The organism is Aeromicrobium senzhongii, from assembly GCF_014334735.1.
Lineage (GTDB): Bacteria > Actinomycetota > Actinomycetes > Propionibacteriales > Nocardioidaceae > Aeromicrobium > Aeromicrobium senzhongii.
Genome location: NZ_CP060587.1, coordinates 2,947,008 through 3,134,783 on the forward strand (window position 1 = coordinate 2,947,008; position 187,776 = coordinate 3,134,783).

A 187,776-nucleotide genomic window follows, 5' to 3' on the forward strand; every position below is an offset into this window, starting at 1 on the left:
GACCTGCGTCGCCAAGGACTCCCACTCGGGCGTCCAGGCCTGCAAGATCCGCAGCAAGCGCAAGGGCAACAAGGTCGTCGTCACGGCGAAGGCGACCGACGTGGCCGGCAACGTCCGGACGAAGCGTGTCGCATACCGCCTGGCGGACGCCACGATCCGTGGGGCGAAGAAGGTCGGTGACACCTATCAGGTGAAGAGCGGCGAGACGTACACCCTCGTCGTGAAGGGCGCCCGCCCGTACTACGTCTACGCCACCCCGGCCCCGGGCACGCCGCACCGCGGCTCGGTCCCGTTCAAGAAGGCCGGCAAGAAGACGTGGGCGCTCGGCGTGCGCATGTCGATGTCGACGAGCTGGACCCGCGCGTGGAACCTCGGCTACACGCAGAACGGCAAGCTGCACGTCATCAAGGTGAAGGTCACCGGCTGACCTACCGCCTCTGGAAGAAGCGCTGACGTTCGGGGGTGGGCTCGGCCGCCAACTCCCCCTCGAGCTGCTCGGAACGGGCCCCCGTGTCGTCGATCTCGACGGCCGGGGGCTCGCCGATGTGGGTGAGCGCGAACTCGGCGGCCAGCTCGATCGCGAGATCGGCGTCGGGCAGGTATCCGGCCATGATCGGGAACGCGTGCAACTGCCCCCGCCACAGGTGCACGTCGACCTCGACGTCCTTGTCGTCGAGCAGCAGCGCGAACGCCTCGACCTCGGGGCGCAGGAACTCGTCCTCGACGGCCACCCGGTGGGTGGGCGAGGTGATGTAGGCGGTCGCGTGCAGCGGGTCGGCGAAGCCCTCGATGATCGCGTCGTCCTGCAGCCACAGCCGGCGCAGCGCGGCCACCCGTGCGATGGGGAGGATCGCCTCCCGGACCTTGTCGACCCGCAGCACGTTCTTGTCCTGGCGGTCGGGCTCGAGGCTCAACAGCGGCGAGAAGGCCATCAGCGCGGCCGGCGCGGGGAGGCCCCGACGGCGGGCCAGCTCGGCGACCTTCATCGTCAGGTACCCGCCGGCGGAGTCGCCTGCGACGACGACCTTCTCGGGATTCCCCGCCCGTCGAACCACGTCCTCGTAGGCGCTGATCGCGTCCTGCACGGAGTCGGCGACGGGATGGTCGGGCAGCTGGCGGTAGTCGATGGCGTAGATCGTCCCGCCGGTGACGCGCACGATCTCCTCGAGCATCGAGCGGTACGAGTGGATGCTGCCGGTGAAGAAGCCGCCGCCGTGCAGGTAGAGCAGGTGCAGGCCGGTCGTGGGGCCGTCGCCGGGGGTCAGCACCTCGCCCGGCACGCCGCCGATCGGGCCGACCTCGGCCGTGATGTCGGGCGACCCGCCACGATTGACCGCCGCCGAGAACCGCTGGAGCCGGCGGAACGTGCGCTCGTGCACGGGCGCCAGGCGCAGCAGCGGCTTGACCGTCATCCGGGCGCCGCGATCCACCATCCGGGCCAGCGGCGTGGGGTCGTCGTGGAGCGTCGCCGCGGTGTGCACGGCACGCATCGGACGACGTCGTCCTGAGCCGGATTGCGAGCGAGGAGCCACCACTTCACTGTACGGCGGGGCACCGTGGGACGCCCTGGACGAGCGGCCCGATCACACGAGGCACGTGCGAACCCGGCGGCTCCGATAGCCTGAGGGCGTGGTGACGCTCGAGGAACTACAGGTCCGCACTCTCGGCGAGTGCCGGTACGACTCGCCGTTGTCCGAGTATGTCGCGAACCGCACCACCAACACGTACTACGTCGCCGAGACCGATCGCGTCCTCATCGACGACACGATCTCGCTGCTGGCGGCCCGGGGTGACACGCCCTTGACCGAGGTCCCCTCGTTCGAGCCGGGCGGTCCGCGCCGCAAGATCTTCTTCGATCCCAAGAAGACCAAGGTCGGCATCGTCACGTGCGGCGGTCTGTGCCCCGGCCTCAACGACGTCATCCGGGCCATCGTGCTGGAGTTGTTCGAGCACTACGGCGTCACCGACATCACCGGGTTCAGGAACGGCTACGCAGGTCTCGTGCCCGGCAAGGCTCCGGACCCGATCACGCTGACTCCCGCCTTCGTCGACACGATCACCGATCGCGGCGGAACGGTGCTGGGCTCGTCGCGCGGCGGCCAGAGCGTTCCGCAGATCGTCGACAACCTGGTCCACCGCCAGATCGACATCCTCTTCGTCATCGGCGGTGACGGCTCGATGCGCGGGGCCCACGCGATCGCGGAGGAGGCGCTCGACCGCGAGCTCGACATCGCCGTCGTCGGCGTCCCCAAGACGATCGACAACGACATCCCGCTGATCGGCACGAGCTTCGGTTTCCAGACCGCGTACGCCAAGGCGGCCGAGTCCATCAAGGGCGCGCGCGTCGAGGTCGAGGCGGCCATCGGCGGCGTCGGCGTCGTCAAGGTCATGGGGCGCGCCGCCGGGTTCATCGCCTGCTACTCGGCGCTGGCCAACCACGACGCGGACTTCGTGCTGATCCCCGAGGTGCCCTTCAGTCTCTCGGGCGAGAACGGGCTGCTCGCGTCCCTGCGCAAGCGCGTCAAGGAGCGCGGCAGCGCCGTCATCGTGCTGGCCGAGGGCGCGGGCCAGGACCTGGTGCCGGCCAGTCGGCGCAAGGACGCCAGCGGCAACCCGATCCTGGGCGACTTCGCCGGGTTCCTGCGAGCCCAGATCGCCCGCGAGTTCAAGGACCACGACGAGCCGCTCACGCTGCGCTACTTCGACCCGGGCTACATGATCCGCTCGGTCCCCGCCGACGCCGCCGACTCGGTCTACTGCACCCGGCTGGCGCAGGCGGCCGTCCACGCGGCCATGGCCGGACGCACCGACATGGTGATCGGCCGACCGCGGCACCGGTTCGCCCACGTGCCGATCTCGGTGGTCGTCAAGAACACCCAGAACGTCAACCCCGACGGTGACCTGTGGCTCTCGGTGCTCGAGTCCACGGCCCAGCCGTTCGACATGTCGTGATCGACGCAGCCTGAGCGTCGAGTTTGAGGGGTGGACACCGTTCCCACATGGTGAGACACCCAGAAGACTGAGGCGAAGGGTGACAGGCTCGACCTGTCACCCCGACGCCGAAGGAGCACGTATGAGCGAGAACTGGTCGTTCGAGACCAAGCAGATCCATGCCGGCCAGACGCCCGACCCCACCACGGGTGCGCGCGCGCTGCCGATCTACCAGACCACCTCGTACCAGTTCCGCGACACCCAGCACGCTGCCGACCTCTTCGGACTGGCCGAGCCGGGCAACATCTACACGCGCATCATGAACCCGACCCAGGGCGTCGTCGAGGAGCGCCTCGCGGCCCTCGAGGGCGGCGTCGGCGCACTGCTCGTGGCCTCGGGCCAGGCCGCCACGACCGGCGCGCTCACGAACGTCGCCGAGGCGGGCGACCACATCGTGGCCTCGGCCAGCCTCTACGGCGGCACCGACTCGCTGCTGCGCCACACGTTCCCGAAGCTCGGCATCGAGGTGTCGTTCGTCGAGGACAACAACAACCCCGATGCGTGGCGTGCCGCCGTCCGGGACAACACGAAGGTGTTCTTCGGCGAGACCATCGGCAACCCCAAGGGCGACATCCTCGACCTCGAGGCCATCGGCGCGGTCGCGAAGGAGGTCGGCGTCCCGTTCATCGTCGACAACACCGTCGCGACGCCGTACCTGCTCAACCCGCTCAAGCACGGGGCCGACACGGTCGTGCACTCGGCCACGAAGTACATCGGCGGCCACGGCACGGCGATCGCCGGCGTCGTCATCGACGGCGGCACGTTCGACTACGCGGCGCACGGTGACAAGTTCCCCGGCTTCACGACGCCCGACGCCAGCTACCACGGCCTCGTGTTCGCCGACGCCCTCGGCCCGGCCGCGTACATCACCAAGCTCCGCGTGCAGTACCTGCGCAACGTGGGCCCGGCCGTCGCCCCGTTCAACGCGTTCCTCATCGCCCAGGGCCTCGAGACCCTGAGCCTGCGCATCGAGCGCCACATCGAGAACACCCGCAAGGTCGCCGAGTGGCTGCAGGCCCGCGAGGACGTCGCCAAGGTGACCTGGGCCTCCCTGGACGGCAACCCGTACAAGGAGCTGGCCGACAAGTACACGCCGCGCGGCTCCGGCGCCGTGCTCACGTTCGAGCTGCCCGGCGGCATCGACGCGGGCCGTCGCTTCATCGACGCCCTCGAGCTGTTCAGCCACGTCGCGAACATCGGCGACGTCCGCTCGCTGGCGATCCACCCGGCCAGCACGACCCACTCGCAGGGCACGCCCGAGGAGCACGCCGCCACCGGCGTCACCCCGGGCCTGGTCCGTCTGGCGATCGGCATCGAGGGGATCGACGACATCCTCGCCGACCTGGACGCCGGCTTCCGCGCGGCGAAGTAGTCCGTGAGCACGATCCAGCCACTGGGAGACCTCACCCTCGAAGGGGGTGAGGTCCTCCCACGTTTGGAGGTCGCGTACGACACGTGGGGTGAGTTCACCGGCGACAACGCCGTCCTCGTCCTGCACGCGCTGACCGGCGACTCGATCGTGGCCGGCCCGGACGGCTGGTGGAACCAGGTCGTGGGTCCGGGCCTGGGCGTCGACACCGACCGCTTCTTCGTCGTCGCGGCCAACATCCTGGGCGGCTGCAAGGGCACCACCGGACCTGCGTCCGAGGGCCCCGACGGCCGCGCCTGGGGCAACCGGTTCCCCGCCGTCTCCGTCCGCGACCAGGTCGCCGCCGAGGCGATGCTCGCCGACCACCTGGGCATCGACCGTTGGCACGCCGTGATCGGCGGCTCGGCCGGCGGCATGCGGGCCGTCGAATGGGCGGTCATGTACCCCGAGCGGGTGCAGCGGCTGTTCCTGCTGGCGTCCTCGGCCTACGCCTCGGCCGAGCAGATCGCCTGGACGACGACCCAGGCCGACATCATCCGCGCCGCCGGACCGGTGGCCGGGCTCGAGTTGGCACGCCGGATCGCCCACACCACGTACCGCAGCGAGGCCGAGCTGGCCGAGCGGTTCGGTCGCGAGGTCCAGCCCGACGGCCGGTTCGCCGTCCAGTCGTACCTGCAGCACCACGGCGAGAAGCTGGTCAAGCGCTTCGACGCCTGGTCGTACATCGCCCTCGGTGACGCCATGAACAGCCACGACGTCGGTCGCGGTCGGGGCGGGCTCGCGGCCGCCCTGGGCCGGGTCACCGCGCGCACCGTCGTGGCGGCGATCGACTCCGATCGGCTGTACCCGCCGTACCAGCAGCAGGAGCTGGCCGACCTGATTCCGACCGCCGAGCCGCTGGCCGTGGTCAACTCGCCGCACGGCCACGACGGGTTCCTCATCGAGCACGAGCAGGTCGGCGCGCTCGCCCACGACCTCCTGCTGCACTGACCCCCTCCGGTCCGGACGCGAGTCGCGCCGATCCAGCCTGAAGAACCCGGATCTGTACGAGGAGCTGCGCGACTCCTGACCCCACCGCGGGCGGACACACGTCGGGGCCGGCCCCCAAGGCCGGCCCCGACGTCCTGTGTCAGTCGATGCGGTAGTCCGAGATGCCGTTCGGCAGCGACGGGCTGGGACCGGGCGAGATGAACTGCTCGTAGCGGGTGTCGTCATCGACGTAGCGCTTGAGCCAGGCGATCGAGTACTTCGCGATCGTCGTGTTGCTGGTGTTCGGTGCGAAGTGGCTGGCACCCCGCAGCTCCAGGTATCCACGCCGTTCGGCGTTCGTCAGGGAGTTGTAGAACGGGATCGCGTGCGATCCGGGGGACGCGATCGAGTCGTTCTGGGCACCGATCTCGAGCGAGGCGGCCTCGACCTCAGGCCACGACTTGTCGAGGTTCCACGGGGTCAGCCCCACCGTCGCCTCGAGCGAGCGACGCGACTTGGCGGCCTCGAGCGTGCCGCCACCACCCATCGAGTGGCCCATCACGGCCTGCCGCGAGGCGTCGACCCGGTTACGGACCGTCGTGTCGGCGATCGTCTGGTCCAGCGCCGCGAGCAACTGGTTGCCGCGCGAGCCGGGCTGGTCGAACCGGCTGTTCGTGTCGATCGTGATGACGACGAACCCCTGCGAGGCGATGCGCGGACCGAGCCACGAGATCGTGGACTGCCCCGCGGTGTACCCCGGCGAGATCGCGACGACACCGAAGGTGCCCTCCGCCGTGGAGGTCGGGTAGTAGATCGTGCCGCCACCGAAACCACGGGCCGACAACGACGAGATCGTCTTCGTGCTCACCGCGAAGGGGCCGCGCGACGCCTCGATGCTGCTGTTGGACGGGTTCGGACCGCGCTCGTACGGGTTGTCGGCCGCCGCGACCGGCTGGGTTGCCGCACCCACGGTGAGTGCCGCGCTGGCGAACGCCATCGCGATCAGTCTGGACAGTTTCATGCTCGTCTCCTTTGACGGTCTGGATCGAACCGACGGGACGAGCTCGTCTCAAACACGTGGCTTGCCCCCCGATGACGGGCCGATCCAAGATATCTGCACCATAGGTGCACATAGTTGGTGAACTCACCATGCAGACGGGCGCGAGGCAATGTCAAGGGCCTGCTGTGACCTGTGCCACATCACGAGACAACGACGAGCGCGGACGCCACGAGGGCCCCGGCGTGTGCCGGGGCCCTCGTGGGATGTCGCGCTGGGAGTCAGTTGCTCCGCGCGCTGGTCGGGGCGCTGGTGGGCGCACCGTCACGGCGACGACCGGGCGTGCGCGAGCCCTGCGGGCGACCGCCGGGTCCACCGCGGCCCTGGCCGCCGCGACCCGAGCCGCCACGGCTCTGACCGCCACGACCACCCTGGCCACCGCGGCTCTGACCGCCACGGCCACCCTGGCTGCCGCCACGCGAGCGGGAGTCGGAGGCCATCTCGGGCGCCTCGGTGCCGGCGGTCGAGAGCGACTCGGCCGTCATCGGCGACGGAGCCGACGAGGCGTTGTGGTGACGAGCGGTGACGCCCGCCTTGCGCTGCAGCATCATGACGTCGCGCAGGTCGGCGGGCGTCGTCATCGTGACGACGGATCCGGACTCGCCCGCGCGGGCGGTGCGGCCCGAGCGGTGCAGGTACGCCTTGTGCTCGGCGGGGGCGTCGTAGTGCACGACCAGGCCGATGCCGTCGACGTGGATGCCACGCGCGGCGACATCGGTCGCGACGATGACGGACGCGTCGCCCCGGCTGAACTGCGCCAGGTTGCGCTCACGGTGACGCTGCGAGAGGTCGCCGTGCATGTCGACGGCGGTGACGCCCTTCATGCTCAGCTGCTTGGCCAAGCGCGTCGCGCCACGACGGGTGCGGGTGAACACGATGCTGCGCGGGTTGGCGCTCAGCAGCTCGTAGGCCGCGCGGGTCTTGTCGGTCGCCTCGGTGACGAGCACGTGGTGCTCCATCGTCTCGACGTTGTCGTCGGTGGAGTCCACCTCGAACAGCGCGTGCTGCGGCAGGTGCCGCTTCACGAGCTTGTCGACGTCGCCGTCGAGCGTGGCCGACAGCAGCAGGCGCTGGCTGCCCGCGGGGGTGCGCGAGAGCAGCGCGTCGATCGGCTTGAAGAAACCGAGGTCGCACAGGTGGTCGGCCTCGTCGAGGACGGTGATCTCGATGGCGTCGAGCGTCATGCAGCGACGGTCGAGCAGGTCGGTCAGGCGACCGGGAGTCGCGATGACCAGGTCGACGCCGCCCTTCATGGCGTTGATCTGCTTGTTGATCGGCACGCCGCCGTAGACGGTGGTGTGCTTCAGGCCGAGCTTCTGCACGAGCGGCAGCAGGGCGGTGTGCACCTGGATGGCCAGCTCGCGGGTGGGCAGCAGGATCAGCGCGCGGGGCGCCTTGGGGCGGCTGGTGCCACCGGCGAGGCGAGCCAGGACCGGCAGGCCGAACGCGAGCGTCTTGCCCGATCCGGTGCGGGCGCGGCCGAGGACGTTGCGGCCCTCAAGCGCGGCCGGGATGACGGCCTGCTGGATGGGGCTCGGGTTGACGATGTCCTGCATGGCGAGCTTGCGCACGAGGCCGTCGGCGAGGTTGAAGTCGTTGAACGTGGGCAGCACAGGGCTGCTGTCAATCAGGGTCAAGGGGTCTCAATCGATGATGTGCCCGCTTGCCAGGGGCGCGATTCTCCGCGCAACATCGTCGGGCCGGAACAGCGCTCGAAAGGCGCGTTCACCTTTCGACCCTAGCAGCCGCACGCGGCGACGGCCTCATCGTGCCGACGTGAGCCCCGACTCGTCGCCCTCCCCCGGACGCCGAAGGACCCCGGCCGGGGCCGGGGTCCTCCAGGTTCGAGTGGGAGGATCACTCGAAGTATCGGCGCGGGTTCTTCACCAGCATCGTGTCGATGTCGTCCTCGCTGACGCCCTTCTCCAGCAGCATCGGCAGCACGTCGTCGGGGATGTGGCGGAAGTTCCAGTTCGGCTGGACCTCCGCCTTGGCCTTCGGGTCGAAGTAGTCGATGAAGCACGAGGCGTCGTGGGCCAGCGTGATCTTCTCGACGTACCCACGGCGCACCAGCTCGACGATCGTGTCGACGCGCTTCTCGGTGCTCAGGTAGACGTCCAGGCCGAACCGGTCCATGCCCAGCAGGGAGCCGTTCTCGGCCAGCTCGCTGAGGTAGTCGATGTCGTCGGAGTCACCGGAGTGACCCAGCACGATCTTCGCCGGATCGACGCCCTCCTCGCCGAGGACCTTCTGCGCCACGAGGCCCGAGCGGGTGTGCGGGTTGGTGTGGACGGTGACGGGCGCGCCGGTCTGCGAGCTGGTCTGGCCCACGGCACGCATGACGCGCTCGACGCCCGGCGTCAGGCCCGGCTCCTCGATGACGCACTTGAGGAAGGCGGCCTTCACGCCGGTGTCGGCGATGCCCTCGTTGATGTCCTTGAGGAACATCTCGACCAGCGGCTCGGGCTGGTCGAACAGCAGGCCCGGGCCCCGGTGCTCGAACTGGTGCGGGACGTCGTTGTACGTGTAGAGGCCGGTGGCCACCACGATGTTCAGGTCGGTCTGCGCCGCGACCTTCTGGATGCGCGGGATGTACCGGCCCAGGCCCAGGACGGTCGGGTCGAAGATCGTGTCGATCCCGGCCGCCTTGAGGTCGTTGAGGTCGCGGACCGCGTCGGCGACCTTCTGATCCTCGTCCCAGTCCTCGTAGTTGAGTCGGTACTCCTCACCCAGCACGAAGACGTGCTCGTGGACGAGGGTCCGGCCCAGATCACTGCTGTCGATCGGACCCTTGACGGTCTGGACGGTCGCCATGCGCACTCCTTGGATCTTCGCTCTTGATGTGCTTTGTGTCACACCCTAGGATCCCTACAGTACTGAACCTGAGCCCGAATTCAACTGTCTTCCGAGAGGAATCTCCGTGAGCGCCCGATCCGCCCTGGTACCGCCCGTCTCCCCCGCCGACATCGCAGCCATGTCCGGCGTCGACTCCACCCAGTACGGTCGTGAAGCATGACCACCACCGAGCGCATCACCCTCGCCCAGCGACCCTCCGGCCTCCCCGATGACAGCACCTGGGCCAGCGAGACCGTCGACCTGCCCGCCCCCGGCGACGGCGAGTTCCTCGTGAAGGTCGACCACATCTCGCTCGATCCCGCGATGCGCGGTTGGCTCAACGACGTCCGCTCGTACCTGCCGCCGGTCCAGATCGGCGAGGTCATGCGCGCTGCCGCCACCGGCACGGTCGTCGAGTCGAACCACCCCGACTTCGCCGTCGGCGACGCCGTCACGGGCAACTTCGGCGTCACCCAGTACGCGGTCACCGACGGCGAGGGCGTTCAGAAGATCGACACCTCCGTCGCGGGCCCGGCCACCTGGCTCGGCGCCCTCGGCATGCCCGGCCTCACGGCGTACCACGGTCTGCACGAGGTCGGCGAGATGAAGGCCGGTGACACGGTCGTGATCTCCGCTGCCGCCGGAGCCGTCGGCAGCGTCGCCGGCCAGCTGGCCAAGGCCAAGGGCTGCACCGTGATCGGCATCGCCGGCGGCCCCGAGAAGTGCGCCTGGCTCAAGGAGATCGGCTTCGACGAGGTCATCGACTACAAGAACGAGAACGTGCTCAAGCGCCTGCGTGCGGTCGCGCCGAAGGGCATCGACGTCTACTTCGACAACGTCGGCGGCGACATCCTCGACGCCGCGCTGGCCAACCTGCGCCGCGGCGCCCGCGTCATCATCTGCGGCGCGATCTCGACCTACAACGACGAGCAGCTGGCGCCGGGCCCCAAGCGCTACATGTCGCTGCTGGTCTTCCGCGCGAAGATGCAGGGCTTCCTGGTCTTCGACTACCCCGAGAAGGACGCCGCGGCCATCGCCGACATGTCCGAGCTGATCTCGTCCGGCCAGCTCGTCGCGCGCGAGACGGTCGTCGAGGGCGGGGTCGAGGAGTTCGGCCGCACCCTGCTGGGCCTGTTCGAGGGCCGCAACACCGGCAAGCTCGTCCTGAAGATCGCCTGATCGAACACGGACGGCGTCGGAGCGAGGCACTCGCTCCGACGCCGTCCGTGCGTCAGGCGTGGGTGGCGAGGAAGTCCAGCACCTTCGGAACCACGGTCTCGGGCGCCTCGAGCAGCGGGCTGTGTCCACAGCGGGGCACCATCATCAGCTCGGAGTCCGGCAGGCCTGCAGCCAGCTCCGCGCCCCAGTCCGGCGGACGCACCGGGCACTCCTCACCCGAGACGACGAGAGCAGGCACGCCGATGGACGGCAGGAGCGGCGTGGCGTCCTTGCGTCGCATCACGCCCACCATCGCGGGCAGCAGATCGGCACCGAGCTGGCTCATCCGGCCTGACCACAGGTCGACGAGATCCTTCTTCTGCGGGTCCTGCAGCGTCGACCGGCCCAGCATGACCTGCTGCAGGAACTCCAGCCGATCGTCGACGAAGCCCTGTTGGGCCGCCCCCGTGGCGAAGGCGACGTACTCCTCGACCTTGTCGGCGGGCTCGGCTCGGACCGACGAGCCGACGAACGCCAGGGCGCGCACGAGGTCAGGGCGGTAGGTCGCCAGACGCGCCGCGACGTCGCCGCCCATCGACGATGCCACGAGCAGGACGTCCTGCAGACCGAGGGCGTCGAGGATCGCCGCGGTGTCACCGGCGGCCTGCTCCATCGTGACCTCCTCGGACCGGGCCGCTGCGCTCGAGCCCTGCCCGCGGAACTCGGGCCGGACGAAGCGGAATCGGTCGCGCCCCGCCTCGACGAGGCCGTCGAACATGCGGTGATCGAGGAACAGGGAGTGGAGACAGACCACGACGGGGAGCCCCTCTTCCCCCGTGTCCTCGACATTGAACGTGGCGCCTGCTGCCTGGATGACTGACATGGAGGGGTCCTTTCGTGTGACGTGCGTCACTCTGAGGGCCCACGATAACCTGAAACCGAATATGATTTCACCTATGGACTTCGAAGCGCCTCCGACCCTCGGCGGGTCCGACTCGCTCCTCGCGAGCAGCCTCGGGGCAGGGACGAGCACCTCGCTCGGAGAGCTGCTGCGCGATCGGCGCAGCATTCGCGGTTACCGTCCCGATCCCGTGCCCCAGGACGTCATCCGCGAGATCCTGGCCGACGCGGTCCTGTCTCCGTCATCGATGAACACTCAGCCCTGGAAGTTCCACGTCCTGGCCGGCGAGGTGCTCGACCGCATCCGCGAGGAGAACACGCGGCTCATGCTGGCCGGCGCACCGATCCAACGCGACGTGACCGTGACCGAGCGCTACGAAGGTGTCCATCGCGACCGTCAGGTCGACATCGCGAAGCGCCTCTTCGGCGCCATGGGCATCGCTCGCGAGGACCAGGCCGCCCGCCTCGACTGGACGATGCGCGGATTCCGGCAATTCGACGCGCCCGTATCCATCGTGATCGCACACGACCGCAGCCTCGAGGGCGTGGGGCCGATCGCCCACTTCGACCTGGGCGCCGTCGTGCACGCGCTCGTGCTCTCCGCGTGGTCGCGCGGACTCGGCACCGTCATCAACAGCCAAGGCATCATGCAGGGCGCGGCCGTCCGGCGCGAGGCCGACATCCCCGACGACCACGTCATCTTCACGGCGGTCGCCCTGGGCTACCCCGACGAGGAGTTCGCCGCCAACCACGTGCGCTCGGCACGTCAGTCGGTGGACGACGTCGCCCGCTTCGTCGGCTTCGACTGAGCCGAATCAGGCCCGCTCCGCTTGGAGCCGTCGAGCGGGACACCGAGGGCGTCGAGCCAGACCCGCGTCGCTGTCGCGACGATCGCTTCCTCGCTCATGCCCGGCTCCTCGAGGGCGAACATGTGGTACGCCATGCGCCCGAGGATGGGCGAGAGCGCCCGCGCCGTCATGTACGAGTCGAGCGCGGGGTTGGCGTAGCCCGCGTCCTGGAGGCGCTTGATCCAACGCGCGTTGCGCTCGGCGAACGCCCGGCCGCGCTCGAGCCGGAGCTTGCGGAACTCCGGATCGATCGTCGCCACCTGCTCGAGGAGCAGGTTCAACCTCGCGTTGCGCTTGTAGGCGCCGACGTACGCACGATTGCTGGCCTCCAGGATCGCGGCCACGTTGCTCAGGTCGTCGTCCACCCGGGGGAGGCCCGGATGGAGCATGTCCTCGGCTGCGGCCTGCATGACCGCGGTGAAGATCTCCTCCTTGCTGTCGAAGTACGTGTAGAACGTCCCGATCGAGCAGTTCGCCCCGGCCGTGATGTCGACGAGTCGCGAGTTGATGAACCCATCCCGCTCGAACACCTCCCGAGCCGTGGCCACCAGGGCGGCACGCGTACGCACTCCGCGTGCCGTGGTGGGCGTCTCCCGGACGCGCGAGGCGTCGACCAGCGCCGGCAGCTCGGGGACGACGTCCTCTGCTTCCGCTTCCCTCATGACGTGCCCGATCCTCTCCCCCGGTGACCTTCGCCGCGACCCGGTTACCGGATCACCACCGGGTTCACCGGAGCACCGGTGCCACCGACCACCTTCAACGGCGCGGCCGTGTAGAGGAAGGTCCATCGGCCGTCCGCAGCGCAGGCAGCAGCGAGGTCGTCCAGCCACGCGATCTCGGTGAACGTGACGCCGAGGTTGCGCATCAACGCGCTGTGCAGCGGCAGGGCGACGCCGTGCTTCGGGTCCATCGTCACCTCGTTGGCGATGGTGTCCGTGACCAGGTTCGGGATCTCCATCCGTTGGAACCAGTCCACCAGTTCGGGCGAGTAGGTCAGGCCGGGCTCGCAGAAGTCCGCATAGAAGTCCTCCGGTGTCGTCTCGTACCAGTGGCCGATGAACCCGGTGCGGATCAGCAGCACGTCGCGGGGCTCGATGGCCTGCCCTTGCGCCTGCGCGGCTTCCTCCAGGTCCTCGTGCGTGAACGTCTCACCCTTGTCCAGGTGCGGCTTCCCGCGGTGGCGCGCCATGTCGATGAGGATGCCGCGGCCGACGATCCCCTTCTCAGCGATGGGCAGGACCGACGCCTTGCTCATCTGCCCGACGGTCTCGGCGGCGTCGTACCCGTTCCAGATCTGGCCGCCGTACCAGACATGGCCGAGGGCGTCGTACTGCGTCGAGGCCTGGAGGAAGATCGTCGCCTTGTCGTCGGCGTAGTGCGCGCCGCCGGGCGTCTCGTCACCTTCACCGCGCTGGAAGAACCCCTCGTCCATGACATTCTCGCGCTGGATCTGCTCACGGCCCGGCCACACCGGGTCGCCGTGTCCCGGAGCACCCATCGGCACCTGCAGCGTGAACGTCTCGCCGGAGACGATCGCCGACGCACCACGCACCGCCTCCTGCGGGCCGAGGTAGTTCAGGGACCCGACCTCGTCGTCGGGACCCCATTTCCCCCAGTTCTTCGGCGAATCGGCCAGCACAGCCTCGGTGTCGGGTGCGGTGTTGTCGGTCATGATCGTCCTCTCGGGATGGTGGACCGGCGGCCGGCGAGTCCGGTCGTCTCGGCGACATGCCAGGCGTGGTCGATGACCGCCTGGACGCGTTCGGGGGTGGGCGCTCCGCCTTCTGCGGTGTTCGCCGGATGGTCGAGCGTGCGCCGGTACACGCCCTCGCAGATGATCGCGATCTTCCAGACGCCGAGGACGTGCCAGAACGCCAGCGTTCCCCCGTCGCGTCCGGATGCCTCGAGATAGGCGTGCGCGAGTTCGGCGCGGGTGGGGAAGCCCGGCAGCGTCGAGGCCTCGAACATCCCGCTCGCGGTCTCACCGGCCTCGGGCCAGTACGCCAGGGTGCTGCCGAGATCGGCGATGGGATCGCCCAGGGTGGAGAGCTCCCAGTCGAGGACGGTGCGGATGGTGCCGTCCTGCGGGTCGACGATCACGTTGCGGATGTGGAAGTCCCCGTGCACCAGGGAAAGGTCACCCGGCGGGGGGACGCGGTCGTGCAACAACTCCGTCAGTGCGTCGAGATCGGGCCGATCGACGGTCCTGCTGGCCTCGAACTGGCGGGTCCACCGCCTCAGCTGGCGTTCCGCGTACGGCGAACGCGAGGCGAGGTCGCCGAGTCCGACCTCGTGGACATCGACGGCGTGGACCGCAGCCAGCGTTCGGGCGATGTCCAGCCCGAGCCGCCCTCGGACCACGGGGTCGAGTGACTCGGCGATCTCCATCTGGTCGAGCACGATGCCGTCGACGTGCTCCATCACCACGACCGGCACGTCCGCGACCCGGGCGTCCTCGCACACCCCCACGAGCGCGGGGACGGGCACCGCGGAACCCTGCAGGGCCGCCAGGATGCGGTGCTCGCGCACCACGTCGTGCGCCGAGGCGAGCAGCTCGCCGAGCGGGGGCCGGCGCGCGATCCAGGTGTGACCCTGCTCGTCCCGCAGTCGGTAGGTGAGGTTCGACTGGCCCCGCCCGACCCGCGACGCCTGGAGATGAGCGCCGACGTCGACGCCGCGGTCGCGCATCCACCTGGCCAGGTCGGGCAGGCTCAGAGCGACGGTCATCGGCCGCTCCCCCACCGCTGCCCTCCGTCGATCACGAGCGTCTCGCCGGTGATCCAGCTCGCCGTTTCGCCGGCGAGGAACGCCACGGCGGACCCGATGTCCTCGGGCTCGCCGATGCGCCGGAGCGGGGTCTTCGCCGCGACGGCCTCCTCGTGCTCCTTCCACAACTCCTCCGCCAGTCGGGTCCGGACGACGCCGGGCGCGACCGCGTTGACGCGGATTCCCGGCCCCAACTCCTGGGCCTGGTGACGGGTGAGGTGGACCAGCGCGGCCTTCGACGCGTGGTAGACGGCCAGGTTCGGCCCAACGGCGAAGGCACCCAGTGACGCGGTGTGGACGACCGAGCCACCGTGCTCCCCCATCCAGAGGTCATACGCCAACTGGGTCCACAGTGCCGGGCCCCACAGGTTCACGTCCAAGGTCTTGGCGAAGCGCGACTGCTCCTGTTCCACGAGCGATCCGAACGCCGGGTTGGTGCCGGCATTGTTGACCAGGACGTCGATGCTGCCGAAGTGCTCGACCGTCCGCTCGAGACAGGCGCGAGAGGCCGCCTCGTCGGTGACGTGGGCGCCGATGCCGAGTGCGCGATCACCCACCTCACGGGCGGCCGCCTCGGCATCTTGCTGCTTCCGTGCGGTCAGAACGACGTTCGCGCCCTCGTCGTGCAGGGCGCGGGCGACCGCGAGGCCGATGCCTCGCGATGCGCCCGTCACCACTGCCGTCCGGCCGGCGAGGCCGAGGTCCATCAGACGTCCCGTTCCGAGGCGCGGCGACGCAGCTCGACGCGGGCGAGGGTGCGCTTGTGCACCTCGTCCGGGCCGTCCGCGATCCGCAGGGTGCGCTGATGGGCATAGAAGCTGGCCAACGGGAAGTCGTCGGTGACGCCGCCGCCGCCGTGGACCTGGATGGCCCGGTCGATGATCTTCAGCGCGATCTCGGGCGCCTTGACCTTGATGGCCGCGATCTCGGTACGGGCCTTCTGGTTGCCCACGGTGTCCATCAGCCAAGCCGTCTTGAGCACGAGGAGTCGCGTGGCCTCGATCTCGATGCGCGCCTCGGCGATCCAGTCCTGGATGTTCGAGCGCATCGCCACGGGCTGACCGAACGTCGTACGGCTCTGGGCACGATCGATCATCAGGTCCAACGCACGCTCGGCCATGCCGATCGAGCGCATGCAGTGGTGGATGCGACCGGGGCCGAGGCGGGCCTGGCTGATCATGAAGCCGTCACCCTCACCGGCCAGCAGCGCGGTCTTCGGCACCCGGACGTCCTCGAACAGGATCTCGGCGTGGCCCTCGCGGTCCATGTAGCCGAACACCGGCAGACCACGGACGATCGTGACGCCCGGGGCGTCGATCGGGACGACCATCATCGACTGCTGACGGTGGGTCTCGGCCTCGAAGTTCGTCTTGCCCATGACGATGAGGACCTTGCAGTTCGCGTGCAGCGCGTTCGACGCGAACCACTTGCGCCCGTTGAGGACGTACTCGTCGCCGTCGGGCGTCATGCTCAGCTCGACGTTGGTGGCATCCGAGCTGGCCACCGCCGGCTCGGTCATGCAGAACGCCGACGCCATCTCACCGGCGAGCAGCGGCTTGAGGTACTTCTCCTTGTGCTCCTCGGTGCCGAACAGCTGCAGCACCTCCATGTTGCCGGTGTCCGGGGCGTTGCAGTTCATCGCCTCCGGAGCCAGGTACGGGCTCCGGCCGGTGATCTCCGCCAACGGCGCGTACTGCAGGTTCGTCAGACCCGGCGAGCCCCAGTCCTCGTTCTTGTGGGGGTGGAACAGGTTCCACAGACCCAGCGACCGGGCGGTCTTCTTCAGGTCCTCCAACACCGGCGGGTGGAAGTTCGGGTTTCCCGACTCCGCCATCTGCTGGTGATAGACCGACTCGGCCGGGTAGACGTGCTCGTCCATGAAGGCGTTGAGCTTGTCCTGGTACTCACGCGTCTTCTCGTCGGGCGCGAAATCCATCAGTTCTCCTAGGGGTGGGTGCGGACGCCGAGGGGCCGGCGCTCGCGGAGGGGAAGGTCGAAGAGGCAGGGTCAAGCGGCTGCTCGGCGGCGGGCGAGCGTGCCCACGCCGACACCGAGGATCAGGAGCAGTCCCTGGAAGAAGTACTGCCAGTAGGTCTCCAGCCCGATCAGCGCGATCGAGTTGAATCCGACCGAGACGGTGATGACGCCCACGAGCGTGCCGAGAATGTGGAACTGCCCATCGCGCAGCACGGCCGATCCGAAGAACGAGGCCGCGAACGCGCTGAGCAGGTAGGTGTCGCCGGCGGAGACCGCTGCGCTGCCCGTCCGGGACGCCAGCAGGAAACCGGTGACGGCCGCGCACATCGAGCAGACCACGAAGGCGATGACCCGCACGCGATCGACGCGGATGCCCGACAGTTCGGCGGCCACGCGGTTGCCGCCCACGGCCTGCATCGACTGTCCGAGGACCGTGCGGTTGAGCAGCCACCACAGCAGGGCGGCGATGGCCAGCATGATGTAGACGGGGTATGGGATGCCCAGGAAGCGGCCGAACGTGATCTCGAGGAACGCATCCGGGTCCCCCAGCGCCACCGGGGCGCCGTCGGAGATCATGTAGTTGACGCCGATGACGATGGTTCCGACGCCCAGCGTGGCCACCAGGGCGGACACGTTCATGTAGGTGACGACGAAGCCGTTGACCAGGCCGACGACGGCACCGACCAGCAAGATCGCGACCAACGCCATGGGGATCGACAGGTCCGCGCTGACCATGAGGGCGCAGGCGCTGACGCCCGCCAGGCTCGCGGTGTTGCCGATGCTCAGGTCGAACTCACCCGTCACCAGGACGAAGGTCAGGCCCATCGCGATGATCGCCGAGAGGGCGCTTTGGTTCAGGATGTTGATCGCGTTGTCGACCGTCGGGAACGTGCTCGGCGCCAGAATCGACGTGACGGTGATGAGCGCTGCCAGCACGAGCAGGGCTCCGTAGCGGCCGAACCACTCGAAGAAGTGGGCGTTCGACTTCGCGACCTCTGCGGTCGGTTCGTTCTCCATCAGGCTGGTCATGCTGTCTCCGTTTCGGTGGTGCCGAAGCTCTCGGTGCTTCCAAAGCACAGGGCGGTGAGGTGGTCCTCGTCGAACTCGCTGGCCGGGACTTCGGCGATCAAGCGTCCGGCGCGCATCACGAGGACGCGGTCGCAGATCGCGAGCTCCTCGAAGTCACTGGAGATCACCAGCACCGAGGTGCCCTCGGAAGCCAGTCCCGTGATGATGCGGTAGATCTCGGCGCGCGCTCCGACATCCACGCCGACCGTCGGCTCGTCCAGCACGAGCAGCCCGGGATTCGTCCGGACGTACTTTCCGACGACGACCTTCTGCTGGTTGCCACCGCTGAGGTGGTGCGCCGAGTCGCGGATCGAGCGGGCTTTGACGGAGAACCGCTCCATGAGTGCCTGGCCGGCGGCCCGGGAGGACTTCGGCCGGAAACGGGCCCGCATGCTGGCGGCGGCCCCGTGCTCGGCCATCGCGAGGTTGTTCTCGACCGTGTCGGTCAGGACCAGGCCCTGACTTCGTCGCTCCTCCGGCACCAGCGCGATGCCGGCACGCAGGGCGTCATGGGGCGACTTGGGTGCGTACGGCGCGTCGTTGAACACCATGGTGCCGCCGGTCGCTCGGTCCGCACCGATCAGCAGGCGTGCCAGCTCGGTGCGGCCGGCGCCGACCAAACCGGCAATGCCGACGATCTCGCCCTCGTGGACGTCGAAGGAGGCCTGGAGGACCCGGGGTGCGCGGGTCAGTGCGCGGACCTGCAATCGCACCGGTCGGGTCTCGGCCACGCTCTCGTCGGCCTCGGCCTCGAGACGTGACACGAGCTTCTCGACCTCGCGCCCGACGATCTGGGTCGTCAGCTCCTGGCGGTCCGTCTGGGAGGACTCGAGTGTGGTGACCTTCTGGCCGTTGCGGAACACGGTGATCCGGTCCGACACCTCGAGCACCTCGTCGAGCCGATGGGAGATGTAGAGGATGCCCACACCTTCGGAGGTCAGCTCCTCGATCACCGACATCAGGCGGTTCGCCTCCTCGTCGGTGAACGAGGCCGTCGGCTCGTCCATCGCGATGAACCTCGCGTCGCGCATCAGCGACCGACCCAGCGACACCATCCACCGGTCGGAGACGGACAGTTGCTCGACTTGGACGTCGAGCGGGATGTCGAATCCCAGGCGCTCCTGCACGGCCCGGGCCTCGCGACGCAGGCGTCGCAGGTCGAGGATCCCGAATCGGCCCGGGTCGCCCGATCCCATCGCCATGTTCTGCAGCACCGAGAACTTGGGTACGAGGTTGAGCTCCTGGTGGATGAAGCTCAGCCCGAGATCGGCAGCATCGCGAGGATTGTCGACCTCGACCCGCCGGCCGTCGAGCAGGATCTCACCCTCGTCGGCGCGCTCCAGTCCGGCGAGGATCTTCACGAGGGTCGACTTGCCGGCGCCGTTCGCTCCACACAGCGCGTGGACCGAGCCGGATTCGACCTCGATCGAGACGCCGTCCAGAGCCCGACTACCACCGAACGACTTGGAAATCCCCCGCATCTGCAGGAGGCCCGCCGGTGTGGCATCGGCTCCCGTGTCCGTTTCCGAGGTGGCCATGGGCACTCCTTCAACACGCGGTTCAGACAGGTCGAGCTCTGGACGGATCGTCATGTCACATCACCTCAGGACGCGTTCGCGCCGGGGTTGTCCGCGAGGTACTGATCCAGCGTCTCCGGCGTGATGATCGGGTACGGGATCTCCTCGGTCTTCGCGTCGGCACCCACACCCGCCTCGATGAGACCCGGCGTCGCGTCGAAGAGCATCTGAGCCGCGCCCGCAGTGTCCGGCGCGGCGGTTGCGGCCAACTGGCCGTCCTTCAGCGCCTTGAGAGCAGGCGGGGTTCCGTCGTAGCCGTAGATCTTGACGTCGTCGCGGCCGGCCTGCTTGGCGGCCACGATGGACCCCATCGCCGGGTCGTCGAAGCACGCCCAGATCGATAGCGGCTCGGAGCCCTTCGGATTCTTGGCCAGCCACGTTGTAGCGAACTTCTGGCCCGACTCGAGCTGGCCGGGGATCAGGACCTCCTGGCGGTCCACCGTGATGTCGGTGCCCTTGACGGCCTCGTTGAAGCCGTCCTCTCGCAACTGGCACGGCAGGCCGGGCTTGTAGCCCAGCGCCAGCACCCGGCCCTTGCCACCCATGTTCGCGACCATGGCCTCGGGGACCTCGGTCCCGGGTGAGACGACCAGGTCGAAGACGATGCCATCGGCGGTTCCGCCGGCGATCGACGCCACGGGGATCCCCGCCGCCTCCGCCGACTTCAGACCGGCCGCCAGCGAGGTCGACTCGATGACCGAGACGATGATGAGGTCGACGTCCTTCTGCACGAAGTCCTGCATCGCGCCGATCGCCTTGTCGACGGCTCCGTCGGGGTTGGCCGTGGTCACCTCCCAGCCCTCGTCCTCGGCCAGCTTCGTGTACTTGTTGATGACGGCCTCGGTCGTCACCTCGCTGGGCGCGAAGCGGACGATTCCCACGGAGAAGGAATCGTCCCCCCCGGAGTTGGAGGACGAGCCTCCACAGGCGGCAGCGGTCACCATGGCCAGTGCCATGGTCGCTCCCAGAGCGATGCGTCGGAACTTCATCGAGCCTCCTCAAGTTCAAGCCCACTCGCGGTTGAGTGGTGCCCGTGGCCCCCCGTCAGCCGCACGAGTGCGACTGAGGTGGTGGCGGCGCCCGCGTGGACTCCACCACCCATCCCGAGGCGTGGTGCCGCGGCGATGTTCTGGGCGAGACCGTCGGTGACGACCTCGTTCGTCCTGGATCTCATGACAGCGACTCCTGGTAGCGGCGCATGCCGCGCAACCAGCGGTCGTAGTCCGATGCCTTGCGGCGGAAGAACTCCAGGACGTCCGGGTGCGGCAGGATCAGGAACTCGCCGGTGCCCAGTGACTCGACGACGATGTCGGCCACCTCCAGCGCTTCCAGCACAAGACCCGCTTGGGTGACCGCCTTCGCGCCCTGGCGTGCCGCCTCGCTGTCGGAGTCGGCGCCGCTGTTGAGCATCGCCGTGTTGACACCCATCGGGCACAGGCAGCTGACGCCGATGCCGCGTGACCCGTAGGTGACCGACAGCCACTCGGCGAAGGCGACCGCCGCGTGCTTCGTCACCGAGTAGGTTGCCGAGCCGATCTGCGTCAGCAGGCCCGCAGCCGACGCCGTCGACAGGAAGTGCCCACGGCCGCGCTCGAGCCATCCGGGCACCAGCAGCTCAGCCGCTCGCACGTGGGCCATGACGTTGACGTCGATCGAGGTCTGCCAGTCGGCGGGCGTGGCCTCGAGGTTCTCGCCGAGACCGACACCAGCGTTCGCGACGTAGAGGTCCACGGGACCGAAGGCCGACTCGGCCAGGGCGATCGTCGCGCGGATGTGGTCCACGTCCGAACAGTCACCCGCCAGGGACTCGATGGTGCCGGGGTGGTCCCCGGCGATCGCCTCGACCTCAGCCTTCAGCCGTCCCTCGTCGAGGTCCGTCGCCACGACACGGGCGCCGTGCTCGACGAACCGGCGGCACAGCGCCGCACCGATGCCCCCGCCGGCACCCGTCACGACCGCGACGCTGCCCTCGAGCCTCATGCCTTGCCCGCCCGCGTTGCGAGGGAGCGCAGCTCGTCCCGGTCGATGGCACGCTTGAGGATCTTGCCCGTGGCGCCCTTCGGCAGCGCATCGACGAAGGCGAACAGGTGGGGCACCTTGTAGGCGGAGAGGCGCTCCTTGGCCCACACGCGGATGCTCTCGGTGGTGGCGGTGGAGCCCTCGCTCAACACGGTGACGGCCGCGATCTCCTCGCCGTAGTGCTCGTCCGGGAGCCCGACCACGGCCACCTCGACGATGTCCGGGTGCTCGTACAGCACCTCCTCGACCTCGCGCGGGTACACGTTGTAGCCACCGCGGATGATCAGGTCCTTCACGCGGTCGACGATGCTGAGGTAGCCGTCCTCGTCGACCGTGCCGATGTCACCGGTCTTGAGCCAGCCGTCGCGCAGGTCCGACGCGGTGGCATCGGGTCGGTTCCAGTAGCCCTTCATGATCGTCGGGCCCCAGATGAAGACCTCGCCGGGCTCGCCCGGGCCGATGACCCGCCCCTCGGAGTCGCGAACCTCGATTTTCGATCCGGGGAGCGCGGGCCCGACGGTGCCGGCTTTCTGCTCCCGGTTGATGTCGTTGAACGTCGCGGCACCCGTGGACTCGGTCAGGCCGTAGCCCTCGAGGATCGCGCAGTCGAAGCGCTCCTTGAACGCGCGGATGACCTCGACGGGGAGCGAGGCACCGCCGGAGGTGGCCAAGCGCATCGCGGCGAAGTCCCGGGGGGTGTACCCGCCTTCGGCGTGGAGCATCGCGTTCCACATGGTCGGGACGCCCGCCATCGTGGTGAGCTCATCGGCCACCATCACGTCGAGCATCACCTTCGGGTCGAACGGGTGGACCAGCGAGAAGGAGGCGCCCGTCGCGAGCGTCGTGTTCATGCACACGGCCTGCCCGTAGACGTGGAACAGCGGCAGGCCCGTGCCGAACCGGTCGTCCGCACTGATGTTGAGGACCGGCTGGAACGAGGCGACCGTGTCCACGAGGTTCGCCGCGGTGAGCTCGGCACCCTTGGGCCGTCCGGTCGTCCCCGAGGTGTAAAGGATGAGCGCGGTGTCCTGGGGCGCATGCTGGTGCGCCTGCGTGAGCGGCTCGGCATCGAAGGTGAAGCCGGGGTCGAGCTGCCAGAACGGCAGACCGCGGTCGGCCGCGGCGGCTGCGGCGCGTCCCGCGTGTTCGTGCCAGGCGATGACGAGCGAGGCTCCCGAGTCGTCCAGGACGTAGCCGATCTCCGGCTCCGTCGACATCGTGTTCATCGTGATGACCGTGACGCCGGCGGCGTGGAGGCCGTAGTACACCTCCGGGAACTCCGGGATGCTCGGTGCGATGAACAGCACGCGATCCAGCGGATCGATCCCCGCAGCGCGCACGGCGCCGGCGACCTGCTCGTTGGTCCGGCGCAGCTGACCGAAGGTGACCGTCCGGGGAGACCGGATCGCTACGCGATCGGCATCGGTGTCGGCCTGGGCCCAGACATCGGCGGCGATGTTGACCATGCGGGGGGAGCCTTTCCACGAAGCGTGTGACCTATGTCACGAGCAACGTATGTGAAACTGATCACAGGTTCAATAGAAACCTGAATTCAATTTCAGAATATTTTCCGGAACCGCACCACGGGCCCCACCCATCCCAGAGGTCGCGGCAGCAGACGGGAATGCCCGGCACCGCAGGGCGGCGCCGGGCATTCCGGTCGGATCAGGCAGTGAACGAGGGGCACAGGCCGCTCACTTCACCTCGTCCGGGTACTTCTTCGCGAACTCGTCGTAGGACTCCTTCGTGACCACGAACGTGGGGATGGGAATGTCCTCCGGCTTCGCGTCGACGCCACCTTCGATGACGTCCGGCGTGCGCACGGCCAGCTCCCGGCCGGCCCCCGCGACGTCGATGAACGCGGTGGCGCGCATGGCGCCGGACTGCACCGCGGTCACAGCTGCGGGCGTGCCGTTGATGCCGTAGACCTTCACGTCGGTTCGATTCGCCGAGCGCAGAGCGCTCACCGCACCCAGCGCCGGATCGTCGAAACACGCCCAGATCGCGAGGTTGCCGCTGCCCTTCCGGTGCTTGGCCAACCACGCCTGCGTGAACTTCGTGCCGCTCTCGACCTGACCGGGGATGGCCACCTCCTGGCGGGTGACGTTGATGTCACTGCCCTTGAGCGCATCGTCCAGTGCCTGCTCGCGGCCGATGCACGGCAGCCCGCTCTTGTAGCCCAGGAGGAGCAACTCGCCCTTCCCACCCATGTCCTCGACCAACTGCTGGGAGACGTCGGTGGAGACCAAGGCACCGGAGTCCGCATTGAGCGGCACGCCCGGGCCGGAGCCTCCGCTGAACGAGACGATCGGGATGCCGGCCTCCGTGGCCGCACGTACACCACCGGTGATCTGGTCGGTCGGGAAGACGGTGACGATGATCAGGTCGACACCCTTCTGGACGAAGTCGTTGACCGCACTGATGGCCTTGTCCACAGAGCCCTGGGGGTCGACCTTCGTGATGTTCCACCCCTTCTCGTCGGCGTACTCGACGTAGGAGCCGATCGCCTTCTCGGCGGTCTCGTCAGTGGCCGAGAACTGGACGATGCCGATGTCATAGGAGCCGTCACCTCCACCGTCACCGCTTCCAGCACCTGAGTTACCGCAGGCGGCTGTGGTCATCAGCGCCGCCGCCAAGGTGGTTCCGAGAGCCACGCGTCGAATGTTCATCGAGCCTCCTCAAGCTCGAGTCCGCACCGGCGAGCGGACTCACGACCTCCTCCATGGCGTCGGACGACGCCCATGTGAGGTAGATCACGATGAACCTAGATGAAGTCAAACTCAACTTCAATAGTGCTGACGAGTCATCTGCGACCTGGATACGCCAGGTCGTGGCGATGGGTTTCCCTGACCCAGCTCAGGCCTGCTCGGCCGCCGTGTCGAACTGCAGCGGCAACAGGTCCCGCACCGAGACGCTCCGGAGTCCCTCGGGCGTCGGCACCACGACCCGCGCGGCCGGGTGGAGATCGGCGATGACCTGCCGGTCGCGCCCGCACGGGGCCTTGACGCCCCGGCCGTGGTTGCCCACCGCCACCACGTGCGTGATCTCGGTGGCTCCGGCCGCACGCGCCGTGCCGAGCGCCACCAGCTCGGCACACGGGCCGCCGGTGAAGTGGTAGAGGTTCACACCGGCGAACAGGCGACCGTCGCTCGAGCGCACGGCGGCACCCATGGTGTGCACGCCGTCCTCGTCCGGTCCGGCGTCGGTGGTCGCGTCGATGGTCCGGCGCGCCAGCTCGACCAGGGCAGCCTCGTCCTCGGTGAGCGGACGAGCGGAGTCCGGAAGGGCCGCGGACACCTCAGACCAGCTTGCGGACGACTGACAGCGGCGCGTGCTTCATGACCTTGCCGATGGGGGCCCACGGCCACGCGGGCACGGAGGCCTCGGCGACCTCCTTCTCGATGTACTTCACCATCGCGGCGGTGCCGGTCTTCGTGTCGACCATGAGCCGCTGCTCCTGCTCGACCTGCTCGTTCATCTCGCTGGCGATGTAGCCCGGGTAGAGCGTGGTCACCTTGATCTCGAGGCCGGAACGGCCGATGAGGTCCGAGCGGATGCCCTCGGCGATGTGGGCGACGCCGGCCTTGGTGGCCGCGTACGTCGTCATCGACGACGGCATGCCGCGCATCGCGGACATCGACGAGATCACGACCAGGTGGCCGGTCTTGCGCTCGTAGAAGTGCTGCATGGCGGCCTCGCACTGGGCCAGCGCGGCGACGAAGTTCGTCATCGCGGTCTCGCGGTTGGCCTCGAACTTGCCGGTGCCGATGCGCCCGCCCTTGCCCAGGCCGGCGTTGACGATCACCCGGTCGAGGCCGCCGAGCTCGGCGGCGGCCTCGCCGAAGACGCGGAAGACCGCGTCGTGATCGTTGACGTCGAGCGCGTGCACCGAGACCTTGATCCCGGGGTGCGCGGCGAGCAACTCGGCCTTGAGGGCCTCGAGCCGCTCGACGCGTCGAGCCGTGATGGCCAGGTGGTGACCGGAGGCGGCCAGGTGGCGCGCCATCCCCTCACCCAGGCCCGAGCTGGCTCCCGTGATCAGCGTGTTCCGTCGCATGTCGCTCCTCGTGTGTCGCTCAGCGGAAGGTGACGTCCGCCGCGGGCAGGTGCCCATGATCGTTGAAGGTCAGCACCCGCGGGCCGGTGGCCCCGACCATGAGCGTGGTGACGCTGGAGTTCACGACGACGTCGTTGAGCTTCTGGAACGCCGAGTCGTCACCGGTGATCAGGTGCGAGACCACCATCGCGATGGGCCCGCCCGATGTGAAGACCAGCACCCGCCGGCCCCGCTGCGACGCCAGCTCGACCGCCTCCGCGAACCCGGCCATGACGCGGTCGCGGAAGACGGCGTAGGGCTCGGAGAAGTCGCCCTCACCGCGGCGCCACACCGCGATCGCCTCGTTCAGCGCGGCCTGGAACTCCTTGGAGTTCTTCTGCAGGGCGCCCGGATCGAACGCCGTCGCGACGGCGAGGTGGTCGTACTCGTTCCACCGCGCGTCGACGTCGTAGCCCGACAGGCCGGGGTCGGCGTCCTCCTCACCCAGACCGCTCGCGTCGATCGCGGCGATCGCGGTCTGCGCGTGCCGCAGCATCGCACCCGCGATGGCGTCGGTGAAGACGGCTCCCCCGGCCTCCCACGAGGTGCCGAGCGCGGCGGACTGCCGCGTTCCCAGCTCGCTCAGCCGGTCGTAGTCATCGGTGCCGAAGGAGGCCTGACCATGGCGGACCAGGTGCAGGGTTCCCACGCGCTCAGACCTCCAGGACGAGCTTGCCGGTGGCCTGAGCCCGGTCGAGGGTCAGCAATGCCTCCGACGCACGCTCGAGGCTGAAGGTCTGGCCGACGACCGGACGCAGCGCGCCCGAGGCCAGGTGCTCGGCCATGGCCTCCCACTGCTGCTTGATCAGCCCGGGACGCTTCATCGCGTACGCGCCCCAGCCGACGCCGACGGCGGAGAGGTTGTTGAGCAGCAGGCGGTTGGCGGCGATCTTGGGGATCGCGCCGGCCGTGAAGCCGATGATCAGGATCCGGCCGTCGTCGTTGAGGCAGCGCAGCGAGTCGGTGAAACGGTCGCCCTCGGGCGCGTTGCCGACCGGGTCGACGACGATGTCGACGCCGCCGAGCGCCTTGACGGCGTCCTTGAAGCCCTCGGAGAGCACGTACTCGTCGGCGCCCGCCGCGATGGCGATCTCGCCCTTCTCGTCGGTCGAGGTGACGGCGATGACGCGACCGGCGCCGAACGCCTTCGCGACCTGGATCGAGGCGGTGCCGATGCCACCGGAGGCGCCGTGGACCAGCACGCGCTCGCCGGGCGCCAGGGCGCCGCGGTTGACGAGACCGAAGTACGCGGTGCCGTAGTTGAAGATGAAGGACGCGCCCTCGGCGAACGTGACGTCGTCGGGCAGCGGGAAGGTCAGGTCCACGTCGGCGACGACCTGCTCGGCGAAGCCGCCCAGCATCGGCAGCGCGGCGACGCGATCGCCGGGCGCGAAGCCGGAGTCGACCGGGGCCTCGACGACGACACCGGCGATCTCTGCGCCCGGGACGAAGGGAAGCGGTGGCTTGAGCTGGTACAGGCCGCGGCTCTGCAGCAGCTCGGGGAAGGCCACGCCGGCGGCCTTGACGTCGATGAGGACCTGGTCCTCGGCCCGCGCCGGGGACTCGATCTCGACGAGTTCGACGGCTTCGGGGCCGTCCAGGGATGTGATCTGGATCGCTCGCATGGGGTGAGCCTAGCGGATGCCTAAGCGCTTGCTTAGACAATCTCGCCGTACATGAGGGTATCCTCATGTTCATGGCATCCGGAGTTCGCTTCCCCACTGACAGCTCCACCGCGACCGCACGGCACGTCGTGGCCGACGCGCTGCGCAAGGTCGATCCCGTCGGCGCGCGCTCCGTCGAGCAGGAGACGAACTGGCGGCGCGGGTACCTGACCCACTTCTCCCGGCTCGTCGAAGCCGGGCTCGGGGCACCACAGGACGCGGTGACGATCGCCTCCGAGGGACTGCGCAGCATGAACGAGCAGATGCTCTGCGGCGACCTCCCGCTGGCCGAGGCGGTGTCCGCGCCCCCGACCGAGGCCCCGTGGAGCACGGTCGAGATCCAGGGTGACGCCGAGCCGGAGACCGAGCTGAGCATCCCCTACCGCGGCCGGCGCCTGACCGGGGCCGAGCTCGACGCGCAGCTCGACGACTGGGTGCGCCGAGGCGTCGTCGAGCCCACCTTCTCCGACGCGATCCGCGAGGTCGCCGCGCACCCCGAGTGGTTGCGCCTCGAGGGCGACACCGTCGTCGTCCTGGGCGCCGGCGCCGAGATGGGTCCTTACCGGTCCCTGCTGCGCTGGGGCGCCGACGTGGTCGCGGTCGACCTGCCCCGTGCTGACGTCCAGCAGCGGATCCGGTCCTACGCGCGGGAGGGCGCAGGTCGCGTGCGGCTGCCCGTCGGCGGCAAGGAGACCGGCGCCGACCTGCTGCACAACCTGCCCGAACTGGCCCACTGGCTCGAGAGCCTCGACGGCCGTCTCGTGCTCGGCACGTACTGCTACGCCGACGGCGCCACCCACGTGCGGGTGTCGATGGCCGCCGACGCGATCGCCACCCGGCTACTGGCCGAGCGCCCCGACACGGCGCTGGCCTACCTAGCCACTCCGACCGACGTGTTCGCCGTGCCCGCGGGCGCGGTCACCACGTCCAACGAGGCGTACTCGGCGGGCCGGCGGATCGTCCGGGCGCCCTTCCGCGCCCTCAGCGGGGGCCGCCTGTTGCAGCGGAACTACCCGCCGGAGGCCGAGATCGGCCTGTGCGACTCGCTCGTGCCGCAGCAGGGACCCAACTACGCGCTGGCCAAGCGGGTCCAGCGCTGGCGCGCGGCCGTCGCCCGCGCCGAGGGCGCGACCGTGTCGCTCAACGTGGCACCCGCGACCCGGACGGCCTCGGTCCTCAAGAACCGGGCGCTGGCCGCGGCCTACGCCGGTGCCCACCGGTTCGGCGTCGAGATCTTCGAGCCGGCGACGAGCAATGTGCTGATGGCCGCCCTGCTGGTCCACGACCTGCGCAGCGACCGCACGCCGTCGGACGAGCCGTGGCGCGAGGAGGCCTTCGCGGCCGCGCACGGCGGACTGTGGACCGCGGGCTACCACCCCCGCTCGGCACTGGGCCTGGCCGCGGTGCTGGGACTCGCCGGTTCCCGCGCCTGACCCCGCGCGACGTTCCGCCCCGGTAGAACGGGGGGCATGAATCGACCCGGGTGGACCGACGTCGTCGCCCTCGCTGGCGGGACGTGGCTGCTGCTGGACCTGTTGCGGGCGTGGACGCCGACCCTCATCACGATCTTCGGGCAGGCTGCCTCGACGCCGCCTGAGCTGATCGGCGCGTTCGCGCTCGCCTGCATGGTCGTCCCGGTGGTCCTGACCCTGATCGGGACGCGCCGCCGCATCTCGCACGCCGCCGCGAGCATCGCGCTGGCGGCGGCCGTGCTGAGCCGCATCGGACTCGAGCTGACCGACGGCGGCCGGCCGCACCTGGTGCTGGCGTCCGGCGGGGTCGTCGCGGCGGTCACCTGGCTCGCCCTGGCCCTGCCCCGCCATCGCGAGGCGGCCGTCACGGGCGTCGTGGCGGGACTGGCCGTCTCGGTCACCACCCATGCGGCCCTCGGCACGTGGGGCGCGGTCTGGCGCTCCGACGGCTGGGCGTGGGCACTGCTCGTGGTCCAGATCGCCTGTCTCGTGCCGGCGTTCACCCGTCGCGGCCGCGAGGACGGGCTCGGCCGGCGCCTGGCCCTCACGCTCTTACCCGGACTGTTCCTGAGCGGCGTGGTCGTGGCCAACGCCGCCCGCGCCTCCGTGGCTGCCGGTGATCTCGGAGCCGCCGCGACCGCCTGTGCCGCCACCCTCGCGATCCTGGCGACGCTCGTGCCGGTGCGGCGTTGGTCGACCGTGCTGGCCGCCGTGGCCCTCGTGCTGGCGGTGGCCGTCTCGGCCCTGATCACCGACGCGGAAGGGCTCCTGCCTGCCTGGACGGTCGTGGCGTTCCTGATCGGGATGCCCGCACTGGCGCACCTGTGGCTCGCGGCGAACGCCGGTCGGCGCGCCGGGGCCGTGACGATCGCCTCCGGCGGCGTCGTCTGGGTCGCGCTGCTGTTCGCCTACTACGCCGGCTACGACTTGGGCTATCGCGCCGACTGGCTGCTGGTCGTCGTGGCGGCGGTCATCGGCCTCGTCGGGGCCACCGCACCAGCGGCCTCCGGGCCCACGGCCCGCCCGGCCGTTCTCCTCGGCCTCGCGGGCGCCGCGGTGGTCGCCGCCGCGCTGGCACTGGTCGGACCGACGGTGACCATCCGTCCGCTCGAGACCGAGCCGGCGGACGACCTGCAGGTGCGGGTCGCTGCGTACAACCTGCGGATGGGCTACGGCATGGACGGCGTGTTCCGGCCGCGCGAGGTCTCGTCCGTGCTGGCGTCGGCCGACGTCGCCCTCATCAGCGAGATCGACCGCGGCTGGTTCCTCAACGGCGGACAGGACCAACTGGCGATCCTGGCTCGACTGACGGGCCGCACGGCCTGGTTCGGGGCCGCCGCGGACCCGGTGTGGGGCGACGCCGTGCTGTTGGACGCTGACCGCGCCGAGGTGCGACGCCACCAGCTGCCCTCACACGGCGCCGTCACCGGAGCGCAGGCCATCGCCGTGCGGCCCGACGGGCGCTGGTCGTCCACCTGGTTCGTCTCGACGCACCTGCAGCCGACCGACGGCGACGAGGGCGTCACGGCGCAGGCCGCCGATCTCGCGGACTGGGTGCGCACGCTCGACGGCGAGGTCATTCTGGGTGGCGACTTCAACATGCAGGAGGGCAGCGCAGCCCACGCCACGGTGACGTCACTGGGTCTGCACGACGCCTCCCCCCGGGGCATGCCCACCAGCCCGGCGGACCGGCCGGAGCAACGGATCGACTACCTCTTCTCGAGCCCCACCCTCAGAGCCGTCGACGTGGAGGTGCCGCGGCTGCAGGCCTCGGACCACCTTCCGGTGATCGCGAGCTTCGCGCTGGCGGCGATGGACACCGTCAGTGACCGGTGAAGCTGGCCCGACGCTTCTCCGTGAAGGCGGCGACGCCCTCGGCGAAGTCGGCGCTGGCGCCGAGGACAGCCTGCTCGGCCGCCTCGGTCCTCAGCGTCTCGTCGAGGTTCATCAGTGACGCGGCGTTGATCGTCCGCTTGATGCGCGCGTAGGCCATCGTCGGCCCGGTGCGCAGCTTCTCGACCAACCCGTCGACCGTGGCCTGCCACTCGTCGGGGCTGACGCAGTGCGTGATGAGCCCGGCGGCGAACGCCTCGGTGTTGGGGAACTTCTCGCCGAGCATCAACAGCCGGGTCGCGCGGGCGCGGCCGATCGAGGCGGCGATCAGCTCGTGCGCCGCGCCGTCGCCCATCAGGCCGACGTTGACGAACGCCTGGAGGATGTAGTCGGTGTCCTTCGCGACCTGGAAGTCGGCGGCCAGCGCCAGCGAGGACCCGATGCCGGCGGTCAGCCCGTTGAGCGCCGCGACGACCGGGAACGGCGCCTCGGTGACGAGGTGGATCAACCGGTCGGCGGCCTCGAGGATGCCGGTGTTGGTCGCGTCCGGGCGCATCACGGCTCCGGAGCAGAAGGCGCGGCCCTCGCCGGTGATCACGGCGACGCGGACCCCGTCGGCGTCGGCCAGCGCGTCGCTCATCGCGTCGAACATCTCGGTGGTGACCGAGTTCAGCCGTTCGGGGCAGTTGAGCGTCAGTCGCAGGACGCCGTCCGTGCGGTCGACCAGCAGATCGGTCATCGTCTCCTCCATTGTCCGAGCAACGTCTGCAGCACCGCGATCAGTGCCGTGGGCTGGTCCAGCATGATGTGGTGGCCCGAGTCCGGGATCACGGTCACCGGCACGTTCCCGCCGAGCCGCGATCGGATCTCCTCGGTGATGTCCGTGGTGGCCATGCCCCGCTCGCCACGCAACAGCGCGACCTCGCACTGACTGCGGGCCACGTCGTCGGGCTCCATCATCGAGCGCAGGAAGACGCGGGGATCGAACTTCCACGTCCACCCCGTGCCGTCCGGCCGATCGACGTGGCGGATCGACTCGCGGGCGATGTGGTCGCGGATGTACGGCAGGCACGAGGGGTCCTCGGGCAGCGTCCGGAACCGGCTGACCATGGTGGCCGCGTCCGGGTAGAGCGGCATCGACAGCACCGCACGGTCTGCCCGCCACGAGCGCGCCTCGGGCGAGACGGCCTGGACCGGCGAGTCGATCGCGGCGGCGCCGAGCAGGTCGGCCCCGTGCTCGCGGGCGGCGGTGAGCGCGACGAACCCGCCCATGCTGTGCCCGAACACGACCGGCTTCTCGGCCGACTCCGCCGAGGCGACCGCGAGGATCTCACGGGCCCACGCCTCGAGCGTGTACGCGTCGCGACGGCCGCTGTCGCCGTGCCCGCTCAGGTCGGGCGCGAGCACCCGGTGCCCCACCGCGAGGTGCGGCGCGACGTGGTCCCACCAGCCCGCGTGCGCGGCGCCACCGTGGACCAGCACCGCGACGGGGTCGCCCTGCTCACCCCAGGCGCGGTAGGCGATCGGGACGCCGTCGACCTCGACCTCGAGGTGCTGCGGCTTCTGGTCCAGGGCCCAGCGGAACCACTCGGGAACGGTCACCGGTGGAACCTCGCCAGCTCGTGCACCTGCGCGCGGCCGGCGCGGAACGAGTTCGCCGGGTGATCGGGGTCGGCGTAGCCGAACGAGATGCCGCAGACGATCGAGCGGTCCTGCGGAAGGTTGAGCCGCTCGCGCAGGAAGTCGGACTTCTGCGCCAGCGCGGCCTGGGCGACCGTGGCGATCCCGCGGGCCTGTGCCGCGAGGAGGAACGACTGGACGAACAGCCCGCAGTCGATGGCGGCGTACACGCCCAGCGGCGCGGGCGCCGAGACGACGGCGACGTGGGGCGCGTCGAAGAACTCGAAGTTGCGCAGCATCTCGCGCATCGACGCCTCGCGGTCGCCCTTCTCGACGCCGACGGCCTCGTACAGCTGCCAGCCGACCTCGCGACGCCGCTCGGCGTGGACACCCTCGTACCCCGGCGGGAACGGGTAGTCCGAGCCCAGGGAGGCGTCGACCGCGAGGTCGCGGCGCAGCCGTTCGAGCGCGTCACCGGACACGATGTCGACGTGCCACGGTTGGACATTGCACCACGAGGGAGTGCGGGAGGCCGAGCGCAGGACCGCTCGGATGTCGTCCTCGGGAATCTCGTCGGGACGGAACCCGCGGCAACTGAACCGCGCCGCCAGCAGGCGGTCCAGGACCTCGGCGTCTGCGTCGACCATGAGGCCACCGTACCGGCCGGGCATCACTTCCGGTCACGCGTGACGGTTTCTGCGCCAGGCGCCGGGATCACTCCTGGCTGGTGCGCACCTGCACGACGCGGACCGGCGAGGCGGACTCGATGGTCTGGCTGACGGTGCACAGCTGGTGCGACTTCTCCATCGCCGACGGCACCCGCTCGGCCATGGCTCGGCCGTCCTCGTCATGAGGGAAGGTGATGTCGATCGTGACGACGAGGTCATCGAGAGTCGTGCCGCCACCGGGTCGCTCGCGCTTCTGGCCCTCGACCGCGATGTCGAAGCGGGTGGGCTCGGCGCGCTTGGTCAGCGCCTCGAGGGTCAGCGCGTTGCAACCGCCGAGGGCGACCAGCAGCAGCTCGACCGGCGTGAAGTCGGTGTTCTGTCCCTCGCCGAAGGCGATCACGCCACCGCGCGGGTTCTCAGCGCGGTACTCCTGCGGACCGGTACGGACGAGATGGACACTGCGCATGGAGGATTCGACGCTCATACCTCGACCCTAGGACCGGTCGGGCACGGCGGCACCCCCATCGCGCGGCCCGGTTCCCGCCCACGTGGGACGGGAACCGGTGGGGCGGATCAGGCGTCGGCGTCCAGGTCGGCCTCGACGAGTGCGGCGATCTTGGCAAGCGTCGCCTCATCGTCGCTCTCGACCGTGACCTCGGCGCCCTGGCCGGCGCCGAGCGTCATGATCAGCAGCGCCGAGCCGGCGTCGACGGGGTCGCCGCCGGCGACCGCGAGGGTGACGGGGACCCCCGACTCGCTGACGGCGGCAGCGATCGTGGCGGCCGGACGGGCGTGGAGTCCCACGGCGGATCCGACGGTGACGGTCTTGCTGGGCATGTGGGGTGTCCTCTCAGACGTTGACGGGGTCGTCGGCGGCAGCGGCCGCCTGCTTGGAGTGGCCGGCCTGCTTGAGGGCGGTCACGAGGAATCCTGCCACCAGTGTCCCGGCGGCCAGCGACGCGAAGAACCACAGCACGTGGTCCACCGCGAAGAACACGAAGATGCCGCCGTGCGGCGCCACGCAGGTGACGCCCGCGGCCATCGACATCGCGCCGGTGACGACGCCGCCCGCCATCATCGCCGGGATCACCCGGAAGGGGTCCGCCGCGGCGAACGGGATGGCGCCCTCGGAGATGAACGAGGCACCGAGCAACCACGCCGCCTTGCCGTTCTCGCGCTCGGCCGGGGTGTAGAGCTTCGGACGCAACACGGTGGAGAGCGCCATCGCCAACGGCGGCACCATGCCGGCCAGCATCACGGCCGCCATGATCTTGGACTGCGACGAGCCCGGATCGAGCGCGCCCGTGGTGGACAGGCCCGTGACGGCGAAGACGTAGGCCGCCTTGTTCACCGGTCCGCCGAGGTCGAAGCACATCATCAGGCCGAGCACGGCGCCCAGCACGATGGCCGAGCTGCCGGTCATGCTGTTGAGCCCGTCGACGAGGGCCTCGTTCAGCCACGCGAGCGGCTTGGCCAGCACCAGGATCATCGCCATGCCGACCACCAGCGTGGAGACCAGCGGGATCACGACGACCGGCATCAGGCCGGCCAGCCAGCGCGGCACGCCGCGGTGGGCGAACCACGCCGCGACGAGTCCGGCGAGCAGACCGCCGACGATGCCGCCGATGAAGCCGGCGCCGTTGGGATTGGTGTCGGTCACGCCGATCTGGGTGGCGGCGAAGCCCATGACGAAGCCCGGCGCGATGCCCGGCCGGTCGGCGATCGCGTAGGCGATGAAGCCGGCCAGGGCGGGCACCAGGAAGCTGAAGGCCCACGAGCCGAGCAGGAACACCAGCGCGCCGATGTAGTAGAGGAAAGCACTGCCGAACAGGGCGTGGTCGCCGGCCGCGGGCAGGTTCGTCAGCGAGTTGTTGGCGAGGATGTCGCTCGCCTTGTCGCTGACGTCGTAGCCCCCCAGCAGGTAGCCGATCGCGATCATCAGGCCGCCGGCTGCCACGAACGGGATCATGTAGCTGACGCCGGTCAACAGCCAGCGCTGCAGCTTCTTGCCCGCGTTCTCGTTCTCGCCGCCGGACTCGGCCGCGGTCGTCTCGTCGGAGTCGCCCTCGACCCGGCGCGCCGACGGGTCGTTCGCGGCCGCGAGCGCCTCGTCGATCATGACGCGCGGCTCGTTGATGGCGCGCTTGACGCCGCTGCGGACGACGGGCTTGCCGGCGAACCTGGCCTGGTCCTTGACACCCACGTCGGTCGCGAAGATCACGGCGTCGGCCGCGGCGATCTGCTCCCGCGTGAGCGGGGAGCTGCCGGACGAGCCCTGCGGCTCGACGACCAGGTCGATCCCGGCGTCGCTCGCGGCCTGCGTGAGCGCGTCGGCCGCCATGTAGGTGTGGGCGATGCCGGTCGTGCAGGCCGTGACGGCCACGAGGTGCGGCGTGTCGCCGCCGGTGCTCCCGGTCGTCGCCGGCGTCTCGGTGTTCGCGGGGGCCGCACCGGTCTTGAGGTCGGTGCCCGAGGTGACCTCCTCGACGAGGGTGACGATCTCACCGGGTGTCTGCGCATCGCGCAGCGCCTGGGTGAAGTCGGGCCGGACCAGCGCTCGCGCCAGCGACGAGAGCAGCTTCAGGTGGGCGTCCCCGGCACCCTCGGGCGCGGCGATCATGAAGACGATGTCGGCGGGCCCGTCCGGGGCGCCGAAGTCGGCAGGGTTGGTCAGTCGCGCGAAGGCGAGCGTCGGGGCCGTGACCGTGGCGGTGCGGCAGTGCGGGATCGCGATGCCGCCCGGCACGCCGGTTCCGGCTTGCGTCTCGCGCGCCTTGGCCGCGTCGGCCAGCTCGTCGGCCGAAACCGCGCGGCCGACCGACGTGATGCGGGCGGCCAGGGCCTCGATGACGGCCGAGGAGTCTACGCCGAGGTCGACGTCCAGTGAGACGAGGTCGTTGGTGATCAGCTGTTCCATGTCGTCCTCCAAGAGGCTGGTTCGACAGCCACCGCGGTGGGCAGTGGCGGGAGGTCGGTCGGCACCGGCAGTGCCGAACCGGGAAGGGACGCCGCGGCGGCCCCGTGTGCAGCAGCGCTGGCGAGGCACTCGGCCGGCGACCGGCCCGCGACCTCCGCGACGAGGTATCCGGCGAGGGACGAGTCCCCGGCACCCACGGTGCTGCGCTGGGTGATCCGGACGGGCGGGCAGAACCAGGAGCCCTCGGCGGTGGCCAGCACGGCGCCGTCGCCACCGAGTGTCAGCAGGACGGTGCCGACTCCCCCGGTCTCGCGCAGTTGCTGGGCGCGGGCCGCGGCCTGGCCGTGATCGCGCTCGATCTCGCTCGCGTCGCACCCCAGCAGCTCGGCCAGCTCGTCGGAGTTGGGCTTGAGCAGATCGGGCGACGCGTGCTCGACCGTCCGACCCAGGGCGTCACCGGAGGTGTCGACGGCGACGCGGACACCGGCCTGCTTCAGGGCGTTGGTCGTGGCGGCGTACCAGTCGCCGGGCACGCCCGGCGGGAGCGAGCCGGAGAGGACCGCCCAGTCGCCGGGGTGCGCGGCGTCGACGAGGGTCTCGGTGAGCTGCTTCAGCTCGTCCTCGTCCAGCGTCGGGCCGGGCGAGTTGATCTTGGTCGTGGTGCCGTCGGGATCGGCGAGGGTGAGGTTCACCCGCAGCCGCTCGCGGACGGGGACGGCTCGGTAGCTCAGTCCCAGGTCGTCGAGCGCGGCGAGCAGGGGCTCGTCCTCGGCGCCCGGCAGGACCGCGGTCACGGGCACCCCCGCGGCGTGCAGCACCCGAGCGACGTTGATCCCCTTGCCACCGGGATCGTCGTGGGCCGCCTCGCTGCGCAGGACGGCACCGGGCTCGAGCGGCTCGAGCAGGCTGATCAGCCTGTCGGTCGCGGGATTGGCAGTGACGGTGACGATCACGACGACCCCCTTCGGTCCGCTCTTTCCACGGTCACACGCCTGCGCCACTTCCGCGATGTGGTTTCGTGTGGCTTTGACGTGGTCTTTTCTTGTTTTATGTCTCATTCGCAGAAATGTCAAGGCTCCCCTGTGCGGCCGATCACGCGCGGGATACCGTCGAAGGGTGACCAGCCTCTACTCCGGAACCGCCGTCGTCCCCGGAATCGGTGTCGGCCCGGCCGTTCGTCCGGCTCCGCGCCCCACCGCCCCCGAGAACGAACCGGCCGGTGACCCCTCCGCCACGACGGTCGCGTTCGGCTCGGCCGCCGCCGAGGTCGCGCAGCGTCTGCGCGCCCGTTCCGATGCCGCCAGCGGAGCTGCGTCCGAGGTGCTCGCCGCCACGGCCGCCCTGGCCGAGGACCGTGGCCTGGCCACGTTCGTCACCAAGCACGCCGCCGCCGGCGCCGGCCCGGCCACGGCCACCTCGAAGGCCATCGACGAGCTCGCCGCCATGTTCACGGCGGCCGGTGGCCTGATGGCCGAGCGCGTCACCGACCTCTACGACGTCCGCGACCGGATCGTCGCCGAGCTGCTGCACCTGCCCGAGCCCGGCATCCCGGTGCCGGACGAGCCCGTCGTCCTGCTCGCCGAGGACCTCGCGCCCGCCGACACCGCCGGTCTCGATCCGACCAAGATCGTCGCGATCGCCACCGAGCTGGGCGGCTCGACCAGCCACACCGCGATCATCGCCCGCCAGCTGGGCATCCCCTGCGTCGTCGCCGTCACCGACCTCAAGGAGGTCCCCGCGGGCGGCCGGGTCGCCGTCGACGGCACCGCCGGCACCGTCACGGTCGATCCGGACGAGGACCAGATCAACGCGCTCATCGAGCAGGACCGCCGCAGCCGCGAGGCGGCCGAGGGATGGTCGGGCCCCGGCCGGACCTCCGACGGTCATCCCGTCCAGATCCTGGCCAACGTGCAGGACGGCCCGGGTGCCCGCGTCGCCGCCGAGCAGCCGATCGAGGGCGTCGGCCTGTTCCGCACGGAGCTGCTGTTCCTCGAGCGCACCACCGAGCCGTCCGTCGAGGAGCAGGCCGAGCTCTACTCCGCCGTCTTCGAGGCCATGGGCGACAAGAAGGTCATCGTTCGCACGCTCGACGCCGGCTCGGACAAGCCGCTGGCCTTCGCGACGCAGCCCGACGAGCCGAACCCGGCCCTGGGCGTGCGCGGCCTGCGCATCGGCCTGGCCGACCCGGGCATCCTCGATCGTCAGCTGGACGGCATCGCCGCGGCCCGGGAGCGGACCAGCGCGGACGTGCGCGTCATGGCTCCGATGGTCACCACCGAGGCCGAGGCGCAGTGGTTCGCCGAGCGCGTCCGTGCGCGCGGCATGCGGGCCGGGATCATGATCGAGACCCCCTCGACCGTGCTGCTGGCCGACCGCCTCTTCCGGCACCTGGACTTCGTCTCGATCGGCACCAACGACCTGTCGCAGTACACGTTCGCGGCCGACCGGATGGCGCCCACGCTGAGCAACCTGACCGATCCGTGGCAGCCCGCGCTGCTGGCCTCGATCAAGCTCGTGGCCGATGCCGGACGCCGGGCCGGCAAGCCCGTCGGCGTCTGTGGCGAGGCTGCGGCCCACCCGCTGCTGGCGTGCGTGCTGACCGGCCTGGGCGTCACGTCGCTGTCCTGTGCGGCCACGGCCGTGCGAGCCGTCGGCGCGCGCCTCTCGCAGGTCACGTTCGCGCAGTGCGAGGAGGCCGCCGCCGCGGCCCTCGAGGCCACCGACAACCTGACCGCCGCCAAGGCGGCCAAGGATGTCCTGCAGCCCGCCTAGCCGCGGGCGCCGTTGGCGCGCAGGACCTGCACGAACTGGGTGGCGTAGTTGGCCTGGCGCATCGTCTTGATGCTGTTGCGCGAGAAGCGGTTGATGTGCTCGATGCTGACACTGCAGCGCACGACGCCCATCGGGCCCTGCAACGTCACCGCGTGCGGCGACAGCACGCCGTGGCGGGTCACGGCGAGGTCGGCGCACCGTGCCTGCCAGGCGGGCGCGGCCTCGCCGTTCGGCGTGAACGCGAGGGCACCGTCGCGCAGGTCGAAGCGCCCGAAGGTCGAGCGCAGGCTGCCACCGGCCATGCCGACGAGTCCGTCGCTCATCACCTCGGCGTTCCAGGAGCCTGCTCCCGGGACGGGCGGCGTCCCCGACGCGGCGCCCTGCCAGCCGGGCTGCTGGATCTTGTGGGGCGGGGTCTGCGTCGCCCGCACCAGGAGCAGGACCACGCCCACGGCGAACAGTCCGAAGACGAGCGTGACGACGACGGACATGAGGATCAGCAGCGTGGACACGGGTCCCATCATGGGGCACCGGGCCGGCCGGCACCCATGAACCGCCCCGGCTCCCCCGGGTGCGGTGGGCACGACGGGCCCTGAGACTCGGACCATGCGCTGTCTCGTCACCGGCTCGACCGGATACGTCGGGGGCCGTCTGGTCCCCGAGCTGCTGGCCGCCGGGCACGAGGTGCGGGTCCTCGTCCGCGACGAGCGGAAGGCGCGCGCCCACCCCTGGGCCGACCGGGTCGAGATCGTCGTGGGCGACGCGACCGACGGCGACGACGTCCGACGGGCCTGCGAGGGCATCGACGTCTTCTACTACCTGCTGCACTCGATCGGCTCGAAGGGCGATCTGGTGCGCACCGAGCACGAGATGGCCGACACGATCGCCCGAGCCGCCGAGGACGCCGGCGTGGGGCGCTTCGTCTACCTCTCGGGGATGGCGCCCGAGAACGAGGAGCTGTCCGAGCACCTGCGCTCGCGCGACGAGGTCGCCCGGGTGCTGCTGGACTCGTCCGTCCCGACGGCGGTCCTGCAGGCGGGAATCATCATCGGCTCGGGCTCGGCGTCGTTCGAGATGCTGCGCTACCTCACCGAACGGCTGCCCGCGATGGTCACGCCGCGGTGGGTGGACTCGCGCATCCAGCCGATCGCGATCCGCGACGTGCTGCACATCCTGGTCGGCTGCGCGAACCTGCCGCCGGACGTGAACCGGCGCTTCGACATCGGCGGACCGGACGTCCTGACGTACCTCGACATGATGCAGCGTTACGCGAAGGTGGCCGGGCTGTCGCCGCGGCGCATCCTGCGGGTGCCGGTGCTGTCGCCCCGCGTGTCGAGCCTCTGGGTCGGCCTGGTCACGCCCGTGCCCGCCAGCCTGGCCCGCCCGCTCGTCGAGAGCCTGCGCAACAACGTCGTCGCACAGGAGGACGACATCACGCGCCACGTCCACCTGCCGCCGGGCGGCCGGACCGGCTTCGAGCGGGCCGTCGAGCTGGCCCTGACCAAGATCCGCGACCTCGACGTCCCCACCCGCTGGTCGTCGGCCTCGACCGGCGGCGCCCCGTCCGAGCCGCTTCCCGTCGACCCGGACTGGGCCGGCGGCTCGCTCTACGTCGACGAGCGCACGCGCGAGGTCCAGGCGACGCCCGAGCAGCTGTGGGCGGTCATCGAGGGCATCGGCGGCGACCACGGCTGGTACTCGTGGCCGCTGGCCTGGCAGGTCCGCGGGCTGATCGACCGGGCGTTCGGCGGTCCCGGCCTGCGCCGGGGCCGGCGCGACCACAGCCGGCTGGTGGTCGGCGACGCGGTGGACTTCTGGCGGGTCGAGGACGAGGAGGAGGGCTCCTTCCTGCGACTGCGGGCCGAGATGAAGGTGCCCGGACTGGCGTGGCTCGAGCTGCGGGTGGGTTCGGACGACTCGGGCACGACGTCCTTCCATCAACGCGCCCTGTTCCATCCGCGCGGCCTGCTGGGCCATATCTACTGGTGGGCCGTGTGGCCCTTCCACGGCATCATCTTCGGCGGCATGCAGCGCAACGTGGCGAAGGCGGCCGAGGACCGCGCCTGACGGTGGCGGGTTGCAACAGCGCCTCCGGAGGACCAGCATCGAGGCCATGAACCTGTTCCGGACGAAGAGCATCGAACAGTCGATCGCGGAGACCGATGAGCCGGAGCACCAGCTCAAGCGCGAACTGACCACGAAGGACCTCATCGTCTTCGGCATCGGGGTCATCATCGGCACCGGCATCTTCGTACTGACGGGGCAGGAGGCGCACAACCACGCAGGCCCGGCCATCGTCATCAGTTTCCTCATCGCCGGAGCCGTCTGCGCCCTCGCCGCCCTCTGTTACGCCGAGTTCGCGGCGGCCGTGCCGGTCGCCGGCAGTGCCTACACGTTCAGCTACGCGACCCTGGGCGAGTTCATCGCCTGGATCATCGGCTGGGACCTGCTGCTCGAGCTGGCCCTGGGTGCGGCGGTGGTCGCGCGCGGCTGGTCGGGCTATCTGCAGGAGCTGCTCGAGCTGCCGACGCAGGTCGCGGGCGACCAGGCGGTCGTCGACGTCGCCGCCATGGCGATCGTGGGGATCCTGGCGTTCCTCGTCATCGCGGGCACGAAGCTCTCCAGCTCGGTCTCGAGCATCTTCGTCGCGATCAAGGTCAGCGTGGTCCTGTTCGTCGTCATCGCCGGCCTGTTCTACATCAAGGCCGCGAACTACTCGCCGTTCATCCCGCCGTCGGAGCCGGCCGAGCTGGCCAAGGGCGCCGACGAGACACTGCTGCAGGCGGTCTTCGGCATGGCCCCGACCGCGTTCGGTGTCATGGGCATCGTCGCGGCCGCATCGGTGGTCTTCTTCAGCTACATCGGCTTCGACGTCGTCGCCACGACGGCCGAGGAGACGAAGAACCCGCAGCGCGACGTGCCGCGCGGCATCCTGGGCTCGCTGCTGATCTGCACCCTGCTGTACATGGCCGTGTCGTTCGTGATCACCGGCATGCTGCCGTACACCGACAAGCGGATGGACACGAGTGCACCGCTGGCCGAGGCGTTCTCGGCCAACGGGGTCGAGTGGGCCGCCAACCTCATCTCCCTGGGTGCCGTCGCGGGCATGATCACGACGATCCTGGTGCTGCTGCTGGGCCAGTCGCGCATCCTGTTCGCGATGTGCCGTGACGGTCTGCTGCCGCGCCAGCTGGCGACGGTCCACCCGAAGTACGGCACCCCGCACCGCATCACGCTCATCACGTCGGCCGTCGTGGCGGTCCTGGCCGGCTTCGTCCCACTGGCCGAGCTGAGTCACCTGGTCAGCATCGGCACGCTGTTCGCGTTCGCGCTGGTGTCGGCCGGCGTGCTGATCCTGCGCCGCACGCGCCCGGACCTGCCGCGGGCGTTCCGCGTGAAGTGGGCCCCGCTCGTGGCCAGCGGCTCGATCCTGACCTGCATCTGGTTGATGCTGAACCTCTCCCTGCTGACGTGGGAGCGCTTCATCATCTGGATGGCCATCGGCGTCGTGATCTACGCGGTCTACGGGCGCACGCACTCGCGGCTCGGCCAGTCGGAGGCGGCGCCTGAAGCCACTTCGACCGAGCCCCGTGCCGACTGACCCACACCGCTGAACGGTGAGAACGGCCGCGTTCTCGCGACCGTCCTCACCGGCATCGTCAGTTGGACTTGCGTCCCGCGCGGCGCGCGACGATGAGGCCGAGACCGACCAGCACCGCCAGCAGGCCGCTCAGCGCGATGGCCGGCGTGGCGCCCGATCCCGTGGAGGCCAGGGGCCCGCCGTCCGGCCCATCGCCGCGGTCGTCCCCGGAACCGGACTCACCGGGGTCGTTGCTGTCCCCGGACCCGCCGATCTCGGTGGGCTCGGTCGTCGGCTCCGTGGTCGGCTCCGTGGTCGGCTCGGTCGTCGGCTCGGTCGTCGGCTCCGTGGTCGGCTCGGTCGTCGGCTCGGTCGTCGGCTCGGTCGTCGGCTCCGTGGTCGGCTCGGTCGTCGGCTCCGTGGTCGGCTCGGTCGTCGGCTCCGTGGTCGGCTCCGTGGTCGGCTCCGTGGTCGGCTCCGTCGTGGGCTCCGTGGTCGGCTCCGTCGTGGGCTCCGTGGTCGGCTCCGTGGTCGGCTCCGTGGTCGGCTCCGTGGTCGGCTCGGTCGTCGGCTCCGTGGTCGGCTCGGTCGTCGGCTCCGTCGTCGGCTCGGTCGTCGGCTCCGTCGTCGGCTCGGTCGTCGGCTCCGTCGTCGGCTCCGTCGTCGGCTCCGTGGTCGGCTCCGTCGTCGCGGAGGCGCACGGGAGCGCCGCGTCGAAGGCGTGGTGGTGGATCTCGCCGCGGGCGGGTCCCGTGCTGACGTCCCCGGCGAACCACTGGCCGTTGGTGGTGACGTTGGAGTCGAACACCAGGTCCGCGTCGGGCGCCCACACCGCGCCCATGGTCAGCCCGTCGATCCGCACCGGGCCCGTGACGTCGGACAGGTCGATCAGGATGTGGCGGGCGAAGGCCTGGTCGCGACTGCGGTCCGCGCTCCATCCCTCGATGTTGATGGCGCCGACCCGCGTGGTCCCGGCGGGCACCTTGATGACCAGCGGCGCCTGCGCGGTGGGCACGTAGCCGCCGGCCCGGTCCATCTTGACCGTCTTGCCAGCGACGGCCGCGTAGTCCAGCACGTTCGGACGGGTCGTCGAGAAGTTGTCGGGGAACAGCATCCCGTGCTCCTCGCGGGCGTTCACGACCGTGACCAGGTCGTTCGACGGGTCGTACATCGACACGAGGCAGTCGTCGATCCGGGCGAGCTCGGTCGCCAGACCCGGGAAGTACGCCGCCACCGAGGGCAGCGAGGTGGCCAGATCACTCACCGACGACGTGGCGAACGGCTCGACCTTCAGGTCGAGGAGGCCGCCGGACGGGTTCGTGACACGCAGGAAGTCCTTCCCCGCGGCGGCCCAGGCGCCGCCACCACGGGCCGAACCGGTCAGTCCGGTGACGTCGACGAGCTTGACGCCGGCGCGCGCCTCGTCGGAGCCTGCCTTGATCGTGTTGGTGTCGTCGCGGTTGGAGACGTCGAACGCACCCGAACCGACGAACCGGTTCGCCAGGATCCGCACCGGCTTCCCGTCGATCGACGGCACGCCGTAGTCGGACATGCCGGCGGCGGTGTGCACCACCGGGTAGCCGTTCCGCTCGGACGAGGCGACGCTGCCGAACGCGGCGATCGATCCCTCGATCTCGCCGTTGCCCAGCACCGCGTCACCCTGCGCGACCACACTGAACCCGCGGTTCGCCGAGAACGGGTTGAAGGTGTCGGTCGCCGCCGTCGCCGTGGGCGCCGCCATCACGGCCAGGCCTGCACCGGCCGCCACCGTGACCGCGACCGTCAGTGCCGTCCAGCGGTTCGCGTTCTTCCGTACCCGAGTCGTGCTGTCCACCAGTTCGCTCCTCCAACGTCACAAGACCGCCACGGCGTTGTGGCGGTCGAGTCGAACCTAGGCAGGAACACGGCCCGATCGGCCGGTAAGAACGGGAAACCACCCCGCCTCCCCACCCCTGCCGTGAAGGGGGTCACATCCCCAGTCGGTGAATGGCCGCCACGAGGCGGTCGCGGGTGTCCACGCCGAACTTGCGGTAGAGGTTGGCGCGGTGGAACTTGACCGTGTTCACCGAGAGGAAGAGGTGCTCGGCGATCTCCTTGTTCGTGCGCCCCGCGCGCACGAGCGCCAGCACCTCACGCTCGCGCTCGGACAGATGCGGCGCCCTCTCGCGTGAGCGGCCGATCTCGACCGTTCCGGCCAGCAGGTCGGACAGCCGCTGCGCGTCCTGACCCGTTCCCGCCGCGACGTACTCGCGCAGTCGCGTCAGGTCGGCCGGCGCCGCCGTGCCGAGCAGGACCCGGACGAGGCCCGACCCGGGGGCGCACTCGGTCGCCCGCCCCAACGCCGCCAGAGCACGCTCCGGCTCACCGGCGCGCACGGCGCGGGTCGTCTCGAGCATCAGCGCCATCTCCTGCGACCGCGGGTCGAGGGCGTCGAGGTCCAGGAACGGGTCGTCGTTGGTCAACTGCTCGTTCAGCGGCAAGGGCCGACCGGCCGACTCCAGAGCCGATGGTCCTGTCTGAGCATCGAGTGCCGCCGACAAGGTGTCCTTCTCACCGCCGGGCGGCCAGACGTTCAGGACACGGACGCACAACGCGTCCAGCTGGCGGGCAGCCACGCCCGTCCTCGTCGGCGTGAGGTGCCGCGAGCGCCAGCGTCGGCCCCTCAGGTACCTGACCCACACCCGGTCCAGCTCGTCGAGGCGGCCGGCCCCGGCGGCCGAGAGCGCATGCGCCACCAGCAGCAACGGCCACTCCACCGGGTCGACCTTCTCCATCGCCGCGCCCGTCAGCCGAACGGCACGATCGGGGTCCGTGGCGTCCAGTGCCTCCCACCCCCGCAGCACCGCATCGGCGACCACGTCCAGCTCGCGCCACGGGTCCACCGGAAGGCTCGGCGCCGGGCCTCGGGCCAGCACCTCCAGGTCACCCACGTGCCGAGCGCACATCTCCAGCACGAGCTCCGCGTGGTCGCGGCGACGCCCGTCCGGATCGGTCAGCCGGACTGCGTCCAGCTCGAGCGCCCGGATCGCGTACCGGGCGGCCGATGCGGCCAGGTCGATCCGGTCCATCCGGACCAGTGCCTCGACCGACAGCAGCAGGTCCGAGACCGAGCCGGCGTCCATGCTCAGGTCGGGCAACAACTCGGCGAAGCCGCCCAGTTCCTGGATCGCCCCGTGGGCCAGCTCGACCTCGCCGAGCCGGACGGCGGTGTAGACCGCCATCGCCCGGTGGTGGAAGCGGTCGGCCGGCGGCACGCTTCCCGACGGGGGCGTCCGGCGCCCCAGCTCACGCATCACCGTGCTGCGACCCAGGCGGTGCCCCAGCCGGGATCGCAGGACCATGCGCAGGCAGGCGAGCGACGGGAAGTCCATGAGCGAGGCCACCGGCAGTTCGAGCAGCGGCGCCCACGAGGACAGGTGCTCGGTGCTCATCAGCTCCCACATGCGCGCTCGCGCTGCGCGTGCGGCGCCGGGCAGGTCACCGGCCGACACGAGCGAGAGCACCTCCTGCTCGTGGTCGCCGTGCCGGCGCGCGATCCCGGCGATGCGCACGTGCTCACGGGCGATGTCCTCGGACGAGCGGTCCTGGATCCTCAGCAGGTGCTCGCGCACGAGGGGCCGCCAGGTGAACATCGGCGCCCGGGAGCGGCCGGAGATCGCCAGGTGGGCCAGGCCCAGTTCGACGGCACGCTCCACCTGACGCTGGTCGTCGTGGACGGCGACCAGTTCGGACAGCGCGCTGAGCGGGAATCGCGGCACCAGGATCGCCGCCGAGAGGAACTGCTCGAACGGGCCCGTGGCCCGAGGGGAGAGCGCCCACGTCGCGGGGACCACCTCGTCCCACGTGAGGGTCGAGGCCAGGACGTCGCCGGGGCAGCTGCGCACGAGCGTGGCTACGAGCCCCACCGTCCCGGCCGTCAGCTCCATCACCCGATCGACGGCAGGCTCCGTGATCTCGGGCAGGGCCGACCTCAGGTAGTCGGCGAGCTCACTGCGTTGCAGGCGCAGTTCCGCGTCGGTGACGAGCCGGTGCGCGATCGCGCTCTCGGTGAGCAACGCGATCAGATCGGTCGCGTCCTGCGTGGCCACGACGGTGCGGACGCCTGCGTCATGGGACCACCGTGTGACGAGGTCACGCAGGATCGTCGGCTCGACCCGGTCGACGCCGACGAGCGCGATCCTCGCCTCCCCCAGGGCGCGCAGTGCGGACTCCGCGGCACGCTCCGGGCGAGTCGCCGCATCGCGCGCATCGATCGGCACGCCCCGCGCGTCCAACGCGGCGAGCAGCGCGGTCGTGACGCCGGCCGCGTCGAGCTCGTGTCCTCCGGCGTCAACCAGCAGGCGCTCCTCAGCGGCGCTCGCGTCGGCAGCCCACTGGCGGAGCAGGGTGCGCTTTCCCGATCCGGGCAGTGCCTCGACGACGACGAGCGGCAGGCCCGTGTCCAGGCGTGCCATCAGGCGTGGGCGCACCAGCTCGGCCACGCCGCATCTCCTCTGTTCCGGGGGTCAACCTCCATTGTCCCCCACGCCCCGGGGCGCTGGTCAGAGGAGTTCGACGCAGTAGGAGAGGGTCTCGCGTCCGCCCGGCGGCAGGACGACGTTGCCCGGCTTGCCGGCGAACTGGCCGACGAAGTCGACCGGTGCCGGCTGGCCGCGCCACGGCTCGACGCACACGAAGCGCGCACCTGGGACGGACCAGAGGGTGATGCCGGTGAAGCCCTCCCACGACAGGCGCACCACGCGGCCCTGGGGTGAGGAGTAGGTCAGGCTCTTGCTGGCAACCTCGGGCAGGATCACGGCGCCGTCGGTGAACCAGGAGTCGTTGAGCGTCACGACGCGTTCCCACGCCGGGTTGTCGAAGCGCTCGGGCGTCAGCAGGTTGTCGACGACCCGACGCATCGGCGCCGTCTCGGGCTCGTCGAAGCGGATCTGGTGCATCGACCGCGGCTGCCCGTCCTCGAGTGGCCACACGAAGGCCGGGTGCGAGCCCAGCGCGAACGGCATCGGCTCGTCGCCGCGGTTCTCGACCGTGTAGTGGGTGGTGAGGGTGCGGCCCTCGGTCACGTACGTCGCGGCCAGGGCGAAGTCGAAGGGGAAGTGCTTCCGCGTCTCCTCGTCGGAGACGAGCACGAGCGAGACCCGGTCGTTCGCGCTGTCGACGACCGTCCAGCGCCGGTCGCGCGCGAAGCCGTGCTGCGGCATGGGGAACGTCTCGTCGCCGACGCGGATGCGGTCGTCGGGGACCCGGCAGATCACGGGGAACAGGATCGGCGCGTGGCGGTGCCACGGGTCGTCCCCGGACCACAGGTACTCGTGGTCGTCCTCGTCACGCATCGAGACCGGCTCGGCGCCGTCGGGCGAGATCGCCACGGCGATCTTCTCCCCACGGATGACGATGGACGAACCCATGCCCTGACCGTAGTCAGACGAAGCCTCTGTCCGCACGGCGAACAGGGGCTTGGTCTTCAATGTCACACGCAGAATGTCACGTTCACTTCTTCGCGCGGCCGAACAGCGAGCGCTTGGGAGCGACACGCTTGGCCGACTCGGGTCCGTAGCCGTAGCCGTAGCCGTAGCCGTACCCGTAGGCCGAGCCCGACCCGCGCTTCTTGGGCTGGGGCGACATCGTGACGACCGTGCCGCACAGGCGAGCGTCGACGCTGTTGAGGCGCTCGAGCGCGGCGGCGTACTGGTCGGTCGTCGTGGACCCGTGCTTGATCACCATGATCGCGCCGTCGGTGGCCGCAGCCAGCGGAGCGGCGTCCGTGACAGGCAGCAGCGGCGGAGCGTCGACCAGGACGAGGTCGTACTCCTGGCGCAGACGGTGCAGCAGCTTGATCATCTCCGGCGACTCCAGCAGCTCGGCCGGGTTCGGGGGGATCCGGCCCGAGGGCAGGACGTCGAGCGAGTCGCCGACCTGCTGGATGGCCTCGTGCGGCTCGACGCGGCCGAGCAGGATCGTGGTGATGCCGACGCTGCCCTCCAGTTGGAGGTACTCGGCCAGCTTGGGTCGGCGCAGGTCGGCCTCGACGAGCAGTACACGCTGACCGCTCTTGGCCAGGATCTGCGCGAGGTTCGCCGCCGTCGTGGACTTGCCCTCCGACGGCACCGAGCTGGTGACGACGTAGCACTTGTGGCTGGCGCCGGCGTCGATGAACTGCAGGTTCGTGCGCAGCACGCGGAACGCCTCGACCCGCGGGTCGTACCCGGGCAGGTCGCGCACCAGCGGGTTCTTGATGGCGTCGCGGTTGAAGTGGATGTTGCCCAGCACCGGGACCTCGCGGCCCGACACCTTGCTGATGTCCTCCTGCGAGGTGATGCGGTTGTCCATCATCTCGCGGGCGACGGCCAGGCCGAAGCCGAGCAACAGGCCCAGCACCAGGCCGAGGCCGAGGTTGCGCACCGGCTGCGGCGACACGGGCGAGTCCGCCACCGTCGCGCGGTCCACGATCGAGGCCTTGACCGGCGCCTCGCTCTGGCCGTCAGGGGTCTCGAGCTCGCGCACGTAGCCGACGAACGCCTCGGCGACGGTCTGCGTCAGCTGCTGGGCGCGCTCGGGCGAAGGGTCGGTGACCGACACGGAGAGCACGACGGTGTCCAACTCGACGCCGGTCTCGGTGCGTGCCATCAACTGCTGGGGCGTCTCGTCGATGCCCAGCTTCTCGATGACGCGGCTGGCCACCTCCTCACCCTTGATGAGCGTGGCGTAGGACTTCACCCGCTGCTGGCTGAACTGACCGCCCTGGGCCAGCTCACCACTCTCGGAGCTCTGCGGCGTCTTGACGAACAGGCGAGCGGTCGACTGGTACTGCGGCGTGACCGAGAGCGTGTACATGCCGGACGCCAGGACGACGAGCAAGCACACGAAGGCGATCAACAGCCACCGATCCCGTGCGATGCGCAGGTAGTCCTTCAACTCCATGGGTGCCTCCGAAGGGGGAAGTGAGGGGCGAGTCCGGGCAACGGCCGCGGCCGGGGGTCTCCGGCAGTAGGCTCCTGCCCGTGAGTCACGGGATCTTGGTCGTCTGCACCGCGAACGTCTGTCGGTCCCCGGTGATGGAAGCGATGTTGGCACAGCTCCTGGACCCGACGCGGTTCGAGGTGGCCAGTGCCGGCGTCATGGCGCCGCGCGGCACGCCCATCGATCCCGAGTCGGCCGCGCAGCTGCGCGCCCGGAACGTGCCCGTGCCCGAGCGGACCGCGCGCCAGCTGAAGCGCGACCTGGTCACGGCGGCCGATCTGGTGCTGACCGCCACGCGGGCGCATCGGGCCGATGTGCTCGACCTGGATCCGCGCGCCCTGCGGCGCACCTTCACGCTGGTCGAGTTCGCCGCGCTGTGCACGCAGGTCGAGGCGACGGACTTCGCCGGCCTGGTCGCCGCAGCGGCAACCGAGCGCTCGCGCGGCCCGCGCGACGTCGACCTGATCGACCCGATCGGACAGCCGACCGAGGTCCATGCCGAGGTCGCCGCACGCATCGAGACCGCGGTCCGGACGATCGCGGAGGTCCTCGGCCGCCTCGAGGGCTGAGGACGCGCCTCGCGCTACCGGCATGCGCTCGGCACTCGGACGTCGTTGCTGGACGTGTCGATGCCCGGCGTCTCGAAGTAGCGGGCGTCCGCGACGGCGCCCGGCGCTGTCTGGACCTGCCACGTCACCGAGATCTCGTCCCCGGGCGGCACCGTCAGGGTGCCGTACTGGACGGCCCGATCCTTGTAGGTGACCTTGCTGGACGCGAGGTACTGCTCGGCGCCGTCGATCGTGAAGCCGGTGACCTTGCCACCCTTGGGCGTCAGCAGCCGGTAGGTCAGCAGCTGGTTGCCCTTCTCGGTGCGGTTGCCGCGACCGACGATGTACCAAGGCGCCTTCTTCGGGTTGCCGCTGAACTGGTTGCGGAACGACGTCGTGACAGAGATGGTCTGGCGGCGGTCGGCCGAGCAGGTCGTGGCCTTCACCCGGGTGTCGTAACGCAGGTAGTACTGCATCTTCGACTGGGCCGAATCGGTGATGTAGAGACCGACGTGCGGCGTCTCGTCCGGCTGGGCGACGCGGCCGGCCACGGCCGTCGAAGCGATGACCTTCTGGCGGTCCTTGTCGCGGAACCACACCTGCAGGCGCCGCTCCTTGACGGCGGAGGACAGCGAGGAGACGACCTGCGTCCAGTCGCCGCGGCCGTTCATCACGGCCTCGAAGGTGCGGCCGGTGGCCGCCTCGAAGTAGTCGTTCTGATCGGCCGAGTCCTCGTACTCGAGGTACACCCCGTTCAGCAGGCGGTCAATCGCGTTGTCCGCGGTGAGCTTGGCCCCCTTGCCGACGTCGACCGACCCGACGCCGCGGAGCACGTAGGACATGGCCACTGCATCGAGGCTGATCACCCCATCGACATCGACATCGACCCCGTAGGCCGCCTCGGCGCGGTCGGCCCAGATCTGGGCGACGCGCGGGTAGTCGGGGCTGATGTTGGACGAGCGGACGTCGCGTCCCATGATCGTGCCGAACGCCTGCTCCTCGTCGTCACTGAGTTCGGCGTCGGCCAGGCGCGAGCCATCGGTTCCGAAGTTGAGCTCGTCGGAGCTCGACTGTGCGCTGAGCGTCAGCTTGCCGTCCTCGGTGCTGAGCAGCACGAACACGCCACCCATGCCACCAGTGGAGCGGATCTCGGCGTTGGTCTGGAACACCAGCAGGTAGTTTTGTTCACCGTCGGCGCCGAGCGAGGCAGGCGCGAGGGCCATCACGCGGCTGGCGGCGTCGGCGGCGCGGTCGGCCTCGTCGATCTGACGCTGCAGGTCCAGCACGGGACGCACCAGCGGACCGACGAGACCCTCGGCCTCGATCGCACCGATCCGGTCGGCGTTCTGCTCCAACACGCCGCTGGCCGAGGCCACGGCCGGGGCCAGAGCGGCCAGGGCCTTGACGTCGATCTTGCCGTCACGCGGCTTGAAGCTGTCGGCCGAGAGCGCTGATCCGGCCTCGACGACGGGCGGCAGCCCGCGGGCGGCGATGTCGTCGATCGACGCCGAGGTGATCTGGACCGCCTCGACGTTGCGGCCGAGCCACGGGATCTTCGCGGTGGCATCCCACATGCCGCCCCGGCTGAGCCGGTGCGCCTCGGCGCTGTTGGACTGCAGGCGAGCCAATGAGGCGCGAGCCCCGTCGGCGTCGCCGGCCGCCAGCTGATCCTTGACGCGCGTGGCTTCATCCTGGGCCCGCAGCAGGCTGGAGGCCACGGTGCGCGCCTCCAGCCCGAACGGCACCAGCGCGAAGGCCACGACGGCCAGCACGAATCCGGTGGTCACCCAGACAGCAGGAGACCGCCATGTGATCCGAGAGAACATGGCGGCCATCCTAGGAGTGCCGACTGGTCAGCCGGCGGTGATGAGTGTTCAGGACTTGCGACGTCGAGCGGCCACGGCGACTCCGCCACCGACGACCAACAGGCCGGCGCCGACGGCGAGCAGCTGCCAGTTGGATCCACCGGTGTCGGCCAGGGCGCCCTCGTTGTTGTTGTCGCCCGCACCCGCGGTGTCGTCGTCACCGCCGTTGGCAGCATCGCCGTCAACGACCACGGTGAAGGTCTGGGTGCTCACCTGGTCGCGACCGGCGGCGTACGTGGCGTCGGCGCTGTAGGCGACCGGACGGAACGGGCCGGCGTTGGAGAAGCGGCACACGACCGTACCCTCGTACGTGCCCGGCTCGGTGGGCGCGGTGAACGTGGCGCTGTAGTCGAAGCCGACCTCGGTGGCGCCGGCCTGGCCGTTGAAGCTGGAGGACCAGGCGCACTCGACGTTCGACGAGAAGCTGACGGTGAAGGGGGCGCCGGGCTCGGCGACCTCGGCGGCACCGTCCTGGACGATGGCGGGATCGCCATAGCCCTCGGAGGATGCGGGACCGGCCAGGGCGAGAACCATCAGGGCCCCGAATCCGATCAGAAGAGTGAACGGGCGTAGCATTTTCAGGACCATCTAACTGGTTCCCCTCGATAAAAGTAATGGTGCGGGATGAGTACCATGCAACCAGAGATGGGCGGCTCTGTCGAACAGAGTGACTCACATCACACTTCTCAGGTTTCCCCCTTGTAACAATTGGTCCCACCCGTATCATCTGCCGGACACTGCTCCTGAGACTTGTCAAGAGCACCCTGGCACGGTTTATCGTCACCAAGGTGACAGTCGACAGCGGAAGAGACCCCTCCACCGCCGACGACCTCGGGGGCACGGCACCACATCGTCCACATCGGGTCGGCGCCGTCGGCGCTGCCCACCGAAGACACGTCCAACGGATCGCGATCGCCGACTTCGTCATCCTGGTGACCGCCGTCGTGGCCTCCGAGTACCTCTGGCTGGGCACCGACGCCGACACCATCGAGCCGCAGTTCGGCATCGGCTACACCAAGTTCGGCGTCCTGCTGGCGTTCGTGTGGTGGTTCGGCCTGCGCCTGGGCGCGACCCGGAGCCGCAACGTGCTGGGCTCCAGCGACGAGTACCAGCGGATCGTGCGGGTCACGGTCACCACGTTCGGCGTCCTCGCGATCATCGCCCTGCTGCTGGAGCTCAACCTTTCGCGTGGATACCTCGCCGTCGCGTTCCCCCTCGGGCTGGTCGGGCTGCTCTTCTCGCGCCGCACCTGGCGGAAGGTGCGCGAGCGCCAGTTCAGCAGGGGCCAGAACGTCAAGCGTGTCCTCGTCGTCGGACTTCCCGAGTCGGCGAACGAGATCGCGGGCTGGTTCACGCGGCATGCGCATGCCGGCCTCGATGTCACGGGCGTGTGGCGTCCCGGCGGTCACGCTGGACTCGAAGGACTCCGGATCGGCGAGCGGTTCATCCCCGCCATCAGCGGGGCTGAGTCGCTGCAGTCGGCGCTGAAGCTGGCGGCCGCCGACATGGTGGTGGTCTCCTCCACCGACGAGCTGGGGCACCACGGACTCCGGGACCTGACGTGGGATCTCGAGGCAGCCGGCATCGACCTGATGCTCTCGCCCAACCTGGTCGCCGTCGCCGGTTCGCGGATCAGCATGAGGACTGTCGCCGGCATGCCGTTCGTCCACGTGAAGAAGCCGCAGTACGCCGAGGCGGGGAACTGGCCCAAGCTGGTCTTCGACCGGATCGGCGCTGCCGTGATCCTGCTGCTGGCCTCACCCGTCTTCCTCGTCACCGCGCTCTGCGTGAAACTGACCAGCCCCGGCCCGATCTTCTACCGGCAGGAGCGGGTCGGCCGCAACGGCGACCCGTTCCCCATGATCAAGTTCCGCTCGATGCGCGAGAACGCCGACGCCGAACTGCGCGAACTGCTGGAGGCCCAGGGCACCGCCGACGCCCCGTTGTTCAAGGTCGAGGACGACCCGCGCATCACGAAGATCGGCCAGATCATCCGCCGGTACTCGATCGACGAGCTGCCCCAGCTGATCAACGTGCTGCGCGGCGAGATGAGCCTCGTCGGGCCTCGCCCGCAACGCGAGGGCGAGGTCGCCCTGTACCGCCACAGCGACTGGCGGCGGCTGCGGGTACGCCCCGGCATGACGGGCCTGTGGCAGGTGTCGGGTCGCTCCAACCTCACGTGGGAGGAGGCGATCCAGCTGGACATGCACTACGTCGAGAACTGGTCGCTGATGGGCGATCTGCAGATCCTGGCGCGCACCCTGAAGGCCGTGCTGGCCAAGGACGGCGCTGTCTGAGGGTCACCGGACAGACACAAGACGAAGCCCCGGTCCGATGGACCGGGGCTTCGTCGTTGCTGGGTGCGGATCAGGCGAACTTCTCGCCCTTCTCGGCCTTCTCGATCAGCAGGGCCGGCGGGCTGAAGCGCTCGCCGTACTTCTCGGCCAGCTGCTGCGCACGCTCGGTGAACGCCTTGACGCCGATCTCGCCGGCGGCGGACTCGTAGCCGTTGACGTACTGCAGCGCGCCACCGTGGACCGGCGGGAAGCCGATGCCGAAGATGGAGCCGATGTTGGCGTCGGCCACCTGACGGATGACGCCCTCCTCGAAGCAGCGGATCGTCTCGAGAGCCATGATGAACGTCAGCCGCTCCTTGATGTCCTCGAGCGGGACGTCGGCGTCCTCCTTGACGAAGAGGTCCCACAACTCGGGCCACAGGAACTTCTTGCCGCCCTCGGGGTACTCGTAGAAGCCGGCGCCGGCGGCCTTGCCCGGGCGACCGAGCTCGACCATCTTGTTGACGACCTCCATCGCGGGGGTGACCGGCAGTTCCTTGCCCTCGGCGGCGGCGGCCTTGCGGGCCTCGCCCTCGATCTTCTGCTGCAGCGTCAGCGAGACCTCGTCGGACATCGCCAGCGGCTGGCCCGGGAACCCGGCCAGCTGCGAGGCGCGCTCGATGCGGATCGGGTCGACGCCCTCGGCCAGCATCTCGACGCCCTCCATCACGAGCGTGCCGAACACGCGCGAGGTGAAGAAGCCGCGGCTGTCGTTGACGACGATCGGGATCTTGCGGATCTGCTTCGTGAAGTCGATCGCACGGGCCAGGGCCTCGTCCGACGTCTTCTCACCCACGATGATCTCGACGAGCTGCATCTTGTCGACCGGGCTGAAGAAGTGGATGCCGATGAAGTCCTCGGGACGCTGGACGCCCTCGGCCAACGTGGTGATCGGCAGCGTCGACGTGTTCGAGCCGAGCAGGGCATCGCCGTTGACGATGGGCTCGAGCTCACCGAAGACGCTGTGCTTCAGCTCGACCGACTCGAAGACGGCCTCGACGACGAAGTCGCAGCCGGCCAGGTCGGCGTAGTCGGCCGTGGGCTGGATGCGGCCGAGGATCTCGTCCTTCTTCTCCTGCGTCAGACGACCGCGCTCGACCTGCTTGGTCAGCAGCTTGTCCGAGTAGCTCTTGCCCTTCTCGGCAGCCTCGATGCTGATGTCCTTCAGGACGACCTCGATGCCCGCACGCGCCGCCTCGTAGGCGATGCCCGCGCCCATCATGCCGGCGCCCAGCACGGCCAGCTTCTCGGCCTTACGCTCGGGGACACCCGTGGGACGGGAGCCACCGGCGTTGATCGCGCCGAGGTCGAAGAAGAACGCCTGCGTCATGTTCTTGAACTGCTGACCGATCAGCAGGTTGACCAGGTAGCGCGACTCGATCCGGCTGGCGGTGTCGAAGTCGACTTGGGCACCCTCGACCGCAGCGCTCATGATGTGGCGCGGCGCGATGTACGGCGCACCCTTGAGCTGCTTCTTCAGGTTGGCCGGGAAGCTGGGCAGGAAGGCCGCCAGCTTGGGGTTGCTGGGCGTGCCGCCGGGGATCTTGTAGCCGGGGCGGTCCCACGGCTGCGAGGCCGCTTCCTCGTTGCCCGCGTTGGACTCGATCCACGCACGCGCCGCGACGATCAGCTCGCCCGCCGGCACGATCTCGTCGATCAGGCCGATCTTGAGCGCCTTCTCGGGCTTGTTGCGCTGGCCCTGCAGCAGGACGTTCATCAGCGCGTCCTGGATGCCGAACATGCGCACGGTGCGCGTGACGCCGCCGCCACCGGGCAGCAGGCCCAGCGACACCTCGGGCAGGCCGATCTCGTAGCGACCCTCTGCCGCGATGCGGTGGTGGCACGCCAGGGCGATCTCGAGGCCGCCACCGAGCGCGGCGCCGTTGATGGCCGCGACGACGGGCTTGCCGATCTTCTCGAGCTTGCGCAGCGTGGCCTTGATCGACTCGACGTTGTCGAACAGCGACTGGGCGTCGTCCGGCGTGGCCTGGGTCATGAGCTTGAGGTCGCCACCTGCGAAGAAGGTCTTCTTCGCGCTGGTGATGACGACACCCTTGATCGAGTCACCGTCGTCGGCGATCTCGCGGGCGAGACGGTCGACCGCGGCCTCCATGGAGGCGCGGTAGGTCTCGTTCATCGTGTTGGCGCTCTGGTCCGGATCGTCCATCGTCAAGGTGACGATGCCGTTCTCGACCTCGTAGCGCACCGCGTCAGTCGTGGTCATGCGTATTCCTTCGTGGTGTGTTCGGGTCGGTCGGATCAGATGCGCTCGACGATGGTGGCGATACCCATGCCACCGCCGATGCAGAGCGTGGCCATGCCGTAGCGCTTCTCGCGGCGCTCCAGCTCGTCGACGAGCGTGCCCAGGATCATCGCGCCGGTCGCACCCAGCGGGTGGCCCATCGCGATCGAGCCGCCGTTGACGTTGGTGCGGTCGTGCGGGAAGTCGTCGAGGTCGCGCATGAGCTTGAGCGCGACGGCGGCGAAGGCCTCGTTGATCTCGAGCAGATCGATGTCCTCGATCGACAGGCCGGCCTTGTCCAGTGCCTTGCGGCAGGCGGGGCCGGGGCCCGTCAGCATGATCGTCGGCTCGGAGCCGATGACGGCGGTCGAGACGATACGCGCACGGGGCTTGAGCCCGTGACGCTCACCGGCGCGCTCGTTGCCGATCAGCACCAGCGAGGCGCCGTCGACGATGCCCGAGCTGTTGCCCGCGTGGTGGACGTGGTTGATCCGATCGACGTCCACGTACTTCTGCAGCGCGACGGCGTCGAAGCCACCGAGGTCGCCGATGTCGGCGAAGGACGGCTTGAGGCCGGACAGCGACTCGACGGTGGTGCCCTCGCGGACGAACTCGTCGTGATCGAGGATCGTCAGGCCGCTGAGGTCCTTGACCGGAACGATCGACTTGTCGAAGTAGCCGTTGGCGATCGCCTTGGCGGCGCGCGCCTGCGACTCGGCGGCGAACGTGTCGACGTCCTCGCGGCTGTAACCCTCGATCGTGGCGATCAGGTCGGCGCCGATGCCCTGGGGCGCGAAGCCGGTGTCGAGCGACGTCTTGGGGTCCATCGCCCAGGCGCCGCCGTCGGATCCCATGGGCACACGGCTCATGGACTCGACGCCACCGGCGACGATGAGGTCCTCCCAGCCCGACTTCACGCGGGCGGCGGCCTGGTTGACCGACTCCAGGCCCGAGGCGCAGAAGCGGTTCAGCTGCACACCGGCGACCTGCTCGCCGAATCCGGCGGCCAGAACAGCAGTACGGGCGATGTCGGCGCCCTGGTCACCCACGGGCGAGACGACGCCCAGGATCACGTCGTCGACCTGGTTGGGATCGAGATCGGGGTTGCGCACCCGCATCTCGTCGAGCAGGCCGTTGACCAGCGAGATCGGCTTGACCTCGTGGAGCGACCCGGTCTTCTTGCCGCGCCCACGAGGGGTACGGATGGCGTCGTAGATGAATGCCTCGGTCATGGATGTCCTCACAGCCGGAAGAAAGCGTTGGCGTCGATTCTGACACCATTACTGTCAGTATCGCCACCGACCCCTGAAGTGATTGTCGACTGAGGGCGATTCCCCGCGTGGGAACCCGCTCAGGAGTCATAAATCAGCAGTCCAGAGTCGAAGACGACGAGCACGCCGAGGGTCACCGGACCCAGCACTGCGAGTGCCGGATCCACGACGCGATGACCGAGTCCCGCATAAGACGAGCGAGCAACGCACCAAGCGGGGAACTCGTGTGGCCAACGTTGTGCATGTGTACCAAGTGGCCGTGGAGTAAGTAAACACATACTCTGTTCCTCTATGGGGGCCCGGCAGCAGTGGATGGACGCCACACGAGGCGCTGCCGTTCTTCTCGTCGTCGCACATCACGTCACGAGCGTTGCCCCGGAGTTCAATCTCGTTGTTCCATCGTCGGTCGCGTCGATTGATCGATTCTTCGCCCCGTTCCGTATGCCCATGCTGATGTTCCTGTCGGGCCTTCTCCTGAGCGCGTCCCTGTCGAAGCCCACTCGAACTTACGTCGTCGGGAAACTCTCCGGAATCGGTTGGCCCTACGCCGTCTGGACGCTCATCACGCTCGTCGCCACTGCACAACTCTCGTTCATCGCGATCGCCAAGACTCCGATCACTTCTCCCACCTACCTTTGGTACCTGCATTTCCTCCTGGTCTTCTACGCCGTCGCGTGGGCCTGGAATCGGGTACGTCTTCCGTTCTCCCTGTTGGCTGGGGCCGCCCTAGTCGTATCCGCGGTCGTTCCCGACGTCGCACGCTTGCCTCGGTTCTTTTTCCTGCTCGGCTTCTTCGCGTTGGGCGCACACCTTGCGTCCCGCCAAACTTTCCTGACCCGGCGGGCGATTATCGTTCTTCCCGTCGGGCTCTCGATCGCAGCAGTCGCCGCAGCCGCAAGCGCCGGGGGAGCATCAGTTCGGTATTCCGCCATCTGGGCCTGGGGAGCCATCTCGCTCTGCCTCGCCATCGTGGCTGCATCGAAGTGGTACCGCGGGTCTCGAGTTCTCAAGCCACTCGAAGCCATGGGGCGAGGCTCCTTGGTGTACTACGTCTCGCACATGTCCGTCGTCTACCTGATCTTCGGAGCAACGACCCGCGTGGGCGTCGCATCATTTTGGATTTCGGGCCTGGCCGCGGCCTTGGCCGCGTTGGTTGCAGCGGGTCTACTCGCGCGTTTCGACGCACACTCCCGGTTGCCCTCGATCCTGTTCAGATTCCCGCGGCGTCTCGAACCTCCGATAACCCAAAGGAACCGCGATCAGCCCACGGCAGGCGAACAAACTACTTCCTCGCGCGAGGACGTCCAGATCAGGAAGACAACCTGAACCTGAACGTGCGTCTTCCTTACAGCAGATGAATCGAATGATCAGAACACCCGCGCGGGTGCCACAACGCACAGACGCCTCGGGCGCACGGCGATCTCGGTCGACGCTCAGGAACCCGAGATCAGCAAGCCACAGACCAAGACACTGACCACGCCAAGTGTGACCAGCACGAGTACCGCGAGCGCGATCTTGGCGAGGCGCGAGCCATGGGTCGCGGCCCGTAGCGCGGCGAAGCCGAGAACGGCTCCGCCGGCGTCAGCGACGACGTCGAGGATGGAGGCGGTCCGATCGACGGGGCCGAGCGCCTGGGCCAGCTCGATCCCTCCGGACAAAAGGCAGCCGAGCGTCACCGCGGCCAATACCGAGACACGAGGGAAGACGAGCGCCAGGAATATGCCGACAGGCACAAAGAAGACGGCGTTTGCGGCAACCTCGGCCAAGCCGACGACCTCGGACGCCGACACCGACAGCAGGTCGGCAATGCCCTTCGTCAGCCGCCAGTCGACGATCGACAGGCCGGCGTCGACGTGTCGGGGCCACAGACCGATCGCGGCCACCAGTAAGACGTAGAGGACGGCGGATCCCACCACCGGAGCGGAGGGGCGGAGGGTGTCGCGCATTGGTCCCAGCCTAAGGCGGAGTGAGCGTGGACTTCGCACTAGTGTCGTCACCGTGAATGACGTCACGGAGTCGATCGGCATCGAGCAGCTCGCCGAGCGGGTGGGCATGTCCGTGCGAACGGTCCGCTTCTACGCCGGACGCGGCCTCATCCCCCCGCCGCGGCGCGAGGGCCGCAACGGCTACTACGGAGCCGACCACATCGCGCGCCTGGAGCTGGTGCGCGAGCTGCAGGCCCACGGCTTCACCCTCCAGGCGATCGAGGGCTACCTCGAAAAGATTCCGGCCGACGCGAGTCCCGGACAGGTCGCCCTGCACCGGACCCTGCTGGCCCCCTGGATGCCGGAGCTCCCCGAGTCCGTCGAGCGGTCCGCGCTGGAGAAACGTGCAGGTCGAGAACTCTCGGACGACGACTTGGAGTTGCTCATCGCCCTCGGCGTCATCGAGCCCACACCGGACGAGGACGTCTTCCGGCTCGCGCCGGCGCACCTCGCGGTGGGCATGGGCTTCCTCGACGCAGAACTGCCGATCGAGGCGGCCCACGCAGCCCGCAAGCTGATCCTGGCCCACGGCACGGCACTCGCCGACGAACTCACCGAACTGTTTCGCCACCAGGTCTGGCCGCACCTCAAGTCCTCGGGCCAACCGCCCGAGATCATCACGTCGATGATCGAACGCTTCAAGCCACTCACCATCCAGGCGCTCGTTGCCGCATACGAGCAGGCCGTCGATGAGCAGAAGCGCGAGACGGTACGCCGGCGCAGTTAGTCCTGCCTCGAGGGGGCCCGCCCACGCCCGGGTGAAAGAGGCCTCACGTCCGAACCGCGATCTTGATCACCGTAGGATCTCGAGAGTTGAAGCAGTTCGAGCATTGGGAGATGACGTGGCCGATTCAGTTTTGCACGCCGTTCACGTCGACCACTCGGGACTGCCTGGCGGAGGCCAGTTGGGACTGCGAAGGTTCCTCAGGCAGACGTCCGATCGGGTTCGGAACTCGGCTCTTTTGCTGACAGGAGGGCCTGTCGCCGACGGAATGGCAGGCGACGAATCGGACGTTACGACCCTCGATCTGGAGACGGCAGGCCTGAAGGAACTCGTCGTCCGTCGTCGCGATCTGGCCGATGCGTTGAAGAAGGCGCAGCCCGATGTGGTGGTAGCCAACAGTCTCCGTGCAGCAATCGCGCTTTCATTCACTCCGAAGCGATGCGCTTGGGCCTACTACCTCCGGCAAGACATGTCGGCAGGAAGCGTGGGGCGTCTCCGACGTGCTTTCGTCCTCTATGTTGTGCTGCCGAGATTCGACACGTTGATCGCCAATAGCCAGTGGACGCTTTCGACCGTCCCACCAAAAACGCGGACGAAACATCGCCTCGCAATCGCCTCGCCACTGTCCGGCGCTGAGCAACTGCTGGATGTAGAGCCGATCCCTTCGCACCCGGGCACTCCGTTGCGCGTGGGCTGGATGGGGCGGGTCGTCGACTGGAAGGGTCTTCACGTTCTGATCGAAGCCCTTGACCTACTCCACGCGCAGGGCGTCGCGACAACGCTGCAAGTCGCCGGTTCTGCCATTCACGAAGGTTCGGCATACATGGAGGCGCTGCAACGCGCCGCACAGGACCGGAACTTCAGGATCGATTTTCTCGGTCAGGTGAGTGACATTCGTTCTTTCCTCAGCGAGCAGGACGTCCTTGCACACACCTCAGTCCGTCCAGAGCCCTTCGGGCAAGTGATCATCCAAGGCATGGCCGTCGGTCTGCCCGTGATCGCTACTGATGTGGGCGGACCCGCAGAGATCATCGAGGACGGCCTCGATGGCTTTCGCGTGGCTCCTGGCGATCCTGTAGCGCTCGCCGAAGCCCTGCGTCCCCTCGCAGCTGACAGTGCGCTGCGACGTCGCGTTGGCATGGCGGCCCGCGAGAAGGTCAGGCGACAGTTCACCGATCGAACGCTCGCGAATGAGCTCAACAAAGCAATCGAACTGACCGCCGCGCGTCGTTCCTGAACTCAGACCACCTGGGCGTCAGTCCGATCCGCGTCGGCGGGCGTCTCTCCGAGAACGCTCCGATCGTGAACAACGCCGCTCGAGTACCTGAGAAGTGCTGCAACCAGAATCAGGGTCAGGGGCGTGGTGGTCCACATCCGATGAGTATCGACCGTGATCATGTGCGCCAACTCCGAAACCACGATCGCAACGGCCAAGCGCCGAACGCTGGGCGCGGCGCGGAAACCTTCGGCGACCAAGACCAGCCAGAAGGCTGTCAGCATGACCCCAAAAACGACTCCCAGCTCGACGAACAGCGTCAGCAGCGAGTTGTCGCCGACGCGCCCGGTGACAGCGATCGTCTGTCCATACCCAATACCGACGATCGGATTGACGGGGATCCACCCGACGAGCATCTCCCATGCCTGGAACCTCGGCGTCGCGTAGAAGAGTGATTCCCCCGACAAGTTGAAAACGTCGAGTCGCCGAAGCGTAAACATCATCCGGGGATCCACCGACGAACTCACGAACAGGATATACACGGCGAAAATCGCAAGGAGTGCGCAGAAGGCAGCCACCAACTTCTTTGCGACGGAAGACATTGCCAATAGCACAGCCAGAGCGACGAGGACGTGCAACAACGCGGCCCTTGAGGAACTCAAGAACGTGGCGTACACGGCCATCGCGACGATCACGGACATGAGGACATGCCGTCCGAACATCATCATGTAGCCGAGGGCAGCAATGGCTAGGATCGCCGACAGGTGCCCGAAGTCGCCCGTGTTTCCTAGGAGCCCCCCCGCGCGGAGACTAGAGCCGAGGCCGCCGCCATACCAGTTGACCTGCTGGGAATCCCTCACTTGGATCCCAGCGTGGTAGAGCCCAATGCCAGCAAGACAGGCGATCGTGCTGCTCGCTACCACCGTCGCGAAGATGCGTTTAAGTGCAATCCTGTCGATGGCAGGAGCGCCCATCACTACGAGGAACGGCAAGTAGATAGCCCACATGCGCCCAACGAATACGACGTCGCTTGGCGCGTCGGCGATCAGGTGAACGACCGAGCCAATCAAGGAGACAACGAAGCAACCGAGCAGCAGGAGGCTTGGCAGACGTGGAGCACCACCAAGCCCACGGAGCACGCTGAATACGCCCAAGGCCAGAAGGAGATCGACCGACCCGAAGGATTGGGTTCCGGCAGGAATGATGAGCAGCGGGCACAGAGCCGCATAGAGGACCGCGATGGTTGCGGCAGACGGGAGAATGCCGGGTCGAGGGCGGTCAACGTCGCGCCGTGATGTGGGATGAGGTTCGATCACTGATCGCTTCATGCCATCCGCCTCACGTGCCGCGCGTACGCAATGGAGAGCACCAAGGCGACCATTCCTTCAGCAACCAGGTAACTGAATGCGGCTCCGGCATCCTCCGACGTGCGGGCGACCGAGAGAATCATCGCAATCCCGGCAATCGCACCAACCAGCGTGGCGAGCAGAATTTGGCGAGTAAGACGAGCAGGAACCATGAGGTGTTTGATCACTACAGAGGAGACGGAAACGGCGAGGAACGCCAACCCGAAGAAGATCGACACAACGTATGTGCTGGCAAAGTCCTCCCCGAAGAGCAGGCTCGTGACTGACGGACCAAGCAGGGCGAATCCAAGGAATCCCGTGATTCCGAGCGCGATGTGTGCCACCACGGAACTCCTGCGGCGACGAACACCTCTGGGACCATCATGCTCGAGAACCCATGCTTGAAGCGCGTTGCTTAGAGTCGAGACGGCCTGATTCGCAAACCGGAAGAGTCGATCACAGGATGCTAGACCAACCGAAAGCGCTCCGGGTGCGGCGAGACCAACGAAGAACAAGAAGCCGGCCGAGTAAGACGACGAGACAATCGTGCTCGCGGCGACTGATCCGTTCGCCGCGAACCTGGCGCGGACATCACCACGCGGTACCGCCGGCCGTGTGTGTCCGCGAAAGGTCTTCACCGAGAATCCGAGAACGCCTAGCAGCGTCGCACCGAGAAGTAACGCGGGATACCACATCAACTGATGGGTGGCGAGGATCGCGAAGGCGGCTAACACGATAGAGACGAGCCGCGGCGCGGCAGACCAGAAGAGCAGTATCGAAGGACGGCCCACGCCCACCGCGAACCACGCAGGAGTCAGACCAACGGCGCTCAAGGACAACGCCACTGCGTAGCCGAGCACGAAGTCCTGTCCTCCGAGAACGAGAAGCAAGGCAGCCGCCTGAAGCACCGCACACCCGATCCACAGGAGGAAGGAACTCGCCAAGAATTCCCACCAAAGCGCTCGCTGACGTTCTCCGTTGGAACCCGAGAGTTGAACCGGCCCGCTCAAATTCCATCCGTAGGTGACAACCGTCCCGGCAAAAGCACCCGCTGACTGACCCAAAGCGATCGCGGTCCACTCTCCGGCGTCAGCGCGGAGGGCGATGATCGGCAACAGAAAAAACGGGGCTGCAAGCGCTAGGAAAGGCACCAATCCAAAACCTGCGACCTTGCGCAGCACTAGGTCGCGCTCCGCATAACGTCCTCGTACGTGTCGACGAACGCGCCGACATTCGCCTCCACGGTGAACTGCTTCAGGGCTCTGTCTCTGGCAGCCTTCCCTAAAGTTGCACGCGTCGACTGCCCCGAGAGCCCGCGCAGTTGAGCGACCAAGGAGTCCTGATCATTCGGTTGGAATACTCGTCCGCATCCCCCGAGCGCCCAGGTCTGCGCGGGGAGGTCACTCACCACGATGGCGCGCCCGAACATCATCGCGTCGATGAGTTTCGCCGGCAGTTGACCCTGCGAGAAGGCCGTGCGTTCGCTGGGGATCACGACCATGTCTGCTTCTGAAACCAACTGCATACCCTCCTCGAACGAGGTGAGACCAGTCCACGTCTCCCAGGGCTTTGCGTCGGACGGCGCCTCCGCCGTGACGGACAAGCGATAGCCAACGTCTTGAAGAGCCTCCACAGCACCACGGAGGAGCCCTACCCCTTTGTGCCCGCGAACCGTTCCAACAAACGCGATGGCCGGAGGGCCGAGACTCTGCGGCGATCCCACCCCACGATCGGCTCGAACGTGCGGGATGAGAGTTCCTCCGTAGCGCGACTGAAGTTCCGGGTTACTAACGATTGTCGGTAGCTCAACCGCCTTCTTGCGCATCCCTCGGAAGTGGGCGCTGGCCCTTGGCCGCAGGATCTCCTTACCTAGCCGCTTCAACTTGTCATCCACAGACAACCCCGCTTCGATGTCCGGGTCGTCAATGTCCAGAATGACCGGGACTGAAGATCTCTCTGCCCACTGCGTCGCTAGACGCCCAGACGATGGCAAGGGTTTCACACAAACGATGACGCGAGGGGTCCAACGCGCCCAGGGATCGACAGCGGAACTGTGCCCGACGCTGTGGACCCTTTCAGCAAAGGGCGTAGTCGCAAGTGGGCCCCAGATTGCGTCACCCTTGGCGCCCACCACAACCGACGTCAGACCGGCGGCTTCGGCGAGTTGCCATAGGCAGTAAACCCGCCCGAGGGAGTTCGATGAGATGTCATCGGAGATGAAGGCAATGTCGATCGGAGTCATTTACCCTCCAACCAAGTCTCGACAGCTGTGGCAAATGACGCACGAGAGAAAGCGAGTGTTCGTGACGCCACAGCGGAGGAATCAAGTGACGCGTCCTGGAACCACGACACGACTTGGCCGATTCCCTCGGCAGACGGCTGGATAACGATTCCGCCTCCTACCGCCTCCACGCTTTCCCGTGCGCCTCCGATCTCCGAAACCACCACCGGGGTCCCGAGCGCCATCGCCTCGACAGGCATGATGCCGAAGTCCTCGATCGCCATGAACACGAAAAGTGAAGCTGCTTGATAGAGGGCGTAAAGCCCCGGGGTACTTACATATCCGAGAAACGTGACAGGAACCTTGCGCTTCTTGGCAATCTCACGAAGTCGGTCCTCGAATGGGCCGGACCCAGCGATGACCACGGGGAGGCCAAGCTCCTCACCAACATCGATCACCGCATCGAGACGCTTGTACTCCACAAGTCTGGATGCGCCAAGTACGAAGCGCTCCGGAAGCGCTTCCAACTTCCTTCGTTCAGCTTCGTCTGTAATTTCCGCCCGCCAGTCACCTACGCCTTGAATACCCTCGACGTCGACCGGCGGATAGATGACGCGGGCATCAACGCCCCAAGCGTCCTGCATCCGTTGCCGTACGAATTGGCTGTTCGCCGCGAAGGACACGTTCTCTGACGTATGGCCCCGATCCCAGTTCTTGAACACCGCTCGGCCCGCGCGTGCGGGCAATGACTGGCCACGCTCGTCGAACTCCGGCGCCCAGACATATCGAGGAGGGGTGTGTACATACGCGAACGAAGGAATACCGGCGTCCGCTGCCCGCGATGCAAGGTAATGCGAGGAGGCGTGGGAACTAACCACGACGCGCTCCACCCCGGTGAGATCGATCCGCTTCCATGCGCTCGCGAGGAAGGGGTAGGCCATTGCCTTCGAGCGCCGTAGAGGAGATCGCGAAAGCCATGTCTGTTCGATGTCTGGTCCGAACCTATGGGGCGCGTCGTTCCACAGACACACTCGCCGAGACCCCGGCAACGTGCTCGACAGACTTTCGAAGACGTTCTCCGAGCCACCGATCGGCGCAAGCCACTCATGCGCGAGCAGAGTGGTCATCTAGCTCCCTCCCCGTACGTACGAACCGTGGGGCTCATGCTATCTGCGGGAGTGTCTCGCAGTGACCGCCGCATCTCCCACTCCGGGAATACGATCGCTGCGCCTGTGCTCACCGCGCTCACCACTCGGCGTGCGACGCGGAGAAACGAGGTTGGTACATCTCGATCAATGGCTCGACGTGCCTTGTTCCCACGTACCTGCGGCATCCCGATGACATCGTTGAAACAACGTTCACCTACGGTTCCTCATCGTGAGCATTGGGGAGGCATTCGAAAGCCGACGGAACTCGCTAAACCTGATCCGCCTCGCGCTGGCATGTGTCGTGATCCTGTCGCATTCTTTCCCCCTTGGAGCATTCGGTGACGAACCAGTCGTCGGAAATGTCACGTTCGGAACCATGGCGGTTGCGGTGTTCTTCGCCATCAGCGGGTATCTCATCACCGGCAGCCGCGAGTCGGCAGCCTCCGGCTGGCGTTTCATGTGGCACCGGGTTCTTCGCATCCTCCCCGGCTACTACATCTGTCTCCTGGTCATCGCCGTCATCGCGGCTCCGCTGGCATGGGGACACCTGCGAGGAGGCCTCGCTGGTTATCCAGTTGCCGACTCCGTCCGCTACGTTGTCGGCAACCTTGCACTGAAGACAAGCTTCGTGCCGACTATCCCCGGCACCCAAGAAGGCATCGACAGTTCGGTTCAATACTGGAACGGTGCGGCGTGGAGCCTTTTTTTCGAGTTTCTCTGTTACATCGGGGTTGCGATACTCGCCGCATTCGGCTTGCTGCGCACATGGGTTATCGCCGCGACACTGGCCCTCACCAGCGGCATGCTTTTAGCTTGGGAACTCGCACCCGGCCCCATGGTCGATCTCCTGTTCCACTCCCATGACACCTACCGTCTCTTCACAACTGGAACGGTATTCATGGCAGGTGCGCTCCTTTACCTACTCCGCGACCGGATCCCCGACAGCCCAGTTGTGGCGGCCGGCTGTGGTGCAGTTGTGGTCGGCGGAGTTGTGCTGCTCGACCGACCCGAGTGGTTCGTCGCAGGGCCGGTCGCCTACGCGGTCATCTGGCTTGCAATCCATCTACCCTTCTCCGGGGTACTCAGCCGGACCGATGTTTCCTATGGCACGTACATATACGGATACCCAATCGCCACCTTGCTCACGATTTATGGCGTAAACGAGTGGGGCATCCTCGCTTACAACCTCGTGACATTCGCTATCGTGGTGCCGCTTGCCCTCGCGAGCTGGTTCGGGATTGAGCGGCGAGCTATGCGACTAAAGAACGCAGTCCCGTCTCAGAAGGTTGGTCCCCGCCAGAAGCGGGCGAACCGCGCTGACACGGCGCACGGGACATTGCGTGAGCAGCCGAGGAACGACCGCCGCAAACGCCTAGGGCCATAACCATCGGCAGCGCTCGTCGTGAACTCCATCCAGCACTGTCGCCCGCCCGCTCGAAGCGTCCGCACCGACTGAGGTCTGCGTCACCTACGCTTACCCCCATGAAGATCGCGGTCGCCGGTAGCGGGTACGTCGGACTCTCGAACGCCGTAGTGCTCGCTCAGAACCACGACGTCCATCTCGTCGACATCGATCCGGCGAAGATCGAGCTCGTCAACGCCAAGCGGTCCCCCATCGAGGACGTGGAACTCGAGGAGTACCTCCGCACGCGGCCGCTGTCGCTTCACGCGACGCTCGACGCCGAGGCGGCGTACTCCGGAGCCGACTACATCATCGTGGCCACGCCCACCGATTACGACCCCGTCACCAACTACTTCAACACCGGCTCGGTGGAGACGGTCGTGAAGACGGCGCTGTCGATCAACCCCGACGCGCACATCGTCATCAAGTCCACGATCCCCGTCGGCTTCACCGCGGGCCTGCGTGCCCTGCACCCCGACGCGTCGATCATGTTCTCGCCCGAGTTCCTGCGTGAGGGTCGCGCGCTCCATGACAACCTGCACCCTTCGCGGATCGTCGTGGGCGACCAGGGCGGACCCGGCAAGGTCTTCGCCGACCTCCTGGTCCAGGGCGCCGAGGCCGAGGACATCCCCGTCCTACTGACCGAGTCCACCGCCGCCGAGGCCATCAAGCTCTTCGCCAACACCTACCTCGCGATGCGTGTGGCTTACTTCAACGAACTCGACACCTACGCCTCGCACAAGGGCATCGACGCGGCGCAGATCATCGAGGGCGTCAGTCTCGACCCCCGCATCGGCAATCACTACAACAACCCCAGCTTCGGTTACGGCGGATACTGCCTGCCCAAGGACACCAAGCAGCTGCACGCGAACTACCAGGACGTGCCGCAGAACCTCATCAGCGCGATCGTCGAGTCCAACACCACTCGCAAGGACTTCATCGCCGCCGACATCCTCGCGCGCAATCCGCAGGTCGTCGGCATCTACCGGTTGATCATGAAGGCCGGTTCGGACAACTTCCGCGAGTCGTCGGTGCAGGGCATCATGAAGCGCCTCAAGGCCAAGGGCATCGAGGTCATCGTCTACGAGCCCGCGTTCGCCGAGGACTCCTTCTTCAACTCCGAGATCGTGAACGATCTCGAGGTCTTCAAGAAGCGTGCCGACCTGATCGTGGCCAACCGGCGCACCGACGTCCTCGCGGACGTCAGCGAGAAGGTCTACACGCGCGACCTCTACGGGCGCGACTGACCGTCAGCGGAACGCCGACGCCAGCGAGTTCGCCGCCAGCGTCTCCAGGTCCTCGGGCGTCAGTCCCAGCGCATCGCGCACGGCCGTGACGTTGTCGTCGAGGTAGCCGCCGAAGTACGCCGGGTCGTCGGAGTGGATGCTGACGTTCAGGCCCAGCTCGAGCATGCGCTTGAGCGGGTGCTCCTCCATCCGCGCGACGCCCTTGAGGCGCACGTTCGACAGCGGGCAGACGGTCAGCGGCACCTGGTCGCGCACGAGCCGCTCGACGAGGTCGGGATCCTCGAGGCAGCGGACACCGTGGTCGACGCGCTCGACCCCCAGCACGTCGAGCGCCTCACGGATGTAGTCGGCCGGGCCCTCCTCGCCGGCGTGCGCCACCCGGTGCAGCCCGTGCTCGGCGGCCAGGTCGAAGACCTCCTTGAACAACCGCGGCGGGTAGTCGCGCTCGGCCGAGTCCAGGCCGATGCCGATGATCGGGGCACCCATCGCGATCAGCTCGGAGAGCACCTCGACCGCCTCGGCCGGCGGACGATCACGCAGGAAGCAGGCGATCAGGGCCGCCTCGACGCCCGTCTCGGACGGGGACCGCTTGATCGCCGCGCCCAGCCCTTCCATCACCGTCGACAGCTCGACGCCGCGCACCAGGTGCGCCTGCGGGTCGAAGAACAACTCGGCCCGCACCACGTTCGCCTGCGCCGCCCGGTGCAGGTACGCCAGCGCGAGGTCGGTGAAGTCCTGCGCCGTCACCAGCACCTGCATGTTCGCGTAGTACAGGTCCAGGAACGACTGCAGGTCATCGAACTCGTACCGTGCCCGCAGGTCGTCCAGATCCGCGTACGGCAGGTCGATGCCGTTGCGCTCGGCCAGCTCGTAGATCAGCTCAGGCTCGAGGGTGCCCTCGATGTGGACGTGGAGCTCGGCAGCAGGTGACAGGGTCATCGATTCCTCTCGGCGCCATGGCGCGACACGAGCCCGCGACAGGATCGTCGTGGGCTCCCCGCAAGGCTACCGACCGGGTGGGCATCACCCCCGACGTGCGGTGGCTCAGGCCAGGGCAGGCGTCCGCAGCCGTGCCAGCAACAGCAGCTGGATGTCCTCCGGATCGAGGCGCACGGTGTTGTGCGCCGGGCCGTGGCTCTCGGGCAGGTCGCCCAGCACCACGTTCATGCCGTCCGAGAGCAGGACCGCGCTGCCTTCGGCCAACGTGCAGGCGACCAGTCGGCCGGGGCCACGGGGGACGATCGCCGCGAGGTCGATGACCAGGCGCGCCATCACGCGCGGCGCGGTCACGAAGGTGAACCGGCGCCAGCCGTCCGGGTCGACGGACTCGACCACGACGTCACCCTCGGAGCGGAAGTAGCAGTGCACGGACGGGCCGTCGATGAGTGTGACGTCGTCGATGCGGGTCTCATAAAGGCTCAGCGGGTCGACGTCACCGACGGCGGCGAGCACCTCGGCGACGTGCTTGCGTGACAGGCGACCGCTGGGCCCGGGCTGCACGAGCTCGCGATCGACGAACCGCCGATCATGGACCGATCCGATCGCCGGGGCGCCGGTCGGCGCGACGACGAGTTCTGGGTTGGACGCTCTCCACCACGAAGCCATTCGTGTTCCACCTCCATCGGCGCCCCCTGCGCCGTCATACATGAGACCACGCGGACCGTCTCCTGTGACGCGTTTTGTCACATTTGTCCCAGACGCCCCAGAAACTCGATGGAGGCGTCGAGCACCTCGCGCGATTGCGGGCGCGTCAGGTCGAACTGGAACTCATGACCCAGCCCGGGGAAGAAGTACGGCTCGTGCGTGACGTCCAGGTCCTTCAGCCGCTTCGCGAACGCACGGCCCTGCTCGGTCAGCGGGTCGTCGTCGCCACCGCTGAGCAGGGTGGGCGGGTAGGCGGCTGTGGCGTGGTCGACGATGGACGCCTGCTTCACTCGCGGATCGGTGAAGTCGTTCGTCCCGAGGTACGCCCAGCCGACCGTGCGCACGAACCAGCCGCCCGCCCCGCCGGCGTTCATCACCATCGGCGGGTCGTAGGGCCCGCAGTGCAGCAGCGTCCCCCGCAGTTGGGCGGGTTCGAGCGCGGACTCGATGCCGACCTCGCTCGCGTACTTCGGGTTCGTCACCACCGCCGCGTACTGGGCCGCGATCTGGGATCCGGCCGAGTCGCCGGCCAGCACGATGCGATCGGGGTCGACCCCCAGCTCGTCCGCGTTCTCCTGCACGTACCGCAGCGCGTCACCCAACTGGCGCAACGGCACCGGATAGTGGTGGTCCGGCGCGAGCGAGTAGTTGATGCCGATGCCGACGTACCCGTGCTGGGCCAGCAGCCGCAGGTACGGCGCGGGCTGCGACTTGTCACCGCCGATCCAGGCGCCGCCGTGCACCCACACGATCGCCGGCAACGGCTTCGTCTGGTCCTCGGGCGACCACACGTCGAACGTCTCGTTCTTGCCCGTGCCGTAGGCGAGGTCGGTGCGACCGGTCACGCCGGTCGCCGACATGCCCTTGACCTCACCGGTGTCGGTCAGCGAGAACAGCCAGTTGATGACGAACACTCCGGGCCGCGGGCTGAACTGCGCCCACAGTCCGACGGAGAGCAGTGCCACCAACAACACCAGGAAGCCCCGAAGCACCCACCGACCCACCAGCCGCGCGATTCTCACGGCCCGATCGTAGTGGCAGATCGCGGCCCGCCCCGAGACACGGCCGCAATCACCTGAGCGACGCGGACCGCCCGGACGAGCCGAGCGGTCCGCCTCCCTCCGTCACTCGGCGGCCCAGGTCACCAGGGCGTCGAGTGCCTCGATCCGCTCGGCCGAGACCAGGAGGGGATTGACCTCCAGGGCCACCAGCTCGTCACCGAGCTCATGGGCGAGCGCCCCGATCTGGGTGACCACGCGCGCCAGCTCGTCGATGTCGACCGGCTCGCCACCGCGCGCACCCTGCAGGACCCGCAGTCCGCGCAGCGAGCCGATCGCGCGGCGCACCTCGTCCTGGGCGACGGGCAGGACTCGCAACGCGCTCTCGCCCAGCAACTCGACCCAGACGCCGCCGAGGGCGACCGCGAGAGTGAGGCCCCACGCCGGGTCACGCACCACGCCGACCAGGAGCTCGGTCCCACCGCTGCGTTGCGGTTGCACCAGCACCTGGGCACCCGCGTGTCCGGCGCCGGCCGTTGCCGCCAGCACCTGCTCGACGGCCTCGCGCACCTGCTCGGCCGATGCCAGGTCCAGCTTCACGCCGCCGATGTCGCTCTTGTGCTCGAGCCCCTCGACTGCCGCCTTCACGACCACCGGATAGCCGAACCGCTCCGCGGCCGCGACGGCCTCGTCCGCCGACGAGACCAGCTCGGCCGGGACCATCGGCACCCCGTTCGCCGCGAGGAACTTCGCGGCCGACGCCTCCGACCACGACCCCCGGCGCTCGGGCAGGCCGTCGGGGAACGCCGCGGTCACCTGCGGCGGCTGCTGCCGGCCGGCACGATGGTTCCGCAGCATCTCGGACCACCGCACGGCGTGCCCGAGCGCGGTCAGCCCGTGCTCGATGCCGCCGGCGACCTGCGGATAGTCCGAGCCGGCCTGGATCATCCGGCCGGTCTCGTTGATGTCCGTCAGGACGTTGCCGACCGGGATGATCGGCGTGGACGTCTCGCGGATCGTCGCGGCGTTGCGCGAGTACATCTCCAGCGCCAGCTGCGGATCGGGCGTTTGCCGGGGCAGGTCCTGCAGCATCATCACGAAGTCGATGCCGGGGTCGGCCGCCACCACCTGCAGCGCCCGTCCCATCAGTTCCCGGTCGAGCAGCACGTATCCCGTCACGTCCAACGGGTTGTTCGGCGTGGCGAACGACGGGAGCGCCTCCCGCAGCTTGGCCGTCGTCTCGGCGGTGAACTCGGGCAGGTCCAGGCCTTCGTCCTCGGCGCGATCGGCGATGATCTCCGAGGCGCCTCCCGACGGGGTGACGACACCGACCCGCTTGCCCGGCAACGGACCCGTCTCGGCCAGCATCCCGGCCGTGATGATCAGGTCCTCCAATGAGACCACCCGGATGACGCCGAGCTGCTCGAACGCCGCGTCCACGGTCTTGTCATCGCCGACCAGCGCGCCGGTGTGCGCCTGGGCGGTCCGCGACGCCTTCACGCTGCGGCCGATCTTCAGTGCCACGATCGGCTTGCCCGCCTCGAGGGCGGCGCGCGCCACCTCCGCGAACTCCTCGGGCTTGCGCACCGACTCCAGGAACAGGGCGATCGCCTTGGTCTTCGGATCGGCCACCAGGCCGCGGACCACGTCGGTGACCGACATGACCGTCTCGTTGCCCATCGCGACGAGCAGCGAGATGCCGATGTTCCGCGACTGCGCGAACGACAGCACACTGCTGGCCAGCGCGCCGCTCTGCAGCACCACACCGACCGAGCCGGCGATGAGCGGCTGCGGGATCGGCAGACCGTACGGCGTGATGCCGTCGGCCGCGTTGATGAAGCCGTTCCCGTTGGGGCCGAGGATCGTGACGTCGAGCTCCTCGGCCAGGTCGAGCAGCTCGCGCTCGCGGACCGCTCCCTCGCCACCGACCTCGCCGTAGCCGGCCGTGAGGACGACGTAGTGACGCGTGCCCAGCTCCGCACCTTGGCGGATCACCTCCGGCACGACACCGATCGGCGTCATGACGTAGACCAGATCCACCGTGCCGGGGATGTCGGCCAGGGAGGCGAAGGCCGGGGTGTCGTGCACCTGGGCCGCCTTCGGGTTGACCAGGTAGACGTCGCCGGCGAATCCGTTGACTCGCAGGTTGTTGAACGTGGCGACCGACCAGCCCGACTTGTCCGTCGCGCCGACGAGCGCGACGGACTTCGGGCGGAAGAACGCCATCGGGTCGATGGTCGAGGTCCCGGTCATGACAGCGATGCCCCCACGGTCGTGTGACCGCGCAGCAGGTTGCGCGCGATCGTGCGCTTCTGGATCTCGTCGGTGCCCTCGAAGATGCGCAGCAGGCGCAGCTCGCGGTACCAGCGCTCGAGCGGCAGCTCCTTCGTGTAACCCATGCCGCCGTGGATCTGCAGCACGCGGTCGACGACGCGGTTGGCCATGTTCGTGCCGTAGAGCTTCGCGATCGACGAGGCGTGCCGGGCGTCCACACCCTGCTCGACCTGCCACGCGGCCCGCAGCGTCAGCCAGCGCGCCGCCTCCAGCTCGACCGCGCTGTCGGCGATGTGCCACTGGATCGCCTGGTACTCGGCGATCGGCTTGCCCATCGAGACGCGGCTGTTGGCCTGCTCGATCGCCATCTCGATCATGCGCTCGGCGGCGCCCAGGGCTCCCGCGGGGATCATGAACCGGCCCTGGCCGATCCACTGCATCGCCAGGTCGAAGCCGTGGCCCTCCTCGCCGAGGATGTTGCGGTGCGGAACGCGCACGTCCTGGAAGCTGAGGGAAGCCGGCCCCCACTCGCCCATCGTCGGGATCGGGGTGGACTCCCAGCCCATGGCCCGGTCGACGAGGAAGCAGGTGACGCCGCCGTTGGCGCCACGCTCGGGGTTCGTCACGGCGAACACCATGACGAAGTCGGCCTCGTTGCCGTTCGTGATGAAGATCTTCTCGCCGTTGATGATCCACTCGTCACCGTCGCGCACGGCGCGGGTGCGGATGTTCCGGGCGTCCGAGCCGGCACCGGGCTCGGTGATCGCGAAGCAGCTGCGCCGCTCGCCCTCGATCGTGGGGATCAGGAACTCCTGCTTCTGCTCCTCGGTTCCCGCGTAGAGGATGTTGTCGGCCGAGCCGCCGAAGCGGAACGGGACGAACGTGCGGCCGGACTCGCCCGCGATGATCGCCGACATGATCGGGCCCGCGGCCATGCCGCCGTACTCCTCAGGGGTGTTGATGCCCCAGTAGCCGTGCTTGCGTGCCTTGGCCTGCAGATCGCGCAGGGTCTCCAGGTCGATGCCGGGTCGCCCCTCACGCTCGTTGAGCAGCACCGTGGACTCCAACGGCATGACTTCACGGGTGATGAACTGACGCACCGCGTCCTTGACGGCGCGCTGTTCCTCACTGAGTTCGAAGTCGATCATGTTCTCTCCTTTGAGAATGGCTTTCTAGAACTTCCCTCTAGAACTGTGTTTAGCATCACGCACGCTTTCCCTGCCGTCAAGGGGCGATTCGGCCTATGCTGAACCAGCCCTGATGCCGAATGACCGGAGCTTCGATGTCCGCAACCGAACCCACGCGCCCTCCCGGGCGCCGTTGGGCCAAGACCGAGGAGACCCGTAAACAGGTCCTCGAGGCCGCTGCCGACGTGTTCATCGAGCAGGGCTACACGCAGGCCGGGATCTCCGACGTCGTCGAGCGCGCCGGGTCGAGCGTCGGCAGCGTCTACCACCACTTCGGAGGCAAGGCCGAGCTGTACACCGCGCTCTGGGAGGACTACGTCGCTCGGCTGGCGCGTGCCGCCGCTGGCGCCGTCGCCGACATGCGCAACTCCGGCACGACCGATCCGGTGGCCCAGTTCGAGGCCGGCACCCTGGCCTACCTCGAGGCCGTCTGGCGCGACCGCCGGCTGTTCCCGATCTTCTACTCCGGGGACGCCCCTCCGGGATTCGAGACCCAGCGCCGCGAGCGCAGCGCGGAGTGGGTCCGGCGCAACCTGATGGTCCTCGGGCTGGGCAACAGCGTCGAGGACCGGATGACCGTCGCCTCGCTGACCAGCATCGTGGGTGAGGCGGCCCGTTTCTCCGCCGAGTGCAAGACCGCGGCCCAGGCCAAGCGGGTCGCCCGACATGCCGTCGTGCTGATCCGCCGCCTGAACCCCGGTCAGGACTGACGGGGAGTCAGCCGAGCGCGAACCCGGCCCGGCCACGATCGATGACCACCGTTCCGTCGGTCCGTCGCACCCGGAACGCCACGAGACCGGCATCGACGTCCCACACCTCCACCGTCAGCTCGTCACCCGGCAGGACCGGTGCCGAGAAGCGCCCGGACATGGAGCGCATCGCGTCGCCATCGCCCTTGGCCACGGCATCGACGAGCGATCGGCACGTGATGCCGTACGTGCACAGTCCGTGCAGGATCGGCCGCGGGAAGCCGCCCCGCGCCGCGAAGGACGGGTCGCTGTGCAGCGGGTTCCGGTCGCCGCTGAGCCGGTAGAGCAGGGCCTGCCCCGGCCACGAAGCCGTGACGATCCGCTCGTCGGGGTCCCGGTCGGGCACGGTGTCGTCAGGCGCCACGGTGGCCTGGCCCCCGAACCCGCCCTCGCCGCGGATGAAGATGCCTGACCGCGAGGTGACCAGCGGCTCGCCGGTCTCGACCAGCACGGCCTCGGCCGCCGAGCGGACCAGGGCGCCACTGCGCTTGTCCTCGATGCTGGTGACCGTCGAGGTGATCGAGACCGTGCCCTGCGGCGGCAGGGGCCGGTGCAGCTCGATCGCCTGCTCGGCGTGCACGAGCATCGCCGGATCGAAGTCGCCGAGCTTGCGGCCTCGGGTCCCCCACGTCAGCATCACGCCGTACGACGGCACCACCTTCTGACCGCCGCCATCGGGCGGTCCGTGCTCGGTCGTGTACGCCAGGTCCTCCAGCGGGTTGTCGTGACCGGCGCCGACACCGAGCGCATAGAGCAGCGCGTCGGTGCTGGTCCAGGACTTCTCGACCGGGTCGGAGCGCACTCCCACCACGTCGTGGTTGAGGCTCATGCGGGGACCTCCTGCGGGACCTTGCCGTTCATCAGGGCGTTGGGCCGGGCCTGCGCCAGCAGGTCCGGCAGGATCGTGTCGAGGTCCTCGACGGTGAGCCGGCGTTGCTCCTCGACCGACGGGCCGGCGATCCAGCCCTCGGCGACGCTGACGTGGCCGCCGCGCACGTTGAAGACCCGTCCCGTGACGTCCTTCGCGGCCGGACTGGCCAGCCAGGCGACGAGGGGCGACACGTTCTCGGGTGCTCCCGGGTTGAACTCCCCCTCCGCAATCTCGGGACGATCGGTGCGCAGGCCCTCGGTCATCCGGGTCAGCGCCGCCGGGGCGATGGCATTGACGGTGATCCCGTACCGCGCCAACTCGCGCGAGGCGATGATCGTCATCGCCGCGATCCCGGCCTTCGCCGCGCCGTAGTTGCTCTGGCCGGGGTTGCCGTAGATGCCCGACGACGACGTGGTGTTGATGATGCGGCCGTCGACCGGCTCGCCGGCCCGCGACAGTTCACGCCAGTGGGTGGCGACCGCCTTCATGGGGGCGAAGGTTCCGCGCAGGTGCACCTTGATGACGGCGTCCCACTCCTCGATGGTCATGTTGATGAGCGTGCGGTCGCGCAGGATCCCGGCGTTGTTGACCAGGACGTCGACGCGCCCGAACGCGTCGAGCGTGGCGGCCAGCAACCGCTCGGCCCCCTCGGGCTCGCTGATGTCGTCGCCGTTGACGAGGACGTCGCCCCCGCGGGCCCGAACTTGCTCGGCGACCTCCTCGGCCGGCCCCTGCTCGGCACCGGTCCCGTCGAGCGAGGCGCCGAGGTCGTTGACGACCACCGCAGCACCGCGCTCGGCGAACTCCAGGGCGTGGGCCCGGCCGAGACCTCGGCCGGCTCCCGTGATGATGACGACCTGACGGTCGGATGTGGACATGTCGTTCCTCCTGTGATGGACGGGTATGGGGGTCGCCACGGTGCTATCCGCGGGTCAGGACCAAGGTCGCGGCGCTCATGAACATGCCGCCGTTGCCGAGCACGAGGCTCGTCTCGACGTCGTCGACCTGCGCCTCGGCCTGGCCCCGCAACTGACGGACCGACTCCTGGATCGCGAACATCCCGTACATCCCGGTGTGGGTGTAGGACAGGCCGCCGCCGTTGGTGTTCATCGGCAGGGACCCGCCCGGGGACGTGTGGCCCTCGGCCACGAACGCGCCGGACTCACCTCGTCCGACGAAGCCCATGTCCTCGAGTCCGAACAGCGGCACGTGCGCGAAGGCGTCGTAGATCATCAGGTGATCGATGTCGGACGGACCCATCCCCGCCTCGCGGAACGCCGCCTGGCTGGACAGCTCGAACTGGCGGCACCGGCTCATGTCCTCCATCTGCGAGACAAGCGGCGTCGTGGCCGCCTCGCCGGTGCCCGTGACCTGCACCAGCGGCTGGTCCGAGCCGTGGGCCTCGGCGAACTCGCGCGAGGTCACCACGAGGGCGCCGCCGCCATCGGTCACGAGGCAGCACATGAGCAGGGTGAACGGCCAGGCGACCTGGCGCGCGGACAGCACGTCGTCGACCGTCAGCTCGTCGCGGTACATCGCGCGGGTGTTGCGCGACGACCACCGCCGCTGCGCCACCGCGACCTCGGCCATCTGCTCGATCGTGTTGCCGGTCTCGTGCAGGAACCGCAGCGCCGGGACGGTGAAGGTCGTCGGCGGGCCGAGCACGCCGTAGGGCATCTCGAACTGGGCCATCGCCGAGTCGACCGGACGCGCCCACGGTGCGGCACCGACGCGCGACCGGCCGGACTCGCCATGGGTGATCAGGACGACCTCCGCGTGGCCGGCCCGGATCGCGGCGACGGCGTGACGGACGTGGAAGAGGAAGGACGAGCCGCCGACGGACGTGCCGTCGACGTAGGTGGGCGTGATGCCCAAGGCGTGAGCCACCGCCACCGGCCCGGGTCCACCGGTGGACACCGAGGCGATGCCGTCGACCTGGTCGAGGCGAAGGCCCGCGTCGGCCAGGGCACGGCGGGCGGACTGCAGGTGCAGCTCCATCGTGGACAGGTGCGGCAGCTTGCCGAGCTCCTCGGTCTCGGCGGCACCCAGGATGACGACGTCCGTGCTCATCGGCCCGCCTCCTCGTCAGGCTCGAAGACCGGGATCTGCAGGGCGCCCCGGTCCTCGAACGACACCCGCACGGGCAGGTCCAGCGGCAGGTTCTGCGGGTCGGGATCGACGCCGACGACGTTCGTCATCATCCGCGGACCCTCCTCGAGCTCGACCACCGCGATGACCGTGGGCGGGTCGAAGCCAGGGGCCGGACGCGCCGAGATGACATAGGAGTGCAGCGTCGCCCGACCCGAGCAGCGGATCCACTCCAGGTCCTCGGAGCCGCACCGCGGGCACGACGAGCGGGGGTAGAAGAACGGCCGACTGCAGGACAGGCACGACTGGATCCGCAGCTCGCCGGCGGCGGTCCCGTCCCAGAACGGCTGGGTCTCGGGACTGGGGCGGGGCACGAAGCGCTCGGCCACGTCCGCTCGGGGCTTGGTGTCGGTGATGGACATCAGTGATTCGCCTTTCTGGTGGTGGACTCGGGCGCGCTCGAGGGCTCCGAGAGGTAGTGCAGGATCGCCTCGACCGAGGCCTGCGCGGCGCGCAGGCGGACCGACTCGAGGTGGGGATGGATCAGGCGGGCGATCTCCGCCGACGTGTGCCCCCGTGCGGCGTGCCGAGCGACCTGCTCGACGCGCCGCTGCCGATCACTGGTGCGATCGCGCAGGTAGCGACGCGGCTCGCGCACCACCGGTCCGTGGCCGGGCAGGAACACCCAGTCGTCGTCGACCAGGGCGCCCAGCCGCCGCATCGACGTGAGCATGTCCGCGATCGTCCCGTCGGGGTGACTGATGAACGGGTTCACGCGAGCCAGCACGGTGTCGCCGGTCAACACGTACTTCCGCTCCGGCACGACCAGGCTCACCCCGTCGGCCGTGTGGCCGGGAGTGCTGAGCACCCATGCCTCGGTCCCGCCGACGTCGAACCTCGTCCCCTCGGGGACCACCCCGCGCTGCACGCGGGGCCGCACGGGTGCGGACCAGCGCTCGGCCAGCGGGGTGGCCGCATCCGAGTGGTCGTTGTGGTGGTGGGTCAGCAGCACCTCGCGGACCCGTGAGCCGCTGGACCTCACCACCTCGTCGATCGTGTCGAGGTGCGCCGGGTCGTCAGGCCCCGGATCGACCACGACCGCATCGCCGCCACCGGTCAGCACCCAGGTGTTGGTGCCCTCGAACGTCCACGCGTTCGCGTTCGGCGCGAGCACCAGGTGGATTCCCGGTGCCACCTCCACCGGGGTGCCCGGCGAAGGTGCGGCACCGTCGACGTCCCACACGTCAGTCCTTCTTCAGCCAGATGTTCTGGTACTCGCGGGCCGAGTAGTCAGGGTGGGGGTTCCACGAGCGCACCCGCGGCGACAACAGGGTCTGACCGTCGTAGACGTACAACGGCAACGGCGTCAGCACCTTCTCGAGGATGTGCCGGTCGATCTCCTGCAGCGCCTTCTCGCGCTGCGTCGCGTCGGCCATCGCCTTCTGCGCCTCGATCATCGTGTCCAGCTCGGGATCATCGACGTTCGACCAGTTGCGGCTGCCCTTCGAGTGATACTCCGTGCTCAGGTACTCGTCGGCGGTGAGCATCGGCGTCTGCAGGCCGTAGGCGATGTCGTACTTGCCGTTCGGCCAGGTGTCACCGGCATAGGTCGCGTAGTCCTGGACGTCGAGCTCGACGTCGATGCCGATCTTCGCCAGGTCCTCCTGGACCCACTGCGCCTCACGGACGATCGTCTCGCCGTAACCCGTCGTGACGACCATCTTGGCGGAGAAACCGTCAGGGAATCCGGCCTCCTTGAGCAGACGCTTGGCCTCGTCGGGGTCGTACGGGACGAGCTTCTCGACCTCTTCGGTCGGCAGAGCGCCGAACAGGGTCGGCGTGATCGGACCGGTGACGGTGCCGCCGGCACGGATGCCGTCGATCATGCCCTGCTTGTCGATCGCCAGGGCCACGGCGCGACGGACCTTGAACTGGTCGAAGGGCTTCTTGTCGGCGTTCATGTAGACGCGGGTCTGCGTCGTGCCGGCCTCCTGGCTCTTCTGCAGCCCCTTGACCTGGCTCAGCAGCTGGTCCACCTGGCGCTTCTCGGTCGACAAGGTGGTGATCATGTCGATCTTGCCGCTGCGCAGCGCCGCGATCTGCGCCTGCGCGTCGGGCATGATCGTCGTCGTGTAGCCGTCGAGGTACGGCTGACCCTCGACGAAGTAGTCCGGGTGCTTCAGGTAGACGCGCTCCTGGTTGCGCTTCCAGCTCTTCAGCACGAACGGGCCGGTGCCGATCGCGTCGGTCGCCGGATCGAACCCGCCGTTCGTGGCCTCGCACGGCAGGATCACCAGGAACGGGTTCGCCAGCGTCTCGTCGAAGGCCGAGTAGGGAGTCTTCAGCTGGAAGACCAGTGTGCGGTCGTCGGGCGTCGTGAGCGACTCGACGTTCGAGATCAGGCCCAGCGCGTGCCCCTGGATCTCCTTGATGCGGTCGAAGGTGCACACCACGTCTTTGACGGTCAGCTCTCGACCGTTCACCGGAGCCTTGTCGTGCCACACGACGCCGTCGCGCAACGTCACCGTCCACGTCTTCGCGTCGTCGCTGGACTCCCACTTCTCGGCGAGGTCCCCCTCGACCTCGTTGGTGCCGTAGTCGACGTCGGGACCGGTCTTGAACGCCAGCAGCCGGCTGTACACCGCGCCGACGGCGCTGTGCACCGAGTACGCCGGCTCCTTCTGCGGATCGAGTGAGGTGGCGTCCGCCGTGCCGGCAATCTGGAAGGTGCCACCGGACTGCGGCGGCCCGTCGTCCTCGACGAGCGCGCCCTTGCCGGAATCGGTGCTGCCTCCGGACGAGCTGCCGAAGCAGCCGGACGCGACGACCGCCGTGGCGGCGAGAGTCGCGGCGAGTCTCGCCGTGCGATGGGAACGGTGCATCGTGTCTCCTTGGGATGTGTGGTGGCGCGACCCGGAAGAGGTCGGTGAAGCGGTCGGGGCCGTCATCGGCGTTGCTTGGGATCGAGGAAGTCGCGCAGGGCGTCGCCGAGCAGGTTGAACGCGAGCACCGAGAGCGACAGGGCCAGGCCCGGGAACAGGGCCATCCAGGGCGCGATCTCGAGCTGGCGCGAGGCCTCGCTGAGCATGCGGCCCCACGAGGGTGTGGGCGGCGGTGTGCCGATGCCCAGGAAGCTCAGCGCCGACTCGGCGATCAGCACGATCGCGAACAGCAGGCTCGTGACCACGAACAGCGGCGCCATGAGGTTGGGCAGGCCGTAGCGGAACAGGATCCGCGGGGTGCTGCAGCCCACGGCGCGAGCCGCCTCGACGTACGTCTCCTCGCGGATGCGCAGCATCTCGCCGCGGGAGACGCGGTTGAACGCCGGGACCACGAGCAGGGCCAGGGCCAGGATCGTGTTCCTGATGCTCGGGCCGAGCAGCGCCGCGACGAACAACAGCAGCACGATCGACGGCACCGCCATGAGCGAGTCCATGACGCGTTGGATGATCGTGTCGACCCACGTGCCGCCGAAATAACCCGACACGACACCCAGCAACAGTCCGATCAGGCCGCCGATCGTCAGTGTCGCCACCGAGATCAACAGCGACGTGCGGGCGCCGTACATGACGCGGCTGAGCACGTCTCGGCCCAGCTCGTCGGTGCCCATGAGGTGACTCCCGTTGGGCGGCACCATGATCTGGTCGCGGTTCTGCGCCAGCGGGTTGTACGGCGCGAGCCACGGCGCCAGCGCGGCCAGCGTGACGAACACGACGATGATGATCGCCGCGGCCGCACCGAGCGGCTGCTCCTTGAGGTAGCGCAGGATCCCCCGTCGCGGCGTGAGGACCTTGGGCTCGACGGCCCGACGTGAGTGCCGAGGCACCAGGATGTGGATTCCGGGAATGGTCATGGCACGCCTTCTCAGTAACGGATCCGGGGATCGACGATCGCGTACAGGACGTCGACGATGAGGTTGACGAGGATGAACAGGCCGCCGTAGACGATCACGCAGCCCAGCACGACCGGGTAGTCGCGCTGCTGGACCGCGTCGAAGATCAGCGACCCCATGCCGGGGATGGAGAAAATCGACTCGAGGATCACGGTGCCGCCGAGGATCGAGCCGACCTGCAGGCCCAGCAACGAGAACACCGGGATCAGGCTGTTGCGGCCGGCGTGCTTGAACAGCACGTTCCACTCCGAGGCCCCGCGGGACCGGACGGTGCGGATGAAGTTCGACCCGAGCACCTCGAGCATCGAAGACCGCAGCATGCGGGCCACCCCGGCCATCGAGCCGACCGCGAGGGCGAACGCCGGCAGCGCCAGGTGGGCCAGGTTCTGTGCCAGGTTCTCGCCGGGACCGACGTAGACCAGGGGCGGCGACCAGCCGAACCACTGCGCCAGGAAGGTGATGAGCAGCAGCGCCAGCCAGAAGTTCGGCACCGACATCCCCACGACCGCCAGGACCCGCATCGCCTGGTCCAGCGGCGAGTTCTGCTTCAGCGCCGAGGCGACCCCGAGCGGGATCCCCAGCATCAAGCCCAGCAGGAGCGCGAGCAGGCCCAGCTCGAGGGTGGCCGGGAGCCGCTCGGTGATGTGCTCCAACACGGGACGGCCGTCCTCGAAGGAGGTGCCGAAGTCCAGCCGGACCAGGTCGGACATGAACGTCACGAACTGGCTCAGCACGGGCTGGTCGAGGCCCAGCTCGGCGGCCCGCTGGGCCACCTGCTCCTCGGTCGCGCCCGGGGCGTCGGCCAGTTGCAGGCGGACCACGTCTCCGGGGATCGCCCGCAGGGTCAGGAAGGTGAAGGAGGCGACGAGACCCAGGACGAGGAGTCCGTAGCCGAGTCGACGACTCGTGAACATGATCATGACCGGGCTCCGCTCTCCGCGCCCTGGACCAGGTGGCAGGCGGCGGATCGATCACCGAACGCCACGAGATCGGGCTCGACGTGGTCACAGGGCTCGAAGCGTCGCGGGCACCGGGTGTGGAAGTGACACCCGGACGGCGGCCGGCTGGGGCTGGGGATCTCGCCCGACAGCGGTGCCCGCAGCTCGCCGCGCCGCTCGAGTGACGGGACGGCCTCGACGAGCGCGGCCGTGTACGGGTGCAGTGGGGCACCCATCAACGTGTCCGTGGGCCCGGACTCGACGAGCTTGCCCAGGTACATCACGCTGATCCGGTCGGACATGTACCGCACGACGTTCAGGTCGTGGGCGATGAACAGGTAACTCAGGCCCAGCTCGCGCTGGACGTCGCGCAGCAGGTTGAGGATCTGGGCCTGGACCGAGACGTCCAGTGCCGAGACCGCCTCGTCGCACACGATCAGCTCGGGGTTCGTCGTCAGCGCCCGGGCGATGCCGATGCGCTGGGCCTGGCCGCCGGAGAACTGGTGCGGATAGCGCTCGAGGGCGGTGACCGGCAGCCCGACCAGGTCGAGCAGCTCGCGGCAGCGCTTGCGTCGCGAGTCCTTGTTCCCGACGCCGTGGACGATCATCGGCTCGGTCAGGACCTCCTCGATCGTCATCCGCGGGCTGAACGAGCTGACCGGATCCTGGAAGACCAGCTGCATGCGACGGCGCAGGTGTTCCAGGTCGCGGCGGCGCAGCGTCGAGACGTCGGTGCCGTCGAACCGGACCGTGCCGGCGGTCGGCGTCAGCAGGCTCAACGCGAGCCGGCCCAGGGTCGACTTGCCCGAGCCGGACTCACCGACCAGGCCGACGGTCTCGCCGCGGCGCACCGACAGCGACACTCCGTCGACGGCTCGCACCGGCGGTTGCTTGCGGCGGCCGGGGAAGTGCTTGACCACCTGGTCCAGCGCGAGGAGCGTGTCGGCCGCGGGAGCCGGCTCGCCCACCACCAGTGGGCGCACGACCGGGGCGCTCATCCGACCGCTCCGGCCAGCTGGACCGCCTCGGCGGTGCCGGTCCCTGCGCGCCAACACCGGGCGTGGCGCCCGTCGAGGTCCAGCAGCGGCTGCGGCTCGAGGCAGCGATCACCGTCCGAGAGCGGGCACCGACTCGCGAAGCGGCATCCCTGCGGCATGACGTCGAGCGCGGGGACGACACCCGGGATGGCGGGCATCGGCTCGTCGCGCGGGGTGTCGGGGCGAGGGATCGCCCGCAGCAACGCCTGCGTGTAGGGATGACGGGGGTCGCTGAGGATCTGCTCGGCCGTGCCGGTCTCGACCACTTCGCCGGCGTAGAAGACGACCACGCGATCGGCCATCTCGGCGACCACGCCCATGTCGTGCGTGATCAGCATCAGGGCCACGCCCGTCTCGCGCTGGAGGTCGCGGATCAGGCGCAGCACCTGCGCCTCGACCGTCACGTCCAAGGCGGTGGTCGGCTCGTCGGCGATCAGCAAGCGGGGGGAGCACGCGAGCGCCCCGGCGATCATGACGCGCTGACGCTGACCGCCGGAGAGCTGGTGGGGGTACGCGTCGACCTTCGACTCCGGATCGGGGATGCCGACCTGCGACAGCAGCTCGACCGCGCGGGCCCGGGCCTGCTTGCGGCTCAGCCGCTGGTGCACCTGGATGGCCTCGCGCAACTGGCTGCCGATCGTGAACAGCGGATCGAGCGCGGTCATCGGGTCCTGGAAGACGATCGAGATGTCGTTCCCGCGGATCCGCCGCAGCTGCTGCCGGGTGGCGTGGGTGATCTCTTCGCCGTCCCAGGTGACCTTGCCGCCACTGATGCGTCCGTTGCCGAGGAGCCCGAGCATCGCGAGCGCCGTGACGCTCTTGCCCGAACCGGACTCACCCACCACCGCGACGGTCTCGCCGGCGTGGATCTCCAGGCTCACCCCGCTGATGGCTTCGACGGTCCGGCCGCCCGTGCGGAACTCAACGTGCAGGTCGTCGACCTCGACGAGCCGGCCCTGTGCTGTGGTCATCCTTGATCCCCAATCTAGAATGCGACTCTAGGATGGCTAGATCATCCGCCCGTGTTCCGGATGTGTCAAGGGTCACATTGAGCACCATCGGCCCCACGTCGTATGACTTCCGCGGCACGAGCCCTCGGGATATACAAGAATGAGGTTTTAGAATAATGTTCTAGTTGGAGGTGACGTGAAGAGCCAACACTCGGGCACCAGTGCTGCCGCATGGTCGACGTTGTTCGTCGTGTGCCTGGTCAGCATGCTGATCGGCCTCAACTCCAGCACCGTCAACGTCGCGCTGCCGGCGTTGACCCGCCACTTCGACGCGACGCACTTCGAGGCCAGTTGGCTCGTGCTGTCGTACATGGTCGCCAGCACCGCCTCCCTGCTGCTCTTCGGGCGGATCAGCGACATGGTCAACCAACGGCTGCTCTACCTCGGCGGACTGGGCACGTACACCCTCTGCAGCCTCGCCTGCGGATTCGCCCCGACCGTGGAGTGGCTCATCGGCCTGCGCATCCTGGCCGCCCTGGCCGGAGCGGTCCTGCTCGGCAACGGCGCGACCCTGATCCACTCGATCTTCCCCAAGGTGTCCCTGGGCACGGCGATGGGCCTGTACGCGGCGTCCTTCCCGGTGGCCAGCCTCATCGGACCGATCGCCGCGGGCATCGTGCTCGAGTTCACCGGGTGGCGCTGGGTGTTCTGGTTGAACGTCCCCATCGGCGTGGTCGCCCTGGCCGTCGGCTTCCTCCTGCTGCGCCGAGACCCCGAGCGCGCGGAGGGGATCAGCCTGGACCTCACCGGGAACACCCTCGTGATCGTGGTCATCACCCTCACGACCGTCAGCATCTCGATGGTCAGCGAGTTCGGCTGGGCCAGCCCTTTCGTCTACGGCGGCCTGCTGATCTCGCTGACGCTGCTACCGCTGCTCGCGTTGGCCGAGCGCCGCAGCCGACATCCGGTGATCGACGTCGCCACCTTGCGCACGCACGGGATCGGCCTGCTGCTGTTGGCCGGGTTCTTCCTCAGCGCCGGCCGGTTCCCGGCGATCGTGCTGATGAGCCTCTACCTGCAGGGCCCCCTGGACCTGCGACCCGTCGAGACCGCGGTACTGCTGCTGCCCATGCCGATCGGCAGCATCCTGGGATCGCTGTGCGTGGGCTGGCTCTCGCGGCGCCGTCACGCCCGGCAGATCTCGATGATCGGAGCCGTCGTCGGACAGGTCGGCATGATGGCGCTGACCGGGGCGGTGTTCGCCCAGCACGAGTGGGTCCTGGCCGGGAGCCTGGTGTTCGTGGGCATGGGCACGGGGCTGTTCATCGGGTCGAACGCCACGTCACTGCTCGAGGCCACACCCGACGAGAGCCTCGGAGTCGTGAACGGCATGCGCCTGGCCGTGCAGAACACCGGCAACGTCCTGAGCCTCGCGCTCGCCCTGACGCTGTTGACCGTGGGGCTCTCGCCCGGCCTGAGCGAGGCCGTCCTGCAGGCCTCGATCCCCGGCAGCCAGGCCCCGCCGCAGATCATCGCCGGGTTCGGCTGGTCCTTGACTTTCCTGTGCGTCCTGGGTCTCGTGGGCACGGTCGTCTCGATCACCGCCGCCTCTCGACGACGCGCGCCCACCCGCGAGGTCGAGGTGCCTGCCGCGTTGAGCAGCGTCTCCGAGACCCCCTGACCGTCAGATGCCCATCGAGCGGCCGATGATCTCCTTCATGATCTCGGTGGTGCCGCCGTAGATCGTCTGGATCCGGGTGTCGAGGTACGCCTTGCTGATCGGGTACTCGCTCATGTAGCCGTAGCCGCCGTACAGCTGCAGGCAGGAGTCGGCCGTCTTCTTCTGCAGCTCGGTCGTCCACCACTTGCCCGCGGCGGCATCGTCGATCGACAGCGTGCCCGCGTTGAGCGCCTCGATGCTGCGATCGACGAACACCTGCGCGATGCGCTGCTCGGTCTCCAACTCGGCCAGCACGAAGCGCGAGTTCTGGAACGATCCGATCGGCTTGCCGAAGGCCTTGCGGCTCTTCACGTACTCGAGCGTCTGGTCGATCATCGTGCGGCACGCGGCGGCCGCGACCACCGAGATCGTCAGGCGCTCCTGCGGCAGCTTCTCCATCAGGTAGACGAAGCCGCGGCCCTCCTCGCCGATGAGGTTCTCGACCGGGACGCGCACGTCGTCGAAGAACAGCTCGGCCGTGTCCTGGGCCTTGAGCCCCATCTTGTCGAGGTTGCGACCGCGCTCGAAGCCGGCCATCCCCCGCTCGACGACGATCAGCGAGACGCCCATGGCGCCCGCGTCGGGGTCGGTCTTGCAGGCGACGATCACGAAGTCGGCGTTGATGCCGTTGCTGATGAACGTCTTCGAGCCGTTGAGGACGTAGTGGTCGCCCTCGCGCACCGCCGTCGTCTTCATGCCCTGCAGGTCCGAGCCCGTGCCCGGCTCGGTCATCGCGATCGCGGTGATCATCTCGCCCGTCACGAACTTCGGCAGCCAGCGCTGCTTCTGCTCGTCGGTGGCATAGCTGAGCAGGTAGCCCGAGACCAGGTCGGTGTGCAGCGGGAATCCCACGCCGCTGGCGCCGACGCGGGTCAGCTCCTCCTGCAGCACGACGTTGTACCGGAAGTCGGAGACGCCGCCGCCGCCGAACTCCTCGGGCATCATGAAGCCGAGGATCCCCAGCTCGCCGGCCTTCAGCCAGACCTCGCGCGGGACGATGCCGTCGTGCTCCCACTGCTCGTGGTGCGGGACGACCTCCTTCTCGAGGAAGTTGCGCACCGTGTCGCGGAAGGACTCGTGCTCGGACTCGAACAGCGTGCGCTGCATCAGCTCTCCTGGTTCTCGACGACGACCTTGTTGTGGATCAGGTCGTCCACACCCTCGATGCCCCAGTCGGTCAGGGCCTCTCGCGTGCTGGCGCCCGGACGGTCCGGAGCGCGGTGGATCGTGGTCTCGGTGACCGAGAAGCGCGGCGCGGGCGCCGGCTGGGTGACGCCGTACTCGGTGACGTAGGTGTCGCGGGCGACGTTGTGCGGGTGCTCGAACGCCTCCTCGAGCGGCATGACGGGCGCGACGCAGGCATCGGTCTCGGCGAACAGCGCCGTCCACTCGGCCTGCGTGCGGCTGAGGAACCAGCCGCGCAGCGTGGCGCGCAGCTCGGTCCAGTTCTTCGGGTCGTTGCGGTCGGGCAGGTCGCCGAGCCCGACCGACGCGAAGACCTCCTGCATCGCGTACCAGAACTGCGGCTCCAGCCCGCCGACGCTCATCCAGTAGCCGTCCGACGTCTCGTACACGTCGTAGAACGGGGCCCCGGTGTCGAGCAGGTTCTCGCCGCGACGCGGCGACCACACCCCCGACTGCTGCATGCTGACGATCATCGACATCAGGTGCGCGACCCCGTCGGTGATCGCCGCGTCGACGACCTGTCCCTCGCCGGTGGCGCGCGCGTGGGTCAGCGCCGCCAGCACCCCGGTGACGAGGTACATCGAGCCGCCGGCGAAGTCGCCGAGCAGGTTGAGCGGCACCTGCGGAGGTCCGCCGGCCCGGCCGATCGGGTCGAGCCCACCGGACACGGCGATGTAGTTGATGTCGTGCCCGGCACGGTCCGCCAGGGGGCCGGTCTGGCCCCAGCCGGTCATGCGGCCGTAGACGAGGCGCGGGTTCCGCTCCAGGGCGACGTCCGGTCCGAGACCGAGCCGCTCCATCACGCCGGGGCGGAACCCCTCGATGAGGATGTCGGCGCGCTCGATGAGGCCGAGCACCACGTCGACACCTTGATCGCTCTTGAGGTCGATCGCGGCGCTGGGCCGGTTCCGGCCGAGGACGTCGCGCTCGGGGGGCGCCACCTGCAAGGCGTTGCCGCCGGGGCGATCGATGCGGATGACATCGGCGCCGAGGTCGGCCAGGAGCATGGCGGCGAACGGTCCGGGGCCGATCCCCACCATCTCCACGACACGTACGCCGGCGAGCGGTCCTGTGGTCTGGGTCACGCGTGCGATTCTGACACCATCGCTGTCACAGTGGCAACAGGAACCGTGCGCTCGCCGCGTGAACCCCGCCTGTGCGTCGGTTCACACTGCGGGAATTCTGTGCCATGCTGCGATGCGACATCGCAAGTGTCACATCGGCGGGGGTCGGTGTGCGAGAACGGGAGTCCCATGCTGAGCGAACTGGCGTACACGCGACGAGGACAGGGTGAGCCGCTCGTCCTGCTGCACGGCATCGGACACCGCCGCGCGGCCTTCGAGCCGATCTTCGACGACCTCGCGGAGTCCTACGACGTCATCGCGGCGGACCTGCCGGGGCTGGGCGACTCGCCGCCACTGCCGAAGGGCACGGGCTACTCGGCCGAGAACGTCACCGCCGCCATCGTGGAGAACTTCCAGAAGTGGGGCATCGAGAACCCGCACGTCGTCGGCAACTCCCTCGGCGGCCTGCTGGCGATCTCGCTGGCCCAGAACGGGCACGCCCGCTCCGCCACCTGCCTGGCCCCGGCCGGCTACTTCCGCCCGTGGAGCCTGCTGCAGGCCGGTGTCACCCTGATCCCGCTCAAGATCGGCTCGTACCTGCCGAAGCCGATCCTGCGCCTGGTCTCGAAGACCACCTTCGGCCGGTTCTTCATCGGCTGGTCGCTCTACCACCGGCCCGGCCGCTACGCCCCCGAGCGCGCCTACGGCGACTCGCTGGCGATGAAGAAGGGGTCGGGCTTCTGGCCCTACTTCTTCCGCTGCATCCCGCTGGGCTTCACCTCGCCCGAGTCGTTCCGCGGGTCGGCCCGGGTGCCGCTCACGATCGCGTGGGGCGACAAGGACAAGATCCTGCACAAGTCGCAGGCGAAGCTGGCCGCCAAGCGGATGAAGCGCGCCGAGTTCGTGACCCTGAAGGACTGCGGCCACGTGCCCATGGGCGACGATCCCGAGCAGGTCGTCGCCGCGATCCTGCGCACGGCCGAGCGCGCCGACCTGACCGTGGCGCAGGACGACGCGTTCGTCGCCTGATCGCGCCCGACCCCGCTTAAGGTCGGGTATGCGCTTCTCCACGTCCGGGACGGTCCGCCGGATCGACCTGACCCTCGTGTCCACCGTGGTCAACACCCTGCGCGACGAGTGGGCCGGGCTCACGTTCGGGCGCGACGGCGCCGTCATGAACCCGCTCACGGGTGAGCCGTTCCGCGACCTCGTCCTGGCCGACGGACGACACCGGACGCCCGGGGCGCGGTACGAGCTGATCACGCGGACCCCGGTGCTCGAGACGGACCCCGAGAAGCTGCGCGTCCTCAACGCCGAGATGTTGGACGGGAAGGACATCAACGCGGACATCGACTGGGAGACCTACGCCGCCCGGATCGGCGCCATCAGCGTGCAGACCGGCACGACCGAGTCGACGACGTCCGTCACGCTCATCGCCGACGACTCACGCCACCTCGCGTTCTCGGTCGCCGACCCCGCGGGGGTCTGGTCGCTGGAGGTGGACGTGGTGCACGGGAAGCTGCCTCGCGTGGGCGTCACCGGTCGTCACGACGCGACCGCGATGATCGCCGCCGAGGGAGCCCCCGGGTGCCTCGCACGGCTGTTCGGCGGGATCGCGACGGGCACCGCGAGCATCGACCTCGCCACGCTCGAGCAACGCGGCAGGACCACCCTGGCGGAGGCGAGCGGGCGGTTCAACCGCTTCCGCGGCGACGGCTCGGTCGACCTCAAGACCTCGGCGCGCGCCTGGGACGTGAAGGCCGGTGCCACCGTGCGGGCCAGGGGTCTCGGCCGGCCGCTGCTGTGGTTCTTCCGCTCGCGCGCCCGCCGGGCGTTCGACGAGGCCGCCGCCTCCTTCTGGGACCGCGTGCCCCTGTGGATGGACGAGATCGAGGCCGGCGTCCGCGAGTTCGGCGCCCTGGCCCAGAGCGAGGGCGGCGTCGACCGCGTCGTCCACCACACGTTGTGGGAGGACGGCTACGCCGACCGCGTCCTGCCCAGCCCCGCCTAGGCCAGGTGCCGCTCGAGGAACGCCCGGGTGCGCGGATCGCGCGTTGCGGTGAAGAGCTGCTCGGGCGGACCCGACTCGACGATGCGACCGTCGGCCAGGAACACGATCCGGTCGGCGCACTCGCGCGCGAAGCTCATCTCGTGGGTGGCCATGACGATCGTCCGGCCCTCGTTCTTGAGCTCGCGCACCACGTCGAGCACCTCGGCCACGAGCAGCGGATCGAGCGCGGACGTGACCTCGTCGAGCAGCAGCAGCTCCGGGTCCATCGCGACGGCGCGCACCAGCGCCACGCGCTGCTGCTGTCCACCCGACAGCGAGTCGGGGTAGGCGTGCGCCTTGGACTCCAGGCCGACCCGTTCGAGCAGCTCGAGCGCCCGGCTCTGGGCCTGCGCCTTCGAGGCGCCCTTCACCCGGCGCGGGCCGATCGTCAGGTTCTGCATCACCGACAGGTGCGGGAACAGGTTGAACGCCTGGAACACGAACGCGATCCGGGCGCGGGCCGCGTTCTCGTCGATCGCCGGGTCGGTCAGCTCGAGGTCACCGAGGTGGATGTCGCCGTCATCGGTCAGCTCGAGCAGATCGATGCAGCGCAACAGGGTGGACTTGCCCGACCCGGACGCGCCGATCAGGCAGACGACCTCGCCGCGCTGCACGTTCAGGTCGATGCCGTCCAGCACCACGTGGTCACCGAACGACTTGCGGACTCCTTCGATGCGCAACATCAGCGGCCTCCCTGCCGGCGCATGGACCGGATCGTCAACCAGTCGGTGAACCGCGCCAGCGGGATCGTCACGACGATGAAGAACACCGCGGCGACGCACATCGAGGTCACGTTGAACGTGGTGGCCTGGTAGACCTGCGCGGCGCGCAGCGCCTCGACGAGGCCGATGACCGACACCAACGCCGTGTCCTTCTGCAACGACACGAAGTCGTTCATCAGCGGCGGCGTCACGTTGCGGACTGCCTGCGGCAGGATCACGCGGACCAGCGTCTGGCCGTAACCCAGGCCCAGCGCCCGGCCCGCGGCCCACTGGGTCGGGTGGATCGAGAGGATGCCGGCACGCAGCACCTCGGCGACGTACGCGCCGTAGCTGAGGGTCAGCGAGATGACGCCCAGCCAGAACAGGCTCGTGGGGACGCCCGCCATGCCCAGCGCCGGGAAGCCGAAGCCCACCAGCATGACGACCAGGATCGTCGGGATGCCGCGGAAGATGTCGGTGTACGCGGCGGCGAGGAACTTGAAGGGCGCCATCGCCGCGGACGGGACGACGCGGATGACGGCCACCAGCAGCGCCAGCGGCAGCACGAGCACCTCGACCGTCAGGAAGAGGCGGACGTTCAGCCAGAAGGCGTCGAGGATCGCCGGGAACGACTCACGGGCGTGGTCGGCACTGAAGTAGACCTCGCGCACGCGCGGCCACCCCGGCGCCTGGGTGATGAACCAGGCGGCCAGGGTGAGCACGACGATGCTCGAGATCGTGCCCGCGGCCACGCGTCGCAGCGTGCGCCGACGCCGGTAGGCGTTGCGCTGCTGCTGGCGCGTGGACGGTTCGGTCGGGCCGGCCAGGCCCGTGAGTGAGGTCACCGGGTCACTTCAGGACGGGAACGTCCTGCGACGACGACAGCCACTTCTGCTCGAGGTCGGCGAACGTGCCGTCCTCGGTCAGGGCGGTGACGGCCGCGTCGACGCAGGAGGTCAGCTCGCTGTCCTTCTGCAGCAGCAGGCCGAACTCCTCGGGCTCGTCGCCCGCGTACTCGAACTGGCCCGCGATCTTCGCGCCCTCGATCTCGGCCGCGACGAGGTAGAACGCGGTGGGCAGATCGGCCACGATGCCGTCGACCTGGCCGTTGGTCAGCGCGAGCGCCGCCTTGGTCGTGTCGTCGTAGACCAGCGGGGCGTCCTGCGTCCCGAGGCTCTCGATGGCCTTGAGGGAGGTGGTGCCGATCTGGGCGCCGAGGCTGGCGGCCTTGAAGTCGTCGAGGCTGTCGACGTCGGCGAACTTCGAGTCGTCCATGACGATGATGGCCTGGTTGGCCGAGTAGTACGGCTTGCTGAAGTCGACGGCCTTCTTGCGGTCCTCGGTGATCGAGACCTGGTTGATGTCGAAGTCGAAGCCCTTCTTGCCGGGCTGGTAGGCGGTGTTGAACGGAACCTTGGTCCAGACGACGTCGTCCTTGGCGAAGCCCATCTGCTCGGCGACGGCGTACGCGACGGCGGACTCGAAGCCCTTGCCGTTGCTCGGGTCGTTGTCGGAGAACCAGGGCTCGAAGGCCGGGTCGTCGGTGCCGATGGTGAGCTTGCCCTTCGTCGTCAGCGGCAGCTGGTCGACGGCGCACTGCGAGGCGGAGGTGGTGGATTCGGACGACTTCGCGTCGTCGGAGTCGTCGGCGGGCGCGCACGCGGCCGCGACGGAGAACATGAGCGCCAGGGGGACGGCGAGCAGGGATCGCTTCATGGGCTGCATCCTAGTTCCGCGCAATTTCCGGCCCGACGCTCGTACCAATCTATGAACTTCGTTGCATATGGACCGGCCCGGGCCCTACTGTCGCTCCATGGCCCTCGACCACGCGATCCTCGTGTCGCTGACCGAGCGCGCCGCGAGCGGCTACGACCTGGCCCGGCGCTTCGACGCGTCGATCGGCCACTTCTGGCCGGCCAGCCACCAGCAGATCTACCGCGTGCTGGCCCGCATGCAGGAGGCCGGCTGGGTCGCGAGCACCGTCCAGGAGCAGGACGGGCGGCCCGACAAGAAGACCTACGCCATCACCCCCGCGGGCGAGGCCGAGCTGAATCGCTGGGCAGCCGGCCCCAGCGGCCGCGAGGCGGTGCGCAGCGACTTCGCCGTCAAGCTGCGCGGGTTCCGGGACCGCGACGCGATCATCGCCGACACGCGGGTCCGCCGGGCCGACCACGTCGCGCGACTGACCGAGTACGAGGCCAGCGAGGCCCGGTTCTACCCCGACCCCTCGGCCCTCGAGGGCGCCGACCTGGGCGCCTGGCTGGCGCTGCGCGGCGGCATCCACACCGAGCGCCGCGGCATCGAGTGGTGCGACGAGATCCTCACTGCCCTCGAAGGGCCCGGATCCCGATGACCAGCACGATGATGCCCAGCGTCATGGCCGTGACGATCAGGACCAGGTGCACCCAGAAGAACCCCTGGGGATCCTGCCACTTCTCGGCGCCGCCCCAGGCGCGGTCGTCGTCGACGATCGCCTTGAAGAAGCGCGGCCAGATGACGACGTTAAAGACTCCGGCCGCGATGAGCAGCCATGCAGCGAACTTTCCGATCACCCCTCCATTCTCCCATCCGAAGGGAACCCGCCCATGAAGGCCTTCCGAGATCTCGTCGAGAGCAGCATCGCCACCGGATCGCTCGTCGGCGTCGACAGCCTGCTGGCCGACGACGTCGTGTTCCGCAGCCCCGTCGCGTTCAAGCCCTACCCGGGCAAGGCGATCACCACGGCCATCCTCAACGGCGTCTCGCGGGTGTTCGAGGACTTCCGCTACGTCAGCTCGATCGAGGAGGACAACCGCAGCGCACTCGTCTTCGAGGCGACGGTCGACGGCGTCACCGTCAACGGCTGCGACTTCATCACGACGAACGAGGACGGGCTGATCAGCGAGTTCACCGTCATGGTCCGGCCGATGTCCGGCGCCAAGGCGCTGATGGACGCGATGGCGGCCCAGTTCCCGCAGATCCAGGCCGACGCGGTGGCGTACATGGAGGCCCAGCAGTGACCGAGTACCCGCACCTGCTCAGTCCCCTGGACCTGGGCTTCACGACGCTGCGCAACCGCGTCGTCATGGGTTCGATGCACACCGGCCTGGAGGACCACGCCAAGGACATCCCGAAGCTGGCCGCCTACTTCGCCGAGCGCGCCAAGGGCGGCGTCGCCCTGTCGATCACCGGTGGGTTCGCGCCCAGCTGGCGCGGCTGGCTGCTGCCGTTCGGCTCGGAGATGTCGCGCAAGCGCCACGCCGACAAGCACCGCCTCGTCACCGACGCCGTGCACGAGCACGACGGCAAGATCGCCCTGCAGGTGCTGCACGCGGGCCGCTACGGCTACTCGCCGTTCAAGAAGGGCGTCTCGTCGACCAAGTCGCCGATCACGCCGTTCAAGGTCTCGCCGATGTCGACGCGCGAGGTCGACCGCACCGTCACCGACTTCGCGAAGTCCGCCGCGCTGGCCCAGCGCGCCGGCTACGACGGCGTCGAGATCATGGGCTCCGAGGGCTATCTGATCAACCAGTTCCTCACCGCGCGCACGAACACCCGCACCGACGCGTGGGGCGGCTCGGCCGAGAAGCGCATGCGCTTCCCCATCGAGATCGTCCGGCGCACCCGCGAGCTGGTGGGCGAGGACTTCATCGTCCAGTACCGGATCAGCCTGCTCGACCTCGTCGACAACGCCCAGACCTGGGAGGAGACGGTCACCCTCGCGAAGGCGCTGGAGGCCGAGGGCGTCACGATCTTCAACACCGGCATCGGCTGGCACGAGGCCCGCATCCCGACCATCGTCACGAGCGTGCCGCGCGGCGCGTTCACCTGGGTCACGGCCAAGCTCAAGTCCGAGGTCTCGGTCCCGGTGGTCGCGTCCAACCGGATCAACACGCCCGAGTTGGCCGAGCAGATCCTCGCCAGCGGCGAGGCCGACCTGATCTCGATGGCGCGGCCGCTGCTGGCCGATCCCGACTTCGTCAACAAGGCGGCCGAGAACCGCTCCGACGAGATCATCACGTGCATCGCCTGCAACCAGGCGTGCCTGGACCACACGTTCAAGAACCAGCGCGCCAGCTGCATGCTGAACCCGCGCGCCGGTCACGAGACCGAGCTGATCCTGCTGCCGACGCGCACCTCGAAGCGGATCGCCGTCGTCGGTGCCGGCCCGGCCGGGCTGGCCGCCGCCGTCGAGCTGGCGGGGCGCGGCCACGAGGTCGAGCTCTTCGAGGCACTGCCCGAGATCGGTGGCCAGTTCCGCCTGGCGATGCAGATCCCCGGCAAGGAGGACTTCGCCGAGACCGTCCGGTACTACTCGGTGATGCTCGATCGTCGCGGCGTGAAGGTGCACCTGAACCGCTCGGCCTCCGTCGAGGATCTGAGCGCCTTCGACGAGGTCGTGCTGGCGACGGGCGTCGAGCCGCGCGTCCCCTCGATCCCGGGCATCGACCATCCCTCGGTCGTGACCTACCAGCAGCTGATCCGCGACCGGGTCCCCGCCGGTGAGCGCGTGGCCGTGCTGGGCGCCGGCGGCATCGGCTACGACATCTCCGAGTACCTGCTTCACGATCCGGACGAGAGCCTCGAGCACTGGATGCAGCGCTGGGGCGTCACCGATCCCGAGGTCGAGCGCGGCGGCCTGGCCACGAAGGTCAAGGCGCCGCCGCGACGCGCGGTCACGCTGCTGCAGCGCAAGGCCACGACGTTCGGCAAGGGCCTGGGCAAGACCACCGGCTGGGTGCACCGCACGACCCTCAAGGACTCGGGCGTCGAGTTCGTCGGCGGTGTCCGGTACGACCGCATCGACGACGCCGGGCTGCACGTGACCATCGGCGCCGACGGCGACTCCCCCGAGTCGCGCGTCATCGCGGCCGACACGATCGTGCTCTGCACCGGCCAGGAGTCCGTGCGCGACCTCGTCGAGCCGCTCGAGGCCGCCGGCGTCTCGGTCCACGTCATCGGCGGCGCCGACGTCGCCGCCGAGCTCGACGCGAAGCGGGCCATCAAGCAGGCGACCGAGCTGGCTGCTCGGCTGTAGGTGGCGGTTTACCACGGTCCCGTGGTAAACCTGCGCCTCCCCAGGGAAGCTTCCCCGGGGAGGCGCCAACTTGCCTGGGGAAGCGCCCCGCCGTGAGGTCGGCCCTCGTTTCGGGCCTCAAGGAAAACCCGCTGAACCCTGGGAAACTGTCCCCTCCACCGATGAGACTGAGGGCATGACGAAGCGCGTCGTGTTGTTGCGAGCGGTGAACGTCGGCGGCGCGAGGCTGCCGATGGCGCAGCTGCGTGAGGTCGCGGAACGGTTGGGCGCGCGCGACGTCTCCACCTTCATCGCGTCGGGGAACCTGCTGTGCGACGTCGATGATCACGAGGAGTTCGACCGGGCTCTGGAGCAGGCGCTCCAGGAACGGTTCGGCTTCTTCCGTGAGGCGATCAGCCGATCGCCGGAGGAGCTGCGCGAGGCGCTCGCCGCCCACCCGTTCGAGATCGACACCGAGACGAAGGCCAACCACGTCTACTTCCTGCTGCGACCTCCCGCGCCCGAGCAGGTCGAGGCGCTGCTCGCGAAAGGGCTTCCGGACGCGCTCGCCGTCATCGGACGCGACCTGCACATCCGCTACGCCGAGGGCGTCGCGAACACCAAGCTGACACCGGCGTTCATCCTCAAGACCCTGGGCAGTCACGGCACCGGACGTAACCTCAACACTGTGGAGAAGTTGACCGAACTCGCCCATGAGTGACTGGTTCGACCGGCGCTGGCTCGTCCTCACCGGCGCCGGCGTCAGCACCGACTCGGGCATCCCCGACTACCGCGGGCCGGACTCCGTGCCCCGGCAACCGATGACGTACCAGGACTTCATCGCCTCGCCCGCCAACCGTCAGCGGTACTGGGCGCGCGCCCACCTCGGCTGGAGCCGCATGCGCTCGGCCGAGCCCAACTTCACGCACCGCTTCCTGGCCGAGCACCAGGACCGGCTCGTCGGCCTCATCACCCAGAACGTCGACGGACTGCACGAGCGCGCCGGCTCGCGCGAGGTCGTCGACCTGCACGGTCGACTGGATCGCGTCGTGTGCCTGGACTGCCACGACATGACGACCCGCGACGAGCTGCAGGCCCGCCTCGACGCCCTGAACCCGGGATGGACCGACCAGGAGGTCACGATCGCCCCCGACGGCGACGTCGAGCTGGAGGACACGTCGGACTTCGTGGTGGCCGAGTGCACGCAGTGCGGCGGACGGCTCAAGCCCGACGTCGTCTTCTTCGGCGAGTCGGTGCCCAAGCCCAAGGTGCACCACTGCTTCGACCTCGTCGACCGGGCCGGCAGCGAGGGCGCCCCGCTCGTCGTGCTGGGCTCGTCGCTGCAGGTCATGAGCGGGCTGCGATTCGTCCGCCGCGCCGCCAAGAACGGCACGGAGGTCGTCATCGTCAACCGAGGGCCGACCCGCGGCGACGCACTCGCCGACGTGCGGATCGACGACGGCGTCGCCGAGACGCTGCGTCGGCTCAGCTCAGCTGACGCAGCCGCACCGTCTCGGGCAGCGAGGCCAACTCCTTGAGCACCTCGGGGCCGACCTCGGCCGACACGTCGGTGACGACGTAGCCGAGCTCGCCACGCGTGGCCAACTGCTGGCCCTCGATGTTGACGCCGTGGTCGCCCAGGATCGTGTTGATCGCGGCCAGGACGCCCGGCGCGTTGCGGTGCACGTGGGCCAGCCGGTGGCGGGCCGGGTCGCTGGGCAGGTTCAGCTCGGGGAACGTCACCGACAGGTTCGTCGTCCCGGCCTTGGCGTAGGCGCGCAGCTTCGAGGCGACGAAGCGGCCGATGTCCTGCTGCGCCTCCTCGGTGGAGCCGCCGACGTGCGGCGTGAGGATGACGTTCGGCACGCCGCGCAGCTCGCTCTCGAACGGGTCTCCCTGGGCCTTCGGCTCGACCGGGAACACGTCGAGCGCGGCACCGGCGATGTGGCCCGACTCGAGGTGCTTGCGCAGCGCCGTGGTGTCGACCGCGATCCCCCGCGACAGGTTGAGGAACAGCGACCGAGGCTTCATCGCCTTCATCTGCTCGTCACCGAACAGGCCGGCGTTGCCGGGACGCCCGTCGACGTGCAGCGAGACGACGTCGGAGATCGAGAGCAGCTCGTCGATCGTGGCGCACTTCTTGGCGTTGCCGAGCGCGAGCTTGTCGTCGATGTCGTAGAAGACGACCGAGAGGCCCAGCGCCTCGGCGATCACCGAGAGCTGGCTGCCGATGTTGCCGTAGCCGATGATGCCGAGCGTGCGGCCGCGGACCTCGTGGCTGCCGGCGGCCGACTTGTTCCAGACACCGTTGTGCATCGCCGTGGACTTCTCGTGCAGGCGGCGCGCCAGCGAGATGATCTCGGCGATCGCCAGCTCGACGACGCTGCGCGTGTTCGAGTACGGCGCGTTGAAGACGGCGACACCGTGACGCTTCGTGGCGGCCAGGTCGATCTGGTTCGTGCCGATGCAGAAGGCGCCGATGGCCAACAGGTCCGGAGCGTTCTGCAGGACCTTCTCGGTGATGTAGGTCGTCGAGCGGATGCCGAGCAGGTGCACGCCCTTGATCGCCTCGATGAGCTCGTCCTCGCCGAGGGCGGCCGAGCGCGTCTCGACCTGGTAGCCCTTGTTGCGCAGGAACTCCACGCCGTCGGCGTGGATGTTCTCGAGGAGCAGGACCTTGACGTCCTGGTCGTCGAGCTGGGTGAACGGTGCGTGCACGTCGAAATTCATGGTCATCATCGTCATCGTGTGGGGCCTCCGGGTCAGCGGTGATTCGGGCTGACGCGGGGCCCAGGCGAACGGTCCCGAAGTCGTGCTGCCGCGGCTCCCTGGTGGTAACCACCTCAACGCCAGTCGCGCGCGGACCACCCCATGGTAGCGGCTCGGGCCAGCGGTGGCCGCCGCGTCCAGATGGCGGCCTGTCAGCCCGTCAGGTTGCCCTGCATGGCGGCCACGGCCTCGGGCGGGACCTCCTGGTCGAGGTTGGCCAGGCGCACCTGGCCCTGCGCGATCAGCTTGCCCTCCTGGTTGACCGAGTCCAGGTGCCACAGCTGCTGCGTGCGGCCGCGGTGGATCGGGGTGGCCGTGGTGGTGATCGTGTCGCCGTTGCGCGCCTGGCGCAGGAAGTCGGTGGAGTTGTTGGTGCCCACCACGACGCCCTTCGTGCCGAGCCAGATCTGGCCGGCCATGCTGGCGGTCGACTCGTGCACCGCGCAGTAGATGCCGCCGTGCGGGATGCCGAAGGGCTGCAGGTGGCGGTCGGTGATGGTGAACCGCACGACCACCTTGTCGGGGGTCAGCTCGACGTGCTCGACACCGAGCACTCCGTCCAGTCCGGGAATCTCGCTCATGCCGGGACTCTAGCCAGCGCGCAGGACGCCGGTCCGGAGGGCTGGGTTTTCATACCCCTAGGGGGTATCGTCGAAGGCATGAGCCACTCGCACCCCGGATACGCGGACGACAAGGCGGCCGTCCTGAAGCGGTTGGCGCGGATCGAAGGCCAGGTCCGCGGAATCAACCGGATGGTGGAGGCCGACACGTACTGCATCGACGTGCTGACCCAGATCAGCGCGACCACCAAGGCCCTCGAGGCCGTCGCCCTCAAGCTGCTCGACGAGCACCTCGCCCACTGCGTGGCGGACGCCGCGGCCAAGGGCGGCCCCGAAGCCGACCAGAAGATCAAGGAAGCGTCGGACGCGATCGCGCGTCTGGTGAGGAGCTGACAGCCATGAGCACCACCACCACCTACACCGTCACCGGCATGACCTGCGGCCACTGCGCCGCCGCCGTCACACAGGAGGTCACCACCCTGCCCGGCGTCGAGGACGTCCAGGTCGACGTCGCCACCGGCGCGGTCACCGTCACCAGTGCGGCCCCGCTCGACGACAGCGCCGTCGCCGAGGCCATCGACGAGGCCGGCTACGCGTTGGCAGGCCCGCGTGACCTGCCGCTGATCTGATGACCACCGAGACGGGCACCGACACGGGCACCACCTACCGTCTGGCCATCGGCGGGATGAGCTGCGCCTCGTGCGCGGCCCGGATCGAGAAGAAGCTGAACCGGCTCGACGGCGTCGAGGCCACGGTCAACTACGCCACCGAGAAGGCCACGGTGCACGCCCACGGCGACGTCGATCCCCAGACGCTCGTCGAGACGGTCGAGAAGACCGGTTACACCGCGCACGTGCACGACCCGCACGCCGGACACGACCAGCACGCGGCCCACGGCGGCCTGCACTCGGCCGAGTCCATGCGCCGGCGGCTCGTCGTCGCGGCGATCCTGAGCGTGCCGGTGCTGGCGATCTCGATGATCCCGGCCCTGCAGTTCAGCGGCTGGCCGTGGGTCGTCCTCGCGCTCACCACGCCCGTCGTGCTGTGGGCGGCCTACCCGTTCCACTGGTCGGCGTGGCTCAACCTGCGTCACGGCGCGGCCACGATGGACACGCTCGTCAGCATGGGCGTCGGCGCGGCCTACCTGTGGTCGATCGTCCAGCTCTGGCTGGGCGCGACCGGCCACGGCGTCGAGCACGGTCACTACTACTTCGAGACGGCCGCCGCCGTCACGACGTTCATCCTCGCCGGTCACTACCTGGAGGCCAGTGCGAAGCGCCGCTCCAGTGCCGCGCTGCGCACTCTGATGGACCTGGGCGCCAAGCGCGTCACCGTCCTGCGCGACGGGACCGAGGTCGAGGTGCCCGTCGAGGAGCTGCACGAAGGGGAGCTGTTCGTCGTACGCCCCGGCGAGAAGATCGCCACCGACGGCGTGGTCACCGAGGGTGACTCCGCCGTCGACGAGTCGATGCTGACCGGCGAGTCCGTCCCGGTCGACGTCGCCGTCGGCGACACGGTCACCGGTGCCACCGTCAACCAGTCGGGCCGGCTCGTCGTGCGCGCCACCGCGGTCGGTGAGCACACACAGCTGGCCCAGATGGCCCGCCTCGTCGAGGAGGCCCAGGAGGGCAAGGCCGACGTGCAGCGGCTCGCCGACCGGATCTCGGCCTGGTTCGTCCCCGGCGTCATCGCCATCGCGGCCGTGACCTTGCTGGTGTGGCTGCTGGTCGCACCCGGGATCGGTGCGTTCGAGGCGGCCGTGGCCGTCCTGATCATCGCCTGCCCCTGTGCCCTCGGCCTGGCCACGCCCACCGCCCTCATGGTGGGCACCGGACGCGGCGCGCAGCTGGGCATCCTGATCAAGGGCCCGCAGATCCTGGAGTCGACCCGCGCCGTCGACACCATCGTGCTCGACAAGACCGGCACGGTCACGACGGGCACGATGACGGTCTCCCACGTCGATCCCGCCGACGGCGTCGACCCGCACGAGCTGCGCCGGCTGGCCGCCTCGGTCGAGTCCGCCAGCGAGCACCCCGTCGCGCGGGCGATCACGTCGCTGGCGACTCCACTGCCCGTGTCCGAGTTCCGCAGCCACGCGGGGCAGGGCGTCGAGGGCCTCGTCGACGGGCACCTCGTGCGCGCCGGACGCCCCGGCTGGATCGGGGCCGACGACCGGCCCGATCGCATCGGCACGGTCATCGCCGTCTCGAGCGACGACCGCGTGCTGGGCACGATCACCGTGGCCGACGAGGTCAAGCAGACCTCCAAGGCCGCCGTGGCCGACCTGCGCCGCCTGGGCCTCGAGCCGATCCTGCTCACGGGCGACAACGAGCGCGTGGCGCAGGCCGTCGCGACCGAGGTCGGGATCGACCGCGTCCACGCCGGGGTCACCCCGCAGGACAAGCTCGACGTGGTCAACGACCTCAAGGCCCGGGGCCGGGTCGTCGCGATGGTGGGCGACGGCGTCAACGACGCCGCCGCACTGGCCGGGGCCGACCTGGGCATCGCGATGGGCACCGGCACGGACGTCGCGATCGCAGCCAGCGACCTGACGCTCGTGCACGGCGACCTGGCCACCGCGGTCGTCGCCGTGGACCTGTCCCGCGCGACCCTGCGCACAATCAAGGGGAACCTGTTCTGGGCCTTCGCCTACAACGTCGCGGCCATCCCGCTCGCGGCGCTGGGGTTCCTCAGCCCGATGATCGCCGGCTTCGCCATGGCCGCCAGCTCGGTGTTCGTGGTCACCAACTCGTTGCGCCTGCGGCGTTTCGGGCGAGTCCACGATGCCGAAACGTTCTCGGCGTGACACGATTCCGGTGAAACGCGGCGTCCGCATCGGGGCGGCGCCGTCCAACGAGGGGAATCCATGAACTACCGCAAGCCCGCTGCCGCACTCGCCGCCGTGGCCCTGTCCTTCGGCCTCACCGCGTGTGGCGGTGGCGAGCAGTCCGTCGCCGACGCCTGCAAGGTCGCCGAGAAGGAAGTCAAGGACGCGATGGGCGATCTCAACGGGATCAACCCCAGCGACACCGACGAGGCCACGAAGTCGATCTCGTCGATGGGCGACGCTCTGGACAAGACCGAGAAGAAGCTCGAGAACGAGAAGGTCAAGACCGCCGTCGGCGACCTGTCGGCCGAGTTCGACAAGCTCGAGACCGCCTTCGCGGACCTCAAGGCGGCCGACAAGGACACCGCCAAGCTGACCGAGGTGTCGGAGCGGATGAGCACCATCTCCACCGACATCCAGAAGAAGGGCGAGAAGCTCGACGAGCTCTGCGGCTGAGCCCTCGCAGCATCCGACGCCGCGGAGTCCCTCACGGGGCCCCGCGGCGTCGTCGTCCGTCGAGGCGACCGTCGGAGGCCGGGATTAGGCTGGTCGGCATGCCCCTGCTCACCGTGTCCGGTTCCCTGCTCGTGCGTGAAGTCTCCGAGATCCCGCCCGGCGCGATCGCCACGGTCAAGGTGGTCGACGACGCCGGCGAGGTCCTCGCGGCCGCCGCCCTCGAGACCGACGAGGTGCCCGCGCCGTTCAGCGTCACCCTCGACGACGAGATGGTCCGTGGCGACCTGTTCGTCTGGGCGTTCCTGCGCGCCTCCGACGGCAGCGGGTACGGCACGCTCGAGCTCGTCCCGGCCGACCTCGGCACCGTCGAGCTGAACCGGATCGGGGACTGACCAGAGTGCCCCGACCGGGTCCCGCGGTCACTCACCTGAGCGACGCCGAGCTCGCCGCGAACAACGGCCCGGTCCTTCGCCGCATCACGATCCTGCTGCGGCCCTACCGCGCCAAGATGGCGTCGGTCGCCGTCATCGTCGTGCTGTCGGCCATCCTCACCTCGATCGTCCCGTTCCTCACCCAGGCCGTCTTCGACCGCGCCCTCTTCGGCTCGGGCGGCCCCGACCTGGGGCTGCTGGGCTGGCTCGTCGCGGGCATGTGCGTCCTGCCGATCCTGGCGTCGATGCTCAACATCGCCCAGAACTGGCTCACGTCCACCATCGGCAACTCGGCCATGGCCGATCTGCGCAGCGAGCTGTTCGCGCACCTGCAGAAGATGGAGCTGGCGTTCTTCACGACGACCAAGACCGGCGCGATCCAGTCCCGGCTGGCCAACGACGTCGCGGGCGTGCGCACCGTGCTCACCGACACCGCCACGTCGATCCTGCAGAACACCGTCACCGTCACCGCGGCGTTCATCTCGATGGTGATCCTGTCGTGGGAGCTGACGATCCTGACCGTCGTGCTGATGCCGCTGTTCATCTGGCTCCAGCTCAAGGTCGGACGCCGGCGCCAGCAGTTGGCGCGGCGCACCCAGGAGAGCCTGTCGGAGATGACGGCAATCACCGAGGAGTCGCTCAGCGTCTCCGGCATCCTGCTGGCCAAGGTGTTCAACCGCAGCACGTCCGAGGCCCAGCGCTACCGCGACGCCAACCTCCAGCAGACGCGGCTGCAGGTCGAGCAGGCGATGACCGGCCGGATGTTCTTCGCGACCGTGCAGACGTTCTTCGCCATCACGCCCGCGCTGATCTACCTGGCGGCCGGGTTCATCATCAGCGGCCGACTGCCCGGCGGCGCCGAGTCGCTCTCGGCCGGGACGCTCGTGGCGTTCACCACCGTGCAGGCCCGCCTGCAGATGCCGCTGCTGCAGCTCATGCGCGTCTCGCTCGACGTCCAGACCTCGCTGGCGCTGTTCCGCCGCATCTTCGAGTACCTCGATCTCGAGCCGGCCATCGTCGACCGGCCCGGCGCGCGCACGGTCGCGCCCGCCGACCTGCAGGGCCGGATCGAGTTCCGCGACGTGTGGTTCCGCTACCCCCAGCCGCGCGTGCTGACCGGCGAGACCGCCAAGGAGCGGTTCGGCGACTCCACCGGACCGGTCGACGCGGCGTCCACGGCCGACGCCGACGCGTGGGCGCTGTCGGAGCTGTCGTTCACGATCGAGGGCGGCCAGCTGGCGGCCATCGTGGGGCCGTCCGGCTCGGGCAAGACCACCGCGACCTACCTCGTGCCGCGGTTCTACGACGTGCAGCGCGGGCAGGTGCTGATCGACGGGATCGACGTCCGCGACATCACGCTGTCCTCGCTGGCCGACTGCGTCGGCATGGTCACCCAGGAGCCGTACCTCTTCCACGGGACGATCCGCGAGAACATCGCCTACGCCAAGCCCGGTGCGACGGCCGACGAGATCGTCGCGGCCGCCACCGACGCCAACATCCACGACCGCATCATGAGCTTCCCCGACGGCTACGAGACCGTCACCGGTGAGCGCGGGTACCGGCTCTCCGGCGGCGAGAAGCAGCGCATCGCGATCGCCCGCGTGCTGCTGAAGAACCCGCGCATCCTCATCCTCGACGAGGCCACGAGCGCGCTCGACAACGAGACCGAGCGCCTCGTGCAGGAGGCACTCGAGCGCGCCACGACCGGCCGCACGACCCTCGCCATCGCCCACCGACTCAGCACCATCCAGAACGCCGACGTCATCTTCGGCCTCGTGGACGGCCGCGTCGTCGAGCGCGGAACCCACGAGGAACTGGTCGACGACCCCGACGGGTTGTACGGCCGGCTGTACCGCGAGCAGTTCGCCAGCCGGCGTCCCGCACCGGGGTCCGGCCGCGGCGAGGGACCCGTGGGCTTCCTGCGTGCCGATGTATCCCTGTGATTCCAGGGGGGCGAAAGATAGGCATGGTCACGCGTCTCGCGGACTGCCAGAATCACCCCCATGACCACCGTCTATCTGGTGACGTCGGCACTGATGGTGCTGACCATCGCGGCGGTGCGTCATCACCGATCGTCGGTCTCGGTGCCGGTCACGATCATGCTCCTGGCCATCGCGGGTTGGAACCTGGTGCGCGCCGACCGGGGGCCCATCGACCCGACGCCCAGCATCGCCGTTGCGATCAACGTCGTGTTCGTCCAGATCACCGCGGCCGCGTTCTACGTCGCGACCCGTCGCCTCGTCCAAGGGCGTTGGCACATGCCGCGTTGGTTCTGGGCCGTCGCGATCGCGTTCGGCACCGCGAGCTTCGTCGGGATGCTCCCCTCGGTGGGCCTCACCACCGGTGATGCGTACTACGCCAGCCCGGTCTACGTCATGCACCTGGCGTACTCCTTCGCGCTCTTCGGCGGTGGCGTCCTCACCCTGAACTCGCGTCAGCACGACCCCTCGCCACACGTGCGTCACGTCGTCATGGCCGTCCAGGTGGGGACCCTGTCGGTGCTGACGGCCCAGGTCCTCTTTCCGGGCTTCACTCCGCTGGCGGTCGCCACCATGGCGATGGTGATGGCGTGGACCACCGGCCATGTCGCCGCGTGGTCGCGCTCGGCCTCGCGCGCGGGCCGCCTCCTGGACTCGATCGGCGTCTTCATCTTCGTCATCGACCGCGCCGGCCGGCTGCAGGACTGGAACGGCCCGGCCGCCAGCCTGCTGCGCCTCACCGGTCACACCGCCGAGCAGGGCCTCCACGTGAGCTCGGCCCTGGCGATGTCCGTGCCGTTCCTGGACGAGTCCACCGTGACCCTGCCGATCGAGGGCGGCGAGCTGCGCACCGCCGTCACCGTGCATCCCGTCGACCCACTGGCGCGCGGGAGCGACCGCGTCGTGATGCTGCGCCCCGTGCGCTCGACCGTCGAGAGCTCATCGTTCCCGGCCGTCTCGGGCGCCCTCAAGGGGCACGATCCGGCCACCCAGACGCTGGGCCGCAAGGCCGCCCTCGAGATGCTGCGGATCGCGGCGGTGGAGGGTCGGCAGATGCTGCGCATCGACGTGGTCCCGCGGACGCCCCGCCGCGCTGACGACGTCATGTTCCTCGTCGCACGGCGCATGGAGGCGCGTGCCACCGAGCGCGGCTGGCTGGACGTGCCGTGGGCGCGGCTGGACACGTGGACCCTCATCGCGCCGATGCTCGATCCGACCTTCGAGGGCGTGCCGGCGCGGATCCCCCTCGACGACCTCGGCCTCGACATGCTGGTGTCCTTCCACCGACCCGCCGCCGCCGAGCCACCGGAGGCGTTCGTCCGGAGGATGACCGAGGAAGGGCTGAACCGGGACTCGGCCCAGGGCTGAGACCCGGCCGGTGCCTCAGAGCGCCAGTCCGACGTACTTCGTCTCGAGGTACTCCTCGATGCCCTCGTCGCCACCCTCGCGGCCGAAGCCCGAGGACTTCATGCCGCCGAACGGGGCGGACGGGTTCGACACGACGCCCTGGTTGATCCCCACCATGCCGGTGTTGAGTCCCTCGTAGACCTTGATCGCCCGCGAGTAACTCTCGGTGAAGGCGTACGCGACGAGCCCGAACTCCGTGTCGTTGGCCATGCGCAGGGCCTCGTCGTCGTCACGGAAGGTGAACACGGGTGCGACGGGACCGAAGATCTCCTCCTGCCACATCCGCGCCTGCTGCGGGACGTTGGTCAGGACCGTGGGCGGGTAGAAGTAACCGGCGCCGTCGGGCACCTCGCCACCGGTCAGGACCTTCGCGCCCTGCGCCTTGGCGTCGTCGACCAGCTCGGCCACCTTGTCGCGCTGCTTCGCCTCGACCAGCGGGCCGATCGGCGCCTCGGCCATCTTCGCGGCGAAGCGCGAGGCGAACTCATCGGCCAGCGACTCGTGGACGATGAACCGGTTGGCAGCCGTGCAGGCCTCGCCGATGTTGCGCATCTTGGCCAGCATCGCGCCCTCGACGGCCTTGTCCAGGTCGGCGTCCTCGAAGACCAGGAACGGGGCGTTGCCGCCGAGCTCCATCGAGACGCGCAGCACCTGCTCGGCCGACTGCTCGATCAGGCTGCGGCCGACCTCGGTCGACCCGGTGAACGTCAGCTTGCGCAGGCGAGGATCGCGGATCAGCGGCTCCATGACCTGGCCGGTGCTCGTGGTCGTGACGATGTTCAGCACGCCCTCGGGCAGGCCTGCCTCGGCCATGATCTCGCCCAGGCTGAGCATGGTCAGCGGGGTGAGCGACGCCGGCTTGATCACCATCGTGCAGCCGGCGGCGACGGCCGGGCCGATCTTGCGCGTGCCCATGGCCAGCGGGAAGTTCCACGGCGTGATCATCAGGCAGGGGCCGACCGGCTGCTTCAGCGTCAGCAGGCGCGTGGCGCCGTTGGGCGCGACGGAGTAGCGGCCGGAGATGCGCACGGCCTCCTCGGCGAACCAGCGGAAGAACTCCGCGCCGTAGGCGATCTCGGTCTTGGACTCGCTGATGGGCTTGCCCATCTCGGCGGTCATCTGCTCGGCCAGTTCGTCGGTGCGCTCGGTGATGATTTCGAAGGCGCGCCGCAGGATCTCGCCCCGGTCGCGTGGTGCCGTGCGGGCCCAGTCGTCCTGCACCGCCACGGCCGCGTCCAACGCGGCCTTCCCGTCGGCCACGGAGGCGTCGGCCACCGTCGCCAGCGTCTCACCCGTCGCCGGGTTCTCGACCTCGAACGTCGCGCCACCCTCGGCGTCGCGCCACTGACCTGCAATGAAGAGTTGGTTCGGCATGGGTCGACGCTACAGCGCTCCGGCGATCCCTTCGACCTGCCACACTTCCAGCCATGGTCGCCACCCTCCGGGGGTTGTTCCGTCCCACGTTCCCGGGACTCGTCGGGGCGTTCGTCTTCGCGCTGCTGTCACTGACGCCGTCCCTGCTGCCGCGACCGGCCCTGTTCCAGGGACTCGTCACGGGCGTCACCGCGGCGATCGGCTACGGCCTCGCCGTCGCGTTGGCGTGGGTCTGGCGCGCTTTCGCCGACCGCGAGGCACGCCGTCCGACCGCCGGGCAGTGGCGATGGGCCGTCGCCATCGGCGTCGTGGCGCTGGGTGTCGCCGACGTCGTCAGCGTCCGGCAGCAGGACCGCATCCGCGAGCTCATGGGCCTGGGCGACGCCAGCACGTGGCGGCTCGTCTCGGTGCCCGCCGTGGCGGTCGTGGTGTTCTGCCTGCTGCTGGCGGCGGGACGTGGACTGCGCCGCGCCGCCCGCAGGCTCTCCGACCTGCTGGCCCGCCGGATCGGGGCGCAGGCCGCTCGCGCCACGGCGGTGCTCGTGGTGGCGACGCTGACCTTCTTCACCCTCAGCGGCCTCGTGTACGACAACGTGATCGCCGCCGTGGACTCGTCCTTCGCGCTCGGGGACCAGCAGGTCTCGTCACGCCTGGACCCACCCGCGAGCCCGCTGCGGTCGGGCAGCCCGGAGTCGGACCTGGCCTGGGACGATCTCGGGCGCCAGGGTCGCCGGTTCGTCGCGCGCGGACCCGGAGCCGAGGACATCACCGCATTCACCGGCCGCGTGGCTCTCGATCCCATCCGCGCCTACGCGGGCACGGCCCACGCCGAGGACGTCGAGGAGCGAGCCCGGCTCGCGGTCGACGACCTCGAGCGAGCCGGAGGCTTCGAGCGCGCCAACCTGCTGGTCGCCGGCACGACCGGCTCGGGCTTCATCGAGCCGAGCGCCTCGGAGTCGTTCGAGTACCTCACCGACGGCGACTCGGCGATCGTCTCGATGCAGTACTCGCACCTGCCCTCGTGGGTCTCGTTCCTGGTCGACCAGCAGGCCGCGCGCCATGCCGGCCGGGCCCTGTTCGACGCCGTGTACGAGCGCTGGTCGACCCTCCCCGCCGCGTCGCGGCCCAGGCTCTACCTGTTCGGCGAGAGCCTCGGGTCGTTCGCGCTCGAGACCGCCTTCAGCGGCGAGGCCGACCTGCGCAACCGGACCTCGGGCGGGCTGTTCGTCGGGCCTCCCGGGTTCAACTCGCTGTTCACCGAGTTCCGCGAGCAGCGCGACCCCGGCAGTCGCGAGATCGAGCCGATCTTCCGCGACGGGCGCACCGTGCGGTTCACGAACGACCCGTGGAGCCCGGTGATCCCGGCGGATCGCCCGTGGGACGGCCCGCACCTGCTCTACCTCGTCCACGCGTCGGACCCGATCACGTGGTGGAGTCCGGACCTGATCTGGGACAAGCCCGACTGGCTCTCCGAGCCGCGCGGGTCCGACGTCGCCGCTGCGATGCGCTGGTACCCGATCATCACGTTCTGGCAGACCTCGGCCGACATGGCGGTCGGCATGGCCGTGCCGTCGGGTCACGGACACGACTTCGTCGGCGAGCACGTCGCGGGGTGGGCCTCCGTGCTGCAGCCGGCGGGCTGGACCGACGAGGACCTGCGCCGCCTCCAGGAGCGCATCCTCGACGCGGACGCCCAGAACGCGGGCATCCCTCCGTCCCTGCGGGACTGACCGAGCGAGGTCCTGTCAGCGCTCCCGCGGATCGCGCAGCTCGCGCACGCGGGTGACGACGAACCAGCCGCAGACCACGACGACGGCGAGGATGACGAGCCGCTGGAACCAGTCGGCCCAGGGCTCGATGACGTGCCAGTTCTCGCCGAGGGTGTAACCGGCGCCGACGAAGATCGAGTTCCAGATCAGGCTGCCGAGCGTGGTCAGGCCGAGGAACGCGGTGAAGTTCATCTGCTCGACGCCGGCGGGGATCGAGATCAGGCTGCGGAAGATCGGCACCATGCGGCCGAAGAACACGGCCTTGGTGCCGTGCTTGGCGAACCACTCCTCGGTGACCTCGAGGTCGCGCACCTTCAGCAGCGGCACCTTCGCGAACACCAACGCCGTGCGGTCGCGGCCGAACAGCCGACCGAGCCAGTACATGATGCAGGCGCCGATCACCGATCCGGCGGTCGTGGCGAACAGCGCACCGGCCAGGGAGAAGCGTCCCTGGCTGGCGGCCAGGCCGGCCATCGGCAGCACGATCTCGCTGGGAATCGGGGGGAAGAGGTTGTCCATCCCCACGGCCAGGGCGGCACCGAAGAGGCCCAACCGGTCCATGAGGTCCACCATGAAGCCCGCGAGGCCGTCGATCTGCTGGTCGGCTGCCTGTGTCATCACCCGCAGAGCATAACGAGCGGCGCACAGACTGGGGTCCTCCCGGCGAGACGGGTACCGTCGCTGATGTGCATGTGTTCCGCAGATTCCTCGTCGCCCTCGGCGCCGCAGTCCTGCTGGCGACCCTGCTCTCGGCCTGCGATTCCGGGAACGAGCGCGATGGCCTCGAGGTGGAGTCCACCGAATCGGTGGAGGCGGCCACACCCTCCGGGCTGATCACCGCGCGCGCTGACGACGTCGCCGCCGTGTCCCGGTTCCTGTTGGAGTCGGCCTCGGCCGTCGTGCTCGTCACCGAGCAGGACCGGGCGGCCGCTCTCGACCGCGCGCGTGACCTCGGCGTCCCGGCGCTGCCGGACACGGACGCCGGACGGGCCGAGGCCGAGCGGCTCGGCGCGCGCGTGCTCGACGCCGACGACGAGGCACGCGACCCGGCGAAGCCGATCGAACGCTCGACGCCGGTCACGATCGCCACCGCCACCGAGCCCTCGAGGGAACTGCTCGACCTCGTCACGCTGGGCGGCGGCGAGCTGGCCCGGATCGCGCGCGACCCGCGACGCCACGGGCCGTCGGCGAAGCTGCTGCGGCGCGAGCCGGACGCTCCCCTGCTGACCCTCGGCGCCTCCCCCTACGCCGTGCGCGTCGTGCGCGCCGACGCCCAGACCGTCGGCGGCGGCTGGTTCGCGACCCGCGGCAAGCACCTCGTGGCGATGTACGGACACCCCTCCGGCCCTGCCCTCGGCGTGCTGGGCGAACAGGGCGCCGAGGAGTCGATCGCACGGGTCCGCCGCCTGGTGGACCGGTACGAGCAGGTCGATCCGGACGCCACGTTCGTCCCCGCCTTCGAGATCATCACGACCGTCGCCAGCGCCGCCAAGGGCCCGCGCGGCGACTACTCCGCCCGCACCCGCGTGGCCGAGCTGCAACCGCTCGTCGACGCGGCCGAGCGTGCCGGCGTCGCGGTCATCCTCGACCTGCAGCCCGGGCGATCGTCGTTCCTCTCCCAGGCCCGCGAGTACGAGTCGCTGCTGCGGCGCCCGCACGTCGGCCTGGCCCTGGACCCGGAGTGGAGGCTGGGCCCGAAGGACAAGCCGCTGCAGCGGATCGGCCACGTCGGCGTCGGTGAGGTGAACCGCGTCTCGGCGTGGCTGGCGGCCCTGACCCGCAAGCACGCACTGCCGCAGAAGGTGTTCGTGCTGCACCAGTTCCAGACGCAGATGATCCGCGACCGCGAGCGGGTGCGCACCGACCACCCCGAGCTGGCGACCGTCATCCACGTCGACGGACAGGGCAGTCCCGGCGCGAAGTTCGGCACCTGGCGCACGATCCGAGCCGGTGCGCCCGAGGGTGTCGGCTGGGGCTGGAAGAACTTCGTGGACGAGGACGAGCCGATGCTGAGCGTCGCGCAGACGTGGGCGCAGGTCCGGCCCCGGCCGCAGCTGATCACCTACCAGTGAGGATGCCGCTCAGGCCAGCGTCGCCGTGATCCGCTCGAGGATCCGCTCGAGCCGCTCGGGGCTCGTGCCGAAGTTCAGCCGCGCGAACGTGCCGGACTCCAGATCGGTGTGCGCCGTGAACTCGGGGCCGGGCGCGAGCCTCACCCCGCCGCGCTCCAGCAGCAGGCCGGCGGGATCGGCGGCGATCGGCGTGCCGGCGAAGTCCAGCCACGCGAGATAGGTGGCCTCGGCCGGCTGCACGTCCACGCCGACCTGGGCGGCCCAGTCGGTGATGGTGAACCGATTGCGCCGCAGCACGCCGAGCAGCTCCGTCAGCCAGGCGTCGCCCTCGGTCCAGGCGGCCACGGCGGCGGCCCGCGAGAGCGTGCTGACCCCGCCGAGGTAGGCGAACGGCAGTGCCGCGAGCGGCTCGCGCACCCGGGCCGCGCCCAGGTGCGCCACCGCGCAGTGCAGTCCGGCGAGGTTGAACGCCTTGGAGGCCGAGGTCACGGTGACCGTGCGGTCCTCGACGTCACGTCCCAGCGAGGCGAACGGCACGTGACGGCGGCCGTCCAGGGCGAGGTCGGCGTGGATCTCGTCGGCCAGGACGACCAGGTCCAGCGCGGTCGCGGCATCGGCGATCGGCCGCAGCTCGTCCTCGCTGAGCATCCGGCCGAGCGGGTTGTGCGGATTGACGACCACGACGAGCGAGACCTGCTCGCGCCGCCACTGCTCGACGAGCTCGTCGCTCGTGGCACCGAACGGCAGGGGCACCACCCGGCGTCCGGACTCGGCGATCGAGTTCAGGAAGACCGGGTAGCTGGGGACGTGCAGGGCGATCCCCTCCCCGGCCTGCGTGAGCAGGTCCAGCATCACCTGGAACGCCTGGATGACGTCGGTGAAGAGCCGCCCGCGACCGGGAGCGGGCGTCCAGTCGAAGCGGTCGGCCATGCGTCGCTCGAACGCGCCGACGAGCGGGTCGGGCGCGTCGAAGTCCGGGTACCCGACGTCGCCGCGCGCGAGGCGGTCGTGGACCGCACGGGTCACGACCTCGGGAACCTCGACATCCATGTCGGCGACCCACGCCGGGATCACGCCCGGTGGCGTCGTCGTCCACTTCATGTTGTCGCGGTCGCGCAGGGCGTCGTCGGTGAGGTCGAACACGCCTCCAGTCTCCAACACCACGCGCCTCGGCGCGGGCGCTCGGGCCCTCAGTCGGTGACCACGCGACGCCACTGCCACGCGGTCTGCGCGAGCAGCAGCACGATCGCCGCGATCGCCACACCCAGGGCCCACGTCGACTCGCCGGCCACGGCCGCGATGACGCCGATCTGCGCCCAGATCGTCGCGGCGGCGTAGCCCGGGCTGCGCGGCATCAGGACGTTGACGCCGAGGGCGAAGATCGCCGCGCCGGCCAGCACCGCGATCTGCCAGCTCTCGCGCTCGGGCGAGACGAGGTCCAGCTCGACGACCCCGGTGGCGAAGTTGAGGAAGACCGCCACGGTGACCCAGCCGGCGTAGATGCCGCTGGTGGCCCGCGCGAGATGGCCGATCCAGGCCGGGTCGCTGGGTCGTGCCTGGGCGGCGATGCGAGCGGCGTCGATGGCGAAACCGGTCATCACCACGAGCACCAGGAACGTCGCCCAGCTGATGCCGGCGGCGGACACGGCGATCCACACCGCAGCGCCGACGTAGAGCGCGACGAGGTCGACCACGAACCGGATGCTGCCGGTCCCGTCGCCGCGCCACACGGTGACCGCGGCGTGCACGATCGCCAGCAGGTAGATCAGGCTCCAGATCGAGAAGGCCCAGCCGGCGGGCGTGATCAGCAGGTCCTCGCTGCCGTCGGAGGGTTGGGAGACGTCGGACAGGCTCTGCACGATCGGCGCCGCGGCCTGCAGGACGGCGGCGGCGAGCAGGACCCAGCCGAGTCGGCGGTCGGTGCGCACGTCGGTGGGGCTCATGCCCTCCACGCTAGGTGGGGCCAGTGGCCCCCGCATGGCGCCGCCGGTCGGGCTCAGCCGGTCGGGAACCGGACGTCGGCGACCTCGCGTGGCCCGAAGGCGCTCTCGAAGTCCCGCTCGTTCGCCGCCCAGACGTCGGTCCAGACGCGGTCGTGGTCGTGACCGGCGCGCCGGTCACGCAACATGCCACGCTGCACCGCGGTGTCGAGGTCGACCTCGCACCAGACCGTGAGGTCCAGCAGCGGCAGGGTCTCGGGATGGAACAGGCCGATCAGGTCGACGACCAGGACGTCGGCCCGCGGAACGGGCTCCGGATCACGGAAGCGGCCCAGGTCCCAGTCGAAGCGACGGAACTCGCCGGGTACCCCCTCGCGGAACGGCCGCAGCACCTCGGTCGCGAGACGGTCGCGCTCCACGCCGTCCCAGTCCGCGGATCGCTCGTGGACGCGCACGGGGTCGAGGAAGTCGTCGCCCCGCATCCGCACGGCGTCCGGGAGCGCCTCGACGAGCTCTCGGGCCAGCGTCGACTTTCCCGAGCCGCCGTACCCGGAGATGCCGACCACGATCGGGCGGCCGGCGGCCGCGCGACGGGCGGTCACGAGGCCGGCGAGCTCCTGGAGATCCATCGCTGGTCATCGTAGGCGCCTGCGGCCTACCGTCAGGGCATGACCGACGACGTGGTGCTCCGCTACGACCGCACCTATCCCCTGACCGTGGACGACGCCTTCGACCGGCTCCTGGCGCTGGAGCTGCCGGCATTGTTCTCCCGGCGCTATGCCGCGATCCCGCCGATCAGCGCGGTTCTCGACCAGGCCGGGCCGTGGGCCACACCGGGCCAGACCCGGACGATCCGGCTGGCCGACGGTGGAACCATGCGCGAGGAGCTGACCGCGGTCGAGCGCCCGGACCGATTCACCTACCGGATCTCGGGGATCACGGGCCCGATGAAGCCGCTGGTCTCCTCGCTCGACGGCGCCTGGAGCTTCGAGCCGGCCGGCACCGGCGTCCGCATCGCCTGGACCTGGACGGTGCGTCCGGCCGGGCGCCCGGGCACGCTGGCGATGCCGGTCTTCTCCCGGATGTGGCGCGGGTACGCCCGCCAGGCCTTCGAGAACATCGACCGCCTGCTGGTCCGGTGAGCCGCGTCCATCGCCGTCCGTGCGGGTCGTGGACCTACGGCCGTCCAAAGGAGACGGCCGGGACGCGATAACGCGTCCCGGCCGTCGACTCCCCCCGAGATCCAGCGGCCCGATCGGCGACGGTCCACCGTCGCCTTCGCGCCCGAGTCGGCCGGACCGCTGGTGCACCCCGCAAGGTGCCACGCCACTTTCGCACAGGTCCCGTCTCGGCCAACACCCCCGGAAACGGGGGGTCACGCCTCGTCGAGGACATCGCCGGGCGCCAGCCCGACAGCCCGCTCGATGTCGCCCGGGCTGGTGTGCCGCAGGTACTCGCGCAGCTTGGCGCAGGCCGCCCGGTAGTGCTCGCGCGCCGTGTCCTCGGTGATGTAGAGCTCGCCGGCGATGTCGGCCCAGTGCCGTCCGCGGGCGCGGCGCGAGATGACCTGGCGCTGGCGCGGGCTCAGCTCGAGGGGGACACCGCGGCGGTCCAACAGCTCGGTCAGCCCGACGAGGGACTGGGTCACGACGACGTTCCCGGCCCGGACGTCCTCGATCGCGCGGACGGTGACGGCCGGCTGGTCGGACTTGTGCACGACGCCGTGGGCGCCGGCACGCAGGCACAGCGCGAGGACGATCGCGCGTCGCTCGTCGGTGTAGAGGCACACCGGCAGGCCCCGGGCGCGCACGGCACGGATCGCCGCGCGACCCTGCTTCGTCCCGGCGCCCGCGCCCTGCGGGCCGCGCAGCAACAGGTCGAGCACGACGACGTCGCACTCGACGGGTGCCGCCTCGAACTGCTCGACGCTGGCGTACGTGGCGACGACCTCGACCTCGGGATGGACGGTCGCGAAGCCGCCACGGATGACGGTGCTGTCGTCGATCACGACGACGCGGGGGCGATCGGTCACGGCTCCTCCTGCCGGTGGACGGGTCCGACGAGCGTCACGGACGTGCCGCGGCCCGGCGCGGACCGCACCTGCGCGTCGACGCCCACCTCGCGCAGCGCGTGGCCGACCTGGGTGTTCAGCCCGAAGCCCATCGGCTGATTGGCCTGGTCGAAGCCGACGCCGTCGTCGGACACCACGATCTCCCACCCGTCGTCGTCACAGTCCGCGTGGACCACGACCTGGTGGGCGCGCGCGTGCAGTCGCACGTTGTGCAGAATCGTCGCGACGGCGCGGCTCATGGCGTGCCAGACCGGTTCGCTCAGCTGTGCGTGACCTCCGAGGTCGACGGCGAGTTCGAGCGGCAGGTCGTCGAACCCCTCCAGCGCCACCGCCAGCATCGTGGCGATGGTGCGAGCGCCCTCCGCGTGCTCGGGCGACGGCTCGGCGGCGAGGTAGTTGCGCAGGCGGTTCGCCTCACGGTGCGCCTGCCGCCGGAGGCCGGGCAGCACCTCGGCCGGGGTGTCCTCGTCGGACAGCAGGTGCAGAATGCTCGAGGCGTCGTGCACCGTCATCTGGTAGCGCTCGAGCTCGAGGGTGCGCGTGGCCGCGACGGCATCCTCGCGCGACTGGTCAGCGTCGGCGGCGAGGGCGCGCAGGTAGTGGACCGTGAGCGCCACGACGAGCGCGTAGCCCGGGATCGTCAGCGCGTTGTTGAGGTTCGTCTCCCACGACGCCGAGTCGACCGTGACCATCCAGGCGAGGTACCAGGCGCCGAGGCCGAAGCCGTGGGCCACGGCGAGGGCGGGCCGCAGCCAGGTCGAGGCCAGTGCGCCCACATTGATCGCGAAGCCCGACGCCCAGGACTCCCACGTGCCGACCACGTGGCTGGACGGCAGCAGCAGGACCATCGCCGGGACGGACACCCACGCCAGCACGATGTCGGGCCCGTGCCACCAGCCGGGGCGCACCGAGCCGGTCAGCAGGCACTGCACGATCAGCAGGACCGAGGCGGCCGAGACGAGCAGGCCGAGGGCGACATAGGCCTGCGTGTGCTCGGCCAGTTGCGCGCCGGCCGTGATGCTCAGCAGGATCTGGAGCAGCACGACCGCACGCATCGCCGGGACGACCAGCGCGATGCCGCGCTCGGCCCGCCGCCCCGAGGCGCCCATCGGCGCCTCATCCGTCACGGTGGTCATGCCGGTCATCGTTCCAGATCGCCGTTACCCTGAGCCGGTGCAGCTGAAGTCCCTCCACCGCCACCCGTTGAAGTCCGGCCGGATCGAGGACCTCGACGCCGCGACCGTCGACCCGTGGGGACTGGCCGGAGACCGGCGCTGGATGGTCGTCGACGCCGAGGGCACCTTCCTCACCGCCCGCGAGGAGCGCCGGCTCCTGGCCATCGACGCCCGGCTGACCGAGGCGGGGATCCGGCTCAGCGTCCCCGGCCGCCCGGCGATCGACGTGCCCGACCCCGACCCGGCGCATCAGGTCCCGGTGCGGATCTGGAGCTCGCTCATCACGGCCGCCGAGGCCACCACGGCCGCCGCCTGGCTGACCGAGACGCTGGGCCGCGAGGTGCGCCTCGTGCACCTGGACGACCCGACGCGACGGGCCGTCAACCCCGCGCGCTCCGAGCCCGAGGACCGGGTCAGCCTGGCTGACGGGTACCCGCTGCTGGTCACGACGCAGACGTCCCTCGCGGCGCTCAACCGCGCGATCGAGACCGGCGGCGGCGACCCCGTGCCGATGAGCCGGTTCCGTCCCAACCTCGTGATCGACGGCGAGGCCGCCTGGACCGAGGACGACTGGCGGCGCATCCGCGTCGGCGACGCCACGTTCCGCGCCGTCAAGGGCTGCGCGCGCTGTGTCATCACCACCCTCGAGCCGCAGGACTCCGGCGAGGTCGCGCGCGGCAAGGAGCCGATCCGCACGCTGGCCCGCATCCGGCGGTTCTCCGGTGCCGTGTGGTTCGGCGTCAACCTGATCCCCGACGTCGCCGGCGTCACGGTCCGCATCGGCGACGAGGTCGAGGTGCTCGAGGCGGCCGAGCCCGGCGGCGGGCCCCTCGGCGCGTAGCCGTTCGGGTCAGTCCCGCCCGAGCAGGTGGTCGACCCAGCGCGGCACGACGTCGGTCGCGGGACCGGCGAAGGTCGTGTGGAAGCCTCCGCCCGAGGGGGCCAGGTTGAGCTCGAAGGTGTGCGCGCCGGAGGCGTGAGCGTAGTCGACGAAGCCCGCGGCCGGGTAGACCACGCCCGAGGTGCCGATCGCGGCGAAGACCTCGACCTCGGTCAGTGCATCGTGGATCTCGTCCATGGCGTGCGGCATCTCGCCGAACCACACGATGTCGGGCCGCAGCGCGGCGGTCTCGCACTCGGGGCACTCGGGCTCGAGCTCGAGCGGGCCGTCGTACTCGAACCGGTGCTCGCACTCCTCGCAGCGGACGTGGCGCAGGCTGCCGTGCATGTGCAGCAGCCGGCGCGAGCCGGCGCGCTCGTGCAGGTCGTCGACGTTCTGCGTGACCAGCAGCAGGTCGTCGCCGAACTCCTTCTCCAGTTCGACCAGGGCGTGGTGGGCGGCGTTCGGGTGCACGCGCTCGAGCGCGGCGCGGCGCTCATCGTAGAACCGCTGGACGAGCGCCCGGTCGTAGCCGAACGCCTCGGGCGTGGCCACGTCCTCGGGCCGGTGGCCCTCCCAGAGCCCGTCGGCGTCGCGGAACGTGGCCAACCCGCTCTCGGCCGAGATCCCGGCACCGGTCAGGACGACGATCTTCACGAGGCCTCTCCCCGCAGCGCGTCGACGATCTGGCCGACCCCGGTCGGTGCGCCCGCGACCGACCACAGCAGGCCGTCGACCTCGATGCGCTCGGTGACGCCGCCGGCCCCCAGGACCAGCGCGATTCCGGGCAGCCAGTCCCAGTCGGGCGTGCTGTGCTGGAACCAGCAGCCGAGTCGGCCCGTGGCCACGCCGACGAGGTCCATCGAGCCCGATCCGAGCATCCGGATGGTCGCCGGCAGCGCCGCGGCGCGGCGCCAGGCGGCGAAGCCGGGGTGGTCGACGATGAAGGCCGGGTGGGCGTAGGTGGCGACGGCCAGCTGGGACACCGGGGCGTCCTCGATGGGCGTGACCGGCTCGCCGTTGATGGTCGTGGGCACGCCGGGTCCACCGACCACGACCGTCCCGGTCGCGTGGTGGGCGACGGCGCCCAGCAGCGGCCGGTCACCGTCGGCCAGGGCGATCGCCGAGCACCAGTAGTCGAAGCCCGAGGCGAAGTTGTACGTGCCGTCGACCGGGTCGATGACCCAGCGGCGGCCGGAGGTGCCCTCACGGGCGGTGCCCTCCTCGCCGAGCAGCCCGTCCTCGGGACGCTCGCGGTCGAGACGCTCGACGATGCGCGCCTCGGCCGCGTAGTCGGCGGCGGTCACGATGTCGGAGACGCTGGTCTTGGAGCGGGTCTGCAGGTCGTCCTCGGCCCGGATCCGGGCGGCGAGGGCGGCCGCCTCGACGACCAGCTCGGTCGCCAGCTTGACGTCGTCCGGGGTCACGTTCATGTCTCAACCGTAAGAGGCGAACCCTGTGAACGGATCTACAGTGGTGGACAGACACGGGGTGCCCGTACCGAGCGGGCTGAGATCAGACCCGTCGAACCTGCTCGAGTTCGCACTCGCGAAGGGATGTCCCATGACCGTCCTGTCCATTCCCGTCCCCACCGACGAGGCGCTGACGCGCCTGCGCGCCGCCACCCCGCTGGTGCAGTGCATCACCAACAGCGTCGTCACCAACTTCACCGCCAACGCTCTGCTCGCCCTGGGTGCGGCGCCCGCCATGGTCGACCTGCCCGAGGAGGCCGGGATCTTCGCGGGCGTCGCCGACGGCGTGCTGGTGAACCTCGGCACCCCGAACGCCCAGCAGCAGGACGCGGCCCGAGCCGCCGTCGCGGCGACCGACCGCTGGGTCCTGGACCCGGTTGCGATCGGGACCCTGCCGGTGCGCACGGCCATGGCGGCCGAGCTGGTCCGGGCCCGCCCGGCGATCGTGCGCGGCAACGCCTCGGAGATCATCGCCCTGGCGGGCGCCGGCACCGGCGGGCGCGGCGTCGACTCCGTCGCGGGGTCCGAGGACGCACTGGAGGCGGCCGGACAGATCGCGCGCGAGCACGGCACCGTCGTCGCGGTCTCGGGCGAGGTCGACGTCATCACCGACGGCACCCGCGTGGCTCGGATCGCCGGCGGCGACCGGTTGCTGACGCTCGTGACCGGCGGCGGCTGCTCGCTCGGCGCCACGATGGCCGCCTTCCTCGGCGTGTGCGACCCGCTGTCGGCGGCCGTCAGCGCCTCCGTCGTGCACGCGGTGGCGGCCGAGCGTGCCGCGGCCGGGTGCGCCGGGCCGGGATCGTTCGCCGTCGCCTTCCTCGACGCGCTCGCGGCGATCGGCCCCGAGGACGTGAGCGACCGCGTCTCGAGCCTCGCGTGATCTCCGGGCTGCACCTGGTCACCGACGAGCGCCTGGCACGCGACCGGCTGCTGGCCGTCGTCGGCGCCGCTGTGACCGCCGGGACGGCCGTGGTCCAGGTTCGGGCCAAGCACGCGACCGCCCGAGAGCTCACGGAGACGGTCGCCGTCGTCAGTGCCGTGGTGTCCGGTCGCGCGCTGGTCCTGGTCAACGACCGGGTGGACGTGGCGCTCGCCGCCCGGCACGGCGGGGCCCGCGTGGACGGGGTGCATCTCGGCCAGGAGGACCTCGATCCGGTCGCGGCCCGAGCCCTGCTGGGACCGGACGCGACCGTCGGCTGGACCGCGCACGCGCCCGATCACCTGCGCGCCGCGCACGCGCTGGCGCCGGGCACGGTCGACTACCTGGGAGTCGGCCTGATCCGTCCCACGACCTCCAAGCCCGACGGTCCGGCGGTCCTCGGGGTCGAGGGGTTCGGAGCGTTCGCCCGGGCGGCGGCGTTGCCGTGCATCGCGATCGGTGGCGTGCGACTGGAGGACGTCCCCGGCGTCATGGCCGCCGGAGCGGCGGGGGTCGCCGTCGTGTCCGCCGTCTCGGAGGCCGCCGACCCGGGACAGACCGCCGCGCGCTTCGTCGCGGCGATCGCGGGTGCCCGATGACCCCGCGCGTGCTGAGCATCGCCGGCACCGACCCGACCGGTGGCGCCGGGATCCAGGCCGACCTCAAGACGATCGCCGCGTTCGGCGGGTACGGGATGGCGGTGGTGACCGCCCTGGTCGCCCAGAACACCCGAGGGGTCAGGTCGGTCCACGTCCCACCGCCGGCCTTCCTGACCGAGCAGCTCGATGCCGTCTCCGACGACGTCACGATCGACGCGGTCAAGCTGGGGATGCTGCACTCGCCGCCCCTCATCGAGGTGGTCATGGCCTGGCTCGAGCGGGCTCGGCCGCCGATCGTCGTGCTCGATCCGGTCATGGTCGCCACGAGCGGCGACCGGTTGCTCGACGCGCAGGCCGAGCTCGCGATCCGACGACTCTGCGAGCGGGTCGATCTCGTGACGCCGAACCTGCCCGAGCTGGCCGTCCTCGTCGGTGGCCCGGAGGCGACGACGTGGGCCGGGGCGGTCGCCCAGGCACGAACGCTCGCCACCGCGGCCGACACGGTCGTGCTGCTGAAGGGCGGACATCTCGAGGGGGCGAGCTCGGCCGATGCCGTCGTGACCGCGGACGCGGTGCTGCCGGTCGAGGGCCGCCGGGTGACCACGACGACCACCCACGGCACGGGATGCTCGCTGTCGTCGGCGATGGCGACCTTGGCGGCGTCCGGGCTCTCGTGGTTCGACGCTCTCGGCCAGGCGAAGGAGTGGCTGACCGGGGCGATCGAGCACGGAGCCGAGCTCGAGGTCGGTCGCGGCAACGGCCCGATCGACCACTTCCACCAGCTGCGCCAGCACGTGCCGCACCTCAGGGGCACCAACTCGTGGACGGCACGCGCCTGGCGCGACAGCGAGCCGATCCGCGCGAGGGTCGATGCCTGCGAGTTCGTGCGGCGCCTCGGGGACGGCTCGCTCGAACCCGACCGATTCGCCTGGTACCTCGGCCAGGACGCCCTCTACCTGGCCGAGTACGCCGAGCTGCTGGCCCACGCGGGCGAGCTGGCGGGTACGCCCGAGGAGCGGGCCTTCTGGGAACACGGCAGCGACGCGGCCGTGGAGGAAGCTCGACTGCACCGGACGTGGGTCACCGAGTTGCCGGAGCCCGCGCCGGCGACCCGCGCGTACCTCGACCACCTGCACGCCACGGCGCGACGGGACGGCCACGAGGCCCTGGTGGCCGCGCTGCTGCCCTGTTACTGGCTCTACGCCGACCTGGGCCGGCGGCTGGCAGCGCAGGGCCGTCCGGGCCATCCGTTCGGGGACTGGCTGCGGACCTATGCCGATCCGGCGTTCCTCGAGGCGGCCGAGGCGGCACGCAGCATCGTCGACCGCGTCGCCGATGCGGCACCACCGGATCGACGCACCACCATGGCCGCCGCGTTCGACGCCTCGATGCGCCACGAGCTGGCGTTCTTCGAGGCGCCGTGAGGGTCAGGGCTCGTTCGCCTCGACCGGTTGGCGCAGGATCGTCCGCAGGCGCTCGGGCGCGGTCCGGCGCGGGTCGCCGAGGTAGATCTCGTGGTGGCGGCCGGTCATCCGCAGTCCGTGCGCCGGGATGAACTCGTCGTGCATGGCCGCCAGCACGGGACCCTCGGCGTCGTACGGACCGACGTGCAGGGTCTGGACGCAGCGTCCCTCGTCGAGCGACTCGAGCCTCACCTCGTCGAGCAACGGAGCGCCACCCTTCGCCGCCACGCTCGAGCAGGCCCGGTCCAGGTGGTAGTCGGTGATCCAGTCCGGCGCCACGATCATCATCGTCCAGGACCACCGGGACTTGTCGCGCGCGCTGGTGAACGTTGCCGGGTCGTCCGACCACCACAGCCCTTCGAGCGGCGGCACGACGTAGTCGAGGTCCAGCTCGGTCTTGCTCAGGAACTTCAACGCGTACGCCACGGGATACAGCGACCCGAGGGCCTCCTCGTACCGCGGGTCGCTGTTGGGATCGCCGTGCCCGTCGACCATGAGGAAGGTCTGCGGAGGCACGGTGACGATCTCGAACCTGCCTCGGGGCGCCCTGTACGTCGCGATCTGCTTCTTCACGTCGAGCTTCACAGCGACCCCCCGGTCTCAGCGTGGTGCGGCCAGCAGTGCGGTCTGCAGGACGTAGCGATTCCACGGTAGCCGCGGATCGCGCCCGGTGAGCGCCGCGACACGACGCATCCGGTAGCGCACGGTCTGGGGATGCAGGTGCAACCGGGACGCCGCCGGCGCCGCTCCGCCGGCCTCGAGGACGGCCCACAGCGTGGTCAGCACCTCGGGGTCGTCGGGCAGGGCCCCGAGCACGGCGTCACCGGCACGGGAGGGGTCGGCGTCGCCGTGTCCCGCGACCAGCGCGAGCACCTCCAGGTCGCCGTCGTCGAGCACGCCACGCTGGGACCACGCCAGGTCCGGCGCCGAGCGCAGCGCGTGGGCGGCCAGTCGGTAGGCCCGGGGCGCCGTCCGCGCCGTCACGCGGCCGTGACGGACGGCGCGCAAGGCGTGTGCGGTCACGATCTCGGCCAGGCGCGGCGCGTCGACCGACCGCAGGAGCACGACGCCGACGCCGTCCTGGACCGTGTGGATCGAGGCCACCACCGACGGTGCGTCGTCGTGTTCCTCCAGCGCCTGCTCGACCAGCATCGCCGCGTTCTCGGCACTGGCGTCCCGCGACGGCTCGACGACGACGAGGTCGAACGTGGTCGGCAGTTGCGCGTCGAGCTCGCGCAGTCGCGCGGCCAGCGACGCGGCATGGCTCTGGCGTCCCAGCAGCAGATCGGTGAGCAGCGCCCGCAGCGAGCTCTCGCGGTCGGCCCCCAGGGACCGGCCGGTGACCTCGTACCCGTCGTAGATCGCCTCGGACAGCGCATCGAGGACGGCGAACCAGACCCGCACGAGCGAGGTCACGTCCTCGGCGGCCAGATCGCCACGGAATCGATCCGCCATCTGGTCGAGGAACTCCCCCGCGGCGACCCGGTACGCCCGCAGCACTGCCGAGAGCGGTCGGCCGTCGCGGGCGCGGACGGCCCCGACCCCGCGGAACAGCGCGATGTCGTCGTCGGTCAGCGTCCCGTCCTCGGCCCACAGCTCCAGCACGCGGCGCAGGGTCCACACGATGATCGAGCGGACCTCCTGCAGCTGTCGCTCGTCGAGGGACTCGTACGCCGGGATCTCGCTGGCGATCGTGACCAGGAAGGTGTCGACCAGTGCGGCCTCGCCCTCGGTCAGGCTGGCGGCGATGGCCCGGCGGTGGGCGCTCACGTCCGTCATGGGACTCCTCAGGTCGTGACAAAGTGGTTTGTCACCTGCGCTCACCGTACTGGCGTCTCGCTCTCGCGTGGGAGAACGTGTGCGCATGTCGTTCACCCCTGATGTCATCGTCGTCGGCGCCGGCCTGGCCGGACTGGTCGCCACCCACGAGTTGGCACAGGCCGGCAAGCGCGTCCTCGTGGTCGAGCAGGAGAACCGCAACAACCTCGGCGGGCAGGCCTTCTGGTCCCTCGGCGGGCTGTTCTTCGTCGACAGTCCCGAGCAGCGCCGGACCGGCATCAAGGACTCCCCGGCGCTGGCGATGCAGGACTGGTTCGGCTCGGCCGGCTTCGACCGCCTCCAGGACGAGGACGTGTGGGGCCGCCGCTGGGCCAAGGCCTACGTGACCTGGGCTGCCGGCGGCAAGCGCGACTACCTGCGGCGACTGGGCCACCGGGTCATGCCGATGGTGGGCTGGGCCGAGCGTGGCAGCGGCTCGGCCACCGGACACGGCAACTCCGTGCCCCGGTTCCACCTGACGTGGGGCACCGGGCCGCGCCTGGTCGACACGTTCGCCGAGCCGGTGCTGAAGGCCGAGACGGGCGGACTCGTCCAGTTCGCCTTCCGCCACCAGGTCGACGACCTGATCCTCGAGAAGGGCGCCGTGGTCGGCATCCGCGGATCGGTGCTGGAGCCGGACGAGTCCGAGCGCGGGGTGAAGTCCTCGCGCACCGTGGTGGGCGAGTTCGAGCACCGTGCCGGAGCGGTCGTCGTCACGTCGGGCGGCATCGGCCACAACCACGCGCTGATGCGCGCCAACTGGCCGACCGAGCGACTCGGCGAGGCCCCGGAGCACCTGATCTCCGGCGTCCCCGCCCACGTCGACGGGCGGATGCTCGAGATCACCGAGCGCGCCGGTGGCCGCATCGTGAACCGCGACCGGCTCTGGGCGTACACCGAGGGCGTCACCAACTGGGATCCGATCTGGCCCGACCACGGCATCCGCATCCTTCCCGGCCCCTCGTCGATGTGGTTCGACGCGAACGGCCAGCGACTGACCGGCATGTCCGGGGTCCCGGGCGCGGACACCAACGGTGCGATGAAGCAGATCCTGGCGACCGGCCACGACTACTCGTGGTTCGTGCTGACGCAGTCGATCATCGAGAAGGAGTTCGCCCTGTCGGGCTCGGAGCAGAACCCCGACCTCACCGGCCGCGACATCAAGTTCCTCATCAAGAGCCGGCTGGCCAAGGGCGCCCCCGGACCGGTCGAGAAGTTCAAGCAGCACGGCGTCGACTTCGTCGTGGCCCCGTCCCTGGACGACCTCGTCGTGGGGATGAACGAGATCGCGCGCGGGCCCCAGCTCGACCCGACGATCCTCGAACGCCAGATCGTGGCGCGTGACCGCGAGTTCGACAACCCGTTCACCAAGGACGTCCAGGTGATGGCGATCCACAACGCCCGTCGCTCGCGGATGGACAAGATCGTGCGCGTCGCGAAGCCGCACCGGATCCTCGATCCGGCCCACGGTCCGCTCATCGCGGTGCGCCTCAACATCCTGTCGCGCAAGACGCTCGGCGGATTGCAGACCAACCTCGCATCGCAGGTGCTCGGTGCCGACGGCCTGCCCGTGCCGGGCCTCTACGCCGCGGGCGAGGTCGCCGGGTTCGGTGGCGGTGGCGTCCACGGCTACAACGCCCTCGAGGGCACGTTCCTGGGCGGCTGCATCTTCTCCGGCCGCGCGGCCGGGCGATCGCTCGCGCGGGCCTGAGCGGAGCACTCGCCACGCGCGGCGTCCCATGTCAATCTGTCCGGAAGAGCCGTGGTGGCGACTGGACCGGGGCGGGGACGATGACCGTACGAGCGATCTGCGAGGTGCTCGCGCTGGCAGGCCTCGCCCTGCTGGTTCTCGCGGCGTCCCTGACGCCCGCCGGGACCCCCGCCGCAGCCGACGAGCCGCAGCTGTCGAGCATCACGGCCGCCGAGTGGGACGTCGCGCCCGGAACGCACGCGTGCTTCCCCGGCGCCAATCCCGGTGAGACCGAGCTGCTGACCTGCGAATACGGGGACCGCGGCCCGCGTCTGCTGCTCATCGGCGACTCGCACATGCGGGCCCTGTCGCCCGCGTTCCGGCGACTCGCCGAGGAGGGGAAGATCCGGGTCACCCTGCTCACCCGCTCGCGCTGCGGCTGGACGACGCGCCGGCTCGACCACGACCTGCCCTGGGTGCCGACCGAGTGTGAGGTGTGGCGGGAGCAGGTCCAGCGCTACGTCCGCGAGCAGAAGGACGTGCGCGCGATCATCACGAACCATCGCGCCCGGTGGATGGAGGGCACCGAGGCGCAGCGTGGCCCGGACACCGTCAAGGCATGGCGCGGCGCCTTGGAGCGGAAGATCCCGGTGATCGCCGTGTCCGGCGCGCCGCACTGGCCCTCCACCCCTCCGGACTGCCTGCGCAAGAACCCCGAGCCACAGCAGTGGAAAGACTGCACCGCACCGGCGCGCGAGGTGATGGCGTTCGACTGGACCGTCCCTGCGGTCGATCTGGCCCGCCGGAAGTACGGGACGAACGCGGCGTTCCGCATCGACATGCGCGACGTCTACTGCCCGGGCGGGGTGTGCCGGACGGTGACGCCGCAGGGCCAGATCATGTACCGCGACGAGCAGCACCTGGCGGCCACCTACGCCCGGTCCCTCGCGCCGCTGTTCGAGAAGAAGCTCCGTGCCACCGGGGTGGTCTTCTCTCCGCCGCGCGAACCCGGGACGGCCATCCTCGCCCACCTGATCGGCGTGCTGAGCGCCATCGTCGCGCGCACGGCCGTGGTGGCCGCGGTCGTGTGAGTCGCCGCGATCTTGAGGCGTCCGCGTCTCGACAACCGGTTCGTCCGGCGGCATCTTGGTGGCACATCCGTCCTGACCCGGAGGTGCCGATGCCTGCTGCCCGACTCGTCCGTCGCGCGACCGGCGTCGCCCTGGTCGTGCTGCTGGGATCGGCCGTGCCCGCCGTCGCCGACCAGCCACGGTTGTCGAGCATCGTGGCCGCCGAGAAGGACGTCGCGCGGGGGACGAAGGCGTGCTTCAACGGCTCGCGTCCGGGCCAGACGAAGGTCCTGACCTGCCACTACGGGCGCAAGGGGCCGCGCCTGCTGGTGATCGGCGACTCACACATGCGGGCTCTGTCGCCGGCCTTCCGGCGACTGGCCGACCAGGGGAAGATCCGCGTCACGCTGATCATCCGCTCACGCTGCGGGTGGTCTTCACGGGTCGTCAAGAACGATGCGAAGTGGATCCGCGACGACTGCCAGACCTGGCGCAGGAACGTGGAGCGGTACATCCGCAAGCAGCGGAACGTGCGGGCGATCGTCACCCACCACCGCGCCTCGACGATGGCGGGCACGTATGCCCAGCGCGGTCCGGACACGGTGAGGTCGTGGCGCGTCGCACTGAAGCGCCGGATCCCCGTCATCGCGCTGGCGGGCGCGGCGAACTGGAAGTCCGCCGGCCCCTCGCCCACCCAGTGCCTGCGCAAGAACCGAGCCCCACGGCAGTGGAGGAACTGCGCGGCACCCGAGCGGGAGGTCATCACGTTCGACTGGTCCGTGCCGTCGGTGAAGCTGGCTCGGCGGCAGTACGGCTCGCGCGCCGCGTTCCGCATCAACCTGCGCGCCGCGCACTGCCCGAAGCGGGTCTGCCGGGTCGTGACGCCGAAGGGCCAGATCATGTACCGCGACCACCAGCACCTGACGGCCACCTACGCCCGGTCGCTGGCGCCGCTGATCGAGCGACGGCTGCGCGCCACCGGGGTGGTCTTCAGGGCCTCGTAGTCCGCAGAGGTCAGCGACCGAGCACGTCACCGGCGTCGACGGTGCCGTGCCGGCTCTGGATCGCCTCCGCGAGGGCGGTGACGTGGTCGTCGGACACGTCGATGCCCACCTCGGAGAAGCCCTTCTGCAGCTCCTCCTCGACCGTGCCCTCGGTGGCGCCGTCCTGCCAGGACGTGACGCGGTCGACGACGGTCTGGATGGCTTCGAGATCGATGTTCGAGTCAGTCATGCCCGGGAGGTACCCGGCCCGGGCGTTTGCAACCATGCGCGCGGCTCAGGTTGAGGGCGGGCACGGCCGAAGCCGTGCCCGCCCCTGGAGATCACCTCAGCGACGCGTGTCCATCAGCACCGGAAGCACGTTCTCCCGGGTGCCGGGCAGGGTGCCGGGCACGATCTCGCTGCGCTTCGGCAACCAGTTCCAGTTCGACGCCCACGTGGGGTGCGGCACGGCCAGGCCCGGCAGCACGAACTGCGACTTCGCGAGATCGAGCGTGTACGTCGACGATGTCGTGTCGATGTTGCGCACGCGACCGTTGGCCGCGCCCACCACGACGACTCCGAGCCGGTGACCCTTGGCGACGACGGCGTCGTCGGGGTCCAGCGTCACCGTCACATCGTGCGTCCCAGCGCCGTCGAGCCGCGCCCAACCGCGCCCCAGGACCTGAAGCGGCGTCGTGCCCACATTGCGGGTCATCGTGAAGTAGCACGCGTCATCGTTCGCGGTCGATTGCCCGACGCAGGTCTCCGTGGTCGTCGTCGACGCACCGTCGCCCGTGGCAAGGACGCGATCACCCTCGCCGTAGTCGACGAGCATCACGCCCACCTGCCCGGTCGGCACCTCGGACGTGACCCGGAGCTTCGCCACCATCGAGCCACTCATCCGGGCGTCGGTGAGCAGCGGAGAGGTCGCGTACAGGAGGCGGTTGGGGTTGTCGCCCTCAGCGACGGCGACGTTCTCACGCTGGCTGGGTGAGTTCACCCAGCTCTGCTTGGTCCTCTCGACCGACCGGGCCAAAGAGCCGTCGGCCTGAGGGCGCAGGGTCGTCGTCGTGAGCCGCGTGGGCCACGAGTAGGAGTTGACCCAGCGGTTGGGCTTGGTCTCCACCTTGACCGGCGGCTCCAGCATGATCGAGTTCTTGATGTCCATCAGCTCGTGATCGAACCACCGGTGCAACGTGCGGACCCACTCCTCACGGTCGACATCGAACGGATCGACGTGCCCGACCCGGCTCAACCACAGCTTGCGGGTGACCCCGGCCTTGCCCAGGTCCTTCCACCACTGGGAGAAGTGACGTGTCTTGACGTTGGTGTCCTGCAGGCCGTGATAGATGAAGACGCTCGCCTTGACCTTCTTGGCGTTGAGCTTGGCGGAGTCACGATAGTTGCGCTCGTCCCAGAACGCGTTGTGCTCACCGGTCTCGTCGGCGTCCTCGGCGTCCATCCGCGCGAGCGTCGCCGAGCAGTCCTGGGGCTGCGTGCGGTTGCCGGCGACGCGGCTGGCGAGGCCACTGGAGTAGTTCCAGCTGTACGGAAGACCCTGCGAACGGCTGTAGTCATACCAGGAGCTGATCGCGCTGATCGGCACGATGGTCTCCAGTCCCTTCACGCCGGTGGCGGCGACGCCGTTGGCCAGGGTGCCGTCATAGCTCTTGCCGATCATGCCGGTCTTGCCGTTGCTCCAGCCGGCCTTGACGGCCTTGCCGTCGGCGTCGACCGCCTCGGCGTTGCCGTTGAGCCACTGCACGACGGCCTTGGCCGAGCCGACGTCGGACTTGCCGCCGGTGTCGACACAACCGGTCGACCGCGAGGTGCCTGCGATGTCGGGTGCCACATAGGCGTAGCCGCGCGGGACGAAGTAGTTGTCGTAGAACAGCGGGAACTTGATGAGGTTGCCCTCGGCGTCGAACGACTTGAACTCTGACTCGTTGCCGCGTCCGACGCTCGTGTAGTACGGGCTCGCATCCATCACGACCGGCACCTTGACCCGCTTGGCGTCCAGCTCGCGCGGACGAACGATGTCGACCGCGATCCGGTCCTTCTCACCGTCACCGTCGAAGTCGGGCGCGATGACCCACACCGTCTCGCGGATCGCGTCCGCATAGCTGTACACCGGGGATGACTCACCCCCCTTCAGCACGTACGGCTTCGGCGCAGGCGCTGCGGAAGCGGTACCCGCAGTGGTCGCGAGCAACCCCGAGCCGGCGAGGGTGAAGGCGAGGAATGCACCTAGTGCTGTCCGGGATCTGCGTGCGCGCCACGCGACGTTCGTCTCTCTCATAACGGGAGTCTGGTGCACGGTCGAGGGGTCGGCAATGCTTATTTTTCGGAATCTCATGACAAACGCCCTGAACTCGGCTATTGCTCGTCCCCGCCTGCGGCATCGATCACCTCGGGGCCGGGACCCTGGTGATACCAACGTCCGGTCTCTGAAGTCCAAGTCCTCAACCGCTGAGAAGCGGGGTTCCTCGATCAGTGTCGAGATGCAACGAAGATTGCACGAGACGGCGCGGCCGACTCGGTACAGATCACGCCGATACGCGACCTGGTGCGACCTTCGTGGCGGAGTCGCGGATGCGCCAAGTGCGACGGCAGGCTCGCGCTGATGTTCGTGTGGTCGGTGGACAGATCATGATGGTCCGGACATGTAGGGGTTGTAACCCAGACGAAGGAGCACCCCGATGGGCCTCGATGACCTGCTTGCCCGTTCGGCGCCGACGGTGACGCCGCGAAGCCCAGAACTCGACGAAGACCTGCGCGCCATGGCTCGCGCCAGCGGACCTCGGTCTCGCATGCGTCGCCCCATGCGCCTGACGGTGGGCGCGGGCATCGCTGCCGGCGTCCTCGGCCTGGGTACGGTGGGCGCGGCCGCAGTGATCAACAACGGCGCGCTGTGGTTCACCAGTACGTCCTCGGGCGACTCGTGCGAGATGGAGTTCGCCGTCCATCCGGTGGGTCCGGAGGACGCTGCCAGCGGCGAGCCCGCGACGATCATGGATGGGCGGACGGCGTGGCCCAGCGCCTCCGAGCAGGAGGAGGTCGCTGAGGCAGCTCGCCAGTACCTGGCTGACTACGACTTCGACGCCATCGATCGAAAAGCCGCTATCGCGGAGACCGACGCCACGCAGCGCCGCATCATCGCTGAGACTGATCCCGAGGAGGCCCAGCCGCTCCTGGTCGGCGACGATCTCGAGATGCACGCGGTCTACAGCAAGGTCGTGCGCGACCTGACGGCACACCTGGAGGGTCTCGGGATGGATCCCCACGTGATCAACTCCGGCGTCGGCAGCTCGGCCGGGTGCGCCGAGTGAGCGCCGACTCGCTGAGCGCGGCACTGGACGCGACTTCGGCTGACCTGCTGGCCTACTTCGAGCGCCGTGTGCTGGTGCGCGAGGACGCGGCGGACCTCCTGGCCGAGGTGATGCTGCAGGCCTGGCGGCGAGTCGACTCACTCCCGCAGGCGCCTGAGCGACGCCGGATGTGGCTGTTCACCATCGCCGCTCACGTGTTGGCGAACCAGCGGCGTTCGTCACGGCGACGGGCTGCCTTGGCGGATCGCATTCGACAGCACCTGACGGAAGTGAACGAGCCAGACCACGCGGAGGCACTGACGGTCCAAGCAGCAGTACGCGACCTCGCGGTGGCGCACAGGGAGCTCATCATGCTGGTGCACTGGGACGGACTCAGCCTGGCCGAGGCCGCTGAACTCCTGGGCCTCAACCCCTCGACCGCACGCAGCCGCTACTCCGCCGCCCGCGAAGCGCTCCGTGAGGCTCTGATCGAGATTGCGGACGTTGCCCGCACGGGCTGATTGTGAGGTGGACGTCAAGCATGAGTGACTGTGCGGGGCGTGCTGTCCAGGGAGTTTCGACCCACGGCATCACACCCGCCCACGTCGCCTACGCGGCGCAAGGACGCGGCGTTCAGTAAGCGACGACGATCCCGGCTCCGTGCCTTCAGGAGAGTTGCTCGCTGTCGCAGAGCTGTCGCGTCGGTATCGAGCTGCAACGAAACTCAGCAAGAGCGGAGTCTGCCGGCTCGGCCGAGCGGAGGATCAGTTCATCCGCGACGAATGGCCAGCCGAGCGCCCCGAGCTTGTGGCTCATTCTGCGATGATCTCAGATTCGGCTTGGCAGAGAGGACGATCGAGCTGCCCCGGCCTCGCGCACGGTGCTCAGCAGGGAGGTCTCGCTGTTGAGGCGCACCCCGTGGCCGCCCAGCGCTGGCGCAGGTAGTCGTTGAACGCGATGCTGATCCGGTGCTTGCTCGACGGCCAGTTCGGCACGTTGAGGGTCTCCGTGGCGCGGCCGTTGCGCTGTTTCTGGGCCACCTTCACGGTGCCCTTGCCCTGCGGGTCGGCCTGGATGAAGAGGTCGGTGCCACCGATGAACGGGAGGCCCGCGAAGGCCGGCAGCTGGACCAGGTTGCTCTCGCCGTCCTTGCCCGCGTCGTAGGCGAAGATGCCGAGCATGCGCTTGGTGCGCGGGGCCGTGGAGGCGTTGAGCACGTTGGTGCCGTTGACGGTCAGGGAGTCGCTGCCGGCGCCCTGGTCGCCCCACCACTCCTTGTTCCGCGAGACGGTCACGCTCACGTGGTTGTCGCTCTTGTCCGTGACGGCGTCGAGACCGGTGCCGGGCTCGGACGTGAGCAGGCGGATCAGACGGTCCGTACGACGGGCGGGCTGGCTGTAGAAGTGGTGCACGTGCCCACTCGGCCGGGTGATCGCGAACTCGTAGTGCGAGATGCCGTTCGCCAGGAAGGAGAACGAGCCGTCACCGGTGAGCTTCTGGGTGCCGATGGCCTTGCCGATGCGCTGGCCAGTCCTCGGGTTCACCCGGAACAGCTCCAGCTTCGCGCCGGTCAGACCGACGTTGCTCGGGAACTGCACGGCGCGTCCGGCGAGCTGGATGAGTCCCAGCTGGAGCGGCACGTCCGTGGTCCGGGGCGCCTTGCCCCGGAAGAACGTGAAGGCCTCGGCGAAGGACTCCTTCGAGGTGACCGTCTCGGTGTGGCCCTGGCCGGGGAACTGGACGTTCTTGGCGCCCACGACCGTGCGGTCGGGCGACCCCTCGCCCCAGATGGCGAGCGTCTTCACGCCGCCCGGGAGCTCGGATGCCGGGAGGCCGTCGAGGTTCACGTAGTGCGCGACGCGCCTGGCGCGGGCCGGGTCGCTCTTCAGGTACGTCTGCGACATGTAGGTACCGAGTGAGTGGCCGAGCAGGTCGACCTTGTCGGCCCCGGTCTTCTTCAGCAGGGCGTCGATCTTGCGGTCGAGCTCGGCGAAGATCTCCGCGGACTTCTGCACCTCGAAGGTGGAGTCGTAGTCCAGGCCGTCGATGTACGTGGACGGGTAGCCGTTGGCGGCGAACCGCTTGCCCTGGGTCTGGAACTGGTTCGCGGAGCCCTGGGAGCCGTGGACGAAGACGATGGGACGCAGTGGCTCCTTCCCCGCGACCTTGGGCTTACCCGGTGCCGAAGTCGACTCTGCAGTGGCGGCGACGGCTGCCCCGGGCAGTCCCGCCGCCATCATTGCCGCGGCGCCGGCCATGGCCCACAACTTGCGCTTCAGTGTCATTGCGCCTCTTCCCCCGAGCGGCGGTCAGTGACCGTCGCGAACCTGATTCCAGGACGCTCGCACACTAATGACGCCCTTGAATTGTGGTCAAGGTCACAGTCTGGGATGGGGACGCACCTTCCGCGCACGCCGAGAGGGTGTGCACGGAAGTCGGATCCAGGTGAGTTGGGGCCGAGCTCGCACCCTCATTCACCTCGATCTGCGATCAAGGCCCGGTCATCAACCAGTGCGCGAAGTCGCAAGCGGCCGACTTGGCACAGAACGCTCTCATCTTGGGAAGTATGCGATCTTCGGAATCTGACTAGAGGGCTGACGATGCGTCCCGTCTAGCGGAAGGCATCACGCCAGAGCGTCGCCGTTGCGCCGTCGTAGAAGCGTGAGAAGTCGCAGCCTGCGGCGACGGGAACGGACGTTTTGGAAGCATCATCGGGAAGGCCTCCGCTGATCAGGAGACGATCGCCGACCGCAAACGGTTCCAACTTCGCAGTCTCAGCAAGGTCGAGATCAGGTCGGAGCACTTCAACGATTGCAGTATCGCCTTGGCCACCAGCGAACCACTCTGAAACCGCAAATGTCACAAAGGCGTACACATGGTCGTCTTCACCGCCGGCCTTCTCCGCTGGCGCTATTGAGACGACTTTGCCGTCAAACGCCATTGGGGAGACGCGTGCCACGTTTGCGGGAGAGTACGGCAGGGTGCAACGCGCGTGGAGATCGCCGGGAATCGCTCCTGCCTTCGTCGGTGGCGCCACGCTGGCTGGCGTACCGGAGTCACGGACCTGGACTTGCTGTTGATCCCCGAGGCGCATCGCCCAAGTTCCCGTGACGGCGACTGCGACTGCACTCGCTACCACGGCGAAAGTGACTGTTCGCCGCTGCAGCCTTCGTGTTCGCAGCCTGCTCTGGCCGATTTCGCCGGCTCGCCGGGCGAGATCAGCGACATCGCCACCTCCCTCAGCACGTTCCGCGTCTTCCGCGAACAACGCTCGCAGGTCATCCTCGAGTGACCGATTCATGACGTGCCCTTCCCAATCTCTGAATTCGCAGCGCCTCGAGCGCCCGGGCCGCCAACGAACGGACGGATCCGACCTTGATGCCCATGGCGTCGGCGATGGCGCGGTCATCGAGGTCGTTGTAGTAGCGCAGTACCAAGGCCTGATCTCGGTGCTCAGGCGCGGGCTGCACGTCACAAAAGCGCACTGTGCCACGCCCCACCTGGGCAGCGACAGCATCGACTCGGAACGCAGCCCTCGAAAACGCACGGGTCGCCTCGCATGGAAATGCGCTTCGAGTGTGCAATCTTCGCTGCATCTCTCGACAGATCGATCCTCCTGTCGGAATGCAACGTAGATCGCACAAGAGCTCGCGACGAACTCGGCACAAACCGCGCTGATCCCCGCTCGAGTGCAATGTAGGCGCTTAGGCTGACCGAATGACCCGCCCTCTCAGCGAGCGCGCTGCCTGTGATGCGTGAGCCAATGTTCCTTTAGCGCCAGCCGGGCTGCTGGGGTGGCGACAGTGAAGCGAGTCATCGCCCTCGAGAACCAGGTGGCCGCCCTGCGGGACAAGGTCGCCGAGCTGCAGGCGGAGCTGGCCGAGGCCCGCGCGCCCCAGAACCTGCCGCCCTCTACTCCCAGCGGTCGCTCGCCCCGTGGCGGCGTCACTGACCTGCGCCACCCCGCGACGTGCGGGACTCAGGACCTTCCGTCCGACTCACGCTGATTCCAAAGACTGGTGATCGCGACGACGGCGGTGCCGGTCGCAGGAACGATGACCGCCGCAGTGCCGATCCAGACGATCGTCAGGTCGAAGTCCTTGCCGCCCTGGGACAGCCACAGGGCGCTGCCGAGCAGGATCAGCGCGGCGATGATCGAGTCACGTGCCGCCGCCACCAGCATCGCGAGATCTGCGGCCGTGCGAGCATCGCGGATCTTGCGGTACAACCCCAGCAGCGCTGCCAGGGCCACGAGCGCGGCGGTCCCGCCGAGGACGCCGAAGGCCAAGCCGTAGCCGGCCGACCCGCTGGCGGCCACGTCGGTCAGGATCAGGCCTCCCGCCCACGCCAGCCCTGCGATCGCCGCTAGGAACAGCAGACCCAGCACGAGCAGGAGTGCTTGCGACCACACGGCGAGCCAAGACGTCATGCGGGATGCTCTCACGAAACCGGGGTTCACAGGCCTCGGACGCGTGGCTAGGAGTCCCCCAGTCAGTCACCGATTGCAAAGCCTTGGACACCGCCGCAGCGGGCGCACTCGACGGCGTCGCACCAGGCATGCTGCTGAAGGTCACCTGGTCGTCGTTGCACCCGCAGTACCAGCACCGCGGTCCGCTGGCAGGGCGATGGTCGGCATCCTCAAAATGGACCCACTCGCCAAGCCGGCCGGGCGCGCTCGAGACTGCCCGGATGGCGTGCACGGCATCCCGCAGTTCATACACCGATCAGGGCGTCGTGGTTTGCTTTCTAGGACATCCGAGCGCTTGCCCAGCGGCTGTCTAGAAGCAATGAACTTCGCACGGGATCAAGCGGCCAACTCTGCACAGATCACGCTCAATCTGGACCGCGCGCAATCTTCGAAGGGGCGCTATGCGTGCGCGTTGACGCTGCTGGGGTTCCAGTTCGCCCGTCACTGCCTACGGCTGGAATCCAACGCCGATACGACATGAAACTGCACGGGCATTGAGAGCACCCCACGACAAGCAGCACCGTCACAACCAACTCGCTCAAGGGCGACGGCCAAGCCGGAGCGGTGACGATGCCTCCAACGAGCAACGAAACCCAAACACTCGACACGGCGAGGTACCGGCGGATGATTGGCGGGCGGCCAAAGAAAAACGCCGCAACGGGGACCACGTAGGACCGCACTCCACGCCCCCCCTCTTGGCCAGCGCACGCTACAGATGCACCAGCGTTCCAGAAGGAGAAACAGTCAGCGGTGCTTTTAATGAACCAACCTCGTTTGTATGAAGTTCGCTGCAGCTCGACAGGGATCAGGCGAAGTCGGCACCCGATGCGCCGCCGCCGGCGCCTTCGGGCTCGCGCGCCATCGGGGTGAAGCGCGAGTAGTGGCCCTGGAAGGACACGGCGACCTTGTTGACCGGGCCGGAACGGTTCTTGGCCACGATGATGTCGGCCTCGCCGGGGCGCTCGGACTCGCCGGCTCCGTGGGCGTCGGGACGGTTCAGCAGCATGACGATGTCGGCGTCTTGCTCGATCGAGCCGGACTCACGCAGGTCGGAGATCTGCGGGGTCTTGTCGGTGCGCTGCTCGGAGCCACGGTTCAACTGGCTGATCGCGACCACGGGGACGCCGAGTTCCTTGGCCAGCAGCTTGATCTGGCGGGAGAACTCCGAGACCTCGACCTGACGGTTCTCGACCTTCTTGCCCGAGGTCATCAGCTGCAGGTAGTCGAGCACCACGAAGTCGAGGCCGTGCTGCTTCTTGATGCGCCGGGCCTTCGAGCGGATCTCGGGCATCGTCATGTTCGGGCTGTCGTCGATGATGATCGGCGCGGCCTGCACGGTGGCCATCGCCCGGCCGATCGCGTCCCAGTCACGGCTGGACATCGAGCCGGCGCGCATGTGGTGGATGGCGACCTTGGCCTCGGCGGACAGCAGACGCATGGCGATCTCCGAGCCGGTCATTTCCAAGCTGAAGATGGCCGAGGTGAGTCCCTGGCGGATCGAGGCGTTGCGGACGAAGTCCAGGCCGAGGGTCGACTTGCCGACGCCGGGTCGCGCCGCGACGACGATCATCTGGCCGGGCTTGAAGCCCGTGGTGAGGCGATCGAGGTCGGGGAAGCCCGACATCACGCCGTGCACCTCGCCGGAACGCGTCTCGAGCTCCTCGAGCTCGTCGATCGTGTACGACATCAGGTCGGACAGGACGTTGTAGTCCTCGCCGGACTTGGTGCCGTCGACGTCCAGGACCGCCTTCTGCGCGCGGTCGACGATGTCCTGGATCTCGCCCGTACCGGACTGGCCCAGCTGGGCGACCTGCTGGCCGACCTCGACGAGGCGCCGCAGCACGGCCTTCTCGTGGACGATTTCGGCGTAGTAGTCGACGTTGGCGGCGATCGGCACGCCCTGGACCAGGTCGTGCAGGTAGGCCGCGCCGCCGATGCGGGCGATCTCGCCCCGGCGGGTCAGCTCGGCCGCGACGGTGATCGCGTCGGCCGGCTCGCCGCGACCGGACAGGTCGCAGATGACGTCGAAGATCAGCTCGTGGGCGGGGCGGTAGAAGTCACGGCTCTCGAGCAGGTCGGTGGCCGGGTCGATCGCGTTCTTCGACAGCAGCATCGCGCCGAGAACACTCTGCTCGGCCGCCATGTCCTGGGGCGGAACGTAGCCCGATCCCGCGGAGTCCGATGGATGTTCGGACTCATACAGATCGGTAACGCTCACGGCACTCCTCGACGTGATCGGCAGCTGGGTTTGAAACTACGTGTGAGGTCCGACAGAACCGACTTCCCCTCGGTTCTGGTGTTCCCTTCCGGTGACCATACGGGGCCCCGGCACGCGGGTACAGACGGTCATGCACACGGGGTGTGCAGAAGTCACGCAAACCTGTGGAAAACGCCGGTCGCGCGTGTGCACAGCCGGTGGATCACCCTGTGGACAATCGCGTGTGGCGCAGGTCACAAGCGCCTCTGACCTGCGCAAACGTGAGTCACAAGGTGTGGAGTTGTGATAGCCGGGTGTGATTTTCGTGGATCGGGTTATCCACGGGCGTGTCGCAAGCGAGGGCCGACTTGTCGACAAATTCACCTCACTGGTCACAGCGGTATCGTCGCCCCGTGCGGATCTCCTCTCTCGACCGTCGAATCCTCGCGATCACGGTCCCGGCCTTCGCCGCGCTGATCTGCGAGCCCCTCATGCTGATGGCCGACACCGCCATCGTGGGTCACCTCGGCCGGGCCGAGCTGGCCGCGCTCGGGGCCGCCTCCACGGTCTTGTCGACCATCGTCGGGCTGTGCGTCTTCCTGGCCTACGGCAGCACCGCCACGGTCGCCCGGCACCAGGGCGCCGGGGAGCCCCGCCGGGCCCTGGAGGCGGCCCTGGGAGGCGTCTGGTTGGCCTTGCTGATCGGCCTCGTGCTCGGTGCCTTCACGTCGGTGGCCGCGCGGCCGATGGCCCGGGCACTGTCCAGCTCGCCCGCGGTCGCGGACCTCACCACCGAGTACCTGAGGATCGCCGCCGCGAGCATCCCCGCCGTGCTGCTCGTCCTGGCCGCCACCGGCGCCCTGCGCGGGGTGTTGGACCTGCGCACGCCCCTGGTCGTGATGGTCGCGGCGAACGTCCTGAACGTGGTGCTGACGGTCGCGCTGGTCTACGGGGCGGGCCTGGACCTGCGCGGCGCCGCCCTCGGCCTGGTGCTGGCCCAGTGGGCCGCCGCCCTCGCTCTCGTGGCCCAGGTCCTGCGCCGAAGCCGCGAGACCGAGGCCTCGCCCCGCCTGCGGTGGGACGACGTCGCCCGCGCCGCGCGCGAGGGCGTCCCCCTGCTGTTGCGCACGCTGAGCCTGCGCGCCGTCCTGCTGCTGGCCACCCTCGTCGCGGCCGGGTTCGGCGACGCCTCGCTCGCCGCGCACCAGATCGCCACCACCCTGGTCATGTTCCTGGCGTTCGCGCTCGACGCCTTCGCGATCGCGGCGCAGACGCTGACGGGTCACTCGCTCGGGGCCGGCGACGCCGAGGGCACCCGTCACGTCACGCGACGGGTCATCGCCTGGGGGCTCGGCTTCGGCATCGTCGCCGGCGCTCTGCTGGCGTTGACCGCGCCGTGGGTCGCGCGTGCCTTCACCCCCGACGCGGACGTGCGCGCGGCCGCGGTGCCCGCCCTCCTGCTGGTCGCGCTCATCCAGCCGATCTCGGGGGTCGTGTTCGTGCTGGACGGCGTGCTGATCGGCGCCGGGGACGGCGTGTACCTGGCATGGGCCAGTCTGATCACGCTGCTGATCTACGCGCCGGTGGCGCTGCTGATCCGGGCGACGGACGCCGGCTTCACCTGGTTGTGGGCCGCGTACGCGCTGTTCCAGGCCACGCGGTGGGTGACGCTGTGGCTGCGCCAGCGCAGTGACCGCTGGCTCGTGCTCGGCTCGACCTGAGGCGCGAGCGGCCGGGGAGCCGTCAGCGCCGCCAGTAGCCGGTGGCGTCGAGGCAGTCGCGGGGCACGCCACGCTCGTCGGCGAGGTGGCGGCGCACCTCGCGCACGGCGCCGGACTCGCCGGCGACCCAGCAGAACGTCGGCACGTCGGGCCAGGGCAGCTCGCGGATCGCGTCGATCCAGGCGTCCGCGCCGTGGACCCAGCGGATCGTCACGCCCTCGAGGGACGGGAGGTCCTGGATCCCGGCCGGCGAGGCCACCTCGATGACGATGTCGGCGCTCATCGTGCCGGTCCACTCGTCGAGCAGCCGCGCGATGGCGGGCAGGGCCGTCTCGTCGCCCCCCAGCACGAACCGGTCGACCCCGGTCGGCAGCAGCAGCGATCGGGTGGGGCCGACGATCCAGGCCGGGTCCCCCGGCTGCGTGCGACGGGCCCAACCGGCGGCGAACCCGCCCTCGTGCAGCACGAAGTCCAGGTCGAGCTCGCCATCGGCGAAGCGCCGCGGCGTGTAGTCCTTGGCCACCGGGCGACCGCCGGCGCCACCCCACTCGAGCCGGTCGGGCCCTTGCACCGGCAGCGGCGGACGATCGGTGCCCTCGAGGGGGACGAGCAGCTTCACGTGGTCGTCGAAGCCCTCGGACCGGAACGGCGCCGCGGTGCCACCGGCGACGGGGAACGCCTCAAGCTGCTCGCCGGTCAGGGTGACCCGCCGGGTCGTCTCAGAGACGTCGGCGACCCGGACGACGCGCAGCTCGCGCAGGATCGTCGGCCAACCCACCGCTTCGCGCCGGGTACGGGCCATCAGTCGCTGCCCTCCGCGAAGCCCACCCGGGTCCAGTCCAGGTCGGCCAGGGCGGTGGGTCCGTAGTTGCGCACGTCGGGATCGACGGCGAGCACCTCGGGCACCACGGCCAGCGGCATGATCGACGCCTGGGCGCGCGTGACCTTGTCGACCTTGGCGATCGCGGCCGTGCGCTTCTTCACGTCGAGCTGCGCGATCGCCGCGTCGAACGCCTTCGCCGTGGCCTTCGACGACTTGCCGGTGAAGTTCAGCGGGCTGTCGATCGGGGTGAAGAGGCGCTTGACCTCGCCCAGGCCGAACGGCTCGACCGACCAGGTGAACGTGGTCAGGTCAAAGTCGAGCGGGATCACGACCTTCTCGAAGAACGTGTCACCGGGCACCTCCTGGACCTTGACCCGGACGCCGACCTCGGCGAGATCATCGGCGATCGCCTCAGCTCGCTCGACGGCGCCGGACCGGGTGTTCGGGACCGGCAACGTCAGGGTCAGGGGACGGCCCTTGCGGCGGACCAGGCCCTTGCCGCCCTCGCGCTTCCAGCCGGCCTTCGCCAACAGCGCAGCGGCGCGGTCGACGTTGCGCGCCAGCGGCTTGGTCTTCGGGTCGCCGACCTGACCGGGCAGCAGCACGACCGAGCTCATCGGCACCGTACTGACGCCGTAACGCTTGGACGTGTCCTTCACGACGCCCTCGGCGTCGACCGCCAGCATCACGGCACGGCGCACGTCGGCGTCGGCCAGCGGCCCGGTGCCGCCGTTGATCGTCAGCTGCGACCAATCCGACCCGAGCGAGGCCCGCAGGTCCGCGTCCGCCAGCGCCTTGCGGTTGGCGGGCGTGACGGGAGCCGACTCCAGCTCGCCGGCCACGTGCGCGGCGGCCAGGACGTCGTCGGGACCGATGCGCCACACGATCGAGTCCAGCTTGGGGCGACTGCCCCACCACCGCGGGTTGCGCTCGAGGGTGATCGTGCCGGTGCGGCGCTCGATCCCCGAGACGATGTAGGGCCCGTTCGCGGAGGGCGCCTTGGCGGTGAGTCCACGGTTGAACGTCTTGACGGACTTCGTGTAGGCCTTCGGCAGCGTCGGGTAGACCGCGGCGGGCCAGTCGGCGGTCGGCTCGTCGAAGACGACCTCGTAGGCGAACGCACCGTCGGCCCGGACCTCGTCGACCGCGTCGATCGCGGGGACGCGCGCGGCGGCGTAGTCGTCGTCCTGCATCGCCTTGACGAACGACACCATGTCGGCCGCGGTGATCGGCGACCCGCCCTGCCACACGGCCTGGCGATTGAGCTCGACCCGGACGGTCAGCGGGGAGCGGTCGATGATGTCGACGTCGGTGGCGTAGTTCGGGTCGACCACCCACGAGCCGTCAGCCCGGACCCGGACGGCACTGCCGAGGGTCGGGGCGAGGATCTGCGGCGCGGTACTGGCGACACCGGCGGTGTGGACCGGGTTGAACGTGGCCGGGAACGAGCCGATGCCGAGCCGCAGGGTGCCGCCGAACCGGACGTCGTCCTCACCGGCCGGGTGCACGTCGGCCAGCGGCAGCGACGTGTCGGCGGAGGTCTTCGGGCTCTGCGAGCTCGCGGTCGTCTCGTCGGAGGAGTCATCGCCCCCACCGAAGCAGCCGGCGAGCAGCGTGCTCGCCAGCGCCACAACAGCAAACCGCCGGGCCCCGCGTGAAGCGGGACCCGGCGACTTGAGAATCACTTGGCGGCGACGACGTTCAGCTTGACCGTCGCGACGACCTCGGGGTGCACGCGGACGGAGACCGTGTGCGAGCCGAGGCTCTTGATCGGGTTGCCGACTTCGATGCGACGCTTGTCGACCTGCGCGCCGGCCTCGGCCAGCGCGTCGGCGATGTCGGTGACGGTGACGGCGCCGAAGAGGCGACCGCCCTCGCCAGCCTGCGCCGAGACGTTGATCGCGGACGACTCGAGGTTGCCCTTGATCGACTTGGCGGTCTCGAGATCGTGCACGGCGCGCGCATCGCGAGCAGCCTTGATCGACTCGACCTGGTTGGCAGCGCCCTTCGTCCAACGGATGGCGAAGTTGCGCGGCAGCAGGAAGTTACGGCCGTAGCCGTCCTTGACCTCGACGATGTCGCCGGGCTGGCCGAGGTTCGAGACCTCGTGCGTGAGGATGAGCTTCATCTGTTCGTTGCTCCTGTACTCAGCGACCGCTGGACGTGTAGGGCAGCAGCGCCATCTCGCGCGCGTTCTTGATCGCCTTGGCGATCTGACGCTGCTCCTGGACGGACACGCCGGTGACGCGACGAGCGCGGATCTTGCCGCGGTCGGAGATGAACTTCCGCAGCAGTGCGGTGTCCTTGTAATCGATGGTGGTGACGCCGGCAACCGCGAGCGGGTTGCTCTTCTTCTTCGGCTTCCGGACAACGGGCTTGGCCATGATGCTCCTGGAAAATTTCTTGCTACGTGTGATGGATCAGAAGGGGGGCTCGTCGGTCGAACCGCCGGCACTGCCGCCGCCGCCCCAGGGGTCGTTGCCCCCGGCCGGCGCCTGCGGCTGCGAGGGCTGGGCCCACGCGCTGGCGTTCGACTGCTGACCAGCAGGCTGGCCGCCACCGAAACCACCGGCGTTGCCGCCGGAGTTCCCGCCGCCGAAGCCGCCGCCCTGACCGCCTCCGCCACCCGACGTGCGGGTGACCTGGGCGGTGGCGTTGCGCAGCGACGGGCCGACCTCGTCGACCGTCATCTCGACGCTCGTGCCCCGGCCGCCGTCCTGACGCTCGTACTCGCGGACCTTCAGCGCACCGGTCACGATGACGCGGGTGCCCTTGGTCAGCGAGCCGGCGACGTTCTCGGCCAGCTGGCGCCAGGCCGAGCAGCGGATGAACAGCGTGTCGCCGTCCTTCCACTCGTTCGTCTGACGGTCGAACGTGCGCGCGGTGGACGCGACGGTGAAGTCGGCGACCGCGGCACCCGACGGCGTGAACCGCAGTTCGGGGTCACGGGTCAGGTTGCCGACGAGGGTGATGGTGGTTTCGCCTGCCATGGAATCAGCCTTCTCTCGAGGTGCTCTCGCGACGAGTGTGTCGGATTCAGGGGACGGAATGTCTCCGTCCACAGAATCACTTCACGTCGGGACGCGTGACCTTCGTACGGACGACGGACTCGTTCAGCGACAGCTGACGGTCCAGCTCCTTGACCGAGGCGGGCTCGGCGGACAGACCGATGACGGCGTAGATGCCCTCGGACTTCTTGTTGATCTCGTAGGCCAGGCGGCGCTTGCCCCACACATCGATGGCGTCGACGGAACCGCCGTCGGCGACGATCGTGTTGTTGAGGTAGGTCGAGAGGCTCTTCTCGACGGAACGCTCATCGACGTCCGCATCGAGGATGACCATGACTTCGTACTTGCGCAGTGACACTGCGGGTTCTCCTTTGGACTGGGCGGTGACGGGCTTTCCGTCACAGGAGGTGTCGCCTCGAACGGCAACCTCACGAGTCTAGCAGTGGCCCGTCGTTGCGGACCAATCCTCGATCGGACGCCCCGGGGATCACTCGCCGGTGATCGCCTTCAACACGTCGAGCTTGGCGGCACGACGTGCCGGCAGCACGGCCGCGAGGACGCCGACGAGCGCCGAGACCACCACGAACACCGCCAAGGAGCCGATCGGGATGGCCAGGTCGCTGATGCCGTCGTTCTGGAAGGAGCGTTGCAGGGCGATGCCGAACAGCAGCCCTGCTCCGATCCCCAGCACCGCACCCAGGATCGCGATCGCCACCGACTCCAGGCGCACCATGCGCCGCAACTGCGGACGGGTCAGGCCAACCGCGCGGAGCAGTCCGATCTCGCGGGTGCGCTCGATGACGCTGAGCGCCAGCGTGTTCACGATGCCCAGCACGGCGATGACGATCGCCAGACCCAGCAGCGCGTAGATCAGGTACAGCAGCGTGTTGACCTGCGAGCGCTGCGCCTCGGCGTAGCTCTCCTTGTCCTGCACGACGATCGTGGGGTTGTCGCCCACCGCCCGCTCGAGGTTGGCCCGCACGGTGCGCGTGCCGGTGCCGGGGGTGGCGTTGATCGCCAGCGAGGTGTCGCCGCGCTTGATGCCCGCCGCCGCGACGGTGGTCAGCGGCACGATGGCCTGGCCGACGACGTTGCTGTCGGCGTACACACCCGTCACGGTCGCGTCGAACTCACCGGAGCTGAACGCCAGCTTCACCACGTCGCCCGTCGAGCGGTCGATCGACTCCGCCATCGACTCGCTGAGCGCGATCATGTTCTCGCCGGTGGGCGCCGTGCCATCGGAGAACGCCAGCTCGAAGACCTCCGCGAACTGCTCGGCGTCGGTCGCCGACGCGAAGACCTGCGTGCCGTCGGCCTCGAACACGATCGACTGGGCCGGCGAGACGGCCGCGACGCCCGGGACCGCGCCGATCTTCTGCGAGATCTCGGGCGAGAACGGCTGGCCACTGACGTTCTGGACGATGAAGTCGGCCGAGAACTCGCGCTCGACGCCCTTGTCGATGGACGTGTTGATCGAGGCGCCCAGGATCGACATCGTCGTGACCAGCGCGAGACCGATCATCAGCGCCGACGCGGTCGCGGCCGTGCGCCGCGGGTTGCGCCGCGCGTTCTGCGCCGCCAACTGACCCACCGACTTGTAGACGGTCCGATAGAGGACGCCGAAGGCGGCCAGGACCGGCGACGCGATGATCGGGCTGCCCAGCGCGACCGCCATCAGCACGCCGAAGATGCCCGCACCGACCCAGACGATGGGGCGGGGAACGTCGAGCCAGGAGCCGGCCGCCATCGACCCGGCACCGGCCAAGCCGAACAGCAACGCGATCACGAGCCGCCACCGCAGCGACGACTCGGGCATCGCGACCTCGTCGCGCATCGCCGCGACCGGGGGCACCCGGGCGGCGCGACGGGCGGGGATCCACGCCGCGAGCATCGTCACCAGAACGCCGACGGCGTAGGCCAGGATGACCGTCCGCGGCTGGAACACCAGCGACGTGCCCGACAGGTCGAGGCCGAACCGGCTGAACAGGACCTTGAGCAGCATCGCCAGGCCGAAGCCCATCGCCAGGCCCAACGTCGAGCCGATGACGCCGATCACGAACGCCTCGGTCAGCACCGAGCGGCTGACCTGGGGACGCGAGGCGCCCAGGGCGCGCAGCAGGGCCAGTTCGCGACTGCGCTGGGCAACCAGGATCGAGAACGTGTTGACGATCAGGAAGGTGCCGACCACCAGGGCGATGCCGGCGAAGACCAGCAGGAAGGTGTTGAGGAACCCGAGCAGCTGGTCGAAGAGGTCCTTGGACTCCTCGGCGACCGAGTCGCCCGTGACCGACTCCGTGCCCTCGGGGATGACCTTGGCAACCTGGTCGGCCACCTCGCGCTGGGTCGCCCCGGCCTTGGCCTCGACCTGGATGACACTGAAGGCGTCCTTGCCCTCGAGGAAGTACTTCTGGGCGCTGAGATCGTCGAAGATCACGAGCGTCGCGCCGGCCAGGCCGCCGGAGCTGAAGTCGAAGATGCCCACGAGCTTCGCCTTGAGGATGGGCGGCTCGCTGGGCAGCGCGATCTTGACGGTGTCGCCCAGGCGATAGCCGGCCACCTCGGCCGAGCGCGCGTCGAGGGCGATCTCGCCGTCCTGGGTCGGAGCGCGGCCCTGCTCCCACTTCAGCATCTGGTCGCCGGCGGCGTTCGGGATCGGGTCGCCGTCGCCGGCGTTGAGGGCGATCGTGGGCGCACCGGTGCCGCCGAGCAGACGGTTGTTCTTCTTGACGACGAACAGGCCGCCGCCGTTGACCGCACCCTCCGCGCGCTCGACGCCGGGCAGGGCGGAGATCTCCTCGATGACCGAGGCCGGGATGGAGCGGGCCTCGCGGTTGACGCTCATCGCGATGGCGTCGCCGTTGCCCGTCTCGGGCCGGACCGCCACGTCGGTGACGGTGCCGTACGCGATCTGGTCGAAGCTCTCGCCGATCGTGTCGGTGAACACCAGGGAGCCCGAGAGGAACGCGATGCCCAGCACGATCGCGAAGGCGCTCAGGAACAGACGGACCTTGCGAGCTACGAGGTTGCGCCAGGTGACTCTGCGCACGTCACACGCCGATCCGGCGCTGGACGACGCTCATGCGCTCGAGGACCTTCTCGGCCGTGGGGTGACGCAGCTCGGACACCACGCGGCCGTCGGCCAGGTAGACGACCCGGTCGGTGTAGCTGGCGGCGACGGGATCGTGCGTGACCATGACGATCGTCTGGCCGAACTCGTCGACACTGCGGCGCAGGAACGACAGGACCTCGGCGCCCGACGTGGAATCGAGGTTGCCGGTGGGCTCGTCGGCGAACACGATCGACGGACGGCTGACGAGCGCGCGGGCGCACGCCACGCGCTGGGCCTGACCGCCGGACATCTCGTTGGGACGGTGCTTGAGCCGGTCGGCCAGGCCGACGGCCTCGATCACGTTGGCGTACCACTTCGGATCGGGCTTGCGGCCGGCGATCGACAGCGGCAGCAGGATGTTCTCCTCGGCCGTCAGCGTGGGCACCAGGTTGAACGCCTGGAAGACGAAGCCGATCTTCTCGCGGCGCATCACGGTGAGCGCCTTGTCGTCGAGCTTGGCCAGCGTGGTGGGACCGATCGTCACGCGACCACCGTCGGGGGTGTCCAGTGCCGCCATGCAGTGCATCAGCGTCGACTTGCCCGATCCGGAGGGGCCCATGACCGCCGTGAACTCACCCTCGTAGATCTCCAGCGAGACCCCGTCGAGCGCCCGGACCTGGGCGTCGCCCTTGCCGTACGTCTTCGTGAGCTCGTGCGCGTGCGCCGCGACGGTCTTTTCCATGGGCCAGAGCCTAGGCGACAGGACCAGATTTTCGACCGGAGTGTCACTGTGAGTTACACGATGTCAGCCGATCCGCCCCACAGGTCGACCCGCGCGTCGGCGTCGTGACCGACGAGCTCGTCGATCCGATCGAGCTCCTCGGCGGTGAAATCGGTGTTCGCCGCCGCCTGGATGTTCTCGTCGAGCTGCTCGGTGCGCGAGGCGCCGATGAGGGCCGAGGTGGCCGCGCCGGGCCGCAGCACCCAGGAGATCGCGAGCTGGGCCAGGGTCTGGCCGCGCTCGCGGGCGACGTCGGCCAGGCCACGCAGGCGATCGCGGTTGCCCTCGACCACCGAGTCGTCGAACGAGGACCGGCCGCCGGCCCGCTGCACCGGCTCGTCGCCGAGGTAGCGGTCCGTCAACAGCCCTTGCGCCAGCGGGGTGAAGGCGATCGAACCCATGCCGACGTCCTCGAGAGTGGCGAACAGCTCGTCCTCGACCCAGCGGTTGACCATCGAGTAGGCCGGCTGGTGGATGACCAGCGGCGTACCCAGGTCGGCGGCCACCTCGGCGGCGCGGCGCGTGCGCTCGGCCGAGTACGACGAGATGCCGACGTAGAGCGCCTTGCCCTGGCGCACCGCCGTGTCGAGCGCCCCCACCGTCTCCTCGACGGGCGTGTCCGGATCGGCACGGTGTGAGTAGAAGATGTCGACGTGGTCCAGACCCATCCGGGTCAGCGACGCGTCGAGGCTCGCCAGCAGGTACTTGCGCGAGCCGAGGAACCCGTACGGGCCGGGCCACATGTCCCAGCCGGCCTTGGTCGAGATGATCAGCTCGTCGCGGTAGGGCGCGAAGTCGCCGCGCATCATCCGGCCGAAGTTCTCCTCGGCCGACCCCGGCGGCGGGCCGTAGTTGTTGGCCAGGTCGAAGTGCGTGATGCCCAGGTCGAAGGCGTGGCGCAGGATCTCGCGCTGGCTGTCGAACGTGCGGTTGTCACCGAAATTCCACCACAGCCCGAGGCTGATCGGCGGCAGCAGCAGGCCCGACCGGCCCACCCGCCGGTACTCCAGGCTCTGGTAGCGGTCGGCGTCGGCCTGCCACGGGCGGTGGGTCTCGTCGACGCGGTTGCGGGTCCAGTCGGTGCTCATGCGTTCACGGTATGCCGCCGCGCCGACGGCGGCACGACGCCCTCAGAGCAGACGGGTGATCTCGACGTCGACGGTGGTGCTGACCTCGCCGTCGGTCGAGTAGATCCCCCGCAGATTCGGGTTGTCGTCGAAGTCGCGCCCACGCGAGACGATGATGTGACGCTCGCCCGGGGACTCGCCGTGCGTGACGTCCCAGCCGACCCAGCGTCCGTCCCACCACTCCAGCCACGCGTGCGGCTCGGCCTCGACCGGGACGTCGACCTGCGGCTCGGTCTCGGGGTGGACGTATCCCGCGACGAAGCGCGCCGGGATCGATGCGTGACGCAGGGCGCCGATCGCGACGTGGGTGATGTCGTGCGTGACGCCGCGGCCGGTGTCCCAGGCCTCCTCGGCGGTGGCGCTGACGTGGGTGGCCGCGACGAGTCGCTTGACCCGGTCCCGCAGCAGTTCGACGACCGCCTCCACGTACGCCCCCGGCGTCGCGGCGGTGGCGCGAATCGCGTCCAGCAAAGGGACGAGCGAGGGCGACGGGCGCACCTTGTCCTGCTGGTGCACGAACTCGCAGTACCGGTCGAGCGTGGACGGGTCGAGGTCGTCCCAGCCGATGGAGCGGCCGGGCTCGGCCGGATCGGCGGTGTCGACGACCGAGGTCGCCACGACCCGCAGCTCGTCGTGCGGGTCGGTGACCTCGAACGCCGTCACGGTGGCGCCCCAGTAGTCGCGGTACTCCTGCGACCACGCCGTCGGGGCGATCTCGAGCCGCGACCGGCGGACGTACTGGTCGGACGTGGTCTGCGGGGTCAGCCGGGCCTCGCTGTACGACGCCCGCGTGGGCACGGAGTACGTATAGGTCGTCGCGTGCCGGACGCGCATGCGCATGCTCATGCCGGAACCCCCGAGAAGAGACGACGATACGGCGGCACCGGCATGGCGTACCCCTCGTTCACTCGCTGTCGCTCGCTCACAGAGACACCCTTCCAGTCCACATGTGCCAGTTCTCCTGGGCGAAGTAGCGCGCCGTGATGGCGTCGCTGGCCGCCGAGCAGGCGCGCTGCAGGCGCTCCATCTCGAACGGCATGGTCTCGAGCAGTTCATTGAGCGGCCGGTACTCGATCTCGGTACGGGCCCGCCCGAGCAGCCGCAGCGCCTCGTCGGAGAAGCCGGCACGACGCCCGGCCACGTCCAGGCGGGTCAGCGCCCGCTCGGCCTCGCTGAGGCTGGAGACCAGCGACCGCGGGAACCAGCGGTCCAGCAGCAGGTACTCGGCAGCCGCGCTGTCGCGCTCGATCCCGCGGTACGTGCGCAGGAAGCTCTCGTAGCCACCGCAGGCGCGCAGCGTGTTCTGCCACGCGACGCCCGATCCGCCGGCACTGGCCGCCGTCGACAACAGTCGCGCGGTCATGTCGGCCCGCTCGATGTTGCGGCCCAGCACGTAGAAGTACCAGCCCTGGTCGCGCGGCATCGAGTCGTCGGCCGAGCCGGAGATCATCGCGGTGCGCCGGCGGACCCAGTTGAACATCTCGACCGGACGCATCGAGGTGGCCGCCGGCACGCCCTGCCAGGTGGTGTTGATGGCCGACCAGACATCGGTCGAGAGGGTCTCGCGCGCACTGCGGGCGGCCTCGCGCATCGAGCCGATGACCGCCGCGATGGACGTGGACGACTTCTGGTCGTACGCCAGGTTGTCGAGCATCGACCAGCGGTTCGGCACCCCCTCGAAGTCCTCGATGCCCATGACCGCGAACAGCTGCTGGCAGCTGGTGACCTCGTCGGTCGACGGGTCCTCGACCAGCATCTGCATCTGGACGTCCAACAGGCGGGCCGTGTCGTCGGCGCGCTCGAGGTAGCGGCCGATCCAGAACAGCGACTCACCGATCCGGCTGAGCATCAGGCCTCCCTGGAGGGGACGGGGACGGGGACGGGCGCCATGGTCTGCGACTGGGACTGCGACGAGGCGTGCGACTCGAGGTCGTCGTCATCGACCTCGATCGGCTCGGTCGGCCGGGCGAGCACCCAGGTGTCCTTCGAGCCGCCGCCGCGGCTGGAGTTCACGATCAGCTCGCCCTCGGGCAGGGCCACGCGGGTCAGGCCGCCGGGCAGCACCCAGACGTCGTCGCCGTCGTTGACCGCGAACGGCCGCAGGTCGACGTGCCGGGGACGGATCCCGTCCTCGACCAGGGTCGGCACCGTGGACAGCGAGACCACCGGCTGGGCGATCCAGTCGCGCGGCGCGGCGATGACCTTGGCGCGCAGCTCATCGAGCTCCTCGCGGGTGGCCGCCGGACCGATGACGATGCCCTTGCCGCCCGAGCCGTCGACCGGCTTGAGCACGAGCTCGTCGAGGCGGTCCAGGACCTCCTCGCGCTGGTCGGCGTCGCCGCAGCGCCACGTGTCGACGTTGCGCAGGATCGGCTCCTCGTGCAGGTAGTAGCGGATCAGGTCGGGGACGTACGTGTAGAGCAGCTTGTCGTCGGCCACGCCGTTGCCGACCGCGTTCGCGATCGTCACGTTGCCCGCACGCGCCGCGTTGATGAGCCCGGGGACGCCCAGCGTGGAGTCGGCGCGGAACGCCAGCGGGTCGAGGAACTCGTCGTCGATCCGGCGGTAGATCACGTGCACGGGCGCCAGGCCGTCGGTCGTGCGCATCATGACGCGCCCGCCGTGGCACACCAGGTCGCGGCCCTCGACCAACTCGACGCCCATCGTGCGGGCCAGCAGGGTGTGCTCGAAGTAGGCCGAGTTGTAGACGCCGGGCGTCAGGACCACGACGGTCGGATCGCTGACACCGGCGGGCGCCGCCGCGCGCAGCGCCGAGAGCAACTGGCGCGAGTAGCGAGCGACGGGGCGGATGCGGTGGTGCGCGAAGACCTCGGGCAGGCCGCCGGACATCGCGCGGCGGTTCGTCATGACGTACGAGACGCCGGACGGGACGCGCGCGTTGTCCTCCAGCACGCGGAAGTCGCCGTGGCCGTCGCGGATCAGGTCGATGCCCGCGACGTGGATCCGGACCCCGTTCGCGGGATCGATGCCCGCGACGACGCGGTGGTAGTGGCTCGAGGTCACGACCGTCTTGCGCGGCACGACTCCGTCGCGGAACAGCTCTCCGGCGCCGTACGCGTCGGCCAGGAACGCCTCGAGCGCCTTGACGCGCTGCTTGACGCCGGCCTCGACCTCATCCCAGGCATCGGCCTCGATGATGCGCGGCACGATGTCGAGCGGGAACGGGCGTTCCTCACCGGCGACGCCGAAGGTGATGCCCTGCTCGAGGTAGGACGACGCCAGACCCTCGGCCCGCTGTCGCACCTCCTCGGGCGGCATCTTGCCGAATGCCGCGTGCACGGCGGCATAGAGGTCGCGCAGGCCCGACTCGCCGTACATCTCGTCGTAGCCCGCGACAGGTCCGTATCCCTCGAACAGTTGCGCCTGTGTCACGGGACCACCCTAGAGGCGATTTGCTTCGCGCACGTTTCGACCGTCGGCAGTGCCGAAAACGCCCTCTCCCGGCTACGATTCGTACCGGAAAGGGGCGCGCCCATGACCGCAGGTGACGTCTTGGTGCTCAACGCGAGCTACGAACCTCTGCAGCGCGTGTCCCTGCGCCACGCCATCAAGATGCTCGTACGCGAGGTGGCGGTCATCGAGGAGTCCCACGACGAGACCTTCGGGCCCTTTCCCCGGCCCAAGGTCCTGCGCCTGGTGCGGTACGTCGTCACGCGGTGGATGCACCGGCGCGCGCACCTGTGCACCAAGACCGCGATCAAGGCCCGCGACAAGGCCTGCGCCTACTGCGGCGGCTCGGCCGAGACCGTCGACCACATCGTCCCTCGCTCGCGCGGCGGTGAGCTGACCTGGGAGAACGCCGTCGCCGCGTGCCTGCGCTGCAACCACAAGAAGGGCAACCGCACCCCGACCGAGGCCGGCATGGCTCTGCTCATCACACCGGCCCGGCCGAAGACCTTCGTGGCCTGACCGCGCCTCACGCCTCCGGCGCGCGAGATGTGTGGCTTTCCGTACCCTTTTCGGGCTCAGAAGGTGCGCACCGCTACACATCTGGGGCGGGGAACCCGTCAGAGGCCGACGGACTCGTAGATGTCGTCGAGCTCGTCGAGGTACGCGCCCTCGTCCTGGCCGGCCCGCTCGTACGCGGCGAGGGCCTTGACGCGGATCATCTCGGCGACCTCCTCGTAGCGGGCGTTCCACTTCTCGGCCTCGATCTGCCAGTAGCCACAGGTGTAGAACGCCGCCTGCGGCCAGCCCAGTCCCCGCCGCAGGTGCTTGCGGACGGCGCGGCTGGCGCGGGCCTCACCGGCGAGCCAGACGTAGCGCCCCGACCAGTCGGCGGGCAGGTCGCGCCCGGTGACGGCGGCCTCGAGCGCGTTCGGGATCAGGTGCTCGTCCTCGACGACCTCCCAGTGCGCGTGCACGTCGGCGGCCGACGGCAACGGAACCTCGTCGGCCGCGTCGCTGACGACGACGTGCACCTCCGCGACGACCCCCGGGTCGAGCTCGCGCAGGATCCGGGCCAGCGCCGGGACGCCGGTGATGTCGCAGACGAGGAGCTGGTGCCGCGCGTCCGCCGCCGGGCGGTAGAGCCCGTGCGGCTCGAGGACGCCCACGCGGTCGCCGGGCTGACACGTGCGAGCCCAGTCCGAGCCGGCTCCCTGCTCGTGCAGCGCGATGTCGACGTCCACGCGCACGTCGCCGTCGACGACCCGGTGGTCCGAGATCGTGTAGACCCGCGGGACGAGCGGCTCGGCGCCCTCGGGGTAGGTGTAGGACCAGTCCTCGTTGATCGTCGGCAACGCGATCTTCGCGCCGGGGTGCGGGGGCAGCAACAGCCGCACGTACTCGTCGGGGATGCCGGTGGACTGCCAGCCCTCGAGACCACCCAACGTGATGGACACGAGGTGCGGAGTCAGCTGGCGGCGACCCAGGACGGTCGCGGCATAGGTCTTCACGGGTTCCCCTTCGTTGGACGGGCGCGCACCGGTCCGGTCGCACCCACCGGAAATCAACCCGGTTAGGTCAGGCTAACAACACCTGTTGGATAGCCTCAAGAGCGTGACCATCCGCGTTCGTCCCATCTCCTCCGAGGACCACCTGTCCTTCATCGCGTCCCGCGGGACGGCCAGCTTCCTGCAGACCCCCGCCTGGGCGGCGGTCAAGAGCGAGTGGCGTGGCGAGTCGCTGGGGTGGTTCGACGGAGATGCGCTGGTCGGCGCCGGGCTGGTCCTGTACCGCCAGGTGCCCAAGCTCAAGCGCTACCTGGCGTACCTGCCCGAGGGTCCCGACCTCGACTGGAGCGGCGACGTCGCGCCCGCGCTCGAGGCGATGCGCGACCACCTCCGGACCCAGGGCGCCTTCGGCATCCGCATGGGTCCGCCCGTCGTCACGCGCCGCTGGGAGGCCGCCACCCTGAAGGCCGCCCTCGCCGACGAGGTGCTGACCCGGCTCGGCGACGTCCCGGCCGATCACACCGACGAGGCGGCGATCGCCCTGTCCGGCACGCTGCGCTCGCTGGGCTGGAAGGAGCAGTCCGCCGAGGGCGGCTTCACCGCGGGCCAGCCGAAGTACAACTTCCAGATCCCGCTGGCCGGTCGCACCGAGGAGGACGTCCTCGCCGGCATGAACCAGCAGTGGCGCCGCAACATCCGCAAGGCCGCCAAGCAGGGCGTCGAGGTCACCGAGGGCGGCCGCGACGACCTCGTCGACTTCCACCGCGTGTACGTCGAGACCGCCGAGCGCGACCACTTCACGCCGCGACCGCTGTCGTACTTCCAGACCATGTGGGACGCCATGACGGCCGAGGACCCGCAGCGGCTGCGGCTGTACCTGGGCCGGCACGAGGGCGACCTGGTCGCCGCCACGACGCTCGTCCAGGTCGGCACCCACGCCTGGTACTCCTACGGCGCGTCGACCACGGCCAAGCGCGAGGTGCGCGGCTCGAACGCCGTCCAGTGGCAGATGATCCGCGACTCGCTGGCCGCCGGCGCGGAGGTCTACGACCTGCGCGGCATCACCGACACCATCGACTCCGACGACCCCCACGTGGGCCTGCTGCAGTTCAAGGTGGGCACCGGCGGCGAGGCCGTCGAGCACCTCGGCGAGTGGGACCTGCCCATCAACCGCCCTCTGTACACGGCGTTCACCGCGTACATGAAGCGCCGCGGCTGAGCCCCCCCGCCCACCAGCCGGACACCGCCGGAGGCGGACCACGCCCGGAGCGCGATGATGGACCCATGGCGTTCGACCTGCAGATCCGCGCCGCCGACTGGCGGAGCCACCTCGTCGCGACCCGCGACGCCCATCCCGCGATCGTGCCGGTCATCAAGGGCAACGGTTACGGCCTCGGTCGCCAGCGTCTGGCCGGCGAGGCGTTCCGTCTCGGTACCGACATGATCGCTGTCGGCACGTACGAGGAGGCCGCCGAGTTGCTCGGTGCCTTCACCGGCGACGTGCAGGTCCTGACGCCCTGGCGACCGTTCTCGCCGCGCGTCGCGGACGGCCGGCTGATCCACACGGTCAGCCGCCTCGAGGACATCGCGCCGCTGGCCGCCCAGCTGCCGGGTGCGCGGGTCGTCGTCGAGGGCCTCACCTCCATGGCGCGGCACGGACTGGACCGTCACCACATCACCGAGGCCGCGCGCCTGATCGGCGAGGCCGGCCTGGTCGTCGAGGGATTCGCGATCCACCTGCCGATGGCCGGTGCGAACCTGGCCGAGGCGCGCACCTGGTGCGCGATCCTCGAGACCTCGGCGCTGCCGGCCACCACGGTCTTCTGCTCGCACCTGACCGTCCCCGAGCTCGAGCAGCTGCGCACCGAGCGCCCGAACCTCACGATCCGGCCGCGCGTCGGGACCGCGCTGTGGCTGGGCCGCCTCGACACGCTCGAGGTCCGCTCGACCGTCCTCGACGTCCACACCGTGCAGCGCGGCGAGCGGGTCGGCTACCGCCAGGGCCGGGTGCCCCGCGACGGTCACGTCCTCGTGGTCGCTGGCGGCACCAGCCACGGGATCGGCCTGGAGGCCCCGCGCGCGGTCGCCGGCGTCGCCGGTCGCGGCAAGGCCGTCGCCAAGGGCGGGCTCGCAGCTGCCGGGCTGGCGCTGTCGCCATTCACGATCGCCGGCAAGCAGCGCTGGTTCGTGGAGCCCCCGCACATGCAGGCCAGCATGATCCTGCTGCCCGAGGGCGTGCCGGTACCCGCCGTGGGCGACCGCCTCCCGGCGGCCGTCCGCTACACGATCGCCCAGTTCGACTCGATCACCGAGGTCTGAGCGTCACCACGGCTCGCCGGTGAGCACGTCGATTTCGACCTTGAAGTGCTTCTTCCGCCACTCCGGGGCCGATTTCGGGCACCGGACCGCAGTGGTCTGCAGGTCTGCACCGTCATCGATGATCTGCAGGCAGCCGCCCACCTGCACACTGGTCGTCTCCATCCAGCCACCGCCGGTCCCGGCGTCGTGGAGGTAGAAGATCCACGTGAGCGGGTCGCGCGACGGCACGTCGACCAACTCGGGGAACGCCGTCGCCATGCCGGCCGTCGGATCCTTGTCGCCGAGGCCCCGGTCGACGAGGACGAACTCGGCCTCCTCGATGATCTCGGCGGCCCGCTCGCGCAGCGTCTCCGTGGCGTTGTCGATCGCCTTCTCGTCCGAGCTGCGGCTCTCGCAGCCGCTCAGCACCGCCACCACCACGGCGGCGGACACCCCGGCACGCAGGAACTGACGACGCATGTCGGACCCCCCGATCACGCTCGGCGACGTCGGACCGGGTCTGCACCGGTCCGCCGAGCAGGTCGGAGACTACCGCCGCGGCTCACTCGGGGCCGGGCGCGCTCCCGCTGCCGTCGCCGTTGCCACTGCCGCCGCCCGCGGCCCCCGGGGACGTGGTGGCCGGGGGCGGGGTGACCGGCGGCGTCGCGGTCGGCTCCGGCTCGGGAGCCGGGGCCGTGGGCGCGGGAGTCGTCGGCTCGGGAGCGGGCCGCGTCGGCTTCGGCGTCGGCTTGGTCTCCTTCTTCTCCGGCTTCGGCGTCTTCTTCTTCTTGTCGCCACCATTGCCGGGGTTGGTGTAGACCGCCGTGCCCTTGTCAGCCTTGATGTTCGCGCGCTTGGGGAACGTCCCGCACTCGGTGCCCTCGAGCGCCCGGTTCATGTAGGTGCCGAAGGTCGTGGCCGGGTAGGTGCCGCCGAAGAACGGGTTGAGGTAGCCCTCGAGCTCCTCGTTGCCCTTGCCGCGGTTGTACATGACGGCCGTGGCCAGCTTCGGCGTCGCGCCGACGAACCAGGAGGAGGACACCCGGTCCTCGCCGTCCTTGCCGTCGTTGGCCGTGGCGGTGCCGGTCTTGCCCACGGTGGGGCAGAACGTCCGCGCCTTGGTGCCCGAGCCTGCCCGGACCACGGCCTGCAGCGCCGCGAGCGTGTCGGCCGCGACGTCCTCGTCGATCGTCTGGGTCGTCGCGACGTTGTGCTTGAACACGCGGGCTCCGCGGGAGTCGTCGACGCGGTCGATGACGTACCACTCGGCGCGCTTGCCGTCTGCCGCCAGCGTCGCGTAGGCGTTGGCCATGTCGATCGGCGCGACCTTCTCGTAGCCCAGCGAGACGCCGAGCACCGGCTGGATCTGGTTGACCGTCGACTCGGGGATGCCGGCCTCGCGCGCAGCCTTCAGGATCTTCTCCGGTCCGTCCTCCATCTGGTCGGTCAGGTCGACGAACGCGGTGTTGACCGAGAACTGGGTCGCCGTCTCGAGGTTGATGAAGCCGTAGGACTTGCCGCCGCTGTCGCCCTGGTTCTGGATCTCGTCGTTGCCGATCTTCAGCGGAGCGTTGCCGTTGAGGCGGGTCTGCAGGCTGTAACCGTTCTCGAGCGCCGCGACCACCGCGAAGGCCTTGAAGGTCGACCCCGGCTGCGTGCCCAGCGTCGCCCAGTTCAGCTGGCTCTTGAGGTAGTCGGGACCGCCGTACATCGCGCGGACCGCGCCAGTGCCGGGCTGCACCGAGACCACGGCGGTGTTGAGCTCGTCGAGACCGTCGGGGCGGACCTGCTTGACCGCCTCGACGGCGTCCTTCTGCATGTTCTTGTCGAAGGTCGTCACGACCCGCAGGCCGCCGCCCTCGATCTCGGAGTCGAGGAAGCCCTCGGCCCGCAACTGCTTGCGGGTCAGCTCCAGCAGGTGGCCCTTCGGGCCCTCGAAGCGCTGGTTGGCGCGCTGCTTCTTGAACTTGGGGAACTTGCCCCTGTGGGCCGCGGCCTGCTCGGCCGTGATGGAGCCGCGCTTGACCATGCCGTCGAGGACGTAGTTGAACCGTGGCAGGACGCGCTCACGGGCGCCCTCGGCGTAGGGGTCGAAGTACGAGGGGTTGTTGATGACGGTCGCGAGGAACGCGGCCTGGCCGATGTTGAGCTTCGCGGCCGGCTTGCCGAAGTACGTGCGCGAGGCCACCTCGACGCCGTAGGAGCCGTTGCCGTAGTAGATCGTGTTGAGGTAGCCCTCGAGGATCTCCTGCTTGGTCAGCTGGTTGTGGATCTTGACCGAGAGGATCGCCTCCTTCACCTTGCGGGTGTAGGAGCGCTCCTGGTTCAGGTAGAGGATCTTGACGTACTGCTGGGTGATCGTGGAACCGCCGCCGGTGATCGACCCGCTCGTGGCGTTGTTGCGCGCCGCGCGGACGATGCCGCGCAGGTCGATACCGCGGTTCTCCCAGAAGGTCCGGTCCTCAGCGGCCACGACGGCGTCGCGCATGACCTCGGGGATCTCGTCGTACTCCAGCCGCTCGCGGTTCTGGGTCGCGAAGCTGCCGATCTTGGTCTTGCCGTCCGAGTAGTAGACGTTGGTCGTCTCGGTCTGGAAGTCGGCGTTCGGGTCGGGGATCTTGATCGTCGCGTAGAGCACGGCGAACACCAGGGCTCCCGCGATGAATCCCGCGACCATCAGGAACAGCAGCCAGCGCAGGACCCGCACCGGCAGCGACCCGGTGCCACCGATCCTGCGGGAGACTCGGCCGAGCACTCCCTGCTTGTTCTTCGCGCGCGTTTTCGCCACGAATCGGCCCCTTTCGGACGACGACTTCAACGATCCAGTCTGACGGGTCTTCCTGAGAACGCGCTGACCGCATGGGGCGGGGTCCCCAAAACAGCCAACCCGATGTATCGTACCGATATAGCCGTTCGTGACATCGAACGGAACGATACGGGGGGAGGCGGCAGCGATGGCCCGACGTGGCGCAGCGCTGGAGTTGGCCGTTCTCGGTCTGCTCGCCGACTCGCCGATGCACGGGTACGAACTGCGCAAGCAGGTCAACCACCTGCTCGGCTGGACCCGCCTGCTGTCCTACGGGACGCTCTACCCCTGTCTCAAGCAACTGACGCGTGCCGGCTACATCGCCGCCGACACCGAGACGACCGCGCGGGGCAAGCGCCCCCGGATCGTGTACCGGCTCACGGCCGAGGGCAAGGAGTACTTCAGCTCCCTGCTCGAGGACGGTGGCCCGTCGGCTTGGGACGACGAGAACTTCGGGGTGCGGTTCGCCTTGTTCGCGCGCACCAGCTCTCCCACCCGGGTCCGGATCCTCGAAGGACGCCGGTCCCGCCTGGAAGAGCGACTCGAAAACGTCCGATCGGCCGCGGTCAACCACCGCGAACGCATGGACGCCTACACCCGCGAGCTCCAGCGCCATGGCCTGGAGTCCGTGGAGCGCGAGATCAACTGGCTGACCGAGTTGATCGACCGTGAGCGCGCCGACGCGTTCACGGAGTACGAAGAAATCAGCACGACAGACAAGGAAAAGTGAGGGCTCCATGAGTTCCGAGAACAAGGTCCGCGTGGCCATCGTCGGCGTTGGCAACTGCGCCACGTCCCTGATCCAGGGCGTCGAGTACTACAAGGACGCCGACCCGACGGCCGACGTCCCCGGGCTCATGCACGTCGCCCTCGGCGGCTACCACGTCAACAGCGTCGAGTTCGTCGCCGCCTTCGACGTCGACGCCAAGAAGGTCGGCTTCGACCTGGCCGAGGCGACCCTGGCCAGCGAGAACAACACCATCAAGATCACCGACGTCCCGCCCACCGGCGTGACCGTCCAGCGTGGTCCGACGCTCGATGGCCTCGGCAAGTACTACCGCGAGACGATCGAGGAGTCCGACGCCGAGCCGGTCGACGTCGTCCAGGTCCTCAAGGACACCCAGGCCGACGTGCTGGTCTCGTACCTGCCCGTGGGCTCGGAGGAGGCCGACAAGTTCTACGCGCAGTGCGCGATCGACGCGAAGGTCGCCTTCGTCAACGCGCTGCCCGTCTTCATCGCCTCGGACCCCGAGTGGGCCCAGAAGTTCGAGGACGCCGGCGTCCCGATCATCGGCGACGACATCAAGAGCCAGGTCGGCGCGACCATCACGCACCGTGTCATGGCCAAGCTGTTCGAGGACCGGGGCGTCGCCCTGGACCGCACGTACCAGCTGAACGTCGGCGGCAACATGGACTTCAAGAACATGCTCGAGCGTGAGCGTCTGGAGTCCAAGAAGGTCAGCAAGACGCAGGCCGTCACGTCGAACCTGCACGGCTCGCTGTCGGGCAAGGTCCACGACAAGAACGTCCACATCGGTCCGTCGGACTACGTGGCGTGGCTCGACGACCGCAAGTGGGCCTACGTCCGCCTCGAGGGTCGCGCCTTCGGTGACGCCCCCCTGAACCTGGAGTACAAGCTCGAGGTCTGGGACTCGCCGAACTCGGCCGGCATCATCATCGACGCCATCCGCGCGGCGAAGATCGCCAAGGACCGCGGCGTCGCAGGTCCGCTGCTGTCGGCTTCGTCCTACCTGATGAAGTCCCCGCCGGAGCAGCGCCCCGACGACGAGGGCCGCGCCAGCCTCGAGGCCTTCATCGACGGCACCCTGGAGCGCTGAGCACCAGCACCCCACGAGAGACGCACCGGACCGAAAGGTCCGGTGCGTCTCTCTTTTAAGTTGACAGAGATCATCGACTCGACCGAGAGCGAGAGCGAATTTCGGTTCCAGGTCTCGGCCCCGATCTCTATTCCCCGACCGGGCCGCCGCTGAGTTCGGCGACGACATCCATATGTCCGAGGTGGCGGGCGTACTCCTGGAGGAGATGGAACAGGACCCGCTCGAGAGTGGCGGGTTCAGCGCCGTCCCAGCGAGGTCCTGGTCGACCGACACTAGCCAGGTCGTTTGCCTTGACGATGGCCCGGCTGCGAGCGCCCTGGGCATTCAGTGCGGTGATGAGATCCTCTGTGCTCTCATCCGGTGCGACGTACCAACGCTTGGCTCGTTGGTCGCCCCACGGCTCCTCGACCTCCCGGCCCTCAAAGCCCCACTCAAGCCAACGCAGCTCGACGAACGTGAGGTGCTTGACCAGTTCCAGTGGGGTCCAGCCCGACGGCAGTTGGCTGCGGCGACGCTCGCTGTCATCGAGGCTCTCCATCTTCGAGATGAGCCGGTCCCTGAAGTAGTCGAGATAGCCGAGAAAGACCTCGGCTCGCGACTCGACGGGAGTCGTAGGGCTCGGGAAAGCGTCGTTCACGCATCCAAAATTGCACAGCGACAGCTCCTGGTCGACAGTCCTGCTGCACGATTGTGTAGCGGCGCGTGGGCGTCGCGCACGTCCTGAACCAGGAGGGACCAGCTCGGCCGGCGGGCTTCTGCGTTTACCGATGCGGAGGTTGACCGAGGCCGCCGACGCCGACGCCGACGCGGATGGACCCCGGTGACGTTGTGTCCCCGTCCCGTCACGAGATCTGCTCTGATTTCTCCCTTTGAATCCCTCTCAAAGGGGGAATTGGGAGCAAATCTCGGGGCGGGGTCGGGTCAGTGGCGGCGGAGGCGCTTGACGCCGGTGACCAGAGCCACGACGACGGCGCCGACCACGAGGCCCAGCACAGCGGAGGCGGCGGTGTTGCCGACCCACTCGAAGGCGCCGTCGGCGACGGGCATGACGTCGGCGATCCAGTGCTCGAGGTCGTGCACCTTGCCGTAGAGCCAGTGCCAGCCGAGGTCGTCGGTGCCGACCAGCAGGATGTGCCCGCCGACCCAGAGCATCGCCGCGATGCCGATGACCGACAGGGCCGACAGCACCTTGGGCATCGCCTTCACCAACAGCTTGCCGGTGCGCTGGGCCAAGGTGGACGTGCGCTGGGCCAGGCCCACGCCGACGTCGTCCATCCGCACGATCAGCGCGACGACGCCGTAGACGAGCGCCGTGATGCCCAGCGCGACGACGGCCAGGATGATCGCCCGCGACCAGAACGACTCGTCGGCGACCTCGTTGAGCGAGATCACCATGATCTCGGTCGAGAGGATGAAGTCGGTCGTGATCGCGCTCTTGACGACCTGGTCCTCGGCCTCGGGGCCCTGCGCGCTCGCCGGCTCCTCGACCTTCTCGTGGTGCGGGTGCAGCACGTGCCAGATCTTCTCGGCGCCCTCGAAGCACAGATAGGCGCCACCGAGCATCAGCACCGGCGTCAGCACCCACGGCAGGAACTGGCTCAGCACCAGCAGCGCGGGCAGGATGAACAGCAGCTTGTTGCGCAGCGAGCCCTTCGCGATCCGCGCGATGATGCTCAGCTCGCGCTTCGGATCGACGCCGTGGACGTAGCGGGGCGTGACCGCCGCGTCGTCGACCACGACGCCGGCGGCCTTGATGCTCGCCTTGCCGGCGCCTGCCGCGACATCGTCGATCGACGCAGCCGCGATCCGCGCCAGTGCCGCCACGTCGTCGAGCAGTGCGACAAGTCCTCCAGCCATGCGCACAGCGTACGACCGCACGCGTCACGACACCGGGTGGGCCGGATGGACGGCACCGACCACCACGCCCGGGGCCACCGACGCGGATAGGGTGCTGCCATGGTCATGGGCTTCGGCATCGACATCGGCGGGACCGGCACGAAGGGCGCGCCGGTCGATCTCGACGCGGGCAGGCTCGTGGGCGACCGTTTCCGCATCCCCACTCCTCAGCCGGCGACCCCGCGGGCCGTCGCGGAGGTGGCTGCGCAGATCGTGGCGCACTTTCCCGACACCGAGGAGGTGCCCCGGATCGGCGTCGCCATCCCGGCGGTCGTGCAGCGCGGCGTCGCCCGGTCGGCGGCCAACATCGACGAGTCCTGGATCGACACCGACGTCGACGCGCTCTTCACCGAGGTCCTGGGTCGTGAGGTCCACGTCGTGAACGACGCCGACGCCGCGGGCGTCGCCGAGAACGACCACGGGGCGGCGCGCGAGGAGGAAGGTCTGGTCTGCGTGATCACCCTCGGCACCGGGATCGGCTCGGCGCTGATCAGCGGCGGCACCCTCGTCCCGAACACGGAGTTCGGCCACCTCGAGGTCGCCGGTCACCCCAACGCCGAGAAGTGGTGCGCCACGAGCGCCCGCGAGCGCGAGGACCTGTCGTGGCAGGAGTGGGCCGAGCGGCTGCAGGTGTACTTCAGCCACCTCGAGCGGATCCTGTCGCCCGACCTGTTCGTGGTGGGCGGCGGCGTCAGCAAGAACAGCGAGAAGTTCCTGCCGCTGCTGGACCTGCGCACCCCCATCGTGCCGGCCGAGCACCGCAACAACGCCGGGATCATCGGCGCCGCGGCCCTCGGCGCGCGCGGCTGAGGACGCGCGGGCTCAGCCCTCCAGCAGGGCCCGCACCGTCGTCTCCATGATGTGGCGGCACCGCTCGGCGGGATAGCCGTGGTCGTCGAACATCAGTGACCAGCAGTTCCAGCTGGTGGCGGCGGTGAGCGAGTCGATCAGCACCTCGGGCGCGGTCGAGGCCGCCAGCTCGGGTGCGAAGGTCTTCTGCACATCCGAGCGCACCCGGGCGATGTGCCCGTGGCGGCTCGCGCGCAACGCCTCGTAGTCGGGCTCGCCGAGCACTGCCGCGCGGGCGGCCGGCGCGATGTTGACCAGTCGGCGCTCGCGCTCGGCGCAGAACCGCACGATGCGGTCCTCCAGCGGCGCCCCGGGCTCGATCTCGGTGCGCAGCTCGTCGTCGGTGCGGAACCAGTACTCGACGGTGGCGCCCAGCAGGCTCTCCATGTCGCGGAAGTTCGACCACAGGGTCCGGCGCGACACGCCCGCCCGCTCGGCGATCAGCGCGGCCGTGGGCTTGAGAACGCCCTCGCGCAGGAGCTCGGCGTGCGCCTGCACGATCGACGCACGCGTGCGCTCGCTGCGCTGCATGCGCCCGTCGGTCTGTCGGTACTCCATCGCTCCCACCGCTCCATCGTGGCCGAGAGGAGGTCGGCTCCAACTTTCGACACACCGAGTGTAGATAGGTAGTGACTTGCCTCACAAGGTATGTGAGGATGTCGTCACCTTCGCACGAGGGGCTGCTGTCGATCAGAGGGAGTGAAGGTTGCTGACGGTCAAGAACCTGGAAGTCGTCTACAACGACGTCATCCTGGTCCTGCGCGGCGTGAGCCTGACGGTGCCGGAGGGCCAGATCGTGGCTCTCCTGGGTGCCAACGGCGCCGGCAAGACGACGTTGCTGCGAGCGCTCTCGGGCCTGCTCGACATCCACGACGGCGCGATCACCAAGGGTGAGGTGCGCCTGCGCGACACGCCCATCCAGGGATACGACGCGCCCAAGATCGTGGCTGCGGGCCTGGGCCAGGTGCTCGAGGGCCGACGGGTGTTCAGCGAGTTCACCGTCGAGGAGAACCTGCGCGTCGGTGGCCACACCCGCCGCGGCGGTCTCGCCGAGGGGATCGAGGAGGTCTACGAGCTCTTCCCCGTGCTGAAGGAACGCCGCAAGAACACCGCCGGCTACCTCTCCGGCGGCGAGCAGCAGATGCTCGCCATGGGCCGCGCCCTGGTCGCCCAGCCCGAGATCCTGCTGCTCGACGAGCCCAGCCTGGGCCTGGCCCCGCGGATCGTCGGGCAGATCAAGGACATCATCGTCCAGATCAACGAGCGCGGGACGACCGTGCTGCTGGTCGAGCAGAACGCCACGATGGCGCTCTCGATCGCCCAACACGGCTACGTCATGGAGCACGGGAAGATCGTGATGGACCGTCCCGCCGCCGAGCTGCTCGACGACGAGGACATCCGGGACTTCTACCTGGGCCGTGGTGACCTGGCCACCAGCTACCGCGACATCAAGCACTACAAGCGACGGAAGCGCTGGCTTTCGTGACCGCTTCCCCCGTCGCCCACCCACACCACCCCGCCCCGGAGGGTCCTGTGTCCGAACCAGTCGTCAGCGTGCGAGGAGTCGAGCTCGCGTTCTCGGGGGTCAAGGCCCTCCAGGGCGTCGACTTCGACGTCTTCGACAACGAGCTCTTCGCCGTCATCGGCCCGAACGGTGCCGGCAAGACGTCCATCTTCAACGTCCTGTCGGGCGTCTACCGCCCCCAGCAGGGGTCGGTCGAGTTCGCCGGCACGGACATCCGCGGCATGCGGCCGCACCAGATCGCCAATCTCGGCATGGCCCGCACGTTCCAGAACATCGAGCTGTTCGAGAACCTCGACGTCGTCGACAACCTCATGCTCGGCCGGCACGCCCACCTGGGCTACGGCTGGGCCGCCGCGGTGGCGTGGTTCGGCAAGGCCAAGCGCGCCGAGGTCGCCAACCGCCGGCGCGTCGAGGAGATCATCGACTTTCTCGAGATCGAGGGCTACCGCCAGCTGCCCGTGGGCATGCTCCCGTACGGAATCCAGAAGCGCATCGAGCTGGGCCGCGCCCTGGCGATGGAGCCGAAGCTGCTGCTGCTCGACGAGCCGGTCGCCGGCATGAACGGCGAGGAGACCGAGGACATGGCCCGGTTCATCCTCGACATCCGCAACGAGCTGCGGATCCCGATGATCCTCGTCGAACACGACATGGGACTCGTGATGGACCTGGCCGACCGCGTGATGGCGATGGACTTCGGCAAGCCCGTCGCCACCGGGACGCCGCACGAGGTCCAGTCCCACCCCGACGTGATCCGGGCCTACCTCGGACCCGTCGACGAAGCCACGCTCGCCGAGGTGCAGGGGGAACTGGCATGACGACCGCGACGAACAGCCTTCCGCTGCGCATCCGCCAGCGCGCTCAGGACGCTCCCGACCGGGTGGCCATGCGAGAGAAGAACCTCGGCCTCTGGGAAGAGGTCACCTGGGCCGACTACTGGGAACGGGCCGCACTCGTCGGCCACGCCCTGCTGGCGCTCGGTGTGGAGCCCGGCGACCGGGTCGCCGTGCACAGCGAGAACCGCTGCGAATGGCTGTACTCCGACATCGGCATCACCGCCGTGCGCGCCGGGACCGTCGGCCTCTACCCGACCAACCCGGCCCCCGAGGTGCTGCACGTGCTGCGCGACTCCGGGTCGTGCGTCCTCATCGCCGAGGACCAGGAGCAGGTCGACAAGTACCTCGAGATCGCCGACGAATTGCCCGACCTGCGCACCGTCGTCTACATCGACCCCCGCGGCATCCGCGGCCGGTACGACGACCCGCGACTGATGGCCTGGGACGACTTCATCGCGCTGGGCGAGCAGCACCGCACGGATCACCCCGACGCCGTCACCGAGCGGCTCGAGGCGGTTCAGCCCGACGACCTGGCCACCTTGGTCTACACGTCCGGCACGACCGGTCCGCCCAAGGGCGCGATGCTGTCGATCTCGAACATCGAGTTCGTCATCGAGACGCTGCAGAGCGGCGGCGCCTTCGTGGACCCGCCGGCCGGTGACCGCGACCTCGTCGTGTCGTACCTGCCGCTGTGCCATGTGGCCGAGCGCGTCTTCACGACGTGGTTCAACGCCGCCGTCGGCTCGCAGGTCAACTTCGCCGAGTCGATCGAGACCGTGCAGCAGGCGCTGCGCGAGGTGCAGCCGACGCTGTTGTTCGGCGTGCCCCGCATCTGGGAGAAGATCGCCGCCGGCGTCCACATCCGCATGAGCGGCGCCTCCTGGTTCAAGCGCAAGAACTTCGACTTCTGGATGAAGCGCGCTGCGTGGATCGGCCAGACGCTCGTGGCCAACCAGGGCAACCACACTCCCGCCACGCGTGCGGTCTACGCCCTGGGCTGGGTGTGCCTCTACCGGCCGCTGCGCGAGCGGCTCGGCCTGGCGAAGGTTCGCTACGCCGCCTCGGGCGCGGCGCCGATCGCACCGGAGGTGCTCGAGTTCTTCATGGGCATCGGTGTGCGCATGCATGAGGTCTACGGCATGACCGAGAACTCCGCGATCGCCACGGCGAACATGGCCGGGCGGGTGCGGGTCGGCACGGTCGGCGAGCCCCAGATCGGCACCGAGGTCCGGATCGACGCCGAGACCGGCGAGATCCTCACCCGCCACCGCGGCACGTTCGTCGGCTACTGGAACAACCCCGAGGCGACGGCTCGCACGATCGACCCCGACGGCTGGCTGCACACCGGCGACGTCGGTGAGTGGGTCGACGGCACGCACATCAAGATCACGGACCGGATCAAGGACATCATCATCACCGCAGGCGGCAAGAACATCAGCCCCAGCGAGATCGAGAACAGCCTCAAGGCGTCCCCCTACATCAAGGAGGCGATCGTGATCGGCGACCGTCGCAAGTACCTGACGGCCCTGATCGGGATCGAGCTCGACACGGTCGGCAACTGGGCCCAGGAGCGCAAGCTCGGGTTCACGACCTACCGCGACCTGTCCGAGAAGACCGAGGTCATCGCCCTGGTGCAGTCGATCGTCGACGAGACGAACCGCAAGTTCGCCAGCGTCGAGACGATCAAGCGCTTCGCGATGCTGCCCAAGGAGCTCGACCACGAGCAGGGCGAGCTGACGGCCACGCAGAAGATCAAGCGCTCCGCGATCAGCGAGCGGTTCGCCGAGGCGATCGAAGGCCTTTACTCCGACGCGGACCGGGTCGCCTCCAGCAAAGAGGTGTCGGCATGACCACGTTCCTGCAGTCCGTCCTCAACGGGTTCGCCCAGGGATCGATCTACGCCCTGCTGGCCCTGGGCTACGTGATGATCTACAAGGCCACGCACGTGATCAGCTTCGCCCAGCCGGCGCTGATGGTCTGTGGCGGCCTGTTCGCCTACCACGCCACGAGCGAGTGGGGCATGTCCTTCTGGCCCGCCCTGATCGTCGCGGTCCTGCTCGGTGCACTGCTGGGCATGCTCGTCGAGCGCCTGGCGCTGCGGCCGATGGTGGGCAAGCCGGTGTTCACGTTGGCGATCATCACGATCGGCGTCGACATCGTGCTGCGCATCCTCGCGAACCGGTACATGGGCCCGGACCCGCGCTCGGTGCCCTACCCCAGCGGCAGCCAGCGCCTCGAGTTCTGGGGCCTGTCGATCTCCCAGCAGCGCCTGGGCCTCATCGTCGTCACCGCGGTGACCGTGGCCGCGCTGGCCCTGTTCTTCCGGTACGCCAAGACCGGTCTGGCGATGCGGGCCACCGCGCTGAACCAGGAGACGGCGCTGGCCCAGGGCATCCGGGTCGGCACGATGTTCGCGCTGGCCTGGGCCATCGCGGGCGGGCTGGCTGCCATCGCCGGCACGTTCGTGGCCGCCACGGGCGCCGGCATGGAGCAGAACACCTGGATCATCGCGCTCAAGGCGCTGCCGGCGATCATCATCGGCGGCCTCGACAGCATCCCCGGTGCCGTGATCGGGGGCCTCGCGGTCGGGCTCGTCGAGTCGATCACCGCGGTCTTCCAGCCGGACGTCGCCCCCTGGCTGGGCAACAACTTCGCCCTGGTCGCGCCCTACGCCCTGATGTTCCTGGTGTTGCTGGTCAAACCCTATGGACTCTTCGGCACGAAGGAGGTGGAGCGGGTATGACGACCCTGCTGCGCACCACGCCCTCCACCCGAGGCAGGAAGTCGACCGGCGTCCGCGGTCGCCCGCTGCTGCGCACGAGCTACGACCAGGACCTGACGCTGGCCAACACCGGAGCCAAGCGCCGCGGTGTGGTCGCCCTGGTGATCGCCTCGTTCGTCGTGCCGTTCCTGCTCACCGACGACCTGCTGCAGGTGCTGGCGCTCGGCATGATCTCGGCCGTCGGCGCCATCGGCCTCAACCTCGTCACCGGCTACGCCGGACAGGTCTCGCTGGGCCACGCCTTCTTCATCGGCGTGGGCGCCTACACCGGCGCCGTCCTCGGCGGCGATCCCGACGGCGCGATGCTCGGCTACGGGCTGCCGATGTGGATCTGGCTGCCGGCCGCCGGCGTCGTCGCGGCCGTCGCCGGTCTGATCGTGGGCCCGCTGGCCGTGCGGCTGCGCGGGCTCTACCTCGCCATCGTCACCCTGGGCCTGGTGTTCCTGGGCGACCACATCTTCCGCGAGGCCCGCACCATCACCGGCGGTCCCGGCGTGGGTCGCCGCGGCGCCGAGCTCGAGCTGTTCGGCATCGACTTCGCCTCGATGGAGCCCATCTCGGGCCTGACCCGCGGCCAGGCGCAGTTCTTCCTGGCGCTGGCCTTCCTCATCGTCTTCGCGATCCTGGGCCGCAACATCGCCCGCTCCGGCGTGGGCCGGGCGTTCGGGGCCGTGCGCGACCGCGACGTCGCCGCGGCGGTCATCGGCGTCGACCTGACCAAGTACAAGGTCATGGCGTTCGCGATGTCCTCGTTCTTCGCCGGCGTCACCGGCGCCCTCTACTACGCCGTGATCGGCGTCTTCGAGCCCGGCGCGTTCAGCCTGCTGCTGTCGATCCAGTACCTCGCGATGGTGCTGATCGGCGGCGTGGCCACGATCAGCGGATCGATCATGGGCGCCCTGTTCATCGCGCTGTTGCCGCGGATCAGCCAGTTCATCGCGCACTACGTGCCCGAAGGTCTGCTGACCGTGTTCCAGCTCGAGGCGATCCTCTACGGCCTGCTGATCATGGGCTTCCTGATCTTCGAGCCACGAGGACTGTTCGGGATCTGGACCCGGATCCGGAACTACTGGAAGGGCTGGCCCTTCTCCTACTAGACCCCGGCCGCGAGGCCGCTGACGGTGCGACCGCATCGTCGAACCACCCCCCAGGAGGAAATGAAGATGAAGCAACACCGAAGGCTGACCCGCGTGGTCGCCGGTGCGGCGGTGGCGGCCCTCGTACTGACGGGCTGCCGCAGCGGCGGTGACGAAGAGAGCAGTGCCGGACCGGGCATCACCGAGGAGGCGTGTCCCGACGCGGTGAACAAGGACAACGGCTGCATCTACCTCGGCGTGATCTCCGACCTGACCAAGGGCCCGTTCGCGCCGCTCGCGGTGCCGATCACCGAGGCTCAGAAGGCGTTCTGGAACAAGGTCAACGAGGACGGCGGCGTGGGCGGCTACGACGTCAACATCGAGAAGTACATCGCCGATGCCGAGTACAACCCCGAGATCCACAACAAGAAGTACCAGGAGATGCGCAACGACATCCTGGCGCTCGGCCAGACGCTCGGCTCCTCGCAGACCCTGGCGATCCTGGAGGACATGAAGGCCGACAACGTCATCGGCGTTCCGGCGTCGTGGAACTCGGCCTGGGACTTCGAGGACCAGATCATGCAGTCCGGTGCCAGCTACTGCTTCGAGGCCATGAACGGCGTCGACTGGGCGGTGCAGGAGCGCGGCGTCAAGCAGAAGGTCCTGGCGATCCACTACCCGAACGACTACGGCGGAGACGCGGCCGCGGGTGTCGAGGCCGCCGCCAAGGCGAACAACCTCGACTTCGCGTCCGTCGAGACCGCCACCGGTCAGGACAACCAGGCCGGCGCGGTCGCGGCGGTGCTGAAGCAGAAGCCCGACCTGCTCTACATCACGACCGGTCCGGCCGAGATGGCCACGATCCTCGGTGGCGCGGCCGCCCAGGGCTGGAAGGGCACCGTCGTCGGCTCCAGCCCGACGTGGAACCCGGCGCTGCTGAAGACCGAGGCCGCTCCGGCGCTCCAGGCCATGTACTTCCAGGCCGGCCCGTGGGGCCCGTGGGGCACCGACTCGCCCGGTCACGACGCCATGCGCAAGGCGCTGGCCGACGTCGAGTCGCCCAGCGACGGCTACACCGCCGGTTGGGTGTGGGAGTACCCGCTGCTGGCGGCACTGAAGTCGGCGGCCGACATGGACGGCGGCGTCACGCGCGAGAACGTCGTCAAGGCGGCGTCCGAGCTCGAGAGCGTCGACTACGAGGGCATGCTGCCCGACGAGTCGTTCAACAAGAACGGCGAGCCGAACGAGGTGGCGTGGCGCCAGAGCGTCATCTCCAAGGTCGACCCGAAGGCGCCCACCGGCGTCTCGATCACCAAGGAGATGGCGGCCGGACCGACGGCCGAGGGCTACGACTACACCGAGCCCTGCTTCGCCCTGCAGGGCTGACGCACAGCTGAGGGGGGCCGGCCCGCTGGGGCCGGCCCCTTTTCGCGTGCCCGGGACCGTCACGGCACGGTGAGGGTGCGGTCGAGATCGAGGTCGGCCAGGAACGACTCGTCGTGACTGACCACCAGCAGGGCGCCTCGATAGGACTCCAGCGCCTCCGCGAGGTGGGCGATGCTGGCCAGGTCGAGGTCGTTGGTCGGCTCGTCCAGCACCAGCAGCTGCGGCGCAGGCGTGGCCAGCAGCAGGCTGGCCAAGGTCGCCCGCCAGCGCTCGCCGCCCGACAACGTCCCCGTGACCTGGTCCACCGATCCGCCACGGAACAGGAACCGGGCCAGCTGCGCGCGCACCCGCGCGGGGTCGGCACCGGGTGCCGCCCGCCGGACGTTCTCGAGCACCGAGAGTCCGGGGTCGAGCAGGTCCACGCCCTGCGGCAGGTACCGCCACGGCACGTGCACCTCGACGCGGCCCGCCCGCGGGGCCTGCAGGCCGAGCAGGGCGCGCAGCAGCGACGACTTGCCGGCGCCGTTGCGCCCGACCAGCGCGATCCGCTCGGGTCCACGCAGGTCGAGGTCGAACGGCCGGTCGGTCCCGTGGGCGGGGATCACGCCGACCGCGCGCAGCACCTCGCGCCGGGCCGGTACTCGCGTGTCGGACAGGTCGACCCGGATGCGCCGGTCGTCGCGCACCCGATCCTGCGCCGACTCCAGTGCGGAGCGCGAGGCGGCCAGGCGGTCCTCGTGCATCCCCCGCAGGCGTCCGGCGCTGACCTCGGCCCGGCGCTGGTACGCGCCGGCCACGATCTTGGGCAGGCTGCCGGCGTTCGCCCGCCCCTGCCGGTCCCGGTGGGCCTGCTTGGTCTGCTGGTCGACGAGGTCCTGGCGCTGACGTCTCACGTCGGCCCGCGCCGCCGACACGGCGCGGTGGGCCGCGTCCTGCTCGAGCTCGACGGACCGCGCCCACGCACTGAACGGACCTCCGAACCAGCGCACCTGCCTGCCGCGGACCTCGCCGATGTGCTGCATGTGCTCGAGCAGCCCGCGGTCGTGGCTGACGACGACCAGCACGCCCGTGAAGTCGTCCACGATCTGCTCCAGGCGGTGCCGCGCCGGCCGGTCGAGGTCGTTCGTGGGCTCGTCGAGCAGGAGGACCTCCGGATCGGCGAGCATCAGCCCGGCCAGGCGCAACAGCGTCGCCTCGCCGCCCGAGACCGCCTCGATCGGACGGGTGGTCTCCAGGCCCGCGAGGCCCACCCGCTCCAGCCAGCGCTCGACGCGGTCGGGCAGGTCCCAGTCGTCGCCGATCAGCTCGTAGTCGGCAGGATCGACCGAGCCCGCCTCGATCCGGCCCAGCGCGGCCAACGCCGGCGTGACGCCCAGGACGTCGGCGACCGTGGCAGCGCCGGGAGCGCGGGTCTGCTGCAGGTGCGCGAGCCGTCCGTGCACCTGGACGGTGCCGGTCGTGGGCGGCAGCGCGCCCGTCAGGAGACGCAGCAGCGTGGACTTGCCGCTGCCGTTGTCGCCGACCACGCCGTGGCGGCCGGGACCGAGCGAGAACGTGAGGTCCTCGAGCAGCGTGCGGCCCTCGGGCAGCACGAACGAGGCATGGGAGACAGTGAGGGAGCAGGACATGAGAGATCTCCGGGTCGCGGGTGGGCGTGGCGGGATCTCAGTTCTCCATGTCGCCAGCCTACGAACGCCGGATCCGTCGGCGCCACCGAACGAGGGCCGTCAGATGATGTTGAGCTCGGGTCGGCCGGCATCGGCCGCGAAGCGGGAGGCGTGCAACGGCGCAACGTCGACGAACGGTCGCTTGCCGAGGTACAGGTCGCGCATGACCTCGCCCACCGCCGGACCCATGAGGAAGCCGTGCCCCGAGAATCCCGCGGCATAGAGGAAGCCGTCGACCGTCTCGGACCGGCCGATCACCGCGTTGTGGTCGGGCGTCATCTCGTACAGCCCCGCCCAGCCGGTCCGGATCCCGACGTCGGCGAGCGACGGCACACGCCGCTGCATGCAGGTGGCGAGGTCGTCCAGCCACGCCGGGTCCCGGCTCAGGTCGAAGCTCCAGGAGTCCGTCGACTCCGGCGCGCCCATCAGCAGCCCCGGCCCCTCGGCGTGGAAGTAGAAGCCCGTGGCGAAGTCGATCGTGAACGGCGTGTCCGCTCGCGCCTCGGGCACCGGCTCGGTGACGACGATCTGGCGGCGCAAGGGCTCGATGGGCAGGTCCTCGCCGACCCACGTCCCGACCTCGCGCGACCAGGCGCCGGCCGCGCACACGACCGTGTCGGTGGTGATGGTGCCTCGTGAGGTCTGCACCGCAGTGACGGCGCCGTCCTCGACCTCGATCCCGGTGACGCGCGTCCCGGTGTGGACGGTGGCGCCGGCGCGCCGGGCCGCCCGGGCGTAACCCTGGACGACGGACTCCGGGGTGCAGTGGCCGTCGCGGGGCGAGAGCAGGCCGCCGACGAGTCCCTCCGTGCTGATCAGCGGCGAGAGTCGTGCCGCTTCGGCGACGTCCACGAGGCGGGCCTGAAGTCCCAGAGCCGTCATGAGCTCGGCGTTGCGCTCGAACGCCTCCATCGTCGCGGTGTCCTGGGCGAGCAACAGGTAGCCGACCTGGTGCAGGTCGATCTCCTGGTCGAAGTCGGCGCCGAAGCGCTCGAAGGTCTCGAGACCGCGTTGGCCGAGCCGGATGTTGATCTCGTCGGAGAACAGGGCCCGCACGCCTCCGGCCGCCTTGCAGGTCGACCCCGCGCCCAGCGCGTCCCGCTCGACCAGAACGACGCGCTCGACGCCGGCGGCCGCCAGGTGGAAGGCCGTGCTCAGTCCCATGACGCCGCCACCGACGACCACGACGTCCGCCCGGGGCGGCACGGCCATGTTGCCCATCAGACCCTCCTCGCGCCGGTGCCGGATCGGGGCGCAGCTCCATCATCGAGGCGGGGACGGCGCGGGTCGAGGGTTTGGCGCCGGGGATTCTCCTCGCGAGGCTCGCCGCGCGCGACCGGCGTCGTCGCGGTGCCCGATAGACTCGACCCTTGTGGCCGAACTGACCCCGCACGAGAGAGCGCGACTCGACGAGTTGCGCCGCACCCACCCGGTGCTGACCGAGCTGGGTGCCCGTTTCGCCGAGGCCGGACACGAGATCGCCCTCGTCGGCGGGCCCGTGCGCGACGCGCTGCTGGGCCGCCGGGTCACCGACCTGGACTTCACCACCTCGGCCACGCCCGACCAGATCGAGCAGGCGGTCAAGGGCTGGGCCGAAGCCACGTGGGACGTGGGACGCGACTTCGGCACCATCGCGCTGCGCAAGGGCCACGAGACGCTCGAGATCACCACCTACCGCGCCGATGAGTACGACCCCGACTCCCGCAAGCCGGTCGTCGCCTTCGGCGACAACCTGAACGACGACCTCGCTCGGCGCGACTTCACCGTCAACGCGATGGCCGTGCGGCTGCCGGACCTGGAGTTCGTCGACGTCCACGGCGGCATCGACGACCTCGCCGACCGCACGATCCGCACCCCGATCGGCCCTGCCATCTCGTTCGGGGACGACCCGCTGCGGATGATGCGCGCCGCCCGGTTCGTGGGCCAGCTCGGCTTCATCACGGCGCCCGATGTCGCCGAGGCGATGACGGCGATGGCCGACCGCATCGAGATCGTCTCGGCCGAGCGCGTGCGCGACGAGCTGAACAAGCTGCTGCTCTCGGACCACCCGGTCGACGGCCTGCGCGTCCTGGTCGACACCGGCCTGGCCGAGCGGGTGCTGCCCGAGCTGCCGGCCCTGCAACTCGAGCGCGACGAGCACCACCGTCACAAGGACGTCTACGAGCACTCGCTGACCGTGCTCGAGCAGGCGATCGACCTCGAGCACCGCCTCGACGAGCGCCCCGACCTGACGATCCGGCTGGCGGCCCTCCTGCACGACATCGGCAAGCCCCGCACCCGGCGCTTCCAGGACGACGGCACCGTCACGTTCCACCACCACGACGTCGTCGGTGCGAAGCTGGTGCGCAAGCGGATGCGGGCGTTGCGGTACCCCAACGACATCACCGACGACGTCGCGACGCTGGTCGAGCTCCACCTGCGGTTCCACGGCTACGGCACCGGCGAGTGGACCGACTCGGCGGTGCGCCGCTACGTGCGCGACGCCGGCGACCAGCTCGAGCGTCTGCACATCCTGACCCGCGCCGACAGCACCACGCGCAACCAGCGCAAGGCGCTGCGGCTGCAGCGCACCTACGACGATCTCGAGACCCGCATCTCCCAGCTCGCCGCCCAGGAGGAGCTGCAGTCCATCCGGCCCGACCTCGACGGCAACCGGATCATGGAGGTCCTGGGCATCGGACCGGGCCGCGAGGTGGGCGAGGCGTACCGCTTCCTGCTGGACCTGCGGATGGACCGCGGACCGCTGCCCGAGGAGCAGGCGATCGAGGCGCTGCGGTCCTGGTGGGCCGCCCGCTGAGTCGTCGGGCCCGGTTCCGCGACCGCGCCCACTACGATGACGTGGTGTCGATCCGCGCGTGGCTCACTGCCGTCGTGGTCGCGGTGTCGCTGCTCGTGGGTGCCCCGACCTCCACGGCGACCGCAGACGACGCCGGATCGCTGTCCGTCCGCATCGACGGACTGAGCCCCTCACGGCTGTCCGCGGACGCCACGATCCAGATGAGCGGCATCGTCCGCAACACCGGCTCCACGCCCTGGACCTCGGTGCAGGCGTACCTGGTGATCCCGCGCAGTCCCTTCGAATCGCGTGAGCAGATCGAGACCGCGATCGAGGACGGCCGTTCGTACACCGGCGAGCGCGTCGTCGAGGCCGGCACGTTCGCCGAGGTCGGCGACCTCGCACCGGGCGCGTGGAAGCGCTTCGAGATCAAGGTCCCCGTGTCCCGGCTGGGCCTGGCCGGCCCGGGTGGCGTGTACCCGGTCGGCGTCCAGATCCTGGCCACGGACGCGGCGGGCCAGCGGTCCAATGACGCGGTCTCGCGCGCGACGACCTTCCTGCCGTGGGTCCCCGATCCCGCCCAGCCCGTGCCGGCCGGACTCGTGTGGCCGTTCACCCCGACCTGGCGGCCCGCCGAGACCGACCTCGAGCAGATCGCGATCTCGGCCGAGTCCGGCCAGCTGCGTCACTACCTCGACGCCGCCCGGGCGACCCCCCGCGAGGGCCGCACGATCGTGCTGGATCCCTCACTGCTCGATGAGCTGAACCGGGTCACCCGCCCCCAGAACCTGCCCGAGGGTGTGGACATCCCCGAGTCGCGCGGCGCCGCCGTGAAGGCGTGGATCTCCGACCTGCGTGAGCTGGCGCTGGACTCCACCACCTGGATCGTGGGCTACGCCCGCCCCGACGAGCTGGCCCTGAGCCGCTACCCCGAGAACGCCGAGACGCTGTGGAAGCGGGTCGACGAGGCGACGTCGCAGTCGCTGGTCGACTACGCACTGACCGGCTCGCGGGCCTCGTGGCCGACGATCTCGGGCACGACACTGGAGATGCTCGAGGACATCCGCAGTCGCGGAGACGGCCCGGTCCTCGTGTCCCGCGAGAGCGTGCCCGACTGGGAGCCGCGCCTCGGTTCGGTGGTCAAGCTCGAGACGCTCAACGGCCCCTTGCCGCTGCTGGTCAACGGCACCCTCCCCGACATCCCGGGCGCCGAGACCCCCGTGACCCTGCGCCAGCGCGTCCTGGCGCACGCGGCCCTGGGCACGCTCTCGCGCGAGAGCGACGCGGCGTCCCGGGCCGACGCGCTGACCATCGTCGACCCCAGCTGGAACCCCGGCGCGGGCGGCGGCGCGGTCATCGGCCAGGCCGTCACGCAGCGGGGCAGCGGTGGACTGACGCGCCCCGTGACGGCCACCGACCTGCTGCGCACCGCGCCGACCTCGTACTCGGGCCGCGTCCCCGAGGAGGTCGACACCACGTCGCTGAGCGCCAGCGTGCTCGATCGCCTGGCGACGCTCTCGGACATCGCCGACCGCTACGACGAGGTCACCGTCCCCGCCCAGCGCTCGGACCAGGCGCGCGACATCGCGAGCCTGATGTCGGTGCGGTGGCGGTCCGAACCGGCCCTGCTGGACCGTGCCGTGCGCGGCGAGACGTCGAAGCTGACGTCCGCCCTCGACGCCATCACGATCGACAGCCCGTCCACCATCACACTCTCGAGCAGCCGCGGCGGCTTCCCGCTGACCATCTCCAACGGGACGAAGCAGCCGGTGCTCGTCGGCCTGGACCTGTCCGCGGACAACCCGGCGCTGGACCTCGACGACGTCGAGCCCGTCGAGATCGACGCCGGCGAGCGCCACACCTTCACCGTCGAGGTGGACCTGGAGGACCAGACCTCCAGCACGGTCACCGCCCGCCTGTCCACCGACTCGGGCGCCACCTTCGGCACCCCGGCCGACTTCAACATCCGGTCGAGCAACGTCGGACTCATCGTGTGGGCCGCGATGGCCGCCGCCGGCCTGCTCGTCGTGGCGACGTGGGCGCGGCGCTTCCTCGGCCGTCGTCGTCGGCGCAGCGAGGCAGCCGACACCCCCGCGACCCCCGAGGACGACGATGAGTGATCCGAACCTGGCGCGGTCCAGTGCGTGGATGGCGCTGGGGACGATCGTCTCGCGCGTGACCGGGCTGTTGCGCTCCCTCGTGCTGCTGGCCGTCCTCGGCACCGCCCTGAACGGCTCGCTCTTCAACGTCGCCAACTCGATCCCGAACGCGCTGTACATCCTGGTGGCCGGCGGCATCTTCAACGTCGTCCTGGTCCCGCAACTGGTCCGCGCGATGAAGAACGACCCCGACGGTGGCGAGGCGTACGCGAACCGGATCGTCACCCTGGGCCTCATCGTCCTCGGCGTGGCCACGATCGCGCTGATGCTCGCCGTACCGCTGCTGGTGCGGGTGCTCTTCGACGCCGACCTGTTCACCGAAGGGCTCACCCGCCAACGCGAGTCCGCGCAGCTGCTCATGGTGCTGTGCATGCCGCAGGTGTTCTTCTACGGCGCGTTCGTCCTGGTCGGGCAGATCCTCAACTCGCGCCAGCGATTCGGCCCCATGATGTGGGCGCCGATCATCAACAACCTGGTGGCGCTGGGGGTGTTGGGGTCGTACGCCGTCGTCTTCGGTGTCGCGCGTCCGGGTGCCGACGACGGCTTCAGCTCGGGCGAGGCCTGGCTGCTGGGCCTGGGCTCCACCCTCGGCATCGCGGTCCAGGCCCTGGTCCTCGTGCCGTTCCTGCGCCAGGTGGGCTTCCGGTACCGCCCGCGGTTCGACTTCCGCGGGGTCGGCCTGAGCCACACCCTCAAACTCGGTGCCTGGACGCTGGCGTTCATCATCGTCAACCAGATCTCGTACTTCGTGATCGTGCGCCTGGCCTCCGGCGCCGACCTCGAAGGGCGCCAGCGCAACGTCGACAGCGCCGGCTTCGCCGTCTACGACATCGGCTTCCTGATCAGCCAAGTGCCGCACGGGGTCATCACCGTGTCGCTGGCCACCGCGATCATCCCCACGCTCGCCGCGCGCGCCGCCGAGAGGGACTTCGGCCGGATGCGCCTCGAGCTGACCCGGACGCTGCGCCTGGCCCTGATGCTCATCGCCCCGATCGCCGTCGCCGTCGCGTGCCTGGGCCTGCCGCTGGCCTCCGTCGTGGCCGGCTTCGGTGCGGCGCGCGCCAACACCGACGCGATCGGCATGACGATCTCGGCGTTCGCGCTCGCGCTGGTGATGTTCAGCCTGCACTACGTGGTCCTGCGGGGCTTCTACGCGCTCGAGGACACGCGCACCCCGTTCTTCATCCAGGTCGCCATCGCCGCGGGCAACATCGTCCTGGCCGTCCTGCTGACCACCGGAGCGGCCCCGATCGAGGTCTCCACGCGGCTTGCGCTGGCCTACGGGCTGGCCTACACGCTCGGCCTGGCGATCTCCGCCACGGTCCTGTCGCGGCGGATCGGCACGCTCGCCGATCCCGAGACGGTCCGGTTCGTCGCGCGGCTGGCCCTCGTGTGCGCGGCCGCGGCCGCCGTCATGCTGGCCGGCCGGTGGGGCTGGGGCCACTTCGTCGACAGCGGCGCGCTCTCGCCCCTCTCGGCGATGGGCGAGCTCGTGGTCGTCGGCCTGCTCGGCGCGGCCACCACGGTTCTCATGGCACGACTGCTGCGGGTCGAGGAGCTGCGGTACGTGGTCACCAGTGTGCTCCGGCGCAACTGACCCGGCGCCGACACGACCCCCGTACGATGAGGTGGGCAGCACCGCCCGTTGCGTGCCGAGGAGGACTGAGGACCGATGAGTGACCGGAGGCCCCACGTCTCCGGCGACGTTCTCGCCTCGCGGTACGAGCTCGCCGATCTGGTCAGTGAGAGCCTCGGCGCCTCGAACTGGCGCGCCGTCGACCGCATCCTGCACCGCAACGTGCGCGTCGAGATGCTGCCCGCCGACGATCCGCGCGGCGAGAACTTCCTGCAGGCGGCCCGTCGCTCGACCAGCGTGACGGACCACCGGTTCCTGCGTGTGCTGGACCTGCTGCAGGACGAGGACGGGGTCCACGTCGTCGTTCGCGAGTGGGCGAAGGCGATGCCGCTGAGCCGCGTGCTGGCCCAGTCGCCCCTGCCGAACCGGCGTGCCGCCACGGTCGTCGCCGAGGTCGCGGAGTCGATCGCACACGCCCACGACCGTGGGCTGGTGCACCGCCGGCTGACGCCGCACCAGGTCCTGCTGAAGGAGTCCGGCGCCGTCCGCATCGTCGGCCTCGGCGTCGCCACGGCGCTCGCTCCGGTGGAGCATCAGGACTCGGCCGACGACATGGAGGCCTACCGCGCCGCGGACGTGAACGCCCTGGGCAAACTGCTCTACGCCTGCCTGGTCAGCCGCTGGCCCGGGGGCCACGTCGACGGCCTGCGGGCCGCGCCCACGGTGCACGGCCACCTCCTGCGCCCGCGTCAGGTGCGTGCCGGCGTGCTGCGTGAGCTCGACGACATCTGCGACCGGATCCTCGAGCCCGCACGCCACCCGCACGACGCCCTGACGACCGCCGACGAGATCGCCCGGGTGCTCTACCAGGCGGCGGAGGGCGACGAGGACCTCTTCGACGAGCCGCTCGGGTACGACGTGACCTCGCCCGACCTGCTGCGGATGGACCCCGTCGTCGAGCCGTCCGGGCCGCCGCCTGGGCTCGAGCCGCCGCGGCGCCGGCCCAAGGCCTTCGCCCCGAAGCCGCCCACGCGTCGCGAGCGATTCGCCACGCGCATGCAGGCGATGACCCACGGTGATCGCGCCCTGATCCTGCTGGGCCTAGTCACCGCGATCGTGCTGTCCGGCGTGCTGGCGTTCCTCGTGGGCCGTGAGTCCGGACGCGAGGGCGACCCCTATGCGCAGTCCGCGCCGGATGCGCCGGTGCGCGTCCTGCCCGTCGAGCGGGTCGTCGACTTCGATCCCCAGGGCAGCGACGGTGCCGAGAGTCCCGACCAGACCGGGGCCGCCATCGACGACGACCCGAACACCGGCTGGCGCACCAGCACGTACTACGGGCGGGCCGATCTGGGCGGCCTCAAGGACGGGGTCGGGCTCATCCTGGACCTCGGCGCCGTCCGTCAGGTCGAGCAGGTGCGGTTGCGTCTGGGCGGCAGCCCGACCGACCTGTCGATCCTGACCGCGCCGGCGACGATGACCACTCTGCCCCGTTCCCTGGACGACCTGCGTGAGGTCTCCACGCTCAACGGTGCCACCGAGGACCTCTCCATCGCGATGCCCCGCGACGACCGCACCCGGTTCGTGGTGGTGTGGCTGCGCTCGCTGCCGCAGGTCGAGCCCGGGGAGTTCCGCGGCGAGATCCGCAGCGTGATCGTGCGCGGCCGATGACTGACACCGCCGTGCGGGAACATCCAGCACCTAGAATCCGTTGCACCACGTGAACCCGATCGAAAGCGTTTCTCCATGACCGACGACGTCCGTAGTCTCATCATCATCGGCTCCGGCCCTTCCGGGTACACGGCTGCCATCTATGCCGCGCGAGCCAATCTCAACCCCCTCGTCTTCGAGGGTTCCGTGACCGCCGGTGGCGCGTTGATGAACACCACCGACGTCGAGAACTTCCCGGGCTTCCCCGACGGCATCATGGGCCCGGCCCTGATGGACAACCTGCGCGCCCAGGCCGAGCGCTTCGGCGCCGAGCTCGTGGCCGACGACGTCACGTCGTGCGACCTGACCGGCGACATCAAGACCGTGCAGCTGGCCAACGGCTCGACGTACCGCGCCCACGCGGTGATCCTCGCCATGGGTTCGGGCTACCGCAAGCTCGGCATCGAGGGTGAGGACACGCTCTCGGGCCACGGCGTCAGCTGGTGCGCCACGTGTGACGGCTTCTTCTTCCGCGGCAAGGACATCGCCGTGGTCGGCGGTGGCGACTCCGCCGTCGAGGAGGCCCTGTTCCTGACGCGCTTCGCCGACAAGGTCACGCTGATCCACCGCCGCGACGAGCTGCGCGCCAGCAAGATCATGGCCGAGCGTGCCCTGGCCAACGACAAGCTCGAGTTCGCGTGGAACAGCGCCGTCGACCAGATCCACGGCGACGGCATGCTCGAGGGCGTCACCTTGCGCGACACCGAGACCGGCGAGACCCGGCGTCTCGACATCAGCGGCCTGTTCATCGCCATCGGCCACGACCCGCGCTCCGAGCTGCTCGTGGGTCAGGTCGACCTGGACGACGAGGGCTACGTCCTCACGCAGCCGGGCTCGACCGCCACGAACCTCCGCGGCGTCTTCGCGGCCGGCGACCTGGTCGACCACACCTACCGTCAGGCGATCACCGCAGCCGGCACCGGATGCCAGGCCGCCCTCGACGCCGAGCGTTTCCTCGCCGACATCGAGGCCGCCGGGTTCCCCGAGCCCGCGGTCGCCCTGACCGACTGACCATCCGCACCCACCCAAGGAGAAACATGGCTGAGATCACCGCCGTCACGGACGCCGACTTCGAGTCCACCGTCCTGAAGGCCGAAGGGCCCGTCCTCGTCGACTTCTGGGCCTCCTGGTGCGGCCCGTGCCGCCAGCTGGCCCCGATCCTCGAGGAGATCGCCGCCGAGAAGGAAGGCGCGCTGACCGTCGTCAAGATGGACGCCGACGCCAACCCCGTCACGCCGGCGCAGTACCGGGTCACCGGCCTGCCGACGATCAACCTCTACTACCAGGGCGAGCTCGTCCGCTCCATCGTGGGCGTCCGTCCCAAGTCGGCGATCCTCACCGAGATCTCGGAGTTCGTCGCCTGACACCTGCTGTCATCAACAAAGCCACTTGTCGACTTATCGACAAGTGGCTTTGTTGTTAAGTCGCTCAGTCGATTAGTCGACTTTCTGGGCGGAGGCGGGGTCCATCAGTTCAACGATGCGCTCCAGGTCGCCGATCGTCGCGAACTCGACGACGATCTTGCCCTTGGACTTGCCGAAGTCGACCTTGACCCGCGTGTCGAAACGCTCGGAGAGCCGGTGTGCCAACTCGCCCACCCTCGCCGAGGTGGGACGCGTCGACAGCTTGCGTGCCGCAGGCGTCGCGTCCTCGTCACCGAAGCGGACGATCTCCTCGAGCTGACGCACGGAGATCCCCTCAGCGACGACCCGCGAGGCCAATCTGTCCTGCAATTCCGGGTTCGGCACCGCCAGCAGAGCCCGTGCGTGACCGGCGGACAGCACGCCCGCCGCGACGCGACGCTGGACCGCCGGAGGGAGCTTCAGCAACCGGATCGTGTTGGTGATCTGCGGTCGGGACCGCCCGATGCGCTCCGAGAGCTCCTCCTGCGTGCAGCCGAAGTCCTCCAGAAGCTGCTGGTACGCCGCTGCCTCTTCCAGCGGGTTCAGTTCCGACCGGTGCAGGTTCTCCAGCAGTGCGTCACGCAGCAGGTCCTCGTCCGTCGTCTCGCGGATGACCGCGGTGATCGTCTCGAGGCCGGCCTTCTGGGTGGCGCGCCAACGCCGCTCCCCCATGATCAGCTCGTAGCGATCCGGCCCGGTCGATCGCACGACGATCGGCTGGAGCAGTCCGATCTCCTTGATCGAGTGGACGAGCTCGGACATCGCCTCCTCGTCGAAGACCTTGCGGGGCTGACGCGGGTTGGGCGAGATCTGGCCCACCGGCAGCTCGCGCAGTCGGGCACCCGCGACCTCGGTGAGGCCCGACTCCTTGGCCTGGGCCGGCGAGGTGGGGATCAGGGCGGAGAGTCCACGGCCGAGGCCGGGGCGAGGTGTGCTCATGACGATGCTCCTTGGTCGGCCGGGGCCGCGCCGCGTTGGGTGATCTCACGGGCCGCCTCCATGTAGGACAACGCTCCCGTCGAGTTCGGATCGTACGTGATGATCGTCTGCTGGTAGCCCGGCGCCTCGCTGATCCGCACCGAGCGGGGAATTGCGGTCGAGAGAACCCGATCCCCGAAGTGACCGCGCACCTCGGCCGCCACGCTCGAACTCAGGTTGGTCCGGGCGTCGTGCATGGTCAGCAGGATCGTCGACACGTCGAGATCCTGGTTGAGGTGCTGCTGGACCAGGCCGATGTTGCCGAGCAACTGGCTCAGTCCTTCCAGGGCGTAGTACTCACACTGAATCGGGATCAGCACCTCGCGCGCTGCCACCATCGCGTTGATCGTCAGCAGTCCCAGCGACGGCGGGCAGTCGATGAAGACGTAGTCGATGTCCGCTCCCGGGCCGGCCAGGTACGTGTCGATGGCCGTGCGCAGGCGACGCTCGCGCTGCTCGAGTCCGACGAGCTCGATCTCGGCGCCCGCGAGGTCGATCGTGGCTGGAACGACGCGCAATGCCGGGATGTCCGGACTTGCCTGTACGGCGTCCTCGATGGGCAGTTCGTCGAGCAGGACCTCGTACGTGCCCGGTGTTCCGGAGGCGTGCGGGATCGCCGCTGCCGTGGAGGCGTTGCCCTGCGGGTCCAGGTCGATCAACAGGACGGACAACCCGCGCGCGGCCATCGCCGCTGCCAAGTTCACCGAGGTGGTCGTCTTGCCGACGCCACCCTTCTGGTTCGCCACGACGAACACCCGGGTGTGGGACGGGCGCTCGTACCGGCCACTGCGCGCAAGGCGCTCCATGAGTTCGACGTGCTGGCTCGCTTGATCGGCGAGGGGGGTGGAGGCGGACGCCTCCACCGGCTCCTCGGCAAAGTCCGCGGCTGTCGGAATCGTCACTACGGCTCCCTGTCATGTTTCACGTGGAACGTCAGGCCGTTCCACGGATGCTCATCTGCGCTGGACTTCGACGACAGTCGTGGGAACCTCGAGTCCCCAGTCCTGCCCGTACGTCGCCACCACGATATCGCCGGCCTTCAGACGCTTGAGGGTGGCGCGCGCGGATTCGACCTCTTCTGCGGCACTGCGTCCCTTGAGCGCGAGCAGGAATCCGCCCGGCTTCACCAAGGGCATGCACCAGCGTCCCAGCTTGTCGAGGGCCGCCACCGCACGCGCGGTGACGACGTCGTACTTCTCGGAAACCTCTTCGGCGCGCGCTCGCAGCACCGTCACGTTGTCCAGGCCCAGCTCCGCGGAGGCTTCCTCAAGGAAGGTCGCTCGACGCAGGAGGGGCTCGATCAAGGTGACGTGCAGATCAGGACGCGCGATGGCCCAGACCAGGCCGGGGAGTCCAGCGCCGGCGCCGACGTCCGCGACGGTGGCGTTCTCAGGAACGCGGACCACCGGGGCGGCGCAGTTGAGCAGATGGCGGTCCCACAGTCGGTCGACTTCGCGGGGACCGATCAGACCGCGCTCGACACCGGTCGTGGCCAGGATCTCGGCATAGCGTTCGGCGAGCGGAAGACGCTCGCCGAACGCTGCCGTTTCACGTGAAACAGTCACTCGGCCGGCAGCACGACGACGTGGCGGCTCGGGCCGGCGCCGTCCGACTCGCTGCGCAGTCCCGCATCGGCGACCGCGTCATGGATGACCTTGCGCTCGAAGGGCGACATCGGATCGAGAGCGAGCGGCTCGCCGTCCGCCTTGACCTGCTCGATCGCTCCGGCAGCGACCTCGACGAGCGCGGCCTTGCGAGCGGCCCGGTGTCCGTCGACGTCCAACATCAGACGGCTGCGGTCACCGGTCTCGCGGTAGACCGCCAGCCGGGTGAGCTCCTGGAGTGCTTCGAGGACCTCGCCGTCCGGCCCGACCAGGTGACGCAGATCGCCGCCGATGATCTCGACCGCAGCGCGATCGCCGTCAACATCGATGTCGATGTCGCCGTCGAGGTCCGCGATGTCGAGGAGCTCCTCGAGGAAGTCGGCCGCGATGTCGCCTTCGCGTTCCAGATCGCTGTCACTCATCGGGATCCTCCTGGGCAGGCTTGTTCGGCTTCGGCTTCGGCTTCGCTTGCTTCGGCTGGGGAGAGCCGCTCTTCCGGCGCTGGTCGCGCGTCTGCTTCTTCGGCTGCTGGCGCTTCAGTCGCTGAGCCTCGGTCTCGGTCTCGACGGGGAGCGCCGGATCGGGCTGAACCGTCTTGCCCTTGGCCTGGTCGCGCTCCTGCTTGGCCTTGAAGGCCGGCGTGCCGGGCGCGGGGTTGTTGCGGATGACCCAGAACTGCTGGCCCATGGTCCACAGGTTCGACGTGGTCCAGTAGACCAGCACGCCGAGGGGGAACGCCACGCCCGAGACGGCGAAGACGACCGGGAGCACGTAGAGGAGGATCTTCTGCTGCTGGGCGAACGGGCCGTTGAGCGCCGACTCCGGCATGTTCTTGGCCATCAGCTGCTTCTGCGTGAAGAACTGGGTGGCGCACATCGCGATGACCATCGTCATCGCGATGATCTTGGTCTCGAGATGCTCGCTCGACATGAAGGTGTCGGCGATGCGGCCGCCGAGCCACTCGGCGTTGGCCAGGGATTCGGCCTGCGCACCGGACAGGAAGCCGCGTGCACCTTCGGCGCCGTTGCGGGACGCCTGGTCGATGACGCGGAAGAGGGCGAAGAAGATCGGCATCTGCAGCAGCAGCGGCAGGCAGGAGGAGAACGGGTTGGTGCCCGTCTCCTGGAACAGCTTCATCTGCTCCTGGGCGAAGCGCTCACGATCGTGGCCGTACTTCTTGCGCAACTCCTGCAATTGCGGCTGGATCAACTGCATGTTCCGGCTGGAGTTGATCTGCTTGACGAACAGCGGGATCAGCATGGCGCGGATCGTCAGCGTCAGGCCGACGATCGACAGGGCCCACGTCCAGCCGCCGTCCGGGTTCATGCCGATCTGCTCGAACAGCCAGTGCCACGCGAGCACGATGCCGGACGTGAAGTAGTACAGCGGCGTCATGATGGCGCCACCGATGCTGCCTAGGAAGTCGAACATGCTTCTCCTCGTTCACGGGCGCCGGACGGCACGGGATCGTACCCGCCGGCGGCCCAGGGGTGGCACCGGCCGAGGCGACGGATCGCGAGCCAGCAACCCCGCAGGGCGCCATGCGTCTCGACCGCATCCAAGGCGTATGCCGAACAGCTCGGGTAGTAACGGCACACCTGCCCGTACATCGGGCTGATGGCGAAGCGATAGGCCCGCAGCAGACTCGCCACGATCCAACGCATCATCGTCGCACCCGCGACACGGCCGTGTGCAGTGCTTGGTCCAATTGCGGTGCCAGCGCGGCGGCCGGGCGGGAGGCCGCACCGGGGAGGGCACGCACGACGACCCGAGATCCCGCGGGAACCGCGTCGATCCGGTCGCGCATGAGGTGGCGCAGGCGTCGCTTCACGAGATTGCGCTCGTGGGCACGGCCCACCTTCTTGGACACGACGAAACCGACGGACGTGACGTCCGCCGGTTCGACAGGCCCACCCACGTGAACGACGAGGTCGGGTTGAACACCCTTGCCACCACGGCGCATCGCCTGGCGGAACTCCTCACCGTCGCGCATGCGGTGCACGCGCGCCAGCACGATGAATCAGGCCGAGAGCTTGTCGCGACCCTTGCGGCGACGGGCCGCGAGGATCGAGCGACCGGCACGCGTACGCATGCGGAGGCGGAAGCCGTGCTTCTTGGCGCGGCGACGGTTGTTCGGCTGGAAAGTGCGCTTGCTCACAGGAGGTCCTTCTTACGGATCGTGACCCAACGGGGAGGGGCCACCGCTCGCCCACGACCGGAACTGTTCATGGGCACGCGGCAGACGTCGTTCGAGACGACCCCTCAACGGTACGGGGGGCGGCCTGACGTGGTCAAACCGACCCAAAGCCGCAAGTCTTATCCTGAGTGTGGGGCAGGGTCCACACGACACGCCGAACGGCCTCCACAAATGTCCGGATCCGCTTGTGACCGGTCGGCACCGGCTGCTAGCGTCACAGGATATCCACAGGCGCCGCGTCAGGGACGGCGGCAGATCGAACCGTTTCGTACACAACGTGTGGA

179 protein-coding genes and 2 riboswitches (1 of these 181 cut by a window edge) are annotated in these 187,776 nt (G+C 69.4%); of the genes, 68 read left to right on the forward strand and 111 right to left on the reverse strand.

The features are described from left to right. On the forward strand, positions 1–427 hold the final stretch of the coding sequence (locus tag H9L21_RS14430; protein ID WP_154597429.1) for an Ig-like domain-containing protein. 3,503 nt of this gene lie to the left of the window's left edge; only the last 427 of its 3,930 coding nucleotides appear in the window; its start codon lies beyond the left edge, outside the window; it ends in the stop codon at positions 425–427. A gap of 1 nt (position 428) precedes the next feature. On the opposite strand, the gene H9L21_RS14435 is transcribed toward H9L21_RS14430, so the two are convergent. Continuing rightward, on the reverse strand, positions 429–1,490 hold the full coding sequence (locus H9L21_RS14435; protein WP_154597428.1) for an alpha/beta hydrolase: 1,062 nt from the start codon (positions 1,488–1,490) through the stop codon (positions 429–431). A 139-nt stretch (positions 1,491–1,629) separates the two neighbouring features. On the opposite strand from H9L21_RS14435, the gene H9L21_RS14440 reads away from it, so the two are divergent. From H9L21_RS14440 to metX, 3 genes are all read left to right on the forward strand, one after another. Then, complete coding sequence (locus tag H9L21_RS14440; RefSeq protein ID WP_187411598.1) at positions 1,630–2,952, forward strand: ATP-dependent 6-phosphofructokinase; 1,323 nt, start codon at positions 1,630–1,632, stop codon at positions 2,950–2,952. A gap of 121 nt (positions 2,953–3,073) precedes the next feature. Beyond that, positions 3,074–4,363: a bifunctional o-acetylhomoserine/o-acetylserine sulfhydrylase gene (locus H9L21_RS14445; protein WP_154597427.1), complete on the forward strand. Its 1,290-nt coding sequence runs from the start codon at positions 3,074–3,076 to the stop codon at positions 4,361–4,363. Between the two features lie 3 nt (positions 4,364–4,366). Beyond that, positions 4,367–5,350 carry a homoserine O-acetyltransferase MetX gene (gene metX / locus H9L21_RS14450; protein WP_187411599.1) on the forward strand — a complete coding sequence of 328 codons (984 nt, stop codon included), beginning with the start codon at positions 4,367–4,369 and terminating at the stop codon, positions 5,348–5,350. A gap of 139 nt (positions 5,351–5,489) precedes the next feature. Here the strand turns inward: metX and H9L21_RS14455 are convergent, their stop codons facing one another. The 3 genes from H9L21_RS14455 to H9L21_RS14465 form a co-directional block, all read right to left on the reverse strand. Continuing rightward, a complete protein-coding gene (locus tag H9L21_RS14455) occupies positions 5,490–6,350 on the reverse strand; it encodes a poly(ethylene terephthalate) hydrolase family protein (RefSeq protein ID WP_154597426.1) in 861 nt (286 codons plus the stop codon). Between the two features lie 257 nt (positions 6,351–6,607). Next, positions 6,608–8,023 carry a DEAD/DEAH box helicase gene (locus tag H9L21_RS14460; protein ID WP_154597425.1) on the reverse strand — a complete coding sequence of 472 codons (1,416 nt, stop codon included), beginning with the start codon at positions 8,021–8,023 and terminating at the stop codon, positions 6,608–6,610. Between the two features lie 220 nt (positions 8,024–8,243). Next, positions 8,244–9,200 carry a phosphotriesterase family protein gene (locus tag H9L21_RS14465; RefSeq protein WP_154597424.1) on the reverse strand — a complete coding sequence of 319 codons (957 nt, stop codon included), beginning with the start codon at positions 9,198–9,200 and terminating at the stop codon, positions 8,244–8,246. Between the two features lie 198 nt (positions 9,201–9,398). Here H9L21_RS14465 and H9L21_RS14470 point away from each other — a divergent pair, with 198 nt between their 5' ends. Beyond that, on the forward strand, positions 9,399–10,400 hold the full coding sequence (locus tag H9L21_RS14470) for an NADP-dependent oxidoreductase (protein WP_154597423.1): 1,002 nt from the start codon (positions 9,399–9,401) through the stop codon (positions 10,398–10,400). A gap of 52 nt (positions 10,401–10,452) precedes the next feature. Here the strand turns inward: H9L21_RS14470 and H9L21_RS14475 are convergent, their stop codons facing one another. Then, on the reverse strand, positions 10,453–11,262 hold the full coding sequence (locus tag H9L21_RS14475) for an alpha/beta fold hydrolase (RefSeq protein WP_187411600.1): 810 nt from the start codon (positions 11,260–11,262) through the stop codon (positions 10,453–10,455). 73 nt (positions 11,263–11,335) lie between these two features. Here H9L21_RS14475 and H9L21_RS14480 point away from each other — a divergent pair, with 73 nt between their 5' ends. Next, positions 11,336–12,088, forward strand: coding sequence for a nitroreductase (locus H9L21_RS14480; protein ID WP_154597421.1), 753 nt, complete (start codon positions 11,336–11,338; stop codon positions 12,086–12,088). Here the strand turns inward: H9L21_RS14480 and H9L21_RS14485 are convergent. The 15 genes from H9L21_RS14485 to H9L21_RS14555 all read right to left on the reverse strand — a co-directional run bounded on the left by H9L21_RS14485 (position 12,046) and on the right by H9L21_RS14555 (position 27,255). Beyond that, entirely contained in the window at positions 12,046–12,789 is a 744-nt protein-coding gene (locus H9L21_RS14485; RefSeq protein ID WP_154597420.1) for a TetR/AcrR family transcriptional regulator, read from the reverse strand. The genes H9L21_RS14480 and H9L21_RS14485 overlap by 43 nt on opposite strands. A 44-nt stretch (positions 12,790–12,833) precedes the next feature. Continuing rightward, positions 12,834–13,799, reverse strand: coding sequence for a cyclase family protein (locus H9L21_RS14490; protein ID WP_154597419.1), 966 nt, complete (start codon positions 13,797–13,799; stop codon positions 12,834–12,836). After that, positions 13,796–14,854: a phosphotransferase family protein gene (locus H9L21_RS14495; RefSeq protein WP_154597418.1), complete on the reverse strand. Its 1,059-nt coding sequence runs from the start codon at positions 14,852–14,854 to the stop codon at positions 13,796–13,798. The genes H9L21_RS14490 and H9L21_RS14495 overlap by 4 nt, the downstream gene beginning before the upstream one ends. Continuing rightward, positions 14,851–15,600 carry an SDR family oxidoreductase gene (locus H9L21_RS14500; RefSeq protein ID WP_222865797.1) on the reverse strand — a complete coding sequence of 250 codons (750 nt, stop codon included), beginning with the start codon at positions 15,598–15,600 and terminating at the stop codon, positions 14,851–14,853. Before H9L21_RS14500 ends, H9L21_RS14495 begins: the two co-directional genes overlap by 4 nt. After that, on the reverse strand, positions 15,600–16,829 hold the full coding sequence (locus H9L21_RS14505; protein ID WP_154597417.1) for an acyl-CoA dehydrogenase family protein: 1,230 nt from the start codon (positions 16,827–16,829) through the stop codon (positions 15,600–15,602). The genes H9L21_RS14500 and H9L21_RS14505 overlap by 1 nt, the downstream gene beginning before the upstream one ends. 71 nt (positions 16,830–16,900) lie before the next feature. Beyond that, entirely contained in the window at positions 16,901–17,899 is a 999-nt protein-coding gene (locus tag H9L21_RS14510) for an ABC transporter permease (protein WP_154597416.1), read from the reverse strand. Beyond that, a complete protein-coding gene (locus H9L21_RS14515) occupies positions 17,896–19,476 on the reverse strand; it encodes a sugar ABC transporter ATP-binding protein (RefSeq protein WP_187411601.1) in 1,581 nt (526 codons plus the stop codon). The genes H9L21_RS14510 and H9L21_RS14515 overlap by 4 nt, the downstream gene beginning before the upstream one ends. A 65-nt stretch (positions 19,477–19,541) precedes the next feature. Then, complete coding sequence (locus H9L21_RS14520) at positions 19,542–20,504, reverse strand: sugar ABC transporter substrate-binding protein (protein WP_154597414.1); 963 nt, start codon at positions 20,502–20,504, stop codon at positions 19,542–19,544. Between the two features lie 181 nt (positions 20,505–20,685). Next, positions 20,686–21,495 (reverse strand): SDR family oxidoreductase, encoded by an 810-nt coding sequence (locus tag H9L21_RS14525; RefSeq protein WP_154597413.1) that lies wholly within the window; start codon positions 21,493–21,495, stop codon positions 20,686–20,688. Beyond that, positions 21,492–23,000 (reverse strand): AMP-binding protein, encoded by a 1,509-nt coding sequence (locus H9L21_RS14530; protein WP_154597412.1) that lies wholly within the window; start codon positions 22,998–23,000, stop codon positions 21,492–21,494. Before H9L21_RS14530 ends, H9L21_RS14525 begins: the two co-directional genes overlap by 4 nt. 228 nt (positions 23,001–23,228) lie before the next feature. Next, positions 23,229–24,203 (reverse strand): sugar ABC transporter substrate-binding protein, encoded by a 975-nt coding sequence (locus tag H9L21_RS14535; protein WP_154597411.1) that lies wholly within the window; start codon positions 24,201–24,203, stop codon positions 23,229–23,231. Between the two features lie 187 nt (positions 24,204–24,390). Further along, complete coding sequence (locus tag H9L21_RS14540) at positions 24,391–24,831, reverse strand: cytidine deaminase family protein (protein ID WP_187411602.1); 441 nt, start codon at positions 24,829–24,831, stop codon at positions 24,391–24,393. Between the two features lies 1 nt (position 24,832). Further along, on the reverse strand, positions 24,833–25,591 hold the full coding sequence (locus H9L21_RS14545) for an SDR family oxidoreductase (protein ID WP_154597410.1): 759 nt from the start codon (positions 25,589–25,591) through the stop codon (positions 24,833–24,835). Positions 25,592–25,610: 19 nt separating this feature from the next. Beyond that, on the reverse strand, positions 25,611–26,279 hold the full coding sequence (locus tag H9L21_RS14550) for a histidine phosphatase family protein (protein ID WP_154597409.1): 669 nt from the start codon (positions 26,277–26,279) through the stop codon (positions 25,611–25,613). A gap of 4 nt (positions 26,280–26,283) precedes the next feature. Continuing rightward, positions 26,284–27,255, reverse strand: a complete 972-nt coding sequence (locus H9L21_RS14555) for an NADPH:quinone oxidoreductase family protein (protein WP_154597408.1) — start codon at positions 27,253–27,255, stop codon at positions 26,284–26,286. 71 nt (positions 27,256–27,326) lie between these two features. Between H9L21_RS14555 and H9L21_RS14560 the strand changes: the two genes are divergently transcribed. Further along, positions 27,327–28,727: a hypothetical protein gene (locus H9L21_RS14560; RefSeq protein ID WP_154597407.1), complete on the forward strand. Its 1,401-nt coding sequence runs from the start codon at positions 27,327–27,329 to the stop codon at positions 28,725–28,727. A gap of 36 nt (positions 28,728–28,763) precedes the next feature. Beyond that, positions 28,764–30,602 carry an endonuclease/exonuclease/phosphatase family protein gene (locus H9L21_RS14565; RefSeq protein ID WP_154597406.1) on the forward strand — a complete coding sequence of 613 codons (1,839 nt, stop codon included), beginning with the start codon at positions 28,764–28,766 and terminating at the stop codon, positions 30,600–30,602. Here the strand turns inward: H9L21_RS14565 and H9L21_RS14570 are convergent. The 7 genes from H9L21_RS14570 to H9L21_RS14600 all read right to left on the reverse strand — a co-directional run bounded on the left by H9L21_RS14570 (position 30,589) and on the right by H9L21_RS14600 (position 36,757). Next, positions 30,589–31,338 (reverse strand): enoyl-CoA hydratase-related protein, encoded by a 750-nt coding sequence (locus H9L21_RS14570; RefSeq protein WP_154597405.1) that lies wholly within the window; start codon positions 31,336–31,338, stop codon positions 30,589–30,591. The two genes, H9L21_RS14565 and H9L21_RS14570, sit on opposite strands and share 14 nt — an antisense overlap. After that, positions 31,335–32,201 (reverse strand): alpha/beta fold hydrolase, encoded by an 867-nt coding sequence (locus tag H9L21_RS14575; protein ID WP_187411603.1) that lies wholly within the window; start codon positions 32,199–32,201, stop codon positions 31,335–31,337. The genes H9L21_RS14570 and H9L21_RS14575 overlap by 4 nt, the downstream gene beginning before the upstream one ends. Continuing rightward, entirely contained in the window at positions 32,198–32,866 is a 669-nt protein-coding gene (locus H9L21_RS14580) for a nitroreductase (RefSeq protein WP_187411604.1), read from the reverse strand. The genes H9L21_RS14575 and H9L21_RS14580 overlap by 4 nt, the downstream gene beginning before the upstream one ends. Positions 32,867–32,933: 67 nt before the next feature. After that, entirely contained in the window at positions 32,934–33,371 is a 438-nt protein-coding gene (locus H9L21_RS14585) for an OsmC family protein (protein WP_154597402.1), read from the reverse strand. A gap of 89 nt (positions 33,372–33,460) precedes the next feature. After that, the gene (locus tag H9L21_RS14590) at positions 33,461–33,724 is read right to left on the reverse strand and encodes an HPr family phosphocarrier protein (RefSeq protein WP_154597401.1); all 264 of its coding nucleotides are present in this window, start codon (positions 33,722–33,724) and stop codon (positions 33,461–33,463) included. Between the two features lie 13 nt (positions 33,725–33,737). Continuing rightward, positions 33,738–35,804, reverse strand: a complete 2,067-nt coding sequence (locus tag H9L21_RS14595; RefSeq protein ID WP_154597400.1) for a PTS fructose transporter subunit IIABC — start codon at positions 35,802–35,804, stop codon at positions 33,738–33,740. After that, the gene (locus H9L21_RS14600; protein ID WP_187411605.1) at positions 35,792–36,757 is read right to left on the reverse strand and encodes a 1-phosphofructokinase family hexose kinase; all 966 of its coding nucleotides are present in this window, start codon (positions 36,755–36,757) and stop codon (positions 35,792–35,794) included. The genes H9L21_RS14595 and H9L21_RS14600 overlap by 13 nt, the downstream gene beginning before the upstream one ends. 163 nt (positions 36,758–36,920) lie before the next feature. On the opposite strand from H9L21_RS14600, the gene ptsP reads away from it, so the two are divergent. Further along, positions 36,921–38,576: a phosphoenolpyruvate--protein phosphotransferase gene (gene ptsP, locus H9L21_RS14605; protein ID WP_255467080.1), complete on the forward strand. Its 1,656-nt coding sequence runs from the start codon at positions 36,921–36,923 to the stop codon at positions 38,574–38,576. On the opposite strand, the gene H9L21_RS14610 is transcribed toward ptsP, so the two are convergent. Beyond that, complete coding sequence (locus tag H9L21_RS14610; protein WP_154597397.1) at positions 38,573–39,088, reverse strand: hypothetical protein; 516 nt, start codon at positions 39,086–39,088, stop codon at positions 38,573–38,575. The two genes, ptsP and H9L21_RS14610, sit on opposite strands and share 4 nt — an antisense overlap. A gap of 94 nt (positions 39,089–39,182) precedes the next feature. Here H9L21_RS14610 and H9L21_RS14615 point away from each other — a divergent pair, with 94 nt between their 5' ends. Beyond that, positions 39,183–40,643 (forward strand): SDR family oxidoreductase, encoded by a 1,461-nt coding sequence (locus H9L21_RS14615; RefSeq protein WP_154597396.1) that lies wholly within the window; start codon positions 39,183–39,185, stop codon positions 40,641–40,643. Between the two features lie 46 nt (positions 40,644–40,689). Further along, positions 40,690–42,177 carry an amino acid permease gene (locus H9L21_RS14620; protein WP_154597395.1) on the forward strand — a complete coding sequence of 496 codons (1,488 nt, stop codon included), beginning with the start codon at positions 40,690–40,692 and terminating at the stop codon, positions 42,175–42,177. Positions 42,178–42,235: 58 nt separating this feature from the next. On the opposite strand, the gene H9L21_RS15660 is transcribed toward H9L21_RS14620, so the two are convergent. From H9L21_RS15660 to H9L21_RS14640, 4 genes are all read right to left on the reverse strand, one after another. Then, complete coding sequence (locus H9L21_RS15660) at positions 42,236–43,990, reverse strand: collagen-binding domain-containing protein (protein WP_187411606.1); 1,755 nt, start codon at positions 43,988–43,990, stop codon at positions 42,236–42,238. A 133-nt stretch (positions 43,991–44,123) separates the two neighbouring features. Continuing rightward, a complete protein-coding gene (locus H9L21_RS14630; protein WP_154597394.1) occupies positions 44,124–46,637 on the reverse strand; it encodes a helix-turn-helix transcriptional regulator in 2,514 nt (837 codons plus the stop codon). A 60-nt stretch (positions 46,638–46,697) separates the two neighbouring features. Further along, positions 46,698–47,564, reverse strand: coding sequence for an aldose 1-epimerase family protein (locus H9L21_RS14635; protein ID WP_154597393.1), 867 nt, complete (start codon positions 47,562–47,564; stop codon positions 46,698–46,700). An 82-nt stretch (positions 47,565–47,646) separates the two neighbouring features. Then, positions 47,647–49,077 carry a tyrosine-protein kinase domain-containing protein gene (locus tag H9L21_RS14640; protein ID WP_154597392.1) on the reverse strand — a complete coding sequence of 477 codons (1,431 nt, stop codon included), beginning with the start codon at positions 49,075–49,077 and terminating at the stop codon, positions 47,647–47,649. Between the two features lie 80 nt (positions 49,078–49,157). Between H9L21_RS14640 and H9L21_RS14645 the strand changes: the two genes are divergently transcribed. Further along, on the forward strand, positions 49,158–49,685 hold the full coding sequence (locus H9L21_RS14645) for an arsenate reductase/protein-tyrosine-phosphatase family protein (RefSeq protein WP_154597391.1): 528 nt from the start codon (positions 49,158–49,160) through the stop codon (positions 49,683–49,685). A gap of 14 nt (positions 49,686–49,699) precedes the next feature. Here the strand turns inward: H9L21_RS14645 and H9L21_RS14650 are convergent, their stop codons facing one another. Both H9L21_RS14650 and H9L21_RS14655 read right to left on the reverse strand, forming a co-directional pair. Continuing rightward, positions 49,700–51,451 carry a DUF4012 domain-containing protein gene (locus H9L21_RS14650; protein WP_154597390.1) on the reverse strand — a complete coding sequence of 584 codons (1,752 nt, stop codon included), beginning with the start codon at positions 51,449–51,451 and terminating at the stop codon, positions 49,700–49,702. An 87-nt stretch (positions 51,452–51,538) separates the two neighbouring features. Beyond that, a complete protein-coding gene (locus H9L21_RS14655) occupies positions 51,539–52,063 on the reverse strand; it encodes an LAVTG motif-containing sortase-dependent surface protein (RefSeq protein WP_187411607.1) in 525 nt (174 codons plus the stop codon). Between the two features lie 254 nt (positions 52,064–52,317). On the opposite strand from H9L21_RS14655, the gene H9L21_RS14660 reads away from it, so the two are divergent. Beyond that, a complete protein-coding gene (locus H9L21_RS14660; protein WP_187411608.1) occupies positions 52,318–53,826 on the forward strand; it encodes a sugar transferase in 1,509 nt (502 codons plus the stop codon). Positions 53,827–53,896: 70 nt separating this feature from the next. Here the strand turns inward: H9L21_RS14660 and H9L21_RS14665 are convergent, their stop codons facing one another. Continuing rightward, positions 53,897–56,089, reverse strand: a complete 2,193-nt coding sequence (locus H9L21_RS14665) for a 3-hydroxyacyl-CoA dehydrogenase NAD-binding domain-containing protein (protein ID WP_154597387.1) — start codon at positions 56,087–56,089, stop codon at positions 53,897–53,899. A 35-nt stretch (positions 56,090–56,124) separates the two neighbouring features. Next, the gene (locus tag H9L21_RS14670; RefSeq protein ID WP_154597386.1) at positions 56,125–57,339 is read right to left on the reverse strand and encodes an acetyl-CoA C-acetyltransferase; all 1,215 of its coding nucleotides are present in this window, start codon (positions 57,337–57,339) and stop codon (positions 56,125–56,127) included. A 351-nt stretch (positions 57,340–57,690) separates the two neighbouring features. Between H9L21_RS14670 and H9L21_RS14675 the strand changes: the two genes are divergently transcribed. Beyond that, the gene (locus tag H9L21_RS14675; RefSeq protein WP_187411609.1) at positions 57,691–58,704 is read left to right on the forward strand and encodes an acyltransferase family protein; all 1,014 of its coding nucleotides are present in this window, start codon (positions 57,691–57,693) and stop codon (positions 58,702–58,704) included. 107 nt (positions 58,705–58,811) lie between these two features. Here the strand turns inward: H9L21_RS14675 and H9L21_RS14680 are convergent, their stop codons facing one another. Continuing rightward, on the reverse strand, positions 58,812–59,324 hold the full coding sequence (locus H9L21_RS14680; protein ID WP_187411610.1) for a VanZ family protein: 513 nt from the start codon (positions 59,322–59,324) through the stop codon (positions 58,812–58,814). Positions 59,325–59,376: 52 nt separating this feature from the next. Here H9L21_RS14680 and H9L21_RS14685 point away from each other — a divergent pair, with 52 nt between their 5' ends. Both H9L21_RS14685 and H9L21_RS14690 read left to right on the forward strand, forming a co-directional pair. Beyond that, positions 59,377–60,090, forward strand: a complete 714-nt coding sequence (locus H9L21_RS14685) for a MerR family transcriptional regulator (protein WP_255467083.1) — start codon at positions 59,377–59,379, stop codon at positions 60,088–60,090. A 265-nt stretch (positions 60,091–60,355) separates the two neighbouring features. Continuing rightward, positions 60,356–61,324 (forward strand): glycosyltransferase, encoded by a 969-nt coding sequence (locus H9L21_RS14690; protein WP_187411611.1) that lies wholly within the window; start codon positions 60,356–60,358, stop codon positions 61,322–61,324. A 2-nt stretch (positions 61,325–61,326) separates the two neighbouring features. Here H9L21_RS14690 and H9L21_RS14695 read toward each other — a convergent pair whose 3' ends face one another. From H9L21_RS14695 to H9L21_RS14710, 4 genes are read right to left on the reverse strand one after another with little or no spacing between them, the layout of a single operon-like run. Continuing rightward, positions 61,327–62,631: an O-antigen ligase family protein gene (locus H9L21_RS14695; protein WP_154597382.1), complete on the reverse strand. Its 1,305-nt coding sequence runs from the start codon at positions 62,629–62,631 to the stop codon at positions 61,327–61,329. Beyond that, a complete protein-coding gene (locus H9L21_RS14700; RefSeq protein WP_154597381.1) occupies positions 62,628–63,830 on the reverse strand; it encodes a polysaccharide biosynthesis protein in 1,203 nt (400 codons plus the stop codon). The genes H9L21_RS14695 and H9L21_RS14700 overlap by 4 nt, the downstream gene beginning before the upstream one ends. Then, positions 63,830–64,891, reverse strand: a complete 1,062-nt coding sequence (locus H9L21_RS14705; RefSeq protein ID WP_154597380.1) for a glycosyltransferase — start codon at positions 64,889–64,891, stop codon at positions 63,830–63,832. Before H9L21_RS14705 ends, H9L21_RS14700 begins: the two co-directional genes overlap by 1 nt. Next, on the reverse strand, positions 64,888–65,997 hold the full coding sequence (locus H9L21_RS14710) for a glycosyltransferase (RefSeq protein ID WP_154597379.1): 1,110 nt from the start codon (positions 65,995–65,997) through the stop codon (positions 64,888–64,890). The genes H9L21_RS14705 and H9L21_RS14710 overlap by 4 nt, the downstream gene beginning before the upstream one ends. Before the next feature lie 250 nt (positions 65,998–66,247). Between H9L21_RS14710 and H9L21_RS14715 the strand changes: the two genes are divergently transcribed. Both H9L21_RS14715 and H9L21_RS14720 read left to right on the forward strand, forming a co-directional pair. After that, entirely contained in the window at positions 66,248–67,402 is a 1,155-nt protein-coding gene (locus H9L21_RS14715) for an acyltransferase family protein (RefSeq protein WP_154597378.1), read from the forward strand. Between the two features lie 98 nt (positions 67,403–67,500). Continuing rightward, complete coding sequence (locus H9L21_RS14720) at positions 67,501–68,667, forward strand: nucleotide sugar dehydrogenase (RefSeq protein WP_154597377.1); 1,167 nt, start codon at positions 67,501–67,503, stop codon at positions 68,665–68,667. 3 nt (positions 68,668–68,670) lie between these two features. Here the strand turns inward: H9L21_RS14720 and H9L21_RS14725 are convergent, their stop codons facing one another. The 5 genes from H9L21_RS14725 to H9L21_RS14745 all read right to left on the reverse strand — a co-directional run bounded on the left by H9L21_RS14725 (position 68,671) and on the right by H9L21_RS14745 (position 74,731). Further along, the gene (locus H9L21_RS14725; protein ID WP_154597376.1) at positions 68,671–69,606 is read right to left on the reverse strand and encodes an adenosine deaminase; all 936 of its coding nucleotides are present in this window, start codon (positions 69,604–69,606) and stop codon (positions 68,671–68,673) included. 105 nt (positions 69,607–69,711) lie between these two features. Then, positions 69,712–70,272 carry a hypothetical protein gene (locus H9L21_RS14730; protein ID WP_154597375.1) on the reverse strand — a complete coding sequence of 187 codons (561 nt, stop codon included), beginning with the start codon at positions 70,270–70,272 and terminating at the stop codon, positions 69,712–69,714. Between the two features lie 77 nt (positions 70,273–70,349). Then, a complete protein-coding gene (locus H9L21_RS14735) occupies positions 70,350–71,333 on the reverse strand; it encodes an alpha/beta hydrolase (protein WP_154597374.1) in 984 nt (327 codons plus the stop codon). Positions 71,334–71,435: 102 nt separating this feature from the next. Then, complete coding sequence (locus H9L21_RS14740; protein ID WP_154597373.1) at positions 71,436–73,562, reverse strand: acetate--CoA ligase family protein; 2,127 nt, start codon at positions 73,560–73,562, stop codon at positions 71,436–71,438. Then, entirely contained in the window at positions 73,559–74,731 is a 1,173-nt protein-coding gene (locus H9L21_RS14745) for an acyl-CoA dehydrogenase family protein (RefSeq protein ID WP_154597372.1), read from the reverse strand. Before H9L21_RS14745 ends, H9L21_RS14740 begins: the two co-directional genes overlap by 4 nt. 134 nt (positions 74,732–74,865) lie before the next feature. Between H9L21_RS14745 and H9L21_RS14750 the strand changes: the two genes are divergently transcribed. Further along, the gene (locus tag H9L21_RS14750) at positions 74,866–75,480 is read left to right on the forward strand and encodes a TetR/AcrR family transcriptional regulator (RefSeq protein WP_154597371.1); all 615 of its coding nucleotides are present in this window, start codon (positions 74,866–74,868) and stop codon (positions 75,478–75,480) included. Between the two features lie 7 nt (positions 75,481–75,487). Here the strand turns inward: H9L21_RS14750 and H9L21_RS14755 are convergent, their stop codons facing one another. The 10 genes from H9L21_RS14755 to H9L21_RS14800 all read right to left on the reverse strand — a co-directional run bounded on the left by H9L21_RS14755 (position 75,488) and on the right by H9L21_RS14800 (position 85,316). Beyond that, entirely contained in the window at positions 75,488–76,348 is an 861-nt protein-coding gene (locus H9L21_RS14755; protein WP_154597370.1) for a MaoC/PaaZ C-terminal domain-containing protein, read from the reverse strand. Then, entirely contained in the window at positions 76,345–77,268 is a 924-nt protein-coding gene (locus H9L21_RS14760; protein WP_154597369.1) for an SDR family oxidoreductase, read from the reverse strand. The genes H9L21_RS14755 and H9L21_RS14760 overlap by 4 nt, the downstream gene beginning before the upstream one ends. A gap of 43 nt (positions 77,269–77,311) precedes the next feature. Then, positions 77,312–78,460: a thiolase C-terminal domain-containing protein gene (locus H9L21_RS14765; protein ID WP_154597368.1), complete on the reverse strand. Its 1,149-nt coding sequence runs from the start codon at positions 78,458–78,460 to the stop codon at positions 77,312–77,314. Next, a complete protein-coding gene (locus H9L21_RS14770; RefSeq protein WP_154597367.1) occupies positions 78,457–78,900 on the reverse strand; it encodes a Zn-ribbon domain-containing OB-fold protein in 444 nt (147 codons plus the stop codon). The genes H9L21_RS14765 and H9L21_RS14770 overlap by 4 nt, the downstream gene beginning before the upstream one ends. After that, the gene (locus H9L21_RS14775; protein WP_154597366.1) at positions 78,900–79,721 is read right to left on the reverse strand and encodes an MBL fold metallo-hydrolase; all 822 of its coding nucleotides are present in this window, start codon (positions 79,719–79,721) and stop codon (positions 78,900–78,902) included. The genes H9L21_RS14770 and H9L21_RS14775 overlap by 1 nt, the downstream gene beginning before the upstream one ends. 1 nt (position 79,722) lies before the next feature. After that, the gene (locus H9L21_RS14780) at positions 79,723–81,360 is read right to left on the reverse strand and encodes an ABC transporter substrate-binding protein (RefSeq protein WP_187411612.1); all 1,638 of its coding nucleotides are present in this window, start codon (positions 81,358–81,360) and stop codon (positions 79,723–79,725) included. 62 nt (positions 81,361–81,422) lie between these two features. After that, positions 81,423–82,331, reverse strand: coding sequence for an ABC transporter permease (locus H9L21_RS14785; RefSeq protein ID WP_154597364.1), 909 nt, complete (start codon positions 82,329–82,331; stop codon positions 81,423–81,425). An 11-nt stretch (positions 82,332–82,342) separates the two neighbouring features. Further along, positions 82,343–83,284, reverse strand: coding sequence for an ABC transporter permease (locus tag H9L21_RS14790; RefSeq protein ID WP_222865798.1), 942 nt, complete (start codon positions 83,282–83,284; stop codon positions 82,343–82,345). A gap of 2 nt (positions 83,285–83,286) precedes the next feature. Then, positions 83,287–84,306 (reverse strand): ABC transporter ATP-binding protein, encoded by a 1,020-nt coding sequence (locus H9L21_RS14795; RefSeq protein WP_154597362.1) that lies wholly within the window; start codon positions 84,304–84,306, stop codon positions 83,287–83,289. Further along, complete coding sequence (locus tag H9L21_RS14800; RefSeq protein ID WP_154597361.1) at positions 84,303–85,316, reverse strand: ABC transporter ATP-binding protein; 1,014 nt, start codon at positions 85,314–85,316, stop codon at positions 84,303–84,305. Before H9L21_RS14800 ends, H9L21_RS14795 begins: the two co-directional genes overlap by 4 nt. Positions 85,317–85,491: 175 nt before the next feature. On the opposite strand from H9L21_RS14800, the gene H9L21_RS14805 reads away from it, so the two are divergent. Then, a complete protein-coding gene (locus tag H9L21_RS14805; RefSeq protein WP_154597360.1) occupies positions 85,492–86,976 on the forward strand; it encodes an MFS transporter in 1,485 nt (494 codons plus the stop codon). 3 nt (positions 86,977–86,979) lie between these two features. Here the strand turns inward: H9L21_RS14805 and H9L21_RS14810 are convergent, their stop codons facing one another. Together H9L21_RS14810 and H9L21_RS14815 are read right to left on the reverse strand one after the other, a co-directional pair. Further along, positions 86,980–88,122, reverse strand: coding sequence for an acyl-CoA dehydrogenase family protein (locus H9L21_RS14810; RefSeq protein ID WP_154597359.1), 1,143 nt, complete (start codon positions 88,120–88,122; stop codon positions 86,980–86,982). Then, positions 88,122–89,285: a CaiB/BaiF CoA transferase family protein gene (locus H9L21_RS14815; protein WP_255467085.1), complete on the reverse strand. Its 1,164-nt coding sequence runs from the start codon at positions 89,283–89,285 to the stop codon at positions 88,122–88,124. The genes H9L21_RS14810 and H9L21_RS14815 overlap by 1 nt, the downstream gene beginning before the upstream one ends. Before the next feature lie 168 nt (positions 89,286–89,453). Here H9L21_RS14815 and H9L21_RS14820 point away from each other — a divergent pair, with 168 nt between their 5' ends. Continuing rightward, on the forward strand, positions 89,454–90,293 hold the full coding sequence (locus H9L21_RS14820) for an alpha/beta fold hydrolase (protein ID WP_154597358.1): 840 nt from the start codon (positions 89,454–89,456) through the stop codon (positions 90,291–90,293). Between the two features lie 28 nt (positions 90,294–90,321). After that, positions 90,322–91,275, forward strand: a complete 954-nt coding sequence (locus H9L21_RS14825; RefSeq protein WP_154597357.1) for a hypothetical protein — start codon at positions 90,322–90,324, stop codon at positions 91,273–91,275. Here the strand turns inward: H9L21_RS14825 and H9L21_RS14830 are convergent. Genes H9L21_RS14830 through H9L21_RS14840 form a run of 3 tightly spaced genes read right to left on the reverse strand, consistent with a single transcriptional unit; the run spans position 91,272 to position 93,731 of the window. Further along, positions 91,272–91,997: an amino acid ABC transporter ATP-binding protein gene (locus tag H9L21_RS14830; protein WP_154597356.1), complete on the reverse strand. Its 726-nt coding sequence runs from the start codon at positions 91,995–91,997 to the stop codon at positions 91,272–91,274. The genes H9L21_RS14825 and H9L21_RS14830 overlap by 4 nt on opposite strands. Beyond that, positions 91,997–92,860: an amino acid ABC transporter permease gene (locus H9L21_RS14835; RefSeq protein ID WP_255467086.1), complete on the reverse strand. Its 864-nt coding sequence runs from the start codon at positions 92,858–92,860 to the stop codon at positions 91,997–91,999. The genes H9L21_RS14830 and H9L21_RS14835 overlap by 1 nt, the downstream gene beginning before the upstream one ends. Before the next feature lie 4 nt (positions 92,861–92,864). Continuing rightward, entirely contained in the window at positions 92,865–93,731 is an 867-nt protein-coding gene (locus tag H9L21_RS14840; RefSeq protein WP_230081694.1) for an ABC transporter substrate-binding protein, read from the reverse strand. Between the two features lie 97 nt (positions 93,732–93,828). Between H9L21_RS14840 and H9L21_RS14845 the strand changes: the two genes are divergently transcribed. Further along, the gene (locus tag H9L21_RS14845) at positions 93,829–94,368 is read left to right on the forward strand and encodes a PadR family transcriptional regulator (RefSeq protein ID WP_154597354.1); all 540 of its coding nucleotides are present in this window, start codon (positions 93,829–93,831) and stop codon (positions 94,366–94,368) included. Here the strand turns inward: H9L21_RS14845 and H9L21_RS14850 are convergent. Then, positions 94,337–94,567, reverse strand: coding sequence for an SCO4848 family membrane protein (locus H9L21_RS14850; protein WP_195849060.1), 231 nt, complete (start codon positions 94,565–94,567; stop codon positions 94,337–94,339). The genes H9L21_RS14845 and H9L21_RS14850 overlap by 32 nt on opposite strands. Positions 94,568–94,600: 33 nt before the next feature. Between H9L21_RS14850 and H9L21_RS14855 the strand changes: the two genes are divergently transcribed. The 4 genes from H9L21_RS14855 to H9L21_RS14870 all read left to right on the forward strand — a co-directional run bounded on the left by H9L21_RS14855 (position 94,601) and on the right by H9L21_RS14870 (position 98,549). Continuing rightward, positions 94,601–95,014, forward strand: coding sequence for a nuclear transport factor 2 family protein (locus H9L21_RS14855; RefSeq protein WP_154597353.1), 414 nt, complete (start codon positions 94,601–94,603; stop codon positions 95,012–95,014). After that, positions 95,011–97,032, forward strand: coding sequence for an NADPH-dependent 2,4-dienoyl-CoA reductase (locus tag H9L21_RS14860; protein WP_187411613.1), 2,022 nt, complete (start codon positions 95,011–95,013; stop codon positions 97,030–97,032). Before H9L21_RS14855 ends, H9L21_RS14860 begins: the two co-directional genes overlap by 4 nt. 175 nt (positions 97,033–97,207) lie before the next feature. Beyond that, entirely contained in the window at positions 97,208–97,732 is a 525-nt protein-coding gene (locus H9L21_RS14865) for a DUF1697 domain-containing protein (protein WP_154597352.1), read from the forward strand. Continuing rightward, complete coding sequence (locus tag H9L21_RS14870) at positions 97,725–98,549, forward strand: Sir2 family NAD-dependent protein deacetylase (RefSeq protein ID WP_154597351.1); 825 nt, start codon at positions 97,725–97,727, stop codon at positions 98,547–98,549. The genes H9L21_RS14865 and H9L21_RS14870 overlap by 8 nt, the downstream gene beginning before the upstream one ends. Here the strand turns inward: H9L21_RS14870 and serA are convergent. Continuing rightward, positions 98,497–99,741 carry a phosphoglycerate dehydrogenase gene (gene serA / locus H9L21_RS14875; RefSeq protein ID WP_222865799.1) on the reverse strand — a complete coding sequence of 415 codons (1,245 nt, stop codon included), beginning with the start codon at positions 99,739–99,741 and terminating at the stop codon, positions 98,497–98,499. The genes H9L21_RS14870 and serA overlap by 53 nt on opposite strands. Before the next feature lie 51 nt (positions 99,742–99,792). Next, positions 99,793–99,878, reverse strand: a riboswitch (ZMP/ZTP riboswitch). 54 nt (positions 99,879–99,932) lie between these two features. Beyond that, positions 99,933–100,361 (reverse strand): PaaI family thioesterase, encoded by a 429-nt coding sequence (locus H9L21_RS14880; RefSeq protein ID WP_154597349.1) that lies wholly within the window; start codon positions 100,359–100,361, stop codon positions 99,933–99,935. A 78-nt stretch (positions 100,362–100,439) separates the two neighbouring features. Between H9L21_RS14880 and H9L21_RS14885 the strand changes: the two genes are divergently transcribed. From H9L21_RS14885 to H9L21_RS14915, 7 genes are all read left to right on the forward strand, one after another. After that, on the forward strand, positions 100,440–100,733 hold the full coding sequence (locus H9L21_RS14885) for a metal-sensitive transcriptional regulator (RefSeq protein ID WP_154597348.1): 294 nt from the start codon (positions 100,440–100,442) through the stop codon (positions 100,731–100,733). 5 nt (positions 100,734–100,738) lie between these two features. Continuing rightward, positions 100,739–100,969, forward strand: coding sequence for a heavy-metal-associated domain-containing protein (locus H9L21_RS14890; RefSeq protein ID WP_154597347.1), 231 nt, complete (start codon positions 100,739–100,741; stop codon positions 100,967–100,969). Next, a complete protein-coding gene (locus H9L21_RS14895) occupies positions 100,969–103,146 on the forward strand; it encodes a heavy metal translocating P-type ATPase (protein WP_154597346.1) in 2,178 nt (725 codons plus the stop codon). The genes H9L21_RS14890 and H9L21_RS14895 overlap by 1 nt, the downstream gene beginning before the upstream one ends. A 60-nt stretch (positions 103,147–103,206) precedes the next feature. Then, a complete protein-coding gene (locus tag H9L21_RS14900; RefSeq protein WP_154597345.1) occupies positions 103,207–103,623 on the forward strand; it encodes a hypothetical protein in 417 nt (138 codons plus the stop codon). 98 nt (positions 103,624–103,721) lie between these two features. After that, positions 103,722–104,015: a YbaY family lipoprotein gene (locus H9L21_RS14905; protein ID WP_154597344.1), complete on the forward strand. Its 294-nt coding sequence runs from the start codon at positions 103,722–103,724 to the stop codon at positions 104,013–104,015. Between the two features lie 5 nt (positions 104,016–104,020). Next, positions 104,021–105,997, forward strand: a complete 1,977-nt coding sequence (locus H9L21_RS14910; protein WP_222865800.1) for an ABC transporter ATP-binding protein — start codon at positions 104,021–104,023, stop codon at positions 105,995–105,997. Positions 105,998–106,057: 60 nt separating this feature from the next. Continuing rightward, the gene (locus H9L21_RS14915; RefSeq protein ID WP_154597343.1) at positions 106,058–107,401 is read left to right on the forward strand and encodes a hypothetical protein; all 1,344 of its coding nucleotides are present in this window, start codon (positions 106,058–106,060) and stop codon (positions 107,399–107,401) included. A 15-nt stretch (positions 107,402–107,416) separates the two neighbouring features. Here the strand turns inward: H9L21_RS14915 and H9L21_RS14920 are convergent, their stop codons facing one another. After that, positions 107,417–108,814, reverse strand: coding sequence for an NAD-dependent succinate-semialdehyde dehydrogenase (locus H9L21_RS14920; RefSeq protein WP_154597342.1), 1,398 nt, complete (start codon positions 108,812–108,814; stop codon positions 107,417–107,419). Between the two features lie 53 nt (positions 108,815–108,867). Between H9L21_RS14920 and H9L21_RS14925 the strand changes: the two genes are divergently transcribed. Next, the gene (locus H9L21_RS14925; protein WP_154597341.1) at positions 108,868–110,544 is read left to right on the forward strand and encodes an alpha/beta hydrolase; all 1,677 of its coding nucleotides are present in this window, start codon (positions 108,868–108,870) and stop codon (positions 110,542–110,544) included. A gap of 15 nt (positions 110,545–110,559) precedes the next feature. On the opposite strand, the gene H9L21_RS14930 is transcribed toward H9L21_RS14925, so the two are convergent. Next, on the reverse strand, positions 110,560–111,201 hold the full coding sequence (locus tag H9L21_RS14930) for a DedA family protein (protein WP_154597547.1): 642 nt from the start codon (positions 111,199–111,201) through the stop codon (positions 110,560–110,562). A gap of 74 nt (positions 111,202–111,275) precedes the next feature. Here H9L21_RS14930 and H9L21_RS14935 point away from each other — a divergent pair, with 74 nt between their 5' ends. After that, positions 111,276–112,655: an apurinic/apyrimidinic endonuclease family protein gene (locus H9L21_RS14935; protein WP_154597340.1), complete on the forward strand. Its 1,380-nt coding sequence runs from the start codon at positions 111,276–111,278 to the stop codon at positions 112,653–112,655. A 9-nt stretch (positions 112,656–112,664) separates the two neighbouring features. Here H9L21_RS14935 and H9L21_RS14940 read toward each other — a convergent pair whose 3' ends face one another. The 3 genes from H9L21_RS14940 to H9L21_RS14950 are packed head-to-tail and all read right to left on the reverse strand — an operon-like array spanning position 112,665 to position 115,224. After that, on the reverse strand, positions 112,665–113,798 hold the full coding sequence (locus tag H9L21_RS14940) for a MalY/PatB family protein (RefSeq protein ID WP_154597339.1): 1,134 nt from the start codon (positions 113,796–113,798) through the stop codon (positions 112,665–112,667). 47 nt (positions 113,799–113,845) lie between these two features. Continuing rightward, positions 113,846–114,598: a TspO-related membrane protein gene (locus tag H9L21_RS14945; RefSeq protein WP_154597338.1), complete on the reverse strand. Its 753-nt coding sequence runs from the start codon at positions 114,596–114,598 to the stop codon at positions 113,846–113,848. A gap of 53 nt (positions 114,599–114,651) precedes the next feature. After that, positions 114,652–115,224, reverse strand: a complete 573-nt coding sequence (locus tag H9L21_RS14950; protein ID WP_154597337.1) for a uridine kinase family protein — start codon at positions 115,222–115,224, stop codon at positions 114,652–114,654. 39 nt (positions 115,225–115,263) lie between these two features. Between H9L21_RS14950 and H9L21_RS14955 the strand changes: the two genes are divergently transcribed. Then, positions 115,264–115,737 (forward strand): SRPBCC family protein, encoded by a 474-nt coding sequence (locus tag H9L21_RS14955; RefSeq protein WP_154597336.1) that lies wholly within the window; start codon positions 115,264–115,266, stop codon positions 115,735–115,737. A 233-nt stretch (positions 115,738–115,970) separates the two neighbouring features. On the opposite strand, the gene H9L21_RS14960 is transcribed toward H9L21_RS14955, so the two are convergent. Together H9L21_RS14960 and H9L21_RS14965 are read right to left on the reverse strand one after the other, a co-directional pair. Further along, positions 115,971–116,627 carry a helix-turn-helix domain-containing protein gene (locus tag H9L21_RS14960; RefSeq protein ID WP_154597335.1) on the reverse strand — a complete coding sequence of 219 codons (657 nt, stop codon included), beginning with the start codon at positions 116,625–116,627 and terminating at the stop codon, positions 115,971–115,973. Continuing rightward, a complete protein-coding gene (locus tag H9L21_RS14965) occupies positions 116,624–117,802 on the reverse strand; it encodes a sensor histidine kinase (RefSeq protein WP_154597334.1) in 1,179 nt (392 codons plus the stop codon). The genes H9L21_RS14960 and H9L21_RS14965 overlap by 4 nt, the downstream gene beginning before the upstream one ends. A 37-nt stretch (positions 117,803–117,839) precedes the next feature. Here H9L21_RS14965 and H9L21_RS14970 point away from each other — a divergent pair, with 37 nt between their 5' ends. Continuing rightward, a complete protein-coding gene (locus H9L21_RS14970; RefSeq protein ID WP_255467092.1) occupies positions 117,840–118,682 on the forward strand; it encodes an MOSC domain-containing protein in 843 nt (280 codons plus the stop codon). 9 nt (positions 118,683–118,691) lie between these two features. Here H9L21_RS14970 and H9L21_RS14975 read toward each other — a convergent pair whose 3' ends face one another. Then, positions 118,692–119,378 carry an NAD-dependent deacylase gene (locus H9L21_RS14975; protein WP_187411614.1) on the reverse strand — a complete coding sequence of 229 codons (687 nt, stop codon included), beginning with the start codon at positions 119,376–119,378 and terminating at the stop codon, positions 118,692–118,694. Beyond that, positions 119,375–120,154: an inositol monophosphatase family protein gene (locus tag H9L21_RS14980; protein ID WP_187411615.1), complete on the reverse strand. Its 780-nt coding sequence runs from the start codon at positions 120,152–120,154 to the stop codon at positions 119,375–119,377. The genes H9L21_RS14975 and H9L21_RS14980 overlap by 4 nt, the downstream gene beginning before the upstream one ends. Before the next feature lie 44 nt (positions 120,155–120,198). After that, positions 120,199–120,295, forward strand: a riboswitch (TPP riboswitch). Here H9L21_RS14980 and thiM point away from each other — a divergent pair. The 3 genes from thiM to H9L21_RS14995 all read left to right on the forward strand — a co-directional run bounded on the left by thiM (position 120,285) and on the right by H9L21_RS14995 (position 123,138). Next, positions 120,285–121,076: a hydroxyethylthiazole kinase gene (thiM, locus tag H9L21_RS14985; protein ID WP_154597331.1), complete on the forward strand. Its 792-nt coding sequence runs from the start codon at positions 120,285–120,287 to the stop codon at positions 121,074–121,076. (Overlaps the previous riboswitch by 11 nt.) After that, positions 121,073–121,714 carry a thiamine phosphate synthase gene (gene thiE / locus H9L21_RS14990; RefSeq protein WP_187411616.1) on the forward strand — a complete coding sequence of 214 codons (642 nt, stop codon included), beginning with the start codon at positions 121,073–121,075 and terminating at the stop codon, positions 121,712–121,714. Before thiM ends, thiE begins: the two co-directional genes overlap by 4 nt. Next, positions 121,711–123,138 carry a bifunctional hydroxymethylpyrimidine kinase/phosphomethylpyrimidine kinase gene (locus H9L21_RS14995; protein WP_154597330.1) on the forward strand — a complete coding sequence of 476 codons (1,428 nt, stop codon included), beginning with the start codon at positions 121,711–121,713 and terminating at the stop codon, positions 123,136–123,138. The genes thiE and H9L21_RS14995 overlap by 4 nt, the downstream gene beginning before the upstream one ends. 3 nt (positions 123,139–123,141) lie before the next feature. Here H9L21_RS14995 and H9L21_RS15000 read toward each other — a convergent pair whose 3' ends face one another. After that, entirely contained in the window at positions 123,142–123,762 is a 621-nt protein-coding gene (locus tag H9L21_RS15000; protein WP_187411617.1) for a GyrI-like domain-containing protein, read from the reverse strand. Positions 123,763–123,777: 15 nt separating this feature from the next. Beyond that, entirely contained in the window at positions 123,778–124,956 is a 1,179-nt protein-coding gene (locus H9L21_RS15005; RefSeq protein WP_154597329.1) for a PucR family transcriptional regulator, read from the reverse strand. Between the two features lie 85 nt (positions 124,957–125,041). On the opposite strand from H9L21_RS15005, the gene H9L21_RS15010 reads away from it, so the two are divergent. From H9L21_RS15010 to H9L21_RS15020, 3 genes are all read left to right on the forward strand, one after another. Then, on the forward strand, positions 125,042–126,706 hold the full coding sequence (locus tag H9L21_RS15010) for an FAD-binding dehydrogenase (protein WP_154597328.1): 1,665 nt from the start codon (positions 125,042–125,044) through the stop codon (positions 126,704–126,706). Positions 126,707–126,786: 80 nt separating this feature from the next. Beyond that, entirely contained in the window at positions 126,787–127,776 is a 990-nt protein-coding gene (locus tag H9L21_RS15015; protein ID WP_154597327.1) for an SGNH hydrolase domain-containing protein, read from the forward strand. A gap of 89 nt (positions 127,777–127,865) precedes the next feature. Beyond that, on the forward strand, positions 127,866–128,759 hold the full coding sequence (locus tag H9L21_RS15020) for an SGNH hydrolase domain-containing protein (RefSeq protein WP_154597326.1): 894 nt from the start codon (positions 127,866–127,868) through the stop codon (positions 128,757–128,759). A 10-nt stretch (positions 128,760–128,769) separates the two neighbouring features. On the opposite strand, the gene H9L21_RS15025 is transcribed toward H9L21_RS15020, so the two are convergent. Next, positions 128,770–128,988 carry a hypothetical protein gene (locus tag H9L21_RS15025; protein WP_154597325.1) on the reverse strand — a complete coding sequence of 73 codons (219 nt, stop codon included), beginning with the start codon at positions 128,986–128,988 and terminating at the stop codon, positions 128,770–128,772. A gap of 96 nt (positions 128,989–129,084) precedes the next feature. Then, positions 129,085–130,869, reverse strand: coding sequence for a CocE/NonD family hydrolase (locus tag H9L21_RS15030; protein ID WP_187411618.1), 1,785 nt, complete (start codon positions 130,867–130,869; stop codon positions 129,085–129,087). A gap of 679 nt (positions 130,870–131,548) precedes the next feature. Here H9L21_RS15030 and H9L21_RS15035 point away from each other — a divergent pair. Further along, complete coding sequence (locus tag H9L21_RS15035) at positions 131,549–132,067, forward strand: hypothetical protein (RefSeq protein ID WP_154597323.1); 519 nt, start codon at positions 131,549–131,551, stop codon at positions 132,065–132,067. After that, positions 132,064–132,567, forward strand: a complete 504-nt coding sequence (locus H9L21_RS15040) for an RNA polymerase sigma factor (protein WP_255467094.1) — start codon at positions 132,064–132,066, stop codon at positions 132,565–132,567. The genes H9L21_RS15035 and H9L21_RS15040 overlap by 4 nt, the downstream gene beginning before the upstream one ends. Positions 132,568–132,712: 145 nt before the next feature. Here H9L21_RS15040 and H9L21_RS15045 read toward each other — a convergent pair whose 3' ends face one another. The 3 genes from H9L21_RS15045 to H9L21_RS15055 form a co-directional block, all read right to left on the reverse strand. Beyond that, the gene (locus H9L21_RS15045; RefSeq protein WP_154597322.1) at positions 132,713–132,862 is read right to left on the reverse strand and encodes a hypothetical protein; all 150 of its coding nucleotides are present in this window, start codon (positions 132,860–132,862) and stop codon (positions 132,713–132,715) included. A gap of 68 nt (positions 132,863–132,930) precedes the next feature. Next, complete coding sequence (locus H9L21_RS15050) at positions 132,931–134,331, reverse strand: alpha/beta fold hydrolase (RefSeq protein WP_222865802.1); 1,401 nt, start codon at positions 134,329–134,331, stop codon at positions 132,931–132,933. Positions 134,332–134,657: 326 nt separating this feature from the next. Then, on the reverse strand, positions 134,658–135,005 hold the full coding sequence (locus tag H9L21_RS15055; RefSeq protein ID WP_154597321.1) for a hypothetical protein: 348 nt from the start codon (positions 135,003–135,005) through the stop codon (positions 134,658–134,660). A gap of 33 nt (positions 135,006–135,038) precedes the next feature. Here H9L21_RS15055 and H9L21_RS15060 point away from each other — a divergent pair, with 33 nt between their 5' ends. Next, the gene (locus H9L21_RS15060; protein ID WP_154597320.1) at positions 135,039–135,338 is read left to right on the forward strand and encodes a hypothetical protein; all 300 of its coding nucleotides are present in this window, start codon (positions 135,039–135,041) and stop codon (positions 135,336–135,338) included. Here the strand turns inward: H9L21_RS15060 and H9L21_RS15065 are convergent. Next, the gene (locus tag H9L21_RS15065) at positions 135,325–135,642 is read right to left on the reverse strand and encodes an RNA polymerase sigma factor (protein WP_154597319.1); all 318 of its coding nucleotides are present in this window, start codon (positions 135,640–135,642) and stop codon (positions 135,325–135,327) included. The genes H9L21_RS15060 and H9L21_RS15065 overlap by 14 nt on opposite strands. A 207-nt stretch (positions 135,643–135,849) precedes the next feature. Between H9L21_RS15065 and H9L21_RS15070 the strand changes: the two genes are divergently transcribed. After that, entirely contained in the window at positions 135,850–136,053 is a 204-nt protein-coding gene (locus H9L21_RS15070; protein ID WP_154597318.1) for a MerR family transcriptional regulator, read from the forward strand. On the opposite strand, the gene H9L21_RS15075 is transcribed toward H9L21_RS15070, so the two are convergent. After that, positions 136,026–136,475: a hypothetical protein gene (locus H9L21_RS15075; RefSeq protein WP_154597317.1), complete on the reverse strand. Its 450-nt coding sequence runs from the start codon at positions 136,473–136,475 to the stop codon at positions 136,026–136,028. The two genes, H9L21_RS15070 and H9L21_RS15075, sit on opposite strands and share 28 nt — an antisense overlap. A gap of 196 nt (positions 136,476–136,671) precedes the next feature. On the opposite strand from H9L21_RS15075, the gene H9L21_RS15080 reads away from it, so the two are divergent. Then, a complete protein-coding gene (locus H9L21_RS15080; RefSeq protein WP_154597316.1) occupies positions 136,672–136,995 on the forward strand; it encodes a hypothetical protein in 324 nt (107 codons plus the stop codon). Positions 136,996–137,319: 324 nt separating this feature from the next. Here the strand turns inward: H9L21_RS15080 and dnaB are convergent, their stop codons facing one another. Then, on the reverse strand, positions 137,320–138,657 hold the full coding sequence (gene dnaB / locus H9L21_RS15085) for a replicative DNA helicase (RefSeq protein WP_154597315.1): 1,338 nt from the start codon (positions 138,655–138,657) through the stop codon (positions 137,320–137,322). Between the two features lie 467 nt (positions 138,658–139,124). Between dnaB and H9L21_RS15090 the strand changes: the two genes are divergently transcribed. After that, on the forward strand, positions 139,125–140,432 hold the full coding sequence (locus H9L21_RS15090) for an MATE family efflux transporter (RefSeq protein WP_255467095.1): 1,308 nt from the start codon (positions 139,125–139,127) through the stop codon (positions 140,430–140,432). 22 nt (positions 140,433–140,454) lie between these two features. Here H9L21_RS15090 and H9L21_RS15095 read toward each other — a convergent pair whose 3' ends face one another. From H9L21_RS15095 to H9L21_RS15150, 12 genes are all read right to left on the reverse strand, one after another. Continuing rightward, complete coding sequence (locus tag H9L21_RS15095; RefSeq protein WP_154597313.1) at positions 140,455–141,234, reverse strand: siderophore-interacting protein; 780 nt, start codon at positions 141,232–141,234, stop codon at positions 140,455–140,457. After that, positions 141,234–142,886, reverse strand: a complete 1,653-nt coding sequence (locus tag H9L21_RS15100; RefSeq protein ID WP_154597312.1) for an ABC transporter family substrate-binding protein — start codon at positions 142,884–142,886, stop codon at positions 141,234–141,236. Before H9L21_RS15100 ends, H9L21_RS15095 begins: the two co-directional genes overlap by 1 nt. Positions 142,887–142,936: 50 nt before the next feature. Then, positions 142,937–143,383: a 50S ribosomal protein L9 gene (gene rplI, locus H9L21_RS15105; RefSeq protein WP_154597311.1), complete on the reverse strand. Its 447-nt coding sequence runs from the start codon at positions 143,381–143,383 to the stop codon at positions 142,937–142,939. 19 nt (positions 143,384–143,402) lie between these two features. Next, a complete protein-coding gene (rpsR, locus tag H9L21_RS15110; RefSeq protein ID WP_143914296.1) occupies positions 143,403–143,639 on the reverse strand; it encodes a 30S ribosomal protein S18 in 237 nt (78 codons plus the stop codon). Positions 143,640–143,675: 36 nt separating this feature from the next. Next, positions 143,676–144,245 (reverse strand): single-stranded DNA-binding protein, encoded by a 570-nt coding sequence (locus H9L21_RS15115; RefSeq protein WP_154597310.1) that lies wholly within the window; start codon positions 144,243–144,245, stop codon positions 143,676–143,678. A gap of 76 nt (positions 144,246–144,321) precedes the next feature. After that, positions 144,322–144,615, reverse strand: coding sequence for a 30S ribosomal protein S6 (gene rpsF / locus H9L21_RS15120; protein WP_154597542.1), 294 nt, complete (start codon positions 144,613–144,615; stop codon positions 144,322–144,324). Between the two features lie 135 nt (positions 144,616–144,750). Further along, entirely contained in the window at positions 144,751–147,309 is a 2,559-nt protein-coding gene (locus tag H9L21_RS15125; RefSeq protein WP_154597309.1) for an ABC transporter permease, read from the reverse strand. 1 nt (position 147,310) lies between these two features. After that, the gene (locus H9L21_RS15130; protein WP_154597308.1) at positions 147,311–148,054 is read right to left on the reverse strand and encodes an ABC transporter ATP-binding protein; all 744 of its coding nucleotides are present in this window, start codon (positions 148,052–148,054) and stop codon (positions 147,311–147,313) included. 53 nt (positions 148,055–148,107) lie between these two features. After that, positions 148,108–149,181, reverse strand: coding sequence for an L-glyceraldehyde 3-phosphate reductase (gene mgrA / locus H9L21_RS15135; protein ID WP_154597307.1), 1,074 nt, complete (start codon positions 149,179–149,181; stop codon positions 148,108–148,110). Positions 149,182–149,223: 42 nt separating this feature from the next. After that, entirely contained in the window at positions 149,224–150,066 is an 843-nt protein-coding gene (locus tag H9L21_RS15140; protein ID WP_154597306.1) for a transglutaminase family protein, read from the reverse strand. A 76-nt stretch (positions 150,067–150,142) separates the two neighbouring features. Next, the gene (locus tag H9L21_RS15145) at positions 150,143–151,069 is read right to left on the reverse strand and encodes an alpha-E domain-containing protein (protein WP_154597305.1); all 927 of its coding nucleotides are present in this window, start codon (positions 151,067–151,069) and stop codon (positions 150,143–150,145) included. Beyond that, positions 151,069–152,613 (reverse strand): circularly permuted type 2 ATP-grasp protein, encoded by a 1,545-nt coding sequence (locus H9L21_RS15150; RefSeq protein WP_255467096.1) that lies wholly within the window; start codon positions 152,611–152,613, stop codon positions 151,069–151,071. The genes H9L21_RS15145 and H9L21_RS15150 overlap by 1 nt, the downstream gene beginning before the upstream one ends. A gap of 102 nt (positions 152,614–152,715) precedes the next feature. On the opposite strand from H9L21_RS15150, the gene H9L21_RS15155 reads away from it, so the two are divergent. After that, positions 152,716–153,150, forward strand: a complete 435-nt coding sequence (locus H9L21_RS15155) for an HNH endonuclease (protein ID WP_154597304.1) — start codon at positions 152,716–152,718, stop codon at positions 153,148–153,150. A 98-nt stretch (positions 153,151–153,248) separates the two neighbouring features. On the opposite strand, the gene H9L21_RS15160 is transcribed toward H9L21_RS15155, so the two are convergent. Then, complete coding sequence (locus H9L21_RS15160) at positions 153,249–154,139, reverse strand: siderophore-interacting protein (RefSeq protein WP_187411620.1); 891 nt, start codon at positions 154,137–154,139, stop codon at positions 153,249–153,251. A 103-nt stretch (positions 154,140–154,242) separates the two neighbouring features. Between H9L21_RS15160 and H9L21_RS15165 the strand changes: the two genes are divergently transcribed. Both H9L21_RS15165 and H9L21_RS15170 read left to right on the forward strand, forming a co-directional pair. After that, positions 154,243–155,355, forward strand: a complete 1,113-nt coding sequence (locus H9L21_RS15165) for a lipid II:glycine glycyltransferase FemX (protein ID WP_187411621.1) — start codon at positions 154,243–154,245, stop codon at positions 155,353–155,355. Positions 155,356–155,420: 65 nt separating this feature from the next. Continuing rightward, positions 155,421–156,455 (forward strand): alanine racemase, encoded by a 1,035-nt coding sequence (locus H9L21_RS15170; RefSeq protein WP_154597301.1) that lies wholly within the window; start codon positions 155,421–155,423, stop codon positions 156,453–156,455. A 3-nt stretch (positions 156,456–156,458) separates the two neighbouring features. On the opposite strand, the gene H9L21_RS15175 is transcribed toward H9L21_RS15170, so the two are convergent. Both H9L21_RS15175 and H9L21_RS15180 read right to left on the reverse strand, forming a co-directional pair. After that, positions 156,459–156,914 carry a hypothetical protein gene (locus H9L21_RS15175; RefSeq protein ID WP_154597300.1) on the reverse strand — a complete coding sequence of 152 codons (456 nt, stop codon included), beginning with the start codon at positions 156,912–156,914 and terminating at the stop codon, positions 156,459–156,461. An 82-nt stretch (positions 156,915–156,996) separates the two neighbouring features. After that, positions 156,997–159,222, reverse strand: a complete 2,226-nt coding sequence (locus tag H9L21_RS15180) for a transglycosylase domain-containing protein (protein WP_154597299.1) — start codon at positions 159,220–159,222, stop codon at positions 156,997–156,999. Between the two features lie 166 nt (positions 159,223–159,388). Between H9L21_RS15180 and H9L21_RS15185 the strand changes: the two genes are divergently transcribed. Continuing rightward, positions 159,389–159,970 (forward strand): PadR family transcriptional regulator, encoded by a 582-nt coding sequence (locus tag H9L21_RS15185; RefSeq protein ID WP_154597298.1) that lies wholly within the window; start codon positions 159,389–159,391, stop codon positions 159,968–159,970. 7 nt (positions 159,971–159,977) lie between these two features. Beyond that, positions 159,978–161,078: an inositol-3-phosphate synthase gene (locus H9L21_RS15190; RefSeq protein WP_154597297.1), complete on the forward strand. Its 1,101-nt coding sequence runs from the start codon at positions 159,978–159,980 to the stop codon at positions 161,076–161,078. Between the two features lie 127 nt (positions 161,079–161,205). Here the strand turns inward: H9L21_RS15190 and H9L21_RS15195 are convergent, their stop codons facing one another. Together H9L21_RS15195 and H9L21_RS15200 are read right to left on the reverse strand one after the other, a co-directional pair. Next, positions 161,206–161,715, reverse strand: coding sequence for a DinB family protein (locus H9L21_RS15195; RefSeq protein ID WP_187411622.1), 510 nt, complete (start codon positions 161,713–161,715; stop codon positions 161,206–161,208). Between the two features lie 284 nt (positions 161,716–161,999). Further along, positions 162,000–162,935 (reverse strand): DUF808 domain-containing protein, encoded by a 936-nt coding sequence (locus H9L21_RS15200; RefSeq protein ID WP_154597295.1) that lies wholly within the window; start codon positions 162,933–162,935, stop codon positions 162,000–162,002. Between the two features lie 99 nt (positions 162,936–163,034). Between H9L21_RS15200 and ppgK the strand changes: the two genes are divergently transcribed. Next, entirely contained in the window at positions 163,035–163,784 is a 750-nt protein-coding gene (gene ppgK, locus H9L21_RS15205) for a polyphosphate--glucose phosphotransferase (protein WP_154597294.1), read from the forward strand. A 12-nt stretch (positions 163,785–163,796) separates the two neighbouring features. On the opposite strand, the gene H9L21_RS15210 is transcribed toward ppgK, so the two are convergent. Further along, positions 163,797–164,381: a TetR/AcrR family transcriptional regulator gene (locus H9L21_RS15210; RefSeq protein ID WP_154597293.1), complete on the reverse strand. Its 585-nt coding sequence runs from the start codon at positions 164,379–164,381 to the stop codon at positions 163,797–163,799. Between the two features lie 148 nt (positions 164,382–164,529). On the opposite strand from H9L21_RS15210, the gene H9L21_RS15215 reads away from it, so the two are divergent. The 6 genes from H9L21_RS15215 (at position 164,530) to H9L21_RS15240 (ending at position 171,425) form a co-directional block, all read left to right on the forward strand. Then, positions 164,530–165,309: an ABC transporter ATP-binding protein gene (locus tag H9L21_RS15215; RefSeq protein WP_154597292.1), complete on the forward strand. Its 780-nt coding sequence runs from the start codon at positions 164,530–164,532 to the stop codon at positions 165,307–165,309. 47 nt (positions 165,310–165,356) lie between these two features. Continuing rightward, positions 165,357–166,163 carry an ABC transporter ATP-binding protein gene (locus H9L21_RS15220; protein ID WP_187411623.1) on the forward strand — a complete coding sequence of 269 codons (807 nt, stop codon included), beginning with the start codon at positions 165,357–165,359 and terminating at the stop codon, positions 166,161–166,163. After that, the gene (locus H9L21_RS15225) at positions 166,160–168,031 is read left to right on the forward strand and encodes an AMP-dependent synthetase/ligase (RefSeq protein WP_154597290.1); all 1,872 of its coding nucleotides are present in this window, start codon (positions 166,160–166,162) and stop codon (positions 168,029–168,031) included. Before H9L21_RS15220 ends, H9L21_RS15225 begins: the two co-directional genes overlap by 4 nt. Continuing rightward, positions 168,028–168,924: a branched-chain amino acid ABC transporter permease gene (locus tag H9L21_RS15230; protein ID WP_154597289.1), complete on the forward strand. Its 897-nt coding sequence runs from the start codon at positions 168,028–168,030 to the stop codon at positions 168,922–168,924. Before H9L21_RS15225 ends, H9L21_RS15230 begins: the two co-directional genes overlap by 4 nt. Beyond that, positions 168,921–170,060: a branched-chain amino acid ABC transporter permease gene (locus tag H9L21_RS15235; RefSeq protein ID WP_154597288.1), complete on the forward strand. Its 1,140-nt coding sequence runs from the start codon at positions 168,921–168,923 to the stop codon at positions 170,058–170,060. Before H9L21_RS15230 ends, H9L21_RS15235 begins: the two co-directional genes overlap by 4 nt. A gap of 66 nt (positions 170,061–170,126) precedes the next feature. Then, complete coding sequence (locus H9L21_RS15240; RefSeq protein ID WP_230081692.1) at positions 170,127–171,425, forward strand: ABC transporter substrate-binding protein; 1,299 nt, start codon at positions 170,127–170,129, stop codon at positions 171,423–171,425. Positions 171,426–171,484: 59 nt separating this feature from the next. Here the strand turns inward: H9L21_RS15240 and H9L21_RS15245 are convergent, their stop codons facing one another. Together H9L21_RS15245 and H9L21_RS15250 are read right to left on the reverse strand one after the other, a co-directional pair. Then, a complete protein-coding gene (locus H9L21_RS15245; RefSeq protein WP_154597286.1) occupies positions 171,485–173,053 on the reverse strand; it encodes an ABC-F family ATP-binding cassette domain-containing protein in 1,569 nt (522 codons plus the stop codon). 99 nt (positions 173,054–173,152) lie between these two features. Next, positions 173,153–174,313 (reverse strand): NAD(P)/FAD-dependent oxidoreductase, encoded by a 1,161-nt coding sequence (locus tag H9L21_RS15250; protein ID WP_230081691.1) that lies wholly within the window; start codon positions 174,311–174,313, stop codon positions 173,153–173,155. Between the two features lie 151 nt (positions 174,314–174,464). On the opposite strand from H9L21_RS15250, the gene H9L21_RS15255 reads away from it, so the two are divergent. The 6 genes from H9L21_RS15255 (at position 174,465) to trxA (ending at position 182,674) form a co-directional block, all read left to right on the forward strand. After that, on the forward strand, positions 174,465–175,889 hold the full coding sequence (locus tag H9L21_RS15255; protein ID WP_255467098.1) for a CCA tRNA nucleotidyltransferase: 1,425 nt from the start codon (positions 174,465–174,467) through the stop codon (positions 175,887–175,889). A gap of 44 nt (positions 175,890–175,933) precedes the next feature. Next, the gene (locus H9L21_RS15260; protein WP_154597285.1) at positions 175,934–177,988 is read left to right on the forward strand and encodes a DUF6049 family protein; all 2,055 of its coding nucleotides are present in this window, start codon (positions 175,934–175,936) and stop codon (positions 177,986–177,988) included. Further along, a complete protein-coding gene (murJ, locus tag H9L21_RS15265; protein ID WP_154597284.1) occupies positions 177,981–179,624 on the forward strand; it encodes a murein biosynthesis integral membrane protein MurJ in 1,644 nt (547 codons plus the stop codon). Before H9L21_RS15260 ends, murJ begins: the two co-directional genes overlap by 8 nt. A 75-nt stretch (positions 179,625–179,699) precedes the next feature. Further along, positions 179,700–181,271 carry a protein kinase family protein gene (locus tag H9L21_RS15270; protein WP_154597283.1) on the forward strand — a complete coding sequence of 524 codons (1,572 nt, stop codon included), beginning with the start codon at positions 179,700–179,702 and terminating at the stop codon, positions 181,269–181,271. A 75-nt stretch (positions 181,272–181,346) separates the two neighbouring features. After that, the gene (gene trxB, locus H9L21_RS15275) at positions 181,347–182,321 is read left to right on the forward strand and encodes a thioredoxin-disulfide reductase (protein ID WP_154597282.1); all 975 of its coding nucleotides are present in this window, start codon (positions 181,347–181,349) and stop codon (positions 182,319–182,321) included. A gap of 26 nt (positions 182,322–182,347) precedes the next feature. Beyond that, on the forward strand, positions 182,348–182,674 hold the full coding sequence (gene trxA, locus H9L21_RS15280; RefSeq protein ID WP_154597281.1) for a thioredoxin: 327 nt from the start codon (positions 182,348–182,350) through the stop codon (positions 182,672–182,674). 72 nt (positions 182,675–182,746) lie between these two features. Here the strand turns inward: trxA and H9L21_RS15285 are convergent, their stop codons facing one another. Genes H9L21_RS15285 through rpmH form a run of 8 tightly spaced genes read right to left on the reverse strand, consistent with a single transcriptional unit; the run spans position 182,747 to position 187,453 of the window. Beyond that, positions 182,747–183,652 (reverse strand): ParB/RepB/Spo0J family partition protein, encoded by a 906-nt coding sequence (locus H9L21_RS15285; protein WP_154597280.1) that lies wholly within the window; start codon positions 183,650–183,652, stop codon positions 182,747–182,749. Continuing rightward, positions 183,649–184,593, reverse strand: a complete 945-nt coding sequence (locus H9L21_RS15290; RefSeq protein ID WP_373681482.1) for a ParA family protein — start codon at positions 184,591–184,593, stop codon at positions 183,649–183,651. Before H9L21_RS15290 ends, H9L21_RS15285 begins: the two co-directional genes overlap by 4 nt. A gap of 51 nt (positions 184,594–184,644) precedes the next feature. Further along, positions 184,645–185,256, reverse strand: a complete 612-nt coding sequence (gene rsmG / locus H9L21_RS15295; protein WP_187411624.1) for a 16S rRNA (guanine(527)-N(7))-methyltransferase RsmG — start codon at positions 185,254–185,256, stop codon at positions 184,645–184,647. After that, entirely contained in the window at positions 185,253–185,717 is a 465-nt protein-coding gene (locus H9L21_RS15300; RefSeq protein WP_154597279.1) for a Jag family protein, read from the reverse strand. The genes rsmG and H9L21_RS15300 overlap by 4 nt, the downstream gene beginning before the upstream one ends. After that, positions 185,710–186,726, reverse strand: a complete 1,017-nt coding sequence (gene yidC / locus H9L21_RS15305) for a membrane protein insertase YidC (RefSeq protein ID WP_154597278.1) — start codon at positions 186,724–186,726, stop codon at positions 185,710–185,712. The genes H9L21_RS15300 and yidC overlap by 8 nt, the downstream gene beginning before the upstream one ends. Further along, the gene (gene yidD, locus H9L21_RS15310) at positions 186,711–186,962 is read right to left on the reverse strand and encodes a membrane protein insertion efficiency factor YidD (protein ID WP_308209240.1); all 252 of its coding nucleotides are present in this window, start codon (positions 186,960–186,962) and stop codon (positions 186,711–186,713) included. Before yidD ends, yidC begins: the two co-directional genes overlap by 16 nt. Beyond that, complete coding sequence (gene rnpA, locus H9L21_RS15315) at positions 186,959–187,297, reverse strand: ribonuclease P protein component (RefSeq protein ID WP_255467099.1); 339 nt, start codon at positions 187,295–187,297, stop codon at positions 186,959–186,961. Before rnpA ends, yidD begins: the two co-directional genes overlap by 4 nt. A gap of 18 nt (positions 187,298–187,315) precedes the next feature. Next, positions 187,316–187,453 carry a 50S ribosomal protein L34 gene (gene rpmH / locus H9L21_RS15320; protein ID WP_187411626.1) on the reverse strand — a complete coding sequence of 46 codons (138 nt, stop codon included), beginning with the start codon at positions 187,451–187,453 and terminating at the stop codon, positions 187,316–187,318. Positions 187,454–187,776 lie beyond the last annotated feature (323 nt).

Coding starts and splice junctions, on each gene's coding strand:
- H9L21_RS14435 (WP_154597428.1), bottom strand. CDS start 1,490: ATGCGTGCCGTGCACACCGCGGCGACGCTCCACGACGACCCCACGCCG.
- H9L21_RS14445 (WP_154597427.1), top strand. CDS start 3,074: ATGAGCGAGAACTGGTCGTTCGAGACCAAGCAGATCCATGCCGGCCAG.
- H9L21_RS14455 (WP_154597426.1), bottom strand. CDS start 6,350: ATGAAACTGTCCAGACTGATCGCGATGGCGTTCGCCAGCGCGGCACTC.
- H9L21_RS14465 (WP_154597424.1), bottom strand. CDS start 9,200: ATGGCGACCGTCCAGACCGTCAAGGGTCCGATCGACAGCAGTGATCTG.
- H9L21_RS14470 (WP_154597423.1), top strand. CDS start 9,399: ATGACCACCACCGAGCGCATCACCCTCGCCCAGCGACCCTCCGGCCTC.
- H9L21_RS14475 (WP_187411600.1), bottom strand. CDS start 11,262: ATGTCAGTCATCCAGGCAGCAGGCGCCACGTTCAATGTCGAGGACACG.
- H9L21_RS14480 (WP_154597421.1), top strand. CDS start 11,336: ATGGACTTCGAAGCGCCTCCGACCCTCGGCGGGTCCGACTCGCTCCTC.
- H9L21_RS14485 (WP_154597420.1), bottom strand. CDS start 12,789: ATGAGGGAAGCGGAAGCAGAGGACGTCGTCCCCGAGCTGCCGGCGCTG.
- H9L21_RS14490 (WP_154597419.1), bottom strand. CDS start 13,799: ATGACCGACAACACCGCACCCGACACCGAGGCTGTGCTGGCCGATTCG.
- H9L21_RS14495 (WP_154597418.1), bottom strand. CDS start 14,854: ATGACCGTCGCTCTGAGCCTGCCCGACCTGGCCAGGTGGATGCGCGAC.
- H9L21_RS14500 (WP_222865797.1), bottom strand. CDS start 15,600: ATGGACCTCGGCCTCGCCGGCCGGACGGCAGTGGTGACGGGCGCATCG.
- H9L21_RS14505 (WP_154597417.1), bottom strand. CDS start 16,829: ATGGATTTCGCGCCCGACGAGAAGACGCGTGAGTACCAGGACAAGCTC.
- H9L21_RS14510 (WP_154597416.1), bottom strand. CDS start 17,899: ATGACCAGCCTGATGGAGAACGAACCGACCGCAGAGGTCGCGAAGTCG.
- H9L21_RS14515 (WP_187411601.1), bottom strand. CDS start 19,476: ATGGCCACCTCGGAAACGGACACGGGAGCCGATGCCACACCGGCGGGC.
- H9L21_RS14520 (WP_154597414.1), bottom strand. CDS start 20,504: ATGAAGTTCCGACGCATCGCTCTGGGAGCGACCATGGCACTGGCCATG.
- H9L21_RS14525 (WP_154597413.1), bottom strand. CDS start 21,495: ATGAGGCTCGAGGGCAGCGTCGCGGTCGTGACGGGTGCCGGCGGGGGC.
- H9L21_RS14530 (WP_154597412.1), bottom strand. CDS start 23,000: ATGGTCAACATCGCCGCCGATGTCTGGGCCCAGGCCGACACCGATGCC.
- H9L21_RS14535 (WP_154597411.1), bottom strand. CDS start 24,203: ATGAACATTCGACGCGTGGCTCTCGGAACCACCTTGGCGGCGGCGCTG.
- H9L21_RS14545 (WP_154597410.1), bottom strand. CDS start 25,591: ATGCGACGGAACACGCTGATCACGGGAGCCAGCTCGGGCCTGGGTGAG.
- H9L21_RS14555 (WP_154597408.1), bottom strand. CDS start 27,255: ATGCGAGCGATCCAGATCACATCCCTGGACGGCCCCGAAGCCGTCGAA.
- H9L21_RS14560 (WP_154597407.1), top strand. CDS start 27,327: ATGGCATCCGGAGTTCGCTTCCCCACTGACAGCTCCACCGCGACCGCA.
- H9L21_RS14565 (WP_154597406.1), top strand. CDS start 28,764: ATGAATCGACCCGGGTGGACCGACGTCGTCGCCCTCGCTGGCGGGACG.
- H9L21_RS14570 (WP_154597405.1), bottom strand. CDS start 31,338: ATGACCGATCTGCTGGTCGACCGCACGGACGGCGTCCTGCGACTGACG.
- H9L21_RS14580 (WP_187411604.1), bottom strand. CDS start 32,866: ATGGTCGACGCAGACGCCGAGGTCCTGGACCGCCTGCTGGCGGCGCGG.
- H9L21_RS14585 (WP_154597402.1), bottom strand. CDS start 33,371: ATGAGCGTCGAATCCTCCATGCGCAGTGTCCATCTCGTCCGTACCGGT.
- H9L21_RS14590 (WP_154597401.1), bottom strand. CDS start 33,724: ATGCCCAGCAAGACCGTCACCGTCGGATCCGCCGTGGGACTCCACGCC.
- H9L21_RS14595 (WP_154597400.1), bottom strand. CDS start 35,804: ATGGAACAGCTGATCACCAACGACCTCGTCTCACTGGACGTCGACCTC.
- H9L21_RS14615 (WP_154597396.1), top strand. CDS start 39,183: ATGCGCTGTCTCGTCACCGGCTCGACCGGATACGTCGGGGGCCGTCTG.
- H9L21_RS14620 (WP_154597395.1), top strand. CDS start 40,690: ATGAACCTGTTCCGGACGAAGAGCATCGAACAGTCGATCGCGGAGACC.
- H9L21_RS14635 (WP_154597393.1), bottom strand. CDS start 47,564: ATGGGTTCGTCCATCGTCATCCGTGGGGAGAAGATCGCCGTGGCGATC.
- H9L21_RS14640 (WP_154597392.1), bottom strand. CDS start 49,077: ATGGAGTTGAAGGACTACCTGCGCATCGCACGGGATCGGTGGCTGTTG.
- H9L21_RS14655 (WP_187411607.1), bottom strand. CDS start 52,063: ATGGTTCTCGCCCTGGCCGGTCCCGCATCCTCCGAGGGCTATGGCGAT.
- H9L21_RS14665 (WP_154597387.1), bottom strand. CDS start 56,089: ATGACCACGACTGACGCGGTGCGCTACGAGGTCGAGAACGGCATCGTC.
- H9L21_RS14670 (WP_154597386.1), bottom strand. CDS start 57,339: ATGACCGAGGCATTCATCTACGACGCCATCCGTACCCCTCGTGGGCGC.
- H9L21_RS14675 (WP_187411609.1), top strand. CDS start 57,691: ATGGACGCCACACGAGGCGCTGCCGTTCTTCTCGTCGTCGCACATCAC.
- H9L21_RS14680 (WP_187411610.1), bottom strand. CDS start 59,324: ATGCGCGACACCCTCCGCCCCTCCGCTCCGGTGGTGGGATCCGCCGTC.
- H9L21_RS14690 (WP_187411611.1), top strand. CDS start 60,356: ATGGCAGGCGACGAATCGGACGTTACGACCCTCGATCTGGAGACGGCA.
- H9L21_RS14695 (WP_154597382.1), bottom strand. CDS start 62,631: ATGAAGCGATCAGTGATCGAACCTCATCCCACATCACGGCGCGACGTT.
- H9L21_RS14705 (WP_154597380.1), bottom strand. CDS start 64,891: ATGACTCCGATCGACATTGCCTTCATCTCCGATGACATCTCATCGAAC.
- H9L21_RS14710 (WP_154597379.1), bottom strand. CDS start 65,997: ATGACCACTCTGCTCGCGCATGAGTGGCTTGCGCCGATCGGTGGCTCG.
- H9L21_RS14720 (WP_154597377.1), top strand. CDS start 67,501: ATGAAGATCGCGGTCGCCGGTAGCGGGTACGTCGGACTCTCGAACGCC.
- H9L21_RS14725 (WP_154597376.1), bottom strand. CDS start 69,606: ATGACCCTGTCACCTGCTGCCGAGCTCCACGTCCACATCGAGGGCACC.
- H9L21_RS14730 (WP_154597375.1), bottom strand. CDS start 70,272: ATGGCTTCGTGGTGGAGAGCGTCCAACCCAGAACTCGTCGTCGCGCCG.
- H9L21_RS14740 (WP_154597373.1), bottom strand. CDS start 73,562: ATGACCGGGACCTCGACCATCGACCCGATGGCGTTCTTCCGCCCGAAG.
- H9L21_RS14745 (WP_154597372.1), bottom strand. CDS start 74,731: ATGATCGACTTCGAACTCAGTGAGGAACAGCGCGCCGTCAAGGACGCG.
- H9L21_RS14750 (WP_154597371.1), top strand. CDS start 74,866: ATGTCCGCAACCGAACCCACGCGCCCTCCCGGGCGCCGTTGGGCCAAG.
- H9L21_RS14755 (WP_154597370.1), bottom strand. CDS start 76,348: ATGAGCCTCAACCACGACGTGGTGGGAGTGCGCTCCGACCCGGTCGAG.
- H9L21_RS14760 (WP_154597369.1), bottom strand. CDS start 77,268: ATGTCCACATCCGACCGTCAGGTCGTCATCATCACGGGAGCCGGCCGA.
- H9L21_RS14765 (WP_154597368.1), bottom strand. CDS start 78,460: ATGAGCACGGACGTCGTCATCCTGGGTGCCGCCGAGACCGAGGAGCTC.
- H9L21_RS14770 (WP_154597367.1), bottom strand. CDS start 78,900: ATGTCCATCACCGACACCAAGCCCCGAGCGGACGTGGCCGAGCGCTTC.
- H9L21_RS14780 (WP_187411612.1), bottom strand. CDS start 81,360: ATGCACCGTTCCCATCGCACGGCGAGACTCGCCGCGACTCTCGCCGCC.
- H9L21_RS14785 (WP_154597364.1), bottom strand. CDS start 82,331: ATGACCATTCCCGGAATCCACATCCTGGTGCCTCGGCACTCACGTCGG.
- H9L21_RS14790 (WP_222865798.1), bottom strand. CDS start 83,284: ATGTTCACGAGTCGTCGACTCGGCTACGGACTCCTCGTCCTGGGTCTC.
- H9L21_RS14795 (WP_154597362.1), bottom strand. CDS start 84,306: ATGAGCGCCCCGGTCGTGCGCCCACTGGTGGTGGGCGAGCCGGCTCCC.
- H9L21_RS14800 (WP_154597361.1), bottom strand. CDS start 85,316: ATGACCACAGCACAGGGCCGGCTCGTCGAGGTCGACGACCTGCACGTT.
- H9L21_RS14810 (WP_154597359.1), bottom strand. CDS start 88,122: ATGCAGCGCACGCTGTTCGAGTCCGAGCACGAGTCCTTCCGCGACACG.
- H9L21_RS14820 (WP_154597358.1), top strand. CDS start 89,454: ATGCTGAGCGAACTGGCGTACACGCGACGAGGACAGGGTGAGCCGCTC.
- H9L21_RS14825 (WP_154597357.1), top strand. CDS start 90,322: ATGCGCTTCTCCACGTCCGGGACGGTCCGCCGGATCGACCTGACCCTC.
- H9L21_RS14830 (WP_154597356.1), bottom strand. CDS start 91,997: ATGTTGCGCATCGAAGGAGTCCGCAAGTCGTTCGGTGACCACGTGGTG.
- H9L21_RS14840 (WP_230081694.1), bottom strand. CDS start 93,731: ATGAAGCGATCCCTGCTCGCCGTCCCCCTGGCGCTCATGTTCTCCGTC.
- H9L21_RS14845 (WP_154597354.1), top strand. CDS start 93,829: ATGGCCCTCGACCACGCGATCCTCGTGTCGCTGACCGAGCGCGCCGCG.
- H9L21_RS14855 (WP_154597353.1), top strand. CDS start 94,601: ATGAAGGCCTTCCGAGATCTCGTCGAGAGCAGCATCGCCACCGGATCG.
- H9L21_RS14865 (WP_154597352.1), top strand. CDS start 97,208: ATGACGAAGCGCGTCGTGTTGTTGCGAGCGGTGAACGTCGGCGGCGCG.
- H9L21_RS14870 (WP_154597351.1), top strand. CDS start 97,725: ATGAGTGACTGGTTCGACCGGCGCTGGCTCGTCCTCACCGGCGCCGGC.
- serA (WP_222865799.1), bottom strand. CDS start 99,741: ATGAATTTCGACGTGCACGCACCGTTCACCCAGCTCGACGACCAGGAC.
- H9L21_RS14880 (WP_154597349.1), bottom strand. CDS start 100,361: ATGAGCGAGATTCCCGGACTGGACGGAGTGCTCGGTGTCGAGCACGTC.
- H9L21_RS14885 (WP_154597348.1), top strand. CDS start 100,440: ATGAGCCACTCGCACCCCGGATACGCGGACGACAAGGCGGCCGTCCTG.
- H9L21_RS14890 (WP_154597347.1), top strand. CDS start 100,739: ATGAGCACCACCACCACCTACACCGTCACCGGCATGACCTGCGGCCAC.
- H9L21_RS14895 (WP_154597346.1), top strand. CDS start 100,969: ATGACCACCGAGACGGGCACCGACACGGGCACCACCTACCGTCTGGCC.
- H9L21_RS14900 (WP_154597345.1), top strand. CDS start 103,207: ATGAACTACCGCAAGCCCGCTGCCGCACTCGCCGCCGTGGCCCTGTCC.
- H9L21_RS14905 (WP_154597344.1), top strand. CDS start 103,722: ATGCCCCTGCTCACCGTGTCCGGTTCCCTGCTCGTGCGTGAAGTCTCC.
- H9L21_RS14915 (WP_154597343.1), top strand. CDS start 106,058: ATGACCACCGTCTATCTGGTGACGTCGGCACTGATGGTGCTGACCATC.
- H9L21_RS14920 (WP_154597342.1), bottom strand. CDS start 108,814: ATGCCGAACCAACTCTTCATTGCAGGTCAGTGGCGCGACGCCGAGGGT.
- H9L21_RS14925 (WP_154597341.1), top strand. CDS start 108,868: ATGGTCGCCACCCTCCGGGGGTTGTTCCGTCCCACGTTCCCGGGACTC.
- H9L21_RS14930 (WP_154597547.1), bottom strand. CDS start 111,201: ATGACACAGGCAGCCGACCAGCAGATCGACGGCCTCGCGGGCTTCATG.
- H9L21_RS14945 (WP_154597338.1), bottom strand. CDS start 114,598: ATGAGCCCCACCGACGTGCGCACCGACCGCCGACTCGGCTGGGTCCTG.
- H9L21_RS14950 (WP_154597337.1), bottom strand. CDS start 115,224: ATGGATCTCCAGGAGCTCGCCGGCCTCGTGACCGCCCGTCGCGCGGCC.
- H9L21_RS14955 (WP_154597336.1), top strand. CDS start 115,264: ATGACCGACGACGTGGTGCTCCGCTACGACCGCACCTATCCCCTGACC.
- H9L21_RS14965 (WP_154597334.1), bottom strand. CDS start 117,802: ATGACCACCGTGACGGATGAGGCGCCGATGGGCGCCTCGGGGCGGCGG.
- H9L21_RS14980 (WP_187411615.1), bottom strand. CDS start 120,154: ATGAACGTGACCCCGGACGACGTCAAGCTGGCGACCGAGCTGGTCGTC.
- thiM (WP_154597331.1), top strand. CDS start 120,285: ATGACCGTCCTGTCCATTCCCGTCCCCACCGACGAGGCGCTGACGCGC.
- H9L21_RS14995 (WP_154597330.1), top strand. CDS start 121,711: ATGACCCCGCGCGTGCTGAGCATCGCCGGCACCGACCCGACCGGTGGC.
- H9L21_RS15005 (WP_154597329.1), bottom strand. CDS start 124,956: ATGACGGACGTGAGCGCCCACCGCCGGGCCATCGCCGCCAGCCTGACC.
- H9L21_RS15010 (WP_154597328.1), top strand. CDS start 125,042: ATGTCGTTCACCCCTGATGTCATCGTCGTCGGCGCCGGCCTGGCCGGA.
- H9L21_RS15015 (WP_154597327.1), top strand. CDS start 126,787: ATGACCGTACGAGCGATCTGCGAGGTGCTCGCGCTGGCAGGCCTCGCC.
- H9L21_RS15020 (WP_154597326.1), top strand. CDS start 127,866: ATGCCTGCTGCCCGACTCGTCCGTCGCGCGACCGGCGTCGCCCTGGTC.
- H9L21_RS15025 (WP_154597325.1), bottom strand. CDS start 128,988: ATGACTGACTCGAACATCGATCTCGAAGCCATCCAGACCGTCGTCGAC.
- H9L21_RS15035 (WP_154597323.1), top strand. CDS start 131,549: ATGCGTCGCCCCATGCGCCTGACGGTGGGCGCGGGCATCGCTGCCGGC.
- H9L21_RS15045 (WP_154597322.1), bottom strand. CDS start 132,862: ATGAGCCACAAGCTCGGGGCGCTCGGCTGGCCATTCGTCGCGGATGAA.
- H9L21_RS15050 (WP_222865802.1), bottom strand. CDS start 134,331: ATGACACTGAAGCGCAAGTTGTGGGCCATGGCCGGCGCCGCGGCAATG.
- H9L21_RS15065 (WP_154597319.1), bottom strand. CDS start 135,642: ATGCAGCGAAGATTGCACACTCGAAGCGCATTTCCATGCGAGGCGACC.
- H9L21_RS15075 (WP_154597317.1), bottom strand. CDS start 136,475: ATGACGTCTTGGCTCGCCGTGTGGTCGCAAGCACTCCTGCTCGTGCTG.
- H9L21_RS15080 (WP_154597316.1), top strand. CDS start 136,672: ATGGTCGGCATCCTCAAAATGGACCCACTCGCCAAGCCGGCCGGGCGC.
- dnaB (WP_154597315.1), bottom strand. CDS start 138,657: ATGGCGGCCGAGCAGAGTGTTCTCGGCGCGATGCTGCTGTCGAAGAAC.
- H9L21_RS15095 (WP_154597313.1), bottom strand. CDS start 141,234: ATGGCCCGTACCCGGCGCGAAGCGGTGGGTTGGCCGACGATCCTGCGC.
- rplI (WP_154597311.1), bottom strand. CDS start 143,383: ATGAAGCTCATCCTCACGCACGAGGTCTCGAACCTCGGCCAGCCCGGC.
- rpsR (WP_143914296.1), bottom strand. CDS start 143,639: ATGGCCAAGCCCGTTGTCCGGAAGCCGAAGAAGAAGAGCAACCCGCTC.
- H9L21_RS15115 (WP_154597310.1), bottom strand. CDS start 144,245: ATGGCAGGCGAAACCACCATCACCCTCGTCGGCAACCTGACCCGTGAC.
- H9L21_RS15130 (WP_154597308.1), bottom strand. CDS start 148,054: ATGGAAAAGACCGTCGCGGCGCACGCGCACGAGCTCACGAAGACGTAC.
- mgrA (WP_154597307.1), bottom strand. CDS start 149,181: ATGAGCACCGACTGGACCCGCAACCGCGTCGACGAGACCCACCGCCCG.
- H9L21_RS15140 (WP_154597306.1), bottom strand. CDS start 150,066: ATGAGCATGCGCATGCGCGTCCGGCACGCGACGACCTATACGTACTCC.
- H9L21_RS15145 (WP_154597305.1), bottom strand. CDS start 151,069: ATGCTCAGCCGGATCGGTGAGTCGCTGTTCTGGATCGGCCGCTACCTC.
- H9L21_RS15155 (WP_154597304.1), top strand. CDS start 152,716: ATGACCGCAGGTGACGTCTTGGTGCTCAACGCGAGCTACGAACCTCTG.
- H9L21_RS15170 (WP_154597301.1), top strand. CDS start 155,421: ATGGCGTTCGACCTGCAGATCCGCGCCGCCGACTGGCGGAGCCACCTC.
- H9L21_RS15175 (WP_154597300.1), bottom strand. CDS start 156,914: ATGCGTCGTCAGTTCCTGCGTGCCGGGGTGTCCGCCGCCGTGGTGGTG.
- H9L21_RS15185 (WP_154597298.1), top strand. CDS start 159,389: ATGGCCCGACGTGGCGCAGCGCTGGAGTTGGCCGTTCTCGGTCTGCTC.
- H9L21_RS15190 (WP_154597297.1), top strand. CDS start 159,978: ATGAGTTCCGAGAACAAGGTCCGCGTGGCCATCGTCGGCGTTGGCAAC.
- H9L21_RS15200 (WP_154597295.1), bottom strand. CDS start 162,935: ATGGCTGGAGGACTTGTCGCACTGCTCGACGACGTGGCGGCACTGGCG.
- ppgK (WP_154597294.1), top strand. CDS start 163,035: ATGGTCATGGGCTTCGGCATCGACATCGGCGGGACCGGCACGAAGGGC.
- H9L21_RS15210 (WP_154597293.1), bottom strand. CDS start 164,381: ATGGAGTACCGACAGACCGACGGGCGCATGCAGCGCAGCGAGCGCACG.
- H9L21_RS15225 (WP_154597290.1), top strand. CDS start 166,160: ATGACGACCGCGACGAACAGCCTTCCGCTGCGCATCCGCCAGCGCGCT.
- H9L21_RS15230 (WP_154597289.1), top strand. CDS start 168,028: ATGACCACGTTCCTGCAGTCCGTCCTCAACGGGTTCGCCCAGGGATCG.
- H9L21_RS15235 (WP_154597288.1), top strand. CDS start 168,921: ATGACGACCCTGCTGCGCACCACGCCCTCCACCCGAGGCAGGAAGTCG.
- H9L21_RS15240 (WP_230081692.1), top strand. CDS start 170,127: ATGAAGCAACACCGAAGGCTGACCCGCGTGGTCGCCGGTGCGGCGGTG.
- H9L21_RS15245 (WP_154597286.1), bottom strand. CDS start 173,053: ATGTCCTGCTCCCTCACTGTCTCCCATGCCTCGTTCGTGCTGCCCGAG.
- H9L21_RS15250 (WP_230081691.1), bottom strand. CDS start 174,313: ATGGGCAACATGGCCGTGCCGCCCCGGGCGGACGTCGTGGTCGTCGGT.
- murJ (WP_154597284.1), top strand. CDS start 177,981: ATGAGTGATCCGAACCTGGCGCGGTCCAGTGCGTGGATGGCGCTGGGG.
- H9L21_RS15270 (WP_154597283.1), top strand. CDS start 179,700: ATGAGTGACCGGAGGCCCCACGTCTCCGGCGACGTTCTCGCCTCGCGG.
- trxB (WP_154597282.1), top strand. CDS start 181,347: ATGACCGACGACGTCCGTAGTCTCATCATCATCGGCTCCGGCCCTTCC.
- trxA (WP_154597281.1), top strand. CDS start 182,348: ATGGCTGAGATCACCGCCGTCACGGACGCCGACTTCGAGTCCACCGTC.
- H9L21_RS15285 (WP_154597280.1), bottom strand. CDS start 183,652: ATGAGCACACCTCGCCCCGGCCTCGGCCGTGGACTCTCCGCCCTGATC.
- H9L21_RS15300 (WP_154597279.1), bottom strand. CDS start 185,717: ATGAGTGACAGCGATCTGGAACGCGAAGGCGACATCGCGGCCGACTTC.
- yidC (WP_154597278.1), bottom strand. CDS start 186,726: ATGTTCGACTTCCTAGGCAGCATCGGTGGCGCCATCATGACGCCGCTG.
- yidD (WP_308209240.1), bottom strand. CDS start 186,962: ATGATGCGTTGGATCGTGGCGAGTCTGCTGCGGGCCTATCGCTTCGCC.